A 216,918-nucleotide genomic window follows, 5' to 3' on the forward strand; every position below is an offset into this window, starting at 1 on the left:
GCGCATCGGCTACCACTTCATCTATCCCGGTGCCGGCTACGGCGGCTCGTGCTTTCCCAAGGACGTGCAGGCGCTGGAGCGCACCGCGCGCACGGTGGACTACCCGGCCCGGCTGCTGGGCGCGGTGGAGGCGGTCAACCAGGCGCAGAAGGGCAAGCTGTTCGAGCTGATCGAGCGGCACTACGGCGGGCAGCTGAAGGGCAAGACGGTCGCCCTGTGGGGCCTGGCGTTCAAGCCCAACACCGACGACATGCGCGAGGCCTCCAGCCGGCGGCTGATGGAACAGCTGTGGGCGGCGGGCGCCCGGGTGCGCGCGTTCGATCCGGAGGCGCGCAACGAAACCCGCCGCCTCTACGGCGAGCGGGCGGACCTCACCCTGTGCGAGGACGCCTACGAGGCCCTGGAAGGGGCCGACGTGCTGGCGATCGTGACCGAGTGGAAGGCGTTCCGTGCGCCGGACCTGGCGCGCATCCGCAGCACGCTCAAGGAGCCGGCGGTGTTCGACGGGCGCAACCTGTACGACCCGGCGCAGGTGGAGGAGGCGGGGTTGGCCTACTACGGGATCGGGCGCGGGCGCTCGCTGGCGTCGGTTGCGCTGCCGTCGGCAGCCGCGCTGCGGCCTGCGGCCACGGCCTGAACAGGGCCGCCTGCCGTCGCCCGGTCGCCGGGCGGCGGCGGGCCGCTCTCTTGCGAAGCGGCATCCGCGGGTGCCGCTTCGTGCCGCCCAGGCCCGCGTACGCCACTCCCGCCCATAGCCAGGACGCACCCCGTGAAACGCTTCTACCTTTCCGGACAGCGCACGTTCCGCAACCGAGGTTGCGAGGCGATCGTGCGCAGTACGGTCGCCCTGCTCAGGGACCAGTTCGGCGACGTTGAAGTGCTGGTGCCGTCGATCAGCATCGCGCGCGACAGCGCGCAATGGCCCGGCGCCGCCGAGCATGGCGTGCGCTTCGTGCGGGCCTATCTGCCGCCGCCGGCGCGCTACTGGGTGCAACTGCAAAGCCTGCCGCTGCCGCTGATCAAGCGCGCCGGCTGGCCTTTTCCGATGCCGCGCTGGCTACGCCGCCAGCTGGAGAGCGTCGATGCCGTGCTCGCCGTGGGCGGCGACAACTATTCGCTCGACTACCGCATCCCCACGCCGATCATGAGCGTCGACGGCTGGGCCATGGACATGGGCAAGCCGGTGATCCTGTGGGGCGCTTCGGTCGGGCCGTTCGAGCGCGAGCCGGAGTTCATCGAGCCGGTGACGCGCCATCTGGCGCGCATGCACTTCGTGGCCACCGGCGAATCGATGAGCCACGACTACCTGATCCACAAGCTCGGCCTGCGCAACGTGATCCGCATGGCCGAGCCCTCGTTCTTGCTCGCCAAGGAGCCGGTGGACCTCACGCCCTTCTGGCCCAGCGGCGAGGGCCACGTGCTGGGGCTCAACGTCAGCCGCCTGGTCGAGCGGCACAGGCGGCGCGGCAGAAACGTGCATGCGGAACTGGAAGCGTTTGTCCGCTACGCCGTGAAGGAGCACAGGCTGGGCGTGCTGCTGATCCCGCATGCCGACCCGCTGCGCGAGGACGCGCAAGGCGGCGACGCGTGCTACATGGCACCGCTGCTGGAACGGCTGGCCGATCTGGGGGGTGCGGTGCGGATGATGCCCAACACCTTCAATGCGGCGCAGACCAAGTACGTCATCAGCTATCTGCGCTTCTTCGTCGGCGCGCGCGCGCACGCCGTGATCGCCGCGCTGTCCAGCGGCGTGCCGACCGTATCCATCGCCTACAGCGTCAAGGCCTGCGGCATCAATCGCGACCTCTTCGGCAGCCAGGAAACGGTGCTGCAGGCGCGCAACCTGTCCATGCGGACGCTGCGCGAATCGCTGGAGCGGCTGGTGCAGCGCGAGGACGCCCTGCGCGACCTGCTCGGGCAGCGCCTGGTCGAATCCCAGCTGGCCGCGCGCGCCGCCGCCGCGCGCATTTCCGACTGCCTGTGTTGAATACCGGAGCAACCATGCAAGCGAACAACGAAGTGGACAAGCCGCACATCGGCCCGAGCACGATCGGGCTGGCGCCTGCCGGCGGCGCCGCCGCACCGCGCCAGGTCGCGCCGGTGAGCGTGGTGGTGCCCTGCTATCGCTGCGCCGACACGATCGGGCCGGCGGTCGCTTCGGTGGCTGCGCAGGCGCTGATCCCGGCCGAAGTGCTGCTGGTCGACGACTGCAGCGGCGACGGCACGCTCGAGCGCCTGCATGAAGTGGCGCGCGGCTATCCGGTCGGGTGGGTCAAGGTGCTGACGCTGCCGCGCAATGGCGGTCCCTCCGCCGCGCGCAACCTCGGCTGGGCTCATGCGCGCCAGACCTACGTGGCGTTCCTGGATGCCGATGACACCTGGCATCCGGAGAAGCTCTCGATCCAGATGAAGGCGCTGGCGGAGGATCCGCAGATCGCCCTGATCGCTCATTCGATGAACGTGCAGTCGCGCACGCAACCGCCGCCGGTGGTGCGCTATCCGGTCACGGTGCGGGTGCTGCCCCCGAAGCTTCCTTTGCTGGGCAGTCCCTTCCCGACGGCATCGATCGTGCTGCGGCGCGACCTGCCTTTCCGCTTCGACGAGAACCGCCGCCGCGCCGAGGACTTCATGCTGTGGGCGCAGGTGCTCCTTTCGGGCCACCGCTGCGCACGCATCGATCCGGTGCTGGCCTCGTGGCACAAGGCGCCCTTCGGTGTCGGGGGCTTGAGCGGCGACATGCCGGCGATGTACGCCGCCGCGCGCGACGTCCGCCGCAGCCTGCACGCGCTGGGGCTGTTGAGCTGGCCGCGGATGCGCGCGGCCGACGCGCTCAGCCTGCTCCGCTACGGCCGGCGCATCGTGCTGACCCGCGCACGGCGATTCTCCGCCCGTCCACAAGCCGTTCCTCTAGACCAGGCGAGTTGAACACCATGGAACAGACCCTTGCACTGAACGACACCCCGTCCAGCACCAACGCCCGCGTCCTGCTCGGGCTGATGATGGTCGCGGCGCTGGTCGTGTTCATCGACATGGCCGTGGGCACCCGCGGCATAGACATCGGCACCGACACGCCGGTGTATGCCGGCCTGTACCAATCGATGACCCATCATGGCCTGGTGCAGAGCCGCTTCGAGCCGGTTTTCTATTACCTCACCGCGGCCATCGCCGGCCTGGGCGTCAGCCTGACCACCTACCAGAGCGTGCTGTTCCTGGTGATGATCGGCACCGTGTTGGTGGCCAGCCGCCGCTACCACGACTATCTGCAGAGCCAGACGAGCTACATGACCTTCCTGGTCGCCGCGCTGTTGTTTCTGTTCGTCTCGCCGGTCATGTCCAACGCCTCGATCAACGTGGTGCGCCAGGGGCTGGCCTCGCTGCTGGTCTTCACCGCGTTGCTGGCCTTTCACCAGCGGCAGTGGCGCGCCTTCTTTTTGTGGGGCTTGCTGGCGGCCGGCTTCCACTACTCGGCGTTCCTGTACCTGATGTTCGCGCCGGTGCTGCTGCTCAAGCCGAAGCTGCAGCGCGCGCTGGGAATCTGCGCCTTCCTCGCCTATTGCAGCGGCCTGACCATGGTGCTGGTGAGGGCGCTGGTGCCCGCCATGTACACGCTGTTGATGGCCTACGAGGGCGGCACCAACTACAAGACCGGCGTGCGACTGGATTTCGCGGTGTTCTCGCTGTTCTGGTACCTGCTGCCCTTCATCGTCGCCCCGTTGGTGCACGAGCCGGTGCGCGATCGCATCAAACGCAGCACGGCCATCTACCTGGTGCTCATGCTGCCGTTCTTCGCCGTGGGCTGGGGCACGTTCTCCAACCGCTATCTCTTGCCGGCGTGGCTGTCGGCTTCGCTGATCGTGGCGGCGATCTGCTGCGACAACCGTTTTTCGCCGCTTCGCAATCCGGTCGTGTTGCGCCTGGGCCTGCTGGCCGCCACGGGGCTCTTCTACTTCTACGTGACGCGCGGCATCGTGGTCTGACCCGCAGCCCGCCGCTGGCGGCGGGCTGCGTCCATACGGCCGGGCGAGTTGCGTGCGCCGGCCGCAAACCCGCCACGCGGTCTGTTGTGGCCGCGCGACGTTTAATGAAGGTGGGCTCATGACAGTCACCATCGAAGTTCCTGCCGCGGCGACGGGGCGCCGCATCCAGATCGGCCTTTCACCGCACCAGGGAATACCGGACTTCGCGCCGCTGGCCGACTATCCGGGTGGCGCCGCGGCGCTGGACCTGGTCTCGGTGGCCGACCTGCTGCGCAACTCGTTCGTCTATCCGCCGCACACGATCTTCAAGGACGTCAAGGTCGCCACCACCGGCTTCGATCCGTCGCAGGACCTGTATGACAGCCCGCGCTTCCATTTCGCCCGCCAGTCGGCCGCCGCGACGTCGCGGCCGGCCGCGGCCGCGGTGGACATGCACGAACTGGTGGACACCTACCACCGCCTGCTGTGCGAGGCGGTGACCGACAGCTGTTCGGCGATGCGCTCGCCCTGGCTGCTGCAAAGTGGCGGCAAGGACTCCACCTCGATGGCCATCGCGGTGGCGCAGGTCCGGCCGCAGACCACCTGCGTGACCTACTTGGGTGGTTCGGAAGAGAACGAAGTAGCCTCCGCGCGCCTGGTGGCGCGCCGGCTCGGGCTACGTCACGAGTCGCTGGTGTGCGATCCGGCCCGCGCCTACGAGCGTTACCTGGCGATGGTGCCGCGGATGCCGCTGCTCACCGCCGATTTCGCCGTGCTCTCCTACGCGGACCTGGCCACCGAGATCCTCGCCAGCGGTGGCGACGGCATCGTCGACGCACTCGGCTCGGATCCGTACTTCGGCGTGCCGGCGCCCTGGCAGCAGCGGATGCTCGGCCTGCTCGCGCGCGGCCTGCGCCTGCCGCCAGGGGTGTTCCGTTCCAGCCTGGTCGGGCGCAACTTCAAGCTCTGCTACGCGCTGGGCACCCTGCAGATGGATGCGTTCGAGCGCTTCTACGCCGGCTCGCGCTTCACCGACGCCGAGGTCGATGCACTGTTCGGCCGGCCGGTCGCCGACCGCTCCCGCCAGCGGCTGGAGCTGTTCCGCGCGGACATCGCCGCGGCCAGGACACAGGAGGCGCGCCGCCGCGTGTCGGCCACGATCGTGGAGGCGGCGATCTTCGGCAAGGGCATGTATGCCGCCAGTGCGCTGGGCCTGCGGCTTGCCTATCCGTATTGCGAGGCGCCGCTGTGCGACTGGGTGTTCAACCGGGTGCCCGACGAGTACCTGATGGCGCCGGACGGCACCAACAAGGTGCTGGTACGCAAGCACATCGCGCGTTATTTCCAGCAGTTGCCCTACGTGCAGCACAAGGGCTCGTTCCGCTTCGACCTGTGTGGCCTGGCGCATCAGCGTTTCGACCAGGTGTACGACTTCGCCAGGCAGGCGCAGCCGCTGTTGCCGGGGGCGCCGCGCTGGCTGGAGGCGCATCGCCACCAGCTTGGCAACAAGTACTTCGCCTCCAAGTTCTACCTGCTGGCGATCGTGTTGCCCTGGCTGCTCGATCGCATGAAGACGGCGCAGGTTTCCACGGCGGCGCGCTTCGAACCCGCGCCACGTGAACGCGCGCAAACGCCGGAAAACGAGGCGCCCCCGGGCGCGATGTTTTCACCCGGCGATGGCAAACGCACTGATATCTGGAACGCATCGGGCAGCACGCTGGCGACGACGCAAGCCGTTCGGCGACCAGCCCCTGCTGCCAACCGATCCCCTGGATACGAAGCCGACGCCATGCCCACCCCTGCAGTTGCACTGCATCCCGACCGCCGCATCAAGCTCAGCACCTCTCCCTACCGAGGGGAGGTGGACTTCACGCCGCTGTCCCGGCTGGGTGGCGGCCATCCGCTGGACCCGGTCTCGATCGCCGACCTGTTGCGCAACGCCTTCGTCTATCCGCCGCATTCGATCTACCGCGACGTGAAGGTGGCCAGCCTCGGCTTCGACCCGGACCGCGACCTGCACACCTCGCCCGAATACACCTTCGCTTACCGCTCCTCGCCCGCGCCGTCCCGTCCGGCGGAGCAGGCGGTGGACGAGGGCACGCTGGTGGAGACCTATCACCGCCTGCTGTGCGAAGCGGTGACCTGCTCCACCGCCGGCATGCATTCGCCCTGGCTCCTGCAGAGCGGCGGCAAGGATTCCACCTCGCTGGCGATCGCGGCGGCCGAGACGAGGCCCGATACGCATTGCCTGACCTACCTGGGCGGGCGCGAAGAAGACGAGGTGACCTCGGCTCGCGCGGTCGCGCGCCAGCTCGGCCTGCGCCACCAAGCCCTGGTATGCAAGCCGGCACGGGCGTACGACCGCTACCTGGCGATGGTGCCGCGCATGCCGCTGCTCTCGGCCGACTTCGCCCTGCTTTCCTACGCCGACCTGACCACCGAGATCGCGCAGGCCGGCGGCGACGGCGTCATCGACGGCCTGGGTTCGGACATTTATTTCGGCACGCCGGTGGATCTCAAGCGCAAGCTGCTCACCCGCCTGGCGCGCAGCGTGCGTCTTCCGGCGCGGCTGCTCGATGCGCGGCCGATCAACCGCAGCTTCGCCGCCTGCTTCGTGCTGGCGACGCTGGGAATGGATCCGTTCGAGCGCTATTTCCCGGGCTCGCGATTCAGCGACGCCGAGGTCGACCGCCTGCTCGGCCGGCCGGTGGCCGCGCAATCACGCCAGCGCCTGCAGGTGTTCCGCGAGGAGCTGGCGGCCACGCGCACCGCCGAGGCGCGCAAGCGCGTCTCGGCCGCCATCGCCGAGGCGGCCGCCGCCTTCCCCAAGGGGCAGTACACGACGACCGCGCTCGGGCTGCGCCAGGCCTACCCGTTCTGCGACGCGCGGCTGCGCGAGTGGGTCTACCGCGAGGTGCCCGATTCGCAGCTGATCGACCGCGACGGCCACAACAAGCCGCTGGTGCGCAAGCACATCGCGCGGCGCTTCGCCGAACTGCCGTACGTCAAGGCCAAGGGCAGCTTCCGCTTCGACCTGTGCGGCCTGGCCGCCGAGCGCTTCGAGCAGGTGCACGCTTTCGCGGTCGAGGCGCGCGACCTGCTCCCGGGCGCAACGCGATGGCTGGAGGCGCACCGCGGCCGCATGGAGAACAAGTTCTTCGCTTCGAAGTTCTACCTGCTGGCGATCACCTTGCCCTGGCTGCTCAGCCGCGCGGATGCCGGCTTTCCGGTCCCGGAGGAACATGCATGACTCACCATGACGAAGCCGCTCGCCGCGCGTTCCTGCGCCGCACCCTGGCCCTGTCCGCGGCGACGCTGCTGGCGCCGGTCTCCTATCGTGCGGCGGCCAGCAACAAAGTCATCGACGTACGCAACAAGGGCGCGCGCGGCAATGGCAACGACGACGACACTGCAGCCATCCAGGCGGCGATCGATGCGCTGCCCGCCAGCGGCGGCACGGTGCACGTGCCTGCGGGTAACTACATGGTCGATGCCTCCAATGCGATCAATCTGCGCTCCAACGTGCGCCTGGAGATGGCGCCGGATGCCCAGTTGACCGCGATTCCCAATGCGCTCAAGCGCTACCATGTCATCAAGGTGTGGGACGCGGACAACGTGCAGATCGTCGGCGGCCGCATAGTCGGCGAGCGCGAACAGCACCAGGACGTCCAGGGCGAATGGGGCTACGGCATCAACATCACCGGCTCGCGCAACGTCACGGTCACCGGCACCCACATATCCGGCTGCTGGGGCGACGGCGTGCTGATCAGCGCCAAGGGCAAGGGTCCGGGCATGGAGATGGCTTCGGACATTACCTTGCAGAACGTGGTGTGCACCAACAACCGCCGCCAGGGCATGTCGCTGGGCCCATGCCAACGCGTGCGCATTCTCAATTGCACCTTCAGCGACACCGAGGGCACCAAGCCGCAGTCGGGCATCGACCTGGAGCCGATGGGGCAGGGCCAGGTCAGCGACGTATTGATCCAGGGCTGCACCATGAGCGGCAACAAGGGCTGCGGCGTGGAGGTCCACCGCAACGTGACGGGCCTGGTGATCCGCCAGTGCACCATTCGGGACAACTCCGGCTACGGCATCCTGGCGGTCGACATGGACAACCTGTGGGTCGACGACAACACCATCGCCAGCAACGGCATGAACGGGATCACGCTGGGCGGCCACACCAGTGACGTGAAGATCACCGGCAACACCCTATCGTCCAACAGCACGCGCTACCTGCACCGCGCGCTCAAGGCGATGGTTTCCGGTCCGCGCGGCGGCGACTCGCACCAGACCGACCTGCGCATCGACGACTCCACTTCCAACGTGCACGTGTCCGGCAACACCTTCGCTTCCTAGCGCGTCATGCGCGGGCTGGAGCACCAAAGCTAAGGGATTCCCAAGCGATGAAATTCGTCTTCTACGCCAACACCGATTGGTATCTGTACAACTTCCGCCTGTCCACCGCGCAGCGGCTCAAGGCCGACGGCCACGAGGTGGTGATGCTCTCGCCGCCCGGCCCCTTCGGCGGGCGCTTCGCCGCGCGCGGGTTCCGCTGGATCACGCTGCCGATGGACCGCGCCAGCCTCAACCCCTTGCGGGAGGCGATGACGCTCAAGCACCTGGTCCGCGTGCTGCGCCGCGAGAAGCCGGACCTGCTGCACAACTTCACCGTCAAGTGCGCGGTGTACGGCGGCACGGCGGCGCGGCTGGCCGGGGTGCCGGCGACCGTCAACGCGGTCGCCGGCATGGGCTACGTGTTCACCAGCAACAGCGTCAAGGCCCGCTGCCTGCGTCCGCTGGTGCGGGCGATGATGCGCGGATCGCTCGATCACCGCCGTTCGCTGCTGATCCTGCAGAACCCGGACGACGCGGAAATCTTCCGTCGCTCGCGGCTGGTGGCGGAGGACCGCATCCACGTCATCCGCAGCTCCGGCGTGGACACCTCGCGCTTCCGTCCCAGCTCGATGTCCGGGCGCGACGGCCGGCTGCGGGTGCTGCTCGCCGCGCGGCTGCTGTGGGAAAAAGGCATCGGCGAGTACGTCGATGCCGCGCGCAGGCTCAAGGCGCAGGGGCGCGACATCGAGTTCGTGCTCGCCGGCGCCCCGGATCCCGGCAACCCGCGCTCGGTCAAGCCGGAGCAGGTGCAGCGCTGGGCCGAGGAGGGCGTGATCACCTGGCTCGGCCATGTGGAGGACATGCCCGCCCTGCTTTCCACCATCGACGTGATGGCGCTTCCCAGCTACTACCGGGAAGGCGTACCCAAGAGCCTGATCGAGGGCGCCGCCGCCGGGCTCGCGCTGATCACCACCGACCAGCCCGGCTGCCGCGAGGTGGTCACCCGGCACGGCACGGACGGACTGGTGGTGCCCCCGCGCAACGCCGATGCCCTGGCCGAACTGGTCGCGCGGCTGGACGATGACCGCGAGCTGCTGGCTCGCCTCGGCGCGAAGGCCCGTGAAAAGGCGCTCGGCGAGTTCGACGAGCGGATGGTCATCCAGCGCACTCTCGACGTTTACGAGCGGTTGCTGGGCGCCGACACGCCGGGCGTGTCCTTCGCCCGGCCCGTTTCCTAGCCGCCGTATTTCCGGGGACGAAAAAAAGCCGGGGCAGTTTCCTGCCCCGGCGTGATGCTGTCCGGAGTGGCCCTCTCGGGCCTTCCGGCGGACGCAGCGCCTTACTTGCGCGGCGTCAGCGTGTTGCTGCCCACGGAGTTGGAGTAGGTCTTGGCGCCTACCTGGATGTCGCGGTTGGAATCGCCGCCGGCACGGGTCGGCGAGATGTAGCGCGTGCTGTTGAACTGCAGCTTGTTGCCGCGCACCGACGAGTTGTGGGTAACGCCGCTCAGGCCCACGCCAGCCAGGCCGTTGCGGGTCGCGTAATTGCCGGTGATGTTCAGGTACGGCGCGCTGATCGCCAGGGCGCCGAAGCCGCGGTTGCCGCTGAGCGTGTTGTTGATGATGGTGATGTCGGAAATGTTGTCGTGCAGCTCGATGCCATTGCCGTTGTTGCCGGAAAAGGTGTTCTTCTCCAGGCGCACGGTGCGCACCGGACCTTCCTTCTGCGGCTCGATGTCGATGCCGGCCTCGGGCAGCGTGCCCTTGGTGTCCTTGAAGGTGCTGTTGACGATGTAGACGTGGTTGGCCGGACCCATCGAAAGGCCCTGACGGCGGTTGTTGCTGGAGGTCACGCCGTTGAGGGTCACGTAGTTGGAGAGCACCTGGCTGCGGCTGGTGGTGATCGCGCCCACGAACAGGCCGTCACCCCAGAAGTTGGACAGCTGCACCTGGCGGACCAGCACGTTCTTGGAGCCGGAAACGTTGATGCCGTAACCCCATTCGCCGGTGCGGCCCCGGTGGCTGTAGCGGTCGCCGGTCATCTTGCCGCCGACGATCTCGACGTTGTTGACGTTCCACACCTTGACCACCCAGTAGCGGATGGCGCTGTTCGGGATCACCACCAGCTCCGCCGAGGGGTCGAGCTTGAGGCGGGTGTGGGAGCGCATCTGGATCGGCTTGAGCGCGTTGATCATGTAGCGCCCCGCCGGGATGTAGACCGTGCCGCCGCTGGAGGGCAGGGCGTTGACGGCGGCCTGGATGGCGGCGGTGTCGTCGTGCGAACCGTTACCGCGTGCACCCTTGTTCTTGGCGTTGATGGTGGTGGAGCCGATCGAAAGCGACGGCGTGGCGTTCCACCAATTGGCAGCTGCAGCAGGAAGTGCCACGGCAGACAGGCCCAGCGAAGCGAGAGCGATCATCAAGGACTTCTTTGGCGAGAACGTGCGCTTGGCGGTGGCCGGCTTAGCCGAGAACTGGGTGTCGTGTAGTTTCATCATCAGGGGTTGACCTTCTCGTCACGTGAAAGTGACGCGAACCATGCAGGACCTTCACCAGGCCTAACAAGCTCGACCATAGGGTTCGGTTCATGTAGATCCCGGCAGGCGGCATGGTTGCGTCCGCAGGCGCCCCAACGCGCCCTGCATGGAATGCGTGCGTCGAGAAGGTCGTTCGCGTGGATCGACGGATGTGAGCAGGCGCCTGTGTGTGTGCCCAGCGCCAACAATGTGATGGACGTCGTTGCGCCTTCTTCACATGAAGTTGGCGTTCCCTGCATGTTTTGCCAACGTTGTCATGGAATCGCCGATCGGGCGTCCCTGTCGAGCTTGCTTGCTACGTGACGATCGCGCATTTTTTGCGTGAGCTTCGCGTGAACGAAGCCCCTACCCGACAAACACTCGAGACCCTCGGTTGCCATGAATACCTTCGTCCAGAATCGCAAGTCCGCCATCGTCCGCTCCCTCAAGAAGCCGCTCGCGCTGGCGCTGACCGCCGCCGCCCTTTCCCTCGCCGCCGCGCCGTCCTTCGCGGCCGACTGGTGGACGACCATGCCCGCCACGGTCACCGGTGCGACCACCATCAACGTCAGGACCATGGGCGCGCTGGGCGATGGCGTGCATGACGACACCGCCGCCTTCCAGGCCGCCGTCAACGCGCTGCCCGCCGATGGCGGCACGGTCTACGCCGGCGCCGGCCACTACATGATCAACGCGCTCAAGCCGATCCAGATGCGCTCGCACACCCGCCTGCTGATGGCCGGCTCGGCCACGCTGGAAGTGATCCCCAACAGCGCCAGCCGCTACTGGCTGATCAAGGTGTGGAACGTCAACAACGTGCGCATCGTCGGCGGCAACCTGGTCGGCGATCGCGTCAAGCACATGGGCACCACCGGCGAGTGGGGCTACGGCATCAACGTCTCCGGCTCGCAGAACGTGGTGGTCAAGCAGGTCAAGCTCTCCAACTTCTGGGGTGACGGCATCCTGATCGGCGCGATCACCACCAGCCGCAGCCAGGTGCTTTCCGACTACGTGACCGTGACCGGCGTGACCTCCAGCAACAACCGCCGCCAGGGCATCACGATCGCCCCCTCCAAGCACGTCTATATCGTGGGCAACACCTTCAAGAACAGCATCGGCACGCTGCCCGAGTCGGGCATGGACATCGAGCCGCAGACCGAAGGCCCGGTCAGCGCCGTGCGCGTGGAGAACAACGTGTTCTCCGGCAACAACGGCAACGGCATCGAGCTGCACTCCAACATCTCGGACATCACCTTCGCCAACAACACCCTGACCGGCAACCGCGGCTTCGGCGCGCTGGCGATCAACTCGAACTATCTGACCTTCATCGGCAACAACGCCAACAACAACGGCCTGGCCGGCATCGGCGTGAGCGGCACCACCAACAACGTGTCGATCACCGGCAACACGCTCAAGGCCAACAGCACCCGCTTCGTCTCGCCGACCAACACCAAGAGCGCGCTGAACCGAGACCTGCAGCTGGGCGCCACCACCTACGCCATCTCCGTCTCCGGCAACTTCTATTCCAATCCCAACCTCGACACCTACGCCCAGTAATTTCCTTACCGTAGGTCGTTTCTCCCCGGGGCAGCCGTTGGCTGCCCCTTTTTTTTCGCTCGATTCTTTGACGGCGCCTTGATCCCTTGCGAACAATCCTAGGCCGGATAACTTCTCGAAGGCTGGCCCATGAACACAATGACCCAGGCTGTTCTGGAACCGCGTGCACCCGGCGCGGAGCGCGCGCCGGTAACGAGGGCACCGGTAAGTGTGGTGATCCCCTGCTATCGCTGCGAAAAAACCATCGAGGAGGCCGTCGCCTCGATCGCTGCGCAGACCTTGCCGCCGGCAGAAATCCTGCTGGTGGAGGACGCCAGCGGCGCCGAGACCTTGGCCGCGCTCCACCGCGTCGCGGCCGCCTACGGTCCTGACTGGATCAAGGTGATCGCACTGCCTGCCAATGGCGGTCCTTCGATGGCGCGCAACGTCGGATGGGAGCAGGCGCAGCAGCCGTACATCGCCCTGCTCGACGCCGACGACACCTGGGCACCCCGCAAGCTCGAGCTTCAGATGGCGGCACTGCAGGCGGATCCGTCCATCGCGCTGATCGCGCACCAGGTGCCGGTGCGTACGCGCGGCACGCCCGCCCCCGAACCGCGGCTGCCTGCGGAAGCGCAGATCGTGGGTCGGCGCACCCTGCTGGTTCGCAACCCCTTTCCGACCTCGTCGGTGGTGTTGCGGCGCGACCTGCCATACCGTTTCGACGTCGATTACCGGCGCTCGGAGGACTACCTGCTGTGGTCGCAGATCGTCTTCTCCGGCTACCGCTGCGCAAAGATCGAGCAGCCCCTGGCCATCGCCAACCGGCGGGAGGACGGCGAGGTCGGGCTGAGCGACGATTTTGCGGCAGTCCACCGCGGCCGCAGCCTGCTGCGCCGCAAGCTCGTGCGGGAAGGGCTGCTCACCCGCCGAGAGTACGTCTACGCCAGCGCCGCCGGCATGGCGAACAAGATGCGCCTGCAGTTCTTGCGCCGCATGCGCCATCTGCGCCGGCTGGCCACCTCCCACGCTCAGGCGTAGCGGCCACTCATGTCCGGAACTCCAAGCCACCATGCATGGGGGCCCGCGGGAGGTTCCCTCGTGAACCTCAGCGTCGTGATCCCGGCGTACCGTTGCGAGCAGTGGGTGGAACGCACGATCCGCTCGGTGCTGGCCGAGGGCGTGCCGGAACGCAACATCATCGTGGTCGAGGACGGCGTGTTCGACGCCACCTCGCGGGTGGTGCGGGATACCGGCGCGCGCCTGATCTCGCTGCAGCAGAACGGCGGCGCACCGCGTGCGCGCAACCTGGGTCTGGCGCAGGTGGATACGCCTTATGTCATGTTCCTGGACGCCGACGACTACGTCGAGAACGGGCTGCTCGGGGGCCTGGTCGCGGCGCTCGAGCGCGACGGCGCGGACGTGGCGATCGGCCCGTGGGTCTATCACGGCGAAGGACGCGAGCGCGGCGTGCTGCGCCAGCCGCTGCAGATGGACAACGGCGAGCGGATCTTCCACTGGATCATCCAGGCGTTCTTCCCGCCTTGCTGCATCGCCTGGCGAACCGAGGCCGTGCAGGCGATCGGCGGCTGGGACGAGCGGCTGCGCAAGGACCAGGACGGCGAGCTGATGATCCGCGCGCTGACCAGCGACCTGAAGGTGGCGGTGTCCACCCGGGGCAATGGCGTGTACTGGCAGCACGACTCGCCGCACCGCGTCACGCGGGCGCAGATCCGCGACGTGATGTACGCGGCCGACATCGTTTTCGAGCAGCTCGAGCGCTGGGTGCGCAAACAGGCCGGGCATGATGGCAACAATCCCTACGCGCTGCCGCTGGGCAGGGTGTGCTGCAAGAACGCGTGGGCCGCCTTCGCCAATGGCGAGAACGCGCTGGGCGAGCGCTGGAGCGACAGGGCGCGTTCGTTCGGACTGGACAGCAAGGGCTACAACGCGCGCAGCGCGCTGCTGGCGCGGTTCCTGGGCATCCGCATCTCCTCGCGCATCAAGGCACGCACCGGCGCCATGTACCGGCGCGTCGCGCAACGTTGAGCGCGCAGCCCGGGCGTAGCGTCCATCGCGGGACCGCGATGCGCTATACGGCCGGTTCACGGCCTCGCGGCGAATGTTTGCGGCCTCGACAATACGCCCCGGCCTGCTTGTGCTCCGTCCCGAACCCATCATGACCGATACGCGCGCGCGCGGCGTCCATCGCATGTTCGACATGCAGCACGTGCACCGCGACCTGCGCCGCCACAGCGTGCGCGGAGCGTTCGCCACCATGCTCAGCCAGGCCGGGCTGTTCTGCGTGCAGCTGGCCGGCATGGCGGTGCTCGCGCGCATGCTGACGCCGGCCGAATTCGGCGTATTCGGCAAGACCGTCGCCATGATCGGCTTCATCACGGTGCTGCGTTCCGGAGGGCTGTCGCTGGCCACCGTGCAGAGCGCGGAGATCAACCATGCGCAAGTGAGCACGCTGTTCTGGCTGAACCTGGCGCTGGGCCTGGCTGCCGCCGCGCTGCTGGCCGCGCTCGGGCCGCTGATGGCGTGGTTCTACCGCGACCCGCGCGTGCTGTGGCTGGTGGTGGCGATGGCCGGCTCGATCGTGACCGACAGCCTGGCCATCCAGCACACGGCGCTGATGCAGCGGCAGATGCGCTTCGCCACCATCGGCACGGTGACCGTGGCCGCGCGCATCGCCGGCTTCCTGGTCGCGTTCGCCAGCGCCTGGCTCGGTGCCGGCTACTGGGCGCTGGTGATCCAGTACTACGGCACCAGCGTGACCATGCTCGTGCTGATGGTGTGGAACTGCCGCTGGCTGCCGGGGTTGCCTCGCCGCGGCGTGGGCGTGCGGCCGATGGTGGCGCTGGGGGCGAACCAGAGCGGCTTCAACATCCTCAATTTCGCCAACCGCAACATGGACAACATCCTGATCGGCCGCTTCGTCTCCGACGTCGCGCTGGGCTTCTATACCCAGGCCTACCGGCTGCTGCTGCTGCCGGTGGGGCAGATCAATGCGCCGATCTCCGCGGTGGTGCTGCCGGGCCTGTGCCGCCTGCAGGACCAGCCCGAGCGCTTCGCTCGTTTCTACTACCGCGCGCTGGGCGCGATCACTTTCCTGGGCATGCCGGTGGTGTGCTTCCTGCTGGCCGACGCGCAGGCCGTCATCGAGATCGCCCTGGGCCACCGCTGGCTGCCGGTGGTGCCGATGTTCGAGGCGCTGGGCGTAGCGGCCTTCTTCGGTACCTTCAATGTCGCCGGCGGATGGGTCTACAGCGCGCTGGGCCAGACCTCGCGGCAGCTGCGCCAGCAGCTGGTGGTCACCCCGCTGACGGTGCTCGGGTTTCTGGTGGGGTTGCCCTGGGGCGCATTGGGCGTGGCCGTCTCCTTCAGCGTCACCCGTGCGCTGCTCAGTTGGCCGAGCCTGGCCTGGTGCTACCGCGGTACGCCGATCCGCATGCGGCACACTGCGATCACCCTGGCACGGCCGGCCGCGGCATCGATCGCCGCCGGCCTGGTGCTGCTGGCCCTGCACGCCACCCGCGCGCAGTGGCCTACCTACTGGGTGGTGCTGGATGCGTTGCTCTACGGCGCGGCGTACCTGGCGGCGTGGTTCCTCATGCCCGGCGGGCGCGCCAACCTGCGCGAGCAGGTGCAGATCGTGCAGGAGCTTCGCGCAGGCAAGCGCTGAGCATCGGAGACGCCGCGCGCAGCCACGTTTGCCGAAGCGGCCTGGACGTCATCTTGACCTCGCCGCTGCCACGATCTTGCGGTGGTGACCGGCAGGAAGGGACTTTCATGCACGATTTCCTCAAGGACTTACCGCACCCCTTCCGGCAGGCGCGACGGATCGGGCGCTCGTGCATCCGCTTCTGCCAGCACCGGGCGGCGCACGTGTATCCGCAGCCGGTAATCATCGGCGGCAGCCCCAAGTCGGGCACCACGGCCATCGCGGCGCTGCTGGCCAAGGCCATCGGCACCCGATTCAGCAACGACCCGTTCTGGCACGTCCTGTACCACGACTCGAAGGATTTCCTGCTGCCGGACATCCTGGAAGGGCGGCTCACCGTCGACGCCTTCGTGCAGCGCTTCAGCGCGTATTTCCAGGCCGGTATCATCAAGGACCCGGACTTCGCCTTCCTCTATCCGCAATTGAAGGCACGTTTTCCGCATTCGCCGCAGGTGTTCGTGGTGCGCGACCCGCGCGACAACATCCGCAGCATCCTCAACCGGCTGAAGCTTCCCGGCAACCTGCGCGAACTGGAGCCGGAGGACAGCTTCATCCCGCCGAGCGACAAGGGTTGGCGGGCCATCATCGACGGGCGAGGCCTGGCGATCAGCAGCGGCAATTACGTATCGCGGCTGTCCCAGCGATGGAGCCTCGGGGTCCACGGGTACCTGGATGCGCAGTCGTCCATCCACCTGGTGCGCTACGAAAATTTCATGGCCGACAAGGTGGGAGTCATCGAGCAACTGGCGGAAGATCTGGGGCTGAGGGTGGTCAACGACATCAGCGACGAGGCGGATCGGCAGCATCCGCCGCGCCGCGGCGCGGCATCGGAGACATTCTTCGGCCGGGACAACCTGCGCATCATCGAAACCACCTGCGCCAAGGCGATGTCCGCCCTGGGCTATGCGGGGGCGGCCTGATGGAGCCGACCACCTACACCGGTCGCCAGCAGGGGATGTCTGAGCCGCTGCGCTCTCGCAAATACGTTCATGGCCACGCTCCTGCCAGTCCCCACCCCGGCGCTGCGGGCACGAAGGCGGCCAGCCACGCACCGCCGGTCTTCCTGCTCGGTTCGCACAAGAGCGGCAGCAGCCTCCTGCGCAGCCTGCTGGACAGTCATCCCGAATTGGCGGTGCTGCCCAAGGAAACCCACCTGTTCCAATTCACCAATCACTGGGTGGACTACCGGCGGCGGCGCAACGTCCCACGGACGCTCGGCCATCAGGACTTCTTCGATCAGTTGCTGCAGCAGATCCGCCAGGACACCGGCCCGGACAACCCTTACGCCGACGCGCCGGGCTTCCGCTACCGCATGGACGTGCTCGAGGCGCGCCTGCGCAGGCTCGATCCGGACGACATGCCTTCGTTCTTCCTCGGCTACATGCGCGCCGCCCATGAGGCGGCACTGGGCACGCCGCCCCCGGCCGGGCGCGCGCTGGTGGAGAAGTCGGTGGAGCACGCCGAATTCGCCTATGTGCTGGCCTGCTATTTCCCCGGCGCCCGTTTCATCCACATCGTGCGCAACCCGTACGCCACGCTCGTCGCGGTACGCCGGATGCTGCAGAAGCGCAGCCCCCGCTTTCCGTACCTGTGGCCCATGGCCTCGTCGCTGCACAACTCCTACCACGACCTGTTCACCAACCGGCTGGCGGTGCCCAATTACCTGTGCCTGCGCTTCGAGGATCTCGTCTGCGACACCGAGGCGGTCATGCGCAAGGTCGCGGCCTTCCTCGGCATCGGCTACCAGCCGACGCTGCTCCAGCCGACCTCCATGGGTCGCCCTTGGAGCGGCAACAGCACCAGCAACCAGCCCTTCGAAGGTATCTCCCGACGTCCGCTGGACGAATGGAAGGAGCAGATCAGCGACTACGAGATCGCCCTGGCCAACCATGTCGCCGGTCCGGTATTCGAGGCGTTCGGCTACCACTGGAAGGATGCGCGCCATCCCTATCGCCGGGTCAGACGGGAGCGGCCCAAGACCTATGCGGCCAACCGCATGGCCTTGTGGCTTGGCGTGTAAGCCGCGGCGCCGCCGATATGCCACGGCGGCATGAGGTAAGGCCATCGATTTCTTTTACGGCGCCGTACCAGGATGCAACGATACGCGCCGTCCACGATGCATGACGGAAAGAACGACTCCATGAACCTGGCCGCGACGCCCGACGACACTGCACAACCGCGCCATCGGCCTTCTCCCGATGCCGATGTCGAGGCTCTGGCGGCCTCCTCGCATCTGAAACGGCTGGAGGCCGAAAGCATCTACATCATGCGCGAGGTGGCGGCGGAGTTCTCCAACCCGGTGCTGCTCTATTCGGTAGGCAAGGATTCCTCGGTGCTGCTGCACCTGATGCAGAAGGCGTTCTATCCTGCGCCGCCGCCGATACCCCTGCTGCACGTGGACACCACTTGGAAGTTCCGCGAGATGATCGCGTTCCGCGACCGGCGCGCGAAGGAAACCGGCTGCCGGCTGCTGGTGCATACCAATCGCGAGGGCCTGGAGCAGGGCGTGGGTCCGTTCACCCACGGCGCGGCGGTGCACACCGACATCATGAAGACGCAGGCGCTGAAGCAGGCGCTCGCGCAGCACAGGTTCGACGCGGCCATCGGCGGCGCCCGCCGCGACGAAGAGAAGTCGCGCGCCAAGGAGCGCGTGTTCTCCTTCCGCAACGCGCAGCAGCGTTGGGACCCGAAGAACCAGCGGCCGGAATTGTGGAACCTCTACAACGCCCGCATCCACCAGGGCGAAAGCGTGCGCGCGTTCCCGCTGTCCAACTGGACGGAGCTGGACATCTGGCTCTACATCTACCGCGAAAACATCGAGGTGCCGTCGCTGTACCTGGCCAGAGAGCGTCCGGTGGTCGAGCGCGATGGTCGGCTCATCATGGTCGACGACGGGCGCATGCCACTCGCGCCCGGCGAAGCGCCGCAGATGCGCAAGGTGCGCTTCCGCACGCTGGGCTGCTATCCGCTCACCGCGGCGATCGAGTCGCAGGCCGACACGCTGTCGGCGGTGATCCAGGAAATGCTGGTGGCGCGCACGTCCGAACGACAAGGCCGCGTCATCGACCATGACGCGGTCGCGTCGATGGAAAAGAAGAAGCAGGAAGGATATTTCTGATGGCCGTGGGGCATGCGAATCCGCAGGGCGCGGTCACCGCGATCGACGATTACCTGGAGCGGCACGAGACCAAGAGCCTGTTGCGCGTGATCACCTGCGGCAGCGTGGACGACGGCAAGAGCACCCTGCTCGGGCGCCTGCTGTATGACACCAAGCTGCTGTTCGACGACCAGCTGGCGGCGCTGGAGGACGACAGCCTGCGCCACGGCACGCAGAACGGCGAGCTGGATTTCGCGCTGCTGGTGGACGGCCTCGCGGCCGAACAGGAGCAGGGCATCACCATCGACGTGGCTTACCGGTTCTTCAGCACCGACCGGCGCAAGTTCATCGTCGCCGATTGCCCCGGGCACGAGCAGTACACCCGCAACATGGCCACCGGCGCATCCACGGCGGAAGTGGCCATCGTTCTGGTCGACGCCCGCAAGGGCCTGCTCACGCAGACCCGCCGGCACACCTATATCTGCGGCCTGCTCGGCATCCGCCACGTCGTACTGGCGGTCAACAAGATGGACCTGGTGGGCTACGCGCAGAACATCTTCAGGCGCATCGAGAGCGACTATCGCGTGGTCGCGGCCCAGATGGGCGTCGCACAGGTCACGGCCGTGCCGCTTTCGGCGCTGCGCGGCGAGAACGTTTCCAGGCGTTCCACGATGATGGGCTGGTACAACGGCCCGAGTCTGCTCGAGCAGCTCGAGACGGTGCAGGTCGACCGCGCCGCCGGCAAGCCCGGCTTCCGCATGCCGGTGCAATGGGTGTGTCGGCCCAACCAGAATTTCCGCGGCTACGCGGGACAGGTCGTCGCCGGCTCGATCGCGCCGGGCGACGAAGTGGTGGCCTTGCCCAGCGGGGTGCGCTCTCGCGTGGCGCGCATCGTCACTGCCGACGGCGACCTGCCGCGGGCCGCCGCCGGCGATGCGGTGGCGATCCAGCTGGAGGACGAGCGCGACATCAGCCGCGGGGACGTGATCGCCAGCACCTCCCAGCCGCCCCAGGTGGCCGACCAGTTCGCGGCGCACCTGCTGTGGATGGATGCCGCCGCCCTGCTGCCGGGGCGTCCCTACTGGATGAAGATCGGCGCGCGGCTGGTTACCGCGCAGGTCACCGAGATCAAGCACCGCGTGGACGTGAACACGCAGGAGAAGCGTCCGGCCACGCGCCTGGAGCTCAACGAGGTCGGCTACTGCAATCTGGGGCTCGATCACGCGATCGCCTTCGAGCCCTATGCCGAGAGCCGCGAGCTGGGCGGGTTCATCCTGATCGACCGCCAGACCAACGCCACCGTGGCCGCCGGCACGCTGAGCTTCGCGCTGCGCCGCGCGGACAACATCCATTGGCAGCACACCGACGTCGACCGCGCCGCGCGCGCGCGCATCAAGGGCCAGACCCCGGCCTGCCTGTGGTTCACCGGCCTGTCCGGGTCCGGCAAGTCCGCCATCGCCAACGTGGTGGAAAGGCGGCTGCACGCGATGGGCTACCACACCTACATGCTGGACGGCGACAACGTGCGCCACGGCCTCAACCGCGACCTGGGATTCACCGCGGAGGACCGCGTGGAGAACATCCGGCGGGTGGCCGAGGTGGCCAGGCTGATGGTGGATGCGGGCCTGATCGTGATGGTCTCCTTCATCAGCCCGTTCCGCAGCGAGCGCGGCATGGCCCGCGCCTTGTTCGGCGAGGGCGAGTTCCACGAAGTGTTCGTGGACACGCCGCTGGAAGTCTGCGCGCAGCGCGACCCCAAGGGCCTGTATGCCAAGGCCCGCGCCGGGCAGATCCACAACTTCACCGGCATCGATTCGCCCTATGAGCGGCCCGAGCAGCCGGAGCTGCACCTTGAGACGCCGGGCGCGGCGGTGGAGGAGCTCGCGCAGCGCGTCATCGATACGCTGCTCGGCGGCTGATGGCGAACCATTCCCCCTTGCGGGAGGGAGGGCTCAGATGCACTGCCGTTCGCCGCGCGGGAGCGTCTTCACCTTGCCCGACGCGCCGGCGTGGCGGCTGGTGCCGAAGGCGTGCCGATCATAGAGCTCCTCCAGTTGCCGGTTGCAGCTGGCGATGTCCATGGTCGCGATCACATGCTCGCGTCCGCGACGGCCGAACTGGTCGGCCAGCTCATCGCTCTGCAACAGAGCGACCAGCGCGGCGCGCAGCGCAGCGACGTCCTTCTCGGCGTGGGCGAAGCCGGTCTGGCCGTGCACGATGCCCTCCTGCGCGCCGCCGCGCGCCGAGGTGATCACCGGCACGCCGGCCGCCTGGGCTTCCAGGATCACGATGCCCAGCCCTTCGGCGTCGCCGTTGTCGGCGGTGATGCTGGGCAGGCAGAACACGCGCGTCTGGTCCAGGCACTGGCGCACCCGCTCGGACGGCAGTGCGCCGAGGAAGGTCGCGCGCACGCCCCGCTCCCGGGCGTAGGCCCTCAGTTCCTCGCCCAGCGGCCCGTTGCCGACGATGACCAGGCGGTACTCGGGAAAGTCGTCCTGGATCTGCTCGAAGGCCTCCAGCAGGTAACGGCAGCCCTTCTTTTCCACCAGGCGCCCGACGTACAGGATGTCCCGCCGATCGGCGAGCGGCTTGGGGCCCGGCGTGAATTTCCCGGTGTCCACGCCGATGTGCCGCACGGTGATCTTTTCCTCCGGCAAGCCGAACTCGATCGCCGCCTGCCGGATCGCCTCGGACACCGCGATGAAATGGACCCGCCGGTCCTGCGCCAGCGTCAACAGGCCCTCCGGAAAGCCGCGCATGAAGCTCCCGCCGTTGCCGGCCTCCCACCAGCTGCGGTAGGTGTTGATGTCGTAGCCATGCAGGGTGATCAGGGTCGGCAGGTCCAACCGGCGGGCCAGCGGCCAGATCCGGTAGGCGTCGGTGGCGAAGTGGATGTGCAGCAGGTTCGCATGCTCGGCCCTGAGCGCGCGGAGCTTGGGCCACGACCAGACCAGGTAAGGCGAGCTGCGATTGGCCACGCGCTGCACGATGCGGTGACGGTAGCCGAGCAGGCGCACGTCAAGCCCATCGAGCGCAAGACCGGTGCTGACCCTGCCGTCGCCCGCCAGGATCGCGCGCCAGCCGCGGAGCATGCGCACCTGATCGCGGATGAAGGTTTCGGAGTAGGGCAGCAGCCGCGACTTGTAGACGATCACCTTTGGTCGCTTGTCACCCTGGAGATTCTTGTCGTTGTTCATGGGCGTACATCTGTTCCAGCTGACTGCGGGTTCATGGGCGCGCCCGGGCGCCGTCGGCTTCGTACAGGATGGCCTCAGTGGAGGGCCCGGCCGCTTCACGGAACGTCCTTGCGCCGCGGCTTGGTCCGCGGTGACGGCCCGCGCCCATCGCGTTCATTCCAGTGTGGCTACGCGCGCCGCCGCCGCCGTGGTGCCGCCGCCGCTGGTGGGAAGGTCCTCGTGCAGCGTGGACTCGGGCCAGCCGAACTTGGCGCCGAGTAGCCCGTCCCATTCCTTGGGGTCGAAAATGTAGCGTCCGGCACCCGGGGTGAGCGTGAGCTCGCCGACATAGACGCGTCCCTGGTGCAGGTACAGGTCCACCCGCATGTAACCCAGCGGCTCGGCCAGCCGGCGCGCGATCTGCAGCATCTCGTCCAGCTGGTCGGGCCGCGGCGCCGGGCGGCCGCTGGTCTTCTGATGCAGCAGCTGGAACGGTGCCGGGCGCCAGTCCTCCAGGTACAGGTCCTGCGTCAGGTGCTCGAAGCGGCCCTGCATGTGCTGGATGAAGATGTAGGGTTTCTGGCCCGGGCCAGGATTGAACACGTTGAACTTGAAGTCGTCGGGCGGCCTGCGTTCGGTCAGCAGCGCGTGTTCGAAGATGATGCGCGGGCGGATGTAGCGGTAGTGCTTCTCGCGCATGCGCATCGGGAATTCCGACGTCATCCAGAGGTTGGCCAGACGCGCCAGCTCGGCCGGGTCTTCGTCGTACTTGTCGTGCACGATGCGCAGCTGGCCGAAGCTGTGGTTGGCCTTCATCACGAAACTTCTGGGGAGCTCCTCGAAGGTTTCCGGCACCACCCGCTCGGTGATCAGATGCGCCGGCACCAGGTATTGCGATCCGACCGTTTTGGCGATGTAGCTGCGCACCTCGATCTTGTCGGCCAGCCGGGAAAACAGCGGCGACGGATAGCGCATGCGGTGGAAGATCTTTTCCGAGAAGCGCTGCGGCTGGTGGAAGCGGCACATGCGCCCGTGGGTAAACAGGTACTTGTACTGGTAGAAGGCGCAATCGGGCAGCGCCATCACCAGCGGGGACATCTGTTCGCGGAACGTCTTGAGCTTTTGCGTCATTGCGTTGCCTGTTGCCTGACCGACGCCTGGCGCGGGTGCCGCGGCCCTTCGGTGCGTTCGGGGCCGGACCGTGGCGTTTCCACGAAAGCGGTGGCGCGATTGTCCGCCGTGCCTGGTGGACGGTTCGTGCAATGGGGCTGGGCGGACGCTTCGGTTCGGAGCACGCCTTGCTACGGATTCCGCTGCGGGCCCGGCATGGCCGGTACGTGATGATGCGCTGGTGGAGCGGGGCGGCAGCTCGTCAGAGCGCCGCCCCGCCGGCTCCTGGCTCCTACTTGGCGGCTGAGCCGCGCTTGGATCCTTGAGCCTTCTTGTTGGCATACGGAGACAGCAGCGTCACCGAGGACTGCAGCCGCACCACGTTGCTGGGCAGGCGGCCGGTCGCTTCCAGCGTCTGGCGCGGCGAGGCCAGCGTCGGAGTCGCCGGGGTAGCCTGCAGTTTCTGCCAGACCCGGCCCATCAGCGTCACGTAGATCGCCGTGAGCGCGCCGAAGGCGAGCAGGTTGCTGCCGGGCGCCAGCGAGTGGGTGAGCATGCCGGTCAGCGCCAGCAGGATGGCGAGCGTCACCAGCGCCACCAGCGTGGTGCGCGGGCCGAGGCCGGCGCGCATCATCATGTGGTGTACGTGGCCGCGGTCGGGCTTGAACGGGCTCTTGCCCTCGCGGATGCGCCGCACCATCACCGCCAGCGTGTCGAGCACCGGCAGCGCCACGCACCAGAGCACGTCCATGGTGGACAGCTCGTGGGTCGGGCCGGTCTGGCTCAGGTGGATCAGCGACCAGGCGAGCATGTAGCCGATCACCATGCTGCCGGCGTCGCCCAGGAAGATCTTCCTGCCGACCAGTCCCAGGTTGACCGCCAGGTAGGGCACCAGCGCGCCGGCCAGCAGCACCAGCACGATAACCCCCGGCCACTGCGGCTGGCCCTGGTACATAATGATGGCGCCGATGCTGACCAGCGCCAGCGTGCCGGCCAGGCCGTCGATGCCGTCCATCATGTTGAAGGCGTTGAGCAGGCCGATCACCGCCACGACGGTCAGCGGTATGCCGAACACGCCCAGTTCGAACTCCTGGCCGAACAGGTGGCCCAGCGTGTGGATCTGCACGCCGGTCACCGCGACCATAGTGAGCACGGCAGCGGTCTGCACCAGCAGCCGCGTGCGCACGGACAGGTCGAAGCGGTCGTCCAGCGCGCCCACCAGGGCGAGCACGGCCGCGGTAGCCAGCAGGGCGACGGTGTAGAGATGCGGCTGCCCATCCACCACGGTGCCGGCTAGTACGCCGATGAACGCGGCCAGCCCTCCGATCAGGGGTACGTGGCCGACATGGTGCTTGCGCTCGTTCGGCCGGTCGACCAGGCCCCAGGACTCGGCGAAGCGGTAAAGCACGGCGATCGCCAGCCCCGAGACGCAGGCGGCGGTAAGGCAAGCGATAAGTATCCGGGAGTACTGCATAGTGGCTGTGTCCCATCGTCCTGAATGGGCCATGCCGGCAGACGGAGCTTCCCCGCCACCGAACACGGCACCACCTGCGTGCGCAGGCAAAACCGGATATCCCCGTTCCCTGGCCCGAGTGACCGGGCTTCCGGCAAGAGTAGGCAGCCGCCAGTGCAATTCTCGTCAATGGGAGACAGGCCCCTGCAGCCTGCAAAGCAGGCGCCCAGGCGCCTGTCCGGCCCGCTTGCGGTTCAGCGGAACATCAGGTTGATGGCGACCAGCGAGGCCACCAGCACCAGCAAGGTGAGCGGCACGCCCACGCGCAGGAAATCCTTGCCGCGGTAGCCGCCGGGGCCGGCCACCATCATCAGCGCGGGATGCCCGGAACTGAGCAGGAAGGTGTTGGACGAGGATACCGCCACGATCAGCGCATAGGCCGAAGGGTTGCCGCCGGTGGCCACCGCCACGCTAATGGCGATGGGCACCATCATCACGGTCGCGCCCACGTTCGACATCACCTGCGAGAACAGCAGGGTGAGCACCGCCAGGCAGGCCTGTAGGATCCACGGCGACGCACCCCCCAGGTGGTTGAGCACTTCCTGCGCCAGCCACGCGGCCGTGCCGGTGGCGTCCATCGACCAGCCGAGCGGAATCAGACACGCGGTAACAAAAATCGTCTTCCAGTTGACCGCCTTGTAGGCCTCGTCCATGTTCAGCACGCCGGTCAGCAGCATGCCGATGGCGCCGGTCATCATCGCCACCGACAGGTCCAGGTGGGTGAACAGCGCCAGGCACTTGGCCAGCAGGAAGAAGCCCACCGCCTGCCAGATCTTGCCTGGGCGCTGCTCCTCCTTGGGGATGTCGGTGACGACCACCAGGTCCTTGTCTTCCGAGGCCAGCGCCAGGTCGTGCCAGCTCGAGTGCAGCACCAGCGTGTCGCCGGCACGCAGGCTCACGCCGCGCACGTCGTCGCGGAATACCTGATCGCCACGGTTGATCGCCAGTACCGAGATGCCGTAACGCTTGCGCAGCCGCAGGTCGCCCACGCTCTGCTTGAGGAAGCGCGAGGACGGCGGCAGCACCGCCTCGGAGATGCCGGCACGGGTCGGGTTGAACAGCTCGCCCAATTGCCGCATGCGCGGCGACACCTTGCACAGCTGGTTGTTGGCGAACTGCGCCACCTGGTCGCGCGGCGCCAGCACGCCCAGCACCGAGCCGACCCAGATCACGTAGTCGACGGGCGGCGCCATGCGCGCGTCGTTGCCGCTCTTGATCGCCAGGATCAGCGGCGCGCCGTGCAGCTGTTCCACTTCGCCGATGCTCATGCCGACCAGCGGGCTCTCGGCGGTGACGGTCAGTTCGGCCGTCTCGCCGCCGATGCCGTAGGTCTCGGCGAAGTAGCTTTCGGTACGGCCGGGGGTGACCTTCAGCCGTTCGTCTTCGCGCTCGGGCAGCAGCCGGCGGGTGAACAGCCAGAAGTAGGCGATGCCCAGCAGGGCAAGCAGCAGGCCTACGGGCGTGACGCTGAACAGGCCGAATTTCGGAATGGTGTGCGCGCCCGGCGGCAGGTTGGCGTTGGCGCTTGCGATCAGGTCGTTGAGGACGATCAGCGGGGAGTTGGCGATCAGCGTCGTGTTGGTCGCGGTCAGGATGCAGAAACCCATCGGCAGCAGCAGCCGCGAGATCGGCACGCCGGTGCGCGCGGACAGGCGGCTGGTCACCGGGATCATCAGCGCCGCCAGCGCCTGGCTCGGGATCACCGCACTGAAGAGGCTCGTGACCGAGTTGATCACCACGCCCAGGCGCGACTCCTTGCCGCGCGCCATGCGCATCACGAAGCTGGCGGTCAGCGAGAGCACGCCGGCGCGATCCAGCCCCGCGCCCATGATCATGATCGCGATGATCGCGATCACCGCGTTGCCGGCGAAGCCGTTGAACACGCGATCGGAGGGAATCAGCCCGGTCAGGCCGATCACCACCACCACCAGCAGCGCCACCATGTCGGCGCGGATCCACTCCAGCACCAGCATCAGCATGGTGAAGCCCACCAGCCCGAGCACCAGGATCATTTCGGGGGTGAGCGCGAGGGCCACTAGCGATCGTCCAGGTGGGGCTGGCGGTGGAAGCGGATGGGATTGTGCAGTGGTTGCCTCACGCGGCCGGGCCCGTCCCTGTTTGTCGGCCAGTATAAGCGGGGCATCCCAGCGGCTGGTGAACCTCGGGGCTCGCGCACGGCTCGCATCCTCTCCTTTCCGGGGAGAGGGAGCACCCCATCACACCCGGCGATAGAGCAGGTCCCAAACCCCGTGCCCGAGCTTCAGGCCACGCCGCTCGAAGTGGGTCTGGATGCGCCAGGCCGGCTTCTGCGCGTACCGGCCCGGCGCGACGGCGTTGCGCCAGGCGGGCGCCGCCTCCATCACCTCCAGCATGTGTTCGGCGTAGGGCTGCCAGTCGGTAGCCAGGTGCAGCAGGCCGTCGGGCGCCATGCGCGAGGCGAGCAGGGCGACGAATTCCGGCTGCACGATGCGCCGCTTGTTGTGCCGCTTCTTGTGCCAGGGGTCGGGAAACCAGAGCCGCGCTTCGGTCAGCGTATCCGGCGCGATCTCCTGCTCCAGCACCTCGACCGCGTCGTGCTTGTAGATGCGCACGTTGTGCGCGTCGCGCGCCGCCAATGCGTTCATCAGGCGGCCCACGCCGGGACCGTGCACCTCGATGCCCACGTAGTCGCGGGCCGGATCGTGCTCGCTGGCCCAGGCCAGCGCCTCGCCGTTGCCGAAACCGATCTCCAGCACCCGTGGCGCCTGCCGGCCGAAGCGCGCGCCCAGGTCCTGCACGGTGCCGGTGTAGTCGATGCCGAAGCGGGCCCAGTGCGCGTCGAAGGCGCGCTGCTGGGCCGGGGTCATGCGGCCCTCGCGCAGCACGAAGCTGCGGATGCGGCGCAGGTGCGTGGGCTGGTCGGGAAGGTCGGGCTGGTCGGTCACGGCGTGCGCCTGGGTTGCGATGGACGGGGCGCTTGTGGGTCACGCCGAGAGGGCGCGCATTGTAGCGGCGGCGCCACGCGGGCGCCGCCTGGGGCGTTCAGTGCTGTTCGTCGAGCCGGCGCGGCGCCTCGTGCCGCGGACGCTCCGTCGGCGGATGCGGCTGGGGCGCCTGGGCGGGCGGGGCGGCGCGCGGTACCGGTTGGGACTGCGACATCGGCCGCATCGAGCGGAAGTCGGGGGCACGCTCGAAACGCTGCGGTTGTGGCGGTGCGCGCTCACGCAGTTGCGCCTCGAAATCCGGCGCGCGCATGCGCGCCGGCTGGGCGACTTCGCCGCGCGGCGGCATGGCCTGTTCGCGGCGTGCCTCCTCGATGCGTGCCTCCTCGATGCGTGTCGCACGCGCCTGTGCGTCGGCATTCGGCGCCGCCTGCTGGAAACGGGGCGTGTCCCCTTCCAGGCGACGCGCTGGTGCGGGCTGCACTGCGGCCCGTTCGAAGCGCGGTACCTGCGGCAGCGGGGAGGCGCCACGCGCGGCAGGTTCGCGATCGGACGCGCCGCTGGAAATGAAGCTCATGCTGCCCGGGCGCTGCGCCGGTTCGCGCGGTAGGTCTCCCTCCTGGCGGGCGAAGCGCGCCGAGCGCAATTCACCCGGACGCAGCGGCTCCTCGCGAATGGGTCTGGCGGCGGCCGCGTCGCTACTGCGGATGTCGCGACCGCCGGCGAAGCGTGCTGTGTCGCCCGCGGGCGCTTGCGGCGGGCGGGCACGATCGGCCGGGACGATGCGCGCGACCGACGGCAGGGTGGCCGCGCGGGGCTGCAGGACACGGACGTTCGCTGGCGCCTGCGGGCGCGGACGAGGCATGCGGTCGTCGGACGCCATGTCCACGCGCGGCGCGTGCCATGCGACGACCTCGCGCCGGAAGCCCTGCGCGGGCAGCGGGCGCGCCTGCGGCGGGCGCTGCGGGGCGAAGCTGCGCGGCGTGGGGCGCGGCGTGGCGGCGCGGGTCAGCACCGAGGCGCCGGCAAGCTGGCTCGGGTCCAGCCTCAGCTGGTGCCGCTGCACGCGGTCGGCCTCGGCGAAGTTGCGCGCAGGCATCGCGGTGAAGCCGCGCGGCCCGTGGCCGTCGCGGCCCATGGCACGCACCGGCGGGGCGATGCCGCGGTTCCAGTCGCGGTAGCGGCTGTCGATGCGGTTGACGATCACCGTGCGGTTGACGTTGCGCACGTAGATGTTGGTCACGTTGACCTGGGTGTAGTAGCTGCGGCTGCTGCGGTACCACGGGTCGTAGACGTCGCCCGGGCCGAGCGGGAACCAGCCCACCGGCGCGCTGCCGATCGATACGCCCCAGTGCGCGCCGCCGACGAAGGCGACCAGCGCCGGCGCGTACACCGGGCGCCAGCCGATCGGCCCGGGCACCCAGCACCAGCCGTCGCGCCAGGCCCAGCGTCCGTAGTGATAGGGAGCGAAACCCCAGGGCGCGTCATCCACCCAGGTCCAGCCCCAGGGAGCGACCCAGGCCCAGTGGCCGTCTCGGTAGGGCGCCCAGTCGGCGCCGACGTCGGCCGGATACCACACCGTGCCGTAGTCAGGATCGCTGCGCCATTGGCCGTAGCTGTCCAGATCCTGGTAGCCGATCACGTCTTCGGAAACGTAGCGGCGCGAACGGGAGGCGGCGTAGCGGCGGTCGCGCTCGCTGGACCACGCGTCGAAGCCGTCGCCGCCTGCGATGTCTTCCAAGGCGACGTCGTTCAGCGAAGAATCGGCGAAGCGGTAGCTGCGCCCGGCGACGACCAGACGCTGCGCGTCGTTCTCGCCGTAGACCGTGGCACTCCCGTCGAAGGCGGTGACGCGGGTGCCCCGGCCGTCGCGATCGACGTCGACGCGGAAGCTGCCCGGATGGTCGACCACCAGCGCGACGGTCGGCGTGTCGATCTCGTAGCTCTGGCCATCGTCCAGCCGGCGCACGGTCAGGGCGAGCGTGCCCTGGGTCAGTTCGAGCTGGGCCATGCGGTCGTCCAGCTGCAGGACGCCCACGTCGGTCTGGCCGTCCACACGCAGCGCGGCGCCGCCCAGCTCCAGCTCGGCGCGGGCGCCGGCGGCGCTGGAAAGCCGGTCGCCGCTGGTCAACGGACGGTTGATGCCCGCTTCGCCCCAGTCCTGTCCGCCGGAAGGCAGCAGGCCGACGTCGCCCTCCAGGTAGGAAAGCCGCGCGACCCGGGCGGGCGGATCGCCCGCGGTGTCGGCCGCCTGCGCGTGCAGCGCACCGCAGGCGCACAACAGCACGGTTGCGGCGCACGAGCGCCAGATCAGCTGCAGCTTCGAAGGTGCACGCATGATGTTCTCTCCGCCATGTTTGGGCACGGGAACGGCTCTCGTCACGACGCGATGACTGATTATGGGCCGGCCGTTCACCCGGCAATGGGCCGATGCGCACGACGGTTCAGCCGGCCGCCATGTGCGGTTCACACGGCATTGGGCCAGGCCGGCCGCCGGTTTTTCGCGCGGGGCATTTCCTGCCCGTCGTTCCCGGGTTACCATCCCGGCGAACGCGGGTGTAGCTCAATGGTAGAGCTGTAGCTTCCCAAGCTACTGACGAGGGTTCGATTCCCTTCACCCGCTCCAGCTTCGCTCCAACACGAAAGCCCGATCCCCGTCGGGCCTCTCTTCGGACTGCGGCGTGTGCGGATGAATGCAGGCGTGATCACCCTCGGTTGGCGGGAGCGGCTGGCGTTGCCGCAGTTCGGCATCGGCCAGCTCAAGGCCAAGCTCGATACCGGCGCCCGCTCAAGTTCGCTGCATGTCGATGCGCTCGACACCTTCCAGCGCGAGGGTGCGACCTGGCTGCGCTTTTCGCTCACGCTGGGGCCGCGGCACCGGCACGCCGTGCAGTGCGAGGCGCCGGCGATGGGGCGGCGCGTGGTCACCGACACCGGCGGGCACAGCACCGAGCGCTGGTTCGTGCGCAGCGAGGTACTGCTGGCCGGCGAGCGTTTCCCCATCGACATCAGCCTCACCGACCGCCGGCATATGCTGTTCCCCATGCTGCTCGGCCGCAGCGCCCTGTTGGGTCGTTTCGCGGTGGACCCGGCGCTTTCCTACACCCAGCCACGCCCCCGAGCCGCATCCGCGGAGCCGGGCCTGTCCTGAGCCGCCTAAACCTCACCGGCCATTCCCATGAAGATCGCGATCCTGTCGCGCAACACGCGGCTGTACTCGACCCGCCGGCTGGTCGAGGCCGCCCGCGAACGCAACCATGTGGTGCGCGTGCTCGACCCGCTGCGCTGCTACGTGCGCATCGCTCCGAACGACGTTTCCGTGCGCTACAAGGGCAAGGCCCTGCGCGACATCGATGCTGTAATCCCGCGCATCGGCACTACCGCCACCTTCTACGGCACGGCCGTGCTGCGTCAGCTGGAGATGATGGGCGTGTACACGCCCAACTCCTCCGATGCGGTGCTGCGCGCGCGCGACAAGCTGCGCGCCTTGCAGATCCTTGCATCTCACGGGCTGGACATGCCGGTGACCGTGTTTGGCGACAACCCGGACGACACCAACGATGTGCTGGCCATGCTCGGCGAGCCGCCGCACGTCATCAAATTGAACGAAGGCAGCCAGGGTACCGGCGTGGTGCTGGCGGAGAAACGCAGCGCCTCGCAGAGCGTGATCGAAGCCTTCCGTGGCCTGTACGCCAACTTCCTGGTGCAGGAGTTCATCGCCGAGGCCAAGGGCAGCGATCTGCGCTGCTTCGTGGTCGGCAAGAAAGTGATCGCGGCCATGCAGCGCGAGGCCAGCCCCGGTGATTTCCGCGCCAACCTGCATCGTGGCGGCAGCGCAGTGAAAGTGATACCGAGCGCCGACGAAAAGCGCATCGCCGTGCGGGCCGCCGCGGCGCTGGGCCTGGGGATCGCCGGCGTCGACCTGCTGCGCTCCCGGCGCGGGCCGCTGCTGCTGGAGGTGAATGCCTCGCCGGGCCTGGAAGGCATCGAAGCCGCTACCGGGGTGGACGTCGCGGGGCAAATCATCGCCTTCGTGGAACGGCATCCATAAGGGTCCGGACGGGCAGCCCTGCGGCGGACACTTGCCTCAGCCGCCGACCCTCGGGCCCGCGACCCTTGCCGCGGCGATAGGCGCACCAGGGAATGCGGCTGCTTCGAGTTCGTCGGCAGGACGGGCACGCGACCGCATCGAGCCGCCGCTTAACCCGTCCGTCAGATCGCATTAACTCCGCCGTAACCGTGCTGAACCTATAACACTCTCTACTGCAATGTGCCTGCGCCTACCGCAAGGCGGTGACGGCAGATTTCGGTATCGGGGCAGTAAGCTTTAGGCCCAGGTGCGCCGGCGACGAGTCGGGCATCTGGGCCTTTTTATTGGCATGGCCTGCAGCGGCCGCCCCCGTGACGGCAAGCTTGTTAAGCTTGCTAACCTCGACGGCCAGTGGCCTATGGAGTGGCGCATGCGTGTCCTTGTGATCGAAGACAACAGCGATATCGCGACCAACATCGGCGATTACCTGGAAGACCGCGGTCACGTGGTCGATTTCGCCGGCGATGGCGTCACCGGCCTGCACCTGGCCGTGGTGCACGATTTCGACGTGATCGTGCTGGACCTCACCCTGCCGGGCATGGACGGCCTGGACGTGGCGCGCAAGCTGCGCCACGAGGCGCACAAGCAGACGCCGGTGCTGATGCTCACCGCGCGCGACGCGCTGGAGCAGAAGCTCACCGGCTTCGAGTCCGGCGCCGACGACTACATGACCAAACCCTTCGCCCTGCAGGAACTGGCCGCGCGGCTGGAAGTGCTGGCGCGCCGCGGCAAGGGTCCGCAGAGCCGCGTGCTCAAGGTCGCCGACCTCACCTACAACCTGGACACGCTCACGGTCACCCGCGACGGCAAATCGATCCAGTTGAACCCGATCGGCCTGAAACTCCTGCAGGCGCTGATGGAAGCCAGCCCTTCGGTGGTCACCCGGCAAGACCTGGAACAGCGCGTGTGGGGCGAGGAACTGCCTGATTCCGATTCGCTGCGCGTGCACATCCACGGCCTGCGCGCGGCGATCGACAAACCCTTCGACAAGCCGCTGATCCACACGCGGCACGGCATCGGCTACCGCATGGTCGAGCCTGATTCCGTCCAAGCCTGATGCTGTCCAGGCGTAAGCTGCGGTTCCGCCTGATCGTCTCCTTCGCGCTGTTCGGCTTCGGCCTCAGCGCGTTGTTCGCGTTCGCGGCGCTCAACATCCGCACCCGGGTCGAGGACCAGCTGGTCAACGCCAGCCTGCTGGACGACGCCAAGTGGGCCAACCAGCAGGCGCGCGAGCATCCTGGCGAGGCCGCCCAGGGCTCGCGCCTGCTCACCGGCACGATCAAGAGCGAGCGCACGCTCTACAAGCTGCCGCTGTCCTGGCAGAACCTGGCCACCGCCAACGGCGTGCACGACATCTACGAGCCGGCCGACGACGGCAAGATCCACCACTACAAGCTCGCCGTGTGGAACCAGGGCGGCATCATCAGCTTCCTGCGCTACGACGTCTCGCGCGAGGAGCTGGGCAAACAGCAACTGCTGGCCAGTGTGATCGGCGCGGTGTTCCTGTTCGGCCTGCTCTCGCTGGCGATCGGCCTGTGGCTCTCGCGCAAGGTGTTGAAGCCGGTCAGCGAACTGGCCGCACGGCTGCGCGACTTCCGCAAGGCCGGCAAGGCCGAGCCGCTGGCGCCGCACTTTGCCGACGACGAGGTCGGCGAGCTCGCGCTCGCGCTGGACGAATACGCGGCGCGGCTGACCGCGATGGTCGAGCGCGACCGCGAGTTCAACTCCGACGTGAGCCATGAACTGCGCACGCCGCTGGCGGTGATCGCCAGCACCACGGAGTTGCTGCAGGGGTCGCCCGATCTGACCGACAAGCTGCGCGAGCGGCTCAAGCGCATCGAGCGCTCCTCGCGCCAGGCCACCGAGCTGATCGAGGCGCTGCTGCTGCTCTCGCGCGCGGAACGGCGCGGTCCCACGCGCGGCGAGACCACCGACGTGGCCAAGGTGGCGGCCGACGTGATCGAGAGCCAGCGCCCGCAGATGCGCGACAAGCCGCTGGGCATCGAACTGGCGGTGGGCGCGCCGGTGAGCGTCAACGCGCCGGCTTCGGTGCTGTCGGTCGCGTTGACCAACCTGATCGGCAACGCGATCAAGTACACGCTCGAAGGGCTGGTGCGGGTGGAGATCGGCCACGGCCGGGTCGAGGTGATCGACACCGGCCCCGGCATCAAGCCGGAGGATGCCGAGCGGCTGTTCCAGCGTGGCGTGCGCGGCGAAGGCGCCGGCGGCAGCGGCGCCGGGCTGGGCCTGGCGATCGTGCGCCGGCTGTGCGACCTGTACGGCTGGCAGGTATCGATGCGGCCGCGCAGCGACGCCAACGGCGCGATCGCGAGCCTGGTGTTCGAGCCGGGCTGATCTTTTACTTCTCCCCCGCGGGAAGAGGGCCGGGATATGGACCGGGGCTCGCGGAGACCTTCGTCATTGCCGAAGAAGAAAAAAGGCCGCATCGCTGCGGCCTTTTTTTTTGGAGGCGAAAGGCCTCCACCTCTCCCCAACCCGCTCCCCCGGCTGCGCCGGGAGAGCGGGAATAGAGCGGTCAGACGGGTTCGAGCCAGCCCCACTGGTCGTTGGTGCGCCCGTCGAACAGGCCGAAGTAGAGCTCCTGCAGCCGGCGCGTCACGCGTCCGGCGGTGCCGTTGCCCACCTGCTTGCCGTCGATCGAGCGGATCGGCGTCACCTCGGCCGCGGTGCCGCACATCAGCACCTCGTCGGCCAGGTACAGGTACTCGCGCGGCAGGTCGCGCTCGACGACTTCGATGCCGTCTTCGCGCGCCAGCGTCTTCAACGTATCGCGCGTGATACCCGTGAGAATCGAAGCGCTGGCCGGCGTGGTGTGCAGCACGCCGTCGAACACCAGGAACAGGTTCTCGCCCGCGCCCTCGCTGAGCAGGCCGGTGTTGGCCAGCGCGATACCCTCGCCGAAACCCAGCCGGCGCGCTTCGCGCGCGATCAGCTGGCCGGAGAGGTAGTTGCCGCCGGCCTTGGCGCCCGCGGGGATGGTATTGGGCGCGAAGCGCTGCCAGCTCGACACGCAGGCGGTGATGCCCTGCTCAAGCGCCTCGGGTCCGAGATACGGCCCCATCGGCCAGGCCGCCACCGCGATGTCGATCGGGGTCTCGGCGGAGAGGCCGAAACCGCCCAGGCCGCGGTAGGCGACCGGGCGCAGATAGGCGGCGGCCAGGCCGTTCTTCTTGATCACTTCGCGGCAGGCGGCGGCCAGATCGTCCTGCGAGTAGGGCAGCACCATGTCGTAGATCTTCGCCGACTGGTAAAGCCGCTTGAGGTGGTCGGTCAGGCGAAAGATCGCCGCGCCGTCGGGCGTGGCGTAGCTGCGGATGCCTTCGAACACGGAAGAGCCGTAATGCAGCGCATGCGACATCACGTGGGTGGTGGCCTCGCGCCACGGCTTGATCGCGCCGTTCTGCCAGATCCACTCGGGGTATTGCTGCGCCATGACGATTCTCCTGCAGGGGACCGCCCATGATACCCGCTGGACCGGTCCCGCCGCGCGTGCCTATTCCTGGCGCAGCCACAGGCAGCCGGAGTGCGGCTCGATGGCGAAGCGGGTTTCCTCGCCGCCGCCGCTGTCGTCCGTGGCGACCGTGCGCACGACGAGCGCGGGCCTGCCGGCCGCTGGATCGTCCGCCGTATCCGCCAGCTCGATGCCCAGCAAGGGCCGCCGCATCAGTGCGGACAGGGCGCGTATATCGGCCACCGCGGCACCCTTGCCGTAGCCGGCCCAGAGCATCAGGCCGGCGAGACGGTTGGCGTCGCCGTCGGCGAAGGCGTCGATGACGGCCTGGCGCAGCGCCTCGGCATCGGCGGCGCAGGTGACCGCGGGCGGGCGCAGCGAGGGCGGCGCGATCGCGGCCGAGGTTGCCGGCGCAGGCGTGGCCTGCAGGCTGGCGCAGGGCTGGTCGGTGAACACCGGCTGGCCGTCCGCGCCGATGCAGCGCCGGATCGGCGTCTGCGCCCGCGCGCAGAACGCGGCGAGGCTCAAAAGCAGCAGGCAGGACAGGCGCAGCGCAGGCATCGGCCGAGCATAGCCGCTCGGCGGCGAGGCTTCAGTCCAGTTGCGCCAGCACCGCCTGGGTCGCGCGGGCGCGGTTGAGCGTATAGAAGTGCAACCCCGGCGCGCCGCCCGCGAGCAGCCGCCGGCACATCTGCGCGACCACTTCCGCGCCCAGCGCGCGGATCGCCTCGGCGTCGTCGCCGTGCGCCTGCATGCGCTTGGCGATCCAGCGCGGGATCTCCGCGCCGCAGGCGTCGGAGAAGCGCTTCAACTGGCTGTAGTTGGTGATCGGCATGATGCCCGGCACGATCGGCACCGCGACGCCCAGCCGGCGCACGTCGTCGACGAAGCGGAAGTAGGCGTCCGGGTTGAAGAAGTACTGCGTGATCGCGCCGTTGGCGCCGGCATCGACCTTGGCCTTGAAGTGGCTGAGGTCGCGCAGCGCGTCCTCGGCCTGCGGGTGGGTTTCCGGGTAGGCCGCCACCTCGATGTGGAAGTGGTCACCCGAGTGCTCGCGGATGAACGCCACCAGCTCCGCCGCGTAGCGGAAGTCGCCGGGCGAGGCCATGCCCGAGGGCAGGTCGCCGCGCAGCGCCACGAGCCGCCGGTAACCGGCGCCGCGGTAGCCGTCCAGCAGCGCGGCGATCTCCGCCCGGGTGCCGCCCATGCACGACAGGTGCGGCGCCACCTGCAGGCCATGCTCGCCGTGCAGCCGCGCCACCGTGTCGGCGGTGTAGCTCAGCGTCGAACCGCCCGCGCCGAAGGTCACCGAGACGTAGTCGGGCGCGTGCGCCTTGAGCACCTGTGCGGCGCGATCCAGTTGCGCGCGCTGCTCGTCGGTCTTGGGCGGGAAGAATTCGAAGCTGATGGGCGGCATCGGTGGGTTCCTGCGGTGCGTGGCCGACATTCTATACGTTCATCGCGATGAAGCGATAGATGGCGTGGCGCAGGACGGCGCTCGCGGGGCCGCGCAAAGAAAAAGGGCCGCATCGCTGCGGCCCTTCGTCGTCGGAGTGGATCGATCAGTAGCGGTAGTGCTCGGCCTTGTACGGACCTTCCACCGGCACGCCGAGGTAGGCCGCCTGGTCGGCGGTCAGCGTGGTCAGCTTCACGCCGATCTTTTCCAGGTGCAGGCGCGCCACTTCCTCGTCCAGCTTCTTGGGCAGGATGTAGACCTTCGGTTCGTACAGGTCCTTGTTCGCCCACAGGTCGATCTGCGCCAGCGTCTGGTTCGAGAACGAGTTGGACATCACGAAGCTCGGGTGGCCGGTGGCGCAGCCGAGGTTCACCAGCCGGCCTTCGGCCAGCAGGAAGATCGCGCGACCGTCCTTGAAGGTGTACTTGTCCACCTGCGGCTTGATGTTGAGCCGCTCGGCGCCCGAGGCGTTCAGCGCATCGACCTGGATCTCGTTGTCGAAGTGGCCGATGTTGCAGACGATCGCCTGGTCCTTCATCGCCTGCATGTGCTCCAGGCGGATCACGTCCTTGTTGCCGGTGGTGGTGACGTAGATGTCGCCGCGGCCCAGCGTGCTCTCGACGGTGTTGACCTCGAAGCCTTCCATCGCCGCCTGCAGCGCGTTGATCGGGTCGATCTCGGTGACCACCACGCGCGCGCCATAGGCACGCAGGCTGTGCGCGCAGCCCTTGCCGACGTCGCCGTAGCCGCATACCACCGCGACCTTGCCGGCCAGCATCACGTCCATCGCGCGCTTCAGGCCGTCGGCCAGCGACTCGCGGCAGCCGTACAGGTTGTCGAACTTGCTCTTGGTGACCGAGTCGTTGACGTTGATCGCCGGGATCAGCAGCTTGCCTTCCTGCGCCAGCTGGTACAGGCGGTGCACGCCGGTGGTGGTCTCCTCCGAGACGCCCTTCCAGTCCTTGACCACGGTGTGCCAGTAGCCCGGACGCTCCTTGTGCACGCGCTTGAGCAGGTTCTTGATCACCTGCTCCTCGTGGCTGCCCGAGGCGGTGTCGACCCAGTCACTGCCGTTCTCCAGCTCGTAGCCCTTGTGGATCAGCAGCGTGACGTCGCCGCCATCGTCCACCACCAGCTGGGGACCCAAGAAGCCGCCCTTGCCGTCGGGGAAGGACAGCGCATCGAGCGTGCAGTCCCAGTACTCCTCCAGCGTCTCGCCCTTCCAGGCGAACACCGGCGTGCCGGAGGCGGCGATCGCCGCGGCGGCGTGGTCCTGCGTGGAGAAGATGTTGCACGAGGCCCAGCGCACGTCGGCGCCGATGTCCTTGAGCGTCTCGATCAGCACCGCGGTCTGGATGGTCATGTGCAGGGAGCCGGTCACGCGCACGCCCTTGAGCGGTGCCTGCGGGGCGTACTTGCGGCGGATCGACATCAGGCCGGGCATCTCGTGCTCGGCGATGTCCAGCTCCTTGCGGCCGAAATCGGCCAGGGAGATGTCGCGGATCTTGTAATCGTGGTTGGGGTGGGCCTGGATGGCGGCGTTCATGCTTGTCTCCGGTTCTTTGGGGAACCAACGCCTCTGCGGGCGAAGGTCCGCATGGGTGAGCGCCGTTGCTGCATATGCCCGCCGAGCCTGGCCGTCGCATGACGGTCGCAGCGCCCCTCGGTGGGCACGAAAGAGGCGCATTATAACGTGCCGCCGCCCCTTTGCAGGCGCGACGGCCTGCCCACGCCCGTGCACGAAACCCTCTCGCGCCCTTGATCGTGCTGCACCGCAGCATCCTGCGGTAGTGTTCATCGACGCCCACCGGAGGATCCCATGGAAGCCAGCCGCGACGCCGACTACCTGCCGCACGACGGCCCCCTGCGGGAGGATGTCGGCAAGCTCGGTCGGCTGGTCGGGCGGATGCTGGCCGAGCAGGGCGGCGAGGCGTTCTTCGCGCGGGTCGAGGCGGTGCGCCAGGCCGCCATCCGGCGTCGCCGCGAGGGCGAACCGCCGGCCACGCTGGCCAGCGCGCTGGACGGCTTGCACAGCGGCGACGCCGAGGCGCTGGCGCGCGCCTTCGCCACCTACTTCCAGGCGGTGAACACCGCCGAACGCGTGCACCGCATCCGCCGCCGCCGCGACTACCAGCGCGAAGGCAGCGCGCCGCAACCCGAATCGTTGCTTGACGCGCTGGGCCGGCTCAAGGCCGAGGGCGTCGGCGCGCAGGAGCTGCTCGACTGGCTCGCGCGGCTGTGGATCGAGCCGGTGTTCACCGCCCATCCCACCGAGGCCGTACGCCGCTCGCTGCTGGAGAAGGAGCAGGCGATCGTGCGCGCGCTGGTGGACGGCTTCGACTCCAGCCGCACGCCGCAGGAGCGCGCCGAGGACGAGGACCGCATCTTCATGGCGCTGTCGGCGGGGTGGCAGACCGCTGAAGCCTCGCCGGTGCGCCCCACCGTGCAGGACGAGCACCACCACGTCGGCTTCTACCTGGCCAATCCGGTCTACCGCATCGTGCCGGCGCTGTACGAATCGCTGGCCGATGCGCTGCAGGCGGTCTACGGCATCGCCGCGCCGCTGCCACGCCTGCTCGGCTTCGCCAGCTGGGTCGGCGGCGACATGGACGGCAATCCCAATGTCGGCGCCGACACCATCGCCGCCAGCCTCGCTACCCAGCGCGCGCACGTACTGGAGCACTACATCGCCGACGTCGCCGCGCTGGCGCGCCTGCTCAGCCAGACCCAAGGCCGGGTGGGCGTCGACGACGAACTCGCCGCGCGCCTGGCCGACTACCGCGAGCGCTTCCCGCAGGCCGCCGCACGCATCCGCCCCCGCCATGCCGACATGCCTTACCGCTGCCTGCTCACGCTGATCGGTGCGCGGCTGGAGGCGACCGGCGAGAACGATCACGCCGAAGGCTACGCCTCGCCTGCCGAACTGCTGGACGACCTGCAGCTGATCGATCGCAGCCTGCTCGCCCATCGCGGCCTGCATGCCGGCGCCTACGCCGTGCGAAGGCTGGTCTGGCGCGTGCGCACCTTCGGCTTCCACCTGGCGCGGCTGGACGTGCGGCAGGACTCGCGCGTGCACGACGACGCACTGGCCGCGCTGCTGAGCGATGACGAATGGCCCGGCCGCCCGGCGCAGGAGCGTGCGCAGCAACTGTCCGGCTACGCGGCGGGCCGGGCGCGCTTCGCGATCAGCCACGCGGAGGTGGTGACCGGCCTATACGACGTGTTCGTCACCCTGGGCGACGCGCGCCGGCGCTACGGCAGCGGCGCGATCGGGCTCTACGTCATCAGCATGGCGCGCTCGGCCGCCGACGTGCTCGCCGTGCTGTCGTTGGCGCGTTACGGCGGGCTGGTAGCGCCCGCCGTGTCGTCCGGCGCCTCGCAGGGCGAAACGGACAGCACGGTACCGTTGGACATCGCGCCGCTGTTCGAGACCATCGACGATCTCGCCCACTCGCCGGCCACGCTGCGCGCGCTGCTGGCCGACCCCGTCTACCGGACCCACCTGCAGTCGCGCGGAGACCGCCAGTGGGTGATGCTCGGCTACTCCGACAGCGGCAAGGACGGCGGCACGCTGGCCTCGCGCTGGGCGCTGCAGCGCGCCCAGGTGGAACTGCTGGAGGTGGCCAGGCAAGCCGGCATCCAGCTGGCCTTCTTCCACGGCCGCGGCGGTTCGGCCAGCCGCGGCGGCGGGCGCATGGCGCCGGCGCTGCTGTCCTCGCCGCGCGGCTCGGTCGCCGGCGTGCTGCGCGTGACCGAGCAGGGCGAGGTGATCCACCGCAAGTACGGCATCCGCGCACTGGCTCTGCGCAACCTGGAGCAGACCGTGAGCGCGGTGCTGCGCGCCTCGCTGCGCCCGCGCGCGCATGAAGCGCGCGAAGCGGCCTGGCGCGAACGCATGGAGGCGCTCGCCGCGCACAGCCGCCGGCACTACCGCGCGCTGGTCGAGCGCGAAGGCTTCGTCGAGTACTTCCGCCGCGCGACGCCGATCGACGTGGTCGAGCGCATGACCCTGGGTTCGCGCCCCGCCAGCCGCCGCAGCATGCGTGGCGTACACGACCTGCGCGCGATCCCGTGGGTGTTCGCCTGGACCCAGTGCCGCTCGATCATCACCGGCTGGTACGGCCTGGGCGCCGCGCTGGAACAGGGCGCTGCCGCGTTCGGTGAACAGGCGCTCGTGGAGATGGCGCGCGACTGGCCGTTCCTCGTCAACGCGCTGGACGACGTGGCGATGGTGCTGGCCAAGTGCGACCTGGACATCGCCGAGGCGTTCTCGCGCCTGGCCGGCGACCTGCACGAACCGTTCTTCGCGCTGATACGCGAGGAGTTCGAACGTACGCGGCGCTGGCTGCTCCGGCTCAAGGGCGGCGATGCGCTGCTGGCCGACAACCCGCGCCTGGCGGTGTCGATCCGCCTGCGCAACCCCTACGTCGACCCCATGAGCCTGCTCACCGTGGACTTGCTCGCCCGCTGGCGCGCGGGCGGCAGCGAGGACGAGGCCCTGCTGCGCGCGCTGGTCGCCTGCGTCAACGGCGTGGCGCAGGGTCTGCAGAACACCGGTTGAGCGATCAGGCCATTGCCGGCTTGAGCACGACCTTGGTCCAGCCCGCATCGCGGGCGTCGAAGTGCCGGTAGCCCTCGGGCGCCTTCGCCAAGGGCAGCTCGTGCGACACGATGAAAGAGGGTTTGGCCTTGCCCGCTTCGATCAACTTGCACAGATGCCGGTTGTACTGCTTGACGCTGGTCTGGCCGGTGCCCAGGCGCTGGCCTTTCTCCCAGAGTCGGCCGTAGTCGAAGGCGATCTGGCCATGCTTGGCCTGCTCCGTGGCGGCGCCCGGATCCTGCGGCATGAACACGCCGACCACGCCGATCGAGCCGGTGGCCCGCACGGCCCGGACCAGGTTGTTCATGGTCAGGTTGGGAACCTCGTGGCCGGCGCAGTTGAAGCATTGGAAGCCGACGCATTCGCAGCCGCGGTCGGCGCCCTTGCCCTGGGTCAGCTCGAGCACCTGATCGACGCCGCTGTCCTCGGTGTCGTGGATCGGGATCGCGCCGATCTGCTCGGCCAGCGCCAGGCGGTCCTTGTGCGCGTCCACGACCATGACCTTACTGGCTCCCTTGATGATCGCCGAGTACGCCGCCATCAGGCCGACCGGGCCGGAACCATAGACCACCACGGTATCGCCCGGCATCACGCCGGCCAGCTCGGTGGCGTGGTAGCCGGTAGGGAAGATGTCGGCCAGCATCACGTAGTCGTTTTCCCTCTCCTGCGCATCCGGCGGCAGTACCAGGCAGTTGAAATCCGCATGCGGCACGCGCAGCAGTTCGGCCTGCCCGCCGCGGTAGGGGCCCATGCCGGCATAGCCGTAGCCCGCGCCGACCTTGCCGGGATTCATCACCAGGCAGGCGGCGGTCAGGCCGCGCTCGCAGTTCTCGCAACAGCCGCAGGAGACGTTGAACGGCAGGCACACGCGATCGCCCACCTTGACGCGCTCGACCGCGTTGCCGACCTCGATCACTTCGCCAAGGTTCTCGTGGCCGAGCACCTTGCCCGGTTCCAGGTCGGTGCGCCCCTCGTACATGTGCAGGTCCGAGCCGCAGATGTTGCTGCTGGTGATGCGTACCAGTGCGTCGGTAGGCTTCTCGATCTTCGCATCCGGCACGTCGGCCACGCCGATGTCGCGCGGGCCGTTGTAGACCACAGCTTTCATGGGCTCGCTCCTGCAGGCAGGCACCGGCCGCGTGGCTGCACGCGGCCGGTGGGGGAAAGAAGGGGGCAGGAAGGCGAAACTAGCCGTGTGGGCGTACGCACCATGGCAAGGCCACGTAGCCCCTGGGTGAGCCGACCCGGCAGTGGCGCCGTTGCCACAGCGACGGCAAGCCCGGGTCCGGACGCACGGCGTGGCGCTCACGCCGCGGCATGACGGCAAGCCGCGGCGCGCTGGCGTGCCTGTGGTTGCCTGCGCTCCCGGAAGCACCTTGAGACGCCACGCCTTCTCTCCTCGGAGAGAAGGGCAGCAGCCTCAGCCTTCCAGTTCGCTCCAGCGCGCGTAGGCGGCGTCGAGCTCGGCCTGCAGCCTCGCCAGCGCTTCGTTGGCCTGCACGATGGCGGCGCTGTCCTGCTGGAAGAACGCCGGCTCGTTCATGGCGGAGGAGCGCCCGGCGACCTCGTTCTCGAGCTGCTCGATGCGGGCGGGCAACAGCTCCAGCTCGCGCTGGTCCTTGAAGCTCAGCTTGCGGCGGGCCGGGGCCAGGGCAGGCGCCGGTGCAGGCGCGGGACTCGAGGCAGGCGCCGGCGCGCTCTTCGCCGGGGCAGGCGCCGGCGTGGCAGGCCGCTGGCGCAGCCAGTCGCTGTAGCCGCCCACGTACTCGCCCACGCGCCCTTCGTCCTCGAGCACCAGCGTGCTGGTCACCACGTTGTCCAGGAAGGCGCGGTCGTGCGAGACCAGCAGCAGCGTGCCGGTGTAGTCGGCCAGCAGCTCTTCCAGCAGTTCCAGCGTTTCGACGTCCAGGTCGTTGGTCGGTTCGTCCATCACCAGCAGATTGGAGGGCTGGGAGAACAGCTTGGCCAGCAGCAGGCGGTTGCGTTCGCCGCCGGAAAGCCGCGTGATCGGTGCGCGGGCGCGTTCGGGCGAGAACAGGAAGTCCTGCAGGTAGCCGATCACGTGCTTGCGCTGGCCGCCGAGCTCGATGTATTCGCGGCCCTGCGCCACGTTGTCGAGCGCGTTGAGCGTCTCGTCCAGCTGCACCCTGTGCTGATCGAAATAAGCGATCTGGATGCCGGTGCCGAGCTCCACCGTGCCGCGCTCGGGCGTGAGCTCGCCCAGCATGATCCTGAGCAGCGTGCTCTTGCCCGCGCCGTTGGGCCCGATGATGCCGATGCGGTCGCCGCGCATCACGGTGGTGGACAGGTCCTCGATCAGCACGCGTCCACCGTATGACTGGTGCACGTGGTCGAGCTCGACCACTTTCTTGCCCGAGGCCTGCGCATTGGCCAGCGTCATCTTCGCGTTGCCGACCAGTTCGCGCCGCTCGGCGCGCTCGCGGCGCAGCGCCTTGAGCGCGCGCACGCGGCCCTCGTTGCGGGTGCGCCGGGCCTTGATGCCCTGGCGGATCCACACTTCCTCCTGCGCCAGCTTCTTGTCGAACAGCGCGTTGGCCTGGGCTTCGGCGTGCAGGCGCTCTTCGCGCCGGCGCAGGTAGTTGTCGTAGTCGCCGGGCCAGTCGGTGAGCTGGCCGCGGTCGATCTCGACGATCCGCGTGGCCAGCGCGCGCAGGAAGCTGCGGTCGTGGGTGACGAATACGATCGAGCCGTCGAATGACTTCAGGAACCCCTCGAGCCAGCCGATCGCCTCGATGTCCAGATGGTTGGTCGGCTCGTCCAGCAGCAGCACGTCGGGCTTGGTCACCAGCGCCTGCGCCAGCAGCACGCGACGCTTCATGCCGCCGGAGAGCGCGGCGAAATCGGTGTCGCCCGGCAGCTCGAGCCGCACCAGCACCTCGTCCACGCGCCGGTCCAGGTCCCACCCCTGGCGCGATTCGATTTCGTGCTGGACTTCGCCCAGCGCAGCGAACGAGTCGTCCGAGTGCAGGCCGGCGGCCAGCAGATGGTGGTAGCGCGCCAGCAGATGGCCCAGGTCACCCAGGCCTTGCGCCACCACGTCGAACACCGAACCGGCGGTGGACTGCGGCACTTCCTGCGCCATCCGCGCGATGGTGACGCCGCCCTGCACCCTCACTTCACCGTCGTCGGGTTGCAATTGGCCGGCGATCAGCTTCATCAGTGTGGATTTCCCCTCGCCATTGCGGCCCACGACGCAGACGCGTTCGCCGCGCTCGATCGACAGGTCGACATCGGCAAGCAGGAGGGGGCCGCCGATGCTGAAATCGACGTGCTGCAATTGGATCAGGGACATTCGCCAATTCTAACGGACGCGGACCTAATGGATGTGGTCTGACGGATGCGGGACTGGCGGATGCGGCGCGACCCAAGGCCCTACAACGCGTGCGCGGGCTGGAAGCCGGCGACGCCGAGGTATTCATGCGCATCGCCCAGATCACCCCACTTTGCGAATCGGTGCCGCCGCGGCTCTACGGCGGCACCGAGCGGATCGTTTCCTGGCTCACCGACACGCTGGTCGATCTCGGCCACGAGGTCACCCTGTTCGCCAGTGCCGACGCGCGTACCCGCGCCGAACTGGTGGCCGTGCGCGACCAGGCGATCCGCCTGGACCCCACACAGCAGAAATCCGAACTGGCCGCCCATCTGTCGATGCTGCAGGAAGTGCGGCGCCGCGCCGACGAGTTCGACGTGTTGCATTTCCACGTCGACATGCTGCATTTCCCGATGTTCGAGGACTGTGCCGGCCGCACCCTCACCACGCTGCACGGACGGCTGGACCTGAAGGACCTGGGCGAGGTGTACCGGCGCTGGCCGCACTATCCGCTGGTATCGATCTCGCACCACCAGCGCCGTCCGCTGCATTTCGCCAACTGGGCCGGCACGGTGGCGCACGGCCTGCCCGAGGACCTGCATCGCCCGCACCTGCACCCCCGCGGCGGCTATCTCGCCTTCCTCGGCCGCATCTCGCCGGAGAAGCGGCCCGACCGCGCCATCGCCATCGCGCGCAGGAGCGGCATGCCGCTGAAGATCGCGGCCAAGGTGGACCTGGCCGACCGCGCCTACTTCCACCAGGAGATCCAGCCGCTGCTGGGCGATCCGCTGGTGGAGTTCGTCGGCGAGATCGGCGACGGCGACAAGGAGCAGTTCCTCGGCGACGCCGCCGCGTTGCTGTTCCCGATCGACTGGCCCGAGCCGTTCGGCCTGGTGATGATCGAGGCGATGGCCTGCGGCACGCCGGTGATCGCCTGGAACCGCGGCGCCGTGCCCGAGGTGATCGAGGACGGCGTCAGCGGCTTCATCGTCGAAAACGAGGCCGAGGCGGTCGAGGCCGTGCGCCGGCTGCCCGAACTGGACCGCCGCCAGGTGCGCGCCGCCTTCGAGCGGCGCTTTTCCGCCGAGATCATGGCCAGCCATTACGTGGACCTGTACGAACGCCGCTGCCGCGTCGCCCCCGCGTTGCCCGCCTGGCCGCTGGCCTACGAGGCAAGGTGATGACTGAGGCGACCCATGACGACGAAACCCCTTCGGCCGGCACCGCGCGCGGGCAGTACTCGCTGAAGTCGGGCGACACCTTCGTGGTGTGCGATGCCTTCGGCGACATCCGCGGCGCGGCCGACGGGCTGTTCCACAACGACACGCGGATGCTGTCGGCCTTCGCGCTGGACCTGGGCGGCAGGCCGCCGTCGCTGCTGAGCGCCGCGATCAGCCACGACAACGTGCTGTTCACCTCCAACCTGTCGAACAAGCCGCTGCCGCCGATGGGCGAGCGAGCCACGCCGCAGGGCGTGATCCACCTCGAGCGCGAGCGCTTCCTTTGGGGGGCGCGCATGTACGAGCGCATCTCCTGCGTCAACTACGACGACTCCGAAGTGCGGGTGACGCTCACCCTGCGCTTCGAGGCGGATTTCCGCGACATCTTCGAGGTGCGCGGCACGCCGCGGGCGCGCCGCGGCATGCTGTATCCGCCCGAGGTCGAAGGCGGCAGGGTGGCGCTGCGCTACGACGGGCTGGACGGCGTGATGCGCCGCTCGGTGATCAGTTTCTCCACCGCACCAGACCGGCTCGACGGCCGCACGGCCGAGCTCGGCCTGACGCTGCCGCGCCTGAGCACCACCGAGCTCTTCATCGAAGTCGGCCCCGAGGCGGTGGAGCCGGGCCGCGAACGCTACCGCGCCGCCGCGGCCAAGGCCCGCAAGGCGATGCGCAAGCGCCGCGTCCACGGCGCGCGACCGCGCAGCAACGCCCGCCTGTTCAACAACTGGCTGGACCGCTCGCGTGCGGACATCGCCTTGCTGGTCAGCGAATTTCCCACCGGGCCCTATCCCTGCGCCGGCATTCCCTGGTTCGCCACGCCGTTCGGTCGGGACGGCATCATCACCGCGCTGCAGCTGCTGTGGCTCGACGCGGGGCTGGCGCGCGGCGTGCTCGGCTACCTTGCCGAGCACCAGGCACACGAGACTTCCGCGTTCCGCGATTCGGCGCCCGGCAAGATCATGCACGAGACGCGCAAGAGCGAGATGGCCGAGCTGGGCGAGGTGCCGTTCGGCCGCTACTACGGCGGCGTCGACACCACGCCGCTGTACGTGATGCTCGCCGGGGCTTACGCCGAGCGCACCGGCGACGAGGTATTCATCGACAGGCTGTGGCCCACGCTCACCGCCGCGATGGGCTGGATCGAGCGCACCTGCGAAAGGGACCGGCACGGCTTCCTTACCTATGCGCAGGGCGAGAAGGGCGGCCTGCTCAACCAGGGCTGGAAGGACAGCGAGGACTCGGTGTTCCATGCGGACGGGCGCATCCCGCCGGCGCCGATCGCGCTGGTGGAGGTGCAGGGCTACGTGTACGCCGCGCTGCGCGCCATGGCCCGACTGGCCGAGCGCCGCGGCAACGAAGAGGACGCCGACCGCTGGCGCCGCCGCGCGCTAGCCATGCGCAAAGCGGTGGAGGACCTGTTCTGGGACGAGGAGATGTCCAACTACGGCATCGCCCGCGACGGCAATGACACTCTGTGCCGCGTGCGCGCCTCGAACGTGGGCCATCTGCTCTACGTGGGCCTGCCCAAGCTGTGGCGCGCGAAGAAGGTGATCCGGCAGTTCCGCACCGCCGCCTTCGACGGCGGCTGGGGCGTGCGTACGCTGGCCACGCAGCAGGCGCGCTTCAATCCGATGTCCTACCACGACGGTTCGGTATGGCCGCACGACGTCGCGCTGTGCGCCGCCGGCATGGCGCACTACGGCGAGCGCGACGATGCGGTGCGCCTGCTGGGCGAGACCTTCGAGGCGGCGGTGCACTTCGGCATGCGCCTGCCGGAACTGTTCTGCGGCTTCCCGCGCGCCACCGGCGAACCGCCGATCGCCTATCCGGTCGCCTGCCTGCCGCAGGCGTGGGCCGCCGGGTCGATGTTCATGATGCTGCAGGCCTGCCTGGGCGTGGAGGTCGACGGACGCCGCGGCGAGGTGCGCATCGACCGGCCCAGTCTGCCCGACGGGGTCGACCGGCTGACCCTGCACCGGCTCGACGTCGGCGGCGACAACATCGATCTGGGCTTCGAGCGCATCGGCTCGCGCACGGTGGCTTTCCGCGCCGGCGGCTCGGCCGACGTGAGGATCCTGGCCAAGGTCTGACGCCAGCCGCGAACACGACGCCAGTCGCCTGTGGCGCGTTACCTCGAAAGCTTCCGAGCGTCATTCCTCCGCAAGCGGGATCCATTTGGCTGGCGAAACGTCAACGTGGATTTCCGCTTGCGCGGGAACGACGTCTGACCAGTTGTCGAGATCCTGCAGGAGCCCGCCACGGCGCATGACGGTTACGCACAGATGGCTCCCGCGGCGGCTGTTCCGTCCTAGCCGCTTTCGTTCCTCCGCGAAGAACGAAAGCACACTTTCCAAGCTCCGAGAGCTTTGAAAGAGCAACAAAGAAGTCTTCAAAGCTGCTAGGCACCCGCGCCGGGCACGTCAGGGGAAGCCATGCGCACCGCTGATTTCCAGGCGCCACAGGCCGGCAGCGTGGTGGCGGGCGCCCTTGTGGCCGCCGCGGCATGTGATTCACCCGTGAAATCCGCGCCATAATCCCCCTCCGGACTCCGGGGGGATGGCCATGGCAAGGCAGCTGACGGACCGTTATGCCGCGGCCAAGCGCATCGCGCTGGCTGCAATGGAGGTGGACGCCGGCGAGCGCGACGCGCTCGTCGTCGAGCGCGTCGGAGAAGACGCGGAACTCGAGCGCGAGGTGCGCTGGATGCTCGAGGCGATCGAGCGCACCCATACCGCCACCCTGCCGTTCGCGCCGGCCGCCGCTTCGCCCGACCTGAGCGGCCGCCAGACGCAGGCCACCGCGCCGCGCAACTACCGCATCCTGCGCCTGCTCGGCGAGGGCGGCATGGGCATGGTGTACCTGGCCGAGCGGTGCGACGAAGGGTTTACCCAGCAGGTGGCGCTTAAGTTCCTGCACGCCGCCGCCGAAGGCTCGCCGGTCCTGCACGAGCGCTTCAGTCAGGAGCGCAGCCTGCTGGCTCGGCTGGAGCACCCCGGCATCGCGCGTCTGCTCGATGGCGGCATGATGGACGGCGGCCGGCCGTTCCTGGCGATGGAGTACGTCCAGGGCCAGCGCATCGACGAGTGGTGCGACGCCCGCTCGATGCCGCTCAACGAGCGCATCGAATTGTTCCTGAAGGTCTGCGACGCGGTGGAGTTCGCCCATCGCAACCTGGTGATTCATCGCGACATCAAGCCGGCCAACATCCTGGTGACCGCCGACGGCACGCCCAAGCTGCTGGACTTCGGCATCGCGCGCATCATCGAGGAGGGCGGCCAGGTGCTCGCCACCGCCACCGCGGCGCATGCGCTGACCCTGGCCTACGCCAGCCCCGAGCAGATCGAACAGCAGCCGCTGACCACCGCGGCGGACGTCTATTCGCTGGGCGTGGTGCTCTACCAGCTGGTCGCCGGGCGCCGTCCCTACCAGCACCTGGTCACTCCGCACCTGTTGTCCAACGCGATCGTCGGCGGCCAGGTGACGGCGCCCAGCCGCAGCCTGCGCGAATCGCCGGAGGAGAACCGGTCGCGCCGCACCATTCCCGCCGACGTCGATGCGATCGTGCTCAAGGCCCTGCGCCGGCAGGTGAGCGAGCGCTACGCGAGCGTGGCCGAATTCGCGCAGGACCTTCGCTACTACCTGGCGCGGCGGCCGGTAAAGGCGCGCCGCGGCCGACAGTGGTACCGGCTGCGCCGCTTCGCCCAGCGCAATCGCTGGCCGCTCGCGGCCGCCGGCATGGTGCTGCTGGCAGTGCTGGCCGGGCTGACCGCCTCACTGCTGGCGCTGGTGCAGACCCGCGCGGCGCAACGCCTGGCCGAACAGCGCCAGCACGATCTGGAACGCATGGTGGACTTCCAGCAGTCGATGCTGCAGAGCGTGGACATCGACGCGATGGGGCACGCCATGACGCGCAGCGCGCGCGCGCTGGTAATGGCCCGTCTCGGTGACCCGGGCAGGCCATCGATCGACCGCACACGACTGGACCAGGCCTTTGCCGGGATCGCCTCGTCCGGGCCGGCACGCGACGCGCTGGACACTTACGTGGTGAGCCATGCGCTGGCCCGGCTGGACAAGGATTTCGCCGACGCCCCCCTGCTCGCCGCCGACATGCGCCAGTCGCTGGCGCGCGTGCTGCTGACCATCGGCAGCTACAGCCACGCGGCCGAGGAATTGCGCCGGGTGGTGCAGGTGCGCCGGCAGCGCCTGCCCGCCGGCGACGCCGCGCTGCTTTCGGCGCGCATCGATCTGGGCGAGGCGCTCTATCGCGGCGGCGAGCCAGACCAGGCCGCGCAGGTCTACGACAGCACGCTGCCGGCGGCTGGCGCGCTGCCGCCGACCGACCCGCTGCAAGTGGCGGCGCTGTCCGGGCGCGCCCGCGTGCTCGCCGCGCAGGGCCAGCTCAAGCAGGCGCTCGAACGGCAGGAGGCGCTCTACGCGCGGCTGGCGCCGCTGCTGCCGGCCACCAACCAAGGCCTGCTGCGGTTGCGCCGCGACCGGGTCGAAACGCTGACCCAGCTCGGCCAGCGCGACCGCGCGCGCGCCGAGCTGGAGCAACTGGTGCCGCTGTACCGCCAGACCTTCGGCATCAACGACCCGGAAACGCTCGCCACGACCCTGACCCTGGCCACGCTGCTGTACTCGCAGGACAACGAATACGAACGCTCGCTCGCGCTGGCCCAGGACGTGGCGCAGGTCCGCCAGCGCAGCCTGGGCGCGGACCATCCGGCCACCCTGCAGGCGCGCGCGCTGGCGGCGTCCAACGAGGTGCGGCTGGCGCTCGATCCGGACACCATGGCGCAGGTGCACGAGCGGCTGGACGCGATCATCCAGGGCTACCGGCGCGTGCTGGGCCCTGACAACGCGCACACGCTCGACGCCATGACCGACATGGTGCGGCTGCTCTCGAAGCAGGACCGCTACGGCGAGGCCATTGCGATGGAGCGCGCCATCCTGGCCGGGCGCATGCGCACCCTCGGTCCCGAGCATTTCAGCACCCTCTACGCCCGCGGCAGCCTGGCCAGCCTGCTGTGCGAGAACGGCCAGTACGCCGAGGCCAGCACGCAAGGCGAGCAGGTGCTCGCCGCCCTGCGCCGCCAACTGGGCGAGGACCACCCGATGACGCTGGCGACCTACGACCTGGTCGGCCGCATCGATGCCGGCGCCGGACGCTGGGAAGAGGCGCGCGACGCCCACGCCAAGGCGCTGGAGGGCCGTGCCCGCACCCTGGGCGACACCGACGCCCATACCATCGAGAGCGCCTCGCGGCTGTACCTCACCCTGCTCAAGCTGCACGACGCCGCGGCTGCCAGGCGCGTGCTCGATACCTATCTGCAGCCGGTGATCGCGATGAGGCCGGACACGCTCAATGCGGGCATGCGCAGCGTGCGCGAGGAAGCGCTGGCGGCGGTCGGGGAGTAGCCCTGTGGCCGGCAGCCAGCGCGTTCCCAGACCGCCGTCGAGCCCGCTTCGCCCGTCCGGGCAGCGGCAATCCATCACGAAAGCATCGACACAACAGTCATTTGCCCGGCAAAGTTCGGGCTTTCCCGTGGAAATATGGCGCCGATCGCATTAAGGTCGCCTCTACGCGACAAAAACGCTGCCATTGCGCAGCGAGGATCTGGCATGACCATCGATGCATTTCTGCCCAGCCGGCTGGGCGCCCTCATCCTCATCACCCTGCTGGGGCTCCTTGCCGGCACGGCGCACGCCGGGCAGGCCGCCATCGTGGTCGATGCCACCACCGGGCGCGTGCTGGGCCAGGTCAACGCCGACGAGCGCAACTATCCGGCGTCGCTGACCAAGATGATGACGCTCTACCTGACCTTCCGCGAACTGAAGGCCGGCCGGCTCACGCTCGAGGATCGCCTGCCGGTGTCGGCCTGGGCCGCGAACCGCGCGCCGAGCAAGCTGGGCCTGCGCGTCGGCCAGAACATCACGGTGGAGGACTGCATCCTGGCGATGGTCACCAAGTCGGCCAACGATGCGGCGACCGTGGCGGCCGAAAGCATCGGCGGCAACGAAAAAGGCTTCGCCGACATGATGAACGCGCAGGCCGCGCTGCTGGGCATGAGCGGCACGCATTTCGACAACGCCTCCGGCCTGCCCGATCCGAACAACTGGTCCACGGCGCGCGACCTGCTTACGCTGGGCCGCGCGCTCTTCCAGGATTTCCCGCAGTACGCGCACTACTTCTCCGTCAAGGAATTCAACTTCAACGGCCAGCTGGTGCGCGGTCACAACCATCTGATGGACCGCTATCCCGGCATGGACGGCCTGAAGACCGGCTTCACCGACGCGTCGGGTTTCAACCTCGCCTCCACGGCGATGCGCGATGGCCACCGGCTGTTCGCGGTGGTGCTGGGAGGCAAGACGGCGGCCCGCCGTGACCAGCTGATGGCGAACCTGCTCGATGCCGGCTTCGAGCAGAGCGAGGCGGACGCGCTGGCGGCCGCGGGCGAGCCCGCGCCAGGCATGGCGCACCGCGTGCTGGCGGCGCTCTCGCCGATCGCCAACGCCGAAGCCGACCCGACCCCCTCGGCCGCGTCGCGTCACGCGGCGCGCCGCGGCAGGGCCGCCACGCACGGTTGTCGCGCGCACCATGGCATCTGCCGCGCCAAGGGCCGTACCTCGCATGCGCACAACGGCACGATCAAGCTGGCCAATCGCGCGGGCGCCAAGGGCGGTCAGGACTGAGCTTTCGCCGCCAGGCAGACAAACAAAAACCCCGCGGCAGGCCGCGGGGTTTTTTGTGCACGACCAGCGCCGGACTTACTTGCGCTTGCCGTTCAGGCCGGCGTCGGCGCGCAGCGCCTCGGCCTTGTCGGTCTTCTCCCACGAGAACGCGGTGAAGGTGGAGCCGTCGGCGGCCTTCATCTCGTAGGGCTGGCGGCCGAAGTGGCCGTAGCTGGCGGTCTGCTGGTACATCGGGTGGATCAGGTCCAGCATCTTGATGATGCCGTACGGACGCAGGTCGAAGTGCTTGCGGATCAGCTTCTCGATCTTCTCGTCCGAGATCTTGCCCGTACCGAAGGTGGTCACCGAGATCGAGGTCGGCTCGGCCACGCCGATGGCGTAGGACACCTGCACCTCGCAGCGGTCGGCCAGGCCGGCGGCCACGATGTTCTTGGCCACGTAGCGCGCCGCATAGGCGGCCGAGCGGTCGACCTTGGACGGATCCTTGCCCGAGAACGCGCCGCCGCCGTGGCGGGCCCAGCCGCCGTAGGTGTCGACGATGATCTTGCGGCCGGTCAGGCCGCAGTCGCCCACCGGGCCGCCGATCACGAACTTGCCGGTCGGGTTGATGTGGAACTTGGTGCCCTTGTGCAGCAGCTTGGCCGGCAGCACGGGCTTCAGGATCTCCTCGCGCACCGCCTCGATCAGGTCCTTCTGCTTGACGCCCGGATCGTGCTGGGTCGAGAGCACGACCGCGTCGATCGCGACGGCCGCGTCGTTCTCGTAGCGCAGGGTCACCTGGCTTTTGGCGTCCGGGCGCAGCCACGGCAGCGGCGAATTCTTCTTCTTGCGGATCTTGGCCTGCTGCTCGACCAGGCGGTGCGAGTAGTAGATCGCCGCCGGCATGAAGTCCTTCGTCTCATTGGTGGCGTAGCCGAACATCAGGCCCTGGTCGCCGGCGCCCTGTTCCTCGGGCTTCTTGCGGTCCACGCCCTGGTTGATGTCGGGCGACTGCTTGCCGATCAGGTTGAGCACGCCGCAGGTGGCGCCGTCGAAGCCGACGTCGGAGGAGTCGTAGCCGATGTCCAGGATCACCTTGCGGGTCAGGCCTTCCAGGTCGATCCAGGCGGAGGTGGTGATCTCGCCGGCGACGATGGCCACGCCGGTCTTCACCATCGTCTCGCACGCCACGCGTGCGCGCGGGTCCTGCGCGAGGATCGCGTCGAGGACGGCGTCGGAAATCTGGTCGGCGACCTTGTCGGGATGGCCTTCGGAGACCGACTCGGAGGTGAAGAGGTAGTTGCTCATCGCGGGATATATCCTTCCTTTCGGATACAGAGATAAAGAAGCCGCGCATGATACACGCGGCGGCGTCGGTTTGCAGGCCAGCCTACTATTCCGGGGTGAAGCTTGCATGCCCGTTCAGGCGGCGGACGGCTGGACGGCCAAACGGGCCCGGTTGTTCGATCGTCGTTGCGCGGCGCGGTCCGTGACGCGGGATCTGCTTTCTCTCCCCGGCGGGGAGAGGGCTCGTATCGGCGGAGGGTCAGGCCGCGACGCGCTGGAGCTCGCCCAGGCCCGCGAAGTATTCGGCGGTCAGGCGCAGTTGGTCGGCGGCGGTTTCCGCCCGGTTGACCACATGCCGGAACGCCGCGTTCTCCGGCCGGTCCTTGGCGTACCAGCCCAGGTGCTTGCGTGCGATGCGCACGCCCGCAGGCTCGCCGTAAAAGGCGTACAGGTGTTCCAGGTGCCCGAGCAGGATGGCGGCGACCTCGGCCGGACCGGGTTCGGGCAACTTCTGGCCGGTGGCCAGGTAGTGCGCGACCTCGCGGAAGATCCACGGCCGCCCCTGCGCGCCGCGGCCGATCATCACGGCATCCGCGCCGGTGGCCTCGAGCACATGGCGGGCGCGCTCGGGCGTGGTGATGTCGCCGTTGGCGAGCACCGGAATGCGCACCGCGGCCTTCACCGCGGCGATGGTCTCGTACTCGGCCTCGCCCTCGTACTTGTCCGCGCGGGTACGCCCGTGCACCGAGAGCGCGGCGATGCCGCTGTCCTCGGCGATGCGGGCAATGGTGAGGGCGTTCTTGTGCTCGCGGTCCCAGCCCGTGCGGATCTTCAAGGTCACCGGCACCCCGACCGCCTCGGCCACCGCCTTGCAGATGCGCGCCACCAGCGGCTCGTCCTGCAGCAGCGCCGAGCCCGACCACACGTTGCACACCTTCTTGGCCGGGCAACCCATGTTGATGTCGACGATCTGCGCACCGTTGGCCACGTTGAAGCGCGCCGCCTCGGCCAGCATCGCCGGATCGTAGCCGGCAATCTGCACGCTGACCGGCTCGGGCTCGCCCGCGTGGTCCATGCGGTGCAGCGACTTGCGCGTGTGCCAGAGCTTGGGATCGGCGGTGGTCATCTCCGACACGGCCAGGCCCGCGCCCAGCCGTTTGCACAGCAGGCGGAAAGGCTTGTCGGTGACCCCGGCCATGGGCGCGAGCACCACGGGCGGGTCGATGCGGTAGGGGCCGATCTGCATCGGCCTATTGTAGGGCGTCCCAGACGCTCAACCGCGCCGCTTGGTGTGTGCGCGCCAGAACATGACGCCGGCGGGGATGCGCACGTTGTTAAAAATAATTCTCAACAAACAGGCGGGCGCGACAGTTCGTCAGATGCCCACCTGCTGCCCCAGGTTCGCCCGCGCCGCGTTTTCGGGGATGTGCTTGTGGCGGAACAGGACCACGAACAGCACCGCCACCACCAGCGCGTAGCCGGCGAAGCTCAGCCAGATGCCGTGCCATTGCAGGGCGCCGTCCGGCGCCGTGAATAACCGCTCGATCACCTGCCCGCTGATGGAACTTCCCAGCACCGCGCCCACGCCGTTGGTCATCAGCATGAACAGGCCCTGCGCGCTGGCGCGGATCTTCGGGTCGGCCTGGCCCTCCACGAACAGGGAGCCGGAGATGTTGAAGAAATCGAACGCCATGCCGTAGACGATGTTCGACATCACGATCATCCACAGCAGTTCGGCCGGGTTGCCGTAGGCGAACAGGCCGAAGCGCAGCACCCAGGCGACCATGCTGATCAGCATCACGGTCTTGATGCCGAAGCGCTTCAAGAAGAACGGGATCGCCAGGATGAACAGCGTTTCGGACATCTGCGAGATCGACAGCACGATGTTCGGGTAGCGCACCGTGATCAGGCCCTTGTACGCGTCGACCTTGCCGAAGTCGTGCAGGAAAGTGTCGCCGTAGGCGTTGGTCAGCTGCAGCGCCGCGCCCAGCGCCATCGCGAACAGGAAGAACACCGCCATCTTGTAGTTCTTGAACAGCGCGAACGAGCGCAGCCCGAGCACGTCCACCATCGAGGTGTGGCGCGTGTCGCGCGGCGGGCAGGCCGGCAGCGAGAAGGCATAAAGGCCCAGCAGCGCCGAGGCGAGGCCGGCGATGTGGAACTGCTCGGGCGAGGTCTCGATGTGCAGCAGGCTGATCGCCCACATCGCGACGATGAAGCCCACCGTGCCCCACACGCGGATCGGCGGGTACACCTTGACGATGTCCACGCCCTCGGTCTTGAGCGCGTTGTAGGCCACCGTGATCGACAGTGCGATGGTCGGCATGTAGAAGCACATGTTGACCAGCATCACCCAGAACAGCGTGGCCGGATTGTCGATCGTGGGCACGATGAAAAGCATCGCCGCGCCGCCCAGGTGCAGCACGCCGTAGAGGCGCTCGGCGTTGATCCACTTGTCCGCGATGACGCCGGTGATCGCCGGCATGAACAGCGAGGCGATGCCCATGGTCGAAAAAATCGCGCCGAATTCGGCGCCGCCCCAGTGGCGGGTCTGGAACCAGTAGGCGCCGATGGTGGTGAGCCAGGAACCCCAAACGAAGAACTGCAGGAAGTTCATCGCGATCAGACGCAGCTTGATGTTCATGGAGCCCTGTTTCGCATGTGCTTTTCCCCTGCAAAGCCGCGGAAACCGCCCTTGGCCGCAAAGCTCGGCAGGTTAGAGAATCGGCTGCGGACGGGCAAGGCGCGGCGCAGCGCGGCACGGTCGGCGCGCGCGTGCTTGGGCATCGCGTCGGCGGGCGCTCGCCCATGCGATGGTGCGCAGGCAAAAGCCGCATCACCGCGAGCAGGAAACAACGCTTCTCGGTCCCGCTCACGCACTGGATCTACGCGTCGCGGACGACGCCGGAACGGCGGCGGCCTAAACTCGTTCGTCCATTCGCGTGCCAGGCGCCCATGAATCTGTTCCTCACCATCGCCATCGTCCATCTGGTCGCCTTGCTCAGTCCGGGACCGGACTTCTTCTTCGTCTCGCAGGCCGCCGTCAGCCGCTCGCGCCGGCAGGCGCTGTTCGGTGTGCTCGGCATCACCCTGGGCATCACGCTGTGGTCGGCCCTGGCGCTGCTCGGGCTGCAGCTGGTGCTGCACCGGCTGGCGTGGCTGCAGCAGCTGATCGCCGTCGGCGGCGGTCTGTACCTCCTGTGGATGGGGCTGCGCATGCTGCGCGGCGCATTCACGCATGCGCCGGCGGTGCACGGCGAAGCCAGGGCCGCGCCCGGCGGCGAACTGGCCACGCTGCGCGCAGGCTTGTTGACCAACCTGGCCAATCCGAAGGTGGTGGTTTATTTCGGCAGCGTGTTCTCGGCCTTCCTGGGCGATCGCGTGAGCGCGGCGGCTCGCTGGGGCCTGTGGGCGCTGATCGTGGCCGAGACCTTCGCCTGGTTCGCCCTGGTGGCCGCGTTCTTCGCGCTGCCGGCGATGCGGCGGGGCTACCTGCGGCTGGCGCGCTGGATCGACGGCCTGGCCGGCGCGGTGTTCGTCGCCTTCGGCCTGCACCTGCTCTTCGCCCGCCGCTGACCGACGCCGCAAGCGACGCCTAGCGACGGGTCGCCGGGTGGGCGAGCGCGCGGGCGACGCGGTCGCGCAGCACCGGCAGCAACTCCGCGGCGAACCACGGGTTGCGTTTGGTCCACAGCTGGTTGCGCGGGCTCGGATGCGGCAGCGGCAGCACGCCCTGGGCGAGGTGGGCGCGCCACGCTTGCACTGTGTCGGTCAGGCTGGCTGCCGCCAGTGAACCGAGCAGACCGACCTGCGCGTAGCGGCCGATCGCCAGGGTCAGCTCCACCTTCTTCAGCAACGGCAGCAGGCGCGGGTGCCAGGTGGGCGCGCACTCGCGGCGTGGCGGCAGGTCCGCACCGCGTGCGCTGCCGGGAAAGCAGAACCCCATCGGCACGATCGCGATACGCCGCGCGTCGTAGAAGGTGGCCTTGTCCACGCCCAGCCAGTCGCGCAGGCGGTCGCCGCTCGCGTCGTCGAACGGCACGCCGCTCGCGTGCACCTTGCGTCCGGGTGCCTGGCTGACGATCAGCAGGCGTGCGCTGGCTGAGGCCTGCAGCACCGGCCGCACGCCGTGCGGCAACTGCGCGGCGCACAGCTGGCAGGCGCGGATTTCGTCGAGCGGGCGGTCGAGTTCGCTCATGCGCCGGCATCCATGCGGGTGGCTGGTGGCGCATGTCGCACGCTAGGCGTCATGGCAACAGCTTGCCCGGGTTGAGAATGGCGTCGGGGTCGAATGCGTGCTTCACGCCGCGCATCAGCGCCAGCGTCGCCGGCTCCAGCGCCAGCGGCATGAATTCGCGCTTGCTGCGGCCGATGCCGTGCTCGCCGGAGAGCGTGCCTTCCAGCTCGACCACCAGCGCGAACACCTCGGCCAGGCAGGCGTGCGCGCGTCCGCGTTCGGCCGCGTCGCGCGGCAGCAGGTTGACGTGCAGGTTGCCGTTGCCGGCATGGCCGAAGCTGACGATCAGCACCTCGTGCCTGGCGGCCAGTCGCCGGATGCCCTCGACCAGCGCGGGCAGACGGCTGACCGGCACCACCACGTCCTCGTTGATCTTGTCCGGGGCGATCGTGCGCTGTGCCGGAGAAAGCGCCTTGCGTGCGGCCCACAGCCGTTGCGCCTCGTCGGCGTCGGCAGCCACGTGCAGTGTCTCCAGGCCTTCGCCGCGGGCGGCGTCGGCGACCGCGGCCACCGCGGCGTGGAGCGCGTCCGGCTCGCCGTCGACTTCGATCATCAGCAGCGCGCCGGCCAGCGGCACCGCGTCGCCGGCGTGGGCGTGGGCGAGCCGCAGCGCCGTCTCGTCAATGAATTCCAGCGCGCACGGCGTCACCGGCTGGCCCATGATGCGCGCCACTGCCTGTGCGGCGGCGCCGACGTCGCGGTAGGTCGCGCGCAGGGTGCGGATGGTCGAGGGCCGGGGCGTGAGCTTGAGGGTGGCCTCGGTGATGAGCGCCAGCGTGCCTTCCGAGCCGATCAGCAGGCGGGTGAGGTCGTAGCCGGTGGCGCCCTTGCTGGTGTAGGTGCCGCAGCGGAAGCCCTCGCCGCTGCCGGCCACCGCGCGCAGGCCCAGCGTGTTCTCGCGTGGCGTTCCGTATTTAACGGCGCGCGGCCCCGCCGAGTTGCAAGCCAGATTGCCGCCGATGCTGCACCAGGGCGAAGAGGTCGGATCGGGCGGCCAGAACAGCCCGTGCGGAGCCAGCGCACGCTGCAGGTCGCCGTTGAGCACGCCCGGTTCGACCACCGCCAGGCGGTCGGCCGGGTCGATGCGCAGGATGCGGTTCATCCGCTCGAAGCTCGCCACCACGCCGCCTTCCACCGGCACCGTCGCGCCGGTGGTGTTGCTGCCGCGCCCGCGCGCGACCAGCGACACCCGATGCGCGCGGCAGGCGCGCACGAGGGCCTCGACCTGCGCGTGCGTGGTGGGAAACACCACGGCATCGGGCGGCGCGTTGAGGCGCGAGTTGTCGTAGGCGTAGGCGAGGCGCTCGGCCAGGCCGGTCGAGCAGGCGGCGGGGCCGAAGATCGCGTGCAGCGCGTCGGTCAGGGGAGCGGGCAATGGCATCGGGCTAGCGTAGCGCCTCGCCGAGGCGCGGGCTCGCACGCCCGATCGCGCTGCCGCTTGCCCGCGCGCACCGCAAGGCTCGCCTCATTCGGCTTCGAACGCGCCGCGCAACCAGTGCATGCGTGCGTCGTCGGCCGGGCCGTCGTAGCTCACCACGTCGAAACGGCATGGCCGGTGGCCGTGCTGCGGGTGCGCGGCGAGCCACAGCTGCGCGGTGCGGACGAGCTTGTCCTGCTTGCTGCGGGTGATCGAGGCGGCGGCATCGCCATGGCCGGCGCGCACGCGGTAGCGGACCTCGACGAAGACCACCGTGTCGCCCTCGCGCATGACCAGATCCAGCTCGCCGTGGCGGGTGGTGTAGTTGCGCGCCAGCGGCGTGAGCCCGGCGCGCTCCAGCTCGCGGCAGGCGCGTTGCTCGAAGGCTTCGCCGGCGGCGCGCATCAGTGGCCGGTCGGCGCGGGCTCAGCCGAACCGGCGGGCGCCGGGAGGTTGCCGTTCTGATCCACCGGCGGCGCCGCCGAAGGCACGTCGTCCAGCTGCAGGCTGCCGCTCAGCGGGCGTGCCAGGCCATCCTGGAAACGTGCCCAGACCAGCACGCGCCGCACCCGGCCGAACTGGTCGGCCGCGAGCTGGCCGCTGGCGCCCGGCAGGTAGCTGCCGGGATGGTCACGCAACCAGTCCACGTACGGCACCAGGTTCCATGCGTCCATGCCGAAGGCGAACAATCGTGCCGAGGTGCCGCGCGCGGCGGGCAACTGGGCGGCGATGGCATCGTGGCTGGGCAGGCCCGGCTGGGCGTCGAACAGCCAGGGCGCGTCGCAGAACTCCATGCCGTCCAGGTCGCGGTTGGCGGCCGCGTCGTCGACGCCGGCATAGATGTGCGAGGTGCCGAACACGGGCAAGCCGATGTGCGCGATCTGCATCTGCGGCAGCAGCAGGCGCGCCTGCTCGGGGCGCATGCTGATGAAGATGCCGGTATCCACCCCTGGCTGCGCGAGGGGCGCCACGGCGGCTGCGGTGCTGCCGGCGGGCGCGGGTGCCGAGGCGGCCGTGGTCGGTGCCGGCGATGACGTGGGCGCCGGCACGGGCATGGCCGACTTGGGCATGTTCAGGCCGCCGATGGTGTTGGCGTAGTTCACCTTGCCGGGCGGTGGCAGCGTGGCCATGCCCGCGACGTGCCCGCCACGGGCCTCCAGTTCGGCCTTGAAGGCGCCCGCGGCGCGCTGGGCGAAATCGTCGTCGGAGACGATCACGTAGGCGCCGTGCAGGCCGCGCTCGACCATGTGGTCGGCGGCCAGCGCCCCCTCGGTTTCCGGCAGCAGGCCGAACTCGGTGGCGCCGCCGGCCGGCAGGCTCTTGTCGTCGGGGTGGTTGAGGGCGAGCAACGGCACCGGCAGCTTCGCCTGGCCGAACACGGCGGCGACCTCGGCGCGGGTGAGCGGCCCGACGATCAGTTGTGCACCGTCGCTTGCGGCCTGCTGGTAGGCCTTCAGCGCGCCGTCGGCGGTGCCGCCGCTGTCGTACACGCGCACGTTGGCGCGTGGCGCATTGTTGCGCGCGGCATCGGCGTAGGCGGCGAAGAAGCCTTCGCGTATCGCGCTGCTGGCGCCGGTGAAGTTGCCGCCCAGCGGAAGCAGCAAGGCGACGCGCGCAGGCATGCGGTAGCCCTCGCGCACGTTGGCGTTGGCGCCGGGCAGCATGGTGCCCACCGGCTGGTTGAGATCCGGCTGCGGCTGTGCGACCGGCACGCCGAGCTGGGTGAGCGCCTCGTTGATCCAGGGCAGCATGCGATCGCCTGCCTTCATGGCGGCGCCGCGGCGCTTGAGCGGTTCGGCGCCGAGGCGGCCGAGCAGGTCGAGGATCTGCTTGCGGTTCTGCGTATGGTCCAGGCCTTCCAGCTGGGGATCCATCTGCACGCGGGTGCGCGCCGCGCCCCACAGGTCCCCGCTGGCTGCCATGGCCTGTGCGCGCAGTTCGAGCAGGCGCAATTCGAGCGCGGGCGGGACCGGCGTCGGCTGGGTGGTCAGCTCAAGCGCGGTATGCGCGTCGTGGTGGGCGAGCGCCAGTTCCGCGCGGAGCAGGTCGTAGCGGGCGGCGTCCTCGCCCTGCAGGCGCGCCCGGCGCACCTGATCCAGCAGCGGGGCGGCCCGCTCCAGGGCGCCTTCCTCGCGGTAGACCTCGGCGGCCAGTACGCGATAGTGGTCCTGATCACCCGTCTGCTGCGCGAGGGCGAGATAGGCCTGCGCCGCCTGGTCGAACTGGCCCTGCCGCACGAGCTGTTCGGCTTGCTGCGCAGCGGCCAGTTCCTGCGGCGAGCGGGTGACTGCCGTCGGCACGCAGGCGCCCACACCCAGGGCGATCAGCAGGCCGAGGCCGGCGGCGCGGAGCAGTCGCATGGAGTGTCCCTTGGTCGTGATCGACATGGTGAGCGATCATAGCCGATCGTGCCGCGCGCCCTTTGCGCGCCATTTGGAGTTTCGATGCCCACTGTCCCGCCCGGCAGCCTGTCGGTAGTGGCCACGCCGATCGGCAACCGCGACGACCTCTCGCCGCGCGCGGTGGCCGCGTTGCGCGCGGCCGACGTGATCGCCGCCGAGGACACCCGCCATAGCCGCCCGCTGTTGCTTCACTACAACATCGATACGCCGCTGGTGGCGTTGCACGAACACAACGAGCGCGAGGCGGTCGATGCGCTGGTGCGCCGTATGCTCGATGGGCAATCGGTCGCGCTGATCTCCGACGCCGGCACGCCGCTGGTTTCCGACCCGGGCTTCCGCCTGGTGCGCGCGGCGCGCGTGGCCGGCATCCGCTGCGTGCCGGTGCCCGGCGCCTGCGCGGCGATCGCGGCGCTGTCGGTGGCGGGCTTGCCCAGCGACCGTTTCGTATTCGAGGGCTTCCTGCCGCCGAAGGCGGCCGCGCGGCGTGCGCGCCTGCAGGAGCTCGCCGGCGAGTCGCGCACGCTCATCTTCTATGAGTCATCGCACCGCGTGGCCGAAAGCCTGGCCGACATGCGCGAGATTTTCGGCGGCGCGCGCGAGGCGGTGCTGGCGCGGGAACTCACCAAGCTGTTCGAGACCGTGATCGGCGAACCGCTCGCCGATCTGGCTGCCCGTGTCGAGGGGGACTCCGACCAGCAGCGCGGCGAGTGCGTGCTCCTGGTCGGTGGCCGCGGTGAGGAAGCCGATGCGCGCCTGGCCGAAGGCCAGCGCGTGTTCGCGCTGCTGCGCGAGGAGCTGCCTCCCGCCAAGGCCGCCAAAATGGCCGCCGCGATCACCGGCGCGCCGCGCAAGAGCCTGTACGAGGCTTCCTAGAGTGGCGGCGTCCGGCCGGTCGCCTGGCTTCACGCGCTCGTTCGCCAGTCCCCATTCCTGACCCGGGGGCACTACAATTGCCCGTGGAGTCGGCCGGACAGTCGCGTCGCGCGAGAGCGCGTCGAGGAAAGTCCGGGCTCCGCAGGGCAGGGTGCCAGGTAACACCTGGGCGGCGCGAGCCGACGGCCAGTGCAACAGAGAGCAGACCGCCGATGGCCCGCAAGGGCACAGGTAAGGGTGAAAGGGTGCGGTAAGAGCGCACCGCGTGCGGGGCCAACGCCGCACGGCACGGTAAACCCCACCCGGAGCAAGACCGAATAGGGGAACGATAACGCGGCCCGCGTTGTTCCCGGGTAGGTCGCTGGAGCCAGGCGGCGACGCCTGGCCGAGAGGAATGACTGTCGCGCCGCAAGGCGTACAGAACCCGGCTTACAGGCCGGCTCCACCTCTTGTGCGGCGGTGCGCCCCTGGCGTGCCGCCGGGAAAGGCCAGGGTGGCGCGGAACACGGCGCTGCCCTGGCCTTTTGCGTTTCGTGCCGCCGGGGACGGGCGTGCACTGAACATGTTCAGCCCTCTCCACCGGCGGCAGCGCCCTGATGTGGCTCGCAAGGCATTTTGAAAAATCCCTAGCTTTCAAGCACCTTGCCGACCTTCCTCTTAAATGGCTGGAAATACGTCCACACTGCTGCCTTTCTCCTTGATTCGCAAGCAAAAATCCCTTGACGTCTCAAGAGGCGAGACGTATGGTGGGACCCTGTGTGAAATTGTGGGAACGAGTGGGGTCTACGGGTGTTCCAGGGCGAAACCGCCATTACCGTCGATGACAAGGGCCGACTGGCCATCCCGACCGCGTATCGGGAGCTGGTCGCGGGCGCCTGCGCCAATCGGCTGGTGATCACCTACAGCCCCTTCGAAACGGGCTGCCTGTGGCTGTTCCCCTACGCCGAGTGGGAAAAGGTGCGCGACCAGGTCAACGCGCTGCCGATGGTCAAAGCGCCGCACCGCAACCTGCAGATGAAACTGGTGGGCGCGGCGACCGTGGTCGAGCCGGACGGCGCCTCGCGCGTCCTGCTGCCGGCCAGCCAGCGCGCTGCCGCCGGCATCGAGAAGAAGGCGGTGCTGCTGGGCATGGGCAACAAGTTCGAGCTGTGGAGCGAGCAGGCGCATCTGGCCAAGATCCGCCAGACCCTCGGCGAAGACGACATCACTGACGACATGGCGGACCTGCGCCTGTAAGGCGCGGGTGTTCGGGCGGGATTTTGACGAGCGGGAGGTGCGGCGTGGCCGAGTTGCGGCACATCCCGGTGATGCTGGACGAAGCGGTGGAGGGCCTTGCCGTGCAGGCAGGCGGGCGGTATCTGGATGGCACCTTCGGGCGCGGCGGTCACGCACGCGCGGTGCTGTCGCGCCTGGGTCCCGCCGGCCGGCTGCTGCTGATGGACCGCGATCCGGTTGCCGTCGCCGCCGCGCGCGAGGCCTTCGCGGACGAACCCCGCGTGGCGATCCGCCACGGCAATTTCGCCGAGCTGGCCGAATGGGACGAAACCGCCGCCGGCCTGGACGGCGTGCTGCTCGACCTCGGCGTCTCCTCGCCGCAGCTGGACGAGGCCGCGCGCGGCTTCAGCTTCATGGCCGATGCGCCGCTGGACATGCGCATGGACACCACCCAGGGCGAGAGCGCGGCCGACTTCCTCGCCCATGCCGACGAGCGCGAGATCGCCGACGTGCTGTGGACCTTCGGCGAGGAGCGCTTCAGCCGCAAGATCGCCCGCGCCATCGTGGCGAACCGCGCCGAAGCGCCGATCGCGCGCACCGGCGAGCTGGCCGCGCTGGTCGAGCGCACGATCGGCCGTCGCGAGCCGGGCAAGCATCCGGCCACGCGCACCTTCCAGGCCTTGCGCATCCGCGTGAACGGCGAGCTCGAGTCCGTGCAGCGTGGGCTCGCCGCCGCGCTGGAGCGTCTGAAGACCGGCGGCCGCCTGTCGGTGATCAGCTTCCATTCGCTGGAAGACCGCATCGTCAAGCAGTTCATCCGCGACCATGCCGGCCGCGTGCAGGGCAGCCGGCGCGGTCCGCCGGTGGTCGCGGCACCCGCGCGGCTGGCTGCGGTCGGCAAGGCGCGGTTTCCGTCCGAACGGGAACTCGCGGCCAATCCGCGCGCCCGCTCGGCGGTGCTGCGCGTGGCGGAGAAGCTGGCATGAAGGCGCTGGCCGGCTCCCTGCTGACGCTCCTGCTGCTGGCCGTGCTGGTCAGCGCGATCGGCGTGGTGTGGACGCGCCACGAGAGCCGCGTGCTGTTCGTCGAACTGACCCGCCTGCAGAACCAGCGCGACGAACTCAACATCGAATACGGCCGGCTGGAGCTGGAGCAGGCGACCTGGGCCGAGCCGCGCCGCATCGACGAGGAAGCGCGCGCCAAGCTCGGCATGGTCACGCCGCGTCCGCAGGACGTGCAGCTGGTGCGCCGATGAGCTGGCGCCGACCGACCGCGCCGCCGTCTTCCGGTCGCCGCCGCGGTGCCGGCCCGAGCGCGCGCAAGCGCATGACCCTGGTGGTGGGCGTGCTGGTATTGGCCTCGCTGGGGCTGGTCGCGCGCGCGTTCGACCTGCAGGTGGTGCGCAAGCAGTTCTACCAGGACCAGGGCGATGCGCGCTTCCTGCGCGAAGTGCCGATCGCGGTTTCGCGCGGCACCATCTTCGACCGCAACGGCGAGCCGCTGGCGGTGTCCACGCCGGTGGTCTCGATCTGGGCCAATCCGGCGCAGGTGCTGGAGAACGACGAGCGCATCCCGGCGCTCGCCGCCGCGCTGGGCGTGGACGCGGGCGAGCTCAAGGAGCGCCTGGCCCAGCGCGCCGACCGCGAGTTCGTCTACCTGCGCCGGCAGATGCCGCCGGAGGCGGCGCAGGCCGTGCTGGACCTGGGCATTCCCGGCGTCAACGGCCAGCGCGAATACCGCCGCTACTACCCGTCGGGCGAGGTGACCGCGCACGTGCTCGGTTTCACGAATATCGATGATCATGGCCAGGAGGGCCTGGAGCTCGCCTTCGACGACTGGCTGGCCGGCAAGCCGGGCGCCAAGCGAGTGATCCGCGACCGCATGGGCCACGTGGTCGAGGACGTCGAGCAGGTGCGCGAGCCCAAGCCGGGCAAGAGCCTCACGCTCAGCATCGACCGCCGCATCCAGTTCCTCGCCTACAACGAGCTGAAGAACGCGCTGACCGAGTTCAATGCGGCGTCCGGTTCGATGGTCATCCTCGATGTCGGCACCGGTGAAGTGCTGGCGATGGTCAACCTGCCGACCTACAACCCCAACGCAGTGAACGGCAGCAAGGCTTCCGACCGGCGCAACCGCGCCGTCACCGACCTGCTCGAACCGGGTTCGACGATCAAGCCAATCCTGATGAGCGCAGCGCTGTCCAGCGGCAAGTTCACGCCGACCAGCCCGCTGATCGATACCACCGGAGGGCATTGGTACTTCCAGGGGCACGACATCCACGACACGCACAACTATGGCCTGCTGACGCCCACCGGCGTCATCACCAAGTCAAGCAACGTCGGTGCGGCGCACATCGCGATGGAACTGGATACGTCGCTGATGTACGGCACCTACCGCGCCTTCGGCTTCGGCAACAGCACCAACAGCGGTTTCCCCGGCGAATCCTCCGGCCTGCTGCGCATCGGCCGCGACTGGCGTCCGCTGGAAAAGGCCATCATGGGCTACGGCTACGGCCTCAACGTGACGCCGCTCCAGCTGGCCAACGCCTATGCCACGCTGGCCGACCATGGCGTGATGCATTCGCCCAGCTTCATCAAGGGAGCGGACAACGAGCCCAAGGCGATCGTCTCCGGCCAGGTCGCCGATGAGGTCATCCAGATGATGGAGACGGTGACCGCCCCGGGCGGCACCGCGACCACGGCGCGCATCGCCAACTACATCGTCGCGGGCAAGACCGGCACGGCGCACAAGGCTGCGGCCGGCGGCTACTCGCGCAACAACTACACCGCGGCATTCGCCGGCGTGGTGCCCGCCAGCCATCCGCGGCTGGTCGGCGTGGTGGTCATCGACGATCCGCAGAAGCGCAGCTACTACGGCGGCATGGTTTCCGCGCCGGTGTTCGCGCGGGTGATGGAAGGAGCGCTGCGCCTGCTCGACGTGCCGCCGGACAACATCGGCCGCTGGTATGCCGGCGGACCGCTGATGAGCCCGACCGGCCTGGCCGGCAGCAAGCCGCCCACCGACCGGCCGGCCGACGACGGCTCGGTGGAGGAGCAGCCATGAGCGCCGCCTCGCTGGCCTCCTTGCTGGAAGGTTTCGCCGACGCCGGTGCGCTCGGCGATCTTCGTATTGGCGGCCTCACGCTCGACTCGCGCCAGGCGCGGCCGGGCGACGCCTTCGTGGCGTTGCGCGGCGCCCGCGCGCACGGCATCGCCTTCGCCGCCGATGCGGTGGCGCGTGGCGCCACGCTGGTGCTGGCGGAAACCCCCGTGGTGGCCGGCTTCACGCCCGGCGTGCCGGTGCTGTGGATCGACCGGCTGCACGCGCGCCTGGGCGAGATCGCCGCCCGCTTCTATGGTCATCCGTCGCGCGCCCTGCGCCTCATCGGCGTCACCGGCACCAACGGCAAGACCTCCACCGTGCAGCTGATCACCCAGGCGTTGGCGCGGCTGGGCCATCGCGCGGCGAGCATCGGTACGCTGGGCGCCGGTTTCCACGGGCAGTTGGACGAGGGCGAGCGCACCACGCCGGATGCGATCAGCGTGCAGCGCCTGCTGGCGCGGTTCCGCGACCAGGGCGCGACGCACGTGGCGATGGAAGTGTCCTCGCATGCGCTGGAGCAGGGCCGCGTGGGCGCCGTCGATTTCGAGGTCGCCGTCTTTACCAACCTCACCCGCGACCACCTCGATTACCACGGCACGATGGAGGCCTATGGCGCGGCCAAGGCCAAGCTGTTTGCCTGGCCCAGCCTGAAGGCTGCGGTGGTCAACGTGGACGACCCCTTCGGCCGCGAGCTGGCCACGCGCCTGCCGGCCGGCGTGCGGCTCTTGCGCACCAGCGCTGCGGATGCCACCGGCGCGGAGGTCGCCGCGCAGGCCATCGCCACGTCGGCCGAGGGGCTGGCGTTCGCGGTGCGCACGCCCTGGGGGGCGCAGGCGGTCCACAGCCCGCTGCTCGGCCGCTTCAACGTGGAAAACCTGCTGGCCGTGATCGCCTGCCTGGGTGCACTGGGCGAGCCGTTCGACCCGCTCGTCGAGGCGGTGCAGTCGCTCGTGCCGGTCAACGGGCGCATGAACCGGATCGGTGGCGACGGCAGGCAGCCGCTGGTGGTGGTCGATTACGCGCATACCCCCGACGCGCTGGAACAGGCGCTCACCGCGCTGCGCGCGCATTGCGCCGGACGGCTGGTCTGCGTGTTCGGCTGCGGCGGCGAGCGCGACGCCGGCAAGCGCCCGCAGATGGGCGCGATCGCCCAGCGGCTGGCGGACGTACCGATCGTCACCGACGACAACCCGCGCGGCGAAGACGGCGACGCCATCGTGGCGCAGATCCTCGCCGGCATGCGCCCGCCGGTGGCGGTCCAGCGGGATCGCGCGGCCGCCATCGCCCAGGCCATTGCGCAGGCCGGCGCGGACGACGTCGTGCTGATCGCCGGCAAGGGCCACGAGACCTACCAGGAAGGCGCCGCCGGCAAGCGCGCCTTCGACGACCTGGCGGTCGCGCGCGCCGCCCTCGCCGGTCCGGTGAAGGAGCCCTACGCATGATGCGCCTATCCGAGATCGCGCTGTGGACCGGCGGCCGCCTGCTCGGCGCCGACCTGGACGTCGCCGGGGTGGCGATCGATACGCGCAAGCTCCAGTCCGGCGAGCTGTTCGTCGCGATCAAGGGCGAGCACGTGGACGGGCACGACTTCGTGCGTGACGCGGCGTCGCGCGGCGCCGCCGCGGCGCTGGTCACGCGCCGGGTGGACGTGGACATCCCGCAGGTGCTGGTCAACGACACCCAGCTTGCGCTTGGCGACCTGGCCAGCGCGGTGCGTGCGCAGCGCGACGTGCGCGTGGTCGGCATCACCGGTTCCAACGGCAAGACCACGGTCAAGACGTTGACCGCCTCGATCCTCTCGCGCCATGGCCGTACCCATGTCAACGCGGGCAACTACAACAACGAGCTGGGCCTGCCGCTGACCCTGCTGGCGATGCCGGCCGACGCCGAATACGCCGTGCTGGAGATGGGCGCGGGCAAGCCCGGCGACATCGCCTACCTCGCTGCCATCGCACGGCCCGACATCGGCCTGGTCAACACCATCGCGCCGGCGCATCTTGAGCGGATGGGCAGCCTGGAGGGCGTGGCCGAGACCAAGGGCGCGCTGTACCAGGCGCTGCCGGCCGACGGCGTGGCGATCATCAACGCCGACGACGCATTCGCCAGCTTCTTCGAAGGCTTGGCCGGCTCGCGCCGCACGCTGCATTTCGGGCTGGGCGCGCCGGTGGACGTAGGCGCGACCATCCTGGAGCAGCGTGTGGACGGTTCGCGCTTCGTGCTGCGCACGGGTGAGGGCGAGGCCGAGGTGAACCTGCCGCTGGCCGGACGCCACAACGTCGCCAACGCGTTGGCGGCCAGCGCGATTGCACTGGCGCTCGACGTGCCGCTTGCGACCATCGCGGCAGGCCTGATGCACGTGCCCGGCGTCGCCGGACGGCTGCGCCTGGAAGCGATGCGGGGCGGCTGGACGCTGGTCGACGACAGCTACAACGCCAACCCCGGCTCGGTCGGCGCGGCGATCGACACGCTGGCGCTGGCCACCGGCGAACGCTGGCTGGTACTGGGCGACATGGCCGAACTCGGGCCCGAGGCGCGCGAGCTGCATGCAGGCATCGGCGCGCGGGCCAAGGCGGCGGGCATCGAGCGGCTGTTCGCCGTGGGCACGCTGAGCCTGGCGGCGGTGCAGGCCTTCGGTGCGGGCGCCGAGCACTACGCGGACAAGGCCGCGCTCGCCGCTGCGCTGGCCGGGCACCTGCACGAGGGCGTGACCTGCCTGGTCAAGGGCTCGCGCTCGGCCGGCATGGAGCAGGTGGTCGCCGCCCTGAAACAAACCACGAACGCCTCCGGAGGCTCCACTGATGCTGCTTGAGTTGGCCGACTGGATGGCACGGCATTTCACCGCCCTGCACCTGTTCCAGTACATCACCTTCCGCACGATCATGGCCGCGCTCACTGCGCTGGCGATGTCGCTGCTGCTCGGTCCCGGCCTGATCATGCGGCTGGCCGCGCTGAAGGCTGGCCAGGTGGTGCGCAGCGACGGTCCCCAGACGCACCTGGTCAAGGCCGGCACGCCGACCATGGGCGGGGTGATGATCCTGCTGGCGGTCGCCATCGCCACGCTGCTGTGGGCCGACCTGCACAACCGCTACGTGTGGATCGTGCTGGCCGTGCTGATGACCTTCGGCGCGATCGGCTTCTATGACGACTACAAGAAGCTGGTGCTCAAGGACAGCCGCGGGCTGGCCTCGCGCTGGAAGTACTTCTGGCAATCGGTGTTCGGCCTGGCGGCGGCGGTGCTCCTCTACCGCGCGGCGGTGCTGCCGGCCGAGACCGCGCTGTACGTGCCGCTGTTCAAGCAGGTGGCGGTGCCGCTGGGCGCGATGTTCGTGGTCATCGCCTATTTCATGGTGGTCGGCTTCTCCAACGCGGTGAACCTCACCGATGGCCTGGACGGCCTGGCGATCATGCCCTCGGTGCTGGTCTCCGGCGCGCTGGGCGTATTCGCTTACCTGGCCGGCAACAAGGTGTTCTCCGAGTACCTGGGGATTCCCTCGATCCCCGGCGCGGGCGAGCTCTCGATCTTCTGCGGCGCGCTGGCCGGCGCCGGGCTGGGCTTCCTCTGGTTCAACACCTATCCGGCGCAGGTGTTCATGGGCGACGTGGGCGCGCTCGCCATCGGCGCGGCGCTGGCCTGCGTGGCGGTGATCGTGCGCCAGGAGATCGTGCTGATCGTGATGGGCGGCGTGTTCGTGCTGGAGACCGTGTCGGTGATGCTGCAGGTGGCGAGCTTCAAGCTCACCGGCAAGCGCATCTTCCGCATGGCGCCGATCCACCACCACTTCGAGCTCAAGGGCTGGCCCGAGCCGCGGGTGATCGTGCGTTTCTGGATCATCAGCGTCGTGCTGGTGCTGATCGGCCTTGCCACGTTGAAGGTGCGCTGACCCATGTTCGGCTTCGGTTCCAGCCAGGCGATCAAGCGGCACGGGCCGCGCGGCAGCTTCGACCTGCCGCTCCTGGTCGCGCTCGTCGGCTTGGCCAGCATGGGCGTGGTGATGGTCACCTCCAGCTCCATCGCCGTGGCCGACAGCCAGCACATCGGCGCGTTCTATTACCTCAAGAAGCACCTGTTCTACCTGGCGCTCGGGTTGCTGCTGGCCGGCGCGGCCATGCGCACCGAACTCAAGCAGGTCGAGAAGTACGCCTTCCCCTTGCTGATCCTCGGCGTCGCCATGCTGCTGGCGGTGTTCGTGCCGCACCTGGGGATGCGTATCAACGGTGCGCGGCGCTGGCTCAACCTGATCGTGCTGAGCTTCCAGCCGGTCGAGGCGGTCAAGCTGATCCTGGTGGTGTACGTGGCGAGCTTCCTGGTGCGCCACCGCGAAAGCGTGGAAACCAAATTCTGGGGCCTGCTGCGGCCGGTGCTGGTGGCCGGCGTCATCGTGCTGCTGCTGTTGGCGCAGCCGGACTTCGGTTCGGCCACGCTGGTGATCGCGGTCACCATCGGCATGGTCTGGCTGGGTGGCGCGCGTCCGCTCTACCTGATGCTGATGGGCCTGCCGCTGATGCCGCTCTTGGCGATCGCCGCCACCAGCGAGAGCTACCGCATGAAGCGGCTGACCTCGTTCATGGACCCGTGGAAGGATCCGTTCAACGACGGCTTCCAGCTCACCCAGTCGCTGATGGCGATCGGCCGCGGCGAGTGGACCGGCGTGGGGCTGGGCTCGAGCGTGCTCAAGCTTTCCTACCTGCCCGAGGCGCACACCGACTTCATCCTGGCGGTGATCGGCGAGGAACTCGGGCTGGCCGGCATCCTGCTGGTGGTCGGGCTGTTCGCGCTCGCGGTCGGGCGCGGCCTGTACCTGGGCCTGAAAGGCGTGGAGGTGGGGCAGCGCTTCGCCGGCTACGTCGCCTTCGGCATCTCCCTGATGCTCGGCCTGCAGGCGATGGTGTCGATCGGCGTGAACCTCGGCGCGCTGCCGACCAAGGGCCTGACCCTGCCGCTGATCAGCTCGGGCGGTTCCTCGGTGCTGCTGACCTGCGCCATGGCCGGCGTCTTGCTGCGGGCCACCTTCGAGATCAACCGCGCGCTGGATGCGCGCCAGATGGCTACGCGCATGCCGGCCATCGCCGTGGCGGACGCGAACGCGGCGGCGGCGGCGCCGCCGCGCGAGCGCGAGGCGGTGGCGGCATGAGCGCGAACCGTCCCGTGCTGATCATGGCCGGCGGCACCGGCGGCCACATCTTCCCCGGCCTGGCGGTGGCCGACGTGCTGCGCGCGCAGGGCGTGCCGGTGGCCTGGCTGGGCGCGGCCGGCGGCATGGAGACGCGGGTGGTGCCGGCGCATGGTCTGGAACTGCACACCGTTGCGGTCGGCGGCCTGCGCGGCAAGGGCTGGAAGACGCGCCTGCTGGCGCCGCTGATGCTGGCGCGCGCGCTCGTCGCCTCGCTGCGCGTGCTGCGCCGCGTGCGTCCGCGCAGCGTGCTGTCGATGGGCGGCTACGTGGCCGGCCCCGGCGGCGTCGCCGCGCGGCTGACCGGCACGCCGCTGCTGGTACACGAGCAGAACCGCGTGGCCGGCTACACCAACCGCAAACTGGCCGGTTTCGCCAAGCGCGTGCTGGCCGGCTTCGCCGATGCCTTGCCCAACGGCGAATGGGTCGGCAATCCGGTGCGCGCGAGCATCGCCGCGTTGCCGGCTCCTGCCGAGCGTTTCGCCGCCCGTGCCGACCGGCCGCGCTTGCTGGTGCTGGGCGGCAGCCTCGGCGCGCGCGCGCTGAATCTGGCGCTGCCCCGGGCGCTTGCCCTGATGCCGTCCGAACAACGCCCCGCCGTGCGCCACCAATGCGGCGCACGCGGCCTGGACGAGACGCGCCAGGCCTACGCGCAGGCCGGCGTCGAGGCCGACGTGCTGCCCTTCATCGAGGACATGGCCGCCGCCTACGGTTGGGCTGACCTCGCCGTGTGCCGCGCCGGCGCATTGACCATCGCCGAGCTCACCGCCGCGGGCCTGGGCGCCGTGCTGGTGCCGTTCCCCCACGCGGTGGACGACCACCAGACCGGCAACGCGCAGGCGCTGGTGCAGGCCGGCGCCGCCGAACTGATCCAGGAACGTGATTTGGACGTACAGCAACTCGCGCAGCGCCTCGCCGCGCTGCTCGCCGACCGCCGCCAGCTGACCGCGATGGCCGAGGCTGCGCGCACGCAGGCCAAGCCGGACGCGGCGCAGACCATCGCACGCGCTTGCCTGGAGGTGGCCGCATGACCCCGCGCCGCCTGCTCGCGCACGAAGACCTCATGAGCACCTTCCGCCGCGTGCACTTCATCGGCATCGGCGGCGTGGGCATGAGCGGCATCGCCGAGGTGCTGCACAACTTGGGCTATGCCGTGTCCGGCTCGGACAAGGCCAACTCGCCCACGGCGCAGAGGCTGGCGGCGCTCGGCATCGTCGTGCACGTTGGCCACGAGGCCGCGCACGTGGGCGATGCGGACGTGGTGGTGACCTCCAGCGCGATCCGCCAGGACAATCCCGAGCTCGTCGCCGCGCGGGCCGCGCGCATCCCAGTGATCCCGCGCGCGGAGATGCTGGGCGAATTGATGCGCTTCCGCCGCGGTGTCGCCATCGCCGGCACGCACGGCAAGACCACCACCACCAGCCTGGTCGCCAGCGTGCTGGCCGAGGCCAACTACGATCCGACCTTCGTGATCGGCGGCCAGCTCAACGCGGCCGGCGCCAACGCGCGGTTGGGCACCGGCCAGTACCTGGTGGCCGAGGCGGACGAATCCGACGGCTCGTTCCTGCTGCTCTCGCCGGTGATCGCGGCGGTCACCAACATCGACGCCGATCACCTGGAGAATTACGGCGGCGACTTCGCGCAGGTGAAGAAGGCCTTCGCCGATTTCCTGCACCGCCTGCCGTTCTACGGCCTGGCCGTGCTGTGCGTCGACGACGAGGAAGTGGCGAAGCTGGCCAAGGACACCACGCGCCGCGTGATGACCTACGGCATCGCCGCCGCCGACGCCGACGTGCGTGCGGCCAACGTGCGCCAGGACGGCTTCCAGATGCGCTTCGACCTGCATCTGCCCAATCGCGCCGAGCCGCTGCCGGTGACGCTCAACCTGCCGGGCCGGCACAACGTGTTGAATGCGTTGGCGGCCGCCACCATCGGCTGGCAGTTGGGCGTCGGCGCCGAGGCGATCGCGCGCGCGCTGGAGAATTTCCAGGGCGTGGGACGGCGCTTCCACCGCCGCGGCGAGCTTGCGCTGGAGCAGGGCAGCGTGCTGCTGGTGGACGACTACGGCCACCATCCGCGCGAGCTGGCCGCCGTGTTCGCGGCGGCCCGCGGCGGCTGGCCGGAGCGCCGCCTGGTGGTCGGCTTCCAGCCGCATCGCTACAGCCGCACGCGTGATCTGCTGGACGATTTCGCCAACGTGCTGGCCGAAGCGGACGTGCTGGTGCTCACCGACGTCTACCCGGCCGGCGAAGCGCCGATCGCCGGTGCCGACGGCCGCGCGCTGGCCCGCGCCGTGCGAGCGCGCGGCAAGGTCGACCCGGTGCTGATCGAGCATCCGCGCGACTTCAAGGACACCCTGCCGACGCTGCTGCGCGACGGTGATCTACTGCTGCTGCTCGGCGCCGGCGACATCGGCGCAGCGGCGGTGGAGATCGCGCAGGCCGGCCAACTCAAGACCAGAGGGGCCGAATGATGGCCGCTACGAATCCCGAATCCCGAATCGTAAATCCCGGCGCGCCGCGTATCACCGACCCTGCGCAGTTCGGCCGCGTGGCCGTGGTGATGGGCGGCAGCTCCGCCGAGCGCGAGGTGTCGCTGGACTCCGGCCGCAACGTGCTGGCGGCGCTCACGGGCCGCGGCGTCGACGCGCACGCCATCGACGGCATCCCGGCCTTGCTGGACGCGCTGCGCGCCGGCCACTTCGCGCGCGTGTTCAACATCCTGCACGGCCAGCACGGCGGCGGCGAGGACGGCGTGCTGCAGGGTGCGCTGGAGTCGCTCAACGTGCCCTACACCGGCTCGGGCGTGCTCGGCTCCGCGCTGTCGATGGACAAGGTGCGCTCCAAGCGCGTGTGGCAATCGCTCGGCTTGCCTACGCCGAAGTTCGTCGCCTTGGCTCGCGGCTCGGGCGCGGCCGCCATCCACGCGGCCGCCAGGCAGGTGGGTTTCCCGCTGATCGTCAAGCCGGCCTGCGAGGGTTCCAGCGTGGGCGTCACCCGCGTGTTCGAGGAAGGCCAGCTGGACAGCGCCGTGGCACTTGCCGCGCGCTACCCGGGCGACCTGCTGATGGAAACCCTGATCGAGGGCGAGGAGATGACCGTCGCCATCCTCGGCCGCCAGGTGCTGCCTTCGATCCACATCGTGCCCAAGGGCGCGTTCTACGACTACAACGCCAAGTACGTCGCCGAGGACACCCAGTACCTCTGCCCGGGACTCGAGGGTGCGGCCGAGGACGAACTGCGCGCGCTGGCGCTCGAGGCCTTCGACGCGCTGGGCTGCCACGGCTGGGGCCGCGTTGACGTCATGCGCGACCGTAGCGGCCGCAACTTCCTGCTCGAAGTGAACACCGCGCCGGGCATGACCTCGCACTCGCTGGTGCCCAAGGCGGCCAAGGCCGCCGGCATCGACTACGAGGAAGTGTGCTGGCGGGTGCTGGAGACGAGTTTCAAGGAGCAGGGAACCGGGAACGGGGAACGGGGAACATGCAGGTCCAGTGACGCCGCCAACCGCGCTTCGGATGGTTCATCCGTGCCCAGCGCAGAGCGTTTGCCCGACGCTGCCCGTTCCCCGGGCGATCCCGACGGGGGCACCCTGTGAAAGGCGCCATCCGCCTCGTCGCCTGGTGCCTGGCCGTCGCGCTGGTCGCGCTGCCGGTCGTCGGCGTGCTGCGCGGCTGGTTCGCGGCCGACCGTTGGCCGGTGACGCAGCTGACCGTGCAGGCCGAGTTCAAGCACGTCAGCGCCGAACAGATCCGCGACGCAGTGCGCCCGCGCCTGGGCCACGGCTTCTTCGCGCTGAACCTGGATGCCGTGCAGCAGGCGGTGGCGGCGCTGCCGTGGGTGGAATCGGTCGAGGCGCGCAAGCGCTGGCCGGACACGCTGATCCTGCGCATCTACGAGCGCCAGCCCTTCGCGCGCTGGAACGACAAGCGGCTGATCAGCCGCCAGGGCGTGCTGTTCGACGCGCCGGACGCGGCCGCCAACGCCGCCTTGCCGGACCTGCGCGGACCGGATGCGCAGATGCCCGAAGTGGTCGGCTTCTATGCCGAGGCGCTCAAGGCCTTCGCCGGCACCTCGCTGAAGATAACCGGCGCGGCGCTCACCGAGCGCGGCAGCTGGAGCCTGACCGCCGCCAGCGGCGCGCAGATCGTGCTGGGCGACCGCGCCCAGGCCGGCAAGCGGCTGCGACGCTTCCTGGACGTCTACCCGCAGGTGGTGGCCGGCCATGCCGACGCCTTCGCCTACGTCGACCTCCGCTACACCAACGGTTTCGCCGTGCGCTGGCCAGCTGCCGCCAGCGCACCCGCCGCGGGCGCGCCCCGTACATGAGCATGACCCTATGAAGACGCGCAACGACAAGCAACTGGTCGTCGGCCTGGACATCGGCACCCACAAGGTGACCGCCATCGTCGGCGAATACGAGCCGGGCGAACCGATCGAGGTGATCGGCATCGGCTCGCACGTCTCGCGCGGCATGAAGCGCGGTTCGGTGGTCGACATCGAGTCCACCGTGCACTCGATCCAGCGCGCGGTGGAAGAAGCGGAACTGATGGCCGGCTGCGACATCCGCTCGGTGTTCGCCTCGATCTCCGGCAGCCACCTGGAGACCAAGAACTCGCACGGCACCGCGGCGATCCGCGACCGCGAGGTCACCCCCGGCGACCTGGAGCAGGTGCTGGAGGCGGCCAGCGCGGTGGCGATCCCGGCCGACCGCAAGGTGCTCTACAAGGAGTCGCAGGAATACCGCATCGACGGCCAGGACGGCATCCGCTCGCCGGTCGGCATGAGCGGCGTGCGGCTGGAAGCCTCGGTGCACCTGGTCACCGGCGCCGCGGCGGCGGTGCAGAACATCACCAAGTGCATCCAGCGCTGCGGCCTGGCGGTGGACGAGCTGGTGCCGTCGGCGGTGGCCAGCGCCAAGGCGGTGCTCACGGACGACGAACGCGAGCTCGGCGTGTGCCTGGTCGACATCGGCGCCGGCACCACCGACATCGCCATCTACACGCAGGGCTCGGTCCGCTACACCAAGTCGCTGCCGGTCGGCGGCGACCAAGTCACCAACGACATCGCCTACGGCGTGCACACGCCGACCGCGCATGCCGAAGAGATCAAGATCAAGTACGCCTGCGCGCTGGCGCAACTGGCCCACGCCGAGGAAACCATCCAGGTGCCCAGCGTCGGCGACCGCCCGCCGCGCCGGCTGGCCCGCCAGTCGCTCGCGCAGAGCGTGCAGGCGCGCTACGAGGAGATCTTCGAGATGGTGCAGGACGAGCTGCGCCGCTCCGGCTACGACAGCCTGATCGCCGCCGGCGTGGTGCTGACCGGCGGCGCCTCGCGGATGGAGGGCGCGCTCGAGCTGGCCGAGGAGATCTTCCACAAGATGGTGCGCATCGGCGTGCCGCAGCACGTGACCGGCCTGGGCGAGGTGGTCGCCAACCCGCTGCATTCGACCGGGGTGGGCCTGCTGCTGCACGGCGCGCGCGCCGGCGGCGTGCGCGTCGCGCACCCGGTCGGCGGCAGCGTCGGCGGGCTGGTCGACAAGCTGCGCGGCTGGATCACCAAGAATTTCTAAGCGGCGGCGCGGAGCGCCACCGCGGGAGAATGGAGGTTCGCCCACCACCGAAGGCCAGGCAGGACGCCGGACCCGCGGTTACAACGACAACGAAGCTCTACGGAGGACGGGAAATGTTTGAACTGATCGAAAAACTGGCACCCAACGCGGTCATCAAGGTCATCGGCGTGGGCGGCGGCGGCGGCAACGCCGTGGCGCACATGCTCAACGCCAACATCGAGGGCGTCGAATTCGTCGTCGCCAACACCGACGCGCAGGCGATGAAGAACTGCGGCTCGCGCACCCACCTGCAGCTCGGCGGCAACGTCACCAAGGGGCTGGGCGCCGGCGCCAATCCGGAAGTCGGCCGCCAGGCTGCGCTGGAGGACCGCGAGCGCATCGAGGAAATGCTCGAGGGCGCGGACATGGTGTTCATCACCGCCGGCATGGGCGGCGGCACCGGCACCGGCGCCGCCCCGGTGGTGGCGCAGTTGGCCAAGGAGAAAGGCATCCTCACCGTGGCGGTGGTCACCAAGCCGTTCCCGTTCGAGGGTCGCCGCCGCATGCAGGTGGCGCTCAAGGGCATCGAGGACCTCTCCCAGCACGTGGATTCGCTGATCACCGTGCCGAACGAGAAGCTGCTCTCGGTGCTCGGCCGTGAAGTGACCCTGCTGAACGCCTTCAAGGCGGCCAACGACGTGCTGCAGGGCGCCGTGCAGGGCATCGCCGACCTGATCACCGCGCCAGGTCTGATCAACGTCGACTTCGCCGACGTGCGCACGGTCATGTCCGAGATGGGCATGGCGATGATGGGCTCGGGCACCGCCCGCGGCGACGACCGTGCGCAGGCCGCGGCCGAGGCGGCGATCAACAACCCGCTGCTGGAGGACGTCAACCTGAACGGCGCTTGCGGCATCCTGGTGAACGTCACCGCCGGCCCGAACCTGACCATGCGCGAATTCGACGAGATCGGCCGCGTGATCCACGACTTCGCCAGCGAAGACGCCACCGTGGTGATCGGCACCTCGCTCGATCCGGAGATGCAGGACGACGTGCGCGTAACCGTGGTCGCCACCGGCCTGAACCGAGCCGCAGCCGCCCGCCAGCCGGCGCGTCCGGTCGCCACCCAGCAGGTGGAGATGCGCCAGCGCCCGCGCCCGGTGGTGCTGCGCACCGGCACCGGCAACGAAGTGGTCGATTACGCCGCCCCGGAAGTGGTCAGCAGCCATACCCGGGCGGAGCCGCCAGCCAAGGGCAATGATGCGGGTTTCGACTACCTGGACATCCCGGCCTTCCTGCGCCGTCAGGCCGATTGAGCGAATTTCCAAGGAGACGCTTGCGAAGATTGAACGAATCGCCAGATCAGCCGGTCAGAGCATGATGCGTCCCGGGCAGGCAATGCCCGGTGCGGACTGCCGCGACGGTCGATGATTCCGAAGTGAAGACAGCGCGCCGGGACCGGCGCGCGCACCGGCCGGCACGGAGCCGTCGGCCTGTCCGTCCCCTTGCGCCGGGTACCCGTCCTCCCGGCGCAGGGGACGTGTCGCGGTAACTGCTTGAGAAACCGGGGATTGCGCCGCCTCGTGACGACGGTCACAAATGAAGGAAATCTAAAGAGGCGACCAGACTGTACGGTACGGTTTGCTATCGCGGCTAGTTAAGACTGTGTTAGCATCGGTCCCCTGATTGGCTGCTGCCCACACTGGTACCAATAAAAAATGATCAAGCAGCGTACGCTCAAGAACATCATTCGTGCGACCGGCGTGGGTCTGCACACCGGCGACAAGGTCTACATGACCTTGCGTCCCGCCGCACCGAACACGGGCATCGTGTTCCGGCGCACGGACCTCAATCCCCCGGTCGACATCCACGCGCGCCCCGATTGCGTGGGCGACACGCGCCTGTCCACCACCTTGGTCAAGGGCGACGTGCGCGTCTCCACGGTCGAGCACCTGCTGTCCGCCATGGCGGGCCTCGGCATCGACAACGCCTACGTCGAGCTGTCCGCCCCGGAAGTGCCGATCATGGACGGCAGCGCGGGTCCCTTCGTATTCCTGCTGCAGTCGGCCGGGATCGAGGAGCAGAACGCCGCCAAGCGCTTCATTCGCATCAAGAAGCCGGTGAAGGTGCAGGAAGGCGACAAGTGGGCCAGCTTCGAGCCGTTCGAAGGCTTCAAGGTCGGCTTCTCGATCGAGTTCAACCACCCGATCATCTCCAAGCGCACCTCCCGCGCCGAGATCGACTTCTCGACGACCTCCTTCGTCAAGGAAGTCAGCCGCGCGCGTACCTTCGGTTTCATGCGCGACATCGAGATGCTGCGCGAGCACAACCTCGCCCTGGGCGGTTCGATGGACAACGCCGTGGTGCTGGATGACTACCGCGTGCTCAACGAGGATGGCCTGCGCTACGAGGACGAGTTCGTCAAGCACAAGATCCTGGACGCCATCGGCGACCTTTACCTCCTCGGCCACAGCCTGATCGGCGCCTATCACGCGCACAAGTCGGGCCATGAGCTCAACAACAAGCTGCTGCGCACGCTGATCGCCGATCCCACCGCGTGGGAAGAGGTGGTCTACCAGGACGATCCGGCCGTTTCGCCGATCTCCTACGCGCATCCGGCCCAGGCCATCTAAGCCGTCGCCGGAACGCTGGAAGAAGGCCGCCGTCAAGGCGGCCTTCTTCGTTTCTGTGACCAGGACCGCCTGCCCGATACGCTTGGCTTCACGCTCTGGCGACGTTGCAGGGTGTACCTGCCCTTCCTCCGTGCTATAAAACCTCCCACCGCCATGAGGCGGTCAGGGGAAGCGGTGCCCGCCGGGGCGCCTTCGCGAAGACACGGGCCCCGCGCCTGCTAGTCCTTGGCGACCGGGAATCCAGCAGTTTCGGCAATGGACGCCAGATCGAGGAACAGTCCCTTCAGTTCCGGGTCTGTGATGGAGGCTGCAGCAGCCTTGAGATGAGTGGCTGCGGCAGGCGAAAGCGGTTTTGACCGATCCGGCTCCGTTGCGGCCGGTAGGGGGGGAGCCACTTTCACGGTGACCGAACTGGCGCTCGTGCCGATGGCACGGGCGGTGGCGAGTATCTGCGTCTGCATCAGGCGCAGGCGTGCCGCCCAGGCCGGTGAGGACGCCAGAAAGGCGAGGCGGCCGTTGCGCAGGTGGGCGAACCGTACCTGCTCGCGCAAAGGTGTCGGCAGCGTCTGGCGCAGGGCACGATCCAACGCTTCCAGTTCACCGGCCTTCCTGGCCAGCGAGGCGAACGAACCGCATTCGGCCAGTGGTCTGGGACCACGGTCAGGTCGGCGGGAAGCGGGGGGATCGGCGCGCTGCATGGTGCCGGCATCGGAAGAAAAACAATGCAGATCATACTCGTATCCCGCTCCAGGAAAGTGCCCAAAACCTTCGATCTCGGCCAGCATCGGCTGCGCTGGCGGCTGGCGGGCATGGCTGCGGCGGCGGTGATCGGGTGTGGCGTGCTCGGCGCGGCGGTGGCGCTCACCATTGCCAGTCCGCACGACCGCGCGCTGGCGCAGATCCGCCAGCTGCAGCAGCAAGTCCACCAGCAGGACGCCCAACTGGCGGGCGTGCGCAAGGATTCCCAGCGCGAACTCGATGCGCTGGCCGTCAAGCTCGGCCAGCTCGAGGCGCAGTCCACCCGGCTCAATGCCCTGGGCGAGCGGCTGACCGAAGTGGGCAAGCTCGATCCAGAGGAATTCAATTTCGACCAGCCGCCCGCGGTCGGCGGCATCGAGGACGCCACCGGCAGCGCCTATGGCTTGCCGCCGAGGCTGGATGCCAGCATCGACCAGCTCGCCAGCCAGTTCGACGCCCAGCAGGCGCAGCTGTCCGCGCTGCAGAGCCTGTTGCTGGACGCCAAGATCGACTCCAACCTCAAGCCTACCGGCATGCCGGCTTCGGGCTACATTTCCTCCTATTTCGGCGTGCGCCCGGATCCGTTCGACGGCCACGGCGCACGCCACACCGGGCTGGACATCGCCGTGCCGTTCGGTTCGTCCGTCCATGCGGTCGCCGAGGGCATGGTCACCTACGCGGGCGAGCGCAGCGGCTACGGAAAGGTGGTCGAGATCGACCACGGCAATGGCTACATGACCCGCTACGCGCACAACAGCAAGCTGCTGGTGCGGCCCGGGCAGCGCGTGCACGTGGGCGAGGTGCTGTCCCTGGCCGGTTCCACCGGGCGCTCCACCGGCCCGCACGTGCATTTCGAGGTCTGGTACAAGGGCCGCGTGGTCAATCCGCTGGCTTACGTAAAGAGCCACCGCTAGGCGCCCCTGGTCCGAGTTTCCAAGCTGCGCGGCTTCCCCTCTGGCCGGCGGGTCGGGGGAGGGCGGGGCTCGTGCGCTCGGTGTTCCTGGGGCCGCCGCCAAAGGCCTTTCCCCGAGCGGGGCCGGGCCGGTGCGGCGCTCCACAAAACGCCGCGCTCCACCTTGAATCCCCCACGCCCTGCCGCCATCCCGGTCGGCTGAGGCGCCTGTAGTAACATGCCTCCTTTCGCCCGTGGCCCCCGCGGGCCTTGAGCCTCCAACGACGGAAGATCGATGTTCAATCGTGCCCTGACCAGCCTGTTCGGCAGCCGCAACGAGCGCGTCCTGCGCCAGCTTTCCAAGACCGTGGCGCGCATCAATGCGCTGGAGCCCGAATTCGAGAAGCTGGAAGACGCGGCACTGCGCGCCAAGACCGACGAGTTCAAGCAGCGCGTTGCAGCGGGCGAAACGCTGGACAAGCTGCTGCCGGAAGCCTTTGCCGTGGTTCGCGAAGGCGCCAAGCGCGTGCTCGGCATGCGCCACTACGACGTGCAGCTGATCGGCGGCATGGTGCTGCACATGGGCAAGATCGCCGAAATGCGCACCGGCGAAGGCAAGACGCTGGTGGGCACCTTGCCGGTGTATCTCAATGCGCTGGAAGGCAAGGGCGTGCACGTGGTCACCGTGAACGACTATCTGGCCCGCCGCGACTCGGCGCAGATGGGCAAGCTCTACAACTTCCTGGGCCTGTCCGTGGGCGTGGTGTACCCGGGCATGGACCACGGCGACAAGCACGCCGCCTATGCCGCCGACATCACCTACGGCACCAACAACGAGTTCGGCTTCGACTACCTGCGCGACAACATGGCGCTGTCGAAGGAACAGCGCTACCAGCGCGGCCTCAACTACGCGATCGTCGACGAAGTCGACTCGATCCTGATCGACGAGGCGCGCACGCCGCTGATCATCTCCGGCCCGGCCGAGGATTCCCCGCAGCTCTACATGGCGGTGAACAAGATCGTGCCGCACATGGTGCGCCAGCAGGCCGAGGACGCCGCCGGCGATTACTGGGTCGACGAAAAGCAGAAGCAGGTGCACCTGTCCGAGGAGGGCATGGCGCACGCCGAGGAGCTGCTGCGCAAGGCCGGCGTGATCGAGGCCGAAAGCGGCCTGTACGACCCGAAGAACCTGGCGGTGGTGCACCATCTCAACGCCGCGCTGCGCGCCAACGGCATCTATCAGCGCGACGTCGACTACATCGTGCGCGACGGCGAAGTCATCATCGTCGACGAGTTCACCGGCCGTACCCTGGCCGGTCGCCGCTGGTCCGACGGCCTGCACCAGGCGGTCGAGGCGAAGGAAGGCGTGCCGATCCAGCGTGAGAACCAGACGCTGGCGACGGTGACCTTCCAGAACCTGTTCCGCATGTACAAGAAGCTGGCCGGCATGACCGGCACGGCCGACACCGAGGCGTACGAGTTCCAGACCATCTACGGCCTGGAAGTGGTGGTTATCCCCACCCACAAGCCGATGATCCGCAAGGACAACCTGGACATCGTGTTCCTGAGCCAGGCGGCCAAGTACCGCGCGGTGATCGAGGACATCAAGGACTGCCACAAGCGCGGCCAGCCGGTGCTGGTCGGCACCACCTCGATCGAGGTTTCCGAACTGCTGTCCGAGCTGCTGACCAAGGCCAAGGTGCCGCACGAGGTGCTCAACGCCAAGCAGCACGAGCGCGAGGCGCAGATCGTGGCGCAGGCCGGCGCGCCCGGCTCGGTGACGATCGCCACCAACATGGCCGGCCGCGGTACCGATATCGTGCTCGGCGGCAGCCTGGAGGCCGCGCTCGCCGCGCTGCCGGCGGACGCCTCCGAGGTCGACCGCCAGCGCGTCAAGAGCGAATGGAAGAAGCGTCACGAGCAGGTCATCGCCGCCGGCGGCCTGCATATCGTCGGCACCGAGCGGCACGAATCGCGGCGCATCGACAACCAGCTGCGCGGCCGCTCCGGCCGCCAGGGCGACCCGGGCTCCTCGCGCTTTTACCTGGCGCTAGAGGACAACCTGCTGCGCATCTTTGGCGGCGAGGGCCTGGTGCGCTGGATGAAGCGCTTCGGCATGAAGGAGGACGATCCGCTCGAGGAGCGCATGATCAGCCGCCAGATCGAGAAGGCCCAGCGCAAGGTCGAGCAGCACAACTTCGACATCCGCAAGCACCTGCTCGAGTTCGACGACGTCGCCAACGACCAGCGCAAGGTGATCTACCGCCAGCGCGACGAACTGCTGGAGGGCGAGGACGTTTCGGCCACCATCGCCGACATCCGCGAGGACGTGGTCGAGGCCATCGTGCACCGCCACGTGCCGCCGGACAGCATCGACGACCAGTGGGACATTCCCGGGCTGGAGCGTGCGCTGGAAAGCGAGTTCGGCGTCACCACGGGCCTGAAGGCCTGGGTCGAGCAGCAGCAGGAGCTGGATGCCCAGGCCATCCGTGAGCACGTGCGCGAGGCGATGGACAAGGCGTTCGCCGAGAAGGAGGCGCAGATCGGCGCCGACACCATGCGCCAGCTCGAGAAGCACGTCATGCTGAGCGTGGTGGACAACGCCTGGAAGGAACACCTGGCCAGCATGGACTACCTGCGCCAGGGCATCTACCTGCGCGGCTACGCCCAGCAGGATCCCAAGCAGGCGTTCAAGCGCGAGTCGTTCGAGCTGTTCTCGGACATGCTCGAGCGCATCAAGCATGAAGTGGTGCAGATGCTCGCGCGCATCCGCATCCGCAGCGAGGAGGAAGTGGCCGCGATGGAGGCCGAGCAGCAGCGCCTGGCCGCGCGCCTGCAGCAGCAGATGCTCGCCAGTGGCGGCGGTGCGCCGGTCAATGCGCTCGGCGCGGAAACGCCGCCCGCTGCCGGCGGCACGGTGCAGCACGAAGGCGCCAAGATCGGCCGCAACGATCCCTGCCCCTGCGGTTCGGGCAAGAAGTACAAGCACTGCCACGGCCAATTGGCCTGATGCCGCTTCCGATCCTCTCCGCCGGGAGAGGATCGGGACGAGGGCTTCGCGGCGAGCCCTGTCGGGGGCGTCTCGAAGCCTGACGAGCGCCTCCGGCAAAGGGAAGCGCCGAAGCTCAGTCCCCGCCGCCCGGCTGCCGCTTGCGATGCGGTTCCGCGTTCACCGTGACGTACTGCGGCTCCTCGTCGTCCACCCGCAGCGCGGTGAGCTGGCCGCCCCACACGCAGCCGGTGTCGATGGCATAGACGCCCAGCCCGGCGAAGCGGCCGAGCGCGGACCAGTGCCCGCAGACCATGTTCACTTCGCGCCGGCGCATGCCGGGTACGGCGAACCAGGGATAGAGCCCCGGCTTCTGCGTGCCGGGCGTCCCCTTGGCTTCGAAGTCGATGCGGCCGTTGACGTCGCAGTAGCGCATCCGCGTCATCGTGTTGATCGAGGCGCGGAAGCGCTCGACTCCCTGCAGCCGGCTCGACCAGGCCGCCGGGCGGTTGCCGAACAGGTTCCGGAGCAGGCGCGGATGCCGCGGGCTGGACAGCTCGCGCTCCACCTCCTGCGCCGCGCGCAGCGCCTGGCGCAGCGTCCACGACGGCGCCAGTCCAGCGTGCACCATGCCCCAGCCGAGCGCCTCGTCGTAGTGCATCAGCTTCTGGCTGCGCAGCCATTCGAACAGCACGGGCGCATCGTCGGCGAACAGCACCTCGCGCAACTCCGGATTGACCCGCGATTGCGCATCGGGCTTGCGCTGGGCGATCGCCAACAGGCTCAGGTCGTGGTTGCCCAGCGTGACCACCACGTTCTCGCGCAGGCGATGGATCAACCGCAGCGTCTCGAGCGACTGGCCGCCGCGGTTGACCAGGTCGCCGCAGAACCAGAGCTGGTCGCGCGCCGGGTCGAAACGCAGCTTGTCGAGCAGGCGCGAGAGCTCCGGATAGCAGCCTTGCACGTCGCCGATTGCATATGTCGCCATCAGAACGTGTCCATTGGGAGCTGGTGCATCCAGAGCCGGGCCATCGGAGGCGAACCCTCGGTTGTGCCAGCCATCATCAGTGCAAGGTGCGCGGTATGGACAGCGTGAACGGCGCGATCGGCGCCTCGAAGCGCGTGCCGTCGTCGGCGAGCATCTGGTAACTGCCTTGCATGGTGCCGACGATGGTGTCGAGCACGGCGCCGGAACTGTACTGATAGCGATCGCCTGGCCGCAGCCAGGGCTGCTCGCCGACCACGCCTTCGCCGCGTACTTCTTCCACCTTGCCGTTGGCATCGGTGATCACCCAGTGGCGGGTGAGCAGGCGCGCCGCCACGTCGCCGGCGTTGTGCAGCGTCACGGTGTAGGCGAATACGTAGCGGTTGTCGTGCGGCTTGGACTGATCGGGGACGAAGCGGCTTTCGACCTGCACGTCGATCGTGTAGGAAGGTTTGGGATTCATCCGCCGATTGTACGGCCTGGCGCCGGCCAGCGCGTGCACGCGCGCCTCAGGCGGGAAGCTTGGCCAGGCGTACGAAGTCCTGCGGCGCGAGCGTTTCTGCGCGCGCCTTCGGATCGACGCCCGCACTGGCGATCGCGGCGCTGTCGAGCAAGGTCTTGAGGCCGTTCGAGAGCGTCTTGCGACGCTGCGCGAAGGCGGCCTTCACGATCGCGTACAAGCGCTGAGGATCAGCGTCGTGGCGCTCGTGCGGCGGCAGCGGCACCAGGCGCACCACCGCCGAATCGACCTTCGGCGGCGGGCGGAAGGCGCCGGGCGGCACGGTGAACAGCGGTTCCACGCGGCAGGCCAGCTGCAACATCACCGACAGCCGGCCGTACACCTTGCTGCCCGGTTCGGCCGCCATGCGGTCGACCACTTCTTTCTGCAGCATGAAGTGCATGTCTTCGATCGCCGCGGCGTGGTCGACGCAATGGAACAGGATCGGGCTGGAGATGTAGTAGGGCAGGTTGCCGGCCAGGCGCACGCGCGGCGCGCCCAGGTCCTGCGCCAGCGACGTGAGGTCCACCTTGAGCACGTCGGCGTGGACGATTTCCAGTGCGCCCACGCCGGCGGCGCGCGCGGCAAGATCGGGAATGAGGTCGGTGTCCAGCTCGATGGCCGTAAGCCGCCCGGCGGCAGCGAGCAGCGGCAAGGTGAGCGCACCCTCGCCCGGGCCGATCTCGACCACGCGGTCGTCCGGCCGGGGCGCGATGGCGCTGACGATGCGCTCGATGTAGCGCTTCTCGTGGAGGAAGTGCTGGCCGAAGCTTTTCTTGGGGCGGGCGTTCATGGGAGTTTCTCGCAAGCCTTGGCCCTCAACCCTTGCCCTCTCCCCGGAGGGGAGAAAGGGGCGTTGTGGCGCTGCGCGCAACAAGGTCGATGGCCATGCGGGCCGCCGCGACCAGGCTCGACGGATCCGCGCGGCCGGTGCCGGCCAGGTCCAGCGCGGTGCCGTGGTCGACCGACGTGCGGATGAAGGGCAGGCCCAGGGTGAGGTTGACGGTGCGGTCGAACGCTTCGCTCTTGAGCACCGGCAGCGCCTGGTCGTGGTACATCGCCAGCACCGCGTCGTAGCGCTCCCGCATGGCGGGGACGAAGGCGGTATCGGCGGGCAGTGGCCCCAGCAGTTGCATGCCGTGCCCGCGCAGCCGCGCCAACACCGGTTCGATCACGTCGCGCTCCTCGTGGCCGAGGTGGCCGCCTTCGCCGGCGTGCGGGTTGAGGCCGAGCACGGCGATGCGCGGTCGCGCCAGGCCGAACTTGCGCTGCAGTTCGCCGTGCACAATGGCCAGCGTGCGCTCCAGTGCGTCGGCGGTGACCGCGTCGGCCACGGCCCGCAGGGGCAGGTGCGTGGTCGCCAGCGCCACGCGGAGCTCGGGGCTGGCCAGCATCATGACCACGTCGGCGCCCGCGCGCTGCGCGAAGAACTCGGTGTGGCCGCTGAAGGGAATGCCCGCGTCGTTGATCGTTGCCTTCTGCAAGGGCGCGGTGACCACCGCGGCGTAGCGGCCGGCCTGGCAACCGTCGGCCGCCTCGGCGAGCGTGGCGAGCACGTGGTGCGCATTGCGCGGGTCGGGATGCCCAGGACGCTCTTCCACCGCGAGCGGTACGTGCCGCACGCGCAGGCTGCCAGGCTCGTGCGGGCGCGGCCGGCCGTCGTCCTCGTGCAGGGCGATCGCCACGCCGCAACGCTGCGCGGCGCGCTGCAGCAGGTTGCGGTCGGTGATGGCCACGGTCCCGGCCGCCAGCGGCATGGCGGCCAGGCGCACCAGCAGCTCCGGACCGACGCCCGCCGGCTCGCCGGCGGTCAGGGCCAGTCGCGGCAGGCCGGCGTGCAAGGGGTCGCTCAGCTGTTGGCCCGCGCGTCCGGGTCCTTCAACGCGGGCACCAGGATGTCGATGTAGGCGTCCGAGCGCAGCTGACGCAGGAAGTCTTCGTAGGCCTGCTCGGCCTTGCGGTTGCCGATCGCCTGGCGCGCCTGGTTGCGCTCGGATTCCTCGGTCACGTCGCTCTTGCGCGTGCCCTCGAGCTGGATGATGTGCCAGCCCGCTTCGCTCTGGAACGGCTGGGAAACCTCGCCGTCCTTGAGCTGCGCCAGTTGCTGGGCGACCGTGCTGCCCCACTGGTCGCGCTGGAACCAGCCCATGTCGCCGCCGGCGTTGGCGGTGGTCGGGTCCTTGGAGTTCTCCTTCGCCAGCTTGGCGAAGTCCTCGTGTTTGTCGACGATGCGGTTGTACAGGTCCTGCGCCTTCTGGTGCGCCTGCTCGGCCGTGACCAGCTCGGTCGGACGGATCAGGATCTGCCGCGCGTGGTACTCGGTCACCACCTGGCGGCCCGGGGCACGCTGGTCGATCAGCTTGAGGATGTGGAAGCCGGTGGGACCGCGCAGCGCGGCGCTGACCTGGCCGGGCTTCATGCCGGCGATGGTGTCGGCGAACGCCGGCGGGATCTCGTCCACCTTGCGCCAGCCCAGGTCGCCGCCCTCGAGCGCGTCCTGGGCGTCGGAATAGCGTATCGCCGCGGCATGGAAATCCATGCCGCCCTTGATCGCATCGAGCGCCTGCTGCGCCTTGGCCTGGGCGGCCTGGATGTCGGCCGCGCCGCCGCCGGCGGGAATCGAGATCTGGATGTGCGCCAGGTGCACCTCGCCGGCCTTGTAGGCCGGACTGGCGAGCAGGTTGTTGATCTCGCTGTCGGTGATGTTGACCTGGTCGCGCACCACGCTGTCGTGCAGGCGCTGCACCACCAGCTGGTCGGCCAGCTGGCTGCGGAAGGCGGCGAAGCCCTGCCCGCTCTGTTCGACCGCCTGCTGCAGCTGCTCGGGGCTCATGTGGTTCTGCTGGGCGACCGCGGACACCGCCTGGTCGATGTCGGCGCTGGAAACGCGGATGCCCTGGTCGTCGGCCTTGGCCACCTGCAGCTTCATCAGGATCAGCCGGTCGAGCACCTGGCGATCGAGCACGTCGTCCGGCGGCAGCTGGCCGGGGCTGCTGGCGTACTGCTGCTTGACCGAGCGGACCGCATCGTCCAGTTCGCTCTGCAGGATCACGTTCTCGTCGACCACGGCCACGATGCGGTCCAGCGGCTGCGTGCCGGAGGCCGTGGCGCCGGCCTGCGACTGCGGCAGGAGCTGGGCCTGTGCAGGCAGGGCGGTAGCCGCAACGAGCGCGAGGAGGAGCAGCGCGGAAGGGTGCTTCATCGGTCGGAACCTTCAATCGCCTGGACGGCGATGGTGGGAGGGGACGGTGCCTTGCCGCCGGTGCGGACCGGCTGACAACCGTGGATCGCAACGGCGCCGGAAAGTTCGCGGCGCGCCGTCATTGATAGCCAAGAATACCACGCCGCAACACGGCCTCGGTCTGGCCGTTGAAGGCGCCCAGGCCCTTGAAGACCAGTTCGAACATGACCGCGTTGTTGGTGCGGCCCTGGTCGGTGAAGGGGCTGGCCGCGACCACGTAATGGCGCCCGACCACCCGCACCGCGACGCAGCAGCTGTCGTACTCGACGCCGGCCAGCGCTTCCACCGTGCGCCGGTCGCGCACCGAATAGACCCAGCGGCCCAGCAGCCGCCAGCGTTCGGAAACCGGGTAGACGATCGAGCTGTCGTACTGCTCCACCAGGTCGCGGCGGTAGCGGTAGGAGAAATTGAAGATGCCGTCGGTGCCGATGCGCCGTTGCAGGCCCAGTGTGCCCAGATCGGTCTGGCGGGTGTTCGGGCTCCACTGGTAGGCGCTGTTGAGGCGCCAGCGGTCGTTGAGCTGGATGTCCAACTGGGCCACGTAGTCAGAACGCGTCCAGTCGGTCGGCGCCGCCGTGGTGGTGTTGCTGTTGGGCAACTGCACGCGCTGCGGCGCGAAGTAGCGGATCTGGCCGAAGCTGGCCGACAGCCGCTCCACGCCGTTGTCGTCCAGCAGGCGGGTGGTGAGCGCGCCGGTCAGGTTGTTCGCGTTCATCTGGCGGTCGGCGCCGGAGAACTGGTTGGGCGAGAACAGCTGCCAGTAGTCGAACGACATGCGCGTGGTGTCGAACAGCGGCAGGTCGTTCTGGTTGCGGTAGGGCACGTAGAGGTAGTAGAGCCGCGGCTCCAGCGTCTGCGTGTAGGACGTGCCGAACAGCGAGGTCGAGCGGTCGAAGATCAGCCCGGTGTCGAGGCTGGCGATCGGCAGTGCGCGGCTGGGCGAGCGCCGGTCGAACGGGGAGACGTCGGTGCCGCCGAGCAGGCCGGCATAGCCATAGCGCTGGTAGTCGCCGTCGAGCTGGTAGGCGGTGTAGCGGTAGGCCAGCTTCGGCCGCACGAACCAGGCGGCGCCCTGGAAGTCGGCGGCCAGGTAGGGATACAGGTCCAGCCGCTTGCCCTCGATCACGTCGTCCTTGCGGAAGGCCACCGCTTCGGTGTTCGCGCCGAACTCGAGCCAGCGATTGATCGGCAGGTCCAGCCCCAGCGTGGCGCGCGGCCAGCGCTTGTACTGCACCACGGTGTCGGGCAGGTAGGGATCGACGTTCTGGTAGCTGTCCGCGCCGAAGGAGGCGTTCCACCAGTTGCCGCCGCCGCTGACGTAGGCGCTGGAGCCCAGCGTGCCGATGGCCGAGGTGTACAGGTCGTTGCCGAAATCGCGCAGGTAGTTGCGGTCGGAGGTGCGGTTGATGCTCGTGCCGAACGACCACGGGCCGATCAGGTGCGTGTAGTCGCTGTATTTGAGCAGCCAGCGGTCGCGGCCCTGCGTCGGCGTGCTGTTTTCGGTGTCCTGGCCGTGGTCGTTGGGCAGGTATTCGGCGTTCAGCTGCCCGGCCGTGCCCGGAAACAGGTAGCGGAACTCGCCCGCCAGTACGGTGCCGCGCTGGGTGTAGATGCGCGGCTCCAGCGTGGCATCGTAATTGGGCGCCAGGTTGAGGTAATAGGGGATCGAGAACATCGTGCCCGATCGGCTCGAGCCGCCGAACGTCGGGTAGAGGAAGCCGCTCTGGCGCCGGTGGTCGATGGGAAAGGAAAACCACGGCAGGTACAGAAACGGCACGTTGGCGAAGCGCATCGTGGCGTTACGGGCGGTGCCCCGGCCGTTGGCCTTGTCGATCTTCAGGTCCTTCGCGCGCACCTCCCACAGGTGGTGGCCCACGTCGCAGGTGGAATAGGTGACCTGGTTGTAGCGGCTGTGCTGGGCGTCGAGCAGTTCGCCGCGCGCGGCGGTGCCGTTGCCGCGCGACTGCAGCAGCTGGTAGCGCACGTTGTCGGCCACGCCGTGGCTGGCCTGGTTGTTCCCTCGCAGGCGGTCGGCGCTGAGCAGCTCGCCGGCTTCCTGGTAACGCACGTTGCCCTGCGCGTCGTAGTCGGTGGTGGTGTCGTTGTAGTCGACGCGGTCGGCGCGCAGCAGCTGGTCGGCGCGCGCGATGCGCACGTTGCCCGAGAGGCGGTAGACCGCCTGGTTGGAACTGTCGACATGGGTGGCGTGCACGTCGGTGTCGGAGGTTTCGCGTTGCGTCGGATCGCGCGGGAGCGTGGGGTCGTAGAACTCCAGCAAGGCGTTGGGGTGGCACATCGCAAAATTTTCAGGCCGGGGCGCACAGTGGAACGCGCCGAGCGGGCAGCTGGGCACGCCCTCGTCCGTGGCCGCCTTGGCGTGCATCCTGGCGGGTGCCGCGTGGGCCTGGGCCGGCCCACCGAACAGGGCGATGGCTGCGGCGACCGCGAGCAGGCGGCGTGGTGGCAAGGCGCGCGGGGAGTGGCTCGGCGTCACGGTGGCTGTCGGCGGTCGGTGGGACGCGTAAAGCTAGCAGAAAGGCCGCCTGCCCGGCAGGAAGCCCCGGGCGCTCCCGCCGGCGACCGGATCCGTTCAGCCCATCAGCGCACCGACATGCGCGGCGGCGCAGGCGGCGAGGGCGCCGAGGTCGTAGCCGCCTTCGAGGGTGGAGACCACGCGGCCGGCGGCGTGCGTGCGGGCCACGTCCAGCAGGCGGGCGGTGAGCCAGGCGTAGTCGTCGGCTTCCAGTTGCAGTTGCGCCAGCGGGTCGTCACGGTGCGCATCGAAGCCGGCGGACACCAGCAGCAGTTGGGGCGCGAAGGCGTGCAGACGCGGCAGCAGCATCTCCTCCCAGACCTGGCGGAAGGCCCGCGAGCCGGTATCCGGCGGCAACGGCGCGTTGACCAGGTTGCCCACGCCGGTTTCCCCGGCGGCGCCGCTGCCTGGGTAGAGCGGCCACTGGTGGCTGGAGACGAACAGCACCCGCGGCTCCTGCGCGAAGATGTCCTGCGTGCCGTTGCCGTGGTGGACGTCGAAATCGGCGATCGCCACGCGCTCCAGGCCGCGCTCGGCCAACGCGTGCGCAGCGCCCACGGCGACGTTGTTGAACAGGCAGAAGCCCATCGCCTGGTCGGCCGTCGCGTGGTGGCCCGGCGGACGCACCGCGCAAAAGGCGCGGCTGGCCGATGCGTCGAGCACCGCGTCGACCGCGGCCACCACCGCGCCGGCGGCGCGCAGCGCGGCCTCGGCCGAGCCCGGCGACAGGTACGTGTCTTCGTCCAGCTGCACGAGGCCCGTGGCGGGCGCGCTCGCCAGCATCCGCGCGACGTACGCCGGCGCGTGCACGCGCTCCAGCGCCTCGCGGCTGGCCCGCGGCGACTCGATCCGGTCCAGCGGGGCGAAGCGGTCGCGGTCGAGCGCCGCCAGCACCGCCTGCAGGCGTGCGGGTGATTCGGGATGGCCGCGGCCGGGATCATGCTCGAGACACGCCGGATGGGTGTAGAGCCGCAGCATGGGAGGCCTTTAGCCCCGGGGCCGCCGTTCGTGCTGCCAGAGCACTTCGCCGTGGCCGCCGGCACGAGCGAGCACGCGGGCGATCACGAACAACAGATCCGACAGCCGGTTGAGGTAGCGCTGCGGCTGCGGCCGCACGGTTTCCGCCCGCGCAAGCGCGATCACCTCGCGTTCGGCGCGCCGGCACACGGTGCGCGCCAGGTGGCCGCAGGCCGCGGCCATGCCGCCGCCGGGCAGGATGAATTCCTTCAGCGGCGGCAGCGGCTCGTTGAGGGCGTCCAGGACGCTTTCCAGCCGCGCGATGTCCCGGTCCTGCACCATCGCCATGCCGGGGATGCACAGCTCGCCGCCGAGGTCGAACAGGTCGTGCTGCACCTGGATCAGCGCTTCGCGTACCTCGGCCGGAACGCCTTCGCAGGCTAGCACCATGCCGATCGCGCTGTTGAGCTCGTCGACCGTGCCGTAGGCGGCCACGCGGGCCGAGTCCTTGGGCACCCGCGAGCCGTCGCCCAGGCCGGTGCTGCCGTCGTCGCCGGTGCGGGTGTAGATCTTCGAGAGGCGATTGCCCATCAGCGCGCGTGGGCGTGAGCCAGCGCGCGCGTCAGCTGGGTCGCCAGCACCTGCAGCAGCGCGCCCAGGCCGACGTACATCGCGGTCACCCCGAGGAACGGCAGGTACCAGTCGCCCATGTTGGCGAACCATGCACCCATGCTGCGCGGCGCCGGCACGCTGTTGCTCAGCCAGTAAAAGCTGCCGTTGGAAACGATGAAGCAGACCGCTTCGCTGACCAGCAACGCGGCCACGGCCAGGCCCAGGGTGGACAGCGTGAGGCGCTGCCCGCGCCGGGCCAGCCAGCTGCCGCCCAGCCACAGCGCGCCGTAGGCGGCGATCAGGAACCAGTACGCCGGCGACACGCAGTAGTGGCTCCAGAAGTTCAGGCCCTGGCCGGCGATCACCAGGTAATCCACCAGCACCGCCTCGGCCATCAGCAGCGGGAAGGCCCAGCGGCCGGCGCCGCGCAGCCAGAAGCCGGCCAGGAAGAACACCGCCCAGCTGGCATCGGGGAAGATCTCGAAATGGTAGAAGCGGATCGCGCCGCGGGTGATGGCCATCAACAGGGCGAGTGCCAGGAAGATGCCCAGGCGCTGGTTTCGCGTCATAGCCATGAGGTGCTCCGTATGCAGCGGCGTGAAGTAGTGAAAGGCGAACGGCTAGTTTAGCCCAAGCCCGGCCGGCTCATGCGATGCCTTCGCGTTCGGCCGTATGATCCGGCGCATGAATGACCCCACATCTTCCCGCGGGCCCGTGCTGATCGTCGGCGGCGGCCTGGTCGGCGCCAGCCTGGCGATAGCGCTGGACGCGGCCGGCGTGGAGGCGCTGCTGGTGGAGACCGCGGCGCCGCGTGCCGACCTACAGCCCAGCTACGACGAGCGCAACCTGGCGCTGGCCCGCGCCACGGTCAATGGCTTGGAGGCGATCGGCGTGTGGAAGCACGCGCGCGAGCGCGCCACCGCCATCGAGCACATCCATGTCAGCCGCGCGGGCGAGTTCGGCAGCGTGCGGCTCGGCGCGCGCGAGGCCGGCGTCGATGCGCTGGGCTGGACCCTGCCGGCGCGCGAACTAGGCGCCGCGCTGCTGCGCCGCCTGGACGAATGCAGGCTGCTCAGGCGCCTGGCGCCGGCGACGCTGGAGGCGGTCGAACCGCTGCCGCAGGGCTGGCGCGCCCGGGTGCGCACGGCCGAAGAGATACAGGCCATCGACACGCCGCTGCTGGTCGGCGCCGACGGCACCGAGTCGTTCGTGCGCGCGCAGCTGGGCATCTCGGCCGACACGCACGATTACGGGCAGACCTTGTTCGTCTGCACCGTCACGCCCGAGCGCGCGCACGGCCATCGCGCGTTCGAGCGCTTCGGCGAGGAGGGGCCGGTCGCATTGCTGCCGCTGGCGGAGCGTCGCTGCGGCCTGGTGCTCACCGTGCCGACAGGGCAGGCCGAGGCGGTGGCGGCGCTGGACGATGGCGACTACCTCGCGCTGGCGCAGCGCCGCTTCGGCTGGCGGCTGGGACGGTTGACGCGCCCGGGCCGGCGCTTTCCCTACGCGATCCGCCGCGTGGCCGCCGCGCGCCTGACCGCGCCGCGCGCCGTGCTGGTCGGCAATGCGGCGCAGACGATCCATCCGATCGGCGCGCAGGGCTTCAACCTCGGCCTGCGCGACGCGTTGACCCTCGCCGAGCTGGTCGCGGGTGCGGAAGACCCCGGCGACCGGCGGTTGCTCGATGCCTATGCCGCGCGCCGTGAACCCGACCGCGAGGGCACCATGGCGATGAGCCACGGCCTGGTCCGGCTCGCCTGTCTGCCGCAGCCGGCGCTGGCGCCGCTGCGCTCGCTGGCCCTGCTCGCCTGCGATCGCGTGCCGCCGCTGAAGGACGCGCTGCTTAGACGCGGCATGGGCTTCCGCGGCGCGCCGCCGCAGGCCGTGCTGGAGCGTGCGCCGTGAGCGCGCGCATCGAAGCTCGCCGCCGCGCGCCGCTGCTGGACGTGGCCGTGGTGGGCGGCGGCATGGTCGGCGCCGCCGCCGCGCTGGCGCTGGCGCGGGCCGGCTTCGCCACCGCCCTGGTGGAGGCCCGCGCGCCGGCCCCCTGGCATGGCGAGGACGAGGTCGACCTGCGCGTGGTCGGGCTGGCGCCCTCCTCGATCGCGCTGCTCGACGAACTGGGCGTGTGGCGGTCCATCCGCGAACGCCGTGCCGCGCCGTACGCGCGGATGCACGTGTGGGACGCGCGCAGCGGCGCGGCCATCGACTTCGACGCCGCCGCCACCGGACACGCCTGGCTGGGCTGGATCGTCGAGAACAGCCTGGTGCAGTGGACCTTGTGGCAGGCGCTGGAATCGGCCGGCGTGCAGCGGTTGTGCCCGGCGCAGGTGACCGGCTACCAGGCGCGAGAAGACCGTGTGGAACTGGAACTGGAAGCGGGCGAGACCGCCAGCGTGGCGGCACGCCTGCTGGTCGCCGCCGACGGCGCGGGTTCGCCCTTGCGCCGCATGGCCGGACTGGAAACGCACGGGCGCGACTACGGCCAGCGCGCGGTGGTCGCCCACGTGGCCACCGAGCGGGCGCACCAGGACACGGCCTGGCAACGCTTCCTGCCGGGCGGGCCGCTGGCGCTGCTGCCGCTGGCCGACGGGCGCAGCTCGATCGTGTGGTCGCTGCCCGAGGCCGAGGCGCAGCGCGTGCTCGCGCTCGCGGACGGGGCATTCTGCGGCGAGCTCGGCATCGCCTGCGATTTCCGGCTGGGCCGGGTGCTCACGGCCACGCGCCGCGCCGCCTTCCCGTTGAGGCTGCAGCTCGCCGACGCCTACCAGGCCGAGCGCTTCGTGCTGCTCGGCGACGCGGCGCACGCGGTGCATCCGCTGGCCGGGCAGGGCGTGAACCTGGGCCTGCGCGACGTGGCCGAGCTGCGCGACACGCTCGTTGCCGCGCGTGAGGCCGGCCGCGATATCGCCGCGGCACACGTGTTGCGCCGTTATGCGCGTCGCCGACGCAGCGCCGACACGCTGGACGCCTGGAGCTTCGATGCGCTGGCGCGCATCTACGCCTGGCAGGCGCTGCCGCTGGTGGCCGCACGTGCGCTGGGCGTACGCCTGGCCGATCATCTTGCGCCGCTCAAGCGCCGGTTCGCCGCGCACGCCGCCGGCCGCTGATAGGAAGATTCCCCAACCGCGGCGGGATGCCGCGGCGCCTGGCGCGGAGCGCCGACCCACCCACCCGGAGCCGCCATCATGCGCCGCATCCTGTTCGCCCTGTTCTCGCTTCCCCTGGCCTTTGCCGCGTCCGCGAAAATGGTGCATCGCCCCGTGGAATGGACCGACGGCGGCACCCGCTTCCACAGCGTGCTGGTCTACGACGACGCGGTCTCCACTCCGCGCCCCGGCCTGGTGATGGTGCCCAATTGGTACGGCGTGAACGACCAGGCGGTCGCCAAGGCCGAGATGATCGCCGGCAAGCAATACGTGATCCTGCTGACCGACATGTACGGCCAGGGCGTGCGTCCGAAGAACGACGACCAGGCCAAGGCCGCGGTCCAGCCGCTTTACGGCGACCGCGACCTGATGCGCCGGCGCATCAATCTCGCCCTGGCGCAGCTGAAGGCGCAGGCCGGCAAGGCGCCGCTGGACCCGGGCAAGCTCGCCGCGATCGGCTTCTGCTTCGGCGGTTCGGCCGTGCTCGACCTGGCGCGCAGCGGCGCCGACCTGGCGGCGGTGGTGTCTTTCCACGGCGCGCTCGCCGCCGGCAAGGCCTCGCGGCCGGACCGCTTCAAGGCGCGCGTGCTGGCGATGAACGGCGCCGACGACAAGGGCACCATGCCCGACGCCGACGCCTTCATGGACGAGATGCGGGCGAGCAAGGCCGACTGGCAGTTCGTGGTGCTGGGCAACGCGGTGCACTGCTTCACCGAGACCGACCAGAACTCCCCTGGCTGCAAGTACGACGCGCGCGCCGCTGCGCGCAGCTACCGCATGATGCACGACTGGCTGGATGCAGCCTTCGCCCGGCGGCCTTAAGGACGCATTGAGGGGGCCTTGCGAAGGGCGTCGCCGAGCATCCCGCTCAAGAGCGCCCCCAGCCGCCTTTCGGCGCCTTCCCCCGCGTACGCGGGGGAAGGACTCGTTGCTCAGCCGCGGCGCTCGACCACGCGCAACAAAGTCGCACAGCGCTCGTGCATGACGCCGGGTATCGCTGCAACGGCGCGGCCTCGATAGGCCGACCCGGGTCTTCCATAGCCGCGAAGAACCGCACGCGGTCGGGGGCTTCCCGGGCGGCCGAGGTTGAGGTTGCGGAAGAAGGCGGCGAAGCGTAGTGCGCGTCCGAACGCGCCTCAGAAGCTGCGCTGCACCGAGTAGTCCGCCAGGGCGTTGAGCGCCTCGCGGTAGGACGAGGGCGGCAGTGCCGAGAGCGCCTCGCGTGCGGCGTCGGCGTGTTGCACGGCGCGCGCGTGGGTGCGTTCCAGCGCCCCGCTGCCGCGGATGGCATTGACGATGTCATCCAGCGCATCCAGCCCGCCGTGCTCGATGGCATGGCGCATCGACTGCGCCTGCGCGGGCGTGGCGCGCTCCAGCGCATAGATCAGCGGCAGCGTGGGCTTGCCCTCGGCGAGGTCGTCGCCGATGTTCTTGCCCAGCGTATCGGCGTCGCTGAGGTAGTCGAGCAGGTCGTCGGCGATCTGGAAGGCATAGCCCAGTTCCAGCCCGAAGCGGCGCAGCGCCGCGATCTGGTCGGCCGGCAGGCCACCGAGCAACCCGCCCAGCTCCGTGGCGGCGGCGAACAGCACCGCGGTCTTGCGCTCGATCACCGCCAGATAGGCCGTCTCGTCCACGTCGGCATTGCCGATATTGAGCAACTGCAGCACCTCGCCTTCGGCGATGGTGTTGGTGGTGTCGGCCAGGATGCGCATCACGCGCATGTCGTCCAGCTCCACCATCAGCTGGAACGAGCGCGAGTAGAGGAAATCGCCCACCAGCACGCTGGCGGCGTTGCCCCACAGCGCGTTGGCGGTCTTGCGGCCGCGGCGCAGGTCGGATTCGTCCACCACGTCGTCATGCAGCAGGGTGGAGGTGTGGATGAACTCGATCACGGCGGCCAGCTTGACGTGCTGTTCGCCCGCGTAGCCCGCGGCGCCGGCGGCCAGCACGTGCAGCATCGGGCGCAGCCGCTTGCCGCCGCCGGCGATGATGTGGTCGGCGATCTGATTGATCAGCACCACGTCGGAGGCCAGCCGGCTGCGGATCAGCGCGTCCACGCGCTGCATGTCGGCGGCGGCCAGTTCTCGCACGGCGGCGAAGTCGGCGGTTCGGCTGGCGTCGGCGGGCATCGGGAGCATGGGCGTCCGGTTGGCAAGACGGGCGATTATAGGGCCAGGCCCGCCGCGTGCGCCGGCGCGACATGGCGCCGCAAGTGGCGCCGCGGGGTGCCCCGTATAATGGGCCGATGCCTTCTTTTCCCCGGTCGTCCCGGTGAGCAAGCTCACCTCCCTCGAGCGCCGCAGCGCGCTGACCCTGGCTTGCGTGATCAGCCTGCGCCTGTTCGGCTTGTTCCTGATCATGCCGGTGTTCTCGCTCTACGCGAAGCAGATGCCGGACGCCAGCGACTTGATGATCGGCCTGGCGCTGGGCGTGTACGGGCTGGGCCAGGTGCTGCTGCAGATCCCGCTGGGGCTCCTGTCCGACCGCGTCGGGCGCAAGAGCGCGATCACCCTGGGCCTGCTGATCTTTGCCGCCGGCGGGCTGGTGGCGGCGCTGTCGCACACGCTCGAAGGCATCGTCGTGGGGCGCGCGCTGCAGGGCATGGGCGCGGTGGCCGGCGCCGGCACCGCGTTGGCCGCCGATCTCACGCGCGAAGAGCAGCGCGGCAAGGTGATGGGCATCATCGGTGTCTCGATCGGCCTGTCGTTCCTGCTGGCGCTGATCCTGGGGCCTCCGCTGGAGGCCGTGGGCGGGCTGCCCGGGCTGTTCGGCGCCACTTCGGTGCTGGCGCTGGCCTCGCTGGTCCTGCTGTGGCTGATCGTGCCCACGCCCGAGCGGGCGCGGGCGCCGGCGGCGGCTAGCCTGGGCGGCGTGCTGGCGATGCTGCGCGACGGCCGCCTGCTGGTGCTCAACGGCTCGGTGTTCTTCCTGCACCTGCTGCTGACGGCGAGTTTCGTCGGTCTGCCGCTGTTGCTGGCCGAACGGCTGCACTTGCCGGCGAGCCGGCACTGGGAGCTGTATCTGCCGGTCATGGTGATCGCCGCGCTGGTGATGGGCGCGGCGCTGCACCGCATGAAGGAGATCGGCCAGAGCCTGCGCATCGTGCTGGTCTGTGTGGCGGTGATCGGGCTGTCGCTGCTGGGCTTCGCCGGGTCCGGCGCGCACGTGGCCTGGCTCGGCGTCTCGGCGGCGGCGTTCTTCTCGGCCTTCAACCTGCTGGAGGCCGCCTTGCCCAGCCTGGTCTCGCGACTGGCGCCGGCGCACCTGCGCGGCGCGGCGATGGGCGCCTATTCGACCAGCCAGTTCATCGGTGCGTTCGTGGGCGGAGCGGTCGGCGGCATCGCGCTGGGCCGGCTGGGGGTGGGCGGCGTGTTCGAGTGCGCGGCGGCCACCACGCTCCTGTGGCTGCCGCTGGTGGCCTTCGGCGCGCGGCGCATCGCCGCCGGTGCGGTGGCCGAGCCGGCGGCCTGACGCCAGGGCGATTGCCCCGCGCGGATGGCGCCCCCATATGCGGCGCATCCACTCCCTAGCGAAGCCGCTGCCGTGGCCCACCAGATCGTCGCGCTGATCGCCGAATACGGCCTGCTGCTGGTCTTCCTCAACGTGCTGATCGAGCAGGCCGGCCTGCCGCTGCCGGCCGTGCCGACGCTGGTGGTGGCCGGCGCGCTGGCGGCGGGCGGCCAGCTGCCGCTGGGCGGCGTGCTGCTGGTTGCGCTGGCCGGCTGCCTGGCGAGCGACTTCGCCTGGTACATGGCAGGGCGTCGTTACGGCGCCGGCGTGATGCGCACGCTGTGCCGGATCTCGCTCTCGCCCGATTCCTGCGTCAAGCAGTCGGAACTGCGCTTCCAGCGCTGGCGTGCGCCGGTGCTGCTGGTGGCCAAGTTCGTGCCGGGACTGTCCACGGTGGCACCCCCGCTGGTCGGCGCGATGGGCCTGACGCCGCGGCGGTTCCTGCTGTTCGATGCGCTCGGCTCGCTGCTGTGGGCGGGCGCGGCGGTGGCGCTGGGCTACGTCTTCGCCGACGGCGTGGAGCGCGCGCTGGCGGTGTTCGAGGGCACCGGGCCGCTGGCAGCCAAATGGCTGGGCACGCTGTTGGGCGCCTACATCCTGTTCAAGTGGTGGCAGCGCCGCCGGTTGCTGGTGGCGCTGCGGATGGGCCGCATCGAGGTGGATGAGCTGGCGAACGCCCTGCGTTCGTCGCGGCCGCCGCTGGTGTTCGACGTGCGCGCGGCCGGTTCGCGGGCGTTGGATGGACGCACGATTCCCGGCGCGCTCGCGTTCGAACCGCTCGCTCTGGAAGCCCTGCTGGCCGGCGTGCCCTACCAGCGCGAGCTGGTGCTGTACTGCAACTGTCCCAACGAGGTGTCCGCGGCGAAGGCGGCCAAGCTGCTGATGGAGCGGGGCTATCGCCGCGTGCGCCCGCTGCGCGGCGGACTCGACGCCTGGGTGGCGGCAGGCCATGCGACCGAACAGGCCGCGGCCGCGGCGGGCGGTACGGCGCCGGCGCTCTGAGCGAGACCGGACGCGCGGGTGCGTGCGGCGCAGGCGGGCAACGCGGCGTGGCGATGGCGGACACGGCCGCGGCGCTCCGGGAGCGGAACGTCAATTATGATAGGGATCGAGCCGCCGGCCCCGCCGGCGGTACCCAAGACGAGGCGGGCCCGCGCCGGCCGCCAGCACAGCGAGGAATCCACATGGCACGCGGCATCAACAAGGTCATCATCGTCGGCAACCTGGGCGCCGACCCGGAGGTCCGCTACACCGGCGGTGGCACCGCGGTGTGCAGCCTCAGCGTGGCCACCTCCGAGCAGTGGACCGACAAGCAGTCCGGCGAGCGCCAGGAACGCACCGAATGGCATCGCGTGAAGCTGTTCGGCAAGCTGGCCGAGATCGCCGGCGAGTACCTCAAGAAGGGCCGCCAGGTCTACATCGAGGGCTCCCTGCGAACCGACAAGTACACCGACAAGAGCGGTGTCGAGCGCTACAGCACCGACATCATCGCCAACGACATGCAGATGCTCGGCGGCATGGGCGGCGAAGGCGGCGGCTCCAGCGGCGGCGGCTACCGCGAGCGCCCGCAGGGCGGCCAGCGCCAGGGCGGCGGCAACTACGGCGGCGGCCAGTCCCGCGGCGGCGACAACGACTACGGCAACGCCCCCCGCCAGAACGCGCCGGCTCCGGCCGAGAGCGGCGGTTTCGACGACGACGACATCCCGTTCTGAAGAACACCTTTTTCGAGGTACGGAAAGAGCCCCTCATTCGGGGCTCTTTTTTTTGCCCTCGACCGCCGGGACGTATGGGGTTCTTGTGTTCCGGGCGAGCAAGCGCGAGGCCGCCTCCAGGAATGTCGCAGCTGCGGAAACAGTCTGATGCCGAACCAGGTCTTCCCGTGCCACCACCGGCGCCCTACGTTAGAGGCCTGCAGCCGTGCGAGGCACGATGGTCCTGGCGTCAGCCGGTGGTCTGTTCTTCCGGCGCCTCCGCGAATCGGCTTCACGGCCGGTCCCGCGGAGCCGTACTGCAATCGCTACGGTTGCACTTCGTAGAAACCACGCCGCCATCCGGTGACCGTACCGCTGCGGACGCGACAGACAGGAGAATCCGCATGATCACGCTTCGCCCCGCCGCCGAACGCGGCCACGCCGACCACGGCTGGCTGGATTCCTGGCACAGCTTTTCGTTCGCGAACTATTTCGATCCCGCCCACGTGCACTGGGGTCCGCTGCGGGTGATCAACGAGGACCGCGTGCAGGCGGGCCAGGGTTTCGGCACGCATGGGCATCGCGACATGGAGATCATCAGCTACGTGCTGGAAGGCTCGCTCGGCCACAAGGACTCGATGGGCACCGCGGCCAGCATCGTGCCCGGCGAGGTGCAGCGGATGAGCGCGGGCACCGGCGTCACCCACTCGGAATTCAACTACGACAAAGAGGGTGTCACCCACTTCCTGCAGATCTGGATCATCCCCTCACAGCGCGGACTGACGCCTTCGTACGAGCAGAAGACCTATCCGGATGAGGAGAAGCGTGGCCGGCTGCGCCTGCTGGTGAGTCCGGATGGCCGCGACGGCTCGATCACCCTCCACCAGGATGCAAGCATGTACGCCGGCCTGTTCGACGGCGACGAGGCGGCGAACCTGGATCTGGCGCCGGGCCGGCTGGGCTACGTCCACCTCGTGCGGGGCCGGGCGACGGTGAACGGCCGCGCATTGAAGGCGGGCGACGCCTTGCTCTATCGCGACGAGCCGCAAGTCATCATCGCGCAGGGCAACCAGGCTGAAGTGCTGGTGTTCGACTTGCCGGAAATGCCCGATTGATCCTGCTGCGTGCGGCGGATCGGCACGGAAACCCGCCCGAAGGGCAAGCTTCGAGTTCTTAGCGGACGCCAGCTCGCCGACTGCGTTCCAACACGCACGCAGCTCGCTGGCGGATGGCGGCGGCGAAGCGGGCCGCCGGGATCCTTCTTCCCCGGCGTCAGCCGGCCAGCGGCGCCAGCATAGCCGCCACTTCCTCGTGGGTGCGGGCCCGCAGCAGGTAGTGGGCCTGGCGGCGCAGGTTCGCATGATCGAGGGTGGCCAGGCGATCGCGTACGTGCAGGATCTGGCTGGGATGCATGCTGTATTCGCACAGGCCCAGCGCCAGCAGCAGAGCGGTAAAACCGACGTCGCCGCCGATCTCGCCGCACAGGCTCACCGGCTTGTTCGCACGACGGCCGGCGGCGATGACGTAGGCGATCAGGCGCAGCAGCGCCGGCTGCAGCGGGTTATAGATGTTCTCCAGGCCGTCGTTGCCGCGGTCGGCGGCGAGCACGTACTGGGCCAGGTCGTTGGTGCCGATGGCGAGGAAGTCCGCGTGCTCCAGCAGCGCGCGCACGTTGAGCGCGGCGGCCGGCACTTCGATCATGGCGCCGAGCTGCAGCTTTTCCGGCAGGTCCACGTTTTCGCGCTTCAAATCCTGCCGTGCCAGCTTGAACAGCGTGCGCACGGCGATCAGCTCGTCCGGCTGGGTGACCATCGGCACCAGCACGCGCACCGGGCCGTAGCAGGCGGCGCGCAGGATGGCGCGGATCTGCGTGGTGAACACCGCCGGGTAGCGCAGCGACAGGCGCACGCCGCGCACGCCCAGCGCGGGGTTGTCCTCGCCGCGCAAGGCCAGGCCCGCGGCATCGGCCTTGTCCGCGCCCAGGTCCAGCGTGCGGATGGTCACCGGCAGGCCGCCCATGCCCAGCACCAGGTCGCGGTAGGCGTTGAACTGCTCGTCCTCCGAGGGCAGGCCCTTGTGCTTGAGGAACAGGAACTCGGTGCGGTACAGGCCCACGCCGTCGGCGCCGCGGGCGCGCGCCGTGGCGATGTCGGCCGGCGTCTCGGCGTTGGCGAAGAGCCTGACCTGCACGCCGTCGCGGGTGAGCGTCGGCGCGTTGGCCAGCTTGGCCAGGCGCCGGCCCTCGGCGGCCGCCTCGCGTTGCCACGCGCGGTAGCGGGCCAGGTCCTGCGCGGTGGGATGGACGATGGTTTCGCCGCGCTCGGCGTCGAGCAGGATCAGGTCGTCGTCATGGATGGTCGCCAGCGCGTCGCGGGTGCCGACCAGCATCGGCAGGTCCAGGCTGCGCGCCAGGATCGCGCTGTGCGAGTAGGCGCTGCCCGAGCTTGCCACCACACCGAGCAAGCCGTTGCCGACCAAGTGCGCCATGTCGGCAGGCGCGATGGTGTCGGCGACCAGGACCTCGCCCACGCGCGCGGCGAGCTTGCGCTCCTCGCGGCTGGTCTGACGCTGCAGCGCGGAGATCACCCGGTTGATGACCTGGTCGACGTCCTCGCGGCGGCTGCGCAGGTAAGGATCGTCCATGGCCTCGAACACCTTGGCCAGGCGGTCGCGCTGCTTCTTCAGCGCCACGCCGGCGCGGTAGTGGCCGACACGCACCAGGTCGTCCAGCCCCCGCAGCAGCTCCGTGTCGTCCAGCAACAGGCTGTGCGCATCGATGAATTCGTTGACCTCGCGCGCCAGCGCGCCATGCAGCTTGCCGCGCAGCTCGTGCAGTTCCTGCCGCGCGGTGTCGAGTGCGCGGTGCAGGCGGTCGAGCTCTTCTTCGATTTCGTCCTCGCCCAACGGGCGGGTGTCGACCAGGTAGCGGCTCGGCTGCACCAGCCGTGCGCGGCCAAGGGCCATGCCACGGGAGGCGGGGGTGCCGGAGAGGAGTTGCCTCATGGGGCGGCTCCGCCGGAGCCGCCGGGAACGGGGAACGGGGAACGGGGAACATGCAGTTCGCGGCGACCGGGCGTATCAGGGCACGCTCCCGGCGGAGCGAAGGCGGCGCCGCTTGCATGGCACGGCCCGTTCCCCGTTCCCCGTTCCCCGTTCCCCGCTCTCACGTCAGGCCCCCTCGTCGAACTTGCGCTCGAACAGCGCTACGACGGCGGCGAGGGCATCGGCTTCGTCCGCGCCTTCGGCGCGCACGGTGAGCGGCGTGCCGATGCCTGCCGAGAGCATCATCACGCCCATGATGCTCTGCGCGTTGACCTCACGGCCCTTGCTGACGAGCCACACGGTGGATTTGAAGCCCTGCACCAGCTGCACCAGTTTGGCCGAGGCGCGCGCATGCAGGCCGAGCTTGTTGGAGACGACGAGATCCTGTTCAAGCATGGTCGATGAAGATTCCCCCGCGGCCGCCGTGGGCGGCGATCTGTGCCAATTCGTCCAGCGGCTTTTCGGCGTAGTTGAGCACGCGCAGCAGCATGGGAAGGTTGAGCCCGGACACACATCGCAGGCGCACGCCGAGCGAGGCCAGCGACAGGCCGATGTTGCAGGGCGTGGCGCCATACAGGTCGGCCAGCACCAGCACGCCTTCGCCCTGGTCCAGCGCGCGCGCGTGGTGCGCGGTGAGCGTGCGCATCACGTCCGGGTCGGCCTGCGCCGGCACCTCCACCGCCTCGACCTTGAGCGGCAGCTTGGGCATCACGTGGTGGGCGGCCGAGATCAGCGCCTTGCCGACCGCCTCGTGGGTCATCAGGAGCACGCCGACGCTCATGGCCTGGTCCAGCCCGGGAAAGTACGTGCACTCATCATTCGAGCTCGCGGTGGAACGTCAGTACGCCTTCGCGCCTGGCGCGGTAGTGCGCGGCCAGGCGCTCGACCAGGTAGACCGATCGGTGTCGGCCGCCGGTGCAGCCGATCGAGATGGTCACGTAGCTGCGGTCGTCCTGCTCGAAACGCGGCAGCCAGGCATCGAGCCAGCGCGCGGTGTCGGTGAAGTATTCGCCCACCAGCGGGTCGGCCTCGAGGAACTCGCGTACCGGCGCGTCCTTGCCCGAAAGCGGTCGCAACTTCGGCTGCCAGTGCGGGTTGGGCAGGCAGCGCGCGTCGAAGACGAAATCCGAGTCCAGCGGCAGGCCGCGGCGGAAGGCGAAGGACTGGAACATCAGCGTCAGGCCTTCGGTCGCCGCGGCGTACCCGGTGGCGATCAGCCGGCGCAGCTGGTGAACGTTGAGGTCGCTCGAGTCGATCACCTTCTCGGCGATGGCGATCAGCGGACGCAGCAGGCGGCGCTCCTCGGCGATCGCGTCGGCCAGCGACACGCCGCGCAAGGCCAGCGGATGGCGGCGGCGGGTTTCCGAATAGCGCTTGATCAGCACTTCGTCGCGGCAATCCAGGAACACCAGGTGCACGTGCACGCCCGCGCCGGCCAGTTCGGAGAGCACCAGCGGCATGTGCTCGAAATCCTCGCCGCGGTTGCGCACGTCCACGCCCACCGCGATACGCCGGGCGCGGCGGCCGCCGGCTTCCCGGCGCACCGACTGCACCAGCTGCGGCAGCAGCCCGCTGGGCAGGTTGTCCACGCAGTAGAACTCCAGGTCCTCCAGCGCACGCAGCGCCACCGTCTTGCCGCCGCCGGACATGCCGGTGAGCACGACCAGGTGGACGGCAGTGGGGTCGTTGAGCGTGTTGGGCAGGGTGTGGTCGCTGGGGTTCACGGCTCTCACCATGGCGGAAGCCGGCGCATCTGATGCGCCTGGCGGTCGATGAAGGTCTGGGCCGGGTCGATGCCCTTGCTCTTGAGCATATGGTGGCGCACCGCCGCTTCCACCAGTACCGCCAGGTTGCGGCCGGGCGCCACCGGGATGGTGATCATCGGCACCGGCACCTCCAGGATCTCGCGGTGACTGGTGTCGCCCGTCAGGCGCGTCATCGCGTCGATGTCCTCGCCCTCGCGCAACGGCTTCAGGTGCACCACCAGGCGCAGGTACTTCGAATGCTTGACCGCGGTGTGGCCGAACATCTCGCGCACGTTGAGCACGCCCAGGCCGCGTACTTCCAGCAGGTCCTGCAGCAGCTCGGGGCAGGTGCCGTCGATCACGTCCGGCGCGATCAGGGTGAATTCGGTGGCGTCGTCGGCGACCAGCCGGTGTCCGCGGCTGATCAGTTCGAGCGCCAGCTCGCTCTTGCCCGAACCGGATTCGCCGGTAATCAGCACGCCGATGGAGAACACTTCCAGGAACACGCCATGCAGCGTGATCCGCGGCGCCAGCATGCGCGCCAGGTGATACTGCATCCAGGTCAGCAGTTCGTGGCCGCGCTTGGCGCTGATCCACAACGGCGTGTGGGTTTCCTCGGCGACCTCGCGCAGGTCCGCGGGAATCGGCTGGTCCTTGGTCACGATCAGCGCCACCGGCTGGTAGGCGGCGATCTTGTGCATCGCCTCCCAGCGCTGGCGCGAGTCGAGGCTGTCGAGCCAGTTGAGCTCCTCGGTACCGATGATCTGCACCTTGTTGGGGTAGATCACGTTCAGGTAGCCGATCAGCGACGGCCGGCGGGTGGCGGTGGCGCCGGGTTCGAGCATGCGGCCTTCGCCACGCATGCCCGATACCCAGCGCAGGCCCATGCGTTCGTGGACGCCGTCGAAGAGTTGCCGTGCGGTGAGCCGTTCCAAACTGGTTTCCTGCCCGATAGGCGACAGCGGGCATTGTGCCAGTTGGGGCAGGAGATTGCGGCCTCCTCCCTGCGGTGCGGCCGGGGAAGGGCGGAGAGCGGTGGGGTGGGAGCATAAAAAAAGACCCGCCGTGGGGGCGGGTCTTCTTCGCGGACGCGGGGCGCTCAGCCGAACTGTCGTGCCTCGCGGGCCTGCTGCGGGTGCTTGTCGGTCATCTTGTCGCGGTGCCTGCGCAGCTGTGCCGCGAGCTTGTCGAACACCACGTCGATGGACGCGTACATGTCCGCTTCGCAGGCGGCCGCATGCAGGGCCGCGCCGGTGGTGCTGAGGGTGGCTTCGGCGCAGTGCTGCAGCTTGTCCACCGACAGCACCATGGTCAGGCCGAGGCACTTTTCGTCGAGGCGGGTCAGGCGATCGAGTCGCGATGTGGCGTGCGCACGCAAGGCGGGGGTGACTTCGATCTGCTGGCCGGTGAGTTGGAACTGCATGGTTCGCCTCCTCTGGTACAAGCCGCCCATGGGGCGGCGGGTTCGCATGCCGACGGGTGTTCGGCGTGCCGGTCTTTCATCCGTATGGGAGCGGTAGGGCCGGTTCCAAGGGCCCGTTCATTTTGCGCGCTGGCGCTCACTGGAACTGGGGATGCGCAGGGCCTCGCGATACTTGGCGACCGTGCGGCGCGCGACCTGGATGCCCTTGCGGTTGAGTTCCTCGGCCAGCGCTTGGTCGGACAGCGGCTTGCGTGTGTCCTCCGCGTCAATGAGCTTCTTGATCATGGCTTGGATGGCGGTGGCGGATGCGCCGCCGCCGTCCTCCGTGGACACGCCGCTGGAGAAGAAATACTTCAGCTCGAAGGTGCCCCGCGGCGTGTGGATGTACTTGCGCGTGGTGACGCGCGAGATGGTCGACTCGTGCATGGCGACTTCCTCGGCCACCTCGCGCAGCACCAGCGGATGCATGGCTTCGGGGCCGTAGTCGAGGAAGGCGCTCTGCCGGCGCACGATGGCGTCGGCCACCTTGAGCAAGGTCTCGGCGCGCGATTCGAGGCTCTTGATCAGCCAACGCGCCTCCTGCAACTGGCCGCGCATCCAGCTGGCGTCCTCGCCGCGCGCCTGCGCGATCAGGCTGCAGTAGTGCTGGTTGAGGCCCAGCCGCGGCTGGCAGTCAGGATTCAGACTGACTTTCCACCGGTTGCCTTCCTTGTACGCGTAGACGTCCGGCGCGACGTACTCGACCGGGGTGGCGTCCAGCGCCGCGCCCGGGCGCGGGTCGAGGCTGCGGATCAGCAGCGCGGCGGCGGCCACGTCGTCCTCGCTGGCGCGCAGCTTGCGCGCGAGCTTGGGCACGTCGTTGCGCGCGAGCAGCTCCAGTTCGCCCGCGACGATCTGCATGGCCAGGTCGCGATGGGGCGTGGCGGCGTCGAACTGTTCCAGCTGCACGCGCAGGCAGTCGCGCAGGTCGAGGCTGGCGATGCCGGTGGGGTCGAAACGCTGCAGCTGGCGGCGCACCGCCTCCACCTCGTCGGCGCTGGCGTCGAGGTCGGCCGGCAGCGCGGCGAGCACGCCTTCGAGGCCTTCGGCGAGGTAGCCGTCGGCGTTGAGCGCGTCGATGATGATCGTGCCGATAAGCCGCTGGCGCGAAGTGAACGGCGACAGGTTGAGCTGCCACAGCAGGTGCTCCTGCAGGGTCTCCGGCGCGGCGTTCTGCGGTTCGAAATCTTCCTCGCCGCGGCTGCCCGAGCCGCTGGCGCTGCCCAGCGAGAAGTCGATCGGCGTTTCCGCGGGCGCGTCGGCCTCGGCCCAGTCCGCGACTTCGTCGGCGTTGTGGTCGACGGTGGGGGTTTCGACCGCCGCGGGGCTGAAGCTTTCTTCTTCTTCGGTCTCGCCAGGCGCCGCCTCTTCCTCGAACTCCAGCAGCGGATTGCCCTCGGCGATCTGCCGCAGTTCCGCTTCCAGCTCCAGCTGCGAGAGCTGCAACAGACGGATGGCCTGCTGCAACTGCGGCGTCAGGGTCAGCTGTTGGTTGAGGCGGAACTGGAGCCCGGGTTTCATGCCAGCCGTTGGGGAAGGGTACGGTCTCATCCTACCCCGGCGGCTGTGACGCGACCATAGCGATGACAGGCTCCCGCGGCCCTAAGGCCGTAGCCTGCGTCACAGCTTGAATTCACGCCCCAGGTACACCTCGCGTACCTTCTCGTCGGCAAGGATGTGCGCAGGGGTGCCGCGCGAGAGCACCTCGCCGTCGTTCAGGATGTAGGCGCGGTCGCAGATGCCCAGCGTCTCGCGCACGTTGTGGTCGGTGATCAGCACGCCGATGCCGCGTTCCTTCAGGTGCCGCACGATGCGCTGGATCTCGCCCACCGAGATCGGATCGACGCCTGCAAAAGGTTCGTCCAGCAACATGTAGCGCGGCTGTGCGGCCAGTGCGCGGGCGATTTCCACGCGGCGCCGCTCGCCGCCGGAGAGGCTGATGCCCTTCTGGTCGGCGATGTGGGCGATCTTCAGTTCGTCCAGCAGGCCTTCCAGCTGCTCGTTGCGCTGGCGCGCGGTGAGGCCTTCGCGCAGCTCGAGCACCGCCATGATGTTGTCCGCCACGCTCAGGCGGCGGAACACCGAGGCCTCCTGCGGCAGGTAGCCGATGCCCATGCGCGCACGCGCGTGCATGGGCAGGCCGGTGATGTCCTGGCGGTCCAGCCGTATGCTGCCGCCGTCGGCTTCCACCAGCCCCACCACCATGTAGAAGCAGGTGGTCTTGCCGGCGCCGTTGGGGCCGAGCAGGCCCACCACTTCGCCCTGGCGGATGGAGAAGCCGAAATCGCGCACGACCTGGCGCGACCGGTAGCGCTTCTGCAGGCCTTCGGCAGCGAGCATCAGGGCTTCCCGCCGCTGGCGGCTGGCGCAGGCTTGGCGGCCGGGGCGCTCTTCGGCTGGAAGATCAGGTGCACGCTGCCGTCGCCGCCGCTGTCGCCGGTCATCTGGCTGGTCTGGGTGTCGTAGGTGAGCCGGTCGCCGTGGGCCTCGCCGCGGCCTTGCTGGGTGACCGAGGCGTTGCCCTGGAGTACCGCCAGGCCCTTGCTGGACTGGTAGTCGATGCTGGAGGCCTCGCCGTGCATCAGGTTGCCGTTGTCGTCCAGCTGCTGGATGTGCGCGGGGCTGCCGGTGAGCACCACGCGGTCGATCTGGGTATCGGCGTCGAAATAGACCTTGGCTTCTGCGCCGGTGGCCTTGAGCGTGCCCTGGGTGATGACCACGCTGCCCTTGAGCGTGCTCACGCTGTTGGGCTTCTGGAAGCCATCGAAGTGCGATGCCTTCACGTCCATCGGCTGGCTGCGGTCGGTCTGTTTCGCGTGCGCCGGCGCGACCACCAGCCATCCCAGCGCAAGCAAGGCCAGGCTAGCGCCCGCGCGGCGGGTAGATGCCGTGGAAGTCATTGAGCAGCTCCAGGTGTTTGTCGTTGAGGTCGGCGCGCATGCCGATGCCGTGGATTCTAGTGCCGCCTTGCACCAGCTGTGCCGGCTCGGCGGTTTCCAGCCGGTTCTGCTTGGGCCAGGCGGTGACTTCGGAGGTGTCCATGGTGGTCTGCGGCGTATCGTCGAAAGCCGCCCGCTCCAGGTGCACCGGCCCCTGCAGCTTCAGTTCGGTGCCGTCGTGGTTGACCCAGCCGTACAGCGAATGCCCATGCCAGTCGGGCACGCCGGGCTGGTTGGATGGCAGCTCGAACACCGGCGCGTTGATGTACAGCGAATCGTCGCCTTCGCGCCGCTCCAGGTGCGGCGCGGCGATGCGGAAGCTGGGCAGGCCGTCCACGTCGTACTGGTCGAGCTTGAAGTCGGTCAGCGTGTAGCCGGAGCGCGGCGGGCCGACGAACTCGTTGGCCTTGGGCGCCGGACCGATCCACCACAGCAGCAGCTGGGTGGCGCCGGCCAGCAGCGCGACCGCGACGATGGCCGCCGCCAGGCGGCGGTCGCGCAGCCAATCCTTCACCGCCAGCGCTCCTTCTCGTTGCCGGCCTTGCCCTGGGCCAGCAGGACCAGGTCACAGAACTCGCGCGCGCCACCCTGGCCGCCCGGGCGGCTGGTGATCCAGTGCGCCTGTTCGGCGACCCAAGGGTGGGCATTGGCCACCGCCACGGCCAGGCCGGCTACCCGCATGGCTGGCAGATCGGGCAGGTCGTCGCCGACGAAGGCGGCCTGCTCGGGCGCGAGCTTGAGCGCATCGAGCAGCTCAAGCAGGCAGGCGCGCTTGTCGCCCTGGCCCTGGTAGACGTGGGTGATGCCCAGTTCCTCGGCGCGCAGCGCCACCGGGTGGCTGATGCGGGCGCTGATGATGGCCACCTGCACGCCGTGCACCTGCAGGCGCTTCAGGCCCAGGCCGTCCTGCACGAAGAACACCTTGGTCTCGCGCCCGTCCTCGCCGTAGTACAGGCGTCCGTCGGTGAGCGTCCCGTCCACGTCGAACACCGCCAGGCGGATGTCGGCGGCGCGGGCGATGAGGTCGGAGGGAAGGTTGGCGAGGTAGGCCATAAGGGCTGGGAACGGGGACTGGGGAATGGGGAACGTGTTGGGCGAGGAAAAGGGCGGGTCGCGGCGTTGTCGGTGTTTCCCGTTCCCTGTTCCCCGTTCCCCGCTTTCGAATCAGACGACGCGGGCGCGCAGCAGATCGTGGATGTTCAGGGCGCCGACCACGCGCTGCTCCTGGTCCACCACCAGCAGCGCATGAATCTGGTGCTTTTCCATCAGCTGCGCCGCCTCGATGGCGAGCTTGTCGGAGGTGATCGTCTTGGGGCCGCGTGTCATCAGCGCCTCGACCGTGGCGCCGCGCAGGTTCACGCCCTCGTCGTCCAGCGCGCGGCGCAGGTCGCCGTCGGTGAACACGCCCAGCAGGCGGCGATCGGCGTCGACCACGGCGGTCATTCCCAGGTGCTTGCGGGTCATCTCCATCAGCGCCTCGGTCAGGCTGGCGCCGGGCGCGACCGCGGGGATGCCCTCGCCGGTGTGCATGATGTCGCTGATGTGCAGCAGCAGGCGCCGGCCCAGGCTGCCAGCCGGATGCGAACGGGCGAAATCCTCGGCGGTGAAGCCGCGGGCTTCCAGCAGGGCGATGGCCAGCGCATCGCCCATCACCAGCGCCGCGGTGGTGCTGGCGGTGGGCGCCAGGCCCAACGGACAGGCTTCGCTGGAGATGCTGGCGTCCAGGTGCACGTCCGCCTGATGCGCGAGCGAGGACCTGGCGTTGCCGGTGATCGCGATCAGCGGGATGCCCTGGCGCTTGATCACCGGCAGGATGAACAGCAGTTCGTCGGTCTCGCCGGAATTGGACAGGGCCAGCACCACGTCGTCGGGCTGGATCATGCCCAGATCGCCATGGCTCGCCTCGCCCGGGTGCACGAAAAACGAGGGCGTCCCGGTGGAGGCCAGCGTGGCGGCGATCTTGCGCCCGACGTGGCCGGACTTGCCCATGCCGGTGACCACCAGCCGCCCGCGGCAGGCCAGGATCAGCCGGCAGGCCTGGACGAAGCCGCCGTCGATGCGCGGCCCCAGCGCACGGATCGCCGCCGCCTCGGTGGCGATCACCGTGCGCGCGCTGCGGGCGATGGCGTCCGGGTCCAGGTTGGCGGCGGGAGCGGCGATGCGAGCGTTCATGCGGTCTCTTCGGAGCGACGGAAGCCGTCGGCATTTCTGCGCCAGGGGAATTCCATTACCATGGCATATTCGCATTTTAACGTCATATGGCCACGCGTTGGATTCAGTAGACGTTGTGAATCCCGCTCCACGCGCCACCGATGGACCCTCCCGATGGACCCTGCCAGCATCCAGGCATTGATCGAAAACGGCTTGCCCGGCGCGCGCGCGCTGGTCAGCGGCGACGACGGCGTGCACTTCGAAGCGACCGTCGTGGCCAGCCAGTTCGGCGGCAAGCTGCCGCTGGCCCGCCACCGCATGGTGTACGCCACGCTGGGCGAGCTGATGGGCGGGGCGATCCATGCGCTGGCGCTGAAGACGCTGACGCCTGATGAAGCAGGGAACCGGGAATCGGGAACCGGGAATCGTTAGAGGCGATTTCCGTCGACGTCCCGTATCCCGCTCTTCCGAATCCCAGATCCCGAATCCCAAATCCCGAACCCAATGGCCAAGATCCTCATCAGCGGCGGCGAGCCGCTCCACGGCGAAGTCGCCATCTCCGGCGCCAAGAACGCCGTGCTTCCGATCCTGGCCGCCTGCCTGCTGGCCGACGGCCCGGTGACGATCAGCAACGTGCCCCACCTGCACGACGTCACCACCTTCATCGAGCTGCTCGGCCGCATGGGCGTGAACCTGGTGCTGGACGACCGCATGAAGATGCACGTCGACCCGCGCACCATCGAAAGCTACGTGGCGCCGTACGATCTGGTGCGCACCATGCGCGCCTCGATCCTGGTGCTGGGGCCGCTGGTGGCGCGCTTCGGCGCGGCGGAGGTTTCGCTGCCCGGCGGCTGCGCGATCGGCTCGCGCCCGGTCGACCAGCACATCCGCGGCCTGCAGGCGCTGGGCGCCGAGGTGACCGTGGAGAACGGCTACATCCGCGCCCGGGCCAAGCGCCTGAAGGGCGCGCGCATCGCCATGGACATGGTCACGGTCACCGGCACCGAGAACATCCTGATGGCGGCGACGCTCGCCGAGGGCACCACGGTGATCGAGAACGCCGCGCAGGAACCGGAGGTGGTGGACCTGGCGCACTGCCTGATGGCGATGGGCGCGCGCATCGAGGGCATCGGCACCGCCACGCTGGTCGTCCATGGTGTGGAGCGCCTGGACGGCGCCGAGTACGAGGTGCTGCCCGACCGCATCGAGACCGGCACCTTCCTGGTCGGCGCCGCGATGACCGGCGGCAAGGTGCGCGCCCGCGGCGCCCGCGCCGACACGCTGGACGCGGTGCTGGCCAAGCTGGAGGAAGCCGGCGCGCACATCGCCTGCGGCCCGGACTGGATCGAGCTGGACATGGGCGGCCGCCGGCCCAGGGCGGTCAACATCGTCACCGCGCCGTACCCGGCGTTCCCCACCGACATGCAGGCGCAGTTCACCGCGCTCAACTGCGTGGCCGAGGGCGTGGGCGTGATCACCGAGACGGTGTTCGAGAACCGCTTCATGCACGCGCAGGAATTGCAGCGGCTGGGCGCCGACATCCGGCTGGAAGGCAACACCGCGATCATCCAGGGCGTGGAGCGCATGAGCGGCGCGCCGATCATGGCCACCGACCTGCGCGCCTCGGCCTGCCTGGTGCTGGCCGGCCTGGTCGCCCACGGCGACACGGTGGTCGACCGCGTGTACCACATCGACCGCGGCTACGAGAACATCGAGGAGAAGCTCGGCGTGCTCGGCGCGAAGATCCGCCGTCTGCCGAGTTGAGCCCGTCCGCTGCGGCCTGCGCAGCTCAAGGACGGACGGGCGGCTACTGGAAGCTCACCAGCTCCATCGTCAGGTCGCCGCCGTCGTGCTGGGTCAGCTTGACCGGCAGCGGATAACGGTCCGGTACATACCAGGCGCTGAAGCCGCGGTCGGCGTCGGTGCGGTCCACCCGCACCGCCTCGTAGCTGCCGGCCGGTACGCTGACTTTTTCCTTGCCGGCCACCTTGAACTGCTGGTGCTCAATTTCCTGGCGTACCGCCACCGGCAGCTCGATCTGGTGCTTGCCGTCGCGCAGCGCCAGGCCGATCGCCAGCGCCGTGGTGTTGCGTTCGACCATGCCCGGCACCGCGGCGTAGGTCTGAGCGCCCTTGCCTTCGTCCACCGTGACCCGTCGGCTGGCCCAGTCCACCGCCAGGTGGCGCTGCTTGGTCTTGATCGAGGCGTCCATGCGGTAGTCGTAGCTGATCGCCTCGGGCACGTCGCCGCTCCAGCGGAAGCGCGAGGTTTCGGCCAGATTGGCGCCTAGCATGGCGGCCAGACCCGAAGTGCCCTGCATGTGCTTGCTGTATTCCCACTGGCCATGGCCGGCCGGTTTGAGCGTCACGGTCGCGCGGCCCAGCGGTGAGCCGTCCTTCGATACGGCGTAGGTCGCGGTGAAGGCATGCGGTTCGGCGGCCAGCGCGAGGCTGCTGGCCGCGGCCAGGCCGAGTGCCAGGATGCTGTGCAGGAGAAGTCGGTATGTCATGCGGCCGAGTGTGCCGGCCGCTGGCTGAACTCGAGGTTCAGGCAGGCAGCAGCCCCTGCGGGCCCAGCCGCAACGGCGCGGCCAGCGGCTGGCCGTCGAACGTAGGCGCGCCATCGCGCCAGCCCAGCCGGCCTTGGGTGATCAACCCGACGGTCGCCGGCAGCAGCCGATGCTCCAGCGGCAGCAGGCGCTGGGCCAGATGCTGTTCGTCCTCGCCCGGCTCGACCGGCAGCCTGGCCTGTGCCACCACCGGGCCGCCGTCGAGCTCGGCAGTGACGAAGTGCACGCTGGCGCCGTGTTCCAGGTCGCCCGCTTCCAGCGCGCGGCGATGCGTGTGCAGGCCGCGGTACTTGGGCAGCAGCGAAGGGTGGATGTTGAGCATGCGTCCGGCCCAGGGCGCGATCGCCTCACCATCCAGGATGCGCATGAAGCCGGCCAGCACGACCAGCTCGGCGCCGCTGGCGGCAAGCCGGCCGAACAGGTCCAGGTCGAAGGCGCGGCGGTCCGGATAGGCCTTCGGATCGAGCACCAGCGTGGGTATGCCCACGGCCTCGGCCAGCTTCAGGGCGCCGGCCTGGACCTTGTCGCTGGCCACCAGCACGAACTCGGCCGCCAGTTCCCCGCGCTCGCGCGCGGCCAGCAGCGCGGCGAGGTTGCTGCCGCGTCCGGAGGCGAGGACGGCGATGCGGAGAGGGTGGGGCATGGCGACCGATCGTGCTGCGAAGCTTGGGAGGGCGTCATTCCCGCGAAAGCGGGAATCCATCTTGGCCTCTTGCCGGACGGCGGAACCGGATTCCCGCTTTCGCGGAAACGGCGCCCGACAAGAGAAGCCGGCGTCAACCGATATGGACGCGCTCGTCGCCGTGCGCCTTCACCACTTCGCCGATCACGCGGCTGGCCAGGCCGTGCTTGGCCAGCATCGCGGCGGCGCCGTCGACCGCCTCGCGCGGCAGGATCACGGTGAAGCCCACGCCGCAGTTGAAGGTGCGCCACATCTCCTCGCGCGCCACCTTGCCTTCGCGCATCAGCCAGTCGAACACCGGCGGCAGCACGACGGCGTCGGCATCGATGGCCAGGCCCAGGCCCTCGGGCACGACGCGGATGATGTTCTCCTTCAGGCCGCCGCCGGTGATGTGGGCCATGCCGTGAACGGGCTGGCTCCCGAGCAATTCCAGCATCGGCTTGACGTAGATGGTGGTCGGCGCCATCAGCGCGTCCGCGAGCTTCACGCCGCCGAGGTCGAGGTCGAGCGGCCGGCCGGCGCGTTCGAGGATCTTGCGCACCAGCGAATAGCCGTTGGAGTGGGGACCGGACGAGGCCACGCCCAGCACCACGTCGCTGGCGACGATCGCCTCGCCCGAGAGCAGCTGCGATTTCTCCACCGCGCCGACGGTGAAGCCGGCCAGGTCGTATTCGCCCGGCGGATACATGTCGGGCATCTCGGCCGTCTCGCCGCCGATCAGCGCGCAGCCGGCGAGCTCGCAGCCCTTCGCGATGCCGCCCACCACGGCCACGGTGGTCTCCACGTCCAGCTTGCCGGTGGCGAAGTAGTCCAGGAAGAACAGGGGCTCGGCGCCCTGCACCAGCACGTCGTTGACGCACATGCCGACCAGGTCGATGCCGATGCTGTCGTGGCGGCCCAGCTGCTGGGCGAGCTTGAGCTTGGTGCCCACGCCATCGGTGCCGGACACCAGCACCGGTTCCTTGTAGCGTCCGGCCAGGTCGAACAGGCCGCCGAAGCCGCCCAGCCCGCCCATCACCTCGGGCCGGAAGGTACGCTTGACCAGCGGCTTTATGCGTTCGACCACGGCATTGCCCGCGTCGATGTCGACGCCGGCGGCGCGGTAGGTGAGGGCGTCGGACATGGCGGCCACCGGCAGCTGAGAGAAACGCTGGATTCTAGCAGGACGGCACCCGCGGCCGCGTGCGATGGACGCTGCCGGCCGGATTGGGCAGACTCCCCTCGAGTACTTCCCAAGGATGAGGCTTCCCCATGCGTCTGCCACGCCTCTTGCTCGCGGTCCTGCTGCTGGGCTTCGCCGCCATCCCGTTGCACGCCCAGACGGCTGCGCCGGCCTCGCCCTACGCCGTAGTGGTGCCGGTCACCGACACCAGCGAGGCGCAGCGCGACCAGGCGTTCGGCACGGCGCTGGGCCAGGTGCTCGAGCGCGTCGCCGGCGGCCAGGACCTGCGCGACAAGCCCGGCTACGACGAAGCCCTGAAGGGTGCGCCCGGACTGGTGCAGCAGTTCCAGTACCAGCGTGCCGGCACCGGCATCGTGCTGCAGGTGAATTTCGACGCCGGCGCGGTGCGCCGGCTGGTCACCCAGCTGGGCGTGCCGGCCGCCGGCGTGAAGCCGCCGGTATTGGCCCTGGTGCACGGCAGCGACGGCAGCCTGCTGGGCAAGGATGCGCTCGGCGCACTGGCGCAGGCCGCGGCGGCGCACGGCTACACGCTGGCCTATCCGGATCCGGCCAGCCCGCCGGATGCCTCGGCGCTGGCCGGCGCCGATCCGGCCGCGCTGGCGCAGGTCGCCCAGCGCTACCGTACCGGCCTGATCCTGGTCGGCAAGCTCAAGGGCGCCAGCGCCAGCTGGACGCTGGTGTCCGGCGGCAAGCCGCAGCCGTGGAGCGACCAGGCGGTCAGCGAAGACGCGCTGCTGGCCGACGCCGGCAACACGCTGGCCGATCGCCTGGGCAAGCAGCTCAACGTGATCGGCGCCAGCATCAGCAACGGCAAGATCTGGGTCGGCAAGGTCGACTCGGCGCAGGCGTACGCCAGCCTGCTCGCCCTGCTGCGCGCCGACCCGACGGTGCGCGAAGTGAGCACGCTCGGCGCGGACAACGACGGCTTCCTGTTCGCGGTCAAGTCGAGCGTGCCGACCGCTGCGCTGGCCAGCAGCCTGGCGGCCGGCGGCCGGGTGCTCCAGGGCGCGCCGCATGCAGGGGCTGACGCCAGCCTGCAGTGGCTGCACTGAGGGCGCGCGCCTTCACGGCTGAGCGGGCGGTCCGGCCGACGATGACAGATCTCCTACTTCCCGAGGCCTGCGTGTGACCCACGACCTTTCCCGCCGCTGGCAACTGCTCGCGATCGTGCTGGTGATCGGCTTTCTGATCTGGCTGCTGGCGCCGGTGCTGATGCCTTTCGCCATCGCCGGCATGCTGGCCTACCTCGGCGACCCGCTAGCCGACCGGCTGGAGCGCGTGGGCATGAACCGCACGCTGGCGGTGAGCATCGTGTTCTTCGTGCTGGTGCTGCTGTTGACCGGCGCGCTGCTGCTCCTGGTGCCGCTGATCTCCCACCAGGTCGAGAACCTGATCCGCAACCTGCCGCACTACGTGGACTGGGCGCAGAACGTGGCGCTGCCCTGGCTGCAGCACAAGCTCAACCTCGATCCGGATGCCTTCGACACCGGCCGCCTGATGGCCGCGATCCGCGCGCACATCGGCTCGATCGGCGCGGTGGCGACGACGGTGCTGGGCACGGTCTCGCGGTCCAGCCTGAGCGCGGTGATGTGGTTGACCAACCTGGTGCTGATCCCGGTGGTGAGCTTCTACCTGCTGCGCGACTGGGACCGCCTGATCGCCTACATCGACCGCGTGCTGCCGCGCTCGGTGCAACCGACGGTGGCCCATCTGGCGCGCGAGTCCGACGCGGTGCTGGGCGCCTTCGTGCGCGGCCAGCTGCTGGTGATGCTGGCGCTGGGCATCTACTACGGTGGCAGCCTGACCCTGGTCGGCCTGTCGGTGGGCCCGCTGATCGGCATGGTCGCCGGGCTGCTGAGCTTCGTGCCGTACCTGGGCTTCATGGTCGGTTTCGGCGCGGCGATCGTCGCCGCGCTGGTGCAGTACGGCGACTGGACGCATTCGCTGATCGTGTGCGGCGTGTTCGTGGTCGGCCAGTTGCTGGAAGGCTACGTGCTGGTGCCCAAGCTGGTGGGCGACAAGATCGGCCTGCACCCGGTGGCGGTGATCTTCGCCGTGCTCGCCGGCGGCTACCTGTTCGGCTTCCTGGGCGTGCTGCTGGCGTTGCCGGCGGCCTCGGTGATCATGGTGCTGCTGCGCTATCTGCTGGAGCGCTACCGGCTGAGCGAGCTGTACACCGAGGCCGGGCCGGAAGACCCGGTGATCGCCGAGGTCAATGTCACCCTGGACACCCCGGGCGGCGAGGGCAAGGGACAGGCGAGCACGGCCGTCGCCACCCCGCGCCGTCCGGACGGCGGCGCGTCGCCATGATCCCGCAGCTGCCGCTCGCGCTGCGCTGGCCGCGCAGGCAGCGCTTCGAACACTTTCACGCCGGCGCCAATGCCGCCGCGCTGGCCGCGGTGCGCATGCTGGTCGAGACGCCGGGCGCGCCGTGGGTCTATCTGCACGGTCCCTCCGGCAGCGGCCGCAGCCACCTGTTGCTGGCGGCCTGCCAGGCGGCCAGCGCGGCCGGCCGGCGCGTGCAGTACCTGCCGCTGACCGGCATGCACGAACACATCGGCGCCCTGCGCGGCGTGGGCAGCAGCGAGTTGTTGGCGATCGACGACCTGGGGGTGCTGGCCGGCGAGCGCGCCGCCGAACACGCCTTGTTCGACCTCTACAACCAGGTGCGCGCCGAAGGCGGCGCCATGCTGTTCGCCGCCGACGCGCCACCGGCGCAGTTGGGGATCGGCCTGCCCGACCTGTGCTCGCGCCTGGGCGCGTGCACGCAATTCGCGCTCAGGCCGCTGGACGACGCCGAGCGCCGGGCGGTGCTCAGGGAGCAGGCGGCCGCGCGCGGCATCGGCCTGGACGAGGCCGTGCTGGACTGGCTGTTCGCCCGCTACGCGCGCGACCTGGCCGCCCTGCTGGGCCTGCTGGACAAGCTGGACCAGGCCTCGCTGGCGGCCAAGCGGCGCATCACGGTGCCGTTCCTGCGCGAGTTCCTGCGCGAGATGGGCTGAGGCGCCCCAAGCCCGCTCGGGCAGCGGCCGGGGCGCCTCCCCGGCTACTTCTTCTCGGCCTGCTTGCCCTCGTCGATCAGCTCGCGCACGCGCTGTCCGCCCTTGTGGCCGAGCTCCGAATAGCCTTCCGGCCCGAGCTGTTCCTTGCGGATCTCGCCGCCCTTGTGGCCGCCCTTCTGGCCGGCCTCGCGCACGGTCATGTCGCCCTTGTCGCGCTGGTTGTCGCTGTGCTTCATGTCGTCGCCTCGCTGTCGCTTACTTGCGGCTGCCGCCGCGGTCTTCGGCCTGCTTGCCTTCCTGGATCAGTTCGCGCGTGCGCTCGCCGCCCTTGTGGCCGCCGATCTCGCCGCCCTTGTGGCCGGCTTCGCGCACGGTCATCTCGCCCTTGTCGTGCTGGCTGCCGCCGGCGTGCTTGCCTGGCTGGTTCTTCTGCTGGGTCATCGCGGTTTCTCCTGTGCTGCGTCAGTGGGGGCGCTGTTCGCTCTGGCTGGCCTCGACCTGGCGGCCGCGGTTGATCAGTTCGCGCACGCGCAGGCCGCCCTTGCGGCCGGCCTCGCGCACGCTGAGCTTGCCGCGGGCGCCATCGATGCCGTCGTTGGATGCGTGGCTCGCGTACTTACCGTCGTTGGATCGACTGCCTGGGTACTGTTGCCGGTTCATGGGATATGTCTCCGTGGATAAGTCCAGTTCTTGTTCTGAAGGCCGGCTGGCCGCCCTCCCGGCGTCCAGCGGAAAACAGCGGGTGCGGCAGCGTCCGCACGCGCTTCCGCCCATCGGCACGCAGGTGCCGCGATGGCGGCGAACGCTCCCTCGCTCGCCAGGACGGCGCGAAGCTTCGTGGCGTCCTTCGGACGGCAAGGGCGTTGCAATGCGGATGCCAGCGCGAGGTGCGCCATGCAGCGGAGCGCGGCATTGGCGAGGCTGGAAAAAACCGCTTCGGCTGGAAAGATCTACAGCAGCGTCCGCCTGGTGGTCAGGCAGGCAGGTGGGTTTGGTCGGCCATGGGAACGGACCCGCCGCGCAAAAGAAAAGGGCGCCCGCAGGCGCCCTTGTCGATCCCGGTGGCTCGGCTCAGGCCTTGAGCAAGGCCGGCGTGGCCTGGGCGCCGATCGCGTCGGTCATCGCCTTGGCCACGTTGAGGTTGCCGGCGATGATGTTGCCGCTGGCGGGCAGGCCGTCGCGTCCCGCGAAGTCGCCGTAGCGGCCGCCCGCCTCGTGCACCAGCAGCGCGCCGGCGGCCATGTCCCAGGGCTTCAGGCCGATCTCGAAATAGCCGTCGTAGCGTGCGGCGGCGGTGTAGGCGAGGTCCAGCGCCGCGGAGCCGGAGCGGCGGATGTCCTCGGCCTGGCCGAGCAGCGCGCGGGTCATCGCCAGCTGCGCGTCCAGATGCTCGCGCTGGCGGTAGGGGAAGCCGGTGGCGATCATCGCGCCACCCAGGTTTTCGCGCCGCGACACGCGGATGCGCCGGTCGTTGAGATAGGCGCCGTCGCCCTTGCTGGCGGTGAACAATTCGTCGCGCAGCGGATCGAACACCACGCCGTAGACCGGCACGCCCTTGTCGACCAGCGCGATCGAGACGGAGAAATGCGGAATGCCGCGCAGGTAGTTGTGCGTGCCGTCCAGCGGGTCGATCACCCAGGTCAGCGGGTTCTTGCCGCTGGCGCCGCCTTCCTCGGCGAGGATGGCGTGTTCGGGGTAGGCGCGACGCAGCTCCTTGACGATCTCGGCCTCGGCCAGGCGGTCGACCTCGGAGGCGAAGTCCATGCGGTGTTTTTCGACCACGTGCAGGCCGTCGATGCGGTTCATGTAGCGCAGGATCACGTTGCCTGCGGCGCGCGCGGCACGTGCCGCGATGGTGACGGCGGGTCTGGGCATGGCTTCGGCTTTGGATAAAGAGCGGATTGCGGCCGGCGATTCTAGCAGACACGGGAAAAGGCGCGCCCTGCGATCGGGCATACTGGCCGCTCCCCGGGGGCGGGGATCTAGGAAGGGAAGGACATGGCCCTTCGCCAGTGGGTCGCGGTGGGTTTGCGGTTCTTCGCCCTGTGGCTGTGCTTCAGCGCGTTGAGCGGGCTGTTCTTCTGGTACAGGCTCGAGCAGGTCAACGAACTGGGTGCGCAAGGGGGCGTGGTCTACATCATGGCCGCCATGGCGGCGTTATCTGTCCTGGTGTGGTGTGCGGCTTACCGGATCGCTGGCGCGGTGGTCGCCCGGTTGCCACAGGTCGAAACAACCGGGCTGTCGGCCGTCGATCTGGCCACGGCAGGTAGCGTGCTGATGGCCTTGTGGTGGCTTGGGGACGGTGTCGCGGGCCTCGCTGACGTATGGGCGAGAGCGCAGGTCTTCTCATCCACGAATGGGCGTGCGGCGCTCTTTTCCATGGATCAGGCGATGCGCGCCCATGCCCTCTACTACCTCGCCAAGTCCCTGCTCGCTGCTGGGATCCTGGCGCGCGCGCCGGTCCTCGCCCGGTGGGCGCTCGGGTCGCGCGCCTGACGTCAACCCGCGCCGAGCGCATGAGCGTTCGCTCGCATGGATTATTCTTGCGCCCCCTCGCCAGCCGTCTTCCGCTATGACTGACCTAGCTGCCCTTTTCCGCTTCGTGCTCGTGCGCACCTCGCATCCCGGCAACATCGGCAGTGCGGCGCGGGCGATCCGCACGATGGGCTTCACGCGGCTGGAACTGGTGGCGCCGGCCGATTTCCCCAGCCGCGAGGCCGATGCGCTGGCGGCCAATGCAGTCAGCGTGCTGGCCGAGGCGAAGGTGCATGGCACGCTGGTCGATGGCCTGGCGGGCGTGACCTTCGCGCTGGGCCTGTCGGCGCGAAGGCGCGGCGTGAACCTGGAGGAGCTGACCCCGCGCGAGGGCGCGGCGCAGGCGCTGGCCGCCGCCGCCCGCGGCGGGCAGGTGGCGCTGGTGTTCGGCAACGAGCGCACCGGGCTGGAGAACGAGGAGCTGGCGCGCTGCCACGCAATGGTGCGCATCCCCAGCGTGGAGGACTACAGCTCGCTCAACCTGGCCCAGGCGGTGCAGGTGATGGCCTACGAACAGCGCCTGGCGATGCTGGGCGAGACGCCCCTGCCGGCGCCGCCGGAGCACGACGAGCCGCCCGCCGACGCATCGCGCATGGAGCGCTTCTTCGAGCACCTGGCGCAGACGCTGGAAGAGATCGAGTTCCACAAGGGGCGCGAGCCGGCCACGATCATGCTGCGGCTGCGTCGGCTGTTCCAGCGTGCGCAGCCGGACGAGCGCGAGCTGCGCATCCTGCACGGCGTGCTCGCCGATGCGCAGCGCATGGCGATGCTGGCGCACCGCGCGAAGTAAGGCCTGGCGCAGGCGTGGCCGGCGGCGGGCTCAGGGCGCGACCGGCTGCAAGGCCTCCACGTACACCAGCTCGCAGGCGCCATCGCCGGTGTCCTCGCGGCTGAGCGAGGTGCGCCAGCGCCAGCCGTCCGGACGGCTGGCATCGACCAGGAGGCCTTCGATGTGCACCAGCTCGCCCTGGCGCACGCGCTCCATGGAGCGACGCACGCCCTCGTCGGCGGGGATCAGGTGCATGTTGGCGCTGGAGGTCTCGATCTCGCGGCGCGGAATCGGGAACTCGTCCACATGCCAGTAGTAGAAGCGGCCGGACTGCCGGATGTCGATGCGCGAGAGCACCGCGCTGTCGGACATGCGGCCCCAGCCGAGCGCCAGGTCCATCGGCGCGAGCGAGGCGCCGGCGTCAAAACGGTAGTCCTCGCGCGAGAGCACGCGCGCGGTGAGCGCGAAGTGGGCGCGCGTGCGCAAGGTGACGTCGCCGCGCTGGAGCGTCGCGCCTTGGTCCAGGTCCACTTGCTCCGGCGCATCCGCGGCGAGCACGCCGGCAGGCGGATGCAGCGGGCGATGCGCCCACCAGCCGAGCGCGCCCCAGCCTAGCGCCGCGAAGAGCGCGAACCACAGCAGCCGCCGCATCGGTTTTTCCCCTGTGGACGTTGGTCAGGCGCGCTTGCGCCGCGCGGCGCCGGCGGGTTCGCAAAGCTCCGGCTTGAGCAGGCCGGCCGGCAGGCTGCGCACGACGTCGGCGAAGCGCTTGAGGAACGGCCCGAGCGATGAACTCTTGCGCCACACCAGCGCGATGCGCCGGCTCGGCGCGTTTCCTGCGAACTCCAGCAACTGCACGTTGCCGGTGCGCGCCACCGGCGGCTTGATCGCCAGGGTCGGCAACAGCGTGATACCCACGTTCGCGGCCACCATCTGGCGCAGGGTTTCCAGGCTGGTCGCGCGGAAGCCGACCTTTTCGCCGGCGCCGGCGAGCTGGCAGAGCTCCAACGCCTGGTCGCGCAGGCAATGGCCGTCCTCCAGCAGCAGCAGGCTCTCGTCCTCAAGGTCGGCGAGCTTCAGCCGCGCCTTGCGCCGGGCCAGCGGATGGTCGTCCGGCACCGCCAGCACGAATGGCTCCTCGAACAGGAATTCCGCATGCAGGCTTTCCTCGTGCAGGGGCAGGGCGAGCAGCCCGGTGTCCAGCGACCCCTCGCGCAGCATGCGGATGACCTGCTCGGTCTTTTCCTCGATCAGCAGCAGTTCCAGCCGCGGAAAGCGCTGGCGCACCAGCGGCACCAGGTGCGGCAGCAGGTAGGGCCCGAGCGTGGGAAACACGCCCAGGCGCAGCTTGCCGGCCTCCGGGTCGCGCGTGCGCTGGGCGATCGCGCGAATCTCGTCGACCTCGGCCAGCACCGCGCGCGCGCGGCCGGCGATCTCGCGGCCGGTCTCGGTGAGCAGCACCTTGCGCGGCGTGCGCTCGACCAGCGCCACGCCCAGCTCGTCCTCCAGCTTCTTGATCTGGGTCGATAGCGTAGGCTGGCTGACGAAGCTCGCCTCGGCGGCACGGCCGAAATGGCGGTGCTCGGCCAGCGAGACCAGATAGGTGAGATCGCGCAGGTTCATGGCCGGATTCGATATGTCGTGCCTATGATTGTGACGGCGGTGATCGATCCGGACAATCCTCGGCCGAGCGCGATCGGCGGGTCTTTTTCTTCCTCGCCCATGCCGGCAAGGCGGCCAGCCTCTCTCCTTCGGGCGCAGCCGCGAAGGTGGGGCAACCGCCTTGAACCCGGGACGCGCTTCACGGCATCGCCAGCCCGGCCATGCCTTTTGGCACTGTGTCACAAGTCATGCCCGGCCTAGCTTCCGAGGCTTGCCTTCACCGTCCCCTGGGGAACCGCCATGCGTCGACTCGTCCGCCCGCTCGTGCTCACCGCGCTCGCCACCTGCTGCGCCGCCGCCTTCGCCGCCACCAACGAACCGGTGCCGCACGGCAAGCTGCCGCGCTGGGCGGTGCCGCAGTCCTACGCGCTGTCCTTCAAGGTGGACCCGCGCCAGCAGGATTTCTCCGGCACCACGGTCATCAAGGTGGACCTCAAGCAGGCTTCCGACCACATCTGGCTGCATGGACACGACCTTAAGGTCGCCAAGGTCAGCGTGACCGACGCGGCCGGCAAGACGCACGCGGCCAGGTACGTCGAGGCAGCGCCCAAGGAAGGTGTGGTCCGCGTCGATTTCGCCGGCACTCTCAAGCCGCAGCAGCTGACCCTTTCCTTCGACTACACCGCGCCGCTCAACATGCAGTTGCAGGGCCTTTACAAGGTCAGCCACGAAGGCGTGCCCTACGCGATGACGCAGATGGAGCCGATCAGCGCGCGCTATGCCTTCCCCGGCTTCGACGAGCCGGACTTCAAGACGCCGTTCGACATCAGCCTGACCATACCCAACGACGAGAAGGGCGTGGCCAACACCAAGCAGATCAAGGAAGCGCCCGCCGGCAACGGCTGGAAGACGCTGACCTTCTCGCAGACCAAGCCGCTGCCGACCTACCTGGTCGCCTTCGGCGTGGGCCCGTGGGACATCGTGGCCGGCCCGGATATCTCGCCGGACGCCTACCGCGCCACGCCGCTCGAGCTGCGCGGCATCGCCGCCAAGGGCGAGGGCCACCGCATGCGGCACGTGCTGTCCGAGACGCCGAGCATCATCCACACGCTGGAGGACTACTACGGCTTCGGCTATCCGTGGGACAAGCTCGACCTGCTCGCGGCCCCGGACTTCTCCGCCGGCGCCATGGAGAACGCCGGCCTGGTGACCTTCCGCGACTGGCTGCTGCTGCTCGATCCCGATTCCCCGGCGCAATACGTGCGCGGCTCGTTCAACGTCAACGCGCACGAGCTGGCCCACCAGTGGACCGGCGACACGGTCACCACCGACTGGTGGAACGACATCTGGCTCAACGAGGCCTTCGCCACCTGGATGCAGCAGAAGGTGACCATGAAGGTGCACCCGGACTACCGCGCCGACCTGGACCGCGTGCGTGGCGCGCAGGGCGCGATGGCCAACGACAGCCTGGTCACCGCGCGCAAGATCCGCCAGCCGATCACCGGCAATGGCGACATCGAGACCGCGTTCGACTCGATCACCTACCAGAAGGGCGCCAGCGTGCTCGGCATGTTCGAGGGCTACGTCGGCGAGAAGACCTTCCAGAAGGGCATGCGCCAGTACATCCAGGACCACAAGTTCGGCAACGCTACCGCCGACGACCTGGTCGACTCGATCGCCAAGGCGGCCGATAAGGGCGAGGACTTCAGGCAGGCGTTCAAGAGCTTCCTCAACCAGCCCGGCGTGCCCTACGTGCAGACCAGGCTGAGCCAGCAGGGCGGCCAGACCGTGCTGGAGCTCAGCCAGAGCCGTTACCTGCCGTTCGGCAGCAAGGGCGATGCGAAGCACGTGTGGGGTGTGCCGGTGTGCGTGCGCTACGGCACCGCCGATGGCAGCAAGGTCGCCTGCGAACTGCTGCAGAAGGCGCAGGGCGGCATGGTGCTGCCAGGCGCGGCGGCGAACACCTGGGTGATGCCCAACGCCAACGCCAGCGGCTACTACCGCTTCGGCATGGGCAAGGACGAGCTGGCGCGGCTGGGCGGACAGGTCGGCAAGCTGACCGACGCCGAGCAGCTGGCCTACGCCGACGCGGCCGACGCCAGCTTCCAGCACGGCGACCTCGACGCCGGCAGCCTGCTGGCCGCGCTCAAGCCGCTGACCGCTTCGCGCGTGCGCGAGGTGGCCACCGCGCCGCTGGGCGGCTTCGGCTGGATCAACCGCTACCTGGCGCGCACCGATGCCCAGCGCGCCGCGCTGCGTGCATGGGCTTCGTCCGCCTATCTGCCGCGGATGGAACTGCTCGGCTACCACCGCAAGCCGGGCGAGGCCGACGGCGACTCGCTGCTGCGCAGCACGCTGGCGGAATTCCTCGCGATCGGCGTCAAGCTGCCGCAGGTGCGCACCGAACTGCTCAAGCAGGGTGACGCCGCGCTCAAGCGCAAGGCCGATGGTCGCCTCGACCTGGGCGCGGCCGATCCGGACCTGCTGGACACGGCGCTCGGGGTGGCGGTGCAGGAGCACGGCAAGAGCGCGGTCGACGCGCTGATCGCCGAACTTCCCAAGACTTCCGACCCGGCCCTGCGCAACGCCATCCTGGCCGGCCTGAGCGCGGTCGAGGATCCGGCGCTGGCCGAACAGGTGCGCAACTTCGCGCTGGACAAGCAGGTCAAGGTCGGCGAGATGGCGGCGCTGCTGCGCGGCGGCCGCGACACGCGCGCCCAGCGCGATGCGATGTGGAACTGGGCCGTGGGCCACTACGACCAGATCGTCGCCCGCACCGGCAGCTTCGCCGGTGGCCGCCTGCCCGCGCTGATGGGCGGTGGCGGCTGCTCGCAGGAAGAGGCCGACCGCCTGAAGGCGTTCTTCAGGACGCGCGCCAAGGACGTCACCGGCGCCGAGCGCGGCCTGGCCCAGACCACCGAGCGCACCCTGCTGTGTGCCGCGCTGGCGGACAAGCAGGATCCGCAGGCCATCCTGCACTGAGGATGGCGCCTGCCGTGACCGAACGCCGGGCGGCAACGCCCGGCGTTTTCTTTGGACGGATAAGGAGGACGGGTGCGGCAGCGCGCGGCGTGGCTACACTGGCGCCCCGCCCGCAAGCCTTCCCGATGACGAATGTCCGCGCACTCCTGTCCGATGCCGCCATCCTTCTTGGCGACCGTGCCGATGCAGAAATTTTGCTGGCCCACGTGCTGGCCAAGCCGCGCAGCTGGCTGATCGCGCACGCCGACGACCCGCTGGCCGACACCGAGGTTTCGGCCTTCACCGCGCTGGCCGCGCGCCGCAAGGCGGGCGAGCCGGTGGCCTACCTCACCGGCCGCCGCGGCTTTTGGACGCTGGAGCTGGAGGTGGATCCGGCCACGCTGATCCCGCGGCCGGAGACCGAATTGCTGGTGGAGCTGGCGTTGGCGCTGCTGCCGCCGGGCGGGTCGCCGCGCGTGCTCGACCTGGGCACCGGCAGCGGCGCCATCGCGCTGGCGATCGCGCGCGAGTGTCCGCACGGTCGGGTCACCGCGACCGACGCGAGCGCCGATGCGCTGGCCGTGGCGCGGCGCAATGCCGTGCGCAACCGCATCGCCAACGCAGCCTTCGTCCATGGCGACTGGTTCGCGCCGCTGGCCGGCACGTGCTTCGAAGTGATCGTCTCCAACCCGCCGTATATCGCCGCGGACGATCCGCATCTGGCGCAGGGCGACCTGCGCTTCGAGCCGGCCGGCGCGCTGGCCTCCGGTCCGGACGGTCTGGACGACATCCGGCGCATCGTCGCCGCTGCCCAGGCGTACCTCGCGCCGGGTGGCTGGCTGCTGTTCGAGCACGGCTGGGACCAGGGCGCGGCGGCGCGCGCCCTGCTCGGAGCGGCGGATTACCGCGAGATATTCACCGCGCAGGATCTGGAGGGGCGCGACCGCGTGACCGGTGGGCGATCGGCGTAGGGCGCCTTCAGCCCGCGCTGGCCGCCATCGTGGCGACCGGTTGCGGGAAGCGCGCGCGGATTGCGTTGCGGATGCCGGGCAGGTCCAGGCCCGCCATCGAGAGCACTTCCTCGCGGCTGCCGTGCTCCAGATAGACGTCCGGCAGGCCCAGATGCAGGATCGGCTTGACCAGGCCGTGCGCGGCCAGGCACTCGGCCACGCCGGAGCCGGCGCCGCCGGCGATGGCGTTGTCCTCCAGCGTGACGAAGGCATCGTGCGTCCTGGCCAGCTCCAGGATCATCGCCTCGTCCAGCGGCTTGACGAAGCGCATGTTGACCAGCGTGGCGTCCAGTTCCGCCGCCACCACCGAGGCGGGCGCGAGCATCGCGCCGAAGGAGAGGATCGCCAGGCCGTGCCCGCGCCGGCGCAGCTCGGCCTTGCCGATCGGCAAGGTGTCCAGCTCCTTGCGCACGGCTGCGCCCGGGCCGGTGCCGCGCGGGTAGCGGATGGCGGCGGGGCCTTCGTATTCGAAGCCGGTGGTCAGCATCGTTCGGCACTCGTTTTCGTCGGCCGGCGCCATGATCAGCATGTTCGGCAGGCAGCGCAGGAACGACAGGTCGAAGCTGCCCGAGTGCGTGGCGCCGTCGGGGCCGACCACGCCGGCGCGGTCGATCGCGAAGGTGACGTCCAGGTTCTGCAGCGCCACGTCGTGGATCGCCTGGTCGTATGCGCGCTGCAGGAAGGTCGAGTAGATCGCCACCACCGGCTTGGCGCCTTCGCAGGCCATGCCGGCGGCCAGCGTCACCGCGTGCTGCTCGGCGATCGCCACGTCGAAATAGCGCTTGGGGTATGCCTTGGAGAAACGCACCAGGCCCGAGCCTTCGCGCATCGCCGGCGTGATGCCGAGCAGGCGCTCGTCGGCGGCGGCCATGTCGCACAGCCAGTCGCCGAAGATGTCGGTGTAGGTGGGCTTGGCCGGCGCGCCCTTTTTCACCACACCGGCGACCGGGTCGAACGGGCCCACCGCGTGATACTCGATCTGCTCCTGCTCGGCCGGCGCGTAGCCCTTGCCCTTGGTGGTGACCACGTGCAGGAGTTGCGGCCCGGGCAGGTTCTTGACCGTGCGCAGGGCGCGCAGCAGGGCCGGGATGTCGTGGCCGTCGATCGGGCCGGTGTAGTGGAAGCCGAGCTCCTCGAACAGCGTCGAAGGCAGGAACATGCCCTTGGCGTGCTCCTCCCAGTTCCTGAAGAAGCGGCCGAACAGCGACTGCCGCGGGATCGCCTTCTTGGCCCGCTCGCGCACGGCGTTGAGGCGGCGGCTGGCCATGGCGCGCGCCATCATCTTGGTCATCGCGCCGACGTTCTCGCTGATCGACATGCCGTTGTCGTTGAGCACGACGAGCATGTTGGGCTCGACGTCGCCGCCGTGGTTGAGCGCCTCGAAGGCCATGCCGGCGGTCATCGCGCCGTCGCCGATCACGGCGACGAACTTGCGCTCGTCGCCGCGCCGCTGCGCCGCGATGGCCATGCCCAGCGCGGCCGAGATCGAGGTGGAGGAGTGGCCCACGCCGAAGGTGTCGTAGGCGCTCTCCTCGCGGCGCGGGAAGGGCGCCAGGCCATCCTTCTTCTTGATCGTGGTGATGCGGTCGCGCCGGCCGGTGAGGATCTTGTGCGGGTAGCACTGGTGGCCCACGTCCCACACCAGTCGGTCGCGCGGCGTGTCGAACACGTGGTGCAGCGCCACGGTAAGTTCGACCACGCCCAGGCCCGCGCCGAAATGGCCGCCGGAGCTGGCGACCGATTCGATCAGGTACTGGCGCAGCTCGGCCGCCACGGCGGGCAGCTCGGCGTCGGACACGCGACGCAGGTCGTCCGGCGTCTCGATCCGGGCCAGATGGGGATAGCGGGAGAGGTCGATCATCCGTGTATTGTTGGTCCAGCGGCAGGGCGGGGCAAGGGCGGCAACATGAACGCCCGCGGCCAGCCTGCACGCTGACCATACAAATTGCTGCGCAAGCTTGCGCCGACGTCTCCTTGAGGACGCGAGCCATGAGCCAGCTTTCCCGGGCCTTCCGCAGCTTCGCCGAGGCGACCGCGCGCTATTCGGGCAGGCCGACGGCCTTCCTGATCGCCGCCTTCGTCGTCGTCGTATGGGCCGCCTCCGGGCCGATGTTCCACTTCGGCGATACCTGGCAGCTGGTGATCAACACCGGCACGACCATCATTACCTTCCTGATGGTGTTCCTGATCCAGAACAGCCAGAACCGCGACAGCGCCGCACTGCAGATCAAGCTGGATGAATTGATCCGCGCGACCGAGGCGCGCAATTCGCTGATCGACCTGGACGATCTGGACGAAGACGCGCTGCAGCGCATCCGCGAGAACTACCGCAAGCTGGCCCATCGCAAGGAGGAGGAGGCCCGGCGCAGCCACGACGCCAGCCGCCGCGCGCGGTCCCAGCAGGAGGCGGAGGAGGCCTGCGAGGAGGTCAGGGAGATCGACCGCGAGCTCGCCCAGGCCAGCGCCGACCACCGGGAGGCGCACGCCGGCCCGGACAGCTAGGCGGCCATCGCTCCGCGCCGGTCGCGCGGCAGGTGGCTGACCAGGAACTCCATCTGGTCGGCCAGGATGTTGCGGTTGGACAGGATCAGGTGCTCCACCCAGCTGGGCCGGTAAGGCACGGCCAAAAGCGGCATGTGCGCCTGCTGCGGCGTGCGGTTGGCCTTCTTCAGGTTGCAGGCGAGGCAGGCGCTCACCACGTTTTCCCATTCGTCCTTGCCGCCGCGCGAGACCGGCTCGACGTGGTCGCGGGTCAGCTCGCCGCGGGCGAACTGGTTGCCGCAGTAAAGGCAGAGATGGCGGTCGCGGGCGAACAAGGCGGTGTTGGTCAGCGCCGGCGCCGGATCGATCGCGTGGTCGCGGCAATGGCCGGTGCTGGCGACGATCGGGTGCAGGTCCAGGCGGCTGCGCTCGCCGCGGGCGCGGTTGTGGCCGCCGTGCACGGTCAGGCAGGGATCGCCCAAGGTCCAGGCCACGGCCTCGCGGACATAGAGGCAAACGGCGTCCTGCCAGCTGATCCAGTCGAGGATGCGGCCGGCGGCGTCCAGCGAGAGCACCCGGGTCGCGTTGAGATCCCGGCGCGGCACTTCCATCAGCATGCGGTTTCCTTCAGCCAGTTCGTAGGTTCGGGCGTAGGTCGATGCAACGATGCGCTCACGATCCAGCATAGCCCAAGTCGATGACAGCGCGCGCATAAGCATTTGACGCGCTTGGCAGATCTGCCGCGGGGAGATGGATTCGCCCGCGCGCCTGGGCGCTGATATAGTGGCAAGTTCGCGACCCGACGCCGGGTTTGGGAGGGGTGGCCATCGGTGGCGGCCCCGGCACGGCGGGGCAGAGGTAACAAGACGTGGCTGAAGTACTTTTCTACGAGCGCCCGGTGCCGCTCAACCGCACCCAGCACAAGGACCTGCGCCTGAAGGGCATCCCGAGCCTGAAGTTCGCGGCGGCCGCGCACTCGGTGCCGCTGACCGGCGCGGAGTTCCCGATTGCCGCGCGCGACCTGCCGATCCTGTTCGCCGGGCAGAGCATGGAGGATGCCGGCCCGATGGCGCTCCTCGGCCTGCGCCAGAACGAAAACCTGCTGGTCGACGAGAACGGCCGCTGGGCGACCAACGTCTACGTGCCGGCCTTCGTGCGCCGCTATCCGTTCATCCTGGCCGAAAAGCCGGCCGGGACCGAGGGCGACGACTTCACGGTGTTCCTCGACGAGGCCTATGAAGGCTTCGGCAGCGACGAGGGCGACCGCCTGTTCAAGGAAGACGGCAGCGACAGCGAGATGCTGAGCAACGCCGTGGGTTTCCTGGGCGAGTTCCAGCAGCACGTGACGCGCACCCACTGGTTCATGGACCAGCTGCGCAAGCACCAGCTGCTGGAGCCGCGCAATATCCGCCTGGAGAAGGACGGCAAGTCGATCAACCTGAACGGCCTGTTCGTCGTCAACGAGGAAAAGCTGCGCCAGCTCGACGAGAAGACCGCCCACGAGTTCCTCCGCGAAGGCGTGCTGGGTTGGATCTACGCGCACCTGCTGTCGCTGCCCAACATCGACCGCCTGGCCCAGCGCCTGGACCAGCGCGAGAGCGCCGAAGGCTGATGCATACGGGCCGCCGCGCCAGCCGCGGCGGCCTTAGACAGCGCTAAGCACGGCTTGCGAGGATGGCGCCATGCGCCATCCTTTTTTTTGCCTGGCCGCCTGCGCCGCCGCGACCCTGCTCGGCGGCTGCGCCACCTATCGCCCCGCGCCGGTCGATCCGGCCGCGACGCGGGCGCAGTGGCAGGCGCGCCGGCTGGACGACCCGACCCTTGCCGCGCGCCTGCGCCCGTGGCTGCCTGCGCGCGACCACGGGCAGTGGCCGCCCTCGAGCTATGGCCGCGCCGAGCTGGTGCTGGCGGCGCTGGCGCTCAACCCGGACGTGGACGAGGCGCGCAGCCACCTGGCCGAGGCCAGCGCCGCCGTGCGCACGGCCGGCGCGCTTCCCAATCCAACCCTGAGCCTGGCACTGGAGCGCTATACCCAGGCCCAGGCCGGCAGTGCGCCCTGGCTGTGGGGCTTTAGCACCGACTTCCTGCTCGACGGCGGCCTGCGCCGCCGCCTGCGCGTGCAGCTGGCCGACCAGGGCGTGCGCGGCGCGCGGCTGGACTACGCCGAGAGCCTGTGGAAGGTACGCAGCGCCGTGCGCGATGCGCTGGTGCAGCAACGCATCGCGCAGCGCCAACAGACGCTCGCCGCCCGCACGATGGCCGCGGCCGAAGCGCTGGAGCAGGCCGCCCGCCAGCGCGTGGCGCTGGGCGAGGACGAGCCGCAGGTCGCCCTGCAGGCCGCACAGACCTTGGCGCAGGCGCGCAGCGACCAGGCGGCCGCCGCGCAGCGCCTGGCCGGCGCCCAGTCGCAGCTGGCCCGCGCCATCGGCTTGCCTTCCAGCGCGCTGGAAGGCCTGGACCTGCGCTGGGAGGGTTTCGACCAGCCGACCGCGCCCACGCCGGCGCAATTGGACACGCTCGCCGACCAGGCCCTGCTCGCGCGCCCCGACCTGGAACGTGCGCTGGTCGACTACGCCAGCCGCGAGACCGAGCTGCGCCAGCAGGTGCACAACCAGTACCCGCAGCTGTCGCTGGGGCCCGGCTACACCTACGACCACGGCATGCGCAAGCTCACCTTCAACGCCAGCCTGAGCCTGCCGGTGTTCAACCAGAACCAGGGGCCGATCGCCGAGGCGCGGGCGCGCCGTGAGACGGCCGCGGCGCACGTGCGCGCGGTGCAGGCGGACATCGCCGGCGCCATCGACGCCGCGCGCGCCCGGCTGACCACTGCGCTGCCGGCGCTGGCTGCGGCGCGTGCCGGGCGCCAGGCCGCCGAGCGCACCCGCGCGCAGGCCGAGCATGCCTTCGCGCTGGGCGCCATCGACCGCCCCGCGCTGCTCGCCGCCCGCCTGTCCGCGCTCGCCGCCGAGCAGACCGCGCTCGCTGCGCTCGAGGCCGCCTGGCAGGCCGAGGCCGCGCTGGAGGATGCGTTGCGCACGCCGCTGGATGCCGAGGAAGCCGCGTTGTGGCGGCCCATGGAAACCCGCGATCCGCTCGCGCCCGCGGCCAAGAACGAGGGCCCGCAGCCCGGCCCGCAAGCCGCTGCGATGAAAGATGGGAAGGCCGTTCCCGCAGGAGAATCCCCATGAAGCCATCCCTGTCGCTCGCCGTCCTGGCACTGTTCGCTTCGCTTACCGGCACCGTCGGCGCCACCGAGCTGGATGCCGCCGCACAATCGCGCCTGGGCCTGCGCCTGGCCACGCTGGCCGATGGCCAGATGCCGATGACCACGCGCGCCGTCGCCGATGTGCTCGATCCGGTGCCGCTGGCCAAGGCGGTCGACGATGTCGCCGCCGCGCAGGCCGCCGCCGACGCCTCGCGTGCCGAGGCCGCCCGCACGCGCGCGCTGCTCGCGTCGCAGGGCAACGCCTCGCGCAAGGCGCTGGAGGCGGCGCAGGCGCAGGCGGTCGCCGACCAGGCGCGGCTGCGCGAGGCGCGCATCGCGTTACGCAATGTCTGGGGCGACGATCTGGAGGACATGGATGCGAAGCGCCGCGACCGGCTGATCGAAGCGCTGGTCGCCGGCCAGCAGGTGCTGCTCAAGGCCGAGCCGCTCGGCCGTCCGGACGCGCCCATGCAGGTGCGCGCGGCGACCTTGCAGATGCCGCACGGCGTGGACGCGCCCGCGCAGGTGCTGGGTCGGCTGCCGCGCAGCACATCGGGCCTGGCCGCCGGCTGGCTGCTGCAAGCGGATGCCGGTCCGCTGGTGCCGGGCATGGTGCTGACCGCGCAGTTGCAGTCCGACGGCCCGCCGGTGCGCGGCGTGTTGCTGCCGCGCGCGGCGATCGTGCGCTGGAACGGGCAGGACTGGGCCTATGTCGCCACCGGTCGCGACCAGTTCGAGCGCCGCGCGGTGACGCCGCGTGCGATGACGCCGGCCGGCTGGCTGGTCGGCGCGCCGTTCAAGCCGGGCGAGCGCGTGGTGGTGCAGGGCGCCGAGGCGCTGGTGGCGGTGGATGCCGCGCCGGCGCCCGGCGAGGCCTCAGAGGGCGACTGACCGATGCTTGCCGCGATCATCCGCAGCGCCTTGCGCGCGTCCGGCTGGGTCGTCCTGCTGGCCATACTGGTGCTGGCGCTGGGCGTGCAGCGCGTATTCGACGCCAAGTACGACGTGTTCCCGGACTTCGTGCCGGCGCAGGCCACCGTGCAGGTGGAGGCGCCCGGCTTCACCGCGCTGCAGGTGGAGCAGCGCGTCACCCAGACCATCGAGAACGCGGTCAACGGCACCACCGACGTGGACGTGGTGCGCTCGCAGTCGATCCAGGGCCTGGCGGTGATCGACGTGGTGTTCAAGGAAGGCAGTGATCCGTTCCGCGACCGCCAGCTGCTGGCCGAGCGCGTCACCGAGGCGGCGGCCAACCTGCCGGCCGGCGTGCACGCGCCGTCCTTGAGCCCGATGACGTCTTCGACCATGGATCTGCTCAAGTTCGGCCTGATCAGCGACAAGCTCGATCCGATCACGCTGCGCGGGTTGGCCGACTGGACGATCAAACCGCGCCTGCTCGCCGTGCCCGGCGTGGCCGATGCGATCGTGTTCGGCGGTGGCGTGCGCGAGTGGGACGTGCGCGTGCACCCGGACCGGCTCGCCGCCTACGGGCTCACGCTGGAGGACGTGCGTCTGGCCGCCACCGCCGCCACCGGCGTGCGTGGCGCCGGCTACGTCGACACGCCCAACCAGCGCGTGGTGCTGGAAGCCGATGGCGGCCTGGCCGACCCGGCGCAACTGGGTCGCACGGTGCTGACCCGGCATGCCGGCCGCAACATCACCCTGGCCGACGTGGCGAACGTGAGCGTGGCCGCCGCACCGGCCTTCGGCGACGCGCGCATCGACGCCCGCCCCGGCATCCTCATCGCGATGACCAGCCAGTACGGGAGCAACACGCTGGAAGTCACCCGCGCGGTGGAGAAGGCGCTGGACGACCTGAAACCCATGCTCGCGGCGCAGGGCGTGACGCTGGTGCCGGCGCTGCACCGGCCGGCCACCTTCGTGGAGGTGGCGCTGGCCAACATGCGCAACGCGCTCGCCTTCGGCGCCGTGCTGGTGCTGGTGGTGCTGGTGCTATTCCTGAAGGACTGGCGCACGGCGCTGATCTCCTTCGTGAGCATCCCGCTGTCGCTGGCGCTCGCCGTGCTGTCGCTGCGCTACCTCGGCTGGACCATCAACACCATGACGCTGGGCGGCCTGGCGGTGGCGCTGGGCGTGGTGGTGGACGACGCCATCATCGACGTGGAGAACATCGACCGCCGCCTGCGCGTGGCCGGGCGCGACGCGCCGCGCATCGAGACTATCCTGGCCGCCTCGGTCGAGGTACGCCGGCCGGTGGTGCTGGCCACCGTGGTGGTCGGCTTCGTGTTCGTGCCGATCCTGCTGCTGCCGGGCCTGCAGGGCAGTTTCTTCGCGCCGCTGGCCGGCGCCTTCCTGCTGGCCACGTTCGCCTCGCTGCTGGTGGCGCTGACGGTGACGCCGGCGCTGTGCCTGCTGCTGTTGCGCCCCGGGCGGCGGCATCGCGAGCCGCGCTGGCTCAAGCGCATGAAGCTGGCGCAGTACCACCTGCTGGAACGCACCATGCCGCACGGCCGCGGCCTGCTGGTCGCGGTGCTGCTGATCGGCGTGCTGGCGGTGGCGGCGCTGCCGTTCTTCGGCGCCTCGCTGATGCCGGAGTTCCGCGAGGGCCACTTCGTACTGCAGGTGACCGGCCCTTCGGGCGCCTCGCTCGAAGAGATGGACCGCATCGGCGAGAGCATCAGCCGCGGCGTGCTGGCGATTCCCGGCGTGGCCAGCGTGTCGTTGCAGATGGGCCGCGCCGAGGCGGTGCAGGACACCTGGCCGCCCAATCGCGGCGAACTGCACGTGGAGCTCAAGCCCGGCCTGGCGGCAAACGCGCAGATCCGCATCGAGACGGCGCTCAAGAAGCTGCTCGACGGTTATCCCGGGCTGACCTCCGAAGTGGTCACCTTCCTCGGCGACCGCATCAGCGAGTCGCTTTCGGGCGAGACCGCGCCGGTGACGCTCAGCCTGTACGGCCAGGATCTGGACCGGCTCGATGCGCTCGCCGCGCAGGCGCAGGCGATCGTGCGGAGCGTGCCAGGCGCCGGCAGCGTGCGGCTGGCCGAGTCGCCCAGCGTGCCGACCATGCGCATCGCGCCCGATCCCGACCGGCTGTCCGCCCGTGGCATGCGCATGACCGACGTGCTGGACGCGGTCGCTGCCGCGCACCAGGGCGTCATCGTGGGCGAGGTGTACCGCGGCGTGCAGCCGGTGGAGATCCGCCTCACGCTCGACGACATCGCCTCGCACGACCCCGAGGCGGTGGGCAACCTGCTGCTGCCGGCGGCGGACGGGCAGAGCGTGCCGCTGTCTGAGGTGGCCGCGGTCGACCTGGTCAAGGGCCGCGCCAGCGTGCAGCACGAAGGCGGTCGCCGCCGGCTGGTGCTGGCGATCACGCCCGCCTCGGCCGACGTGGTCGGTTTCGTCGCCAAGGCGCGCGCGGCGCTCGACCGCCAGCTCAAGCTGCCGGCCGGCTACTACGTCGAGTTCGGCGGCGCCGCCGAGGGCGCGGTGCAGGCGCAACACACCCTGCTGCTGCACAGCGCGCTGGCCGGCGCGGCGATCGTCGCGCTGCTGCTCTTGAGTTTTCCGGACCGGCGCAGCACGGCGCTGATCCTCGCCAACGTGCCCTTTGCGCTGGTCGGCGGCGTGATTGCCGCGGCGTTGACCGGCGGCGTGCTCTCCATTGGCGCGCTGGTCGGCTTCGTCACGCTGTTCGGCATCGCCGCGCGCAACACCATCCTGCTGCTGGCCCACTACGAGCATCTGATCGAAACCGAAGGCGCGCACTGGAACCGCTTCACCGTGCTGCGCGGCGCGCGCGAACGGCTCACGCCGATCGTGATGACCGCGCTGGTGACCGCGCTTGGCCTGCTGCCGCTGGCACTGGGCAGCGGTGAGCCCGGGCGCGAGGTGGAAGGGCCGATGGCGATCGTGATCCTCGGCGGCCTGCTCACCTCCACCATGCTCAACCTGCTGGTGATGCCCGCGCTGGCCGGGCGTTACCTGCGGCCCGTAGCGAAGTCCGGCGCGGCCTAGCGGGCGCGCCGCCCATCCGGCACGCACGCGTGCTCCAATGGGGCCTTCGCCACGACACGGGGGGCCATCATGCGCTACCACGGCAGCTGTCATTGCGGACGCATCGCCTTCGACGTCGAAGGCGAGCTGGACAAGGCCATCGAGTGCAACTGCTCGCACTGCAGCCGCAAGGGCTACCTCCTGTGGTTCGTGCCGCGCGGGCAGCTCACGCTGGCCACGCCCGAACAGGACATGGCCACCTACACCTTCAACAAGCACGTCATCGAGCACCGCTTCTGCCCGACCTGCGGCTGTGCGCCGTTCGGCCTGGGCCAGGCGCCGGACGGCCAGGCGATGGCGGCCATCAACGTGCGCTGCCTGGAGGGCGTGGCGCTGGACGGGCTCGAGCGCGTGGCGGTGGACGGACGCAGCTACTGACCAGCGGCGGGGCCTGGCGGTCCGCGCATGACGCCGCCGTCATCGGTCCGCGACGGCAGCCTACCTAGGCTGCGGCCGGTAGCGGGGCCGATGGGCGGCCCGGCGGGGTGGCCAGGCACAGGACTTTCCCGTGGAGCGTCCGGTCGGCGGGTATGCGTTGCTGGGAGTCGCCGCGTGCGCGGCGCTGGTGCTGCCGGCGTTCTTCCTGCCACCGGTGCCGATCGACGAGACGCGCTACCTGGCGGTGGCGTGGACCATGCACGCCGGCGGCCACTGGCTGGTGCCGTGGCTGGACGGTGCGCCCTACCCGGACAAGCCGCCGCTGCTGTTCTGGCTGATCAACCTGGCTTGGCAGGTGACCGGCGTGCATGCCTGGTCCGCGCGCCTGCTGGAGGTGTTGCTGGCGCTGGCCACGCTGCCGCCGTTGCGCGGCCTGGCCTTCGCGCTTTCGGCGGATGCGCGGACGGCGACGAAGGCGACGTGGCTATGGCTGGGCTGCGTCGCCTTTGCCGGTTTCGCCGGCGCCGTGATGTTCGACCTGCTGCTGACCCTCTGCGTGCTGTCGGCCTGGCTGGGCGGCGTATGGCTGGCGCGCGGGCGGGTGCGGTCGGGCACCGTGTGGCTGGCGTTGGGGCTGGGTCTGGGCATCCTGGCCAAGGGTCCGGTCAGCCTGCTGGTCGGCGGGCTTCCGGCGCTGCTGGCGCCCTGGTGGCATCCGGCGGTGCGTGCGCGGCTGGGGCGGCACTATCTCGCGCTGCTGCTGGCCTTGGTGGGAGCGGCCGTGCTGGCGCTGGCCTGGGCCTTGCCGGCGGCGCGCGCCGGCGGCAAGGCGTATGCCGATGCGATCTTTCTCAAGCAGACCGCCGGCCGGGTCGCCGAAAGCTTCGCGCACGACCGCGGGCCGGCCTGGTACCTGCCGATCGTGCCGCTGCTGATGCTGCCGTGGACGTTCGGCCTGGGCCGCGGCGCGCCGGCTGGCGACGCTGCGGCGGCGCCCGCCCATCGCCTGCTCGACCGCTTCGCCCTGGCCACCACGCTGCCCGCGTTCCTGGTGTTCTGCCTGATCAGCGGCAAGCAGCCGCACTACCTGCTGCCGCTATTGCCGGCGCTGGCCCTGCCGGCCGGAGCGAGGCTGGCGACAGGGCGCTGGCGGGTGGTCGGCTGGCGCGTGGGGTTGGTGCTGCTGGTCATTGCCGTAGGGTTCGCCGTCGCGCTGGCGCGCCTGGCGCCGCAGGCATCGGTCATGGCCTACGCCTGCCTGGGCGGCGCGGCGTTGCTGGGCGCGGCATTGCTCGCGCGCGGCCGGCGCCCCACCGCGGCGGCGACGGCGGCGGTGGCGACGCTGGTACTGGTGGCGCTGGCGAAGGCAGCCTTCGTGCTGGGGCTGGGGCCGCGCTATGCGGTCCAGGCCGCCGCCGCCCGCGTCGCGTCGGCGCAGCGGGCCGGCATCCCGCTCTTGCATGCCGGTCAGCAGCAGGGGCTGTACACCTTCGCCGGCCGCCTCACTGCGCCCATTCCTACCGCGCGCAGCCAGGCCCAGGTCGCGGCCTGGGCGACCGCGCATCCCGACGGCTGGGTGATCAGCAGCTACCGGCACTACGACTACGCGGCCAAGCCGCTCTACCAGCAGCCCTTCCTCGGCCGACGCCTGGCCATCTGGCACGCCGCCGACGTCGCGGCCCAGGCTGCCGCGAAGGCCCGCACCGGCAAGCCCGGTGAGTCCGACGAGGGTGACTAGCGCCACCCGCCTGAGCTATCGCACCGGCTTGGCCAGCCGCAGCAGGTCCGTGGCGAAGCCGTCGGCCTCGTACAGCGCACGCGCGCGCTCGTTGCCAGGGAACACCGCCAGCGTGATCAGCGCGCAGCGGTGCTCGCGCGCCCACGCCTCCGCATGCGCCATCAGCGCCTTGCCCACGCCCTGGCCTTCGTGGGCCGGGGCCACGGCGATGTTGTTGATGTGGCAGTTGGTGCGGCCGGTGAAGAAGTCCTGCGTCTTCTGCAGTTCGATGAAGCCCACCACTTCGCCTTCCTCGTTCTCGGCCACGAACAGGAAGTCGTTGGCGGTGCCGTCCTCAAGGTGCCGCAGCAGGTCTTTGCGGATGCCGTCGATGCACTCGTGCCGCTTGCGCCAGGGCGGCAGCGGGAAATCCACGAAGCGCGGGACCAGCCCCAGAATGAAATCGTCGTCGTCCTCGGCCAGACGGATCAGGAAGTTCGTGTCGCTCATGCGGCAGTCATTCGATTGGCAACGATGGGAGCGGTTCTACACCGAGCGGGCGCGGCGGGGAAGCCCCGGCCGGTAACCGGACGCTTGCCAAGCTCCGGCATCCTCCCTCGCAAGGAGAGCCTCGATGCGTCGATCGACCCCGCCACGTCCCGGCCGGTCCCGGTCCATGCCGCTGCCGGCCGCCGCGCTGGCAGTAGCCGGCGAAGTGCGTGCGCAGGAGGCGATGCGGGCGATCGACCCGCCCGCGCACGGCTATTCGCGCGTGGTGATCGCGCCTGGACGGTGGGTGTCCATCCCCTTCCAGGTGGCGATGGACCGCCAGGGCAGGATCGTCGGCGCCGCGACTTCCGCGCGCAGTGCGTGCAGGTGTTCCAGGACCTGCGCGTCGCCTTGCACAGCGCGGGGCTGGACTTCGCGCGCGTGGTGCGCACCGACATGTACGTCACCGATCTCAAGTCACCTGGACGTGCTGCGCGAAGTGCGCCGATGCGCCGGCGACCAGCACGCTGGTGAAGATCGATGCGCTGTTCCGTCCGGGGCTGATGATCGAAGTGGCCGCCGAGGCGGTGCTCCCGGCAGGCCGCGAGCCGCAGCGCTGATCCCGCCGCGCGCCGGGCGTCAACGGCGGGACCACATCGCGGCGCGCATGCTGGCTTGTGGATGCGCGCCGCGCCGGCGAAGCGCTGGCCCGCGTCCGCGACCCCAAGCGCGGCCGCCGCCGCGATCCGCAGGAGACGGCATGCCAGAGCACTACGACGTTATCGTGATCGGCACGGGGCCCGGCGGGGCTTCGCTGGCACAGCGGCTGGCGCCGACCGGCAAGCGCATCCTGCTGCTGGAGCGTGGCGGCTACCTCAAGCGCGGCATCGAGAACTGGGACCCCGAGAGGGTGTTCGTCGACGGTGCCTACGTGGCCAAGGAAAGCTGGTACGACAAGGACGGCACGCTGTTCCATCCGGGGCTGCACTACTACGTGGGCGGCAACTCGAAGATGTACGGCGCGGCGCTGTTCCGCCTGCGCGAACGCGATTTCCAGGAGCTGCGCCACGCCGACGGCATCTCGCCGGCATGGCCGCTTTCCTATGCCGATTTCGAGCCCTACTACACGCAGGCCGAACAGCTTTTCCACGTGCACGGCCAGCGTGGCGAGGACCCGACCGAGCCGCCTGCGAGCGCCCCCTACCCGCATCCGCCGGTGTCGCACGAACCGCGCCTGCAGGAGCTGCACGACAGCTTCGCGCGGCAGGGCGTGCGCCCCTTCCACATGCCGCTGGGCATCCTGCTGGACGAGCGTGACGGCGTGGTGTCGCCGACCAGCGTGTGCATCCGCTGCGCCGCCTTCGACGGCTATCCGTGCCTGTTGAACGGCAAGGCCGACGCGCAGGTGATCTGCGTCGATCCCACCCTGGCCGCGCACCCGAACGTGACGCTGCTGACCGGTGCCTACGTGCACACGCTGGACACCGACCCCAGCGGGCGCACCGTCACCGCGGTGAACGTGCAGCGCGACCAGCAGCAGGAGGTGTACACGGCCGACATCGTGGTGGTGGCCTGCGGCGCGCTGAGTTCGGCCCTGCTGTTGCTGCGCTCGGCCAGCGACCGCCATCCGAACGGCCTGGCCAACGGTTCGGACCAGGTCGGGCGCAACTACATGCGGCACAACCAGTCGGTGATGCTGGCGCTCTCGCGCGAGCGCAACGACACGGTGTTCGAGAAGACGCTCGCGGTCGCCGACTACTACTTCGGCGCCGACGACTGGGACTATCCGCTGGGCCTGATCCAGATGACCGGCAAGTCGCATCCGCAGACCATCCGCGGCGAGGCGCTGCCGGACTGGCTGGAGTGGCTGCCGGACCTCCCGTTCGAGCAGATGGCCCATCACGCGCTGGATTTCTGGCTCTCCAGCGAGGACCTGCCACGGCCGGAGAACCGCGTGCGCCTGCGCCCGGACGGCCACGTGACGCTGGAGCAGCATGCCAACAACCTGCAGGCGCACGAGCGGCTCAAGCACAAGCTGAAAGAACTCGTGCGCGGCGCCGGCAAGCATCCGCAGCTGCTCGAGCGCAAGTTCCAGCTGGGCAAGGAGATCCCCATCGGCGGCACCGCGCACCAGGCCGGCACGCTGCGCTTCGGCACCGATCCGGCGCGCTCGGTGCTGGACCTCAACTGCAAGGCGCACCAGCTGGACAATCTCTACGTCACCGATGCGAGCTTCTTTCCCTCGATCGGCGCGGTGAACCCCACGCTGACGATCATCGCCAACGCCTTGCGCGTGGCCGACCACCTGAAGGAGCGGCTGGGCGCATGAACGGATGCCTCCTGGCGGCGGGCGCACGCAAGGAAACGAGCGCGTTCCTCATGCCCGCCGCGCCATCATGGAAACAGGAGACGCACGGCCTCCTTGCACGCACGAGGAGGGTGGCATGAGCTGGATCGACCTCGTCGGCCTGCCGCTGCTGATACGCATCTTCCTCGTCGTGCTGTTCCCCTTCAGCGCGATGGACAAGATCTTCAACTGGGAAGGCGCGCTCAAGCAGGCCAACTCGAGCTTCCTGCCCGGCGGCCCCGTGCTGCTGGTGCTGGGCATGTCGCTTGAGCTGCTCGGCCCGGCCTGCATCCTGGCCGGCTGGCACGATCGCCTGGCCGCATTCCTGCTCGGGCTCTACTGCGTGGCGACCGCGCTGCTCTACCACAACTTCTGGGCCTACCCGGACTTCTGGACCCGCGGCGACAGCGCGGCGCGCGCGCATTTCTGGGACTTCCTGAAGAACTTCTGCGTGGCCGGCGGGATGCTGCTGCTCGCCTTCGGTACGCAGCTCGCGCCGGCGCGGGCGGTGCTGACGCACCCGCTGTCCTCTACGCCGGTTTACACCCCGGCCGGCACCGCGCCGGCCCTGCCGCCCGGAGACACGCCGTGAACGCCGATGCATCCGCGCCGCCGCGCCTGACCTACTGGCGCATCTGGACCGACGAGCAGGGCACGAGCCACCAGTCGCGCTGCGTGGCCGACCACTTCGAGCGCCAGAGCATGGGCGGCGCCGCGCCGCAGTGGAACGCGCCGCAAGGCACGGCCCAGGCCAGCGTGGTGTTCGCCGTGCTGCCGGTGGGCTGGGTCGGCGAGTGGCACGAGAATCCCAAGCCGCAGTGGATCGTGCCGCTGTCCGGCCGCTGGTTCGTCGAAAGCATGGACGGCCATCGCGTGGAGATGGGCGCGGGCGAGGTGTCCTTCGGCGGCGACCAGCATTGCGCGGCCGATGCGCGGGGGCGCAAGGGGCATCGCTCAGGCACGCTCGGCGAGGTGCCGGCGGTGCTGATGCTGGTGCAGCTGGACCGGCCCACCGCGCGCGGGCGTCCGGCCAACGCAGTGGACGAGGGCGATGGCTGACTTCGAGATCGTCGATCCACGCTTCAGGGCGCTGGCGCTTCCCAATGCATCGCTGGAGACGCTCGCCACCGGCTTCCGCTGGCTGGAGGGGCCGGTGTGGTTCGCCGACCGCGACGAGCTGCTGTTCAGCGACATCCCGAACAACCGCGTGTTGCGCTGGAGCGACAGCGGCGGCGTGTCGGTCTTCCGCGAACCCTCCGATTTCGAGAACGGCCACACGCGCGACCGCGAAGGGCGGCTGGTGTCCTGCTCGCACCGCGGCCGCCGCGTCACGCGCACGGAACTGGACGGCAGCGTCACCGTGCTCGCCGAACGTCACGACGGCAAACGCCTGAACTCGCCCAACGACGTCGTGGTGAAATCCGACGGCGGCGTGTGGTTCACCGATCCGCCCTACGGCATCCAGACCGACTACGAGGGCGGCAAGCAACACGCCGAGCTGCCGGCGAACGTGTATTGCCTGGATCCGGACAGCGGCCGCCTGCGGGTGGTCGCCGACGACTTCGAGGGACCCAACGGACTGTGCTTCTCGCCCGACGAAACGCGGCTGTACGTGGCCGAGACCGGGCTGCAGTTCGTCGCCGAACCGAGACGGCAGATCCGCGTGTTCGAGGTCGAGCGGGGCAGCGACGGCGTGACCCGTCTGGCGAACGGCCGCTGCTTCCTCGGCCGGCATGCCGACGGCATGCGCTGCGACGAGCAGGGCAACCTGTGGATCGCCAGCGACGACGGCGTGCATTGCTTCGATCCGCAGGGCACTTTGCTGGGCCGGATCCGGGTGCCCAGCCCGGTCTCGAACCTGTGCTTCGGCGGTCGCAACCACTGCCGGCTGTTCCTGTGCGCCTCGCAGACCCTGTTCGCGGTCTACACCAATACGCGCGGCGCGCAGCGGCCATGAACGGGCGCGTGCTGCGCCTGCGGCGGGTCAGCCGCAACGTCGGCGACCTCGCGCGCATGGTGGCGTTCTATCGCGAGGCACTGGCGTTCTCGGTGATGGAACAGGTGCGCATGGACGGGCCGGGCTGGGGCGAACTGATGGGCGTTCCCGGCGCGTGCGCGCGGGTGGCGCGCTTGCGCCTGGGTGTGCAGGAGCTGGAGCTGGTGGCGTTCGATCCGCCCGGCGCGGCCTACCCCGCTCAGGCCGGCGCGTCGGACCTGTGCTTCCAGCACCTGGCGATCGTGGTGGGCGACATGCCGGCGGCCTATGCACGGTTGGGCCGCCATTCGTTCGCGCCGATCAGCGTCGGCGGCCCGCAGACGCTACCGGCCAACACCGGCGGCGTCAGTGCGTTCAAGTTCCGCGATCCGGAGGGGCACCCGCTGGAACTGATCCATTTTCCCGCCGGCGTGGGCGCGCCCTGCTGGCAGGTGCCGGGCTTGTTCCTGGGCATCGACCATTCGGCCATCGCCGTGGCCGATGCCGAGGCGTCGATGGACTTCTATGGCCGGATGGGCTGGCGCCCGAGCGTACGCACGCACAACCGGGGCCCCGAACAGGACCGGCTCGACGGCCTGCACGGGGCCGACGTCGACGTGGTGGGCCTGGAAGCTGCGCGGGGTGGACCGCCGCACCTGGAGTTGCTCGGCTACCGCATGCCGCCGGGAAACCGCTCGCGTCCGCATGCCGCCGGCAACGACCGGGTCGTCGACCGGCTGGTGCTGGAGGTGGACGACCTGCCGGCATTGCTCGCCAGGCTCCCGGGCGGCGCAGGGGCGCCGGTGGTCGACCTCGACGGCCAGGCGATGGCGATGCTTAAGGACCCGAGCGGCCATCGCCTGCTGCTCCAGCAGGGACTGTCTGCGGCGCCCGGGTAGGCTGCGCTCCACTCCAAAGAGAGCGGACGCATGGCGGACCTCACGTTGTTCGACTGAACGGTCCCCTGCGGTCCAGTCCTTGACCCTTCCCCGGCTGCGCCGGGGAAGGGTCAGCACCGTCAGCGGGCGACGACCGGCAGCGCGATGAAGCTGGCCCGGCCGGGCGCGTGGTAGATGCGCTGCGTCGCCTTGACGTAATCGGCCGGTTGCGCCTTGAAGATGTTCGGCACGAACGTCTGCGGGTTGCGGTCGTAGAGCGGGAACCAGCTCGACTGCACCTGCACCATCAGCCGGTGGCCGGGCAGGAACACGTGGTTGGCGGCGGGCAGGGCGAAGCGGTAGTCCAGCGGCTGGTTCGCGGCCAGCGGCGCCGGCTTGTCGAAGCCCGTGCGGTAGCGGCCACGGAAGATGTCCATCGAAACGGCGAGCTGGTAGCCGCCCATCTCCGGCTGTTCGGCGACCTGATCGGGGTAGACGTCGATCAGCTTGACCACCCAGTCGCTGTCGGTGCCGCTGGTGGACGCGACCAGATGCACCTCGGGCGCACCGGCGATGGTCAGCGGCGCCGTCAGCGGTTCGGAGACGTAGGTCAGCACGTCGGTGCGGCCGGAGGCCTCGCGCTGGTCATCGACCAGCCACTGCGACCAGGTCAGGCCGTTGTCGTAGCCCATCGGCTGGCTGGGGCGGGCGCGGTAGGGCACCGGACGGGCCGGATCGGAGACGTATTCGTCGTAGGCGCTGCCGCCGGCCGGCGTGTCGAAGCCCAGCTTCTGGCCTGGCTCCAGGTACAACGCGCGGCTGCTGGCGGTGCACCCCTGCCCACAGGAAAGCGGCCAGCGGTCCAGCCGCTGCCAGCGGTTGGTGCCGGTCTGGAAGGCGGTGACCGGGGCGAGGTCCGCCTTGGGCGCGCCGTCCTTGAGGTATTGCGCCAGGAACGGGCGCAGGATGTGCTCGCGGAAGTACTTGGCGGTGTCGCTGCCGAAGCGGATCGCGCCCAGCGAGCTGCCCTCGTCGATCTCCTGGCCGTGATGCCAGGGGCCCATCACCAGCCTGACCATGTCGCCGCCGGTATCCTTGGGCTTGATCGCGCGGTACACCGCGAGCGCGCCGTAGATGTCTTCCTGGTCCCACAGGCTGTGCACCAGCATCACCGGCACCTTGAGCGGCTCCCTGGCGAGCAGTTTGTCGACCGCCTGGTCGGACCAGAACGCATCGTAGGCCGGGTGGGCCAGCAGCTTGTTCCAGAAGCCCAACTGCTCCATGCCATAGGCCTGGCCCAGCGCGCCGGCCGAGCCGTAGTGCATGAAGAGGTCGTACTGGTCGTGGTAGCTCGTCCACCACTTGATCGAGTTGTCGCGGCTGGCCGTCTGCTCGTAGACGTAGCTCATGTTCTGCTGGCGGAACGCGCCGTGGTGGAACCAGTCGTCGCCCATCCAGCCGTCGACCATCGGGTTCATCGGCACCGAGACCTTGAGCGCGGGGTGCGGATGGACCAGCGCCATCAACGGCTCGAAGCCGTCGTAGGAGATGCCCAGCGTGCCCACCTTGCCGTTGGATTCGGGCACGTTCTTCACCAGCCAGTCGATGGTGTCGTACGTGTCGGTGGCGTCGTCCACGGGCGTCGGGTTCTGCGGCCCGTGCAGCGGACGGTTCATCACGTAGTCGCCCTCCGAGCCGTACTTGCCGCGCACGTCCTGCACCACGCGGATGTAGCCGTCCTCGACGACCACGTCGGTGGCGTTGTCGTAGCCCTGGAGCATGGGCGCCAGGTGGCCGCTCATGGTGTGGCTGGTGAGCGCGTTGGCGTCGTAGGGCGTGCGGGTGAGCAGGATGCCGGCGTGTCTGGCCCCCTTCGGGACGAGGATGACCGTGTGCAGCTTCACGCCGTCGCGCATCGGGATCATCGCTTCGCGCCGCGTGTAGTCGAAGCTGTCCGTGGCGGGCGTGAAGTGCGCCGGCGTCTCGCTGGGATAGTTGGAGTACTTCGCCTGCGGCGCATCGGCGGCGGGCAGGGCGGCGCTGGTGGCGAGCAGCATGGCCAGCAGGCCGGGGTGGACGGCGAAGCGCAGTTGCATGACGAACTCCCCTGGGTGAACCGGGCTAAGCGTAGCCTGATCCCGGCAGGGCCGCTTGGGTGCGGCCGGCCAAGAAGGCGGCCGCTCAACCGGTCAGCGCGTTCAGGAACGCGTTGCGCCAGGCGGTCAGGTCGTGGCGTTGCAGCACGTCCATCATGCCGCGCCAGCGCGCGATGCGTTCGCGCAGCGGCATGGCCAACGCACGCTCCAGCGCATCGGCCACCTCGATGGTGTCGGCGGGGTTGACCAGCAAGGCCTCGGTCAATTCCTGCGCGGCGCCGGCGAAGCGCGAGAGCACCAGCACGCCCGGGTTCTTCGGATCCTGGCTGGCGACGTACTCCTTGGCCACCAGGTTCATGCCGTCGCGCAGCGGGGTGACCAGGCCCACCCGCGCCACCCGGTAGTAGCCGGCCAGCAGCGTGTGCGGGAAGGACTGGTTGACGTAGCGGATCGGCACCCACTCGGGCGTGGCGAACTTACCGTTGATGTGCCCGGCGCTGCGCTCCAGTTCGCGGCGTATCAGCCGGTACTCCGGCACCGCGCCGCGCGAGGGCGGCGCGATCTGCAGGAAGGTCACGCGGCTGTGCAGCGCGGGCGAGCGCTCGAGCACGCCGGCGAAGGCCTCGAAGCGCTCGGCCAGCCCCTTGGAATAATCCAGCCGGTCGACGCCGATGATCAGCGCGCGGCCGTCCAGGCTCTCGTAGAGCTGCTGCACGCCCGGCTCGCTGGCCGCGCGCCGCGCGGTCTCGGCCACCTCGGCGGTGTCGATGCTGATCGGGAACACACCGGCGCGGAACAGCCGCCCGTTGGCTGCGCGCAGACGACCGCCGGGTCGCATCGCGCCGCCGACCTCGTGCAGGAAATAGTCCTCCAGCGCGCGCAGGTCGCGCGCGGTGTGCAGGCCGACCAGGTCGTAGCTGGCCAGCGTCTCCAGCAGCTCGCGGTGTTTGGGCAGGGCGATCAGCAGGGCCGCGGCCGGCAGCGGCGTGTGCAGGAAGAAGCCGATGCGGTTGCGCACGCCGCGCTCGCGCAGCATCGCCGCCAGCGGGATCAGGTGGTAGTCGTGCACCCAGATGACGTCGTCCGGGTCGAGCAGCTTGGCCAGCTCGTCGGCATAGACCGCATTGACGCGCAGATAGCCTTCCAGATGGCTGCGCTGGTAGTCCACCAGGTCCGGCCGATAGTGGAACAGCGGCCACAGCGTGCGGTTGGCGAAGCCGGCGTAGAAATCGTCGTGGTCGGCGCGGGCAAGGTCGATGGTGACGTAGTCGATGGGGCCGTCGCTCAGCCGATGCAGTTCCTCGGCGCTGCGCGCGGCGAGCTTGCCGCTCCAGCCGAACCACAGTCCGCCGCGCTCCTGGAGCGCCGCGCGCATGGCCGAGGCGAGCCCGCCGGTGGCGGTCTGCTTGGGCAGCGCCACGCGGTTGGAAACCACCACCAGCCGGCCGGGCTTCTTGCCGGTGCGGCTCATCGCACGGCTCCCGGGCGACAGCGGACGGGCGTCGCCAGGACGACGCCGCCGGAAACCGCCGGCTCAGGGCAGGCGGGCGGCGGGTTGCCCTCCATCGGTGTCGGCATCGGTCGTAACTCCATCGGGTTCCGCAGGTTCGCCGGGCGCGTCCCGCACCCGCTCCAGCCAAGCCTGGACGGCCCGCGGGCTAGGCAACGTGAACCGCGCCTGGCTCGGCTCGCGCTGGCCCACGCGCACGCTGATGCCGCCGGCGCGGTTGACGGCCGCGAAGGCGTGTTCGTCGGTCAGGTCGTCGCCCAGGTAGACCGGTGTGCGGCCGGCGAACGGCGCGTGCCGCATCAGCTCCTCCACCGCGCGGCCCTTGTCCACGCCGGCCGGCTTGAACTCCATCACCAGGTCGCCCGGCTGCAGCTCGTAGCCGGGCAGGTCGGCGGCCGCCGCCCGGGCCGCCTCGCGCAACGCCGGCAGCTGCGCCGGGGCGCGCCGGCAGTGCAGCGCCATGGCGTGGTGCTTGTCCTCCAGTTGCACGCCCTCCAGGCGCGCGGCCAGGGCCTGCACGGCGGCGCGCATGCGTGCCTGGTCGGCGGGATCCACGGCCAGCTCGCGACAGTGGCCGTCGGCCTGGCGCAATTGGTAGCCGTGCAGGCCGGCCATGGCCCAAGGCGGCGTGTCGAACAGTCGGTCGAGATCGGCTACGCCCCGCCCGCTGACCAGCGCCAGCGCGCCGCCGAGGCGCTCGTGCAGCGCATCCAGCAGGCCGCGCAGCGCGGACGACACGACGACTGCTGCGGGATCGTCGGCGAACTCGAGCAGGCAGCCGTCGACGTCGAGGAACAGGGCCCAGCGCCGGTCGGGGCCGAGCGACGGTGGCGCCGGCAGTGACGCGGCCTCGGTGGCGGGCTTGGCTGGAGGCATCAGGCTCGAGCCTAGCAAACGGGGCGTGAAGAGCCGAACGATGGAGGGCCGAGGGCCGCCTACTGCGCGTCGTCCGCCGTCTCGATGCGCGGCGCCGGCGTCACCAGCAGCTTGTCGATCCGTGCGCCGTCCAGGTCCAGCACCTCGAAGCGGATGCCGCGCCAGGCGAACACCTCGCCGGTCTGCGGGATGTGGCCCAGCGCGGTCATCACCATGCCGGCGGCGGTGCGGTACTCGTGCTCCCGTTCGCCGGGCAGACGGTCCACGTGCAGCAGTTCGCGCAGGTCGTCGGTGGAGAGCGAGCCGTCGACCAGCCAGCTGCCGTCCTCGCGCGGCACGATGGGCGGGTGCTCCTCGCTGCCGCCGTGGCCGAGCTGGCTGGCGCCGACCACCGCCGCGAGCAGGTCGTTGAGCGTGACCAGCCCCTCGATGTCGCCGTACTCGTCGACCACCAGCGCCATCGGCGTCTCGGCGTCGCGGAATTCCTCCAGCAGGTCCATCGCCCGTGCGGTGGCCGGCACGTACAGCGGCTTGGCCAGCTGGCGGAACAGTTCCGGCGTGTCGCCGGCGATGCCGCCGATCAGGCTCTTGACCTCCAGCACGCCGACCACCTCGCTCTCGTCGTCGCGGTAGACCGGGTAGCGCGAATAGGGCGTCTCGCGCATCACCGCGATGTTCTCCTCGCGCGAGGCGGCCTGGTCCAGCCAGGCGATGCGCATGCGGGGGGTCATCACGCTGTCGACCGTACGGTCGCCCAGGCGCAGCACGCGGTTGACCATGTTGTGTTCGTCGGGATCGAGCACGCCCTGCTCGGCGCTTTCGGCCACCAGCAGGCGGATCTCCTCCTCGGTGACGGCGCCGCGGCCCTGGTCGTTCGCCCGCAGCAGCTTGAGCAGCAGGCCGCTGGAGCGGTTCAGCAGCCACACGAACGGCCCGGTGATGCGCGAGAGCACCAGCATCGGCACGGCGACGCCCACCGAGAGCTTCTCCGGCGAGGAAAGCGCCAGTCGCTTGGGCACCAGTTCGCCGACCACGATCTGGATGTAGGAGATCACCACGAAGCCGAGCACAATGCCAGCCACGTGGGCATAGGGCGCCAGCCAGGCTACCCGGCCGCCTTGCAGCAGCCCGGCGAAGCGGGTGCCCAGCCGGTCGCCGGCCACCGCGCCGGTGACCAGCATCACCAGCGTGATGCCTACCTGCACGGTGGAGAGGAAATGCTCCGGCGCCTCGGCATGGCGCAGTGCGACGCGGGCGCGGCGGCTGCCCTGCGCCATCTGCTTGAGGCGGCTCTTGCGCGAGGCGACCAGCGCCATCTCTGAGAGCGCGAAGAAGCCGTTGCAGACCGACAGCAGGATGACGAGCGCGATGTCGGTCAGCATCGCGGCGGGGTACTTCGGGGTCGCATGGAGCGCAGTGTACGGGATGCCCGCACGTGCCGCAGCGGTACGTGCAAGGCCGGTGAAGGCGGTGCGGCCGCACTGCCGTGCGGCTGACCGGGCAGCTCCTGTAACATGGGCGGTCGTTTGACCTTCCTTCCATCCCAGGCACGCGCATGTTTTCACTGCAGACCATTTTCGGTAAGGGCGACAAGTTCTATGGCCTGCTCGAACAGAGCGCCGAGGCCGCCCATGAAAGCGCCAAGGCGCTGCACCAGATGCTGGCGAACAAGGCGCGCGCACCGGTCATGGCCGACTTCACGGGCGCGCGCGCGAGAGAGAAGGCGCTCGCCGCGCAGATCAGCGAGGAGCTGGTGAACACCTTCGTCACTGCGCTGGATCGCGAGGACATCGAGGCGCTCAATTCCGCGCTGTACAAGATTCCCAAGACGGTCGAGAAATTCGCCGAGCGCTATTCGGTGGTGGCCGAGCGGGTGGCGGATGTCGACTTCGCCCAGCGCGCCTGCGTGCTGGAGGAATCGGTCAGCGTGGTGGTGGAGATGATCGGCGAGCTGCGCCGCGGCCTGCGCATCGACCCGGTCAAGAAGCTGCAGGACCGCCTGCAGGCACTCGAATCGGAAGGCGACCGCATGCTGCTGGCGCCCTACCGCACGCTGTACGTGGAAGGCCACGACGCCATGAAGGCGATGCTCGCCAAGGACCTGTTCGAGTTGATCGAGAAGGCGATCGACAAGTGCCGCGACGTCGGCAACATCGTCTACTCGATCGTCCTCAAGAACTCCTAAGGGACGGCCAGCGCATGAGCATCGGCCTGGTCTTCGCGGTGGTGGCGATCGCACTCGCCTTCACCTATATCAACGGCTTCCACGACACCGCCAACTCCATCGCCACGGTGGTTGCGACCAAGGTGCTTAGCCCTGGCCAGGCGGTGCTGCTGGCGGCGGTGACCAACCTGGTCGGCGCGCTGTGGGGCACCGCGGTGGCCAAGACCATCGCCGCCGGGCTGATCGACACCCATGTGGTCGATGCCGGCCCGCAGTTGCTGATCTGTGCGCTGCTGGCGGCCACGGTGTGGAACCTGATCACCTGGTGGTGGGGGCTGCCGTCCAGTTCCAGCCATGCGCTGGTAGGCGCGCTGGTCGGCGCGGCGATCGCGGCGGCCAGCGGCAATTTCGGCTCAGTGATCTGGGCGCAGGGAAGTTGGTGGTCCGGCAAGGGCGTGGTCCCCAAGGTGGTGGTGCCGATGGTGGTGTCGCCGCTGATGGGCTTCATCATCGGTTTCCTGCTGATGGGCGCGCTCTACGCGCTGTTCGCCTGGCTGGCCAACCGCAAGGGCTGGCTGCAGCGGCTGGGGCGCACGCCGTTCGTCAACGCCTTCTTCGGCAAGGCGCAGATCGTCTCGGCCAGCGCGATGGGCCTGGCGCACGGCATGAACGACGCGCAGAAGAGCATGGGCATCATCGCGCTGGCGCTGGCCGGCGGCACCGCGGCGGGACAGTTCGACCGCCTGCCGCGCTGGCTGGGCTTCCTGCGCATAGCCGGCTCGGCGCAGGGCGGTTTCGACGTGCCGGCCTGGGTGGCGGTGGTGTGCGCGCTGACCATGGCGGCCGGCACCGCTGGCGGCGGCTGGCGCATCATCAAGACGCTGGGCCACAAGATGGTCAAACTGCACCCGATCAACGGCTTCGCGGCCGAGGGCAGCTCGGCGGCGGTGATCCTCACCGCGTCGGCGTTCGGCATTCCGGTGTCGACCACGCACAACGTGTCCGCTTCGATCATGGGCGTGGGCGCTGCCAAGCGCTTCAACGCGATCCGCTGGTCGGTGGTCGAACGGATGGTGTGGGCGTGGATCCTGACCTTGCCGATCACCGCGCTGCTGGCCTACGGCTTCGTGCGCCTGGCGCGCGCGTTCGGTTGAGCCCAGGCCGGCCGCGTGGCGCGGCCGCTCGCCTACAGGCTGTCGCCCTCGTTGGCGATGACCTGCTCCAGCTGGTCGCCGAGCAGGCCCAGTTCGGCGATCAGCCGCTCCAGCTCGGTGCCGTCGAGAAACTCGTAGGGACGGTTCTCGCACAGGTGCAGGTAGGGCGAGCCATCGAGATCGGCCACCGCCAGGAAGCCGGTGCGCTGCTCCCAGTTGAACCGCAGGCAGCGGCGCGGGTCGATGCCGGCCAGTGGCCCGATCGGCGTGGACAATCGCAGGTAGCGCCGACCGCTCTCGTCTTCCAGTTCCGCCAGGTAGATGCCCTGGTGGCGACCCAGCGGGAGCGTCAAGTCGAAGCTGATCAGATACGGGTCGTTCTGCCGCAGGGCGTACTGGCTGCCGACGTGGGAACGCACGGCTTCGAAATGGCGCATGGGGCAAGGCTCCTGAAGGCGGGGCCGATGGTAACCTGCCGCCCCATCTTGCCCAAGTGACGGCTCATGCAGGAAAGCCACGCCCGCGTCTATGCCGCCATCGCCGCCATACCGCGCGGCCGCGTGGCCAGCTACGGCGCGATCGCGGCGCGTGCGGGCTTGCCCGGGCGCGCGCGGCTGGTCGGCAAGCTGCTCGGCCAGACCCCGTCGGACATCGCGCTGCCCTGGCACCGTGTACTGCGCGCCAGCGGGCAGGTCGCGCTGCCGCCGGGCAGTCGCGGTTTCCGCGAGCAATGCCGCCTGCTGCGCGCCGAGGGCATCGAAGTGAAGAATGGCCGCGTACCGCTGTCGCGCTTCGGCCTGGATGCCGATCTGGATCGCGCGCTGTGGGGTTTGCCCGCCTAGCCGCAGCAGCCTTGCTGTCGCATCCCTACGTCTTCGATCCGCAGCAGCTTACGGTTGGCCACGCCCGGCGCCGACGGAGATGGCGGGGTGCTTTGGTAGCATGCGCACGATGTCTTCCCGCGCCCTCGAACTTCTCCACAGCGTCTTCGGCTATTCCAGTTTCCGCGGCCAGCAACAGGCGATCGTGCAAGCGGTCGCCGAGGGTGGCGACGCGCTGGTGCTCATGCCCACCGGCGGCGGCAAGTCGTTGTGCTACCAGATCCCCGCGTTGCTGCGCGCGGGCACCGCGATCGTCGTCTCGCCGCTGATCGCCCTGATGCAGGACCAGGTCGACGCCTTGCGCGAGGCCGGGGTGGCCGCGGCCTACCTCAACTCCAGCCTGGCGGCGGAGGACCAGCGCGAGGTCGAGCGGCGGCTGCTCGCCGGCGGCCTGAAGCTGCTCTACGTGGCTCCCGAACGCCTGCTCACGCCGCGCTTCCTGAGCCTGCTCGAGCAGGTCGAACTGGCCTTGTTCGCGATCGACGAGGCGCACTGCGTTTCGCAGTGGGGCCACGATTTCCGTCCGGAATATCGTGAACTTGCCGTGTTGCACCAACGCTTCGCACAGGTTCCCCGGATCGCGCTCACCGCCACCGCCGACCCGCGCACGCGCGAGGAGATCGTCGATCGCCTCGGCTTGCGCGATGCGAGCCAGTTCGTCTCCAGCTTCGACCGCCCGAACATCCGCTACCACGTGGCGCTCAAGCACAACCCGCGCACGCAGCTGATGCAGTTCCTCGACGGCCATCGCGGCGAGGCCGGCATCGTCTATGCGCTGAGCCGCAAGAAGGTCGAGGACACGGCCGCCTGGCTCGCCGAGGCCGGCATCGAGGCCTTGCCCTACCACGCGGGCCTCGATGCGCGCGTGCGCACGGCCAACCAGCAGCGGTTCCTGCGCGAGGACGGCGTGGTGATGGTGGCCACGGTCGCCTTCGGCATGGGCATCGACAAGCCCGACGTGCGCTTCGTCGCGCACCTGGACCTGCCCCGCTCGATGGAAGGCTATTACCAGGAAACCGGCCGCGCCGGCCGCGATGGCCTGCCGGCGGAGGCGTTGATGCTCTACGGCCTGTCCGACGTGGTGACGATGAGCCAGATGATCGCCCAGTCCGATTCGGCGGACGAACGCAAGCGCATCGAGCGGCAGAAGCTCGAGGGCCTGCTCGCCTTCGCCGAGGCCACGCGCTGCCGGCGCGAGCTGCTGCTGGGCGCATTCGGCGAGGACTACCGCGGCCCCTGCGGCCACTGCGACAACTGCATCGAGCCGCCCCGGACCTGGGACGCCACCGTGCCCGCGCAGAAGGCGCTCTCGGCGGTCTACCGCAGCGGCCAGCGCTTCGGCGCCGGCCACGTGATCGACATCCTGCGCGGCGTGGAGGGCGAGCGCATGCGGCAACTAGGCCATGACCAGCTCACCACTTTCGGCATCGGCGCGGATACGGACGAGAAAGGGTGGCGCTCGGTGTTCCGCCAGCTGCTCGCCGCCGGCCTGCTGGAGGCCGACGCCGAGGGCTACGGCACGCTGCGCCTGACTTCCGCCAGCCGGGCGGTGCTCACCGGCGGCCAGCGCGTGCTGTTGCGCGAGGACGCCCGTCCCGCGCGCAGTGCGCGCCGCCGTCGCGACAGTCAGCTCAGCGCGCTCGAGAAGGGCAGTGGCGCCAACCTCGGCATCGAGGCCTACGAACAGCCGCTGTGGGATGCCTTGCGGGCGCTGCGGACGCGGCTGGCCAAGCAGCAGGGCGTTCCCCCCTACGTGGTGTTCCACGACGCCACCCTGTTGGCCATGCTGCGCGCCATGCCGGCCAACGAGGACGAGCTGGCGGAGGTCAGCGGCGTGGGCGAGGCCAAGCTCAAGCGCTATGGGCGTGATTTCCTGGCCGTGATAAACGCGGTCGACTAGGCGTTCCGTGGAGGCGCCATCCTTGGCCTGTGCGCCTGGCGCCTCCACGCGAATTTCACGGCCGCGTCCGAACCTTTCCCGCGAAGGCAGGGGAGGAGGTCCACCCGGTGGATGGCGGCGCTTCTGGAGCGGATGTCAGGGCGGGCGTTCGTACGGAGCGACCAGCCGCCCCGCGGGAACCTCCGGCGGATTGGGTGAACGCAGTCACAGTCCGGTGCGGTCACCCACGGCCAGGCTTCCCCATGCCTTGATGACGGACGCTTGGTTATAGTGCGCGGACTTTCCACCGAGGTTCTCTGATGGACGGCCACGGCCAGCCCACTGCAATCCCCCGCTCCAGGCGCTCCTCCGGTCCGCAGGGGACCCGGCTGTTCTCCGCCGAGGAACTGCGCCAGTTAGCCCGTGAGGCCGCACCTGTCGTGCTGGGCGGGGCCAGCGCCGCCTCGCCCGTGCTGGAGGGAGCCAGCGGCGATTTCCTGGGGCGGCGCATTTCGCTGCGCCCGGGTCGCCAGACGGTCGGTCGGCGCGGCGACAACGACGTGGTGCTGGAGGACCTGAGCGTCTCGGCCTCGCACGCCTGGATCATGAACCAGCGCAACGAGTACGTGGTCATGAACACCTTGTCGACCAACGGAACGTTCGTGAACGGCAAGCGCGTCCACGAGGCCACCTTGCGGCACGGCGACCGCGTGCGCTTCGGCCAAGTGGAATTCACCTTCCTCACCCGTGAACGTGACGCCGGCGGCCGCGCGTGGCGCTGGATCGGGCTGGGGGTCGCGGCGCTGGTGGTCCTGGGGCTGGCGGCATGGTGGCTGGCCTGATCCCGATCGCGAACGAACGGAGCATCCCGCCGGCGGTGGGGCGCTACCGCATCGAGGGCGTGCTCGGAGCCGGGGCGATGGCCGTGGTCTACGCGGGCTTCGACCCGGAGATCGAGCGCAAGGTGGCGATCAAGTGCCTGCGCAGCGCGGTCGCTGCCGACCCGGCGTACCGGGCGCGCTTCCTCACCGAGGCGCGCGCGGTCGGTCACCTGACCCATCCACACATCGTCACCCTGTTCGACGTGGGCGAGATGGACGATGGGCGACCCTACATCGCCATGGAGCGGCTCTCCGGCGACACGGTGGCCAGCCGCGTGGCGCGCGAGGGCTTTCCCGCGCTGCCGGTGATCATCGGCCTGGTCGAACAGGTCGCCAGCGCGCTGGACTACGCCCATGCGCAGGGCGTCGTCCACCAGGACATCAAGCCGGAGAACATCATGCTCTCCGACGGCTGGCAGCACGCCAAGGTCAGCGACTTCGGCATCGCCGAGCGGCGCGACCCGCGTTCGCCGGGCGCGCCGCGGCGCGAAGTCGGCGGCACGCCGGCCTACATGGCGCCGGAGCACCTGCACGGTGAGCGTACCGACGCGCGCAGCGACCTGTTCTCGCTCGGCGTGATGCTGTACTGGCTGCTGAGCGGCAAGCTGCCCTGGAACGAAACCGGCGACGTCAAGCGCCTGCTGGTCGAGCGCCAGCGACTGCCGCAGCCGACGCTGCAGCCGCGCGACCCGTTCACGCCCACGATCCTGCTCGACGTCGTGCAGACCCTGCTCGCGCCGGCGCCGCAGTACCGCTACCAGCGGGGCGCCGAACTGGTCGACGACCTGCGCCTGGCCTTGCGCGAGTACGAGCGCCTGCACGAGAAGCCCCTCGCCACGCGGCTGATCTCGCTGCGGCTGCGCTGGGCCGGCATCCTGGCGGCGGTGCTCAGCCTCACCCTGCTGATCGGTCTGGCCGCGATCTACGCGCGGCAGAACGCCGCCGTGACCGGCCTGGCCCAGGACTTCGGGCGATCGCTCGGCCGCATGGTGGCCAGCGAGGCGGCGGAAAATCTGCTGCTGGACGATCGCGCAGCCACGCGCGCGCTGGTGCAGGACATCTCGCGCAACCGGCAGATCTACTACCTCGCCGTCGCCAACCGCTACGGCGAAGTCATCGCCAGCACCCGCGCCGACGAGCAGGGGCGCCCGCTGCCCGCGCGCACCAACGAGGGCTTCCTGCCGGGCGAGGGCGACATCACCAGTTACCGCGTGCGCATCCCCGACGGCAGCGATCCCGGCGACATGCTGGTGTTCGACGTGCCGGTCCGCTACCAGTCGGCCCAGGTCGGTCAGCTGCGACTGGGGGTCAGCGACGCGCCGTTGCGTGCGGCGCAGAAGACCACGCTCAAGGCGATCGCCGCCGTGCTGCTGGTGACCCTGCTGGCCGTGACGGGCGCCGCCTGGTGGCTGTTCCGCCGGCTGCTCGGCCTGCTGGACGTGCTGGGCGAGGCCATGCTGCGGGTCGGCCGCGGGGATTTCAGCCATCGCATCCGGCTGGTGCGGCACGACGAACTGGGCCGCCTTTTCACCGCCTTCAACCTGATGTGCAACGCGTTGCAGGCGCGCGAGCGCCGGCCGCGGCGGCCCAGCGCCGCCCCCACCGCGCCGCTGGAACTGCCCACTCGCATCCTGCCTGCGTCGGAGCGGGCCAAGGACGAGGCGGCACGCGACTAGCCGGCCTCGGCTACGTCAGGAGCGTCGCGTGCCGGCCACGGACGGGTTCAGAATTGCTTGAGCCGCTGCTTGAGTTCGAGCGCGCGCGCGCGATAGACGGTGGCCGGCTCGAAGTCCGGCTGGATCGACAGCACGCGGTTCCACAGCGAGATCGCCTGGTCCAGCTGCTGGTCGCGATAGAGCACGATGGCGCGCTGGTGGTAGACCGAGACCAACTGCTGGCGCAGCGCCTGCGCGTCGGCGCCGGCGGCCGGCAGGCCCGGATCGGCATCCAGCGCCTCGTCCATCCGTTCCAGCGCCTGGCTGCGCTGGCCCTTGTGCAGCAGCGCCACGCTTTCGTCCTGCAGCCGACGCGCCCGGGCCTCGTTCGATGCGCTGGCCGGAGCCGCGTGCTGTTCCTGCGCTGCACCTTCCGGGACCTCGGCCGAGGCCAGGCGTGAAGCCGGCAGGCGCAACTTCTGGCCGGCGCGCAGCACGGAGGGATTGGCCGAACGGTTGTAGCGCGCAAGAATCAGGAAGCGTCCGCCGTCTCCCAGGTAGCGCGCCGCCAGCGTGCTGTAGGAATCGCCCGGCTGCACCACGTACTCGCGCGAGGCGTGGCCCAGCGCCTGTTCCGGATCGGCGGTGAGCTGGCGCAGCAGGGCCTGCGCGACGCGGTCATCCGGGTTGACCTGGAGGAAGCGGCGCAGCTGCCGCTCGCCTTCGGCGTAGTGGCCCAGTTGCAGCTGCTGGTTGACGATGGCCGCCAGCGAGGGAGGCGGTGCCTCGTCGGTGACGGGTGGCGGTGAGGCGGGGGCCGGCGCGGATGCTGCCGCCGGTGCCGGCGCGGTGTGCCCGCCCATGCGCGCCTTCAGCTCGGCGCATCCGCCCAGGCCGCCGGCGAGCAGCACGCCCGATGCCAGCACCAGCGCGCGGCGAACTTGTGCGGAATGCACGTAGCGAAAGTTCTGCACGAATACCCTCATAGTTGTTCCACACCCATCCCGTCGGCCTTGGCCGCGTCGCGGCCAGCCGGCGACGCCCGCCGCGCCCGGCCACGGGCGCGCCACCATGTCATCCAGCCTATCCGGACCAGGATCAACGACACATTGTCGCCGTCCGCGCCGCCGCGCTCCAGCGCGCGCGCCAGCGCCTCGTGCAACGCACGGCGCAGGTTGCGCCGGCGGGCGAGCCGGCCCAGTTCGGCGGTGGACAGCCGCTCCCATACGCCGTCGCTGCACAGCACGAACGACTGGCCCGGGCGGATCGCCGCGAAGCCGTGCTCGACCTGCGGCGGCTGCGGGCCGCCCAGGCCGCGCAGCAGCACGTGCTGGTCGGCATCCAGGCCCATCGCTTCGGGCGCGAGCTCGCCGCGGGCCACTTTGAGCTGCGCCAGGCTGTGGTCCTCGGTGCGGCCCAGGCAGTGCCCATGCTGGAAGCGGTAGAGCCGGCTGTCGCCCACGTGGGCCCAGCAGGCGCGCCGGCCACGGATCAGCAGGGCGACCACGGTCGAATGCGGCTCCGCGCCCACCAGGCCCTCGCCGTGCCGGCGCAGCCCGGCGTGGGCCGCCTGGCACAGCGCTTCCAGGAACAGCGGGCCGGGCTGCTCGCGCCACTGGCCCTGGTTCCAGAACCGGCGGGCGGTGTCGACGACGGCCGCGGAGGCCAGCTCGCCGGCGCCATCGCCGCCCATGCCGTCGGCCAGCACCAGCAACCGCGCATCGGACGCCGCGTCGTGCAGGCAAATCAGTGCGTCCTGCTGTGTGAGGCGTCCGCCGCGCGCCCGCCCGGCCATCACCGACGGTATCGCCTGGCTCTCGATCCGCTGATCCATCGTCCGGCCCCTGCCCGAAGATAGGGCGAGCATAACGCCGCCGCGGGCCTCGCTACATGTCGTACTTCGCCAGTTGCAAACCGCGGTGCTGATAATCGCGCCAACGCTCGCGCGAGCCGGTGCGCTCGGCCGGGTCGGCGGCGACCACTTCGAGCACGCGCTCGAAGCGCCCGGTGGCGCAGCTCTCGCGCAGGTTGATCACCAGCGGGCGGTCGGGCGTGTCGATGCCGGGCGGCACGATCAGCACGGCGGTGTGCTCGTCGTCCTCGTCGCCGGCCAGCTGGTGCGGGACGTAGGCATCCGGGTCGAAGTCCCACAGCAGGGTGTCGACCGCCTCGGCCTGCTCGAAATCGCGGGTGAGGATCAGCGTCGGCTGCTGCGCCGCATACGCGCGCCGCGCCAGTTCGCACACCAGCAGCAGCGGCTGTTCGCGGAAGCGCGGCTTGTCGATCAGGTAGAAGTCGGCGCGGGGCATCTTGGTCGGGGAACGGGGAACGGGGAACGGGGAACATGTGGGCTGCGGCGGGCTGGTATCGCTGCAGTTGCGGACGCCCATCGTGCCACGGGCGTCAGCACCACGTGAACCCGCACGTTCCCCGTTCCCCGTTCCCTGTTCCTCGATCTTCTCAGCCCGCGCGGTCCATCAGCCACTGCACCAGCAGGGGCACCGGGCGGCCGGTGGCCAGGCCCTTGCGGCCCTCGTCCCAGGCGGTGCCGGCGATGTCCAGGTGCGCCCAGCGCTGGCCTTCGGTGAAGCGCGACAGGAAGCAGCCGGCGGTGATCGCGCCGGCGCTCTTGCCGCCGATGTTGGCCACGTCGGCGAAGCCCGATTCGAGCTGCACCTGGTAGTCGTCCCACAGCGGCAGGCGCCAGGCGCGGTCGAGCGTGGCCTCGCCGGCGGCGAGCAGCTCGGCGGCCAGCTCGTCGTGCTTGCTCATCAGGCCGCTGGCGTGCTTGCCCAGCGCGATGACGCAGGCACCGGTGAGCGTGGCCGCGTCGATGATGGCCTTGGGCTGGTAGGTCTGCGCGGTCCAGGTCAGCGCGTCGCACAGGATCAGGCGGCCCTCGGCGTCGGTGTTGAGCACCTCGATGGTCAGGCCCGAGAGGCTGGTCAACACGTCGCTGGGGCGGTAGCTGTCGCCGTCGGGCATGTTCTCGGCCGCGGGCACCACGCAGACCAGGTTGAGCTCGAGGCGCATCTTCACCGCGGCGACGAAGGCCCCCAGCACGCCGGCGGCGCCGCCCATGTCGAACTTCATCTCCTCCATGCCGGCGCCGGGCTTGAGGCTGATGCCGCCGGAGTCGAAGGTGATGCCCTTGCCGACGAAGGCGTAGGGCTTGTCGCCCTCGTTGCCGCCCTTGTACTCCAGCGCGATCAGGCGCGGCCTGTTGGCCGAGCCGCGGCCGACCGCCAGCAACGAGCCGAAGCCGAGCTTTTCCATCGCCTCGTGGTCGAGCACGCGGCAGCTGACACCTTCGTTGGCGTCGGCGAAAGCCTGGGCCTGTGCGGCGAGGTAGGAGGGGTTGCAGATGTTCGGCGGCAGGTTGGCCAGCTCGCGGGCGAAGCGCACGCCTTGGGCGATCGCCACCGCCTGGTCCAGCCCGGGCTGCGCCTCGTGGGCGGCGACGAAGGCCACCGACTGCAGCTCCGGCTGCGCGGCCTTCTCGCGCGGCTTGAAAGTGGCCGTATAGCGGTAGGCGGCATGGTCGGCGGCGAGCGCCGCGGTCCGCACGCGCCAGGCGGCGTCGCGGCCGGGCACGTCCAGGTCGGCCAGGAAGGATACCGCCGTGTCGACCGGCAGCCTGCCCAGCGCGCGGGCGGCTTCCAGGTGGACCTTCTGGTAGCGCGCCGCGTCGAAGCTCTTCTGCGCACCCAGGCCGACCACCAGGACGCGACGGGCGGCCACGCCGGCGGGCGCATACAGCACGGCGGTACTGCCGGCCTTGCCGCTGATGTCGCCGCTTTCCACCTGGCGCTTGATCGCACCTTCGCTGGCCCCGTCCACGCGCGCGGCGGCGCTGGTGAGCAGGCCGTTCTCGTAGACGCCGACCACCAGGCAGGGCGTTTCGACGGTTTCGGGCGAGGTGCTGGCGGCGACCAGACTGAACTGAAGCGTCATCGGAGAGGGTCCTGCGAAGCGAAGAAGGAGGGCGGACCGGCTAGACTTGGCGTTCGGCGCCGGCCTGCGGTGCGAGACCCTCAATCCTATCGCATGCTGAGCATCCTCGACCGCTACTTCCTGCGCGAACTGGCCCAGACGGTCGCCGCCACCACGATCGTGCTGTTGGCGATCATCACCGGCACGACATTCGCGAAGGTGCTCCAGCAGGTGGCCGGCGGCAGCTTCCCGGCCAGCGTGATATTTCCCGTGCTGGGCCTGCGCACGCTGGACGGGTTGACCAACCTGTTGCCGCTGGCCGGCTTCCTCGGCGCGATGATGGCGCTGGGCCGCATGTACCGCGAAAGCGAGATGCACGTGCTGGCCTCCTCCGGCATGGGGCCGCGCGGGCTGCTCCGGCCGGTGGCGATCCTGGCCGGCATCATCGTGCTGGTGACCGCGCTGGTTTCGCTGTGGCTGGGACCGTGGGCGGTGCGCACCTCCGATGCGCTGGTGGCCGAGGCCAACCGCTCGGTGATCGCCGCAGGCCTGGACGCCGGGCGCTTTACCGAGCTGCCCGGCAAGGGCGGGATCATCTTCGTCGAGTCGCTGAACCGCGACGGCAGCGTGCTGGGCAAGACCTTCGTGGCGAGCGAGAGCGTGGACAAGGACGGCACCCGCCAGATCAAGCTGGTCACCGCCGCAGGCGGCCAGCTCTACCAGGAAAGCAACGGCCAGGGCCGCTTCATGGCGCTGCGCAACGGCTGGCAATACAAGATTCCGCTCGGCCGCGACGACTGGTGGCGCATGCAGTACGCGCGCAACGACGTGGCCTTGTCCGAGGTGAAGGCCGACGACGAGGAAGACCCGGCCCACTCGCAGGGCACCTGGGCGCTGGCCACCTCCGCCTCGCCCGACGCGCGCGCCGAGTTCGCCTGGCGCGTGCATGCGCCGCCGATGGCCTTCGTATTGCTGATGCTGGCCCTGCCGCTTTCGCGCCAGAGCCCGCGCGAGCCCCGCTACGGGCGGGTGCTGCTTGCCCTGCTCGGCTTCTATCTCTACTACCTGCTGCTGGCGCTGGGCCGCGCGCAGATCGGCAAGGGCCACTGGGCCAACTCGCTGTCGCTGCTCCTCGTGCACCTGCTGGCGCTGGCGCTGGCGGCCTGGCTGTTCTGGAAGCAGTACGCTCCGCGCAAGCCGCGCGGCCCGCGCGGGGCGGTGGCCTGATGCAGCTCTCGATCAAGCGCGTCGACCGCCTGGTCGGCATGACGGTGCTGGGCTCGCTGCTCACGGTGTGGCTGGTGCTCACCGGCTTCGACGCGGTGACGCAGCTGCTGCGCCAGCTCGGCCTGGTCGGGCGCAACGGCTTCACCACCCTCAACGCGATCAGCTACGTGCTGGTGACGGTCCCGCGCCGCATGTACGAGATGTTCATCTTCGCCGCCGTGATCGGCGGCCTGATGGGCCTGGGCGCGCTGGGCGCCAGCGGCGAGCTGACCGCGCTGCGCGCGGCGGGCATGTCGCGGCTGCGCATCGCGGCCTCGGCCGCCGGCGTGGTGGCGGTGCTCACGGTGGGCGTGACCATCCTGGGCGAGACCGCCGCGCCGTGGGGCGACCAGCAGGCGCAGGCCATGCAGCTGCGCATGAAGGCGAACAACCTGGGCCTGTCCGGCAGCACCGGTCTGTGGGCGCGCGACGGCGACCGGGTGATCAACGCCAAGGCGACGCTGATCAAGCAGGTCGAGGGACACAACGTGGTGCAGCTGGCGGACGTGCGCGTCTTCACGCTGACGCCCGATGGCCAGGTCAGCCGCTTCGACTGGGCCCACAGCGCGCAGAACGACGGCCGCCGCTGGACCCTCGAAGGCGTGCGCACCACCACGCTGGACGCCGCCGGCACCCACAGCAGCTCGGCGGCGAGCGAGCCGTGGGAGTCGCACCTCAACCCGCGCGTGCTCGAGCAGTCGGTGATCCAGCCGCAATACCTGCCGATGCGCGACCTGTACCGCAACATGACCTATCTCACCCGCAACGGGCAGAACCCGGGCATCTACGCGGTGACTTTCTGGGGTCGGGTGCTCTACCCGCTCAATACGCTGGTGCTGGTGCTGTGCGCGATGCCGTTCGCCTTCGGCGCGCTGCGCTCGGGCGGCCTGGGCAAGCGGATCTTCGTGGGCATCCTGCTGGCGATCGGCTGGTACTTCCTGCAGAAGGCCTTGGTGAACTTCGCCACCATCTACGGCCTGCCGCCGCTGCCGGCCAACCTGCTGCCGGCGCTGTTGCTCTCCCTGGGCGCCTGGTTGTACTTCCGCCGCAAACTCTGAGGCGGCTCATCGGGGCGGGCGCAGGGAGCGCTCCGCGGGAGGTCTGTTTCAGTCCCCCGGCGCCGCCGCCCGTCTTTCCCCCGCGCACTGGAACGCCGGACCGATACCATGGCGCGCACCGACCGCCGGAGACGCCCATGGGCAAGCACACCGCCGAGCTGCGCTGGACGCGCGGCGACCAGACCTTCCTCGATAACCGCTACAGCCGCCTGCACAGCGTGCGCTTCGACGGCGGCCTGGAGATCCCGATGTCGTCCTCGCCCGCAGTGGTGCCGGTGCCGATGTCCGATCCGGCGGCGGTGGACCCGGAGGAGGCCTTCGTCGCCGCGCTGGCCAGTTGCCACATGCTGTGGTTCCTCAGCCTGGCCGCCCGCGACGGCTGGCGTGTGGACAGCTACCGCGACGCGGCGGCCGGCACCATGGGGCGCGACGAGCGCAACCGCATCGTCATGCGCGAGGTGCTGCTGCGGCCTGAAGTGGACTTCTCCGGCGACCGGCGGCCCAGCCGCGAACAGATCGAGCAGCTGCACCGCGACGCCCATGCCGAGTGCTTCCTCGCCCATTCGGTGCGCTGCGAGGTGCGCTGCGAGCCGGTGATGGAGCCATGAGCCAGCCGGCCGCCGATCGACTCCTCAAACGAGGGCGCCCCGGCGAAGGCACGGCACCGCGGGCTAGGCATCGCGGCGCCTGAGGCGGCCGGCCTTCAATCGCCCTGCGGCTGCCGCCGACGCCGGGTGAAATGGCCGATCAGCAGCGGCACCAGCGCGAGCAGGGCGATCGCGCCCAGCGGCAGCAGCACTTCCCGGTGCATGAACAGGCCCAGGCCGATGCGGTCGCTCTGGATGAGCGCCCGGCCCAGGCCGGCGCCGATCGATGTCTCGAACACCAGCGCCACCGTGCCGCCCAGCCAGGTGGCGCCGACGAACAGCCACAGCGGGCAGCGCAGCCAGGCCAGACAGACAGTGATCAAACCGAACGGCGCCACCGGCACGAAGCGCAGGAACAAGGTGTAACTGATCGGGTGGCGCTCGAAACCGTGGTGCAGCTTCGCCGCCAGCGGCGGCGGGTTCCGGCTGCCGCCGCCGAAGGCGTAGCGGCTGGCGAGGTAGAGGATCAGCGAGCCCAGGGTCAGGCCGACCGAGGACCAGGCCGTGCCCTCGACCACGCCGAAGGCAAAGCCGCCGGCGAAGATGATGATCACGGTGCCCGGAATGCCGGTCGCCATCGCCAGCGTCAGCAGGCCGATGTAGGCCAGCCGGCTGAGCCACGGGTTGTCCGCGATCTGCTGCTGCAGTTCGTTCTGGTGCGCGATGAGCTGCTCGGGGTTGAGCCGGTCCAGCGCGCCCGAAGCGAACAGCACCACGCCGGCGATTACCAGCAACAGCAACGGCAAGGCGGCGCGCAGCCGGCTCAATAGTGCGCTCCGCTCTTGCCGTAGTCGGCCAGCACCGTACGCGCTTGCTCGCGCAGGATGTCGCGCCGTACGGCGATGCCGCGGCGTTCGAGCTGGGCGATCCAGTCCGCCGGCAGCGGGCCTTCGTCGAAGGTGGTGAGCGACTCGACGTCCTCGCCGCGCGCGCCGATCAGCAATTCGTCGATGCCTGCCCACACCGTGGCGCCGAAGCACTGGCAGCAGGGCTGCGCGCTAGTGGCCAGGATGAAGCGGCCGTTGTCGCCGGCGTTGAGGCGGAAGCTCGCCAGGCGCTGCTGCGCGAGCATGTAGGCCATCGTCTCGGCGTGCGCGACCGAGCAGGTCTGCTGCACCACGCGGTTGATGCCGACGGAAACCAGGCGGCCGTCCGCGTGGAAAACCGCCGCGCCGAACGGCCCGCCGTGGCTGCGCGCCACGTTCTGGCGCGCGAGCTCGATCGCCAGCCCCACGCGGTCTTCGTCGCTGAGGTAGCGGCGGCCGGTATCGGCCACCTCGCCGACCCAGGGCGGCAGGGTGAGATGGAGCTGGAGCGGCAGCAGCATGCTCAGGCGCCGGCCTGCTTGGCCCAGGTGTCGCGCAGCGTCACCGTGCGGTTGAACACCGGCGCGCCCGGCCGATGGTCGAGGCGGTCGGCGACGAAATAGCCCAGCCGCTCGAACTGGAAGCGCTGCTCGGGCTCGGCCTGCGCCGCCGCCGGCTCCAGCCAGCCGCGCCCGACGCGCTTGGCGTCCGGGTTGATGTGCTCGATCCAGCTCTTGCCGTCGCTCTCGTCGTCGGGCGCCGGCACGTTGAACAGCCGGTCGACCATGCGCACCTCGGCGGCCACCGCGTGGCGCGCGCTGACCCAGTGGATGGTGCCCTTGACCTTGCGGTCGGCGCCCGGCAGGCCGGCGCGCGACTCCGGGTCGAGCGTGCAACGCAGTTCGAGGATGTCGCCGGCGTCGTCCTTGATGACTTCCTCGCACTTGACGATGCCCACGCCGCGCAGGCGCACCTCGCCGCCCGGCACCAGGCGCTTGAAGCCCTTGGGCGGCACCTCGGCGAAGTCCTCGCGTTCGATCCACAAGGTGCTGGCGAAAGGCACCTCGCGCGCGCCGAAGCTCTCGTCCTTCGGATGGTTGGCGAAGGTGAGGCTTTCCTCGTGGCTGCCAGGCAGGTTGATGATGGTGAGCTTGAGCGGATCGAGCACGGCCATGCGCCGCGGCGCGGTGGCGTCCAGGTCCTCGCGCACGCAGTTCTCGAGGATGGCGTAGTCGATCACGCTGTTCTGCTTGCTGATCCCCAGCCGCTCGATCAGCAGGCGCAGGCCGGCCGGGGTGAAGCCGCGCCGACGCAGGCCGCGCAAGGTGTTCATGCGCGGGTCGTCCCAGCCGTCGACCAGGCCTTCGTTGACCAGCTGCGCGAGCTTGCGCTTGCTGGTGATGCAGTAGGAGAGGTTCAGACGCGAGAACTCGATCTGGCGCGGCTTGGCGGGTTTGGCCTCGAGGCCGGCGTCCACCACCGACTGCCACAGCGCCGGGTGCGCGGTCAGGTCGACGTTGTCCACGCACCAGTCGTACAGCGGACGGTGGTCCTCGAACTCCAGCGTGCACAGCGAATGGGTGATGCCTTCCATCGCGTCGGACAGCGCGTGCGCGAAGTCGTACATCGGATAGATCGGCCAGGCGTCGCCGGTGTTCTGGTGGGCGATCTTGCGGATGCGGTAGAGCGCCGGATCGCGCAGGTTGATGTTGCCCGAGGCCATGTCGATCTTCGCGCGCAGCGTCTTGCTGCCATCGGCGAACTCGCCGGCGCGCATGCGCTTGAACAGATCGAGGTTTTCCTCGACCGAGCGGTCGCGGTACGGCGAATCGCGGCCCGGCTCGGTCAACGTGCCGCGGTACTCGCGCACTTCTTCGGCGGACAGGTCATCGACGTAGGCCTTGCCGTCCTCGATCAGCTTGAGCGCGGCGCGGTAGAACACGTCGAAGTAGTCCGAGGCGTGGCGCAGCTCGTGCCAGTCGTAGCCGAGCCAGCGCACGTCCTCCTTGATGCCCTCGACGAACTCGGGGTCTTCCTTGCCCGGGTTGGTGTCGTCCAGGCGCAGGTTGCACCAGCCGCCGAACTCGCGCGCGATGCCGAAGTTCAGGCAGATCGCCTTGGCGTGGCCGATGTGCAGGTAGCCGTTGGGCTCGGGCGGAAAGCGCGTGCGGATAGCGTGGTGCTTGCCGGAGGCCAGGTCCTCGCGAATGATCTGGCGCACGAAATCCCTCTGCACGTTCGCTGCAGTACCCGGGTTGGTTTCGGCGGCGGAGGTTTCGCTGGACATCGGTGCGGCTCGGGCAAGCTTGGGCGGAAACCGGGGAGTTTACCCTGAGTTGCGCATGTCCCTGGTCGAATCCACTGTGGGCAGCTCCGTTTTCGCGCTTCCGGCGCCAGGGCTTGCCGCTCTCCGGGGTGCGCAGTAGCGTGGCCGCATGCGCATCGCCTACCGAGCCGAAAGCCTGATCGACGCCCATCTGGTCAAGGATGCGCTGGAGCGCGAGGAGATTCCCGCGTTCATCGCCGGCGAATACCTGACCGGCGCGGTAGGCCAGCTGCCGGCGATCGACTACGTCGCGGTGATGGTGCCTGAATCCTCCGCCGGCGCCGCCGAGGCGGTGGTGCGCGCGGTCGAGGCGCAACTGGCCGAGGCCCGCGCGGCGCTCGGCGACTGGGACGGCGACGCGCAACTGGCCACCGATTCGCCGTGAACCGATCCGTCTCCACGACCGCGACGCCGCTGGCGCCGCCGGCCGCGGTCGGCCGCATGGCGCTGGGCGCGATGCTGCTTTCCACCACCGGCATCTTCGTGGTGCTGGCGCAGGTGGCGCCGACCGTGTCGGCGTTCTACCGCATGCTGTTCGGCGGCGCGATGCTGCTCGGCAGGGTGGCGCTCACGCGGCGCTGGGTGCGAGTCCGATGGCGCGACGTCGTGCTGGCGCTGCTGCCGGCGCTGGGCTTTTCGCTGGACCTGATCTGCTGGCATCGGTCGATCCTCTGGGTGGGGCCGGGCGTGGCCACCCTGCTGACCAACTTCCAGGTGTTCCTGATGGCGTTGGTCGGCTGGTGGGTCTATCGCGAGCGGCTGGGGCGCTGGTTCCTGCCGGGCATCGCGGTGGCGCTGGCAGGATTGTGGCTGCTGGTCGGCGCGCACTGGTCGCTGTTCGACGCGCGGCACCGGCTCGGCGTATGGCTGGGGCTGGCCAGCGGCCTGGCCTATACGGTCTACCTGCTGAGCTTCCGGCGCGCGCTGTCGGGGCATACGGCGCTGCCGGCGGCGCAGTTCCTCGGGCTGATGAGCCTGCTGAGCGCCGCGCTGCTCCTGCTCTGGGGGCTGGCCGAGGGCGACGCGTTCGCGCTGGTGACGGCGCACAGCTGGAGCGCGCTGCTGGCGCTGGGCTTTTTCGGCCAGGTGCTGGCCTGGCTGCTGATGGTGGGCACGATGCCGCTGTTGCCGGCCTCGCTGGTGGGCCTGTTGCTGCTGTTGCAGCCGGCGCTGGCCTTCGTGCTGGACGTGCTGCTGTTCAGGCGTCCGACCGGCGGTGGCGACTGGCTGGGCCTGGCGCTCGCGCTGGTCGGCATCCTGCTCGGCACGATGCGCAGGAACGGTAAGGACCGGAGTCGATGATGCGAGACCTGGATGCACTGATCCGCGCCGTGCCGGATTTCCCGCAACCGGGCGTGGTCTTCCGCGACGTCACGCCGCTGCTCGCCGATGCCGGCGCGTTCGCGCGCTGCATCGACTCGCTGGCCGAACCCTGGCTGGGCGAAGGCGTGCGGGCGGTGTGCGGGATCGAATCGCGAGGCTTCATCTTCGGCGCCGCACTGGCGCAGAAGCTCAACGCCGGCTTCGTGCCGCTGCGCAAGCCAGGCAAGCTGCCGCTGCCGGTGGTGGGCATGGACTACGCGCTCGAGTACGGCCACGACCGGCTGGAAGTGCGCGCCGATGCGCTGCAGCCGGGCGAGCGTGCGCTGCTGGTCGACGACGTGCTGGCCACCGGCGGCACGCTGGCCGCGGCGCAGGCGTTGCTCGACCGGCTCGGCGTGGCGCTGGTGGGCGCGGGCGTGGTGATCGAGCTGCCGGCGCTGCAGGGACGCGCGCGCTGGCGTGGCGACGGGCCGCTGCACGCGCTGCTGCGCTACTGAACGGCGCCTCCTTCCAGCAATGCCACCACCGCTGCGCGGGCCTGCTGGGCCAGCGCATGGCGATCATGCGGCGCCAGTCCTTGCGTGGGCAGCGGATCGCCCACCCGCAGCACGATGGTTCCCGGCCGCACGCGGAAACCTGCCGCCGGCAGCACGTGGCCGCTGCCCTCGATCGCCACCGGCACCACGCTCACGCCGGCCTCGATCGCCAGCTGGAAAGCGCCGCCCTTGAACGCACCCACGCCGCCGTCGCGGCTGCGCGTACCCTCGGGAAAGGCGCACACGCTGGCGCCCGCGCGCACGACGCCCACCGCCGCATGCAGCCGCCGCGCCGAGCTGCGCGCGCTGGCGCGCTCGATGAACACCATGCCCATCGCCCGCGCATACCAGCCCACGAACGGCACCTTGGCCAGCTCCTGCTTGAGCATGAAGCGCACCGGCGCCGGCAGCGCGCGGAACAGCGCGCAGATGTCGATCATCGACTGGTGGTTGGCCACGAACACGTGCGGGCGCGACCAGTCGACCCGCTCCAGCCCGTGCACTTCCAGCCGTGCGCCGGCGCCGTGCAGCAGCCCCGGCGCCCAGCAGCGCGCAGCCATCCGCAGCGGCCAGCGGCGCCCGCCGGTGACGACGCGCACCAGCAGCGCCAGGCAGATCCAGCCGGCGGTCCAAAGCAGGGTGAACAGCAGTTGCAGCGCGTTGAACGTCGCCCAGGCCAGGCGGCTCATGCACGCGATCCGGAAAGTTTCGTCACGAGGCGTCCCTGCTGGCCGAGCGGAAAATGATACGTGCCGCCGGCGTGCGCCGGCCAGATGCCCCGCCGTCTTGAAGGGCACTGAGACGCCCTCATCTTCTGCGCATTGCGGCCGGGGGCCGCCCGTTTTTCCGAGGAATCCACATCATGCGGATGGACAAACTCACCTCGCGTTTCCAGCAGGCGCTGGCGGACGCGCAGTCGCTGGCCGTGGGCCGCGACAACAACATCCTGGAGCCGGCGCACGTGATGGCGGCGCTGCTCGACCAGCAGGGCGGCTCGACCGCGCCGCTCTTGACCCAGGCGCACGTCAACGTGCCGGCGCTACGCGAGCGTGTCGGCGAAATCCTCGGCCGCCTGCCGCAGGTGCGCGGGCAGGAAGGCAACATCAGCGTCGGCAACGACCTGACCCGCCTGCTCAACCTCACCGACAAGCTGGCGCAGCAGCGCGGCGACCAGTTCATCGCCAGCGAGCTGTTCGTGCTTGCGGCGCTGGAGGACAAGGGCGAGCTCGGCGCGGCGCTGAAGGCCGCCGGCGCCACCAGGGCCGACCTGGAAGCGGCGATCGACAAGGTCCGCGGCGGCGAGAAGGTGCAGAGCGAGAACGCCGAGGACCAGCGGCAGGCGCTGGAGAAGTATTGCGTCGACCTGACCGCGCGCGCCGAGAGCGGCAAGCTCGATCCCGTCATCGGCCGCGACGAGGAAATCCGCCGAACCATCCAGGTGCTGCAGCGGCGCACCAAGAACAACCCCGTGCTGATCGGCGAGCCCGGCGTGGGCAAGACCGCGATCGTCGAGGGCCTGGCCCAGCGCATCGTCAAGGGCGAGGTGCCCGAGGGCCTGCGCGACCGCCGCGTGCTGGCGCTGGACATGGGCGCGCTGATCGCCGGCGCCAAGTTCCGCGGCGAGTTCGAGGAACGCCTCAAGGCCGTGCTCAACGATCTGGCCAAGCAGGAAGGCCGGGTGATCCTGTTCATCGACGAGCTGCACACGATGGTCGGCGCCGGCAAGGCCGAGGGCGCGATGGACGCCGGCAACATGTTGAAGCCCGCGCTGGCGCGCGGCGAGCTGCATTGCATCGGCGCCACCACGCTGGACGAGTACCGCAAGTACATCGAGAAGGACGCTGCGCTGGAGCGCCGCTTCCAGAAAGTGTTCGTCGGCGAGCCGAGCGTGGAGGACACCATCGCCATCCTGCGCGGCCTGAAGGAGCGCTACGCCGTGCATCACGGCGTAGAGATCACCGATCCGGCGATCGTCGCCGCGGCCACGCTCTCCAACCGCTACATCACCGACCGCCAGCTGCCGGACAAGGCGATCGACCTGATGGACGAGGCGGCCAGCCGCATCCGCATGGAGATCGACTCCAAGCCGGAGGAGCTCGACCGCCTGGAGCGCCGCCTCACGCAGCTGAAGATCCAGCGCGAGATGCTCAAGAAGGAGACCGACGAGGCCTCCAGGAAGCGCCTGGCCGACCTGGAGAGCGACATCGATAAGCTCGAGCGCGAGTTCTCCGACTTGAACGAGGTGTGGAAGTCGGAGAAGGCCGCGCTGCAGGGCGCCACCAAGATCAAGGAACAGATCGAGGCCGCGCGCCTGGAGCTGGAGACCGCCCAGCGCCGCCAGGACTACGCGAAGATGAGCGAGATCCAGTACGGCCGCCTGCCGGAACTGGAGAAGCAGCTCGCCGCCGCGCAGGCCGCCGAGAAGCAGGAATTCAAGCTGGTGCAGGACCGCGTCACCGACGAGGAGATCGCCGAGGTGGTCTCGCGCTGGACCGGCATCCCGGTATCCAAGATGCTCGAAGGCGAGCGCGAGAAGCTGCTGCACATGGAAGCGGCGCTGCACAAGCGCGTGGTCGGCCAGGACGAGGCCGTGCGTGCCGTGTCCGACGCGATCCGCCGCGCCCGCGCGGGCCTGTCCGATCCGAACCGTCCGTACGGCTCGTTCCTGTTCCTGGGGCCCACCGGCGTGGGCAAGACGGAGCTGTGCAAGGCGCTGGCCGAATTCCTGTTCGACACCCAGGAGGCGATGGTGCGCATCGACATGAGCGAATTCATGGAGAAGCACTCCGTGGCCCGCCTGATCGGCGCCCCTCCGGGCTACGTCGGCTACGAGGAAGGCGGCTACCTCACCGAGGCGGTGCGCCGCCGGCCGTACGCCGTGATCCTGCTGGACGAGGTGGAGAAGGCGCATCCGGACGTGTTCAACATCCTGCTGCAGGTGCTCGACGACGGGCGCCTCACCGACGGCCAGGGCCGCACGGTGGACTTCCGCAATACCGTCATCGTAATGACCTCGAACCTGGGCTCGCAGATGATCCAGGACGCGGCCGACTCCGGCGGCGACGCGGAGGAGCAGTACACCAAGATGAAGGCGGCGGTGATGGGCGTGGTGCAGGCGCACTTCCGCCCGGAGTTCATCAACCGCCTGGACGAGCTGGTGGTGTTCCGGCCGCTGGAGAAGAATCAGATCCGCGCCATCGCGAAGATCCAGCTGGCGTATCTCGAAAAGCGTCTGGCCGAGCGCGACCTCAAGCTCAACATCGGCGACAACGCGCTGGCGCTGCTGGGCAACGTGGGCTTCGATCCGGTCTACGGCGCGCGGCCGCTCAAGCGCGCCATCCAGCAGCAGCTGGAGAACCCGCTGGCCAGGGAAATCCTGGAGGGCCGCTTCGCCCCCGGCACCACCATCCACGTGGATGCCGAGGGCGGACACCTGGCCTTCAAGGCCGCCTGACGCGAAGCTCTTGCCCCCTCTCCCCTCTGGGGAGAGGGCTGGGGTGAGGGGAGGGGCTCGCGGGGATGCCGGCTCCTGCCCTTGTTCTTTTGAACGTCGCCGCCCTGGCCGAAAGTCCCGGCGCTAGCCCGCCGGGACCGGCCGAGGCCTTACCAGCTGTAGCGCACCTTCCCGTACACGTAGGTGCCGTTGAAGCCGAACGGCGAGAACACCGTGTAGGGCAGGGTGCCGTTGTTGTCGTTGGCGGGGATCACGCGGTTGGGGTAGGCGCCGAACAGGTTGTCGGCGCCCAGGGTGAAGGCCCAGCGGTCCAGCGTGTAGTTGAGCGCCAGATCGAACACCCACTTGGGATCGAACTTCTGGTCCAGCGCCGCGTTGGTCGAGTTGTACGAAGTGAAGCTGCCGTAGCGGGTCAGCGTGCTGTCCAGGCTCCAGGCGCCATTGGTGTAGAGCCAGTTGAAGATCAGCTTGTTGCGCGGCGTGGTGTCGGCGAGCAGGCCGTACTGGTCGCGCCGGTCGATGCGCCTGAAGCTCACGCCCAGGGCATCGAGCACGGCCGGATTGGGCCGCACGTCGGTCACCCTGTTCTGGTTGTAGTTGTAGCTGACCGTGCTGTGCAGCGTGGCGCCGTCGCCCACGTCGAACAGGTAGCTGGCCACCAGGTCGATGCCGCGGGTGCGCGTGTCCACCGCGTTGGTGAAGTAGGAGATGCCGCTGAAGTTGGTGTTGGCGATGCCGTTGGCGGCCAGGTAGTCGCGCACCGCGGGCGAGGTGGTGGGGATGGTGCTGGACAGCGTGATGCGGTCGCGGATCCGGATCTGGTAGACGTCGGCGCTCAAATCCAGCCCTTCCGCCGGACTCCACACCGCGCCGAAGGTCAGGTTGCGCGACTTCTCGGGCTTGAGCGGCTCGCCGCCCAGCAGCACCGCGATCGGGCTGGTCGAGGACACCAGACCGGTGTTGTAGATCCCGGCCGGCAGGCCCAGCGAATTGCCCGCGCCGAAATACAGCGAGGACGTGTACGAGTAGAACTGCTGCGCCAGGGACGGCGCGCGGAAGCCGGTGGAGGCGCTGCCGCGCAGGGCGAAGTGGTCGGTGAAGTCGAAGCGGCCTGCCAGGGCGCCGGACGTGGTGTTGCCGAAGTCCGAATAGTCCTCGTGGCGCACCGCGAGCGAGGTGCCCAGGCGGTCGGTGAGGTTGGTCTCCAGGCTCACGTACTCGGCCACGTCGTGGCGGGCATGCGAGCCGGCGTTGACCGGCTGGTAGCCGCCGAAGCCCTGCGCGCCGCCGGAGCGGCCGGAGGTGCCGGTGTAGTACGAGGGCAGGTCGCCGGCGCGGATCTGGTAGCTCTGGCGCAGGTACTCGGCGCCGAAGGCGAGCGTGACGTCGTTGGGCAGCCAGCCCACCGACAGGTCCTTGGCGACGTCCATGTCCAGCGACTGCTGCGCGTCGTCCAGGATGCCGTCGTGGAAGCGCGTGGGCGTGGTGCCGAAGTCGTTGAGGTAGGCGCGGTTGAGCGAGTTGGAGGTGGCGTAGGAGACACGGTTGCCGCCGTAGTTGCCCGACACGTCCCAGCGCCAGCCGCCGGCCGTCTTGCCGCGGATGCCCACCACCAGCGAGCGGTCGGTGGAGTCGGCGTTCTCCAGCGGCAGGTAGCCATTGGGATAGAGCGCGGGCACCGAGTTGGCGTTGGACAGGTTGCGGAAGAACGCGGGCGAGACGGTCAGGCGCCGGCCGAAATGGCCGAAGGCATAGAGCTGCGCCGCGGGCGAAAGGTCATATTGCGCGTTGAGCATCAGGTTGTGGTCGGTCACCGCCGGATCGCCGTAGCGCTGGGTGACCCCTTCCTGCGGCCGCGTGCGGTTGGGGCCGGCGTGGTTGGTGTAGTCCTGGTGGCCGTCCTGCACGGTGAAACGCGCCCAGCCGTTCTCGCCCAACGGCACGCCCGCGTTGGCGGTGCCCTGCCACTGGCGGCCGTCGCCGGCGGAGTACTGGCCGCCGGAGAGCGACACGTCGCCGCCCTGCGCGCCCTTCTTGAGCACGATGTTGATCACGCCGGCGATGGCGTCGGAGCCGTACTGCGCCGAGGCGCCGTCGCGCAGCACCTCGATGTGGTCGATCGCGTCGATCGGGATGGTATTGAGGTCCACCGCCTGCGAGCCGCGGCCCAGCACGCCGTTGGTCAGGATGATCGCGCCCGGGTGCCAGCGCTTGCCGTCGACCAGCACCAGCACCTGGTCGGGCGAGAGGCCGCGCAACTGCGCGGGGCGCTGCGAGTCGGCGGTGTCCGCGGCGGAAGGGCGCGGGAAGGTGAGCGAGGGGATCACCCGCGCCAGCGCGGTGGAGAGTTCGGAGGTGCCGGTCTGCTTGAGCAGGTTGGCCGAAACCACGTCCACCGGCGTGAGCGAACTGCTCTCGGTGCGGTTGTCCGCGCGCGTGCCGGTGACGATCACGGTGCCTAGGTTCTTGGCCTTCTTCGCCGCCGGAGCGCTGTCCTGGGCGTGGGCGGCGGAGCAGGCGAGCAGCACCGCCGCGGGAATGAGTGCAAGGCGGGGAAGGGCGCGGGATGGCTTCACGGAAAACTCCTGTAATGCGAGGGGCGATCGGGCCGACAGGCTTTGGGTCCAGGCGGGACGCCGTGTGGCCTTGCGATTGGGTCGCGGCAGGCTACTCCGCGCGGCTGGCCGCTGCCAAGGCGTGCGGCACGGAAACGCACCGTTGAAATTGGGACGGGCGACTCGATAATGCGCCCAGCCGTTTCACGGGGCGTCCTGCCCGGAGTAGTACAAGCCATGCCCATCTACGAGTTCGAATGCGTCCAGTGCGGGCACCGTTTCGACCGCCTGCAGAAACTTTCCGATCCCGATCCTTCCAGCTGCCCCTCCTGCGAGGCGCCGCGCGTGCAGCGCAAGGTGAGTGCGCCTTCGTTCCGGCTCGCCGGCAGCGGCTGGTACGAAACCGACTTCAAGAAGGACGGCGACAAGAAGCGCAACCTGGCCGGCGACGGCGAGGCCAAGGCGGCTTCCCCCGCTCCGGCTCCCGCGCCGGCTGCCGAGAGCAAGCCCGCCGCCGCCAGCGGCGACTGAGCGCGCGCCGCTTCGGTTCCGTTCGGCTTGCACAAGCCGAGCCCGGCGTGAAGGGCTTTTCCTGGAGCCGTGCGCCGAGCGAGGCTGCGGGCCGTACGCGGCTTTGAGCAGCGGGAAGCCCAAGGACGCCCTCGTGGCCATCGATGGTTACGGCCGATGCTAAAATCGCCCGTTCGCACGTCCACTTGCATCGAGCCCCGGAGTTTCCCTTCCTATGCGCACGCATCACTGCGGCCTCATCGACGAGTCGCTGGTCGGCCAGACCGTCACCCTGTGCGGCTGGGTCAACACGATCCGCCTGCAGAGCCACGTCGCCTTCGTCGATCTGCGCGACCACGAGGGGCTGGCCCAGGTGGTGATCGAGCGCGAGAACGCGGCTGCCTTCGCGGTGGCGGGCGAGGTCGGCAACGAATACTGCCTGAAGGTCACCGGCACGATCCGCAAGCGCCTGTCGGTCAACGACAAGCTCAGGACCGGCACGGTGGAGCTGCTGGCCGACACGGTCGAGGTGCTCAACGCGGCGAAGGACCTGCCCTTCGCGCTGCACGAGAACCCCAACGAGGACCTGCGGATGACCTACCGCTACCTCGATCTGCGCCGTCCGGAAATGCAGGCGATGATGCGCCGGCGCATCAGGCTGGTGCAGGCGCTGCGCAGGTACCTCGACGCACGCGGCTTCCAGGACATCGAGACGCCGATCCTGACCAAAGCCACGCCCGAGGGCGCGCGCGACTACCTGGTGCCCAGCCGCGTGCATCCGGGCCAGTTCTACGCGTTGCCGCAGTCGCCGCAGCTGTTCAAGCAGATCCTGATGATGGCCGGCTTCGACCGCTACTACCAGATCGCCCGCTGCTTCCGCGACGAGGATCTACGCGCCGACCGCCAGCCGGAATTCACCCAGCTCGACCTGGAGTTCGCCTTCGTCGAAGAGAAGGACGTGCAGGACTTCGTCGAGGCGATGATCCGCCACGTGTTCAAGGAGGTGGTGGACGTCGAGCTGGACGCCACCTTCCCGCGCATGACCTATGCCGAGGCCATGCGCCGCTTCGGTTCGGACAAGCCGGACCTGCGCATCGCGCTGGAGCTCGTCGACGTGGCCGACGCGCTCAAGGGCGTGGAGTTCAAGGTGTTCGCCGAGCCGGCCAACGATCCGGCCGGCCGCGTGGCCGCGCTGCGCGTGCCCGGCGGCGCCACGCTCTCGCGCAAGGACATCGACGGGCTGACCGAGTACGTCGCCAAGTACGGCGCCAAGGGCCTGGCCTGGATCAAGGTCGAGGACCGCGCCAAGGGCCGCGAGGGCGTGAGCTCGCCGGTGGCCAAGTTCCTCGACGACGCGGCGCTGGAGGCGGTGCTGGCCGCCGCCGGCGCGCAGACCGGCGACATCGTGTTCGTCGGCGCCGGCAAGTGGAAGGCGGTGTCGGACTTCATGGGCGCGCTGCGCCTGAAGGTCGGCAAGGACCGCGGCCTGGTCCAGGCGGGCTGGAAGCCGCTGTGGGTCACCGATTTCCCGATGTTCGAGTACGACGACGAGGAGCAGCGCTACGTCGCCCTGCATCATCCGTTCACCGCGCCCAAGGTCGACGACATCGCCGATCTGAAGGCCAACGCGGCCACCGCGGTCAGCCGCGGCTACGACATGGTGTTGAACGGCAACGAGATCGGCGGCGGCTCGATCCGCATCCACCGGCCGGAGATGCAGAGCGCGGTGTTCGAGTTGCTCGGCATCGGCGCGGAGGAGGCGCAGGCCAAGTTCGGCTTCCTGCTCAAGGCGCTCAAGTTCGGCGCGCCGCCGCACGGCGGCCTGGCCTTCGGCATCGACCGCATCGCCGCGCTGATGGCCGGCACCGAGTCGATCCGCGACGTGATCGCCTTCCCCAAGACCACCAGCGCGCAGGACCTGATGACCGACGCCCCCTCGCCGGTGGCCGAGGCGCAGCTGAAGGAATTGCATGTGGCTGTGAGAGGCGGGGAACGGGGAACGGGGAACGGGGAACGTTAAGCTTCCCGTTTTTCCGCCCGCGTGCGACCAGGAGGCTTGGCTGGCAACCGGGTCTGAAGCTGGCCGCTGACACCCCGTTCCCCGTTCCCCGTTCCCGGCCTAGCCCAAAGCATGCCCGACCAGATCATCCTGCTGCACGGCCTGTGGATGCGCGGCTTCGCGCTGGCCCTACTGCACAGGCGGATGGCCGAGGCGGGCTTCGCGGTCGACCGTTTCGACTACATGAGCGTGGTGGCGACGCAGGAACGCATCGTCGAGCGCCTGCATGCGCACATGCAGCGCCACGCATCCGGGCCGGTGCACCTGGTCGGCCACAGCCTGGGCGGCCTGCTCGCGCTGCAGGCCTGCCGGGAAGCCACCGGACTGCCGCCGGGGCGCATCGTCTGCCTCGGCTCGCCGCTCAAGGGCAGCGCCGCGGCGCGCGGCTTCGCCGGCTTCGGGCAGGGCGGCGAGGCGTTGCTGGGCCACAGCCGCGACCTGCTCGAACACGGCCTGGAACGCTGGGACGGCGAGCGGGAGGTCGGCATGATCGCCGGCCGCGTGCCGATCGGCCTGGGCGCGATGCTGGCGCACATGGAAGGCGCGCACGACGGCACCGTGGCGGTCGCCGAGACGCAACTGCCGGGCCTGGCCGACCACTGCGTGGTCGAGACCAGCCACACCGGCCTGCTGCTGTCGGCCGAGGTGGCCCGCCAGGTCGCGCATTTTCTGCGCAAGGGCCGCTTCGAGCGGGCCGCCGGCTGAGCCGTCCCGGCGTTTGCCGGGGCCACGCCGGCTTGGGGTAAAATCGCCCGCTTGTCCATTGTTCAGGTTTTCCCGCCATGGGTAGAGGCCCGTCCATCGAAGGCCGCAAGAACGCCGAGGACGCCAAGCGCGCCAAGGTGTTCACCAAGCTGATCCGCGAAATCACCGTCGCCACCCGCGCCGGCGTGGCCGACCCGGCCGCCAACCCGCGCCTGCGCGCGGCGGTGGACAAGGCGCTGTCGGCCAACATGACCAAGGACACCATCGAACGCGCGATCAAGCGCGGCTCCGGTGCCGAGGGCGGCGGCGAGGAACTGCGCTACGAAGGCTACGGCCCCGGCGGCGTGGCGATGATCATCGAATGCTTCACCGACAACCCCACCCGCACCGTGGCCGACGTGCGCCATGCGCTGACCAAGCACGGTGGCAACCTGGGCACTTCCGGTTCGGTGGCTTTCCAGTTCACCCGTTGCGGCGAGCTCACCTTCGCCACCGGCGGCGACGAGGCGGCCGAGGAGAAGGTGCTGGAGGCGGCGCTGGAAGCGGGCGCCGACGACGTGGTCAACGAGCACGGCGAGAGCACGGTGATCTGCGCGCCGGAGAACTTCGAGGCGGTGCAGCAGGCGCTGGCCGATGCCGGCCTGGTGGCGCTGCACGCAGGCGTGGGCATGCGCCCGAACAACCGCGTCGCGGTGCCGCCAGACGTGCTCGAGCCGCTCACCGACCTGCTCGAGCGCCTCGACGCGCTGGACGACGTGAGCGAGGTCTATCACAACGCCTTGTTGCCAAGCGATGGCTAGCAGGGCGGGCGGGGAGCACGGAACGGGGAACGGTGGGCAGGCGGATCTCGCCCGTTCCCCGTTCCCCGTTCCCCGTTCCCCTTCCTCCACCCGCATCATCGGCATCGACCCCGGCAGCCAGCGCACCGGCTTCGGGATCATCGACGTCGACGCGGCGGGCAAGCTCGCCCACGTGTGCCACGGGGCGCTGGCGGTGGCGGGCGAGGACACTTTCCCGCTGCGCCTGAAACGCATCTTTGACGAGCTGACGGCGATCATCGCAAGCCACCGGCCGGCCGAATGCGGCATCGAGCGGGTGTTCATGGCGCGCAACCCCGATTCGGCGCTGAAGCTCGGCCAGGCGCGCGGCGCGGCGATCTGCGCGGTGGCGGCCCAGGGCCTGGCAGTGCATGAATACGCGCCCACCGAAATCAAGCAGGCCGTGGTCGGCAGCGGCCGTGGCGACAAGAGTCAGGTGCAGCACATGATCGGTGTGCTGCTCGGCCTCAAAGGTCCGCTGCAGCCGGACGCGGCCGACGCGCTGGCGATCGCGGTAACCCATGCGCACACGCGCGCGAGCCTCGCGCGCGTGGGCATTCCCCGCACGGCCTGGAGACGGCGATGATCGGACGACTGCGCGGCATCCTGGTCTCCAAGCAGCCGCCCTGGCTGCTGGTGGACGTGGGCGGCGTCGGCTACGAGCTGGAAGCGCCGATGTCCACCATCTACGACCTGCCGCCCACGGGCAGGGAAGTCACCCTGCTCACCCATCACGCGGTGAAGGAGGACAGCGTCGCGCTGTACGGCTTCCTGCACGAGGCCGAGCGGGCGTTGTTCCGAAACCTGCAGAAGGTCTCGGGCATCGGCGCCAAGATCGCGCTGGCGGTGCTCTCGGGCGTGTCGACCAACGATTTCGCCCGGCTGGTGCAAGCCGGGGACGTCGTGGCGCTGACCAAGATCCCGGGCATCGGCAAGAAGACCGCCGAACGCATCGTGGTCGAACTGCGGGACCGTGTGGAGGGCATGGGCGTGGTTGCGCCGGGCGTCTTCGGCCGGAACGCGGGGGCACCCCTCGACCCGGCCGGCGAAGCCACCGTGGCTCTGCAGCAGCTCGGCTACAAGCCCGCCGAGGTGGCGCGGCTGGTGCAGAAGGTCGCGGCCGAGGGCGACGACGCCGAGGCGATCATCCGCAAGGCCCTGCGCGCCGCGCTCAGTGCCTGAAGCGAAGCCATGAACGATACATCCGGCAGCCACGCGCACGCCGGCGCCCAACAGCTGCACGGCGCCAAGAGCACGCTGATCCTGGGCGCCATCGGCGTGGTGTTCGGCGACATCGGCACCAGTCCGCTGTACACGCTGGGCGAGGTGTTCCGACCGGAATACGGCCTGCATCCGTCCGAAAGCACCGTGTTGGGCGTGCTCTCGCTGGTCACCTGGGCGCTGATCACGGTGGTGGCGATCAAGTACGTAAGCCTGGTGATGCGCGCCGACAACCGCGGCGAGGGCGGCATCATGGCGCTGATGACGCTGGCCCAGCGCGCGATCGGCGGCTCGCCCGCGGCGCGCCGCGTGGTGATGCTGATGGCGCTGCTCGGCGCGGCGCTGTTTTTCGGCGACGGCGTGATCACGCCGTCCATCTCGGTGCTGTCGGCCGTCGAGGGACTGGAGGTGATGGCGCCGGCGCTGGAGCGCTGGGTGGTGCCGCTGGCGGTATTGGTGCTCGTGTTCCTGTTCTGGCTGCAGCGGCACGGCACGGCCAAGGTCGGCACGCTGTTCGGGCCGGTGATGGCGCTGTGGTTCATGGCGCTGGCGGCGGTCGGCCTGTGGAACATCGTGCAGTCGCCGGACGTGCTAAGGGCGCTGTCGCCCTGGTACGCGGTGCGCTTCTTCGCCTCCCACGGCGCGATCTCCTTCGTCGCGCTGGGCGCCGTGGTGCTGTGCGTGACCGGCGCCGAGGCGCTGTACACCGACATGGGCCATTTCGGCCGCTTCCCGATCCGCGCGGCCTGGTTCGGTTTCGTGCTGCCGTCGCTGCTGCTCAACTACTACGGCCAGGGCGCGCTGTTGCTGCACGAGCCCAAGGCCGCGGTCAACCCGTTCTTCCACGCGGTGCCGGACTGGGCCGGCTATCCGATGATCCTGCTGGCCACGGCGGCGGCGGTGATCGCCTCGCAGGCGGTGATCTCCGGCGCGTTCTCGGTGACGCGCCAGGCGATCCAGCTCGGCTTCGTGCCGCGCATGCAGGTGGTGCATACCTCGCGCGAGGCGATCGGGCACATCTTCCTGCCCTGGGTGAACCGGGCGCTGATGGTGATGGTGATCCTCACCGTGGTCGGCTTCGGTTCCTCCAAGGCGCTGGGCGGCGCCTACGGCATCGCGGTCACCGGCACCATGGCGATCGACACCTTGCTGGTGATGCTGGTGGCCTGGCGCATGTGGAAGTGGAGCCTGGCGGTGGTGATCCCGCTGGCGCTGGCGCTGCTGTGCGTGGACCTGGCCTTCTTCGGCGCCAATACGCTGAAGATTCCGGACGGCGGCTGGTTCCCGCTGGTGCTGGGCCTGTTCCTGTTCGCCATCATGACCACCTGGCGGCGCGGCCGCGAACTGGTGGTGCGCGAGATCAAGCAGGGCGGCCTGGCGCTGGCGCCGTTCATCGCCAACATGGCCGAGCATCCGCCGCTGCGCGTGCCCGGCACGGCGGTGTTCCTCACCGCCGACCAGCACGCGGTGCCGCACGCGCTGCTGCACAACCTCAAGCACAACAAGGTGCTGCACGAGCGTAACGTGATGCTGACCGTGCAGATCCTGGAGACGCCGGTGGCCGAGGCGGACGAGCGCATCGAGATCACGCCCATGCAAGGCCAGTTCTATGGCCTGGAGCTGCGCTTCGGCTTCGCCGAGGACCCGAACATCCCGCAGGCGCTGTCGCTGTGCAGCCGCGCCGGGCTCAGCTTCGACCTGATGGACACCACCTTCTTCCTCTCGCGCGAGACCATCGTCGCCGACGTGCGCCGCCCCGGCATGGCGCCGTGGCGGGACAAGCTGTTCGCCTTCCTGGCGCGCAATGCGCTGCCGGCCACCGCGTTCTTCCAGATTCCCGGCAACCGGCTGATCGAACTGGGCGCGCAGGTGGAGATCTGAAGAGCGGGGAACGGGGAACAGGAAACGGGGAACGTGCAGGCGCCGGTGTGCCGGGGCCAGTGGTTTTGCCGATCCTCTTGATGTCGGTTGCGAGAGGATGTTCCCGTTCCCCGTTCCCCGTTCCCCGTTCCCCGTTCCCCGTTCCCCGTTCCCCTCGGCCATAATCCCCGCATGACCGAGGCCCGCATCATCACTCCCGCCGCCCAGCTCGACGACGAGGCGCTGGAGGCGTCCATCCGCCCGAAGCGCCTGGACGACTACCTGGGCCAGCAGGCGGTGCGCGAGCAGCTGTCGATCTACATCGAGGCGGCCAGGCGGCGCGGCGGCGCACTGGACCACGTGCTGATCTTCGGGCCGCCGGGCCTGGGCAAGACCACGCTTTCCCACGTGATCGCCAACGAACTGGGCGTCAACATCCGTTCGACCTCCGGGCCCGTGCTGGAGCGCGCCGGCGATCTGGCCGCGCTGCTGACGAACCTCGAGAAGAACGACGTGTTGTTCGTCGACGAGATCCATCGCCTTTCGCCGGTGGTGGAGGAAGTGCTCTACCCGGCGATGGAAGACTTCCAGATCGACATCATGATCGGCGAGGGCCCGGCCGCGCGCTCGATCAAGCTGGACCTGCCGCCGTTCACGCTGATCGGCGCGACCACGCGCGCTGGCCTGCTTACGGCTCCCCTGCGCGACCGCTTCGGCATCGTGCAGCGGCTGGAGTTCTATTCGCCCGGCGAGCTCACGGCCATCGTGCGCCGCTCGGCGCGCATCCTGGGCATCGAGTGCGAGGCCGAGGGCGCGGCCGAAATCGCCCGCCGCGCTCGCGGCACCCCGCGCATCGCCAACCGCCTGCTGCGCCGCGTACGCGACTACGCCGAGGTGCGCGCCGGCGGCAGGATCACCCGCGAGGCGGCGCAGGCGGCGATGGACATGCTGAAAGTGGATGCCGAAGGCTTCGACGAACTGGACCGGCGCATGCTCGCCACGATCATCGAGAATTTCGACGGCGGTCCGGTGGGCGTGGAATCCCTGGCCGCCGCGCTGTCGGAGGACCGCGGTACGCTGGAGGACGTGGTCGAGCCCTACCTGATCCAGCAGGGTTTCCTGGTCCGCACCGCGCGCGGGCGCATGGCCAGCGCCAAGGCCTGGCGGCACCTGGGACGCAACCCGCCGCCGCGGCAGACCATGGTCGGCGACATGTTCGGTGACGGCGTGGAAGGCTGAGCCCCGGCTCGCCCCCTCCGTGCTGCGGGCAACGTGCCGCAACCCCGGGATCGAGCGCGGTAGGCGTTCCCTCTGCCGTTCCACGGGGATGTGCCTCAAGGGCGCTCTTGCGACCAACTTCACTACACGGATCCGACATGCCCACAGCCCCCTTCACCTGGCCCGTCCGCGTCTACTGGGAAGACACCGATGCCGGCGGCGTGGTCTACCACGCCAGCTACCTGCGCTTCTTCGAGCGCGCCCGCAGCGAGTGGCTGCGGGCCCAGGGCGTGGACCAGCTGGCCTTCAAGGAGGCCACCGGCCTGGCCTTCATGGTCCGCTCGATGGAGCTCGATTTCCTGCGCCCGGCCCTGCTGGATGATGAACTGTCGGTGACGGTCGCCATCCAAGAATGGCGCGCAGCCAGTATCCTGTTCGGTCAAGCGATCGGCCGGGCGGACGGCACGGAGCTGGTCCGCGCCCAGGTGCGGGTCGCCTGCGTGGACCTCCGCCGCATGCGCCCGGCGCCGATCCCGGCCGACCTCATCCCCGGCCTCGACCCCTCTAAGACCTGAGCATGCGGAGAACCCCCAAGCCATGAACGGTGGATTGAACATTTTCAAGCTGGTCGCCGAGGCCAGCCTGCCCGTGCAGCTGGTGATGCTGCTCTTGCTGGTGTTCTCCTTCCTGTCGTGGGTCATCATCATCCGCAAGTATTCGCAGATGAAGGCGGCGACGGAAAACGCCGAGGCGTTCGAGGAACGCTTCTGGTCGGGTGGCGACCTGGCGGGCCTGTTCCGTGAAGTCAGCGCACGCCATGCCGACAATGGCGGTCTGGAGACCATCTTCGAATCGGGCTTCCGCGAATTCGCGCGCCAGCGCCAGCGCAAGACGAACGACATGCGCATCGTGATGGAGGGCACCGAGCGCGCCATGCGCGTGGCCGGCACGCGCGAGATCGGCCGGCTCGAGCGCAATCTGGAATTCCTCGCCAACGTCGGCTCGATCAGCCCCTACGTGGGCCTGTTCGGCACCGTGTGGGGCATCATGGGCGCCTTCCAGGGCCTGGGCGAGGTCAAGGACGTGACCATCGCCGTGGTCGCCCCGCACATCTCCGAGGCGCTGATCGCCACCGCCATGGGCCTGTTCGCCGCGATCCCGGCGGTGTGGGCGTACAACCGCTACGCCAACAAGGTCGAGCGCGTGGCTTCGCGCTACGAGGTGTTCCAGGAGGAGTTCTCCTCGGTGCTGCAGCGGCAGATCCAGACCGACGAAGCGCTCTGAGGGGCAGGCCATGGCCATGCGAAACGCCGCGCGCCACAAGCGCATGAAGCTCAAGTCCGAGATCAACGTCGTGCCCTACATCGACGTGATGCTGGTGCTGCTGATCATCTTCATGGTCACCGCGCCGATGTTGAACGCCAACGTCGACGTCAACCTGCCGCAGGCCAACGCCAAGTCGCTGGCCGACAAGAAGAACCCGGTGATCATCTCGGTCGGCGCCGACGGCAGCCTGTTCCTCACCCTGGAAGGGGCCAAGAAGGAGCCGGTCGACGTCGCCACCATGCAGGCCAAGGTCGGCGCCTTCGTCAAGGCCAACCCGGACATCAGCGTGCTGGTGGCCGGCGACCGCGAAGGCAAGTACGAAGGCGTCTACCAGGTGCTGGCCGATCTGCAGCAGGCCGGCGTCAGCAAGGTCGGCCTGATGAGCCAGCCGCAGGGCGCGGGCGCGGGCAATGCGGGAAAATAAGGGCACTTCCACGGCGGTCGTCCTTTCCGCCGTACTGCACTTGGGTATCGTCGGCTTCCTCGCGCTGGCGATCGTGCCGTGCTCGTTCTACGAAAGCCTGTTCAGCGCGCTGCATCTGCCGGCGAGCTGGAACCCGATCACCTGCGCCAAGCCGCTCCAGCTGCAGGGCCCGGTCATCGAGGCCACGCTGATCGGCCCCACCGGCGCGCCGCCGCCCAAGCCGGTCAAGAACGCCAAGCGCGAGCCGACCACGCCGCCGCCGCCCAGCGTACCGCCGCCGCAGGTGCAGACGCCGCCACCACAGATCAAGACGCTGCCGCCGCCGCCGGAGCATCCGGACGTGGTCGACCAGGAAAAGGTCGTCGCCGACGCCCTGCAGAAGGCCGAAGACGCGAAGAAGGAACAGGAAGAAAAGCAGCGCCAGCGGCAGGCCGAGCTGGACGCGCAGGCGGCCAAGAAAAAGGAAGAGCAGAAAAAGCAGCTCGACGAGCTGTTCGCCAAGATGGACGCCGCCGCGGCGGCCCGCCAGAAGCTGGAGAACAAGGCCAAACAGGCCAAGCAGCAGATGGAGGACCTCAAGAACGCGCAGGACACCGGCGAGGCCAACCTGCCCAACGCGGCACAGCGCCAGACCGGCAACAACGCCCAGAACAGCGCGCTGACGGATCAGTATCTAGCTGCCATTCAGAATGCGGTCACGCCCAACTGGTTACGTCCGGATAACATGCCGGATGTTCCGTGCGTCGTGCACATCGTGCAGCTGCCCGGCGGCGACGTGATGAGCGCCAAGGTCGATGCGGGCTGTCCCTACGACGACGCCGGCAAGCGCTCCATCGAGAATGCCGTGCTGCGCACGAAAACCTTGCCCTACAAGGGTTTCGAGAGCGTTTTCCAGCGCGAAATCACGCTTACCTTCCGGCCGCAGTGAGTCCTTCATGCGCAAACTGAAATCGCTCTTGTCCCTTGCCGCCGTGTGCCTGGTGGCCCTTCTTGCCGCCGCGCCGGCGGGTGCGCAGTCGCTGAACGTCGACATCGTCGGCGGCCTGAAGACCGCCACGCCGATCGTCGTGGTGCCGTTCGCGCAGGCAGGCGGCGCGCCGCTGCCCACCGACGTGGCCGACGTGATCCGCAACGATTTCAACCGCTCGGGCAAGTTCCGCGCGCTGGCCAAGAGCGAGATCGTCGAGTCGCCTTCGCGCGGCGCGGACATCAAATTCGCCACCTGGCGGCTGCTCAAGCAGGACTACATCACCGTCGGGCGCATCAGCGACGCCGGCGGCGGCCTGCTCAAGGTCGAGTACGAGCTGTGGGACGTCAACAAGCAGCAGAACCTGCTGGCGCAGTCCTATACCGCCCCGGCCGGCGACTTGCGCGGCGTGGCGCACCAGATCGCCGACGCGATCTACGAGAAGATCACCGGCGTGCGCGGCGCGTTCTGGACCCGCATCGCCTACGTCACCGCCGTGGGCCTGGGCAACAACACCACCTACTCGCTGATCGTGGCCGATTCGGACGGCTACAACCCGCAGGTCGTGGCCCGCTCGCGCGAGTCGCTGCTGTCGCCGGCCTGGTCGCCGGACGGCAAGAAGATCGCCTATGTGTCCTTCGAGAGTGGCAACTCGCAGGTCTACATCCAGGACGTCACCACCGGCTCGCGCCAGCTGATCGCCGCGCACAAGAAGGGCATCAACGGCGCGCCGGCCTGGTCGCCGGACGGCAGCAAGCTGGCGGTGTCGCTCTCCTTCGTGGGCAACCCGGAGATCTACGTGATCGACATGGCCAGCCGCCACGAGACGCGCCTGACCCACAGCCTGTCGATCGATACCGAGCCGACCTGGGCGCCGGACGGCCAGAGCATCTACTTCACCTCCGACCGCTCCGGGCGGCCGCAGATCTACCAGATGCCCGCCACCGGCGGCACGCCCACGCGCATCAGCTTCCAGGGCCAGAACAACGCCAACGCCGACGTCAGCTACGACGGCAAGCAGATCGCCATGGTGCAGGGCAACGGGAACGTGTATCGTATTGCCATTATGGATCGCAGTCTGGGTGGGCAGGTGCGCTTCATCTCGCCCGGCCCGATTGACGACTCCCCGAGCTTCGCACCGAACGCCAGCATGCTGTTGTACGCGGCCACGGAAGGACGCCGCGGCGTGCTGTATGCCGTTTCGGCCGATGGCCAGGTCCGTCAACGTCTCGTGCTGTCCGACGGCGACGTACGCGAACCGGCCTGGGGCCCGTACCGGCAGCGTTGAGTTTTATTGACCGCTGGGCGCCAACGCGTCCGGCGGAACGGCCATGGAATGGGCCGAAACGACGCTTCGGCGTCAGTTCGCTTCTGGCGGGCGCCTCCCAAAGGGCGTTGGCCAATCGGTCGCCAGGGCCTTTAGCGCCTGGCCCGCGGCAGTACCAAGCGTCACACAACAAGCCGGACCACCGGCGACCACCACCCGAAACCGCAATCGTCATTGACTGTCGGAACTCAAACCCGTTTGAAGGAACATCACCCATGAATAAGACCGCTCGCGTCGCCCTGGTCGCCCTGCTCTGCGTTGGCGCGGCCGCTTGCTCCAAGAAGCAGGAAGTCAAGCCGCAGCCCCAGCCGGAGCAGGCTCCGGTCACCCAGCCGGCGCAGACCAACAACAAGTACACCCCGGCCGACCTCGACACCGACGCCTGCCTGCGTCAGCGCGTCGTGTACTTCGATTTCGACAAGACCGAGATCAAGCCGGAGTTCCAGCAGATCATGGCGTGCCACGCCAAGTACCTGCAGGACCGTCCGGAATCGCACATCCGTCTGGAAGGCAACACCGACGAGCGCGGCACCCGCGAATACAACCTGGGTCTGGGCGAGCGCCGCGGCAATGCCGTGTCCGACGCCCTGCAGGCCAACGGCGGCCAGGCCAGCCAGCTCGAAGTGATCTCCTACGGCAAGGAAAAGCCGGTGTGCCGTGAGCACAACGAGGATTGCTGGAGCAAGAACCGCCGCGTCGAGATCGTCTACACGGCGAAGTAATGAAGACCGCACTGGCTAAGCAGTTCATGGCCAGGCTCGGCATGGCGGGCGCGATCGCGTCCGCCATGCTTTTTGCCGTCCCGGTCCTGGCGCAGGACTCCCGCCTGAGCCTCGCCGACCGCGTGTCGCGGCTCGAGCAGCAGGCGCAGGCGCAGAACCAGGGCGGCACCGGCATGGTCAACCAGGTGCAGCAACTGCAGGCGCAGGTGCAGCAGCTGCAGGGCCAGGTCGAGGAACTGCAGCATCAGCTGCAGGATATGCAGGACAAGAGCAAGGCGCAGTACGTCGACCTCGATTCGCGGCTGGGCCGCCTCGAGGGCAAGGGCGCCGGCACGAATACTCCCGCCGCGGGCCCAGGCGCTCCCGCTTCATCCGGCTCGGCCGCCAAGGTGCCGGCGCCGGCCACTGGGGCGCCGTCGACGGCCGCCGCGCCCGCCAGCGCGGGCAGCGCACCCGCCGCGGCTCCCGATGCCGCCTCGCAGGCCGCCTACGACGCCGCCTTCAAGGCGCTGCGTGCGGGCGACTACGCCCAGGCCTCGCGCGGCTTCCGTGGCTTCATCCAGCAGTACCCGGACAACAGCCTCACGCCCAACGCCTGGTATTGGCTGGGCGAGTCGTACTACGTGACCATGAACTACCCGGTGGCGCTGGAGGCCTTCCAGCGGCTGCTCTCGCAGTTCCCGCAGAGCGAGAAGGCGCCCGACGCGCTGCTCAAGGTCGGCTACAGCCAGCTCGAGCTCAAGCAGACCGACGCCGGCAAGGCCACGCTGCAATCGGTCACCAGCAAATACCCCAGTTCCCGCGCCGCCAGCCTGGCGCAGGAACGCCTGCGCCGACTGCAGCTGCAATCGGCGATCCGCTGAGGCGGTCGTGAGCAGTACCGACGCGGGCATGGCGCCCGTCGTGCCGATGCCGGCCGAGCGCCTGCGCATCACCGAGATCTTCCATTCGATCCAGGGCGAAGCCGACGCGATCGGCTGGCCCACCGTGTTCGTGCGCCTGACCGGCTGCCCGCTGCGCTGCGTCTGGTGCGATACCGAGTATTCCTTCCACGGCGGCCAGTGGCACGACATCGACGACATCCTCGCCGAGGTGGCACGGCACGGCGCGCGCCACGTCTGCGTGACCGGCGGCGAGCCGTTGGCGCAGAAGCGCTGCCTGATCCTGCTGCGACGGCTGTGCGACGCCGGCTACGAGGTGTCGCTGGAAACCTCCGGCGCGCTGGACGTGTCCGCCGTCGATCCGCGCGTGCGCAAGGTGATGGACCTGAAGGCGCCCGATTCGGGCGAATGCGCGCGCAACCTGTGGGCCAATCTCGACCACTTGTCGCCGCACGACCAGTTAAAGATCGTGATCGCCAGCCATGCCGATTACGAATGGGCGCGCGGCGTGGTCGCCGAGCACGCGCTGGAGCGGCGCTGCATGGTGCTGTTCTCGCCGGTACACGGCGCGGTGCAGCCGCGCGAGCTGGCCGAATGGATCCTCCAAGACCGCCTGCCTGTGCGCTTCCAGCTCCAGTTGCACAAGCTGCTCTGGAACGACGCGCCGGGCCACTGAGATCGCTTCTTCTGCCGATGGGCGGGCTGTGCCTTCATCGCACCTGTCCAAGCTCGAGGCGGGAATCGCCATACGCGCCGTGGCCTGTGCCGCCGCGAGCGCCTTCCGGCCGGTGACCGGCCGCATGCAAGGAACCGTTTCATGTCCCATACCAACCCACGCAAGGCCGTCGTGCTCGTTTCCGGCGGCATGGACTCGGCCGTCACCCTCGCCATCGCGCGCGAGCAGGGCTTCACCGTGCACGCGCTCAGCGTCGCCTACGGCCAGCGCCACGGCTCCGAGCTGGAAGCGGCCGGGCGCGTCGCCCGCACGCTCGGCGCGGCCGAGCACAAGACCGTGCAGGTCGACCTGCGCAGCATCGGCGGCTCGGCGCTCACCGCCGACATCGACGTACCGACCGATTCGGCCGACGGCGGCGAGGGGATTCCCGTCACCTACGTGCCCGCGCGCAACACCATCATGCTGTCGATCGCGCTGGGCTGGGCCGAAGTGCTCGGCGCCAGCGACATCTTCTGCGGCGTCAACGCGGTCGACTATTCCGGCTACCCCGATTGCCGGACTGCCTTCATCGAGGCCTTCGAGCGGCTGGCCAACGTCGCCACCAAGGCCGGCGTCGAAGGCGCGTCCTTGCGCATCCATGCGCCGCTGATGCACATGAGCAAGGCCGACATCGCACGCGAGGGCGGGCGCCTGGGCGTGGATTTCGCGCAGACGGTGAGCTGCTACCAAGCCGATCCGCAAGGCCGCGCCTGCGGCCACTGCGATGCCTGCCGCCTGCGTGCCGAGGGCTTCCGCGCCGCCGGGCTCGCCGATCCGACCCGCTACGCCTGATCGCGGGCGCCGAAGCGCCGGCGTGCACCGCCGGTTTGCTTGTGCCATCGCGTACCAGCCCATAAAATCGCCCGTCCGCCTCGATGGGTCGTTAGCTCAGTTGGTAGAGCAGTAGACTTTTAATCTATTGGTCCCGGGTTCGAGTCCCGGACGACCCACCATCCCGACCCGCGAGTCTCGCGGGTTTTTTTTCGCCCGCAGGCCAACGCTTGCCACGCGCGCGCGCGGGCGCGAAGCTGCGTTCTTTGCGGCGACGAAGAGGTGGCATGTGGACTGGGTGGATCTGCGCAGCGACACGGTGACCAGGCCCACGCCTGCCATGCGCGCATCGATGCTCGACGCTCCGGTGGGCGACGACGTCTACGGCGAAGACCCGACCGTCAACGCGCTGCAGCAGCGCGTGGCCGCCGACCTCGGCTTCGAGGCGGCGCTGTTCGTGCCCAGCGGCACGCAGTCCAACCTGCTGGCGCTGATGTCGCACTGCGAACGCGGCGACGAATACATCGTCGGCATGGACGCGCACACCTACAAGTTCGAAGGCGGCGGTGCCGCCGTGCTCGGTTCGATCCAGCCGCAGCCGATCGTGCAGGACGCCGACGGCAGACTGCCGCTGGACCGCGTGGAGGCGGCGATCAAGCCGGTCGATCCGCATTTCGCCCGCACGCGCCTGCTCGCGCTGGAGAACACCTGGCACGGCCGCGTGCTGCCGATGGATTACCTGCGCGCCGCGCACGACTTCGCCCGCGAGCGGGGCCTCGCCCTGCACCTGGACGGCGCGCGGCTGTACAACGCGGCGGTGGCCTGCGGCGTGCCCGCGGGCGAGATCACCCGCTACTTCGACAGCGTGTCGGTGTGCCTTTCCAAGGGGCTGGGTGCGCCGGTCGGATCGGTGCTGGCCGGTTCGGCCGCGCTGATCGACAAGGCGCGGCGCTGGCGCAAGGTCGCCGGCGGCGGCTGGCGCCAGGCCGGCATGCTCGCAGCGGCGGGCCTGCATGCGCTCGACCATCATGTCGCGCGGTTGGCGCAGGACCATGCGCGCGCCGCGCGACTGGCCGCGCAGCTGGCGGAACTGCCGGGCCTGCGGCTGCTCGGCCAGCACACCAACATGGTCTTCGTCGAAGTGCCGGCCGAACGCCTGCGCGAACTGGATGTCCACCTGCGCGAGGCCGGCGTCCGCATCAGCATCGGCTACCTGCCCACGCTGCGGCTGGTCACCCACCTGGACGTGGACGACGACGGCGTGGCCCGCACGGTGGCGGCGTTCGCCGCGTTCTTCGCGCGCGCGTGAGGCCGCTCGCCGACCGGCCCTTGCGGTATCCACGTCCTGATCCTTCCCCGCGAACGCGGCGGGAAGGACCAGGGCCGCGGCTGGCGATCAGCCGGCGCGTTGGGCCGTGCGGATGAAGTCGCGCACCTGCGGGTAGACGATCTCGCGCCAGCGGCGGCCGCTGAAGATGCCGTAGTGGCCGGCGCCCTCGATCACCCTGTGCGCGTGCCGTTCGGCCGGGATGCCGGTGCACAGCCCGTGCGCCGCCCCGGTCTGGCCCAGGCCCGAGATGTCGTCCAGTTCACCCTCGATGGTGAGCAGCGCGCTGCGCGTGATGGCGCCGGGGTTCACCCGCTCGCCGGCGACGTCCCACAGCCCTCGCGGCAACAGGAACTGCTGGAACACGGTACGGATGGTGTCCAGGTAGTAGCCGGCCGGCATGTCCAGCACGGCGTTGTACTCGTCGTAGAAGCGCCGGTGCGCCTCGGCGTCGTCCAGGTCGCCGCGCAGCAGGTCGAGATAGAAGTCCCAATGCGACGAGAGGTGGCGGCCCGGGTTCATCGCGATGAAGCCCGCGTGCTGCAGGAAGCCCGGATACACCTTGCGGCCGCGCCCGGGGTAGTTGGCCGGCACCGTGTGGATCAGGTTCGATTCGAACCAGGACAGCGGCTGCTGGGTGGCCAGGTCGTTGACGCTGGTCGGGCTCTGGCGCGGGTCGATCGGTCCGCCCATCATCACCAGGCTGCGGGGCGTCTCCTCGCCGCGCGCGGCCATCAGGGAAACCGCCGCCAGCACCGGCACGGTCGGCTGGCACACCGAAATCACGTGCAGCTCGCGCGCGCCGATGTGGCGGATGAACTGTTCCACGTAGCCGACGTAGTCGTCCAGACGGAACATGCCTGCCTCGGCCGGCACCATGCGCGCGTCGATCCAATCGGTGACGTAGACCTTGTGGTCGCGCAGCAGCGTGCGGACGGTATCGCGCAGCAAAGTGGCGTGATGGCCCGAAAGCGGCGCCACCACCAGCACCACCGGCTGGCCGCGCATCGCTTCGAGGGTGGCCGGGTCGTCGCTGAAGCGCTTGAAGCGCTTCAACTGGCAGAACGGCAGTTCGAGCGCGGTCTGCTCCACCACCGCCACGGTCTGCCCGTGCGCCTGGATCTCATGGATGCCGAAGACGGGCTTCTCGTATTCCTTGCCCAGCCGGTACAAAAGTTCGCAGCCGGCGGCCCAGCGCGCGGCGCCGGGCAACTGCGCCAGCAGGCTGCCTGGTTCGTTGAACATCTTCGCGCTGGCTTGCGCGAAGTAGCTCATCGGGCCCATGAAGGCGCGTTGCCACTCGTGGAGTTGGTAGAGCATGGGAAGTCGGCTGCCGTCGAAAAGCCGAGTCTAGTGGCTTCGCGCAAGAATTGCTGCAGTGCCGCATGGTGTCGGCGCGGGGGCAGGGCGACGCACAGCCCAGCGGCGGCGCATAGCAGCCGGTCGCGCCGTCATCCGTCGCGCCGGCACACCAGCAGCACCTCGTCCACGCCGGCGTCATCGGCAAGACCCTCGCGCCAGCGCAGCGGCTTCTGGAACCTGAGCCCCAGCGGCATGAACACCCGGTTGTACCACCACATCGCGCGTTCGCGCCGGTGGATCAGATACCACTGGCCGAGCTCGAGCAGGCGCGAGGACTTCGGCTGCATGCCGTAGACCGCGCTGCGCTCGAGGGTGAAGCCGTGCGCCGCGAGCCGCGCGCGGATGCCCGCCGGCTCGTAGCGCCGGCAATGCCCCACGAACTCGTCGAAGGCGGTCCACGCCTCCGGATGCAGCGGCACCGACAGCAGCAGCGTCGCGCCCGGCGCGGCCACGCGCGCAAGCTCGCGCAGGGCGCCCTCGTCGTCGGCCACGTGCTCGAGGATGTCGAACGCGCACACCAGGTCGAACCGTGCGTCGGCGCAGGGCAGGGCGCCGATCATGCCGTGCATGGCGTCGGCGCCGCGGGCGCGCAGCTGGCGCAGGGCCGCATGGCTCAGGTCGACGAAGCAGGTGCCTTCCAGCGGCAGCCGCGGGCGCAGGCCGGGCGCCACCTCCAGCCGGCGCGGCGCGGCCGCGGTCAGTTCATGCACCAAGGGCCAGGTGTTGAAGCGTTGCGGCTCGACCAGCCGCGCCTGCGCCCACAGCGCCTCGTAGAAGTCGCGGTTGGCGCGCAGCAGTTCAGCGTCGTCACGCCGCGGCGAGAGGCTCTCCATGCCGACCTTGTACAGCAAGCACGGCCGTGGCGGAGTGAAGCGCTCAGCCGATCCTGAGCTCGGTCCCGGCGGCCATGTCGTGCAGGGCGCGGCGCCGTGGATCGACCAGCGCCGGCGCGAACCACAGCGCCCACCCGGCCACCACCGCCCACGCGGCGATGCGCAATCCGAGCCACGGCGCGAGCGCCAGCAGCAGCAGCGGCAGCGCCGCGACGACCACCCGCCGCAAGGCCTGGGTCCAAGCGAGCCTGCCATCGCCGGCCGCGACCAGGCGGACATGCCAGGGCCGCATGCCCAGCGTCTGCCCGCCGCGCAGCCAGGAAACCACGAAGTAGGCACCCACCACCAGCGCCTGCAAGGGCTGGTACCACCAGGCGATCGCGGTGTGCGCGCCGGTCTGGATCAACCGCCCGCCGGTGGCGAGCTGGCAGACCAGGCCCACCACCATCACGATCGCCACCACCGCGAGCAGGTCGTAGACCAGCGCGGTCAGGCGCCGCCAGAGCGGGCAGGGAGCGGAGGCGTGTGCTGGACTCATCGGGTTTTCGCTTGCGCCCGCCGCAGCGGGCGGCGAGCATCGGTGCATGCAGGGAAAGAACGCAAGTATCACCCAAGCCGACCAGCAGAGCATTGCCGCCTTCCTGGAGCGCGTGTGGTCGGAGGATGGCCTGGCCGACCGCACCCTCCAGGCTTACCGGCAGGACCTGGAAGGGCTGGCGCGCTGGCTCGCCGTGCGCGGACGCGGCCTGCATACGGCGCGGCGGGAGGACCTGTCCGCCTACCACGGCGGCCAGCGCGCCGCGGTGCGCTCGATGGCGCGTCGCCAGTCGGCCTTTCGCCGCTTCTACGGCCAGCTGGCGCGCGACATGCCCGGCTTCGAGGACCCGACCCTGCTGATCGAGCGTCCCCGCATGCCGCGCAGCCTGCCCAAGGCGCTGGCCGAGCGCGAGGTCGAGGCGCTGCTGGCCGCGCCTGACCTGGCCACCACGCTGGGCGTGCGCGACCGCGCGATGCTGGAACTGATGTACGCCTCGGGCCTGCGCGTGTCCGAGCTGGTGGAGCTGCCGCTGGCCGCGCTCAACCTGCGCCAGGGCGTGCTGCGGATCACCGGCAAGGGCGGCAAGGACCGGCTGGTGCCGGTCGGTGAAGTGGCGCTGGAGCGCATCGAGGCCTATCTGGCCCAGGCGCGGCCGGCGCTGGCCAAGGGTCGCCAGCCCGCGGCGCTGTTCCTGAGCCAGCGCGGCGAGGGCATGACCCGGCAGATGTTCTGGGTTCTGGTCAAGCGCCACGCGTTGTCGGTCGGCATCGAGTCGAAGCGGATCTCCCCGCACGTGCTGCGGCACTCCTTCGCCACCCACCTGCTCAACCACGGCGCCGACCTGCGCGCGCTGCAGCTGCTGCTGGGCCATGCTTCGCTGAGCACCACGCAGATCTACACGCTGGTGGCGAAAGAAGGGCTCAAGCGCCTGCACGCGCAACATCATCCGCGCGGCTGAGGCGCCCTCGCCCTGGCGTCGCGGCCGCCCACCCGCTCCTATTTCGGTGATCCACGCAGGGGCCTGCCTCACGTCCCCTGTGCAAGAATTCCGGTTTCATCGCCGCCTTCTCCGCGGCCGCGAGGTCTCCGATGTTCAAGAAGTTGTCTTTCGCATTGCTCGCAGGCGCCTTCGCACTGGCTGCCTGTGCCGCCGATAACCAGAACGGCGCGGGCGCCACGGCCAAGCCGGCGGCCGAGCAGGTGGTGCGCGCGGCGCTGCAGAAGCTCGCGCCCGGCGTGCAGATCGACTCCATCGCGCCGGCGCCGATGCCGGGCTTCTACCAGGTCATCGGCTCGGGCCAGTTGGTCTACGTCAGCACCGACGGCAAGTACATGCTCAACGGCGACCTGGTCGACCTGGGCAGCCGGCGCAACCTGAGCGAGCGGGCCTGGGCCGACTTCCGCAAGGGCGAGCTGGCCAAGGTGCCCGCCGCCCAGCGCATCGTATTCGCGCCGCCGCACCCGAAGTACACCGTCACCGTGTTCTCCGACGTCAACTGCGGCTACTGCCGCATGTTCCATTCGCACATCGCCCAGCTCAATGCCGAAGGCATCGCGGTCGAGTACCTGGCCTGGCCCCGCGAAGGCGTCACCACCACCGCCGGCAACCCGACGGACACCTATAGCGAGATGGTGTCGGTCTGGTGCGCCGCCGACCGCAAGGCCGCGTTCACCGCCGCCAAGCAGGGCAAGCAGCCCAAGCCGGCACAGTGCGCCAATCCGGTCAAGGACGAGTTCGACCTGGGCGTGCGGCTGGGGGTCACCGGCACCCCCACCATACTGGGCCCCGACGGCATGGTGCTGGGCGGCTACGTGCCGCCGGACAAGCTGCTCCAGCTGCTGCAGCAGGGCGACAAGGGCGGCTGAGCCCGCTGGCGGCGCCCGTTCGGGGCGGGTCGACGGGCCGCCCGGCGGCATCGGGTAGAATAGGCGTCTTCCTTCCCGCGCCGAATTCCCCCGCATGATCGCTTTCGACGGGCAGAGCGCCCTTTCGCCGTTTCGTCTGGATCGCCTCAACGCACGCCTCGATGCGGTGCACCGCGGCACACGCGTGCAGGCGGCATGGTTCGTCTATGTGCTGGACGCCGGCCATGCGCCCGAAGGCGACGAGCGCCGCCGACTGCTCGAAGTGCTCGAAGCGAAGGACGCCGCGCCGGAACCTGCCACGCTGTGGACGGTGCCGCGCCTGGGCACCATTTCGCCCTGGTCGAGCAAGGCCACCGACATCCTGCACGGCGCCGGCTTCGACGTGCGCCGGGTCGAGCGCGGCACCGCCTGGACCGTGGCCGGCCTGCCGGATGCCGGCACGCCCGCGCACGCCGCCGTGCTGGAAGTGCTGCACGACCCGATGACGCAATCGGTGCTCACCGACCTGGCCGACGCGCAGGGCCTGTTCCTGGCCGGCACGCCGGGCGAGCTGGTGCACATCGCGCTGGGCGACGATCCGCGCGGCGCGCTGGCCGCGGCCAACGCGCGCCTGGGCCTGGCACTGGCCGAGGACGAGATCGACTACCTGGCCGATCGCTACGCCGAGCTGGGCCGCGACCCGACCGACGCGGAACTCTTCATGTTCGCGCAGGCCAATTCCGAGCACTGCCGCCACAAGGTGTTCAACGCCAGCTGGACGATCGACGGCGAGGAACAGGACAAGAGCCTGTTCGCCATGATCAAGCACACCCACCAGCGCTCGCCCGCGCACACGCTGTCGGCCTACAAGGACAACGCGGCGGTGATCGAGGGGCATCAGGGCAAGCGCTTCTTCACCGACGGCGAAGGTGTCTGGCGCGCGCACGAGGAGCAGGTCGACTACGCGATCAAGGTGGAAACGCACAACCACCCGACCGCCATCGCGCCCTGGCCGGGCGCGGCCACCGGCGCCGGCGGCGAGATCCGCGACGAGGGCGCCACCGGCCGCGGCGCCAAGCCCAAGGCGGGCCTGACCGGCTTCTCGGTGTCCGATTTGCGCATCCCCGGCGCGCCGCAGCCGTGGGAGGTGGACCGCCCGTTGCCCCCGCGCATGGCCAGCGCGTTCGAGATCATGCGCGACGGCCCGCTGGGCGCCGCCGCGTTCAACAACGAATTCGGCCGCCCCTGCCTGGGCGGCTACTTCCGCACCTACGAGCACGAGACCGGCGAACCCGGCGTGCGCCGCGGCTACGACAAGCCGATCATGATCGCCGGCGGCCTGGCGAACATTCGTAGGGATCATGTTCAGAAGCGCGAGTTGAAGCCGGGCCACGCGGTGGTCGTGCTGGGCGGCCCGTCGATGCTGATCGGCCTGGGCGGCGGCGCCGCTTCGTCGGTGGCCTCCGGCGCCTCCAGCGCGGAGCTCGACTTCGCCTCCGTGCAGCGCGACAACGCCGAGATGGAGCGGCGCTGCCAGCAGGTCATCGACAGCTGCTGGATGCGCGGCGAGGCCAACCCCATCGTCAGCATCCACGACGTCGGCGCCGGCGGCCTGTCCAACGCGATCCCCGAGCTGCTCAACGACGCCGGCGTGGGCGGGCAGATCGATCTTTCCAAGATCCCCTGCGACGATCCCTCGCTCTCGCCCATGCAGGTGTGGAGCAACGAATCGCAGGAGCGCTACGTGCTCGCCATCGCGCCGGACGACCTGCCCGAGTTCGAAGGCTATTGCCGGCGCGAGCGCTGCCCGTTCGCCGTGGTCGGCGCCGCTACCGCCGAGCGCGTGCTGCGCGTGGCCGACCCGCGCCGCGACCTCAGCGTGATCGACCTGCCGATGGATGTGCTGTTCGGCAAGCCGCCGCGCATGCACCGCGACGCGCGCCGCATCAAGCCGCGCGTGGACCTGCTGCCGGACCTGTCCGGCATCGGCATGGACGAGGCGGTGCAGCGCGTGCTGCGCCTGCCCACGGTGGGCAGCAAGAGCTTCCTGATCACCATCGGCGATCGCACCGTCGGCGGCCTGAACCACCGCGACCCGATGGTCGGTCCCTGGCAGGTGCCGGTGGCCGATTGCGCGGTCACGCTGTCCGATTTCGACGGCTACCAGGGCGAGGCGATGGCGATGGCCGAGCGTGCGCCGGTCGCGCTGCTCAACAGCGCCGACGCCGCGCGGCTGGCGGTGGGCGAGGCGATCACCAACCTGGCTGCGGCGCCGATCGAACACTTAAGCGAGATCCGCCTGTCTGCCAACTGGATGGCCGCGGTGAACCATGACGGCGAGGACGCCGCACTGTTCGACGCGGTCAAGGCGGTGGGCATGGAGCTTTGCCCGGCGCTGGACATCGCCATTCCGGTCGGCAAGGACTCGCTCTCCATGCAGACCGTGTGGCAGGACGTCAGCGCGTCCGATGAAGGCACGCCGCAGCGCACGATCGCACCGGTGTCGCTGGTGATTACCGGCTTCGCCCGCGTCGGCGACGTGCGCCGCACGCTCACGCCGCAGCTCAAACTCGACCGCGGCGACTCGGAGCTGTGGCTGCTCGACCTGGGCGCCGGGCGCGACCGCCTGGGCGGCTCGGCGCTGACGCAGGTGTTCAACCGCGCCGGCGGCCTGCCGCCGGACCTGGACGACGCCAAGCGCCTGCGGGCGCTGTTCGAGCTGGTGCAGGAGGCCAACCGCGCCGGCCTGGTGCTGGCCTATCACGACCGTTCCGACGGCGGCGTCATCGTCACCCTGCTGGAGATGGCCTTCGCCGGCCACTGCGGCCTGGAGCTCCACCTCGACGGCTGGGCCGAAGCGACCCTGCGTGCGCTGTTCAACGAGGAGCTCGGCGCGGTGCTGCAGGTGGCCAGCGCCAACCGCGAGGCCTTCGAGGCGCTGCTGGTCAAGCACGGCCTGGCCGGCATGAGCCACCGCATCGGCCGGCCCAAGGAGAAGCTCGGCATCAAGCTGTTCCTCGGCAACGAGGCGCTGTTCAAGTGGAACTGGACGGCGCTGTTCGGCGCCTGGAACCAGACCAGCCACGCCATGCAGCGCCTGCGCGACAACCCGGTCAGCGCGGATGCCGAGTGCGAATGGCGGCTGGACGACGCCGACCCGGGCATCACGCCGAAGCTCTCGTTCAACCCTGCCGAAGACGTCGCCGCGCCGTACATCGCCAAGGGCGCGCGCCCGCGCGTGGCGATCCTGCGCGAGCAGGGCGTCAACGGCCAGGTCGAGATGGCCGCGGCGTTCACCCGCGCCGGCTTCGACGCGGTGGACGTGCACATGTCCGACCTCGCGACGGGCCGCCACGCACTCGCCGACTTCCGCGGCTTCGCCGCCTGCGGCGGCTTCTCCTACGGCGACGTGCTGGGCGCCGGCCGCGGCTGGGCGACCTCGATCCTCTACAACGAGGCGATGCGCGCGCAGTTCGAGGCCTTCTTCAACGATCCTTCGAAGTTCGCCCTGGGCGCCTGCAACGGTTGCCAGATGCTGTCGCAGCTGAAGGACATCATCCCCGGCGCCAAGCATTGGCCGAAGTTCGTGCGCAACGCCTCGGAACAGTACGAGGCGCGCCTGGCCACGCTGGAGGTGCTCGACTCACCCAGCCTGTTCTTCAAGGGCATGGCCGGCTCGCGCATTCCGGTGGCGGTGGCGCACGGCGAGGGCCGGGTGAGCTTTCCCTACGCGTGCAGCCCGTCCAAGGCGCAGGCGGCGGTGCGCTTCGTCGACAACCGCGGCAAGCCCACCGAGAACTACCCGCTCAACCCGAACGGCTCGCCGGGCGGCCTGGCCGGCTTCACCGCGGCCGACGGTCGCGTGACCATCCTGATGCCGCACCCGGAGCGCGTGTTCCGCAGCGTGCAGATGAGCTGGCACCCGGAGACCTGGGGCGAGGATTCGCCGTGGATGCGCATGTTCCGCAACGCACGGGTGTGGTGCGGCTGAGCCCAAGCGCCGCCGCCGGAAGGCGGGCATGAGCGCGCGCTGGCTCCATGCGCCGGCGTGGCTACTGCTGCTGGCGCTGCTGCCCTGGTGGCTGGGGTTGCCGCTGCTGCTGGCGATCGCGGCCCTGCTGCTGATCGCCGGCGAGCGCCTGCAGGAGCCTGCGGGCCTGCTGCGCCGGGCGTTGCGCTGGGGACTGCCTGGCGTGTTGTTCGCCGCGCAACGGGCGCTGGGTGGCGATGCCTTCGCCTGGGCGATGGCGCTGCTCGGGGCGCTGGTCGGGTTCACCCTGCTGGCGGGCCTGGAGGCCTGGCTCGATCGCGGTCGGCGCGAGCAGGTCGCCCAGCCGGAGCTGCGCGACTGGCCCAGCCTGGCGCTGGCGCCGATCGGTCCCAGGGCGGTGGTCGTCGAGTTGGCCGCGCCGCAGTGGACCGAAGGCAGCTGTCCCGATCCGCGTGGCGGCGAGGCACGCTGGGAGTCCGGACGCTATGTCCTGGCCGGCGGCGGCACGGTGGATCGCGTGCTGGCGCGCGCATCGTTCAGCCCGGACGGGCGCTGGTTCGTCGCCGGTACGCCGCGCGGCCTGGTACTGGTGGACCGTGACCGGGGGCGCAGCCATCGCCTGCGCGGCTGGACCTTGTGCGGATGGCACGACGGACCCTGGCTGGCGCGCGAAGCGGGGGCGGCGATGGCCTGGCGGGAAGTGCTCGGAGAGTACTGATCCGTGGCGACGCTTGAACCCTTCACGCGTTCGCGGGGAAGGACCGGCGCGCGGTGCACGGTAGGGCCCCGTTCTCCCCGCCGCACGCCTCCCGCATACTTGCCGGGTGTCCACTCCCAATCCCCTTCCCAGGACGCTGCCGGCCAGCGTGATCGTGGTGTGCGCCGACAGCGGCCCTTCGTTGCGCGATTGCGCCCGGCGGGCGCTCGGCAGCGCGCTGCCGCTGGAGCTGATCCTCGTCGACAACGGCTCGACCGACGGCATGCCGCAGGCGGTCGAACGCGAGCACGCCCACGAGCCGCGCCTGAAGGTCATCTACAACCACGCCAACCTCGGCTTCGGGCCGGCGGTGAACCGGGCCGCCGCGACGGCGCGCGGCGAGCACCTGCTGGTGCTCAATCCCGATTGCCTGCTCGAGCCCGATACGCTCGCGCGCATGCTCGACGTCCTCGATGCCCACCCCGAAGCGGGCATCGTCGGCGCGGTGGTGTGCGGGGCCGACGGCACGCCCGACCCGGCCTCCTACCGGCGCGACCCGCTGCTGGGACGTGCGCTCGCCACCCTGGCGGGGGCGCGCGGCGGCATGAACATCGAAGGCGCCGTGCCGTCGGGCGTGGTCGCTGCCGAGGCCGTGTCTGGCGCGCTGATGCTGCTGCCGCGCAAGGTCTTCGTTGAGCTCGGCGGTTTCGACGAACGCTACTTCCTGCACTTCGAGGACCTGGACCTGTGCCGCCGCGCGCGCGACGCAGGCTATGCGGTGCTGCTGGCCGGCGACGTGCGCGTGCTGCACGGCAAGGGCGGTTCGAGCCGGCACCGGCCGGTGTTCGTCAGCCGGCACAAGCATCGCGGCATGTGGCGGTGGTTCCGCACCTTCGATCCGGCCGCGCGCAATCCGCTGGTCGCCGCCGCGGTGTGGCTGGGCATCTGGCTGCACTTCGCGGCGCAGGTACCCGGCCAGCTCTGGCGCCTCGCCAGGGCGCGGCGGCGGTCCGCGCGATGAACGCCGCACGTCCACGCACGCTCGCGGCCACCGCCGGCCTCATCGCCATGACCGCGGTGTGGGGCTCGACCTTCGTGCTGATCAAGGACGTGGTCGGACGCATGCGCGTGGTGGACTTTCTCGCCGTGCGCTTCGTCGTCGCCGCGGCGGTGATGCTGATGCTGTTCGCGCGACCGGTGTGGCGGCTGGAAGGCCGGCAGCTGGGCCGTGCCCTGCTGCTGGGCCTGGTCTACGGCAGCGGCCAGTTGCTGCAGACCTGGGGCCTGAAGCTGATCGCGCCCAGCGTCAGCGGCTTCGCTACCGGCATGTATGTGGTGTTCACGCCGATCCTGGCCTGGCTGCTGCTGCGCGAGCGCATCGCGGGCGTGGTCTGGCTGGCGGTGGCGATGGCCACCGGCGGGCTGGCGCTGCTCTCGCTGCACGGCGTGTCGGTCGACCTGGGCGTATGGCTGACGCTGGCCTCCGCGGCGCTGTATGCGCTGCACATCGTGGGACTGGGGCGCTGGTCGCGCGAGGCGGACGCCATCGGCATGTCGGCCGTGCAGGTGGCGGCGATCGCGGTGGTCTGCGTGCTCGCCACCCTGCCGCAGGGACCGGCGCTGCCGCCCGACCGCGCGGCCTGGGCCGCCGTGCTCTACATGGCGCTGGTCGCCGGCGCCGGCGCCATGCTGATGCAGACCTGGGCGCAGGCGCACCTGCCGCCAGCGCGCGCGGCCATCGTGATGACCACCGAGCCGGTATTCGCCGCCGGTTTCGCCGTCGCGCTGGGGGCCGATGCGCTCAGCTGGCGCATGCTCGCCGGCGGCGCGCTGGTGCTGGGGGCGATGTATCTGGTGGAGCTGGCGCCACGACGCGGTCCGGCGCTGGAGGCCGAAGGTCTGCATCACGAGGTGTGATGGGGCGGGGAACGGGGAACGGGGAACGGGGAACAGGGAACGGGGAACAGGGAACAGGGAACAGGGAACAGGGAACAGGGAACAGGGAACAGGGAACAGGGAACAGGGAACAGGGAACAAGGAACCGGAAGCCGCGCCTTGGTGCCACGCTACGACAGTCATTCCCGATCGCTCCGCGGCCCTTCACGTTCCCCGTTCCCCGTTCCCCGTTCCCCGCCCCTCAGCAGCACCGCCCGCCGGTGCCCTTGTAGCGGGCGGCCTGCCGTTCGCGGAAGAACTCCGCGTAGCTCGGCACCGGGCGCTCGGGATGGTGTTCGCGCAGGTGGCGCACGTAGGCGTCGTAGTCGGGTACGCCGCAGCACAGGCGTGCGGTCTGCACGGCGCGCGACCAGACGGTGAGCAGCAGCTGCTTCATGGCGCGTCGGCCGCGACCGCGTCCACCGCCACGTAGGGCTCCTCGTGCGCGGTCGGGTGGTTGATGCGCCAGGCGCGCAGCATGGTGCGCAGGGTGAACGCCGCCATGGCCACCACCAGCAGCATGAACAGGCCGGTCAGCGCCATGTCCACGTAGTTGTTGGTGACGATCCGTTGCATCTCCGCCGGCGTCTTGGCCGGCGCCAGCAGCCTGCCTTCGGCCATTGCAGCGGCGTACTTCCGGGCGGCGGCGGTGAAGCTGATCGGCCCGGCCAGTTTCTCGTAGCCCGCCGCCAGCGTGCAGACGATCAGCCAGATCGCCGGGATGCCCGGCACCCACACGTAGCGCTCGCGCTTCAACTTGACCACCACCACGGTGGCGAGCATCAGGGCGATCGCCGCCAGCGTCTGGTTGGCGATGCCGAACAGCGGCCACAGCGTGTTGATGCCGCCCAGCGGATCGACCGCCCCCTGGTAGAGGAAATAGCCCCACAGGCCCACGCAGATCGCGGTGGCGAGCAGGTTGCCGGTCCACGATTCGGTGTTCTGCAGCGGCTTGTGGATGAGCCCGGCGATCTCCTGGATCATGAAGCGGCCCACGCGCGTGCCGGCATCCACCGTGGTGAGGATGAACAGCGCCTCGAACAGGATCGCGTAGTGGTACCAGAACGCCATCATGCCGCCGCCGGGAACGATCTCGTGCAGCAGCCGCGCCATGCCCACCGCGAGCGTCGGCGCGCCGCCGGCGCGCGAGAGCACGCTCGCCTCGCCGATGTCCCTGGCCGTCTGGGTGAGCTGGTCGGGCGTGACCACGAAGCCCCACTGGCTGATCGTCTGCGCCGCATGTTCGGCGGTGGTGCCGATCAGCGCCGCCGGCGAGTTCATCGCGAAATACACGCCCGGGTGCAGCGAGGCGGCGGCAACCAGCGCCATGATGGCTACGAAGGCCTCCATCAGCATGCCGCCGTAGCCGACCATGCGCGCCTGGCCCTCGTTGGCCAGCAACTTGGGCGTAGTGCCCGAAGCGATGATCGAGTGCCAGCCCGACACCGCGCCGCAGGCGATGGTGATGAACAGGAACGGGAACAGGTCGCCCTGGAATACCGGCCCGGTGCCGTCGATGAAGCGTGTCACCGCCGCCATCTGCAAGGTCGGCGCGGCCAGGAAGATCGCCAGCGCCAGCAGCGCGATCGTGCCGATCTTGAGGAAGGTGGACAGGTAATCGCGCGGCGCCAGCAGCAGCCACACCGGCAGCACCGAGGCGACGAAGCCGTAGCCGATCAGCCACCAGGCCAAGGCCTTCGCGTCCATATCGAACAGCGGCGCCAGCGTGGCCGAGCCTGCCACGTCGCGGCCCAGCCAGATCGAGCCCAGCAGCAGCACCAGGCCGATGATCGACACTTCCAGGATCCGCCCCGGCCGCAGCAAGCGCAGGTAGATGCCCATCAGGAACGCGATCGGGACCGTCGCGGCCACCGTGAAGGTGCCCCACGGGCTGTGCGTGAGCGCCTTGACCACCACCAATGCCAGCACCGCCAGCACGATCATCATCAGCACCAGCACGCCGAACATGGCCACCACGCCCGGCGCCGGCCCCAGTTCCTCGCGCAGCATGTGGCCGAGCGAGCGGCCGTCGCGGCGCAGCGACAGCGCCAGGATCATGAAGTCCTGCACCGCGCCGGCGAACACCACGCCGAACAGGATCCACAGCGTGCCGGGCAGGTAGCCCATCTGCGCCGCCAGCACCGGGCCGACCAGCGGGCCGGCGCCGGCGATCGCCGCGAAATGGTGGCCGAACACCACCCACTTGTCGGTCGGCACGTAGTCCAGCCCGTCCGGATGGCGCATCGCCGGAGTGGCGCGGCTGGGGTCGAGCTTGAGCACGGAGTACTCGACGAACCGGCCATAGAAGCGATAGCCGATGACGAACACCGCGATGGATGCGGCGACCAGCCAGATCGCGTTGATCGGCTCGCCGCGCCGCAGGGCCACCACGCCCAGGCACCAGGCGCCGACGATGGCGATCGCGGCCCACAGCAGCTTGCCGGCGGGGCTGGCGGGAACGGCAGGGACGGCGGCGTGGTCGCGCATGGATGGCTCTCCGGCGGAATAGCGCAAGGGTCGTCCCCGCTGGGGCGAGGGTCAATGCCGAAGCGGGCCCGTGCGCATCAGCCATGGGTCGAATGCCGACACGGTCCCGCCGCGTCCGCGCGCGTACACTCGCCACGACGTCCCGTGGAGATCGCCCATGCGCCTCAATCGCCTTCATGCCGGACTGTTCGCCCTGCTGCTGGCCGGCGCAGCGCTGCCGGCGCCGGCCGCCGGCCAGTTCGACAGCCTGCTCAAGCAGCTCAAGCATGCCGGCCACGGCAACACCGGGGCCGCCGCCAGCCTGCCCAGCAGCGACATCGCCGCCGGCCTTAAGGAAGCGCTGGCCAAGGGCACCACCAGCGCGATCGATTCGCTCGGGCGCACCGACGGCTTCTGGGGCAACGCCAAGGTGCGCATTCCGCTGCCAGGCAAGCTCGAGCAGGCCGGCCAGCTGGCCCGCCAGCTCGGGCAGGGCGCCAAGGTGGACGCGTTCGAGCTCAGCATGAATCGCGCGGCGGAAAAGGCGGTGCCGCAGGTGGCCGACATCTTCGGCGAGGCCATCCGCAAGATGACCCTCGAGGATGCCCGCGGCATCCTCACCGGCGGCGACCATGCCGCCACCGACTTCTTCCGCCGCGTCGCGGGCGATGCGCTGGCCGCGCGCATCCGGCCGATCGTCGCCGATGCCACCGACCGCGTCGGCGCCACGAAGAAGTACAAGGCGCTGGTCGCCGGCGGCGGTGGCCTGGGCGGCGTGCTCGGTTCGCTGGGCAGCCTCGGCGGCAAGGAGCGCGGCAAGGGCAACCCGTTCGACCTGGACGACTACGTGACCTCGCGTACGCTCGATGGCCTGTTCACCATGATCGGCGAGCAGGAGCAGTCGATCCGCCGCAATCCCGCCGCCCGCACCACCGACCTGCTGAAGAAAGTGTTCGGCAGCCGCTGAGCCTGCCCGCAGCGTGGGGCATGCTTGCAATCCGCCCGCGCGCCCGCAGTCCGTTGAAAGGTCAACGCGTTCGATACCGAGGCCGCCAATGATCCGCGAGATCCTGAAAATGGGCGATCCGCGCCTGCTGCGCATCGCCCCGCCGGTACCCAAGAGCATGCTCGGCAGCGCCGAACTGGACAGCCTGATCCAGGACATGTTCGACACCATGGAAGCGGCCGGTGGCGTCGGCCTGGCCGCGCCGCAGATCGGCGTGGACCTGCAACTGGCGATCTTCGGCTTCGACGCCTCCGAGCGCTACCCGGATGCGCCGGCCGTGCCGCGCACGATCCTGCTCAACCCGCTGGTCACGCCGGCCTCGCAGGACATGGAAGAGGGCTGGGAGGGCTGCCTGTCGGTGCCGGGCCTGCGCGGTGCGGTGAGCCGCTTCACGCTGATCCGCTACCAGGGCATCGACCCGCAGGGTACGCCGATCGACCGCACGGCCGAGGGCTTCCACGCGCGCGTGGTGCAGCACGAGTGCGACCACCTGATCGGGCGGCTGTATCCGTCGCGCATCACCGACTTTTCCAAGTTCGGCTTTACCGAGGTGTTGTTTCCTGGTGCTGATCTGGGCGACGAGTAGCTCTGCTCCCTCTCCTTTCCGGGGAGAGCGCCCGGACTTGCGGGAATGTCGATCACACGGTGAACGTTGGTCGTACTTGCGCTGCGCCTCCGCGGCTTGGCTCGCCTGCGGCGGGCTTCCGATCGCCTTCGGCGCTCGGGTCACTTTCTTTGCTGGCCCAAAGAAAGTAACCAAAGAAACGGCCTAGCTAAGCCCGGTGAGGGATAAGAGCTAGGTGCCGGCTCGCCTTGGTGGATGCGTCGCATGCTCTTAGAGGAGCTGCAGCCGCTTTACCGCGGGCGCTCGGGAGCTGGGGCAAGGGAGGTATGACGCTACGCTTGGCGATCTCTGGTCCTTATGGAGGCCAGTGACGGGCTGCATGCTCCGCATGTAAGGAAAAGTGGGTGCGAGCTTCACACGCTCCCATCCGTGCGACGGGCAATGTATTGCCGGCAACCCTCTCTTGCCTCAACTCCCGAGCGCCCGCGGTAAAGCGGCTGCAGCTCCTCTATGAGCAAGAGACTTTGTCGACAAGGCAAACAGGCACCTAGCTCTTTTCTCCCCCCGGGCCGAACCAGGCCGTTTCTTTTGGTTACTTTTCTTTGGGCCAGCAAAGAAAAGTGACCCGGGCGCCGACAGGCGCTCGGAAGCCCGCCGCAGGCGAGCCAAGTCGCGGAGGCGCAGCGTAAGTACGACAGCCGGCGTATACCCGGCGACCCCGGCCCTCACCTCAACCCTCCCCCGGAGGGAAAAGGACGCAGAAGCCTCGCCCCCTCCCACCCGGGTATCCTTTGCCCCTTGCCAAGGGGGCCCCATGCAAGCAACCGCACCCGCCGCGCCGCTGCGCGGCTTTCGCTACTACGACATGCTCGTCGCCGGCATGGTTGCCGTGCTGCTGTGTTCCAACCTGATCGGCCCGGCCAAGGTCTGCACGGTGAGCCTGCCCATGCTGGGTGCGCTTTCCTTCGGCGCCGGCAACCTGTTCTTTCCGGTCAGCTACATCTTCGGCGACGTGCTCACCGAGGTGTACGGCTACGCCCGCGCGCGCCGCGCGATCTGGGCGGGCTTCGGCGCCATGGTGTTCGCCACGCTGATGTCGCAGGCGATCATCCGCATGCCGGCCAGCGCCGGCGAGCCGTTCAACGCGCAGCTGCAGCCGGCGCTGGAGCTGGTGTTCGGCAATACCTGGCGCATCGCGCTCGCCTCGCTCATTGCCTACTGGCTGGGCGACTTCGCCAACTCCTTCGTGATGGCGCGGATGAAGCTGTGGACCCGCGGCCGCATGCTGTGGACCCGCACGATCGGCTCGACCCTGGTCGGGCAGGGCGTGGACAGCCTGACCTTCTACCCGATCGCCTTCAGCGGCATCTGGGAAGGCCAGACCATCGTCAAGGTCATCGCCTTCAACTGGACCATGAAGGTGCTGGTGGAGGTCGTGCTCACGCCGCTCACCTACGCCGTGGTGGGTTTCCTCAAGTCGCGCGAAGGGGTGGATACCTTCGACGAAGGCACCCGCTTCACGCCCTTCAGCCTGAAGGACGAGGGCGTGCTGCATACGCCCGGCCAATGAGCGCCGCAGCCGGCCAGGACCCGGCGCCGGGCCGGTCCCGAAACGCACGCACCCGGCGCCAGCCGGCGGACATATGAGCACTCCACGATCACGGGACGCACACCCGCCACGCAACGCCGGCATCGACCTCCTGCGCGGGCTGGCGATTGTGTTCGTGCTGCTCAACCATCTGGGCCTGCCGATGCGCATGCCCTTGAAGACCTCGGCCCTGGCCGAGGTGCTGCCGGTGCGCCTGCTGCAATCGCTCAACTACAACGGCTACGAGGCGGTGTTCGTGTTCTTCGTGGTGTCCGGCTTCCTGATCGCCGGCCATGCGCTGGAGCGCTGGGGCGGCCTGGCGCGGATCGAGCTGAAGGCGTTCTACGCGCGCCGCTTCGCGCGCATCGCGCCGTGCCTGCTGGTGCTGCTGGCGGTGCTCGCCCTGCTGCACGGGCTGGGCGCGGCCGACTACACCATCCATCGCGCGGGGCAGTCGCTCGGCGGCGCCGTGTCCGCGGCGCTGGGTCTCTACCTCAACTGGTACGAAGGCCGCACCGGCTACCTGCCGGGCAGCTGGGACGTGCTGTGGTCGCTGTCCATCGAGGAAGCCTTCTATCTCGGTTTCCCGCTGGCCTGCCTGCTGGCGCGGCGCGCGTGGGTACTGGCGCCGGCGCTGGCCGTGTTGGCCCTGTCGCTGCCCTGGACGCACGCGGCGCTCGCGGGCAACGAGATCTGGCAGGAGAAGGCCTACCTGCCCGGGATGGCAGCGATCGCCACCGGCGTGCTCGGCGCGATCGGGATGGCGCGGGCGCAGCGCCCGTCCGCCACGACCTGTCGGGCGCTGCGCTGGCTCGGCGCGCTGGGATTGCTGGCATCCACGCTGGGCGGCCGCTGGCTGTGGCCGCTGCTGCACGAGGGCGTGATGCTGGTGCTGACCGGTTCGACGCTCGCGCTGCTGGTGGCCTTCCGCAGCCAGCCGCCGCGCGTGCCGCGGGGCCTGCGCTGGCTGTGCAGCTGGGGAAGGCTCAGCTACGAGATCTACCTGAGCCACATGTTCGTGGTGTTCGCCATCGTGCGGCTGTACCGCGCAAGCGGCGCCGATCCGCGCACGGGTTTCCTCTGGTACCTGCCAGCCTTCGTGGCGTGCTGGTTGCTGGGCGCGGCGTTGGCCCGCTGGTTCTCGCAGCCGTGCGAGCGTCGGCTGCGCGAGCGCTTCCTGCGGGCAACGCCGGCGGCAGGCGTGGCAGCCGCAGCGCGCTGATCAGCGGCCTGCGACCAAACATCGACATCGGCGGGCGCAGCCTCGTAGGCTCCTGCACGCCAAGGAGCCGCCATGCTCTCCGCCTTCGGCCTCAACTGCACGCTCAAGCGCGGCAGCGAACCTTCCTCGACCCAGAAGCTGCTCGACCAGGTGCTGCGTGCGCTCGAGGGCTACGGCGTGAGTACGGCCTACGAACGGGCGGTCGACCACGACATCAAGCCCGGCGTGTGCACCGACGAAGGCCAGGGCGATGCATGGCCGGCGATCCGCAAACGCATCGACCAGGCCAACATCTTCGCGCTGGCCACGCCGATCTGGATGGGCCAGCCCTGCAGCATCGCCAAGCGCGTGCTCGAACGGCTCGATGCCGTGTTCAGCGAGATCGATCCGCACGGCATCTATCCCACGTTCGGCAAGGTGGCCATCGTCAGCGTGGTCGGCAACGAGGACGGCGCCCACCACGTCACCGCCGAGCTCTACCAGGCGCTGGCCGACGTCGGCTTCTCCATCCCCGGCGGCAGCTCCACCTACTGGGTGGGCGAGGCCATGCACAAGAAGAACTACATCGACCTCGACCACACACCCGAAGCGCTGGCCGGCGCCATCAAGACGCAGGCCTGCAACGCGGCGCACCTGGCCAGGCTGCTGCAGGAGCAGCCCTACCGGCCGACCCGTTAGCGCGGTTCACTACTCGGCAGGCTGCTTGAACACCACGCGGCACTGCACCCGGTACGCCCAGTACGTGGCCAGCGACGCGGCAAGCAGCGCCGCGCCCGCGCCCCAGGCCACGACCGACCCATAGGCGAACTTGCCCGGACCATGCTGGATGAACTCCACCAGCCCCAGCCCCAGGCACGCCAGCAGGAACACCAGCGCGAACCGCTTCAGCCAGAACCGGACCAGGATGCCTGCCATGGAAGCCCTTTGCGTCGGATCGCTCAGTCGAGGAATTTCCAGGTATCGGCCCCGTCAAAGCGCTTGACCACCACGGACTCCAAGAGCGCCGGCTCGAAATTGCGCAGGTTCACCCCGTGGCGGGCGCCAGGCTCAGGCTCGAGCGGTTCCCAGTGAGTGACAATGCCGCATGTCCTGCAGCGGAAGTTCCTCAGGGTTCGATCGCCCCAAACATAGCTTTCCGTATGCTTGGGATGACCTTGTATGGACACCGTCCCTAGCGGGTAATAGACCCAGATCCCTCCCGTGCGCCGGCACAACGAGCAATTGCAACTCGTGGCCGATTCGGGCGCCGACGGTAGCGTAAGGCGCACAGCTCCACAGTGGCAGGAGCCGTGCAGCGATGGCGTTGGATGCTGGGGGTACATCGAACAGGGAACTATCCCGTCCGTTTGGGCGAAATTTTAGATAGCTTGATGAGCTGCCCTGCCGAAAACCAATAGAACGCAAGCCAAACCGCCGCGCACCAAACGAGACCAAGAGCAGTGGGCGTTGGCAGCAGATGCGTTGCCACCGCGATGTGTGCCCAAGCAAGCGGGAGCCAAGGCAGCCAGCTCAGAAACAGGACAATCCCGCCGAGAGTGTGTGGCGCGAGCGACGTCTGATACAGAAGAAGGTGCAAACCACTCAGGCCGGCAAACCAAATAATTCGCCGCTTGAGTGTGCTTTCCATAGAAACCTACACCTGAGTTGAGCCGCACCGCTAAGCGGCGTCGGCTTGGACGCGTTGGGACCCGCCCCGGTCACTTGGCCACCAGCGTCAGGATCGCCCCGGCGCGGCGGACCTTGAAAGTGCGCTCGCTATCCTTGGGTAGGCCCTTCCAGTAAGCCATGACCTGCTTGGCGTTGGCGCCAGAAATGACTTGGTCATTGACCTGCAAGAGCTCATCCCCGGCCTGCAGCACGCAAGGCTTGCCCGGCGTGGTGGGGGTTGCCTTGGCGACTACGACCTTTTCCAGCGTGGGATTCAGGAAGAATCCGCGGGTGGTGGGTTCGAGGGCAAGCTTGCAGTTACCGGACGCATGGGCGGGACCAGCCACCAGCCCCATGAGTAGGGTGGCATAGACAAGCAGTGCGGTGCTTCGGATCACTTTTCTCTCCCTGTGGGCCTGGCGCTGGAGTTAAGCGCCGGCGGAGCCATCCGCTTGAACGGATCGTTAGAGACGGGCCCTATTGCAGAAAGGCTCCGACAATTATGAGGATCGGGCCGATGAAGCCAAATGCCAGCGCGGCAGCCCTTGCACCCACGACCTGTGATGACCCAACTTGGCGTTGAGATGAGGCTCCGACGGGCTTCAACAGGCTGCGCAAAGCGATGGCAAAAAAACCCAAAGCGAATAGAGCAGAGTGCGCCCTGTGCGCGCCCAACCAAGAAAGAGTAAAGCACACTGCGGCGAGGCCGAATGCAGAAGGCCAAACCCAGCGTACGAACGCTGCCTTGCTGAATTTTCCTTGATGATCCATATCGCCTCTAACGCTGGAGTTAAGCGGCGGCGAAACCGTCCGCCTTGAACGAACAGTTAGACGCTGCGGTGCGTACCAACGAACTGCGCCACACCGACAGACGCGCCAACCGCCACACCGAGAACGAATAGAAACACAAGGTCGGACATAGGCCATGCCAGACGTAGCGCCTCGGCGATAGTGATGCCGATTGGAATAGCGACGATGTTGCGGTAGTTCGGGCTTTTGCCGCCGACGCGAAAAAGCAACGCGACCACCAAGACCGCGCCAAAACTTGCTCCGAAGGCGATCGCCAAAGCTGCCAAATTGTGCATCCTGCCGTCCCCTGTCTAACGCTTGAGTTAAGCGGTGGCGTAGCCGTCCGCTTGGATGACTGGTTAGGCCGGCGTGCGGTTGTGCCTACCAACTGTGCGCCATCTGGGTGGTGATGGCATACGTTTGCTGCGCACCACGCGACCGTTCGTGAGTTTGACAAATGCGATAAGCATTGGACCATATAGTGCGTTGAGTGGATGCTCATAGATCTCTCGCTTCAGCTCTATGAGTTGCCCAGGTTCGAGCTTGACGGGGTCTTTGCCTACTAGTTCATACACTGCACTGTTGTACCTCAAGTTTGGATAGAGGCGAGGTGCTAGGAGCGGGTTGCCAAGGTGCCTGCGTATGAGCGCGAAAAATGAATATGTGCAACGAACATTGCAAGTGCGAACGTAGACTGGCGCGGCACAGTGATTTATTACCGTGACAGATAGAGAGTCGCGTCCGCCGACGAAGCTAAGCGTGTAGGAGATCGAGGCCTTTACAGGGAACAGCAGCCGAAAGCCTTTGTACAACAGCGCAAATGCAGCGCCCAGCACCGAGATGCCACCACATATTTTTATAAAAATATCGAGCATGTCTCAATGGCTGCCTAACGCTGGAGTTAAGCGGCGGCGAAGCCGTCCGCCTTGAACGAGATGTTAGACGATTGCCTCAACTACCGAGCGAAGCCAACTAAGCCGAGCCCAAGCAGGGCTGCCGCCAAGAATGCCACACCAGTGCTGAGACAG

Annotated in this window: 190 protein-coding genes, 2 tRNA genes, 1 other RNA gene and 1 riboswitch; of the genes, 116 read left to right on the forward strand and 77 right to left on the reverse strand. The window is 69.5% G+C overall.

The features are described 5' to 3' along the window. From VGU03_RS06415 to VGU03_RS06445, 7 genes are all read left to right on the forward strand, one after another. Positions 1-637: UDP binding domain-containing protein (locus VGU03_RS06415; RefSeq protein WP_327479533.1), on the forward strand; the 637-nt coding region annotated here is incomplete at its 5' end. A gap of 132 nt (positions 638-769) precedes the next feature. Beyond that, positions 770-1,987, forward strand: coding sequence for a polysaccharide pyruvyl transferase family protein (locus tag VGU03_RS06420; protein ID WP_327479535.1), 1,218 nt, complete (start codon positions 770-772; stop codon positions 1,985-1,987). Positions 1,988-2,001: 14 nt separating this feature from the next. Further along, positions 2,002-2,925, forward strand: coding sequence for a glycosyltransferase family 2 protein (locus tag VGU03_RS06425; protein WP_327479537.1), 924 nt, complete (start codon positions 2,002-2,004; stop codon positions 2,923-2,925). 5 nt (positions 2,926-2,930) lie between these two features. Further along, a complete protein-coding gene (locus tag VGU03_RS06430; protein WP_327479539.1) occupies positions 2,931-3,977 on the forward strand; it encodes an EpsG family protein in 1,047 nt (348 codons plus the stop codon). Positions 3,978-4,095: 118 nt separating this feature from the next. Continuing rightward, positions 4,096-7,206 carry an asparagine synthase-related protein gene (locus VGU03_RS06435; protein WP_327479541.1) on the forward strand — a complete coding sequence of 1,037 codons (3,111 nt, stop codon included), beginning with the start codon at positions 4,096-4,098 and terminating at the stop codon, positions 7,204-7,206. Continuing rightward, positions 7,203-8,312 (forward strand): right-handed parallel beta-helix repeat-containing protein, encoded by a 1,110-nt coding sequence (locus VGU03_RS06440; RefSeq protein WP_327479542.1) that lies wholly within the window; start codon positions 7,203-7,205, stop codon positions 8,310-8,312. The genes VGU03_RS06435 and VGU03_RS06440 overlap by 4 nt, the downstream gene beginning before the upstream one ends. A gap of 47 nt (positions 8,313-8,359) precedes the next feature. Beyond that, positions 8,360-9,529: a glycosyltransferase family 4 protein gene (locus tag VGU03_RS06445; RefSeq protein ID WP_327479543.1), complete on the forward strand. Its 1,170-nt coding sequence runs from the start codon at positions 8,360-8,362 to the stop codon at positions 9,527-9,529. Between the two features lie 101 nt (positions 9,530-9,630). On the opposite strand, the gene VGU03_RS06450 is transcribed toward VGU03_RS06445, so the two are convergent. Further along, positions 9,631-10,788, reverse strand: a complete 1,158-nt coding sequence (locus VGU03_RS06450) for a right-handed parallel beta-helix repeat-containing protein (RefSeq protein ID WP_327479545.1) — start codon at positions 10,786-10,788, stop codon at positions 9,631-9,633. Positions 10,789-11,205: 417 nt separating this feature from the next. On the opposite strand from VGU03_RS06450, the gene VGU03_RS06455 reads away from it, so the two are divergent. The 8 genes from VGU03_RS06455 (at position 11,206) to cysN (ending at position 21,085) form a co-directional block, all read left to right on the forward strand. Continuing rightward, positions 11,206-12,363 (forward strand): right-handed parallel beta-helix repeat-containing protein, encoded by a 1,158-nt coding sequence (locus VGU03_RS06455; protein WP_327479547.1) that lies wholly within the window; start codon positions 11,206-11,208, stop codon positions 12,361-12,363. A 129-nt stretch (positions 12,364-12,492) separates the two neighbouring features. Then, a complete protein-coding gene (locus tag VGU03_RS06460; RefSeq protein WP_327479549.1) occupies positions 12,493-13,383 on the forward strand; it encodes a glycosyltransferase family 2 protein in 891 nt (296 codons plus the stop codon). 60 nt (positions 13,384-13,443) lie between these two features. Next, positions 13,444-14,391, forward strand: coding sequence for a glycosyltransferase family 2 protein (locus VGU03_RS06465; protein WP_327479551.1), 948 nt, complete (start codon positions 13,444-13,446; stop codon positions 14,389-14,391). Between the two features lie 130 nt (positions 14,392-14,521). Continuing rightward, positions 14,522-16,030: a lipopolysaccharide biosynthesis protein gene (locus tag VGU03_RS06470; protein ID WP_327479553.1), complete on the forward strand. Its 1,509-nt coding sequence runs from the start codon at positions 14,522-14,524 to the stop codon at positions 16,028-16,030. A 107-nt stretch (positions 16,031-16,137) separates the two neighbouring features. Continuing rightward, the gene (locus VGU03_RS06475) at positions 16,138-16,989 is read left to right on the forward strand and encodes a sulfotransferase domain-containing protein (RefSeq protein ID WP_327479555.1); all 852 of its coding nucleotides are present in this window, start codon (positions 16,138-16,140) and stop codon (positions 16,987-16,989) included. Next, positions 16,989-18,089: a sulfotransferase gene (locus VGU03_RS06480; protein ID WP_327479557.1), complete on the forward strand. Its 1,101-nt coding sequence runs from the start codon at positions 16,989-16,991 to the stop codon at positions 18,087-18,089. Before VGU03_RS06475 ends, VGU03_RS06480 begins: the two co-directional genes overlap by 1 nt. A gap of 72 nt (positions 18,090-18,161) precedes the next feature. Continuing rightward, a complete protein-coding gene (gene cysD, locus VGU03_RS06485; RefSeq protein WP_414655944.1) occupies positions 18,162-19,187 on the forward strand; it encodes a sulfate adenylyltransferase subunit CysD in 1,026 nt (341 codons plus the stop codon). Further along, positions 19,187-21,085, forward strand: coding sequence for a sulfate adenylyltransferase subunit CysN (gene cysN / locus VGU03_RS06490; RefSeq protein WP_327479561.1), 1,899 nt, complete (start codon positions 19,187-19,189; stop codon positions 21,083-21,085). The genes cysD and cysN overlap by 1 nt, the downstream gene beginning before the upstream one ends. 33 nt (positions 21,086-21,118) lie before the next feature. Here cysN and VGU03_RS06495 read toward each other — a convergent pair whose 3' ends face one another. The 6 genes from VGU03_RS06495 to VGU03_RS06520 form a co-directional block, all read right to left on the reverse strand. Beyond that, positions 21,119-22,363 carry a glycosyltransferase gene (locus VGU03_RS06495; protein WP_327479563.1) on the reverse strand — a complete coding sequence of 415 codons (1,245 nt, stop codon included), beginning with the start codon at positions 22,361-22,363 and terminating at the stop codon, positions 21,119-21,121. A 153-nt stretch (positions 22,364-22,516) separates the two neighbouring features. Next, positions 22,517-23,473 (reverse strand): ATP-grasp fold amidoligase family protein, encoded by a 957-nt coding sequence (locus VGU03_RS06500; RefSeq protein WP_327479565.1) that lies wholly within the window; start codon positions 23,471-23,473, stop codon positions 22,517-22,519. Between the two features lie 271 nt (positions 23,474-23,744). Beyond that, positions 23,745-24,926, reverse strand: a complete 1,182-nt coding sequence (locus tag VGU03_RS06505; protein ID WP_327479567.1) for an MraY family glycosyltransferase — start codon at positions 24,924-24,926, stop codon at positions 23,745-23,747. A gap of 233 nt (positions 24,927-25,159) precedes the next feature. After that, complete coding sequence (locus tag VGU03_RS06510) at positions 25,160-26,977, reverse strand: SLC13 family permease (protein WP_327479738.1); 1,818 nt, start codon at positions 26,975-26,977, stop codon at positions 25,160-25,162. A 204-nt stretch (positions 26,978-27,181) separates the two neighbouring features. Continuing rightward, positions 27,182-27,889: a tRNA (guanosine(46)-N7)-methyltransferase TrmB gene (gene trmB, locus VGU03_RS06515; RefSeq protein ID WP_327479569.1), complete on the reverse strand. Its 708-nt coding sequence runs from the start codon at positions 27,887-27,889 to the stop codon at positions 27,182-27,184. Between the two features lie 97 nt (positions 27,890-27,986). Further along, the gene (locus VGU03_RS06520; RefSeq protein ID WP_327479571.1) at positions 27,987-30,224 is read right to left on the reverse strand and encodes a DUF6600 domain-containing protein; all 2,238 of its coding nucleotides are present in this window, start codon (positions 30,222-30,224) and stop codon (positions 27,987-27,989) included. A 214-nt stretch (positions 30,225-30,438) separates the two neighbouring features. Between VGU03_RS06520 and VGU03_RS06525 the strand changes: the two genes are divergently transcribed. The 5 genes from VGU03_RS06525 to VGU03_RS06545 all read left to right on the forward strand — a co-directional run bounded on the left by VGU03_RS06525 (position 30,439) and on the right by VGU03_RS06545 (position 34,331). Next, positions 30,439-30,512, forward strand: a tRNA-Gly gene (locus VGU03_RS06525). Positions 30,513-30,575: 63 nt separating this feature from the next. Then, positions 30,576-31,037, forward strand: coding sequence for an ATP-dependent zinc protease (locus tag VGU03_RS06530; RefSeq protein ID WP_327479573.1), 462 nt, complete (start codon positions 30,576-30,578; stop codon positions 31,035-31,037). Between the two features lie 27 nt (positions 31,038-31,064). After that, positions 31,065-31,937: a 30S ribosomal protein S6--L-glutamate ligase gene (gene rimK, locus VGU03_RS06535; protein WP_327479575.1), complete on the forward strand. Its 873-nt coding sequence runs from the start codon at positions 31,065-31,067 to the stop codon at positions 31,935-31,937. Positions 31,938-32,346: 409 nt separating this feature from the next. After that, positions 32,347-33,033: a response regulator transcription factor gene (locus VGU03_RS06540; RefSeq protein ID WP_327479577.1), complete on the forward strand. Its 687-nt coding sequence runs from the start codon at positions 32,347-32,349 to the stop codon at positions 33,031-33,033. After that, complete coding sequence (locus VGU03_RS06545) at positions 33,033-34,331, forward strand: HAMP domain-containing sensor histidine kinase (protein ID WP_327479579.1); 1,299 nt, start codon at positions 33,033-33,035, stop codon at positions 34,329-34,331. The genes VGU03_RS06540 and VGU03_RS06545 overlap by 1 nt, the downstream gene beginning before the upstream one ends. A 181-nt stretch (positions 34,332-34,512) precedes the next feature. Here VGU03_RS06545 and VGU03_RS06550 read toward each other — a convergent pair whose 3' ends face one another. The 4 genes from VGU03_RS06550 to ahcY form a co-directional block, all read right to left on the reverse strand. Further along, on the reverse strand, positions 34,513-35,430 hold the full coding sequence (locus VGU03_RS06550; protein ID WP_327479581.1) for a branched-chain amino acid transaminase: 918 nt from the start codon (positions 35,428-35,430) through the stop codon (positions 34,513-34,515). A gap of 60 nt (positions 35,431-35,490) precedes the next feature. Next, positions 35,491-36,009: a DUF4124 domain-containing protein gene (locus tag VGU03_RS06555; protein WP_327479583.1), complete on the reverse strand. Its 519-nt coding sequence runs from the start codon at positions 36,007-36,009 to the stop codon at positions 35,491-35,493. Positions 36,010-36,040: 31 nt separating this feature from the next. Then, a complete protein-coding gene (gene metF / locus VGU03_RS06560) occupies positions 36,041-36,865 on the reverse strand; it encodes a methylenetetrahydrofolate reductase [NAD(P)H] (protein WP_327479585.1) in 825 nt (274 codons plus the stop codon). Between the two features lie 145 nt (positions 36,866-37,010). After that, complete coding sequence (ahcY, locus tag VGU03_RS06565) at positions 37,011-38,450, reverse strand: adenosylhomocysteinase (protein WP_327479586.1); 1,440 nt, start codon at positions 38,448-38,450, stop codon at positions 37,011-37,013. A gap of 50 nt (positions 38,451-38,500) precedes the next feature. After that, positions 38,501-38,575: riboswitch (S-adenosyl-L-homocysteine riboswitch) on the reverse strand. Positions 38,576-38,723: 148 nt separating this feature from the next. Here ahcY and ppc point away from each other — a divergent pair. Then, positions 38,724-41,465 (forward strand): phosphoenolpyruvate carboxylase, encoded by a 2,742-nt coding sequence (gene ppc, locus VGU03_RS06570; protein WP_327479588.1) that lies wholly within the window; start codon positions 38,724-38,726, stop codon positions 41,463-41,465. A 4-nt stretch (positions 41,466-41,469) separates the two neighbouring features. Here the strand turns inward: ppc and VGU03_RS06575 are convergent, their stop codons facing one another. After that, a complete protein-coding gene (locus tag VGU03_RS06575; RefSeq protein WP_327479590.1) occupies positions 41,470-42,612 on the reverse strand; it encodes a glutathione-independent formaldehyde dehydrogenase in 1,143 nt (380 codons plus the stop codon). 312 nt (positions 42,613-42,924) lie between these two features. After that, positions 42,925-44,817 (reverse strand): ATP-binding cassette domain-containing protein, encoded by a 1,893-nt coding sequence (locus tag VGU03_RS06580; RefSeq protein ID WP_327479592.1) that lies wholly within the window; start codon positions 44,815-44,817, stop codon positions 42,925-42,927. 89 nt (positions 44,818-44,906) lie between these two features. On the opposite strand from VGU03_RS06580, the gene VGU03_RS06585 reads away from it, so the two are divergent. The 4 genes from VGU03_RS06585 to VGU03_RS06600 all read left to right on the forward strand — a co-directional run bounded on the left by VGU03_RS06585 (position 44,907) and on the right by VGU03_RS06600 (position 52,751). Next, the gene (locus VGU03_RS06585; RefSeq protein ID WP_327479594.1) at positions 44,907-46,016 is read left to right on the forward strand and encodes a glycosyltransferase family 4 protein; all 1,110 of its coding nucleotides are present in this window, start codon (positions 44,907-44,909) and stop codon (positions 46,014-46,016) included. Then, entirely contained in the window at positions 46,016-48,148 is a 2,133-nt protein-coding gene (locus tag VGU03_RS06590) for an amylo-alpha-1,6-glucosidase (RefSeq protein WP_327479595.1), read from the forward strand. Before VGU03_RS06585 ends, VGU03_RS06590 begins: the two co-directional genes overlap by 1 nt. A 472-nt stretch (positions 48,149-48,620) precedes the next feature. Continuing rightward, positions 48,621-51,476, forward strand: coding sequence for a protein kinase domain-containing protein (locus tag VGU03_RS06595; protein WP_327479596.1), 2,856 nt, complete (start codon positions 48,621-48,623; stop codon positions 51,474-51,476). Positions 51,477-51,680: 204 nt separating this feature from the next. Beyond that, the gene (locus VGU03_RS06600; RefSeq protein WP_327479597.1) at positions 51,681-52,751 is read left to right on the forward strand and encodes a D-alanyl-D-alanine carboxypeptidase family protein; all 1,071 of its coding nucleotides are present in this window, start codon (positions 51,681-51,683) and stop codon (positions 52,749-52,751) included. Between the two features lie 75 nt (positions 52,752-52,826). On the opposite strand, the gene metK is transcribed toward VGU03_RS06600, so the two are convergent. The 3 genes from metK to VGU03_RS06615 all read right to left on the reverse strand — a co-directional run bounded on the left by metK (position 52,827) and on the right by VGU03_RS06615 (position 56,661). Further along, complete coding sequence (gene metK, locus VGU03_RS06605; RefSeq protein WP_327479598.1) at positions 52,827-54,038, reverse strand: methionine adenosyltransferase; 1,212 nt, start codon at positions 54,036-54,038, stop codon at positions 52,827-52,829. Positions 54,039-54,276: 238 nt separating this feature from the next. Next, the gene (gene dusB / locus VGU03_RS06610; protein ID WP_327479599.1) at positions 54,277-55,263 is read right to left on the reverse strand and encodes a tRNA dihydrouridine synthase DusB; all 987 of its coding nucleotides are present in this window, start codon (positions 55,261-55,263) and stop codon (positions 54,277-54,279) included. A 129-nt stretch (positions 55,264-55,392) separates the two neighbouring features. Then, the gene (locus tag VGU03_RS06615) at positions 55,393-56,661 is read right to left on the reverse strand and encodes a nucleoside permease (RefSeq protein WP_327479600.1); all 1,269 of its coding nucleotides are present in this window, start codon (positions 56,659-56,661) and stop codon (positions 55,393-55,395) included. A gap of 311 nt (positions 56,662-56,972) precedes the next feature. Here VGU03_RS06615 and rhtC point away from each other — a divergent pair, with 311 nt between their 5' ends. After that, a complete protein-coding gene (rhtC, locus tag VGU03_RS06620; protein WP_327479601.1) occupies positions 56,973-57,593 on the forward strand; it encodes a threonine export protein RhtC in 621 nt (206 codons plus the stop codon). A gap of 19 nt (positions 57,594-57,612) precedes the next feature. Here rhtC and VGU03_RS06625 read toward each other — a convergent pair whose 3' ends face one another. The 4 genes from VGU03_RS06625 to VGU03_RS06640 form a co-directional block, all read right to left on the reverse strand. After that, positions 57,613-58,215: a uracil-DNA glycosylase family protein gene (locus tag VGU03_RS06625; protein ID WP_327479602.1), complete on the reverse strand. Its 603-nt coding sequence runs from the start codon at positions 58,213-58,215 to the stop codon at positions 57,613-57,615. Between the two features lie 49 nt (positions 58,216-58,264). Beyond that, a complete protein-coding gene (locus VGU03_RS06630; RefSeq protein WP_327479603.1) occupies positions 58,265-59,635 on the reverse strand; it encodes an FAD-binding oxidoreductase in 1,371 nt (456 codons plus the stop codon). Between the two features lie 84 nt (positions 59,636-59,719). After that, entirely contained in the window at positions 59,720-60,076 is a 357-nt protein-coding gene (locus tag VGU03_RS06635) for a YraN family protein (RefSeq protein ID WP_327472142.1), read from the reverse strand. Further along, the gene (locus VGU03_RS06640) at positions 60,076-62,031 is read right to left on the reverse strand and encodes a penicillin-binding protein activator (RefSeq protein WP_327479604.1); all 1,956 of its coding nucleotides are present in this window, start codon (positions 62,029-62,031) and stop codon (positions 60,076-60,078) included. Before VGU03_RS06640 ends, VGU03_RS06635 begins: the two co-directional genes overlap by 1 nt. Positions 62,032-62,115: 84 nt before the next feature. On the opposite strand from VGU03_RS06640, the gene rsmI reads away from it, so the two are divergent. The 17 genes from rsmI (at position 62,116) to lpxC (ending at position 80,617) form a co-directional block, all read left to right on the forward strand. Beyond that, complete coding sequence (gene rsmI / locus VGU03_RS06645; RefSeq protein ID WP_327479605.1) at positions 62,116-62,946, forward strand: 16S rRNA (cytidine(1402)-2'-O)-methyltransferase; 831 nt, start codon at positions 62,116-62,118, stop codon at positions 62,944-62,946. Positions 62,947-63,031: 85 nt separating this feature from the next. Beyond that, an RNA gene (gene rnpB, locus VGU03_RS06650) (RNase P RNA component class A) lies at positions 63,032-63,394 on the forward strand. A gap of 341 nt (positions 63,395-63,735) precedes the next feature. After that, a complete protein-coding gene (gene mraZ, locus VGU03_RS06655; RefSeq protein WP_327479606.1) occupies positions 63,736-64,182 on the forward strand; it encodes a division/cell wall cluster transcriptional repressor MraZ in 447 nt (148 codons plus the stop codon). A gap of 44 nt (positions 64,183-64,226) precedes the next feature. Further along, the gene (gene rsmH, locus VGU03_RS06660; RefSeq protein ID WP_327479607.1) at positions 64,227-65,147 is read left to right on the forward strand and encodes a 16S rRNA (cytosine(1402)-N(4))-methyltransferase RsmH; all 921 of its coding nucleotides are present in this window, start codon (positions 64,227-64,229) and stop codon (positions 65,145-65,147) included. Next, on the forward strand, positions 65,144-65,416 hold the full coding sequence (ftsL, locus tag VGU03_RS06665) for a cell division protein FtsL (RefSeq protein ID WP_414655945.1): 273 nt from the start codon (positions 65,144-65,146) through the stop codon (positions 65,414-65,416). Before rsmH ends, ftsL begins: the two co-directional genes overlap by 4 nt. Beyond that, a complete protein-coding gene (locus tag VGU03_RS06670) occupies positions 65,413-67,224 on the forward strand; it encodes a penicillin-binding protein 2 (RefSeq protein ID WP_327479608.1) in 1,812 nt (603 codons plus the stop codon). The genes ftsL and VGU03_RS06670 overlap by 4 nt, the downstream gene beginning before the upstream one ends. Then, positions 67,221-68,705, forward strand: a complete 1,485-nt coding sequence (locus VGU03_RS06675) for a UDP-N-acetylmuramoyl-L-alanyl-D-glutamate--2,6-diaminopimelate ligase (RefSeq protein WP_327479609.1) — start codon at positions 67,221-67,223, stop codon at positions 68,703-68,705. The genes VGU03_RS06670 and VGU03_RS06675 overlap by 4 nt, the downstream gene beginning before the upstream one ends. Then, positions 68,702-70,072, forward strand: a complete 1,371-nt coding sequence (locus VGU03_RS06680; RefSeq protein ID WP_327479610.1) for a UDP-N-acetylmuramoyl-tripeptide--D-alanyl-D-alanine ligase — start codon at positions 68,702-68,704, stop codon at positions 70,070-70,072. The genes VGU03_RS06675 and VGU03_RS06680 overlap by 4 nt, the downstream gene beginning before the upstream one ends. After that, complete coding sequence (mraY, locus tag VGU03_RS06685; RefSeq protein ID WP_327479611.1) at positions 70,062-71,144, forward strand: phospho-N-acetylmuramoyl-pentapeptide-transferase; 1,083 nt, start codon at positions 70,062-70,064, stop codon at positions 71,142-71,144. Before VGU03_RS06680 ends, mraY begins: the two co-directional genes overlap by 11 nt. A gap of 3 nt (positions 71,145-71,147) precedes the next feature. Further along, positions 71,148-72,395 carry a putative lipid II flippase FtsW gene (ftsW, locus tag VGU03_RS06690; protein WP_327479612.1) on the forward strand — a complete coding sequence of 416 codons (1,248 nt, stop codon included), beginning with the start codon at positions 71,148-71,150 and terminating at the stop codon, positions 72,393-72,395. Continuing rightward, on the forward strand, positions 72,392-73,465 hold the full coding sequence (gene murG / locus VGU03_RS06695; protein ID WP_327479613.1) for an undecaprenyldiphospho-muramoylpentapeptide beta-N-acetylglucosaminyltransferase: 1,074 nt from the start codon (positions 72,392-72,394) through the stop codon (positions 73,463-73,465). Before ftsW ends, murG begins: the two co-directional genes overlap by 4 nt. Further along, positions 73,462-74,907 (forward strand): UDP-N-acetylmuramate--L-alanine ligase, encoded by a 1,446-nt coding sequence (murC, locus tag VGU03_RS06700; RefSeq protein ID WP_327479614.1) that lies wholly within the window; start codon positions 73,462-73,464, stop codon positions 74,905-74,907. Before murG ends, murC begins: the two co-directional genes overlap by 4 nt. After that, positions 74,907-76,031: a D-alanine--D-alanine ligase gene (locus VGU03_RS06705; RefSeq protein ID WP_327479740.1), complete on the forward strand. Its 1,125-nt coding sequence runs from the start codon at positions 74,907-74,909 to the stop codon at positions 76,029-76,031. The genes murC and VGU03_RS06705 overlap by 1 nt, the downstream gene beginning before the upstream one ends. Next, complete coding sequence (locus VGU03_RS06710; RefSeq protein ID WP_327479615.1) at positions 76,028-76,762, forward strand: cell division protein FtsQ/DivIB; 735 nt, start codon at positions 76,028-76,030, stop codon at positions 76,760-76,762. The genes VGU03_RS06705 and VGU03_RS06710 overlap by 4 nt, the downstream gene beginning before the upstream one ends. A gap of 10 nt (positions 76,763-76,772) precedes the next feature. Then, entirely contained in the window at positions 76,773-78,005 is a 1,233-nt protein-coding gene (ftsA, locus tag VGU03_RS06715) for a cell division protein FtsA (protein ID WP_327479616.1), read from the forward strand. Positions 78,006-78,118: 113 nt separating this feature from the next. Then, positions 78,119-79,300: a cell division protein FtsZ gene (ftsZ, locus tag VGU03_RS06720; RefSeq protein WP_327479617.1), complete on the forward strand. Its 1,182-nt coding sequence runs from the start codon at positions 78,119-78,121 to the stop codon at positions 79,298-79,300. 402 nt (positions 79,301-79,702) lie between these two features. Next, a complete protein-coding gene (gene lpxC, locus VGU03_RS06725; RefSeq protein WP_291192632.1) occupies positions 79,703-80,617 on the forward strand; it encodes a UDP-3-O-acyl-N-acetylglucosamine deacetylase in 915 nt (304 codons plus the stop codon). 218 nt (positions 80,618-80,835) lie between these two features. Here the strand turns inward: lpxC and VGU03_RS06730 are convergent, their stop codons facing one another. Then, positions 80,836-81,402, reverse strand: coding sequence for a DciA family protein (locus VGU03_RS06730; RefSeq protein WP_414655946.1), 567 nt, complete (start codon positions 81,400-81,402; stop codon positions 80,836-80,838). Between VGU03_RS06730 and VGU03_RS06735 the strand changes: the two genes are divergently transcribed. After that, the gene (locus tag VGU03_RS06735) at positions 81,340-82,269 is read left to right on the forward strand and encodes a M23 family metallopeptidase (RefSeq protein WP_327479618.1); all 930 of its coding nucleotides are present in this window, start codon (positions 81,340-81,342) and stop codon (positions 82,267-82,269) included. The genes VGU03_RS06730 and VGU03_RS06735 overlap by 63 nt on opposite strands. A 273-nt stretch (positions 82,270-82,542) precedes the next feature. Further along, positions 82,543-85,257: a preprotein translocase subunit SecA gene (gene secA, locus VGU03_RS06740; RefSeq protein WP_327479619.1), complete on the forward strand. Its 2,715-nt coding sequence runs from the start codon at positions 82,543-82,545 to the stop codon at positions 85,255-85,257. 115 nt (positions 85,258-85,372) lie between these two features. On the opposite strand, the gene VGU03_RS06745 is transcribed toward secA, so the two are convergent. The 9 genes from VGU03_RS06745 to VGU03_RS06785 form a co-directional block, all read right to left on the reverse strand. Beyond that, positions 85,373-86,224: a symmetrical bis(5'-nucleosyl)-tetraphosphatase gene (locus VGU03_RS06745; protein WP_327479620.1), complete on the reverse strand. Its 852-nt coding sequence runs from the start codon at positions 86,222-86,224 to the stop codon at positions 85,373-85,375. A gap of 76 nt (positions 86,225-86,300) precedes the next feature. After that, positions 86,301-86,684 carry a Co2+/Mg2+ efflux protein ApaG gene (apaG, locus tag VGU03_RS06750; protein ID WP_327479621.1) on the reverse strand — a complete coding sequence of 128 codons (384 nt, stop codon included), beginning with the start codon at positions 86,682-86,684 and terminating at the stop codon, positions 86,301-86,303. Between the two features lie 46 nt (positions 86,685-86,730). Further along, on the reverse strand, positions 86,731-87,513 hold the full coding sequence (gene rsmA / locus VGU03_RS06755; RefSeq protein ID WP_327479622.1) for a 16S rRNA (adenine(1518)-N(6)/adenine(1519)-N(6))-dimethyltransferase RsmA: 783 nt from the start codon (positions 87,511-87,513) through the stop codon (positions 86,731-86,733). Between the two features lie 25 nt (positions 87,514-87,538). Beyond that, on the reverse strand, positions 87,539-88,561 hold the full coding sequence (gene pdxA / locus VGU03_RS06760) for a 4-hydroxythreonine-4-phosphate dehydrogenase PdxA (protein ID WP_327479623.1): 1,023 nt from the start codon (positions 88,559-88,561) through the stop codon (positions 87,539-87,541). 8 nt (positions 88,562-88,569) lie between these two features. Then, positions 88,570-89,922: a peptidylprolyl isomerase gene (locus VGU03_RS06765; protein ID WP_327479624.1), complete on the reverse strand. Its 1,353-nt coding sequence runs from the start codon at positions 89,920-89,922 to the stop codon at positions 88,570-88,572. Positions 89,923-90,040: 118 nt separating this feature from the next. Then, a complete protein-coding gene (locus VGU03_RS06770) occupies positions 90,041-92,455 on the reverse strand; it encodes an LPS-assembly protein LptD (RefSeq protein WP_327479625.1) in 2,415 nt (804 codons plus the stop codon). A gap of 96 nt (positions 92,456-92,551) precedes the next feature. Next, positions 92,552-93,472: a histone deacetylase family protein gene (locus VGU03_RS06775; RefSeq protein ID WP_327479626.1), complete on the reverse strand. Its 921-nt coding sequence runs from the start codon at positions 93,470-93,472 to the stop codon at positions 92,552-92,554. A gap of 9 nt (positions 93,473-93,481) precedes the next feature. After that, positions 93,482-94,042, reverse strand: a complete 561-nt coding sequence (locus VGU03_RS06780; RefSeq protein WP_327479627.1) for a cob(I)yrinic acid a,c-diamide adenosyltransferase — start codon at positions 94,040-94,042, stop codon at positions 93,482-93,484. Beyond that, the gene (locus tag VGU03_RS06785) at positions 94,042-94,638 is read right to left on the reverse strand and encodes a hypothetical protein (protein WP_327479628.1); all 597 of its coding nucleotides are present in this window, start codon (positions 94,636-94,638) and stop codon (positions 94,042-94,044) included. The genes VGU03_RS06780 and VGU03_RS06785 overlap by 1 nt, the downstream gene beginning before the upstream one ends. A 109-nt stretch (positions 94,639-94,747) precedes the next feature. On the opposite strand from VGU03_RS06785, the gene ubiH reads away from it, so the two are divergent. The 3 genes from ubiH to VGU03_RS06800 all read left to right on the forward strand — a co-directional run bounded on the left by ubiH (position 94,748) and on the right by VGU03_RS06800 (position 98,034). Then, positions 94,748-95,968: a 2-octaprenyl-6-methoxyphenyl hydroxylase gene (gene ubiH / locus VGU03_RS06790; RefSeq protein WP_327479629.1), complete on the forward strand. Its 1,221-nt coding sequence runs from the start codon at positions 94,748-94,750 to the stop codon at positions 95,966-95,968. After that, complete coding sequence (locus VGU03_RS06795; protein WP_327479630.1) at positions 95,965-97,173, forward strand: FAD-dependent oxidoreductase; 1,209 nt, start codon at positions 95,965-95,967, stop codon at positions 97,171-97,173. Before ubiH ends, VGU03_RS06795 begins: the two co-directional genes overlap by 4 nt. A 78-nt stretch (positions 97,174-97,251) precedes the next feature. Beyond that, positions 97,252-98,034 (forward strand): dienelactone hydrolase family protein, encoded by a 783-nt coding sequence (locus VGU03_RS06800; RefSeq protein ID WP_327479631.1) that lies wholly within the window; start codon positions 97,252-97,254, stop codon positions 98,032-98,034. A gap of 314 nt (positions 98,035-98,348) precedes the next feature. On the opposite strand, the gene VGU03_RS06805 is transcribed toward VGU03_RS06800, so the two are convergent. Beyond that, a complete protein-coding gene (locus VGU03_RS06805) occupies positions 98,349-99,350 on the reverse strand; it encodes a polyprenyl synthetase family protein (RefSeq protein ID WP_327479632.1) in 1,002 nt (333 codons plus the stop codon). A gap of 133 nt (positions 99,351-99,483) precedes the next feature. Between VGU03_RS06805 and VGU03_RS06810 the strand changes: the two genes are divergently transcribed. The 4 genes from VGU03_RS06810 (at position 99,484) to VGU03_RS06825 (ending at position 103,528) form a co-directional block, all read left to right on the forward strand. Continuing rightward, on the forward strand, positions 99,484-100,683 hold the full coding sequence (locus VGU03_RS06810; RefSeq protein WP_327479633.1) for an MFS transporter: 1,200 nt from the start codon (positions 99,484-99,486) through the stop codon (positions 100,681-100,683). A 72-nt stretch (positions 100,684-100,755) separates the two neighbouring features. Next, positions 100,756-101,724, forward strand: a complete 969-nt coding sequence (locus VGU03_RS06815) for a DedA family protein/thiosulfate sulfurtransferase GlpE (RefSeq protein ID WP_327479634.1) — start codon at positions 100,756-100,758, stop codon at positions 101,722-101,724. A gap of 182 nt (positions 101,725-101,906) precedes the next feature. Then, on the forward strand, positions 101,907-102,434 hold the full coding sequence (gene ssb / locus VGU03_RS06820; RefSeq protein WP_327479635.1) for a single-stranded DNA-binding protein: 528 nt from the start codon (positions 101,907-101,909) through the stop codon (positions 102,432-102,434). A 383-nt stretch (positions 102,435-102,817) separates the two neighbouring features. Then, entirely contained in the window at positions 102,818-103,528 is a 711-nt protein-coding gene (locus VGU03_RS06825; protein WP_327479636.1) for a pirin family protein, read from the forward strand. Positions 103,529-103,685: 157 nt separating this feature from the next. Here VGU03_RS06825 and ptsP read toward each other — a convergent pair whose 3' ends face one another. The 12 genes from ptsP to VGU03_RS06885 all read right to left on the reverse strand — a co-directional run bounded on the left by ptsP (position 103,686) and on the right by VGU03_RS06885 (position 113,773). Further along, positions 103,686-105,416 carry a phosphoenolpyruvate--protein phosphotransferase gene (ptsP, locus tag VGU03_RS06830; protein WP_327479637.1) on the reverse strand — a complete coding sequence of 577 codons (1,731 nt, stop codon included), beginning with the start codon at positions 105,414-105,416 and terminating at the stop codon, positions 103,686-103,688. Positions 105,417-105,581: 165 nt separating this feature from the next. Beyond that, the gene (locus tag VGU03_RS06835; protein WP_327479638.1) at positions 105,582-105,851 is read right to left on the reverse strand and encodes an HPr family phosphocarrier protein; all 270 of its coding nucleotides are present in this window, start codon (positions 105,849-105,851) and stop codon (positions 105,582-105,584) included. After that, positions 105,844-106,236, reverse strand: a complete 393-nt coding sequence (locus tag VGU03_RS06840) for a PTS fructose IIA subunit family protein (RefSeq protein WP_327479639.1) — start codon at positions 106,234-106,236, stop codon at positions 105,844-105,846. Before VGU03_RS06840 ends, VGU03_RS06835 begins: the two co-directional genes overlap by 8 nt. A gap of 34 nt (positions 106,237-106,270) precedes the next feature. Next, a complete protein-coding gene (rapZ, locus tag VGU03_RS06845) occupies positions 106,271-107,179 on the reverse strand; it encodes an RNase adapter RapZ (protein ID WP_327479640.1) in 909 nt (302 codons plus the stop codon). Positions 107,180-107,184: 5 nt separating this feature from the next. Next, positions 107,185-108,135, reverse strand: a complete 951-nt coding sequence (gene hprK, locus VGU03_RS06850; RefSeq protein WP_327479641.1) for an HPr(Ser) kinase/phosphatase — start codon at positions 108,133-108,135, stop codon at positions 107,185-107,187. A gap of 164 nt (positions 108,136-108,299) precedes the next feature. Next, entirely contained in the window at positions 108,300-108,623 is a 324-nt protein-coding gene (gene hpf, locus VGU03_RS06855) for a ribosome hibernation-promoting factor, HPF/YfiA family (protein WP_327479642.1), read from the reverse strand. Between the two features lie 117 nt (positions 108,624-108,740). After that, a complete protein-coding gene (locus VGU03_RS06860) occupies positions 108,741-110,183 on the reverse strand; it encodes an RNA polymerase factor sigma-54 (protein WP_327479643.1) in 1,443 nt (480 codons plus the stop codon). A 99-nt stretch (positions 110,184-110,282) separates the two neighbouring features. Beyond that, complete coding sequence (gene lptB / locus VGU03_RS06865) at positions 110,283-111,002, reverse strand: LPS export ABC transporter ATP-binding protein (protein ID WP_327479644.1); 720 nt, start codon at positions 111,000-111,002, stop codon at positions 110,283-110,285. Then, a complete protein-coding gene (lptA, locus tag VGU03_RS06870) occupies positions 111,002-111,562 on the reverse strand; it encodes a lipopolysaccharide transport periplasmic protein LptA (protein ID WP_327479645.1) in 561 nt (186 codons plus the stop codon). Before lptA ends, lptB begins: the two co-directional genes overlap by 1 nt. Beyond that, positions 111,525-112,115 (reverse strand): LPS export ABC transporter periplasmic protein LptC, encoded by a 591-nt coding sequence (gene lptC / locus VGU03_RS06875; RefSeq protein WP_327479646.1) that lies wholly within the window; start codon positions 112,113-112,115, stop codon positions 111,525-111,527. Before lptC ends, lptA begins: the two co-directional genes overlap by 38 nt. Then, positions 112,112-112,654, reverse strand: a complete 543-nt coding sequence (locus tag VGU03_RS06880; RefSeq protein ID WP_327479647.1) for an HAD-IIIA family hydrolase — start codon at positions 112,652-112,654, stop codon at positions 112,112-112,114. Before VGU03_RS06880 ends, lptC begins: the two co-directional genes overlap by 4 nt. 111 nt (positions 112,655-112,765) lie before the next feature. Continuing rightward, complete coding sequence (locus VGU03_RS06885; protein WP_327479648.1) at positions 112,766-113,773, reverse strand: KpsF/GutQ family sugar-phosphate isomerase; 1,008 nt, start codon at positions 113,771-113,773, stop codon at positions 112,766-112,768. A 153-nt stretch (positions 113,774-113,926) separates the two neighbouring features. On the opposite strand from VGU03_RS06885, the gene VGU03_RS06890 reads away from it, so the two are divergent. After that, positions 113,927-114,184, forward strand: a complete 258-nt coding sequence (locus VGU03_RS06890; protein ID WP_327479649.1) for a BolA family protein — start codon at positions 113,927-113,929, stop codon at positions 114,182-114,184. Positions 114,185-114,256: 72 nt separating this feature from the next. Beyond that, complete coding sequence (gene murA / locus VGU03_RS06895; protein ID WP_327479650.1) at positions 114,257-115,516, forward strand: UDP-N-acetylglucosamine 1-carboxyvinyltransferase; 1,260 nt, start codon at positions 114,257-114,259, stop codon at positions 115,514-115,516. A 43-nt stretch (positions 115,517-115,559) separates the two neighbouring features. On the opposite strand, the gene VGU03_RS06900 is transcribed toward murA, so the two are convergent. From VGU03_RS06900 to purM, 3 genes are all read right to left on the reverse strand, one after another. Beyond that, a complete protein-coding gene (locus VGU03_RS06900) occupies positions 115,560-116,261 on the reverse strand; it encodes a DUF3108 domain-containing protein (RefSeq protein ID WP_327479651.1) in 702 nt (233 codons plus the stop codon). 37 nt (positions 116,262-116,298) lie between these two features. Further along, positions 116,299-116,964 carry a phosphoribosylglycinamide formyltransferase gene (gene purN / locus VGU03_RS06905; protein WP_327479652.1) on the reverse strand — a complete coding sequence of 222 codons (666 nt, stop codon included), beginning with the start codon at positions 116,962-116,964 and terminating at the stop codon, positions 116,299-116,301. A 133-nt stretch (positions 116,965-117,097) separates the two neighbouring features. Continuing rightward, positions 117,098-118,126, reverse strand: coding sequence for a phosphoribosylformylglycinamidine cyclo-ligase (gene purM / locus VGU03_RS06910; RefSeq protein WP_327479653.1), 1,029 nt, complete (start codon positions 118,124-118,126; stop codon positions 117,098-117,100). A 128-nt stretch (positions 118,127-118,254) separates the two neighbouring features. Here purM and VGU03_RS06915 point away from each other — a divergent pair, with 128 nt between their 5' ends. From VGU03_RS06915 to hda, 3 genes are all read left to right on the forward strand, one after another. Continuing rightward, positions 118,255-119,238, forward strand: a complete 984-nt coding sequence (locus tag VGU03_RS06915; RefSeq protein ID WP_327479654.1) for a DUF2066 domain-containing protein — start codon at positions 118,255-118,257, stop codon at positions 119,236-119,238. A 73-nt stretch (positions 119,239-119,311) separates the two neighbouring features. Next, on the forward strand, positions 119,312-120,496 hold the full coding sequence (locus VGU03_RS06920; RefSeq protein WP_327479655.1) for an AI-2E family transporter: 1,185 nt from the start codon (positions 119,312-119,314) through the stop codon (positions 120,494-120,496). Then, positions 120,493-121,188 (forward strand): DnaA regulatory inactivator Hda, encoded by a 696-nt coding sequence (gene hda / locus VGU03_RS06925; protein ID WP_327479656.1) that lies wholly within the window; start codon positions 120,493-120,495, stop codon positions 121,186-121,188. The genes VGU03_RS06920 and hda overlap by 4 nt, the downstream gene beginning before the upstream one ends. A 44-nt stretch (positions 121,189-121,232) precedes the next feature. Here hda and VGU03_RS06930 read toward each other — a convergent pair whose 3' ends face one another. The 4 genes from VGU03_RS06930 to VGU03_RS06945 form a co-directional block, all read right to left on the reverse strand. After that, a complete protein-coding gene (locus VGU03_RS06930) occupies positions 121,233-121,424 on the reverse strand; it encodes a hypothetical protein (RefSeq protein WP_327479657.1) in 192 nt (63 codons plus the stop codon). 19 nt (positions 121,425-121,443) lie between these two features. After that, positions 121,444-121,629, reverse strand: coding sequence for a hypothetical protein (locus VGU03_RS06935; protein ID WP_327479658.1), 186 nt, complete (start codon positions 121,627-121,629; stop codon positions 121,444-121,446). A gap of 21 nt (positions 121,630-121,650) precedes the next feature. Beyond that, on the reverse strand, positions 121,651-121,848 hold the full coding sequence (locus VGU03_RS06940; protein WP_327479659.1) for a hypothetical protein: 198 nt from the start codon (positions 121,846-121,848) through the stop codon (positions 121,651-121,653). Positions 121,849-122,259: 411 nt separating this feature from the next. Continuing rightward, positions 122,260-123,063: an inositol monophosphatase family protein gene (locus tag VGU03_RS06945; RefSeq protein WP_327479660.1), complete on the reverse strand. Its 804-nt coding sequence runs from the start codon at positions 123,061-123,063 to the stop codon at positions 122,260-122,262. Positions 123,064-123,186: 123 nt separating this feature from the next. On the opposite strand from VGU03_RS06945, the gene VGU03_RS06950 reads away from it, so the two are divergent. Then, positions 123,187-123,684 carry a hypothetical protein gene (locus tag VGU03_RS06950; RefSeq protein WP_327479661.1) on the forward strand — a complete coding sequence of 166 codons (498 nt, stop codon included), beginning with the start codon at positions 123,187-123,189 and terminating at the stop codon, positions 123,682-123,684. 76 nt (positions 123,685-123,760) lie between these two features. Continuing rightward, entirely contained in the window at positions 123,761-124,513 is a 753-nt protein-coding gene (locus VGU03_RS06955; protein WP_327479662.1) for an RNA methyltransferase, read from the forward strand. A gap of 30 nt (positions 124,514-124,543) precedes the next feature. Here VGU03_RS06955 and VGU03_RS06960 read toward each other — a convergent pair whose 3' ends face one another. Both VGU03_RS06960 and oxyR read right to left on the reverse strand, forming a co-directional pair. Then, a complete protein-coding gene (locus VGU03_RS06960) occupies positions 124,544-125,143 on the reverse strand; it encodes a hypothetical protein (protein ID WP_327479663.1) in 600 nt (199 codons plus the stop codon). A gap of 24 nt (positions 125,144-125,167) precedes the next feature. Then, a complete protein-coding gene (oxyR, locus tag VGU03_RS06965) occupies positions 125,168-126,115 on the reverse strand; it encodes a DNA-binding transcriptional regulator OxyR (protein WP_327479664.1) in 948 nt (315 codons plus the stop codon). Between the two features lie 279 nt (positions 126,116-126,394). Between oxyR and VGU03_RS06970 the strand changes: the two genes are divergently transcribed. Both VGU03_RS06970 and prmC read left to right on the forward strand, forming a co-directional pair. Continuing rightward, entirely contained in the window at positions 126,395-129,076 is a 2,682-nt protein-coding gene (locus tag VGU03_RS06970; RefSeq protein WP_327479665.1) for a M1 family metallopeptidase, read from the forward strand. 125 nt (positions 129,077-129,201) lie between these two features. Next, a complete protein-coding gene (gene prmC / locus VGU03_RS06975) occupies positions 129,202-130,026 on the forward strand; it encodes a peptide chain release factor N(5)-glutamine methyltransferase (protein WP_327479666.1) in 825 nt (274 codons plus the stop codon). A 7-nt stretch (positions 130,027-130,033) separates the two neighbouring features. Here prmC and dxs read toward each other — a convergent pair whose 3' ends face one another. Beyond that, complete coding sequence (gene dxs / locus VGU03_RS06980; protein WP_327479667.1) at positions 130,034-131,926, reverse strand: 1-deoxy-D-xylulose-5-phosphate synthase; 1,893 nt, start codon at positions 131,924-131,926, stop codon at positions 130,034-130,036. 128 nt (positions 131,927-132,054) lie between these two features. Here dxs and VGU03_RS06985 point away from each other — a divergent pair, with 128 nt between their 5' ends. Continuing rightward, positions 132,055-132,567 carry a low affinity iron permease family protein gene (locus tag VGU03_RS06985; protein WP_327479668.1) on the forward strand — a complete coding sequence of 171 codons (513 nt, stop codon included), beginning with the start codon at positions 132,055-132,057 and terminating at the stop codon, positions 132,565-132,567. Here the strand turns inward: VGU03_RS06985 and VGU03_RS06990 are convergent. Continuing rightward, positions 132,564-133,163 (reverse strand): HNH endonuclease, encoded by a 600-nt coding sequence (locus VGU03_RS06990; RefSeq protein ID WP_327479741.1) that lies wholly within the window; start codon positions 133,161-133,163, stop codon positions 132,564-132,566. The two genes, VGU03_RS06985 and VGU03_RS06990, sit on opposite strands and share 4 nt — an antisense overlap. 251 nt (positions 133,164-133,414) lie before the next feature. On the opposite strand from VGU03_RS06990, the gene VGU03_RS06995 reads away from it, so the two are divergent. The 6 genes from VGU03_RS06995 to VGU03_RS07020 all read left to right on the forward strand — a co-directional run bounded on the left by VGU03_RS06995 (position 133,415) and on the right by VGU03_RS07020 (position 141,887). Continuing rightward, positions 133,415-134,158, forward strand: a complete 744-nt coding sequence (locus VGU03_RS06995; protein ID WP_327479669.1) for a SapC family protein — start codon at positions 133,415-133,417, stop codon at positions 134,156-134,158. A gap of 70 nt (positions 134,159-134,228) precedes the next feature. Further along, the gene (locus VGU03_RS07000; RefSeq protein WP_327479670.1) at positions 134,229-135,734 is read left to right on the forward strand and encodes a TolC family protein; all 1,506 of its coding nucleotides are present in this window, start codon (positions 134,229-134,231) and stop codon (positions 135,732-135,734) included. Further along, positions 135,731-136,642, forward strand: a complete 912-nt coding sequence (locus tag VGU03_RS07005; protein WP_327479671.1) for a hypothetical protein — start codon at positions 135,731-135,733, stop codon at positions 136,640-136,642. The genes VGU03_RS07000 and VGU03_RS07005 overlap by 4 nt, the downstream gene beginning before the upstream one ends. A 3-nt stretch (positions 136,643-136,645) precedes the next feature. Continuing rightward, the gene (locus VGU03_RS07010; RefSeq protein WP_327479672.1) at positions 136,646-139,732 is read left to right on the forward strand and encodes an efflux RND transporter permease subunit; all 3,087 of its coding nucleotides are present in this window, start codon (positions 136,646-136,648) and stop codon (positions 139,730-139,732) included. A 69-nt stretch (positions 139,733-139,801) separates the two neighbouring features. Further along, the gene (locus VGU03_RS07015; RefSeq protein WP_327479673.1) at positions 139,802-140,149 is read left to right on the forward strand and encodes a GFA family protein; all 348 of its coding nucleotides are present in this window, start codon (positions 139,802-139,804) and stop codon (positions 140,147-140,149) included. 130 nt (positions 140,150-140,279) lie between these two features. Beyond that, positions 140,280-141,887, forward strand: coding sequence for a glycosyltransferase family 39 protein (locus tag VGU03_RS07020; RefSeq protein WP_327479674.1), 1,608 nt, complete (start codon positions 140,280-140,282; stop codon positions 141,885-141,887). Positions 141,888-141,902: 15 nt separating this feature from the next. Here the strand turns inward: VGU03_RS07020 and VGU03_RS07025 are convergent, their stop codons facing one another. Next, positions 141,903-142,376 carry a GNAT family N-acetyltransferase gene (locus VGU03_RS07025; protein WP_327479675.1) on the reverse strand — a complete coding sequence of 158 codons (474 nt, stop codon included), beginning with the start codon at positions 142,374-142,376 and terminating at the stop codon, positions 141,903-141,905. 739 nt (positions 142,377-143,115) lie between these two features. Between VGU03_RS07025 and VGU03_RS07030 the strand changes: the two genes are divergently transcribed. From VGU03_RS07030 to VGU03_RS07050, 5 genes are all read left to right on the forward strand, one after another. Beyond that, entirely contained in the window at positions 143,116-144,684 is a 1,569-nt protein-coding gene (locus tag VGU03_RS07030) for a GMC family oxidoreductase (protein ID WP_327479676.1), read from the forward strand. 115 nt (positions 144,685-144,799) lie between these two features. Beyond that, positions 144,800-145,294: a DoxX family protein gene (locus tag VGU03_RS07035; RefSeq protein WP_327479677.1), complete on the forward strand. Its 495-nt coding sequence runs from the start codon at positions 144,800-144,802 to the stop codon at positions 145,292-145,294. Beyond that, complete coding sequence (locus tag VGU03_RS07040) at positions 145,291-145,761, forward strand: hypothetical protein (RefSeq protein ID WP_327479678.1); 471 nt, start codon at positions 145,291-145,293, stop codon at positions 145,759-145,761. Before VGU03_RS07035 ends, VGU03_RS07040 begins: the two co-directional genes overlap by 4 nt. Further along, entirely contained in the window at positions 145,754-146,659 is a 906-nt protein-coding gene (locus VGU03_RS07045; protein ID WP_327479679.1) for an SMP-30/gluconolactonase/LRE family protein, read from the forward strand. Before VGU03_RS07040 ends, VGU03_RS07045 begins: the two co-directional genes overlap by 8 nt. Then, positions 146,656-147,576, forward strand: a complete 921-nt coding sequence (locus tag VGU03_RS07050) for a VOC family protein (protein ID WP_327479680.1) — start codon at positions 146,656-146,658, stop codon at positions 147,574-147,576. Before VGU03_RS07045 ends, VGU03_RS07050 begins: the two co-directional genes overlap by 4 nt. Positions 147,577-147,695: 119 nt before the next feature. Here the strand turns inward: VGU03_RS07050 and VGU03_RS07055 are convergent, their stop codons facing one another. The 4 genes from VGU03_RS07055 to VGU03_RS07070 all read right to left on the reverse strand — a co-directional run bounded on the left by VGU03_RS07055 (position 147,696) and on the right by VGU03_RS07070 (position 153,419). After that, positions 147,696-149,651 (reverse strand): CocE/NonD family hydrolase, encoded by a 1,956-nt coding sequence (locus VGU03_RS07055; protein WP_327479681.1) that lies wholly within the window; start codon positions 149,649-149,651, stop codon positions 147,696-147,698. 85 nt (positions 149,652-149,736) lie between these two features. Further along, complete coding sequence (gene otsA, locus VGU03_RS07060) at positions 149,737-151,122, reverse strand: alpha,alpha-trehalose-phosphate synthase (UDP-forming) (protein WP_327479682.1); 1,386 nt, start codon at positions 151,120-151,122, stop codon at positions 149,737-149,739. 63 nt (positions 151,123-151,185) lie between these two features. Further along, a complete protein-coding gene (gene otsB / locus VGU03_RS07065; protein WP_327479683.1) occupies positions 151,186-152,037 on the reverse strand; it encodes a trehalose-phosphatase in 852 nt (283 codons plus the stop codon). 59 nt (positions 152,038-152,096) lie between these two features. After that, positions 152,097-153,419, reverse strand: a complete 1,323-nt coding sequence (locus VGU03_RS07070) for a hemolysin family protein (RefSeq protein ID WP_327479684.1) — start codon at positions 153,417-153,419, stop codon at positions 152,097-152,099. Between the two features lie 173 nt (positions 153,420-153,592). On the opposite strand from VGU03_RS07070, the gene VGU03_RS07075 reads away from it, so the two are divergent. Beyond that, positions 153,593-154,222, forward strand: a complete 630-nt coding sequence (locus VGU03_RS07075) for a pit accessory protein (RefSeq protein ID WP_327479685.1) — start codon at positions 153,593-153,595, stop codon at positions 154,220-154,222. A 14-nt stretch (positions 154,223-154,236) separates the two neighbouring features. After that, positions 154,237-155,355, forward strand: a complete 1,119-nt coding sequence (locus tag VGU03_RS07080) for an inorganic phosphate transporter (RefSeq protein ID WP_327479686.1) — start codon at positions 154,237-154,239, stop codon at positions 155,353-155,355. Between the two features lie 32 nt (positions 155,356-155,387). On the opposite strand, the gene VGU03_RS07085 is transcribed toward VGU03_RS07080, so the two are convergent. Continuing rightward, on the reverse strand, positions 155,388-155,792 hold the full coding sequence (locus VGU03_RS07085; protein ID WP_327479687.1) for a hypothetical protein: 405 nt from the start codon (positions 155,790-155,792) through the stop codon (positions 155,388-155,390). Positions 155,793-155,858: 66 nt separating this feature from the next. On the opposite strand from VGU03_RS07085, the gene VGU03_RS07090 reads away from it, so the two are divergent. The 4 genes from VGU03_RS07090 (at position 155,859) to VGU03_RS07105 (ending at position 160,672) form a co-directional block, all read left to right on the forward strand. After that, the gene (locus VGU03_RS07090) at positions 155,859-156,197 is read left to right on the forward strand and encodes an MGMT family protein (RefSeq protein WP_327479688.1); all 339 of its coding nucleotides are present in this window, start codon (positions 155,859-155,861) and stop codon (positions 156,195-156,197) included. Between the two features lie 109 nt (positions 156,198-156,306). Further along, positions 156,307-158,136: a DNA helicase RecQ gene (gene recQ, locus VGU03_RS07095; protein ID WP_327479689.1), complete on the forward strand. Its 1,830-nt coding sequence runs from the start codon at positions 156,307-156,309 to the stop codon at positions 158,134-158,136. Between the two features lie 299 nt (positions 158,137-158,435). Then, positions 158,436-158,957 (forward strand): FHA domain-containing protein, encoded by a 522-nt coding sequence (locus tag VGU03_RS07100; protein ID WP_327479690.1) that lies wholly within the window; start codon positions 158,436-158,438, stop codon positions 158,955-158,957. Next, entirely contained in the window at positions 158,942-160,672 is a 1,731-nt protein-coding gene (locus VGU03_RS07105; protein ID WP_327479691.1) for a protein kinase domain-containing protein, read from the forward strand. Before VGU03_RS07100 ends, VGU03_RS07105 begins: the two co-directional genes overlap by 16 nt. A 47-nt stretch (positions 160,673-160,719) precedes the next feature. Here the strand turns inward: VGU03_RS07105 and VGU03_RS07110 are convergent, their stop codons facing one another. The 4 genes from VGU03_RS07110 to VGU03_RS07125 form a co-directional block, all read right to left on the reverse strand. After that, on the reverse strand, positions 160,720-161,637 hold the full coding sequence (locus tag VGU03_RS07110) for a LysM peptidoglycan-binding domain-containing protein (RefSeq protein WP_327479692.1): 918 nt from the start codon (positions 161,635-161,637) through the stop codon (positions 160,720-160,722). Further along, positions 161,634-162,485 carry a PP2C family protein-serine/threonine phosphatase gene (locus tag VGU03_RS07115; protein ID WP_327479693.1) on the reverse strand — a complete coding sequence of 284 codons (852 nt, stop codon included), beginning with the start codon at positions 162,483-162,485 and terminating at the stop codon, positions 161,634-161,636. The genes VGU03_RS07110 and VGU03_RS07115 overlap by 4 nt, the downstream gene beginning before the upstream one ends. Positions 162,486-162,537: 52 nt before the next feature. After that, positions 162,538-162,960 (reverse strand): DNA polymerase III subunit chi, encoded by a 423-nt coding sequence (locus VGU03_RS07120; protein WP_327479694.1) that lies wholly within the window; start codon positions 162,958-162,960, stop codon positions 162,538-162,540. 151 nt (positions 162,961-163,111) lie between these two features. Continuing rightward, positions 163,112-164,605 carry a leucyl aminopeptidase gene (locus VGU03_RS07125; protein ID WP_327479695.1) on the reverse strand — a complete coding sequence of 498 codons (1,494 nt, stop codon included), beginning with the start codon at positions 164,603-164,605 and terminating at the stop codon, positions 163,112-163,114. Between the two features lie 93 nt (positions 164,606-164,698). Between VGU03_RS07125 and lptF the strand changes: the two genes are divergently transcribed. The 3 genes from lptF to VGU03_RS07140 all read left to right on the forward strand — a co-directional run bounded on the left by lptF (position 164,699) and on the right by VGU03_RS07140 (position 167,516). Beyond that, positions 164,699-165,811, forward strand: coding sequence for an LPS export ABC transporter permease LptF (gene lptF / locus VGU03_RS07130; RefSeq protein ID WP_327479696.1), 1,113 nt, complete (start codon positions 164,699-164,701; stop codon positions 165,809-165,811). Next, complete coding sequence (lptG, locus tag VGU03_RS07135; RefSeq protein WP_414655947.1) at positions 165,811-166,908, forward strand: LPS export ABC transporter permease LptG; 1,098 nt, start codon at positions 165,811-165,813, stop codon at positions 166,906-166,908. Before lptF ends, lptG begins: the two co-directional genes overlap by 1 nt. A 137-nt stretch (positions 166,909-167,045) precedes the next feature. Next, entirely contained in the window at positions 167,046-167,516 is a 471-nt protein-coding gene (locus tag VGU03_RS07140) for an OsmC family protein (RefSeq protein ID WP_327479697.1), read from the forward strand. A gap of 95 nt (positions 167,517-167,611) precedes the next feature. On the opposite strand, the gene VGU03_RS07145 is transcribed toward VGU03_RS07140, so the two are convergent. Genes VGU03_RS07145 through VGU03_RS07155 form a run of 3 tightly spaced genes read right to left on the reverse strand, consistent with a single transcriptional unit; the run spans position 167,612 to position 170,648 of the window. Then, on the reverse strand, positions 167,612-168,322 hold the full coding sequence (locus VGU03_RS07145; protein WP_327479698.1) for a TVP38/TMEM64 family protein: 711 nt from the start codon (positions 168,320-168,322) through the stop codon (positions 167,612-167,614). After that, on the reverse strand, positions 168,319-168,879 hold the full coding sequence (locus tag VGU03_RS07150) for a nucleoside deaminase (RefSeq protein WP_327479743.1): 561 nt from the start codon (positions 168,877-168,879) through the stop codon (positions 168,319-168,321). Before VGU03_RS07150 ends, VGU03_RS07145 begins: the two co-directional genes overlap by 4 nt. Positions 168,880-168,884: 5 nt before the next feature. Further along, positions 168,885-170,648: a glutamine--tRNA ligase/YqeY domain fusion protein gene (locus VGU03_RS07155; RefSeq protein WP_327479699.1), complete on the reverse strand. Its 1,764-nt coding sequence runs from the start codon at positions 170,646-170,648 to the stop codon at positions 168,885-168,887. A 148-nt stretch (positions 170,649-170,796) separates the two neighbouring features. On the opposite strand from VGU03_RS07155, the gene VGU03_RS07160 reads away from it, so the two are divergent. Genes VGU03_RS07160 through VGU03_RS07170 form a run of 3 tightly spaced genes read left to right on the forward strand, consistent with a single transcriptional unit; the run spans position 170,797 to position 172,507 of the window. Continuing rightward, positions 170,797-171,072 (forward strand): DUF2007 domain-containing protein, encoded by a 276-nt coding sequence (locus tag VGU03_RS07160; protein WP_327479700.1) that lies wholly within the window; start codon positions 170,797-170,799, stop codon positions 171,070-171,072. After that, positions 171,069-171,989, forward strand: coding sequence for a DMT family transporter (locus VGU03_RS07165; RefSeq protein WP_327479701.1), 921 nt, complete (start codon positions 171,069-171,071; stop codon positions 171,987-171,989). Before VGU03_RS07160 ends, VGU03_RS07165 begins: the two co-directional genes overlap by 4 nt. Further along, positions 171,989-172,507, forward strand: coding sequence for an adenine phosphoribosyltransferase (locus VGU03_RS07170; protein WP_327479744.1), 519 nt, complete (start codon positions 171,989-171,991; stop codon positions 172,505-172,507). Before VGU03_RS07165 ends, VGU03_RS07170 begins: the two co-directional genes overlap by 1 nt. On the opposite strand, the gene VGU03_RS07175 is transcribed toward VGU03_RS07170, so the two are convergent. Continuing rightward, a complete protein-coding gene (locus VGU03_RS07175) occupies positions 172,501-173,235 on the reverse strand; it encodes a lysophospholipid acyltransferase family protein (protein ID WP_327479702.1) in 735 nt (244 codons plus the stop codon). The genes VGU03_RS07170 and VGU03_RS07175 overlap by 7 nt on opposite strands. 173 nt (positions 173,236-173,408) lie before the next feature. Between VGU03_RS07175 and clpB the strand changes: the two genes are divergently transcribed. Continuing rightward, positions 173,409-176,000: an ATP-dependent chaperone ClpB gene (gene clpB, locus VGU03_RS07180; RefSeq protein WP_327479703.1), complete on the forward strand. Its 2,592-nt coding sequence runs from the start codon at positions 173,409-173,411 to the stop codon at positions 175,998-176,000. A 149-nt stretch (positions 176,001-176,149) separates the two neighbouring features. Here the strand turns inward: clpB and VGU03_RS07185 are convergent, their stop codons facing one another. Then, a complete protein-coding gene (locus tag VGU03_RS07185; protein WP_327479704.1) occupies positions 176,150-178,576 on the reverse strand; it encodes a TonB-dependent receptor in 2,427 nt (808 codons plus the stop codon). A 216-nt stretch (positions 178,577-178,792) separates the two neighbouring features. Between VGU03_RS07185 and VGU03_RS07190 the strand changes: the two genes are divergently transcribed. From VGU03_RS07190 to ltaE, 19 genes are all read left to right on the forward strand, one after another. Next, positions 178,793-179,086, forward strand: a complete 294-nt coding sequence (locus tag VGU03_RS07190; protein ID WP_327479705.1) for a zinc ribbon domain-containing protein — start codon at positions 178,793-178,795, stop codon at positions 179,084-179,086. Between the two features lie 214 nt (positions 179,087-179,300). Next, positions 179,301-181,085, forward strand: coding sequence for an aspartate--tRNA ligase (gene aspS, locus VGU03_RS07195; RefSeq protein ID WP_327479706.1), 1,785 nt, complete (start codon positions 179,301-179,303; stop codon positions 181,083-181,085). A gap of 111 nt (positions 181,086-181,196) precedes the next feature. After that, positions 181,197-181,829 (forward strand): esterase/lipase family protein, encoded by a 633-nt coding sequence (locus tag VGU03_RS07200; protein WP_327479707.1) that lies wholly within the window; start codon positions 181,197-181,199, stop codon positions 181,827-181,829. Between the two features lie 77 nt (positions 181,830-181,906). Next, positions 181,907-182,629: a YebC/PmpR family DNA-binding transcriptional regulator gene (locus VGU03_RS07205; RefSeq protein ID WP_327479708.1), complete on the forward strand. Its 723-nt coding sequence runs from the start codon at positions 181,907-181,909 to the stop codon at positions 182,627-182,629. Continuing rightward, positions 182,622-183,233, forward strand: coding sequence for a crossover junction endodeoxyribonuclease RuvC (gene ruvC, locus VGU03_RS07210; RefSeq protein WP_327479709.1), 612 nt, complete (start codon positions 182,622-182,624; stop codon positions 183,231-183,233). Before VGU03_RS07205 ends, ruvC begins: the two co-directional genes overlap by 8 nt. Next, on the forward strand, positions 183,230-183,829 hold the full coding sequence (ruvA, locus tag VGU03_RS07215; RefSeq protein ID WP_327479710.1) for a Holliday junction branch migration protein RuvA: 600 nt from the start codon (positions 183,230-183,232) through the stop codon (positions 183,827-183,829). Before ruvC ends, ruvA begins: the two co-directional genes overlap by 4 nt. A 9-nt stretch (positions 183,830-183,838) precedes the next feature. Next, the gene (locus tag VGU03_RS07220) at positions 183,839-185,749 is read left to right on the forward strand and encodes a potassium transporter Kup (protein WP_327479711.1); all 1,911 of its coding nucleotides are present in this window, start codon (positions 183,839-183,841) and stop codon (positions 185,747-185,749) included. A 171-nt stretch (positions 185,750-185,920) separates the two neighbouring features. Then, positions 185,921-186,967 (forward strand): Holliday junction branch migration DNA helicase RuvB, encoded by a 1,047-nt coding sequence (gene ruvB / locus VGU03_RS07225; protein WP_327479712.1) that lies wholly within the window; start codon positions 185,921-185,923, stop codon positions 186,965-186,967. A gap of 137 nt (positions 186,968-187,104) precedes the next feature. Continuing rightward, on the forward strand, positions 187,105-187,521 hold the full coding sequence (gene ybgC / locus VGU03_RS07230; RefSeq protein ID WP_327479713.1) for a tol-pal system-associated acyl-CoA thioesterase: 417 nt from the start codon (positions 187,105-187,107) through the stop codon (positions 187,519-187,521). A 22-nt stretch (positions 187,522-187,543) separates the two neighbouring features. Beyond that, positions 187,544-188,230 (forward strand): protein TolQ, encoded by a 687-nt coding sequence (tolQ, locus tag VGU03_RS07235; RefSeq protein WP_327479714.1) that lies wholly within the window; start codon positions 187,544-187,546, stop codon positions 188,228-188,230. A gap of 16 nt (positions 188,231-188,246) precedes the next feature. Further along, on the forward strand, positions 188,247-188,696 hold the full coding sequence (tolR, locus tag VGU03_RS07240; protein ID WP_327479745.1) for a protein TolR: 450 nt from the start codon (positions 188,247-188,249) through the stop codon (positions 188,694-188,696). Further along, positions 188,683-189,624 carry a cell envelope integrity protein TolA gene (gene tolA / locus VGU03_RS07245; RefSeq protein ID WP_327479715.1) on the forward strand — a complete coding sequence of 314 codons (942 nt, stop codon included), beginning with the start codon at positions 188,683-188,685 and terminating at the stop codon, positions 189,622-189,624. The genes tolR and tolA overlap by 14 nt, the downstream gene beginning before the upstream one ends. A 7-nt stretch (positions 189,625-189,631) precedes the next feature. Beyond that, complete coding sequence (gene tolB, locus VGU03_RS07250; RefSeq protein ID WP_327479716.1) at positions 189,632-190,951, forward strand: Tol-Pal system beta propeller repeat protein TolB; 1,320 nt, start codon at positions 189,632-189,634, stop codon at positions 190,949-190,951. A gap of 254 nt (positions 190,952-191,205) precedes the next feature. Beyond that, the gene (gene pal, locus VGU03_RS07255; protein ID WP_327472287.1) at positions 191,206-191,712 is read left to right on the forward strand and encodes a peptidoglycan-associated lipoprotein Pal; all 507 of its coding nucleotides are present in this window, start codon (positions 191,206-191,208) and stop codon (positions 191,710-191,712) included. After that, positions 191,712-192,575: a tol-pal system protein YbgF gene (ybgF, locus tag VGU03_RS07260; RefSeq protein ID WP_327479717.1), complete on the forward strand. Its 864-nt coding sequence runs from the start codon at positions 191,712-191,714 to the stop codon at positions 192,573-192,575. Before pal ends, ybgF begins: the two co-directional genes overlap by 1 nt. Before the next feature lie 28 nt (positions 192,576-192,603). Further along, positions 192,604-193,269, forward strand: a complete 666-nt coding sequence (queE, locus tag VGU03_RS07265; protein WP_414655948.1) for a 7-carboxy-7-deazaguanine synthase QueE — start codon at positions 192,604-192,606, stop codon at positions 193,267-193,269. Positions 193,270-193,410: 141 nt separating this feature from the next. Further along, the gene (gene queC, locus VGU03_RS07270) at positions 193,411-194,100 is read left to right on the forward strand and encodes a 7-cyano-7-deazaguanine synthase QueC (protein WP_327479718.1); all 690 of its coding nucleotides are present in this window, start codon (positions 193,411-193,413) and stop codon (positions 194,098-194,100) included. A gap of 85 nt (positions 194,101-194,185) precedes the next feature. Next, a tRNA-Lys gene (locus tag VGU03_RS07275) sits at positions 194,186-194,261 on the forward strand. 107 nt (positions 194,262-194,368) lie between these two features. Then, positions 194,369-195,388, forward strand: a complete 1,020-nt coding sequence (gene ltaE / locus VGU03_RS07280; protein WP_327479719.1) for a low-specificity L-threonine aldolase — start codon at positions 194,369-194,371, stop codon at positions 195,386-195,388. Positions 195,389-195,475: 87 nt separating this feature from the next. Here the strand turns inward: ltaE and VGU03_RS07285 are convergent, their stop codons facing one another. The 3 genes from VGU03_RS07285 to VGU03_RS07295 all read right to left on the reverse strand — a co-directional run bounded on the left by VGU03_RS07285 (position 195,476) and on the right by VGU03_RS07295 (position 198,139). Continuing rightward, positions 195,476-196,726 (reverse strand): polyhydroxyalkanoate depolymerase, encoded by a 1,251-nt coding sequence (locus tag VGU03_RS07285; RefSeq protein ID WP_327479720.1) that lies wholly within the window; start codon positions 196,724-196,726, stop codon positions 195,476-195,478. 131 nt (positions 196,727-196,857) lie between these two features. Then, positions 196,858-197,601, reverse strand: a complete 744-nt coding sequence (locus VGU03_RS07290; protein WP_327479747.1) for a class I SAM-dependent methyltransferase — start codon at positions 197,599-197,601, stop codon at positions 196,858-196,860. A 43-nt stretch (positions 197,602-197,644) separates the two neighbouring features. Beyond that, positions 197,645-198,139 carry an RDD family protein gene (locus VGU03_RS07295; protein WP_327479721.1) on the reverse strand — a complete coding sequence of 165 codons (495 nt, stop codon included), beginning with the start codon at positions 198,137-198,139 and terminating at the stop codon, positions 197,645-197,647. 46 nt (positions 198,140-198,185) lie between these two features. Here VGU03_RS07295 and xerD point away from each other — a divergent pair, with 46 nt between their 5' ends. From xerD to VGU03_RS07325, 6 genes are all read left to right on the forward strand, one after another. Then, on the forward strand, positions 198,186-199,097 hold the full coding sequence (xerD, locus tag VGU03_RS07300) for a site-specific tyrosine recombinase XerD (RefSeq protein WP_327479722.1): 912 nt from the start codon (positions 198,186-198,188) through the stop codon (positions 199,095-199,097). 131 nt (positions 199,098-199,228) lie between these two features. Continuing rightward, a complete protein-coding gene (locus tag VGU03_RS07305) occupies positions 199,229-200,005 on the forward strand; it encodes a DsbC family protein (protein WP_327479723.1) in 777 nt (258 codons plus the stop codon). Between the two features lie 94 nt (positions 200,006-200,099). After that, positions 200,100-203,975, forward strand: a complete 3,876-nt coding sequence (gene purL / locus VGU03_RS07310; protein ID WP_327479724.1) for a phosphoribosylformylglycinamidine synthase — start codon at positions 200,100-200,102, stop codon at positions 203,973-203,975. Between the two features lie 28 nt (positions 203,976-204,003). Beyond that, the gene (locus tag VGU03_RS07315; protein ID WP_327479725.1) at positions 204,004-204,693 is read left to right on the forward strand and encodes a hypothetical protein; all 690 of its coding nucleotides are present in this window, start codon (positions 204,004-204,006) and stop codon (positions 204,691-204,693) included. Between the two features lie 106 nt (positions 204,694-204,799). Then, positions 204,800-205,693, forward strand: a complete 894-nt coding sequence (locus VGU03_RS07320) for a glycosyltransferase family 2 protein (RefSeq protein ID WP_327479726.1) — start codon at positions 204,800-204,802, stop codon at positions 205,691-205,693. Next, entirely contained in the window at positions 205,690-206,589 is a 900-nt protein-coding gene (locus tag VGU03_RS07325; protein WP_327479727.1) for a DMT family transporter, read from the forward strand. The genes VGU03_RS07320 and VGU03_RS07325 overlap by 4 nt, the downstream gene beginning before the upstream one ends. Positions 206,590-206,809: 220 nt before the next feature. Here VGU03_RS07325 and VGU03_RS07330 read toward each other — a convergent pair whose 3' ends face one another. Both VGU03_RS07330 and VGU03_RS07335 read right to left on the reverse strand, forming a co-directional pair. After that, positions 206,810-207,004 (reverse strand): YbdD/YjiX family protein, encoded by a 195-nt coding sequence (locus tag VGU03_RS07330; RefSeq protein WP_327479728.1) that lies wholly within the window; start codon positions 207,002-207,004, stop codon positions 206,810-206,812. After that, a complete protein-coding gene (locus tag VGU03_RS07335) occupies positions 207,001-209,094 on the reverse strand; it encodes a carbon starvation CstA family protein (protein ID WP_327479729.1) in 2,094 nt (697 codons plus the stop codon). The genes VGU03_RS07330 and VGU03_RS07335 overlap by 4 nt, the downstream gene beginning before the upstream one ends. Positions 209,095-209,251: 157 nt before the next feature. Here VGU03_RS07335 and VGU03_RS07340 point away from each other — a divergent pair, with 157 nt between their 5' ends. The 5 genes from VGU03_RS07340 (at position 209,252) to VGU03_RS07360 (ending at position 214,132) form a co-directional block, all read left to right on the forward strand. Beyond that, positions 209,252-210,040: a DUF4197 domain-containing protein gene (locus VGU03_RS07340; protein ID WP_327479730.1), complete on the forward strand. Its 789-nt coding sequence runs from the start codon at positions 209,252-209,254 to the stop codon at positions 210,038-210,040. An 88-nt stretch (positions 210,041-210,128) separates the two neighbouring features. Next, positions 210,129-210,665 (forward strand): peptide deformylase, encoded by a 537-nt coding sequence (gene def, locus VGU03_RS07345; RefSeq protein WP_327479731.1) that lies wholly within the window; start codon positions 210,129-210,131, stop codon positions 210,663-210,665. 793 nt (positions 210,666-211,458) lie between these two features. Continuing rightward, on the forward strand, positions 211,459-212,214 hold the full coding sequence (locus VGU03_RS07350; RefSeq protein WP_327479732.1) for a queuosine precursor transporter: 756 nt from the start codon (positions 211,459-211,461) through the stop codon (positions 212,212-212,214). Between the two features lie 73 nt (positions 212,215-212,287). Further along, positions 212,288-213,454 carry an acyltransferase gene (locus VGU03_RS07355; protein WP_327479733.1) on the forward strand — a complete coding sequence of 389 codons (1,167 nt, stop codon included), beginning with the start codon at positions 212,288-212,290 and terminating at the stop codon, positions 213,452-213,454. A gap of 72 nt (positions 213,455-213,526) precedes the next feature. After that, a complete protein-coding gene (locus VGU03_RS07360) occupies positions 213,527-214,132 on the forward strand; it encodes a flavodoxin family protein (protein ID WP_327479734.1) in 606 nt (201 codons plus the stop codon). A 9-nt stretch (positions 214,133-214,141) separates the two neighbouring features. Here the strand turns inward: VGU03_RS07360 and VGU03_RS07365 are convergent, their stop codons facing one another. From VGU03_RS07365 to VGU03_RS07375, 3 genes are all read right to left on the reverse strand, one after another. Further along, the gene (locus VGU03_RS07365) at positions 214,142-214,369 is read right to left on the reverse strand and encodes a hypothetical protein (RefSeq protein ID WP_327479735.1); all 228 of its coding nucleotides are present in this window, start codon (positions 214,367-214,369) and stop codon (positions 214,142-214,144) included. Between the two features lie 782 nt (positions 214,370-215,151). Then, positions 215,152-215,499, reverse strand: a complete 348-nt coding sequence (locus VGU03_RS07370) for a PDZ domain-containing protein (RefSeq protein ID WP_327479736.1) — start codon at positions 215,497-215,499, stop codon at positions 215,152-215,154. Positions 215,500-215,928: 429 nt separating this feature from the next. Further along, a complete protein-coding gene (locus VGU03_RS07375; protein ID WP_327479737.1) occupies positions 215,929-216,186 on the reverse strand; it encodes a hypothetical protein in 258 nt (85 codons plus the stop codon). Between the last annotated feature and the right edge of the window lie 732 nt (positions 216,187-216,918).

Source organism: Frateuria sp., assembly GCF_035944355.1.
GTDB lineage: Bacteria > Pseudomonadota > Gammaproteobacteria > Xanthomonadales > Rhodanobacteraceae > Frateuria_A.

Excerpts from the sequence above, each read along its gene's own strand:
- VGU03_RS06425 (WP_327479537.1), top strand. The coding sequence starts at position 2,002 with ATGCAAGCGAACAACGAAGTGGACAAGCCGCACATCGGCCCGAGCACG.
- VGU03_RS06430 (WP_327479539.1), top strand. The coding sequence starts at position 2,931 with ATGGAACAGACCCTTGCACTGAACGACACCCCGTCCAGCACCAACGCC.
- VGU03_RS06435 (WP_327479541.1), top strand. The coding sequence starts at position 4,096 with ATGACAGTCACCATCGAAGTTCCTGCCGCGGCGACGGGGCGCCGCATC.
- VGU03_RS06440 (WP_327479542.1), top strand. The coding sequence starts at position 7,203 with ATGACTCACCATGACGAAGCCGCTCGCCGCGCGTTCCTGCGCCGCACC.
- VGU03_RS06445 (WP_327479543.1), top strand. The coding sequence starts at position 8,360 with ATGAAATTCGTCTTCTACGCCAACACCGATTGGTATCTGTACAACTTC.
- VGU03_RS06450 (WP_327479545.1), bottom strand. The coding sequence starts at position 10,788 with ATGATGAAACTACACGACACCCAGTTCTCGGCTAAGCCGGCCACCGCC.
- VGU03_RS06455 (WP_327479547.1), top strand. The coding sequence starts at position 11,206 with ATGAATACCTTCGTCCAGAATCGCAAGTCCGCCATCGTCCGCTCCCTC.
- VGU03_RS06460 (WP_327479549.1), top strand. The coding sequence starts at position 12,493 with ATGAACACAATGACCCAGGCTGTTCTGGAACCGCGTGCACCCGGCGCG.
- VGU03_RS06470 (WP_327479553.1), top strand. The coding sequence starts at position 14,522 with ATGACCGATACGCGCGCGCGCGGCGTCCATCGCATGTTCGACATGCAG.
- VGU03_RS06475 (WP_327479555.1), top strand. The coding sequence starts at position 16,138 with ATGCACGATTTCCTCAAGGACTTACCGCACCCCTTCCGGCAGGCGCGA.
- VGU03_RS06480 (WP_327479557.1), top strand. The coding sequence starts at position 16,989 with ATGGAGCCGACCACCTACACCGGTCGCCAGCAGGGGATGTCTGAGCCG.
- cysD (WP_414655944.1), top strand. The coding sequence starts at position 18,162 with ATGCAACGATACGCGCCGTCCACGATGCATGACGGAAAGAACGACTCC.
- cysN (WP_327479561.1), top strand. The coding sequence starts at position 19,187 with ATGGCCGTGGGGCATGCGAATCCGCAGGGCGCGGTCACCGCGATCGAC.
- VGU03_RS06495 (WP_327479563.1), bottom strand. The coding sequence starts at position 22,363 with ATGAACAACGACAAGAATCTCCAGGGTGACAAGCGACCAAAGGTGATC.
- VGU03_RS06500 (WP_327479565.1), bottom strand. The coding sequence starts at position 23,473 with ATGACGCAAAAGCTCAAGACGTTCCGCGAACAGATGTCCCCGCTGGTG.
- VGU03_RS06505 (WP_327479567.1), bottom strand. The coding sequence starts at position 24,926 with ATGCAGTACTCCCGGATACTTATCGCTTGCCTTACCGCCGCCTGCGTC.
- VGU03_RS06510 (WP_327479738.1), bottom strand. The coding sequence starts at position 26,977 with ATGATCCTGGTGCTCGGGCTGGTGGGCTTCACCATGCTGATGCTGGTG.
- VGU03_RS06520 (WP_327479571.1), bottom strand. The coding sequence starts at position 30,224 with ATGCGTGCACCTTCGAAGCTGCAGCTGATCTGGCGCTCGTGCGCCGCA.
- VGU03_RS06530 (WP_327479573.1), top strand. The coding sequence starts at position 30,576 with ATGAATGCAGGCGTGATCACCCTCGGTTGGCGGGAGCGGCTGGCGTTG.
- rimK (WP_327479575.1), top strand. The coding sequence starts at position 31,065 with ATGAAGATCGCGATCCTGTCGCGCAACACGCGGCTGTACTCGACCCGC.
- VGU03_RS06540 (WP_327479577.1), top strand. The coding sequence starts at position 32,347 with ATGCGTGTCCTTGTGATCGAAGACAACAGCGATATCGCGACCAACATC.
- VGU03_RS06545 (WP_327479579.1), top strand. The coding sequence starts at position 33,033 with ATGCTGTCCAGGCGTAAGCTGCGGTTCCGCCTGATCGTCTCCTTCGCG.
- VGU03_RS06550 (WP_327479581.1), bottom strand. The coding sequence starts at position 35,430 with ATGGCGCAGCAATACCCCGAGTGGATCTGGCAGAACGGCGCGATCAAG.
- VGU03_RS06555 (WP_327479583.1), bottom strand. The coding sequence starts at position 36,009 with ATGCCTGCGCTGCGCCTGTCCTGCCTGCTGCTTTTGAGCCTCGCCGCG.
- metF (WP_327479585.1), bottom strand. The coding sequence starts at position 36,865 with ATGCCGCCCATCAGCTTCGAATTCTTCCCGCCCAAGACCGACGAGCAG.
- ahcY (WP_327479586.1), bottom strand. The coding sequence starts at position 38,450 with ATGAACGCCGCCATCCAGGCCCACCCCAACCACGATTACAAGATCCGC.
- ppc (WP_327479588.1), top strand. The coding sequence starts at position 38,724 with ATGGAAGCCAGCCGCGACGCCGACTACCTGCCGCACGACGGCCCCCTG.
- VGU03_RS06575 (WP_327479590.1), bottom strand. The coding sequence starts at position 42,612 with ATGAAAGCTGTGGTCTACAACGGCCCGCGCGACATCGGCGTGGCCGAC.
- VGU03_RS06580 (WP_327479592.1), bottom strand. The coding sequence starts at position 44,817 with ATGTCCCTGATCCAATTGCAGCACGTCGATTTCAGCATCGGCGGCCCC.
- VGU03_RS06590 (WP_327479595.1), top strand. The coding sequence starts at position 46,016 with ATGACTGAGGCGACCCATGACGACGAAACCCCTTCGGCCGGCACCGCG.
- VGU03_RS06595 (WP_327479596.1), top strand. The coding sequence starts at position 48,621 with ATGGCAAGGCAGCTGACGGACCGTTATGCCGCGGCCAAGCGCATCGCG.
- VGU03_RS06600 (WP_327479597.1), top strand. The coding sequence starts at position 51,681 with ATGACCATCGATGCATTTCTGCCCAGCCGGCTGGGCGCCCTCATCCTC.
- metK (WP_327479598.1), bottom strand. The coding sequence starts at position 54,038 with ATGAGCAACTACCTCTTCACCTCCGAGTCGGTCTCCGAAGGCCATCCC.
- dusB (WP_327479599.1), bottom strand. The coding sequence starts at position 55,263 with ATGCAGATCGGCCCCTACCGCATCGACCCGCCCGTGGTGCTCGCGCCC.
- VGU03_RS06615 (WP_327479600.1), bottom strand. The coding sequence starts at position 56,661 with ATGAACATCAAGCTGCGTCTGATCGCGATGAACTTCCTGCAGTTCTTC.
- rhtC (WP_327479601.1), top strand. The coding sequence starts at position 56,973 with ATGAATCTGTTCCTCACCATCGCCATCGTCCATCTGGTCGCCTTGCTC.
- VGU03_RS06625 (WP_327479602.1), bottom strand. The coding sequence starts at position 58,215 with ATGAGCGAACTCGACCGCCCGCTCGACGAAATCCGCGCCTGCCAGCTG.
- VGU03_RS06630 (WP_327479603.1), bottom strand. The coding sequence starts at position 59,635 with ATGCCATTGCCCGCTCCCCTGACCGACGCGCTGCACGCGATCTTCGGC.
- VGU03_RS06635 (WP_327472142.1), bottom strand. The coding sequence starts at position 60,076 with ATGCGCGCCGCCGGCGAAGCCTTCGAGCAACGCGCCTGCCGCGAGCTG.
- VGU03_RS06640 (WP_327479604.1), bottom strand. The coding sequence starts at position 62,031 with ATGCGACTGCTCCGCGCCGCCGGCCTCGGCCTGCTGATCGCCCTGGGT.
- rsmI (WP_327479605.1), top strand. The coding sequence starts at position 62,116 with ATGCCCACTGTCCCGCCCGGCAGCCTGTCGGTAGTGGCCACGCCGATC.
- ftsL (WP_414655945.1), top strand. The coding sequence starts at position 65,144 with ATGAAGGCGCTGGCCGGCTCCCTGCTGACGCTCCTGCTGCTGGCCGTG.
- VGU03_RS06670 (WP_327479608.1), top strand. The coding sequence starts at position 65,413 with ATGAGCTGGCGCCGACCGACCGCGCCGCCGTCTTCCGGTCGCCGCCGC.
- VGU03_RS06675 (WP_327479609.1), top strand. The coding sequence starts at position 67,221 with ATGAGCGCCGCCTCGCTGGCCTCCTTGCTGGAAGGTTTCGCCGACGCC.
- VGU03_RS06680 (WP_327479610.1), top strand. The coding sequence starts at position 68,702 with ATGATGCGCCTATCCGAGATCGCGCTGTGGACCGGCGGCCGCCTGCTC.
- mraY (WP_327479611.1), top strand. The coding sequence starts at position 70,062 with ATGCTGCTTGAGTTGGCCGACTGGATGGCACGGCATTTCACCGCCCTG.
- ftsW (WP_327479612.1), top strand. The coding sequence starts at position 71,148 with ATGTTCGGCTTCGGTTCCAGCCAGGCGATCAAGCGGCACGGGCCGCGC.
- murG (WP_327479613.1), top strand. The coding sequence starts at position 72,392 with ATGAGCGCGAACCGTCCCGTGCTGATCATGGCCGGCGGCACCGGCGGC.
- murC (WP_327479614.1), top strand. The coding sequence starts at position 73,462 with ATGACCCCGCGCCGCCTGCTCGCGCACGAAGACCTCATGAGCACCTTC.
- VGU03_RS06705 (WP_327479740.1), top strand. The coding sequence starts at position 74,907 with ATGGCCGCTACGAATCCCGAATCCCGAATCGTAAATCCCGGCGCGCCG.
- ftsA (WP_327479616.1), top strand. The coding sequence starts at position 76,773 with ATGAAGACGCGCAACGACAAGCAACTGGTCGTCGGCCTGGACATCGGC.
- ftsZ (WP_327479617.1), top strand. The coding sequence starts at position 78,119 with ATGTTTGAACTGATCGAAAAACTGGCACCCAACGCGGTCATCAAGGTC.
- lpxC (WP_291192632.1), top strand. The coding sequence starts at position 79,703 with ATGATCAAGCAGCGTACGCTCAAGAACATCATTCGTGCGACCGGCGTG.
- VGU03_RS06735 (WP_327479618.1), top strand. The coding sequence starts at position 81,340 with ATGCAGATCATACTCGTATCCCGCTCCAGGAAAGTGCCCAAAACCTTC.
- VGU03_RS06730 (WP_414655946.1), bottom strand. The coding sequence starts at position 81,402 with ATGCTGGCCGAGATCGAAGGTTTTGGGCACTTTCCTGGAGCGGGATAC.
- secA (WP_327479619.1), top strand. The coding sequence starts at position 82,543 with ATGTTCAATCGTGCCCTGACCAGCCTGTTCGGCAGCCGCAACGAGCGC.
- VGU03_RS06745 (WP_327479620.1), bottom strand. The coding sequence starts at position 86,224 with ATGGCGACATATGCAATCGGCGACGTGCAAGGCTGCTATCCGGAGCTC.
- apaG (WP_327479621.1), bottom strand. The coding sequence starts at position 86,684 with ATGAATCCCAAACCTTCCTACACGATCGACGTGCAGGTCGAAAGCCGC.
- rsmA (WP_327479622.1), bottom strand. The coding sequence starts at position 87,513 with ATGAACGCCCGCCCCAAGAAAAGCTTCGGCCAGCACTTCCTCCACGAG.
- VGU03_RS06765 (WP_327479624.1), bottom strand. The coding sequence starts at position 89,922 with ATGAAGCACCCTTCCGCGCTGCTCCTCCTCGCGCTCGTTGCGGCTACC.
- VGU03_RS06775 (WP_327479626.1), bottom strand. The coding sequence starts at position 93,472 with ATGCTGCGGCTCTACACCCATCCGGCGTGTCTCGAGCATGATCCCGGC.
- VGU03_RS06780 (WP_327479627.1), bottom strand. The coding sequence starts at position 94,042 with ATGGGCAATCGCCTCTCGAAGATCTACACCCGCACCGGCGACGACGGC.
- VGU03_RS06785 (WP_327479628.1), bottom strand. The coding sequence starts at position 94,638 with ATGGCTATGACGCGAAACCAGCGCCTGGGCATCTTCCTGGCACTCGCC.
- ubiH (WP_327479629.1), top strand. The coding sequence starts at position 94,748 with ATGAATGACCCCACATCTTCCCGCGGGCCCGTGCTGATCGTCGGCGGC.
- VGU03_RS06800 (WP_327479631.1), top strand. The coding sequence starts at position 97,252 with ATGCGCCGCATCCTGTTCGCCCTGTTCTCGCTTCCCCTGGCCTTTGCC.
- VGU03_RS06805 (WP_327479632.1), bottom strand. The coding sequence starts at position 99,350 with ATGCTCCCGATGCCCGCCGACGCCAGCCGAACCGCCGACTTCGCCGCC.
- ssb (WP_327479635.1), top strand. The coding sequence starts at position 101,907 with ATGGCACGCGGCATCAACAAGGTCATCATCGTCGGCAACCTGGGCGCC.
- VGU03_RS06825 (WP_327479636.1), top strand. The coding sequence starts at position 102,818 with ATGATCACGCTTCGCCCCGCCGCCGAACGCGGCCACGCCGACCACGGC.
- ptsP (WP_327479637.1), bottom strand. The coding sequence starts at position 105,416 with ATGAGGCAACTCCTCTCCGGCACCCCCGCCTCCCGTGGCATGGCCCTT.
- VGU03_RS06835 (WP_327479638.1), bottom strand. The coding sequence starts at position 105,851 with ATGCTTGAACAGGATCTCGTCGTCTCCAACAAGCTCGGCCTGCATGCG.
- VGU03_RS06840 (WP_327479639.1), bottom strand. The coding sequence starts at position 106,236 with ATGAGCGTCGGCGTGCTCCTGATGACCCACGAGGCGGTCGGCAAGGCG.
- hpf (WP_327479642.1), bottom strand. The coding sequence starts at position 108,623 with ATGCAGTTCCAACTCACCGGCCAGCAGATCGAAGTCACCCCCGCCTTG.
- VGU03_RS06860 (WP_327479643.1), bottom strand. The coding sequence starts at position 110,183 with ATGAAACCCGGGCTCCAGTTCCGCCTCAACCAACAGCTGACCCTGACG.
- lptB (WP_327479644.1), bottom strand. The coding sequence starts at position 111,002 with ATGCTCGCTGCCGAAGGCCTGCAGAAGCGCTACCGGTCGCGCCAGGTC.
- lptA (WP_327479645.1), bottom strand. The coding sequence starts at position 111,562 with ATGACTTCCACGGCATCTACCCGCCGCGCGGGCGCTAGCCTGGCCTTG.
- VGU03_RS06880 (WP_327479647.1), bottom strand. The coding sequence starts at position 112,654 with ATGGCCTACCTCGCCAACCTTCCCTCCGACCTCATCGCCCGCGCCGCC.
- VGU03_RS06885 (WP_327479648.1), bottom strand. The coding sequence starts at position 113,773 with ATGAACGCTCGCATCGCCGCTCCCGCCGCCAACCTGGACCCGGACGCC.
- VGU03_RS06890 (WP_327479649.1), top strand. The coding sequence starts at position 113,927 with ATGGACCCTGCCAGCATCCAGGCATTGATCGAAAACGGCTTGCCCGGC.
- murA (WP_327479650.1), top strand. The coding sequence starts at position 114,257 with ATGGCCAAGATCCTCATCAGCGGCGGCGAGCCGCTCCACGGCGAAGTC.
- VGU03_RS06900 (WP_327479651.1), bottom strand. The coding sequence starts at position 116,261 with ATGACATACCGACTTCTCCTGCACAGCATCCTGGCACTCGGCCTGGCC.
- purN (WP_327479652.1), bottom strand. The coding sequence starts at position 116,964 with ATGCCCCACCCTCTCCGCATCGCCGTCCTCGCCTCCGGACGCGGCAGC.
- purM (WP_327479653.1), bottom strand. The coding sequence starts at position 118,126 with ATGTCCGACGCCCTCACCTACCGCGCCGCCGGCGTCGACATCGACGCG.
- VGU03_RS06915 (WP_327479654.1), top strand. The coding sequence starts at position 118,255 with ATGCGTCTGCCACGCCTCTTGCTCGCGGTCCTGCTGCTGGGCTTCGCC.
- hda (WP_327479656.1), top strand. The coding sequence starts at position 120,493 with ATGATCCCGCAGCTGCCGCTCGCGCTGCGCTGGCCGCGCAGGCAGCGC.
- VGU03_RS06930 (WP_327479657.1), bottom strand. The coding sequence starts at position 121,424 with ATGAAGCACAGCGACAACCAGCGCGACAAGGGCGACATGACCGTGCGC.
- VGU03_RS06935 (WP_327479658.1), bottom strand. The coding sequence starts at position 121,629 with ATGACCCAGCAGAAGAACCAGCCAGGCAAGCACGCCGGCGGCAGCCAG.
- VGU03_RS06940 (WP_327479659.1), bottom strand. The coding sequence starts at position 121,848 with ATGAACCGGCAACAGTACCCAGGCAGTCGATCCAACGACGGTAAGTAC.
- VGU03_RS06945 (WP_327479660.1), bottom strand. The coding sequence starts at position 123,063 with ATGCCCAGACCCGCCGTCACCATCGCGGCACGTGCCGCGCGCGCCGCA.
- VGU03_RS06950 (WP_327479661.1), top strand. The coding sequence starts at position 123,187 with ATGGCCCTTCGCCAGTGGGTCGCGGTGGGTTTGCGGTTCTTCGCCCTG.
- VGU03_RS06955 (WP_327479662.1), top strand. The coding sequence starts at position 123,761 with ATGACTGACCTAGCTGCCCTTTTCCGCTTCGTGCTCGTGCGCACCTCG.
- VGU03_RS06960 (WP_327479663.1), bottom strand. The coding sequence starts at position 125,143 with ATGCGGCGGCTGCTGTGGTTCGCGCTCTTCGCGGCGCTAGGCTGGGGC.
- oxyR (WP_327479664.1), bottom strand. The coding sequence starts at position 126,115 with ATGAACCTGCGCGATCTCACCTATCTGGTCTCGCTGGCCGAGCACCGC.
- VGU03_RS06970 (WP_327479665.1), top strand. The coding sequence starts at position 126,395 with ATGCGTCGACTCGTCCGCCCGCTCGTGCTCACCGCGCTCGCCACCTGC.
- prmC (WP_327479666.1), top strand. The coding sequence starts at position 129,202 with ATGACGAATGTCCGCGCACTCCTGTCCGATGCCGCCATCCTTCTTGGC.
- dxs (WP_327479667.1), bottom strand. The coding sequence starts at position 131,926 with ATGATCGACCTCTCCCGCTATCCCCATCTGGCCCGGATCGAGACGCCG.
- VGU03_RS06985 (WP_327479668.1), top strand. The coding sequence starts at position 132,055 with ATGAGCCAGCTTTCCCGGGCCTTCCGCAGCTTCGCCGAGGCGACCGCG.
- VGU03_RS06990 (WP_327479741.1), bottom strand. The coding sequence starts at position 133,163 with ATGCTGATGGAAGTGCCGCGCCGGGATCTCAACGCGACCCGGGTGCTC.
- VGU03_RS07000 (WP_327479670.1), top strand. The coding sequence starts at position 134,229 with ATGCGCCATCCTTTTTTTTGCCTGGCCGCCTGCGCCGCCGCGACCCTG.
- VGU03_RS07005 (WP_327479671.1), top strand. The coding sequence starts at position 135,731 with ATGAAGCCATCCCTGTCGCTCGCCGTCCTGGCACTGTTCGCTTCGCTT.
- VGU03_RS07010 (WP_327479672.1), top strand. The coding sequence starts at position 136,646 with ATGCTTGCCGCGATCATCCGCAGCGCCTTGCGCGCGTCCGGCTGGGTC.
- VGU03_RS07015 (WP_327479673.1), top strand. The coding sequence starts at position 139,802 with ATGCGCTACCACGGCAGCTGTCATTGCGGACGCATCGCCTTCGACGTC.
- VGU03_RS07025 (WP_327479675.1), bottom strand. The coding sequence starts at position 142,376 with ATGAGCGACACGAACTTCCTGATCCGTCTGGCCGAGGACGACGACGAT.
- VGU03_RS07030 (WP_327479676.1), top strand. The coding sequence starts at position 143,116 with ATGCCAGAGCACTACGACGTTATCGTGATCGGCACGGGGCCCGGCGGG.
- VGU03_RS07035 (WP_327479677.1), top strand. The coding sequence starts at position 144,800 with ATGAGCTGGATCGACCTCGTCGGCCTGCCGCTGCTGATACGCATCTTC.
- VGU03_RS07045 (WP_327479679.1), top strand. The coding sequence starts at position 145,754 with ATGGCTGACTTCGAGATCGTCGATCCACGCTTCAGGGCGCTGGCGCTT.
- VGU03_RS07050 (WP_327479680.1), top strand. The coding sequence starts at position 146,656 with ATGAACGGGCGCGTGCTGCGCCTGCGGCGGGTCAGCCGCAACGTCGGC.
- VGU03_RS07055 (WP_327479681.1), bottom strand. The coding sequence starts at position 149,651 with ATGCAACTGCGCTTCGCCGTCCACCCCGGCCTGCTGGCCATGCTGCTC.
- otsA (WP_327479682.1), bottom strand. The coding sequence starts at position 151,122 with ATGAGCCGCACCGGCAAGAAGCCCGGCCGGCTGGTGGTGGTTTCCAAC.
- otsB (WP_327479683.1), bottom strand. The coding sequence starts at position 152,037 with ATGCCTCCAGCCAAGCCCGCCACCGAGGCCGCGTCACTGCCGGCGCCA.
- VGU03_RS07070 (WP_327479684.1), bottom strand. The coding sequence starts at position 153,419 with ATGCTGACCGACATCGCGCTCGTCATCCTGCTGTCGGTCTGCAACGGC.
- VGU03_RS07075 (WP_327479685.1), top strand. The coding sequence starts at position 153,593 with ATGTTTTCACTGCAGACCATTTTCGGTAAGGGCGACAAGTTCTATGGC.
- VGU03_RS07080 (WP_327479686.1), top strand. The coding sequence starts at position 154,237 with ATGAGCATCGGCCTGGTCTTCGCGGTGGTGGCGATCGCACTCGCCTTC.
- VGU03_RS07085 (WP_327479687.1), bottom strand. The coding sequence starts at position 155,792 with ATGCGCCATTTCGAAGCCGTGCGTTCCCACGTCGGCAGCCAGTACGCC.
- VGU03_RS07090 (WP_327479688.1), top strand. The coding sequence starts at position 155,859 with ATGCAGGAAAGCCACGCCCGCGTCTATGCCGCCATCGCCGCCATACCG.
- recQ (WP_327479689.1), top strand. The coding sequence starts at position 156,307 with ATGTCTTCCCGCGCCCTCGAACTTCTCCACAGCGTCTTCGGCTATTCC.
- VGU03_RS07100 (WP_327479690.1), top strand. The coding sequence starts at position 158,436 with ATGGACGGCCACGGCCAGCCCACTGCAATCCCCCGCTCCAGGCGCTCC.
- VGU03_RS07105 (WP_327479691.1), top strand. The coding sequence starts at position 158,942 with ATGGTGGCTGGCCTGATCCCGATCGCGAACGAACGGAGCATCCCGCCG.
- VGU03_RS07110 (WP_327479692.1), bottom strand. The coding sequence starts at position 161,637 with ATGAGGGTATTCGTGCAGAACTTTCGCTACGTGCATTCCGCACAAGTT.
- VGU03_RS07115 (WP_327479693.1), bottom strand. The coding sequence starts at position 162,485 with ATGGATCAGCGGATCGAGAGCCAGGCGATACCGTCGGTGATGGCCGGG.
- VGU03_RS07120 (WP_327479694.1), bottom strand. The coding sequence starts at position 162,960 with ATGCCCCGCGCCGACTTCTACCTGATCGACAAGCCGCGCTTCCGCGAA.
- VGU03_RS07125 (WP_327479695.1), bottom strand. The coding sequence starts at position 164,605 with ATGACGCTTCAGTTCAGTCTGGTCGCCGCCAGCACCTCGCCCGAAACC.
- lptF (WP_327479696.1), top strand. The coding sequence starts at position 164,699 with ATGCTGAGCATCCTCGACCGCTACTTCCTGCGCGAACTGGCCCAGACG.
- lptG (WP_414655947.1), top strand. The coding sequence starts at position 165,811 with ATGCAGCTCTCGATCAAGCGCGTCGACCGCCTGGTCGGCATGACGGTG.
- VGU03_RS07140 (WP_327479697.1), top strand. The coding sequence starts at position 167,046 with ATGGGCAAGCACACCGCCGAGCTGCGCTGGACGCGCGGCGACCAGACC.
- VGU03_RS07155 (WP_327479699.1), bottom strand. The coding sequence starts at position 170,648 with ATGTCCAGCGAAACCTCCGCCGCCGAAACCAACCCGGGTACTGCAGCG.
- VGU03_RS07160 (WP_327479700.1), top strand. The coding sequence starts at position 170,797 with ATGCGCATCGCCTACCGAGCCGAAAGCCTGATCGACGCCCATCTGGTC.
- VGU03_RS07170 (WP_327479744.1), top strand. The coding sequence starts at position 171,989 with ATGCGAGACCTGGATGCACTGATCCGCGCCGTGCCGGATTTCCCGCAA.
- VGU03_RS07175 (WP_327479702.1), bottom strand. The coding sequence starts at position 173,235 with ATGAGCCGCCTGGCCTGGGCGACGTTCAACGCGCTGCAACTGCTGTTC.
- clpB (WP_327479703.1), top strand. The coding sequence starts at position 173,409 with ATGCGGATGGACAAACTCACCTCGCGTTTCCAGCAGGCGCTGGCGGAC.
- VGU03_RS07190 (WP_327479705.1), top strand. The coding sequence starts at position 178,793 with ATGCCCATCTACGAGTTCGAATGCGTCCAGTGCGGGCACCGTTTCGAC.
- aspS (WP_327479706.1), top strand. The coding sequence starts at position 179,301 with ATGCGCACGCATCACTGCGGCCTCATCGACGAGTCGCTGGTCGGCCAG.
- VGU03_RS07200 (WP_327479707.1), top strand. The coding sequence starts at position 181,197 with ATGCCCGACCAGATCATCCTGCTGCACGGCCTGTGGATGCGCGGCTTC.
- VGU03_RS07205 (WP_327479708.1), top strand. The coding sequence starts at position 181,907 with ATGGGTAGAGGCCCGTCCATCGAAGGCCGCAAGAACGCCGAGGACGCC.
- ruvC (WP_327479709.1), top strand. The coding sequence starts at position 182,622 with ATGGCTAGCAGGGCGGGCGGGGAGCACGGAACGGGGAACGGTGGGCAG.
- ruvA (WP_327479710.1), top strand. The coding sequence starts at position 183,230 with ATGATCGGACGACTGCGCGGCATCCTGGTCTCCAAGCAGCCGCCCTGG.
- VGU03_RS07220 (WP_327479711.1), top strand. The coding sequence starts at position 183,839 with ATGAACGATACATCCGGCAGCCACGCGCACGCCGGCGCCCAACAGCTG.
- ruvB (WP_327479712.1), top strand. The coding sequence starts at position 185,921 with ATGACCGAGGCCCGCATCATCACTCCCGCCGCCCAGCTCGACGACGAG.
- ybgC (WP_327479713.1), top strand. The coding sequence starts at position 187,105 with ATGCCCACAGCCCCCTTCACCTGGCCCGTCCGCGTCTACTGGGAAGAC.
- tolQ (WP_327479714.1), top strand. The coding sequence starts at position 187,544 with ATGAACGGTGGATTGAACATTTTCAAGCTGGTCGCCGAGGCCAGCCTG.
- tolR (WP_327479745.1), top strand. The coding sequence starts at position 188,247 with ATGCGAAACGCCGCGCGCCACAAGCGCATGAAGCTCAAGTCCGAGATC.
- tolA (WP_327479715.1), top strand. The coding sequence starts at position 188,683 with ATGCGGGAAAATAAGGGCACTTCCACGGCGGTCGTCCTTTCCGCCGTA.
- tolB (WP_327479716.1), top strand. The coding sequence starts at position 189,632 with ATGCGCAAACTGAAATCGCTCTTGTCCCTTGCCGCCGTGTGCCTGGTG.
- pal (WP_327472287.1), top strand. The coding sequence starts at position 191,206 with ATGAATAAGACCGCTCGCGTCGCCCTGGTCGCCCTGCTCTGCGTTGGC.
- ybgF (WP_327479717.1), top strand. The coding sequence starts at position 191,712 with ATGAAGACCGCACTGGCTAAGCAGTTCATGGCCAGGCTCGGCATGGCG.
- queE (WP_414655948.1), top strand. The coding sequence starts at position 192,604 with ATGGCGCCCGTCGTGCCGATGCCGGCCGAGCGCCTGCGCATCACCGAG.
- queC (WP_327479718.1), top strand. The coding sequence starts at position 193,411 with ATGTCCCATACCAACCCACGCAAGGCCGTCGTGCTCGTTTCCGGCGGC.
- VGU03_RS07285 (WP_327479720.1), bottom strand. The coding sequence starts at position 196,726 with ATGCTCTACCAACTCCACGAGTGGCAACGCGCCTTCATGGGCCCGATG.
- VGU03_RS07290 (WP_327479747.1), bottom strand. The coding sequence starts at position 197,601 with ATGGAGAGCCTCTCGCCGCGGCGTGACGACGCTGAACTGCTGCGCGCC.
- VGU03_RS07295 (WP_327479721.1), bottom strand. The coding sequence starts at position 198,139 with ATGAGTCCAGCACACGCCTCCGCTCCCTGCCCGCTCTGGCGGCGCCTG.
- xerD (WP_327479722.1), top strand. The coding sequence starts at position 198,186 with ATGCAGGGAAAGAACGCAAGTATCACCCAAGCCGACCAGCAGAGCATT.
- VGU03_RS07305 (WP_327479723.1), top strand. The coding sequence starts at position 199,229 with ATGTTCAAGAAGTTGTCTTTCGCATTGCTCGCAGGCGCCTTCGCACTG.
- purL (WP_327479724.1), top strand. The coding sequence starts at position 200,100 with ATGATCGCTTTCGACGGGCAGAGCGCCCTTTCGCCGTTTCGTCTGGAT.
- VGU03_RS07315 (WP_327479725.1), top strand. The coding sequence starts at position 204,004 with ATGAGCGCGCGCTGGCTCCATGCGCCGGCGTGGCTACTGCTGCTGGCG.
- VGU03_RS07325 (WP_327479727.1), top strand. The coding sequence starts at position 205,690 with ATGAACGCCGCACGTCCACGCACGCTCGCGGCCACCGCCGGCCTCATC.
- VGU03_RS07330 (WP_327479728.1), bottom strand. The coding sequence starts at position 207,004 with ATGAAGCAGCTGCTGCTCACCGTCTGGTCGCGCGCCGTGCAGACCGCA.
- VGU03_RS07335 (WP_327479729.1), bottom strand. The coding sequence starts at position 209,094 with ATGCGCGACCACGCCGCCGTCCCTGCCGTTCCCGCCAGCCCCGCCGGC.
- VGU03_RS07340 (WP_327479730.1), top strand. The coding sequence starts at position 209,252 with ATGCGCCTCAATCGCCTTCATGCCGGACTGTTCGCCCTGCTGCTGGCC.
- def (WP_327479731.1), top strand. The coding sequence starts at position 210,129 with ATGATCCGCGAGATCCTGAAAATGGGCGATCCGCGCCTGCTGCGCATC.
- VGU03_RS07350 (WP_327479732.1), top strand. The coding sequence starts at position 211,459 with ATGCAAGCAACCGCACCCGCCGCGCCGCTGCGCGGCTTTCGCTACTAC.
- VGU03_RS07355 (WP_327479733.1), top strand. The coding sequence starts at position 212,288 with ATGAGCACTCCACGATCACGGGACGCACACCCGCCACGCAACGCCGGC.
- VGU03_RS07360 (WP_327479734.1), top strand. The coding sequence starts at position 213,527 with ATGCTCTCCGCCTTCGGCCTCAACTGCACGCTCAAGCGCGGCAGCGAA.
- VGU03_RS07365 (WP_327479735.1), bottom strand. The coding sequence starts at position 214,369 with ATGGCAGGCATCCTGGTCCGGTTCTGGCTGAAGCGGTTCGCGCTGGTG.
- VGU03_RS07375 (WP_327479737.1), bottom strand. The coding sequence starts at position 216,186 with ATGCACAATTTGGCAGCTTTGGCGATCGCCTTCGGAGCAAGTTTTGGC.